The 221,153-nt window shown below is 71.6% G+C and carries 233 protein-coding genes, 5 tRNA genes, 1 pseudogene and 1 riboswitch (2 of these 240 only partly in view); of the genes and pseudogenes, 93 read left to right on the top strand and 146 right to left on the bottom strand.

What is annotated here, in order from left to right:
* The 4 genes in view from FHX46_RS26940 to FHX46_RS26955 are tightly spaced (at most 5 nt apart) and all read right to left on the bottom strand, a layout consistent with a single transcriptional unit that may run on beyond the window.
* Positions 1–312: the 5' end (the start) of a MinD/ParA family ATP-binding protein gene (locus FHX46_RS26940; RefSeq protein WP_167120518.1), read on the bottom strand. The gene continues 789 nt to the left of window position 1, outside the view; 312 of the gene's 1,101 nt are visible here — the first part of the coding sequence; its start codon is at positions 310–312; its stop codon lies beyond the left edge, outside the window.
* On the bottom strand, positions 312–1,310 hold the full coding sequence (gene ccsB, locus FHX46_RS26945; protein WP_167120520.1) for a c-type cytochrome biogenesis protein CcsB: 999 nt from the start codon (positions 1,308–1,310) through the stop codon (positions 312–314). The genes FHX46_RS26940 and ccsB overlap by 1 nt, the downstream gene beginning before the upstream one ends.
* 5 nt (positions 1,311–1,315) lie before the next feature.
* Positions 1,316–2,920: a cytochrome c biogenesis protein ResB gene (gene resB / locus FHX46_RS26950; RefSeq protein ID WP_167120522.1), complete on the bottom strand. Its 1,605-nt coding sequence runs from the start codon at positions 2,918–2,920 to the stop codon at positions 1,316–1,318.
* A complete protein-coding gene (locus tag FHX46_RS26955) occupies positions 2,917–3,690 on the bottom strand; it encodes a cytochrome c biogenesis CcdA family protein (protein WP_167120524.1) in 774 nt (257 codons plus the stop codon). The genes resB and FHX46_RS26955 overlap by 4 nt, the downstream gene beginning before the upstream one ends.
* 121 nt (positions 3,691–3,811) lie before the next feature.
* Here FHX46_RS26955 and FHX46_RS26960 point away from each other — a divergent pair, with 121 nt between their 5' ends.
* Positions 3,812–4,339, top strand: coding sequence for a hypothetical protein (locus FHX46_RS26960; RefSeq protein ID WP_167120526.1), 528 nt, complete (start codon positions 3,812–3,814; stop codon positions 4,337–4,339).
* On the opposite strand, the gene FHX46_RS26965 is transcribed toward FHX46_RS26960, so the two are convergent.
* Genes FHX46_RS26965 through FHX46_RS27000 form a run of 8 tightly spaced genes read right to left on the bottom strand, consistent with a single transcriptional unit; the run spans position 4,303 to position 9,120 of the window.
* Positions 4,303–4,893, bottom strand: coding sequence for a TlpA family protein disulfide reductase (locus FHX46_RS26965; protein WP_167120528.1), 591 nt, complete (start codon positions 4,891–4,893; stop codon positions 4,303–4,305). The two genes, FHX46_RS26960 and FHX46_RS26965, sit on opposite strands and share 37 nt — an antisense overlap.
* The gene (locus tag FHX46_RS26970) at positions 4,890–5,519 is read right to left on the bottom strand and encodes a histidine phosphatase family protein (protein WP_167120530.1); all 630 of its coding nucleotides are present in this window, start codon (positions 5,517–5,519) and stop codon (positions 4,890–4,892) included. Before FHX46_RS26970 ends, FHX46_RS26965 begins: the two co-directional genes overlap by 4 nt.
* Complete coding sequence (hemL, locus tag FHX46_RS26975) at positions 5,516–6,826, bottom strand: glutamate-1-semialdehyde 2,1-aminomutase (RefSeq protein ID WP_167120532.1); 1,311 nt, start codon at positions 6,824–6,826, stop codon at positions 5,516–5,518. Before hemL ends, FHX46_RS26970 begins: the two co-directional genes overlap by 4 nt.
* Positions 6,827–6,851: 25 nt before the next feature.
* Positions 6,852–7,184: a hypothetical protein gene (locus tag FHX46_RS26980; protein ID WP_167120534.1), complete on the bottom strand. Its 333-nt coding sequence runs from the start codon at positions 7,182–7,184 to the stop codon at positions 6,852–6,854.
* Positions 7,185–7,196: 12 nt separating this feature from the next.
* Positions 7,197–7,619, bottom strand: coding sequence for a DUF3093 family protein (locus tag FHX46_RS26985; protein WP_167120535.1), 423 nt, complete (start codon positions 7,617–7,619; stop codon positions 7,197–7,199).
* Entirely contained in the window at positions 7,616–8,140 is a 525-nt protein-coding gene (locus FHX46_RS26990) for a hypothetical protein (RefSeq protein ID WP_167120537.1), read from the bottom strand. The genes FHX46_RS26985 and FHX46_RS26990 overlap by 4 nt, the downstream gene beginning before the upstream one ends.
* A gap of 39 nt (positions 8,141–8,179) precedes the next feature.
* Entirely contained in the window at positions 8,180–8,674 is a 495-nt protein-coding gene (locus tag FHX46_RS26995) for a DUF3237 domain-containing protein (protein ID WP_167120539.1), read from the bottom strand.
* Positions 8,671–9,120 carry an ester cyclase gene (locus FHX46_RS27000; protein ID WP_243871348.1) on the bottom strand — a complete coding sequence of 150 codons (450 nt, stop codon included), beginning with the start codon at positions 9,118–9,120 and terminating at the stop codon, positions 8,671–8,673. Before FHX46_RS27000 ends, FHX46_RS26995 begins: the two co-directional genes overlap by 4 nt.
* Positions 9,121–9,169: 49 nt before the next feature.
* On the opposite strand from FHX46_RS27000, the gene FHX46_RS27005 reads away from it, so the two are divergent.
* On the top strand, positions 9,170–9,787 hold the full coding sequence (locus tag FHX46_RS27005; RefSeq protein ID WP_167120541.1) for a TetR/AcrR family transcriptional regulator: 618 nt from the start codon (positions 9,170–9,172) through the stop codon (positions 9,785–9,787).
* 19 nt (positions 9,788–9,806) lie between these two features.
* Here the strand turns inward: FHX46_RS27005 and hemB are convergent, their stop codons facing one another.
* The 8 genes from hemB to FHX46_RS27045 form a co-directional block, all read right to left on the bottom strand.
* Positions 9,807–10,778, bottom strand: a complete 972-nt coding sequence (gene hemB / locus FHX46_RS27010) for a porphobilinogen synthase (RefSeq protein ID WP_167120543.1) — start codon at positions 10,776–10,778, stop codon at positions 9,807–9,809.
* A gap of 77 nt (positions 10,779–10,855) precedes the next feature.
* The gene (locus FHX46_RS27015; RefSeq protein WP_167120545.1) at positions 10,856–12,391 is read right to left on the bottom strand and encodes a bifunctional uroporphyrinogen-III C-methyltransferase/uroporphyrinogen-III synthase; all 1,536 of its coding nucleotides are present in this window, start codon (positions 12,389–12,391) and stop codon (positions 10,856–10,858) included.
* Positions 12,392–12,444: 53 nt separating this feature from the next.
* Positions 12,445–13,410 (bottom strand): hydroxymethylbilane synthase, encoded by a 966-nt coding sequence (gene hemC, locus FHX46_RS27020; protein ID WP_167120547.1) that lies wholly within the window; start codon positions 13,408–13,410, stop codon positions 12,445–12,447.
* A complete protein-coding gene (locus FHX46_RS27025) occupies positions 13,407–14,732 on the bottom strand; it encodes a glutamyl-tRNA reductase (protein WP_167120549.1) in 1,326 nt (441 codons plus the stop codon). The genes hemC and FHX46_RS27025 overlap by 4 nt, the downstream gene beginning before the upstream one ends.
* Positions 14,733–15,512 carry a redox-sensing transcriptional repressor Rex gene (locus FHX46_RS27030; RefSeq protein WP_167120551.1) on the bottom strand — a complete coding sequence of 260 codons (780 nt, stop codon included), beginning with the start codon at positions 15,510–15,512 and terminating at the stop codon, positions 14,733–14,735.
* A 164-nt stretch (positions 15,513–15,676) separates the two neighbouring features.
* The gene (locus FHX46_RS27035; protein WP_313886254.1) at positions 15,677–17,185 is read right to left on the bottom strand and encodes a molybdopterin-dependent oxidoreductase; all 1,509 of its coding nucleotides are present in this window, start codon (positions 17,183–17,185) and stop codon (positions 15,677–15,679) included.
* Between the two features lie 19 nt (positions 17,186–17,204).
* Positions 17,205–17,441, bottom strand: coding sequence for a glutaredoxin family protein (locus FHX46_RS27040; RefSeq protein WP_167120553.1), 237 nt, complete (start codon positions 17,439–17,441; stop codon positions 17,205–17,207).
* Positions 17,442–17,448: 7 nt separating this feature from the next.
* Complete coding sequence (locus FHX46_RS27045) at positions 17,449–18,942, bottom strand: AMP-binding protein (RefSeq protein ID WP_167120555.1); 1,494 nt, start codon at positions 18,940–18,942, stop codon at positions 17,449–17,451.
* Between the two features lie 157 nt (positions 18,943–19,099).
* On the opposite strand from FHX46_RS27045, the gene FHX46_RS27050 reads away from it, so the two are divergent.
* Both FHX46_RS27050 and FHX46_RS27055 read left to right on the top strand, forming a co-directional pair.
* Positions 19,100–19,747 carry a sigma-70 family RNA polymerase sigma factor gene (locus tag FHX46_RS27050; protein ID WP_167120557.1) on the top strand — a complete coding sequence of 216 codons (648 nt, stop codon included), beginning with the start codon at positions 19,100–19,102 and terminating at the stop codon, positions 19,745–19,747.
* 40 nt (positions 19,748–19,787) lie between these two features.
* On the top strand, positions 19,788–20,783 hold the full coding sequence (locus FHX46_RS27055) for a DUF5667 domain-containing protein (protein ID WP_167120559.1): 996 nt from the start codon (positions 19,788–19,790) through the stop codon (positions 20,781–20,783).
* Between the two features lie 3 nt (positions 20,784–20,786).
* On the opposite strand, the gene FHX46_RS27060 is transcribed toward FHX46_RS27055, so the two are convergent.
* Positions 20,787–21,101, bottom strand: a complete 315-nt coding sequence (locus FHX46_RS27060; RefSeq protein ID WP_167120561.1) for a DMT family transporter — start codon at positions 21,099–21,101, stop codon at positions 20,787–20,789.
* 29 nt (positions 21,102–21,130) lie between these two features.
* Positions 21,131–21,192: riboswitch (guanidine-III (ykkC-III) riboswitch) on the bottom strand.
* A gap of 83 nt (positions 21,193–21,275) precedes the next feature.
* On the opposite strand from FHX46_RS27060, the gene FHX46_RS27065 reads away from it, so the two are divergent.
* Positions 21,276–22,166: an HAD family hydrolase gene (locus tag FHX46_RS27065; RefSeq protein ID WP_390622645.1), complete on the top strand. Its 891-nt coding sequence runs from the start codon at positions 21,276–21,278 to the stop codon at positions 22,164–22,166.
* Here the strand turns inward: FHX46_RS27065 and FHX46_RS28945 are convergent.
* The 14 genes from FHX46_RS28945 to FHX46_RS27130 all read right to left on the bottom strand — a co-directional run bounded on the left by FHX46_RS28945 (position 22,151) and on the right by FHX46_RS27130 (position 34,428).
* Complete coding sequence (locus FHX46_RS28945; RefSeq protein ID WP_279589487.1) at positions 22,151–22,279, bottom strand: hypothetical protein; 129 nt, start codon at positions 22,277–22,279, stop codon at positions 22,151–22,153. The two genes, FHX46_RS27065 and FHX46_RS28945, sit on opposite strands and share 16 nt — an antisense overlap.
* Before the next feature lie 18 nt (positions 22,280–22,297).
* On the bottom strand, positions 22,298–23,284 hold the full coding sequence (locus FHX46_RS27070; RefSeq protein WP_167120565.1) for a lysophospholipid acyltransferase family protein: 987 nt from the start codon (positions 23,282–23,284) through the stop codon (positions 22,298–22,300).
* 28 nt (positions 23,285–23,312) lie between these two features.
* Positions 23,313–24,338: an NAD-dependent epimerase/dehydratase family protein gene (locus tag FHX46_RS27075; RefSeq protein WP_167120567.1), complete on the bottom strand. Its 1,026-nt coding sequence runs from the start codon at positions 24,336–24,338 to the stop codon at positions 23,313–23,315.
* 191 nt (positions 24,339–24,529) lie between these two features.
* Positions 24,530–24,631, bottom strand: coding sequence for a 30S ribosomal protein bS22 (locus tag FHX46_RS27080; RefSeq protein ID WP_017986394.1), 102 nt, complete (start codon positions 24,629–24,631; stop codon positions 24,530–24,532).
* Positions 24,632–24,856: 225 nt separating this feature from the next.
* Entirely contained in the window at positions 24,857–25,069 is a 213-nt protein-coding gene (locus tag FHX46_RS27085; RefSeq protein WP_167101042.1) for a helix-turn-helix domain-containing protein, read from the bottom strand.
* Positions 25,070–25,367: 298 nt separating this feature from the next.
* Positions 25,368–26,174 carry a pyrroline-5-carboxylate reductase gene (proC, locus tag FHX46_RS27090; protein ID WP_167120569.1) on the bottom strand — a complete coding sequence of 269 codons (807 nt, stop codon included), beginning with the start codon at positions 26,172–26,174 and terminating at the stop codon, positions 25,368–25,370.
* Between the two features lie 23 nt (positions 26,175–26,197).
* On the bottom strand, positions 26,198–27,025 hold the full coding sequence (locus tag FHX46_RS27095) for a thioesterase family protein (protein ID WP_167120571.1): 828 nt from the start codon (positions 27,023–27,025) through the stop codon (positions 26,198–26,200).
* On the bottom strand, positions 27,022–27,948 hold the full coding sequence (locus tag FHX46_RS27100; protein WP_167120573.1) for a proline dehydrogenase family protein: 927 nt from the start codon (positions 27,946–27,948) through the stop codon (positions 27,022–27,024). The genes FHX46_RS27095 and FHX46_RS27100 overlap by 4 nt, the downstream gene beginning before the upstream one ends.
* 71 nt (positions 27,949–28,019) lie before the next feature.
* Positions 28,020–28,793: a sugar phosphate isomerase/epimerase family protein gene (locus FHX46_RS27105; RefSeq protein WP_167121701.1), complete on the bottom strand. Its 774-nt coding sequence runs from the start codon at positions 28,791–28,793 to the stop codon at positions 28,020–28,022.
* Between the two features lie 25 nt (positions 28,794–28,818).
* Positions 28,819–30,360: a hypothetical protein gene (locus FHX46_RS27110; protein ID WP_208400306.1), complete on the bottom strand. Its 1,542-nt coding sequence runs from the start codon at positions 30,358–30,360 to the stop codon at positions 28,819–28,821.
* 88 nt (positions 30,361–30,448) lie between these two features.
* On the bottom strand, positions 30,449–31,456 hold the full coding sequence (locus tag FHX46_RS27115) for a Ppx/GppA phosphatase family protein (protein ID WP_167120575.1): 1,008 nt from the start codon (positions 31,454–31,456) through the stop codon (positions 30,449–30,451).
* A gap of 67 nt (positions 31,457–31,523) precedes the next feature.
* Positions 31,524–32,213, bottom strand: a complete 690-nt coding sequence (locus tag FHX46_RS27120; RefSeq protein ID WP_167120577.1) for a response regulator transcription factor — start codon at positions 32,211–32,213, stop codon at positions 31,524–31,526.
* Positions 32,213–33,430 (bottom strand): sensor histidine kinase, encoded by a 1,218-nt coding sequence (locus FHX46_RS27125; protein ID WP_167120580.1) that lies wholly within the window; start codon positions 33,428–33,430, stop codon positions 32,213–32,215. The genes FHX46_RS27120 and FHX46_RS27125 overlap by 1 nt, the downstream gene beginning before the upstream one ends.
* A gap of 107 nt (positions 33,431–33,537) precedes the next feature.
* Positions 33,538–34,428, bottom strand: coding sequence for an oxidoreductase (locus tag FHX46_RS27130; RefSeq protein ID WP_167120582.1), 891 nt, complete (start codon positions 34,426–34,428; stop codon positions 33,538–33,540).
* Positions 34,429–34,495: 67 nt separating this feature from the next.
* On the opposite strand from FHX46_RS27130, the gene FHX46_RS27135 reads away from it, so the two are divergent.
* Positions 34,496–35,122 carry a helix-turn-helix transcriptional regulator gene (locus FHX46_RS27135; protein ID WP_167120584.1) on the top strand — a complete coding sequence of 209 codons (627 nt, stop codon included), beginning with the start codon at positions 34,496–34,498 and terminating at the stop codon, positions 35,120–35,122.
* Here FHX46_RS27135 and FHX46_RS27140 read toward each other — a convergent pair.
* Positions 35,108–35,707 (bottom strand): TetR/AcrR family transcriptional regulator, encoded by a 600-nt coding sequence (locus tag FHX46_RS27140; protein ID WP_167120586.1) that lies wholly within the window; start codon positions 35,705–35,707, stop codon positions 35,108–35,110. The genes FHX46_RS27135 and FHX46_RS27140 overlap by 15 nt on opposite strands.
* A 67-nt stretch (positions 35,708–35,774) precedes the next feature.
* Between FHX46_RS27140 and FHX46_RS27145 the strand changes: the two genes are divergently transcribed.
* Positions 35,775–35,954, top strand: a complete 180-nt coding sequence (locus tag FHX46_RS27145; RefSeq protein ID WP_167120588.1) for a hypothetical protein — start codon at positions 35,775–35,777, stop codon at positions 35,952–35,954.
* 52 nt (positions 35,955–36,006) lie between these two features.
* On the opposite strand, the gene FHX46_RS27150 is transcribed toward FHX46_RS27145, so the two are convergent.
* The 4 genes from FHX46_RS27150 to FHX46_RS27165 all read right to left on the bottom strand — a co-directional run bounded on the left by FHX46_RS27150 (position 36,007) and on the right by FHX46_RS27165 (position 40,324).
* The gene (locus tag FHX46_RS27150) at positions 36,007–36,747 is read right to left on the bottom strand and encodes a phosphoglyceromutase (protein ID WP_167120591.1); all 741 of its coding nucleotides are present in this window, start codon (positions 36,745–36,747) and stop codon (positions 36,007–36,009) included.
* Positions 36,748–37,238: 491 nt separating this feature from the next.
* Entirely contained in the window at positions 37,239–37,751 is a 513-nt protein-coding gene (locus FHX46_RS27155; RefSeq protein WP_167120593.1) for a type III secretion system chaperone family protein, read from the bottom strand.
* Positions 37,748–39,055: a D-inositol-3-phosphate glycosyltransferase gene (mshA, locus tag FHX46_RS27160; protein WP_313886255.1), complete on the bottom strand. Its 1,308-nt coding sequence runs from the start codon at positions 39,053–39,055 to the stop codon at positions 37,748–37,750. The genes FHX46_RS27155 and mshA overlap by 4 nt, the downstream gene beginning before the upstream one ends.
* Before the next feature lie 99 nt (positions 39,056–39,154).
* The gene (locus FHX46_RS27165) at positions 39,155–40,324 is read right to left on the bottom strand and encodes a L,D-transpeptidase (protein ID WP_167120595.1); all 1,170 of its coding nucleotides are present in this window, start codon (positions 40,322–40,324) and stop codon (positions 39,155–39,157) included.
* A gap of 95 nt (positions 40,325–40,419) precedes the next feature.
* Here FHX46_RS27165 and FHX46_RS27170 point away from each other — a divergent pair, with 95 nt between their 5' ends.
* Positions 40,420–41,154: an SDR family oxidoreductase gene (locus FHX46_RS27170; RefSeq protein ID WP_167120597.1), complete on the top strand. Its 735-nt coding sequence runs from the start codon at positions 40,420–40,422 to the stop codon at positions 41,152–41,154.
* Here the strand turns inward: FHX46_RS27170 and FHX46_RS27175 are convergent, their stop codons facing one another.
* On the bottom strand, positions 41,155–42,177 hold the full coding sequence (locus FHX46_RS27175; protein ID WP_167120599.1) for a UDP-N-acetylmuramate dehydrogenase: 1,023 nt from the start codon (positions 42,175–42,177) through the stop codon (positions 41,155–41,157). It lies immediately after the preceding gene.
* Between the two features lie 26 nt (positions 42,178–42,203).
* Here FHX46_RS27175 and FHX46_RS27180 point away from each other — a divergent pair, with 26 nt between their 5' ends.
* From FHX46_RS27180 to purU, 7 genes and pseudogenes are all read left to right on the top strand, one after another.
* Positions 42,204–42,704 (top strand): DUF2505 domain-containing protein, encoded by a 501-nt coding sequence (locus tag FHX46_RS27180; protein WP_167120601.1) that lies wholly within the window; start codon positions 42,204–42,206, stop codon positions 42,702–42,704.
* Positions 42,683–43,483, top strand: coding sequence for a class I SAM-dependent methyltransferase (locus FHX46_RS27185; RefSeq protein WP_167120603.1), 801 nt, complete (start codon positions 42,683–42,685; stop codon positions 43,481–43,483). Before FHX46_RS27180 ends, FHX46_RS27185 begins: the two co-directional genes overlap by 22 nt.
* 112 nt (positions 43,484–43,595) lie before the next feature.
* Positions 43,596–44,318: a GNAT family N-acetyltransferase gene (locus tag FHX46_RS27190; protein ID WP_167120605.1), complete on the top strand. Its 723-nt coding sequence runs from the start codon at positions 43,596–43,598 to the stop codon at positions 44,316–44,318.
* Between the two features lie 77 nt (positions 44,319–44,395).
* Entirely contained in the window at positions 44,396–45,079 is a 684-nt protein-coding gene (locus FHX46_RS27195) for a lysophospholipid acyltransferase family protein (protein WP_167120607.1), read from the top strand.
* A gap of 103 nt (positions 45,080–45,182) precedes the next feature.
* Positions 45,183–45,494, top strand: a pseudogene (locus tag FHX46_RS28690) (VTT domain-containing protein); the annotation flags it as partial.
* 172 nt (positions 45,495–45,666) lie between these two features.
* Entirely contained in the window at positions 45,667–46,407 is a 741-nt protein-coding gene (locus tag FHX46_RS27205; protein ID WP_243871350.1) for a maleylpyruvate isomerase family mycothiol-dependent enzyme, read from the top strand.
* Positions 46,408–46,424: 17 nt separating this feature from the next.
* Positions 46,425–47,285, top strand: a complete 861-nt coding sequence (purU, locus tag FHX46_RS27210; RefSeq protein ID WP_167120609.1) for a formyltetrahydrofolate deformylase — start codon at positions 46,425–46,427, stop codon at positions 47,283–47,285.
* On the opposite strand, the gene FHX46_RS27215 is transcribed toward purU, so the two are convergent.
* From FHX46_RS27215 to FHX46_RS27230, 4 genes are all read right to left on the bottom strand, one after another.
* Positions 47,282–48,031, bottom strand: coding sequence for a hypothetical protein (locus tag FHX46_RS27215; RefSeq protein ID WP_167120611.1), 750 nt, complete (start codon positions 48,029–48,031; stop codon positions 47,282–47,284). The two genes, purU and FHX46_RS27215, sit on opposite strands and share 4 nt — an antisense overlap.
* Before the next feature lie 76 nt (positions 48,032–48,107).
* Positions 48,108–49,115 carry an NADP-dependent oxidoreductase gene (locus FHX46_RS27220; protein ID WP_167121705.1) on the bottom strand — a complete coding sequence of 336 codons (1,008 nt, stop codon included), beginning with the start codon at positions 49,113–49,115 and terminating at the stop codon, positions 48,108–48,110.
* Between the two features lie 85 nt (positions 49,116–49,200).
* Complete coding sequence (locus tag FHX46_RS27225) at positions 49,201–49,635, bottom strand: SRPBCC family protein (RefSeq protein ID WP_167120613.1); 435 nt, start codon at positions 49,633–49,635, stop codon at positions 49,201–49,203.
* Positions 49,636–49,746: 111 nt separating this feature from the next.
* Entirely contained in the window at positions 49,747–50,664 is a 918-nt protein-coding gene (locus tag FHX46_RS27230; protein ID WP_167120615.1) for an ABC transporter substrate-binding protein, read from the bottom strand.
* 116 nt (positions 50,665–50,780) lie between these two features.
* Here FHX46_RS27230 and FHX46_RS27235 point away from each other — a divergent pair, with 116 nt between their 5' ends.
* Together FHX46_RS27235 and FHX46_RS27240 are read left to right on the top strand one after the other, a co-directional pair.
* Positions 50,781–51,467: an ABC transporter permease gene (locus tag FHX46_RS27235; protein ID WP_167120617.1), complete on the top strand. Its 687-nt coding sequence runs from the start codon at positions 50,781–50,783 to the stop codon at positions 51,465–51,467.
* Positions 51,464–52,189 carry an ABC transporter permease gene (locus FHX46_RS27240; RefSeq protein ID WP_208400308.1) on the top strand — a complete coding sequence of 242 codons (726 nt, stop codon included), beginning with the start codon at positions 51,464–51,466 and terminating at the stop codon, positions 52,187–52,189. Before FHX46_RS27235 ends, FHX46_RS27240 begins: the two co-directional genes overlap by 4 nt.
* Here FHX46_RS27240 and FHX46_RS27245 read toward each other — a convergent pair.
* From FHX46_RS27245 to FHX46_RS27290, 10 genes are all read right to left on the bottom strand, one after another.
* Positions 52,186–52,737 (bottom strand): YbaK/EbsC family protein, encoded by a 552-nt coding sequence (locus FHX46_RS27245; RefSeq protein ID WP_167120621.1) that lies wholly within the window; start codon positions 52,735–52,737, stop codon positions 52,186–52,188. The two genes, FHX46_RS27240 and FHX46_RS27245, sit on opposite strands and share 4 nt — an antisense overlap.
* Before the next feature lie 25 nt (positions 52,738–52,762).
* Positions 52,763–53,059 carry a DUF2516 family protein gene (locus FHX46_RS27250; RefSeq protein ID WP_167101108.1) on the bottom strand — a complete coding sequence of 99 codons (297 nt, stop codon included), beginning with the start codon at positions 53,057–53,059 and terminating at the stop codon, positions 52,763–52,765.
* Between the two features lie 205 nt (positions 53,060–53,264).
* Positions 53,265–53,876 (bottom strand): hypothetical protein, encoded by a 612-nt coding sequence (locus FHX46_RS27255; RefSeq protein ID WP_167120623.1) that lies wholly within the window; start codon positions 53,874–53,876, stop codon positions 53,265–53,267.
* A 5-nt stretch (positions 53,877–53,881) separates the two neighbouring features.
* A complete protein-coding gene (locus FHX46_RS27260; RefSeq protein ID WP_167120625.1) occupies positions 53,882–54,313 on the bottom strand; it encodes a helix-turn-helix domain-containing protein in 432 nt (143 codons plus the stop codon).
* Between the two features lie 152 nt (positions 54,314–54,465).
* A complete protein-coding gene (locus FHX46_RS27265) occupies positions 54,466–55,089 on the bottom strand; it encodes an ATP-binding cassette domain-containing protein (RefSeq protein WP_208401844.1) in 624 nt (207 codons plus the stop codon).
* Between the two features lie 26 nt (positions 55,090–55,115).
* Complete coding sequence (locus FHX46_RS27270; protein WP_167120627.1) at positions 55,116–55,493, bottom strand: TFIIB-type zinc ribbon-containing protein; 378 nt, start codon at positions 55,491–55,493, stop codon at positions 55,116–55,118.
* 58 nt (positions 55,494–55,551) lie between these two features.
* The gene (locus FHX46_RS27275) at positions 55,552–57,789 is read right to left on the bottom strand and encodes an FtsX-like permease family protein (protein ID WP_167120628.1); all 2,238 of its coding nucleotides are present in this window, start codon (positions 57,787–57,789) and stop codon (positions 55,552–55,554) included.
* Positions 57,786–58,460 carry an ABC transporter ATP-binding protein gene (locus FHX46_RS27280; RefSeq protein ID WP_167120630.1) on the bottom strand — a complete coding sequence of 225 codons (675 nt, stop codon included), beginning with the start codon at positions 58,458–58,460 and terminating at the stop codon, positions 57,786–57,788. The genes FHX46_RS27275 and FHX46_RS27280 overlap by 4 nt, the downstream gene beginning before the upstream one ends.
* Complete coding sequence (locus FHX46_RS27285) at positions 58,457–58,981, bottom strand: PadR family transcriptional regulator (RefSeq protein WP_167120632.1); 525 nt, start codon at positions 58,979–58,981, stop codon at positions 58,457–58,459. Before FHX46_RS27285 ends, FHX46_RS27280 begins: the two co-directional genes overlap by 4 nt.
* 61 nt (positions 58,982–59,042) lie before the next feature.
* Positions 59,043–59,408: a VOC family protein gene (locus tag FHX46_RS27290; RefSeq protein WP_167120634.1), complete on the bottom strand. Its 366-nt coding sequence runs from the start codon at positions 59,406–59,408 to the stop codon at positions 59,043–59,045.
* Positions 59,409–59,498: 90 nt separating this feature from the next.
* On the opposite strand from FHX46_RS27290, the gene FHX46_RS27295 reads away from it, so the two are divergent.
* On the top strand, positions 59,499–59,957 hold the full coding sequence (locus FHX46_RS27295; protein ID WP_167120636.1) for a CGNR zinc finger domain-containing protein: 459 nt from the start codon (positions 59,499–59,501) through the stop codon (positions 59,955–59,957).
* 182 nt (positions 59,958–60,139) lie between these two features.
* Here FHX46_RS27295 and FHX46_RS27300 read toward each other — a convergent pair whose 3' ends face one another.
* A complete protein-coding gene (locus FHX46_RS27300) occupies positions 60,140–61,426 on the bottom strand; it encodes a DUF445 domain-containing protein (protein WP_167120638.1) in 1,287 nt (428 codons plus the stop codon).
* A gap of 29 nt (positions 61,427–61,455) precedes the next feature.
* On the opposite strand from FHX46_RS27300, the gene FHX46_RS27305 reads away from it, so the two are divergent.
* Positions 61,456–62,622 carry a pyridoxal phosphate-dependent aminotransferase gene (locus FHX46_RS27305; protein ID WP_167120640.1) on the top strand — a complete coding sequence of 389 codons (1,167 nt, stop codon included), beginning with the start codon at positions 61,456–61,458 and terminating at the stop codon, positions 62,620–62,622.
* A 52-nt stretch (positions 62,623–62,674) separates the two neighbouring features.
* On the opposite strand, the gene FHX46_RS27310 is transcribed toward FHX46_RS27305, so the two are convergent.
* On the bottom strand, positions 62,675–63,220 hold the full coding sequence (locus FHX46_RS27310) for an RNA polymerase sigma factor (RefSeq protein WP_167120642.1): 546 nt from the start codon (positions 63,218–63,220) through the stop codon (positions 62,675–62,677).
* A 286-nt stretch (positions 63,221–63,506) separates the two neighbouring features.
* Here FHX46_RS27310 and FHX46_RS27315 point away from each other — a divergent pair, with 286 nt between their 5' ends.
* Positions 63,507–64,361, top strand: coding sequence for a hypothetical protein (locus tag FHX46_RS27315; RefSeq protein WP_243871351.1), 855 nt, complete (start codon positions 63,507–63,509; stop codon positions 64,359–64,361).
* A 431-nt stretch (positions 64,362–64,792) separates the two neighbouring features.
* Here FHX46_RS27315 and yczR read toward each other — a convergent pair whose 3' ends face one another.
* Positions 64,793–66,220: a MocR-like transcription factor YczR gene (gene yczR / locus FHX46_RS27320; protein ID WP_167120646.1), complete on the bottom strand. Its 1,428-nt coding sequence runs from the start codon at positions 66,218–66,220 to the stop codon at positions 64,793–64,795.
* Between the two features lie 63 nt (positions 66,221–66,283).
* Here yczR and yczE point away from each other — a divergent pair, with 63 nt between their 5' ends.
* A complete protein-coding gene (gene yczE / locus FHX46_RS27325) occupies positions 66,284–66,907 on the top strand; it encodes a membrane protein YczE (RefSeq protein ID WP_167120648.1) in 624 nt (207 codons plus the stop codon).
* Here the strand turns inward: yczE and FHX46_RS27330 are convergent.
* Both FHX46_RS27330 and FHX46_RS27335 read right to left on the bottom strand, forming a co-directional pair.
* Positions 66,899–67,426 (bottom strand): Clp protease N-terminal domain-containing protein, encoded by a 528-nt coding sequence (locus tag FHX46_RS27330; RefSeq protein ID WP_167120649.1) that lies wholly within the window; start codon positions 67,424–67,426, stop codon positions 66,899–66,901. The two genes, yczE and FHX46_RS27330, sit on opposite strands and share 9 nt — an antisense overlap.
* Positions 67,426–67,635: a helix-turn-helix domain-containing protein gene (locus FHX46_RS27335; protein WP_094003666.1), complete on the bottom strand. Its 210-nt coding sequence runs from the start codon at positions 67,633–67,635 to the stop codon at positions 67,426–67,428. Before FHX46_RS27335 ends, FHX46_RS27330 begins: the two co-directional genes overlap by 1 nt.
* A 62-nt stretch (positions 67,636–67,697) precedes the next feature.
* On the opposite strand from FHX46_RS27335, the gene FHX46_RS27340 reads away from it, so the two are divergent.
* Positions 67,698–68,456, top strand: a complete 759-nt coding sequence (locus FHX46_RS27340) for a protein phosphatase 2C domain-containing protein (protein WP_167120651.1) — start codon at positions 67,698–67,700, stop codon at positions 68,454–68,456.
* Between the two features lie 60 nt (positions 68,457–68,516).
* Complete coding sequence (locus FHX46_RS27345) at positions 68,517–69,152, top strand: DUF998 domain-containing protein (RefSeq protein ID WP_243871352.1); 636 nt, start codon at positions 68,517–68,519, stop codon at positions 69,150–69,152.
* 39 nt (positions 69,153–69,191) lie between these two features.
* Here FHX46_RS27345 and FHX46_RS27350 read toward each other — a convergent pair whose 3' ends face one another.
* Positions 69,192–69,635, bottom strand: coding sequence for a nitroreductase family deazaflavin-dependent oxidoreductase (locus FHX46_RS27350; RefSeq protein WP_167120654.1), 444 nt, complete (start codon positions 69,633–69,635; stop codon positions 69,192–69,194).
* Positions 69,636–69,753: 118 nt separating this feature from the next.
* Between FHX46_RS27350 and FHX46_RS27355 the strand changes: the two genes are divergently transcribed.
* A complete protein-coding gene (locus tag FHX46_RS27355; RefSeq protein WP_167120656.1) occupies positions 69,754–70,434 on the top strand; it encodes a TetR/AcrR family transcriptional regulator in 681 nt (226 codons plus the stop codon).
* Positions 70,435–70,464: 30 nt separating this feature from the next.
* A complete protein-coding gene (locus FHX46_RS27360) occupies positions 70,465–71,307 on the top strand; it encodes an SAM-dependent methyltransferase (RefSeq protein WP_167120657.1) in 843 nt (280 codons plus the stop codon).
* On the opposite strand, the gene FHX46_RS27365 is transcribed toward FHX46_RS27360, so the two are convergent.
* The 3 genes from FHX46_RS27365 to FHX46_RS27375 are packed head-to-tail and all read right to left on the bottom strand — an operon-like array spanning position 71,304 to position 72,876.
* Positions 71,304–71,921 carry a dienelactone hydrolase family protein gene (locus FHX46_RS27365; RefSeq protein WP_167120659.1) on the bottom strand — a complete coding sequence of 206 codons (618 nt, stop codon included), beginning with the start codon at positions 71,919–71,921 and terminating at the stop codon, positions 71,304–71,306. The two genes, FHX46_RS27360 and FHX46_RS27365, sit on opposite strands and share 4 nt — an antisense overlap.
* Positions 71,918–72,559 (bottom strand): phosphoribosyltransferase, encoded by a 642-nt coding sequence (locus FHX46_RS27370; RefSeq protein WP_167120661.1) that lies wholly within the window; start codon positions 72,557–72,559, stop codon positions 71,918–71,920. Before FHX46_RS27370 ends, FHX46_RS27365 begins: the two co-directional genes overlap by 4 nt.
* 29 nt (positions 72,560–72,588) lie before the next feature.
* Entirely contained in the window at positions 72,589–72,876 is a 288-nt protein-coding gene (locus FHX46_RS27375; RefSeq protein ID WP_167120663.1) for a DUF6343 family protein, read from the bottom strand.
* A 139-nt stretch (positions 72,877–73,015) separates the two neighbouring features.
* Between FHX46_RS27375 and FHX46_RS27380 the strand changes: the two genes are divergently transcribed.
* Entirely contained in the window at positions 73,016–74,167 is a 1,152-nt protein-coding gene (locus FHX46_RS27380; RefSeq protein WP_167120665.1) for a glycoside hydrolase family 3 N-terminal domain-containing protein, read from the top strand.
* Between the two features lie 387 nt (positions 74,168–74,554).
* Here FHX46_RS27380 and FHX46_RS27390 read toward each other — a convergent pair whose 3' ends face one another.
* The gene (locus FHX46_RS27390; protein ID WP_313886256.1) at positions 74,555–74,836 is read right to left on the bottom strand and encodes a helix-turn-helix domain-containing protein; all 282 of its coding nucleotides are present in this window, start codon (positions 74,834–74,836) and stop codon (positions 74,555–74,557) included.
* Positions 74,837–74,916: 80 nt separating this feature from the next.
* The gene (locus tag FHX46_RS27395) at positions 74,917–75,915 is read right to left on the bottom strand and encodes an AraC family transcriptional regulator (RefSeq protein WP_243871353.1); all 999 of its coding nucleotides are present in this window, start codon (positions 75,913–75,915) and stop codon (positions 74,917–74,919) included.
* A gap of 352 nt (positions 75,916–76,267) precedes the next feature.
* Between FHX46_RS27395 and FHX46_RS27400 the strand changes: the two genes are divergently transcribed.
* The 10 genes from FHX46_RS27400 (at position 76,268) to FHX46_RS27445 (ending at position 83,960) form a co-directional block, all read left to right on the top strand.
* Positions 76,268–77,962, top strand: a complete 1,695-nt coding sequence (locus FHX46_RS27400; protein ID WP_167120667.1) for a GGDEF domain-containing protein — start codon at positions 76,268–76,270, stop codon at positions 77,960–77,962.
* 142 nt (positions 77,963–78,104) lie between these two features.
* Complete coding sequence (locus tag FHX46_RS27405) at positions 78,105–78,380, top strand: winged helix-turn-helix domain-containing protein (protein ID WP_313886257.1); 276 nt, start codon at positions 78,105–78,107, stop codon at positions 78,378–78,380.
* A 141-nt stretch (positions 78,381–78,521) separates the two neighbouring features.
* Positions 78,522–79,268, top strand: coding sequence for a lipase family alpha/beta hydrolase (locus FHX46_RS27410; protein WP_167120669.1), 747 nt, complete (start codon positions 78,522–78,524; stop codon positions 79,266–79,268).
* Between the two features lie 82 nt (positions 79,269–79,350).
* Positions 79,351–79,437: transfer RNA gene (locus tag FHX46_RS27415), tRNA-Ser, on the top strand.
* 74 nt (positions 79,438–79,511) lie between these two features.
* Complete coding sequence (locus tag FHX46_RS27420; protein WP_167120671.1) at positions 79,512–79,751, top strand: ATP-dependent Clp protease adaptor ClpS; 240 nt, start codon at positions 79,512–79,514, stop codon at positions 79,749–79,751.
* 2 nt (positions 79,752–79,753) lie between these two features.
* Entirely contained in the window at positions 79,754–80,233 is a 480-nt protein-coding gene (locus FHX46_RS27425) for a DUF2017 family protein (RefSeq protein ID WP_167120672.1), read from the top strand.
* A gap of 133 nt (positions 80,234–80,366) precedes the next feature.
* Positions 80,367–80,627: a hypothetical protein gene (locus tag FHX46_RS27430; protein WP_167101203.1), complete on the top strand. Its 261-nt coding sequence runs from the start codon at positions 80,367–80,369 to the stop codon at positions 80,625–80,627.
* Complete coding sequence (locus tag FHX46_RS27435; protein WP_167120674.1) at positions 80,628–80,876, top strand: hypothetical protein; 249 nt, start codon at positions 80,628–80,630, stop codon at positions 80,874–80,876.
* 7 nt (positions 80,877–80,883) lie between these two features.
* Positions 80,884–83,607: an FtsK/SpoIIIE domain-containing protein gene (locus FHX46_RS27440; protein ID WP_167120676.1), complete on the top strand. Its 2,724-nt coding sequence runs from the start codon at positions 80,884–80,886 to the stop codon at positions 83,605–83,607.
* Entirely contained in the window at positions 83,604–83,960 is a 357-nt protein-coding gene (locus FHX46_RS27445; RefSeq protein WP_167120678.1) for a hypothetical protein, read from the top strand. Before FHX46_RS27440 ends, FHX46_RS27445 begins: the two co-directional genes overlap by 4 nt.
* Here FHX46_RS27445 and FHX46_RS27450 read toward each other — a convergent pair whose 3' ends face one another.
* A complete protein-coding gene (locus FHX46_RS27450; RefSeq protein ID WP_167120680.1) occupies positions 83,961–84,128 on the bottom strand; it encodes a hypothetical protein in 168 nt (55 codons plus the stop codon).
* 94 nt (positions 84,129–84,222) lie between these two features.
* Here FHX46_RS27450 and FHX46_RS27455 point away from each other — a divergent pair, with 94 nt between their 5' ends.
* A complete protein-coding gene (locus FHX46_RS27455; protein WP_167120682.1) occupies positions 84,223–84,474 on the top strand; it encodes a YbaB/EbfC family nucleoid-associated protein in 252 nt (83 codons plus the stop codon).
* Between the two features lie 37 nt (positions 84,475–84,511).
* On the opposite strand, the gene FHX46_RS27460 is transcribed toward FHX46_RS27455, so the two are convergent.
* Both FHX46_RS27460 and FHX46_RS27465 read right to left on the bottom strand, forming a co-directional pair.
* Positions 84,512–86,887: an endonuclease/exonuclease/phosphatase family protein gene (locus tag FHX46_RS27460; protein WP_313886258.1), complete on the bottom strand. Its 2,376-nt coding sequence runs from the start codon at positions 86,885–86,887 to the stop codon at positions 84,512–84,514.
* A 122-nt stretch (positions 86,888–87,009) separates the two neighbouring features.
* The gene (locus FHX46_RS27465; RefSeq protein ID WP_167120684.1) at positions 87,010–87,402 is read right to left on the bottom strand and encodes a hypothetical protein; all 393 of its coding nucleotides are present in this window, start codon (positions 87,400–87,402) and stop codon (positions 87,010–87,012) included.
* A gap of 177 nt (positions 87,403–87,579) precedes the next feature.
* Between FHX46_RS27465 and FHX46_RS27470 the strand changes: the two genes are divergently transcribed.
* Positions 87,580–88,494 carry an ABC transporter permease gene (locus FHX46_RS27470; protein WP_167120686.1) on the top strand — a complete coding sequence of 305 codons (915 nt, stop codon included), beginning with the start codon at positions 87,580–87,582 and terminating at the stop codon, positions 88,492–88,494.
* A gap of 67 nt (positions 88,495–88,561) precedes the next feature.
* On the opposite strand, the gene FHX46_RS27475 is transcribed toward FHX46_RS27470, so the two are convergent.
* The 4 genes from FHX46_RS27475 to FHX46_RS27490 form a co-directional block, all read right to left on the bottom strand.
* Positions 88,562–88,648, bottom strand: a tRNA-Ser gene (locus tag FHX46_RS27475).
* Positions 88,649–88,693: 45 nt separating this feature from the next.
* Positions 88,694–88,906, bottom strand: coding sequence for a CsbD family protein (locus tag FHX46_RS27480; RefSeq protein ID WP_167101223.1), 213 nt, complete (start codon positions 88,904–88,906; stop codon positions 88,694–88,696).
* 50 nt (positions 88,907–88,956) lie between these two features.
* On the bottom strand, positions 88,957–89,409 hold the full coding sequence (locus FHX46_RS27485; RefSeq protein WP_167120688.1) for a nucleoside deaminase: 453 nt from the start codon (positions 89,407–89,409) through the stop codon (positions 88,957–88,959).
* 1 nt (position 89,410) lies between these two features.
* On the bottom strand, positions 89,411–89,893 hold the full coding sequence (locus FHX46_RS27490) for a tRNA adenosine deaminase-associated protein (RefSeq protein WP_167120689.1): 483 nt from the start codon (positions 89,891–89,893) through the stop codon (positions 89,411–89,413).
* A gap of 58 nt (positions 89,894–89,951) precedes the next feature.
* On the opposite strand from FHX46_RS27490, the gene FHX46_RS27495 reads away from it, so the two are divergent.
* Together FHX46_RS27495 and FHX46_RS27500 are read left to right on the top strand one after the other, a co-directional pair.
* Positions 89,952–91,178: a M20 metallopeptidase family protein gene (locus FHX46_RS27495; protein WP_167120691.1), complete on the top strand. Its 1,227-nt coding sequence runs from the start codon at positions 89,952–89,954 to the stop codon at positions 91,176–91,178.
* Positions 91,179–91,184: 6 nt separating this feature from the next.
* On the top strand, positions 91,185–92,153 hold the full coding sequence (locus FHX46_RS27500; RefSeq protein ID WP_313886259.1) for a prephenate dehydrogenase: 969 nt from the start codon (positions 91,185–91,187) through the stop codon (positions 92,151–92,153).
* A gap of 3 nt (positions 92,154–92,156) precedes the next feature.
* Here the strand turns inward: FHX46_RS27500 and FHX46_RS27505 are convergent, their stop codons facing one another.
* Positions 92,157–92,450 (bottom strand): antitoxin, encoded by a 294-nt coding sequence (locus tag FHX46_RS27505; RefSeq protein WP_167120692.1) that lies wholly within the window; start codon positions 92,448–92,450, stop codon positions 92,157–92,159.
* Positions 92,451–92,543: 93 nt separating this feature from the next.
* On the opposite strand from FHX46_RS27505, the gene FHX46_RS27510 reads away from it, so the two are divergent.
* Positions 92,544–92,984 (top strand): SRPBCC family protein, encoded by a 441-nt coding sequence (locus FHX46_RS27510; protein ID WP_167120694.1) that lies wholly within the window; start codon positions 92,544–92,546, stop codon positions 92,982–92,984.
* A gap of 83 nt (positions 92,985–93,067) precedes the next feature.
* Here the strand turns inward: FHX46_RS27510 and FHX46_RS27515 are convergent, their stop codons facing one another.
* A complete protein-coding gene (locus tag FHX46_RS27515) occupies positions 93,068–93,835 on the bottom strand; it encodes an SGNH/GDSL hydrolase family protein (RefSeq protein WP_313886260.1) in 768 nt (255 codons plus the stop codon).
* Between the two features lie 57 nt (positions 93,836–93,892).
* Positions 93,893–94,528 carry an NAD(P)-dependent oxidoreductase gene (locus FHX46_RS27520; RefSeq protein ID WP_167120696.1) on the bottom strand — a complete coding sequence of 212 codons (636 nt, stop codon included), beginning with the start codon at positions 94,526–94,528 and terminating at the stop codon, positions 93,893–93,895.
* A gap of 93 nt (positions 94,529–94,621) precedes the next feature.
* Here FHX46_RS27520 and FHX46_RS27525 point away from each other — a divergent pair, with 93 nt between their 5' ends.
* Positions 94,622–95,185: a TetR/AcrR family transcriptional regulator gene (locus FHX46_RS27525; protein WP_167120699.1), complete on the top strand. Its 564-nt coding sequence runs from the start codon at positions 94,622–94,624 to the stop codon at positions 95,183–95,185.
* On the opposite strand, the gene FHX46_RS27530 is transcribed toward FHX46_RS27525, so the two are convergent.
* Positions 95,182–95,646 (bottom strand): GbsR/MarR family transcriptional regulator, encoded by a 465-nt coding sequence (locus FHX46_RS27530; protein ID WP_167120701.1) that lies wholly within the window; start codon positions 95,644–95,646, stop codon positions 95,182–95,184. The genes FHX46_RS27525 and FHX46_RS27530 overlap by 4 nt on opposite strands.
* A gap of 92 nt (positions 95,647–95,738) precedes the next feature.
* Between FHX46_RS27530 and FHX46_RS27535 the strand changes: the two genes are divergently transcribed.
* The 4 genes from FHX46_RS27535 to FHX46_RS27550 all read left to right on the top strand — a co-directional run bounded on the left by FHX46_RS27535 (position 95,739) and on the right by FHX46_RS27550 (position 101,048).
* Complete coding sequence (locus FHX46_RS27535; RefSeq protein ID WP_167120703.1) at positions 95,739–96,635, top strand: ABC transporter ATP-binding protein; 897 nt, start codon at positions 95,739–95,741, stop codon at positions 96,633–96,635.
* A complete protein-coding gene (locus FHX46_RS27540) occupies positions 96,632–98,227 on the top strand; it encodes an ABC transporter permease (RefSeq protein WP_167120705.1) in 1,596 nt (531 codons plus the stop codon). The genes FHX46_RS27535 and FHX46_RS27540 overlap by 4 nt, the downstream gene beginning before the upstream one ends.
* A 113-nt stretch (positions 98,228–98,340) precedes the next feature.
* A complete protein-coding gene (locus tag FHX46_RS27545; RefSeq protein ID WP_167120707.1) occupies positions 98,341–99,600 on the top strand; it encodes an MFS transporter in 1,260 nt (419 codons plus the stop codon).
* Positions 99,597–101,048, top strand: a complete 1,452-nt coding sequence (locus FHX46_RS27550; RefSeq protein ID WP_167120709.1) for an NAD-dependent succinate-semialdehyde dehydrogenase — start codon at positions 99,597–99,599, stop codon at positions 101,046–101,048. The genes FHX46_RS27545 and FHX46_RS27550 overlap by 4 nt, the downstream gene beginning before the upstream one ends.
* A gap of 26 nt (positions 101,049–101,074) precedes the next feature.
* On the opposite strand, the gene FHX46_RS27555 is transcribed toward FHX46_RS27550, so the two are convergent.
* The 3 genes from FHX46_RS27555 to FHX46_RS27565 are packed head-to-tail and all read right to left on the bottom strand — an operon-like array spanning position 101,075 to position 103,946.
* On the bottom strand, positions 101,075–101,878 hold the full coding sequence (locus FHX46_RS27555) for an ABC transporter ATP-binding protein (RefSeq protein WP_167120711.1): 804 nt from the start codon (positions 101,876–101,878) through the stop codon (positions 101,075–101,077).
* Complete coding sequence (locus FHX46_RS27560; protein WP_167120713.1) at positions 101,875–102,924, bottom strand: FecCD family ABC transporter permease; 1,050 nt, start codon at positions 102,922–102,924, stop codon at positions 101,875–101,877. The genes FHX46_RS27555 and FHX46_RS27560 overlap by 4 nt, the downstream gene beginning before the upstream one ends.
* Positions 102,921–103,946, bottom strand: a complete 1,026-nt coding sequence (locus tag FHX46_RS27565; RefSeq protein ID WP_167120715.1) for a FecCD family ABC transporter permease — start codon at positions 103,944–103,946, stop codon at positions 102,921–102,923. Before FHX46_RS27565 ends, FHX46_RS27560 begins: the two co-directional genes overlap by 4 nt.
* Before the next feature lie 90 nt (positions 103,947–104,036).
* Here FHX46_RS27565 and FHX46_RS27570 point away from each other — a divergent pair, with 90 nt between their 5' ends.
* Together FHX46_RS27570 and FHX46_RS27575 are read left to right on the top strand one after the other, a co-directional pair.
* Entirely contained in the window at positions 104,037–105,014 is a 978-nt protein-coding gene (locus tag FHX46_RS27570; RefSeq protein WP_208400315.1) for an ABC transporter substrate-binding protein, read from the top strand.
* A gap of 55 nt (positions 105,015–105,069) precedes the next feature.
* Positions 105,070–105,396: a putative quinol monooxygenase gene (locus FHX46_RS27575; RefSeq protein ID WP_167120717.1), complete on the top strand. Its 327-nt coding sequence runs from the start codon at positions 105,070–105,072 to the stop codon at positions 105,394–105,396.
* Here FHX46_RS27575 and FHX46_RS27580 read toward each other — a convergent pair.
* Together FHX46_RS27580 and FHX46_RS27585 are read right to left on the bottom strand one after the other, a co-directional pair.
* Positions 105,393–105,953: a TetR/AcrR family transcriptional regulator gene (locus FHX46_RS27580; RefSeq protein ID WP_167120719.1), complete on the bottom strand. Its 561-nt coding sequence runs from the start codon at positions 105,951–105,953 to the stop codon at positions 105,393–105,395. The two genes, FHX46_RS27575 and FHX46_RS27580, sit on opposite strands and share 4 nt — an antisense overlap.
* Before the next feature lie 15 nt (positions 105,954–105,968).
* The gene (locus tag FHX46_RS27585; RefSeq protein WP_167121715.1) at positions 105,969–106,733 is read right to left on the bottom strand and encodes a metal-dependent hydrolase; all 765 of its coding nucleotides are present in this window, start codon (positions 106,731–106,733) and stop codon (positions 105,969–105,971) included.
* Between the two features lie 51 nt (positions 106,734–106,784).
* Between FHX46_RS27585 and FHX46_RS27590 the strand changes: the two genes are divergently transcribed.
* Positions 106,785–107,183, top strand: coding sequence for a PPOX class F420-dependent oxidoreductase (locus FHX46_RS27590; protein ID WP_208400316.1), 399 nt, complete (start codon positions 106,785–106,787; stop codon positions 107,181–107,183).
* 62 nt (positions 107,184–107,245) lie between these two features.
* Entirely contained in the window at positions 107,246–107,782 is a 537-nt protein-coding gene (locus tag FHX46_RS27595) for a hypothetical protein (protein ID WP_243871354.1), read from the top strand.
* Between the two features lie 34 nt (positions 107,783–107,816).
* Here the strand turns inward: FHX46_RS27595 and FHX46_RS27600 are convergent, their stop codons facing one another.
* The 3 genes from FHX46_RS27600 to FHX46_RS27610 all read right to left on the bottom strand — a co-directional run bounded on the left by FHX46_RS27600 (position 107,817) and on the right by FHX46_RS27610 (position 109,714).
* Positions 107,817–108,896, bottom strand: coding sequence for an MBL fold metallo-hydrolase (locus FHX46_RS27600; RefSeq protein ID WP_167120725.1), 1,080 nt, complete (start codon positions 108,894–108,896; stop codon positions 107,817–107,819).
* Positions 108,897–109,000: 104 nt separating this feature from the next.
* Positions 109,001–109,324 (bottom strand): divalent-cation tolerance protein CutA, encoded by a 324-nt coding sequence (cutA, locus tag FHX46_RS27605; protein WP_167120727.1) that lies wholly within the window; start codon positions 109,322–109,324, stop codon positions 109,001–109,003.
* A gap of 27 nt (positions 109,325–109,351) precedes the next feature.
* Positions 109,352–109,714 (bottom strand): hypothetical protein, encoded by a 363-nt coding sequence (locus tag FHX46_RS27610; RefSeq protein WP_167101290.1) that lies wholly within the window; start codon positions 109,712–109,714, stop codon positions 109,352–109,354.
* 145 nt (positions 109,715–109,859) lie between these two features.
* Between FHX46_RS27610 and FHX46_RS27615 the strand changes: the two genes are divergently transcribed.
* The gene (locus FHX46_RS27615; protein ID WP_313886261.1) at positions 109,860–110,795 is read left to right on the top strand and encodes a Ppx/GppA phosphatase family protein; all 936 of its coding nucleotides are present in this window, start codon (positions 109,860–109,862) and stop codon (positions 110,793–110,795) included.
* A 10-nt stretch (positions 110,796–110,805) separates the two neighbouring features.
* A complete protein-coding gene (locus FHX46_RS27620; protein ID WP_167120731.1) occupies positions 110,806–112,593 on the top strand; it encodes a thiamine pyrophosphate-requiring protein in 1,788 nt (595 codons plus the stop codon).
* A gap of 90 nt (positions 112,594–112,683) precedes the next feature.
* Here the strand turns inward: FHX46_RS27620 and FHX46_RS27625 are convergent, their stop codons facing one another.
* The 5 genes from FHX46_RS27625 to FHX46_RS27645 all read right to left on the bottom strand — a co-directional run bounded on the left by FHX46_RS27625 (position 112,684) and on the right by FHX46_RS27645 (position 118,410).
* Positions 112,684–113,826, bottom strand: a complete 1,143-nt coding sequence (locus tag FHX46_RS27625) for a CaiB/BaiF CoA transferase family protein (RefSeq protein WP_167120733.1) — start codon at positions 113,824–113,826, stop codon at positions 112,684–112,686.
* Positions 113,827–113,836: 10 nt separating this feature from the next.
* On the bottom strand, positions 113,837–114,865 hold the full coding sequence (locus FHX46_RS27630; RefSeq protein ID WP_167120735.1) for a flavin-containing monooxygenase: 1,029 nt from the start codon (positions 114,863–114,865) through the stop codon (positions 113,837–113,839).
* Positions 114,866–114,931: 66 nt separating this feature from the next.
* Positions 114,932–117,127 (bottom strand): heavy metal translocating P-type ATPase, encoded by a 2,196-nt coding sequence (locus tag FHX46_RS27635; RefSeq protein ID WP_167120737.1) that lies wholly within the window; start codon positions 117,125–117,127, stop codon positions 114,932–114,934.
* A 4-nt stretch (positions 117,128–117,131) separates the two neighbouring features.
* Positions 117,132–117,341, bottom strand: a complete 210-nt coding sequence (locus FHX46_RS27640; protein WP_167101308.1) for a heavy-metal-associated domain-containing protein — start codon at positions 117,339–117,341, stop codon at positions 117,132–117,134.
* 31 nt (positions 117,342–117,372) lie between these two features.
* A complete protein-coding gene (locus tag FHX46_RS27645; RefSeq protein ID WP_167121716.1) occupies positions 117,373–118,410 on the bottom strand; it encodes a HoxN/HupN/NixA family nickel/cobalt transporter in 1,038 nt (345 codons plus the stop codon).
* Positions 118,411–118,561: 151 nt separating this feature from the next.
* Here FHX46_RS27645 and FHX46_RS27650 point away from each other — a divergent pair, with 151 nt between their 5' ends.
* Complete coding sequence (locus FHX46_RS27650; RefSeq protein WP_167120739.1) at positions 118,562–118,843, top strand: metal-sensitive transcriptional regulator; 282 nt, start codon at positions 118,562–118,564, stop codon at positions 118,841–118,843.
* 63 nt (positions 118,844–118,906) lie between these two features.
* Here FHX46_RS27650 and FHX46_RS27655 read toward each other — a convergent pair whose 3' ends face one another.
* On the bottom strand, positions 118,907–119,449 hold the full coding sequence (locus tag FHX46_RS27655) for a TetR/AcrR family transcriptional regulator (RefSeq protein WP_167120741.1): 543 nt from the start codon (positions 119,447–119,449) through the stop codon (positions 118,907–118,909).
* 85 nt (positions 119,450–119,534) lie between these two features.
* Here FHX46_RS27655 and FHX46_RS27660 point away from each other — a divergent pair, with 85 nt between their 5' ends.
* Both FHX46_RS27660 and FHX46_RS27665 read left to right on the top strand, forming a co-directional pair.
* Positions 119,535–120,689 carry an MFS transporter gene (locus FHX46_RS27660; protein WP_208400317.1) on the top strand — a complete coding sequence of 385 codons (1,155 nt, stop codon included), beginning with the start codon at positions 119,535–119,537 and terminating at the stop codon, positions 120,687–120,689.
* A gap of 22 nt (positions 120,690–120,711) precedes the next feature.
* Complete coding sequence (locus tag FHX46_RS27665; RefSeq protein WP_167120743.1) at positions 120,712–121,320, top strand: D-sedoheptulose-7-phosphate isomerase; 609 nt, start codon at positions 120,712–120,714, stop codon at positions 121,318–121,320.
* Positions 121,321–121,502: 182 nt separating this feature from the next.
* On the opposite strand, the gene FHX46_RS27670 is transcribed toward FHX46_RS27665, so the two are convergent.
* Complete coding sequence (locus tag FHX46_RS27670) at positions 121,503–121,724, bottom strand: DUF2188 domain-containing protein (RefSeq protein ID WP_167120745.1); 222 nt, start codon at positions 121,722–121,724, stop codon at positions 121,503–121,505.
* A 119-nt stretch (positions 121,725–121,843) separates the two neighbouring features.
* On the opposite strand from FHX46_RS27670, the gene FHX46_RS27675 reads away from it, so the two are divergent.
* From FHX46_RS27675 to FHX46_RS29095, 3 genes are all read left to right on the top strand, one after another.
* Positions 121,844–122,218, top strand: a complete 375-nt coding sequence (locus FHX46_RS27675; RefSeq protein WP_167120747.1) for a helix-turn-helix domain-containing protein — start codon at positions 121,844–121,846, stop codon at positions 122,216–122,218.
* Positions 122,215–122,808, top strand: a complete 594-nt coding sequence (locus FHX46_RS27680) for an ImmA/IrrE family metallo-endopeptidase (RefSeq protein WP_167120749.1) — start codon at positions 122,215–122,217, stop codon at positions 122,806–122,808. Before FHX46_RS27675 ends, FHX46_RS27680 begins: the two co-directional genes overlap by 4 nt.
* 125 nt (positions 122,809–122,933) lie before the next feature.
* Positions 122,934–123,824: an HNH endonuclease gene (locus FHX46_RS29095; RefSeq protein ID WP_167120751.1), complete on the top strand. Its 891-nt coding sequence runs from the start codon at positions 122,934–122,936 to the stop codon at positions 123,822–123,824.
* A 5-nt stretch (positions 123,825–123,829) separates the two neighbouring features.
* Here FHX46_RS29095 and FHX46_RS27690 read toward each other — a convergent pair whose 3' ends face one another.
* From FHX46_RS27690 to FHX46_RS27750, 13 genes are all read right to left on the bottom strand, one after another.
* Positions 123,830–124,330: a hypothetical protein gene (locus tag FHX46_RS27690; RefSeq protein ID WP_167120752.1), complete on the bottom strand. Its 501-nt coding sequence runs from the start codon at positions 124,328–124,330 to the stop codon at positions 123,830–123,832.
* A 75-nt stretch (positions 124,331–124,405) separates the two neighbouring features.
* Entirely contained in the window at positions 124,406–125,587 is a 1,182-nt protein-coding gene (locus FHX46_RS27695) for a CaiB/BaiF CoA transferase family protein (protein ID WP_167120754.1), read from the bottom strand.
* The gene (locus FHX46_RS27700) at positions 125,584–125,913 is read right to left on the bottom strand and encodes a putative quinol monooxygenase (RefSeq protein WP_167120756.1); all 330 of its coding nucleotides are present in this window, start codon (positions 125,911–125,913) and stop codon (positions 125,584–125,586) included. Before FHX46_RS27700 ends, FHX46_RS27695 begins: the two co-directional genes overlap by 4 nt.
* A 38-nt stretch (positions 125,914–125,951) precedes the next feature.
* Positions 125,952–126,641, bottom strand: a complete 690-nt coding sequence (locus FHX46_RS27705; protein ID WP_167120758.1) for an SDR family oxidoreductase — start codon at positions 126,639–126,641, stop codon at positions 125,952–125,954.
* 89 nt (positions 126,642–126,730) lie between these two features.
* Positions 126,731–128,221, bottom strand: a complete 1,491-nt coding sequence (locus tag FHX46_RS27710) for a DHA2 family efflux MFS transporter permease subunit (protein WP_167120760.1) — start codon at positions 128,219–128,221, stop codon at positions 126,731–126,733.
* Between the two features lie 49 nt (positions 128,222–128,270).
* Positions 128,271–129,305 carry an LLM class flavin-dependent oxidoreductase gene (locus FHX46_RS27715; protein WP_167120762.1) on the bottom strand — a complete coding sequence of 345 codons (1,035 nt, stop codon included), beginning with the start codon at positions 129,303–129,305 and terminating at the stop codon, positions 128,271–128,273.
* Between the two features lie 51 nt (positions 129,306–129,356).
* Positions 129,357–130,094, bottom strand: a complete 738-nt coding sequence (locus FHX46_RS27720) for a lysyl oxidase family protein (protein ID WP_313886263.1) — start codon at positions 130,092–130,094, stop codon at positions 129,357–129,359.
* 100 nt (positions 130,095–130,194) lie between these two features.
* Complete coding sequence (locus tag FHX46_RS27725) at positions 130,195–130,872, bottom strand: hypothetical protein (RefSeq protein ID WP_167120764.1); 678 nt, start codon at positions 130,870–130,872, stop codon at positions 130,195–130,197.
* 1 nt (position 130,873) lies between these two features.
* Positions 130,874–131,638, bottom strand: a complete 765-nt coding sequence (locus FHX46_RS27730; RefSeq protein WP_167120766.1) for a cyclase family protein — start codon at positions 131,636–131,638, stop codon at positions 130,874–130,876.
* Positions 131,635–132,627: a 4-hydroxythreonine-4-phosphate dehydrogenase PdxA gene (pdxA, locus tag FHX46_RS27735; RefSeq protein WP_167120768.1), complete on the bottom strand. Its 993-nt coding sequence runs from the start codon at positions 132,625–132,627 to the stop codon at positions 131,635–131,637. The genes FHX46_RS27730 and pdxA overlap by 4 nt, the downstream gene beginning before the upstream one ends.
* A gap of 2 nt (positions 132,628–132,629) precedes the next feature.
* Positions 132,630–133,766 carry a four-carbon acid sugar kinase family protein gene (locus FHX46_RS27740; protein ID WP_167120770.1) on the bottom strand — a complete coding sequence of 379 codons (1,137 nt, stop codon included), beginning with the start codon at positions 133,764–133,766 and terminating at the stop codon, positions 132,630–132,632.
* Between the two features lie 2 nt (positions 133,767–133,768).
* Positions 133,769–134,137, bottom strand: coding sequence for a cupin domain-containing protein (locus tag FHX46_RS27745; RefSeq protein WP_208400319.1), 369 nt, complete (start codon positions 134,135–134,137; stop codon positions 133,769–133,771).
* Positions 134,138–134,269: 132 nt separating this feature from the next.
* Positions 134,270–135,184, bottom strand: coding sequence for a LysR family transcriptional regulator (locus FHX46_RS27750; protein WP_167120772.1), 915 nt, complete (start codon positions 135,182–135,184; stop codon positions 134,270–134,272).
* A gap of 295 nt (positions 135,185–135,479) precedes the next feature.
* On the opposite strand from FHX46_RS27750, the gene FHX46_RS27755 reads away from it, so the two are divergent.
* Entirely contained in the window at positions 135,480–136,943 is a 1,464-nt protein-coding gene (locus tag FHX46_RS27755; protein WP_167120774.1) for an amino acid permease, read from the top strand.
* 217 nt (positions 136,944–137,160) lie between these two features.
* Positions 137,161–137,331, top strand: a complete 171-nt coding sequence (locus FHX46_RS27760) for a hypothetical protein (protein ID WP_243871355.1) — start codon at positions 137,161–137,163, stop codon at positions 137,329–137,331.
* Positions 137,332–137,598: 267 nt separating this feature from the next.
* On the opposite strand, the gene FHX46_RS27765 is transcribed toward FHX46_RS27760, so the two are convergent.
* From FHX46_RS27765 to FHX46_RS27785, 5 genes are all read right to left on the bottom strand, one after another.
* Positions 137,599–137,671: transfer RNA gene (locus tag FHX46_RS27765), tRNA-Arg, on the bottom strand.
* 42 nt (positions 137,672–137,713) lie between these two features.
* Positions 137,714–137,803, bottom strand: a tRNA-Ser gene (locus tag FHX46_RS27770).
* Positions 137,804–137,865: 62 nt separating this feature from the next.
* On the bottom strand, positions 137,866–139,542 hold the full coding sequence (locus FHX46_RS27775; RefSeq protein WP_167120776.1) for a phosphatidylglycerol lysyltransferase domain-containing protein: 1,677 nt from the start codon (positions 139,540–139,542) through the stop codon (positions 137,866–137,868).
* 54 nt (positions 139,543–139,596) lie between these two features.
* On the bottom strand, positions 139,597–141,564 hold the full coding sequence (locus FHX46_RS27780; protein WP_313886264.1) for an acetoacetate--CoA ligase: 1,968 nt from the start codon (positions 141,562–141,564) through the stop codon (positions 139,597–139,599).
* A gap of 13 nt (positions 141,565–141,577) precedes the next feature.
* Positions 141,578–142,204 carry a dienelactone hydrolase family protein gene (locus FHX46_RS27785; RefSeq protein WP_167120778.1) on the bottom strand — a complete coding sequence of 209 codons (627 nt, stop codon included), beginning with the start codon at positions 142,202–142,204 and terminating at the stop codon, positions 141,578–141,580.
* Between the two features lie 106 nt (positions 142,205–142,310).
* Here FHX46_RS27785 and hisC point away from each other — a divergent pair, with 106 nt between their 5' ends.
* Positions 142,311–143,363 (top strand): histidinol-phosphate transaminase, encoded by a 1,053-nt coding sequence (hisC, locus tag FHX46_RS27790; RefSeq protein ID WP_167120780.1) that lies wholly within the window; start codon positions 142,311–142,313, stop codon positions 143,361–143,363.
* On the opposite strand, the gene FHX46_RS27795 is transcribed toward hisC, so the two are convergent.
* Positions 143,353–144,117, bottom strand: a complete 765-nt coding sequence (locus FHX46_RS27795) for a sulfite exporter TauE/SafE family protein (protein ID WP_167120782.1) — start codon at positions 144,115–144,117, stop codon at positions 143,353–143,355. The two genes, hisC and FHX46_RS27795, sit on opposite strands and share 11 nt — an antisense overlap.
* A 54-nt stretch (positions 144,118–144,171) precedes the next feature.
* Here FHX46_RS27795 and FHX46_RS27800 point away from each other — a divergent pair, with 54 nt between their 5' ends.
* The 7 genes from FHX46_RS27800 to FHX46_RS27830 all read left to right on the top strand — a co-directional run bounded on the left by FHX46_RS27800 (position 144,172) and on the right by FHX46_RS27830 (position 151,053).
* Positions 144,172–145,227 (top strand): Rv2629 family ribosome hibernation factor, encoded by a 1,056-nt coding sequence (locus tag FHX46_RS27800; RefSeq protein WP_167120783.1) that lies wholly within the window; start codon positions 144,172–144,174, stop codon positions 145,225–145,227.
* A 117-nt stretch (positions 145,228–145,344) separates the two neighbouring features.
* On the top strand, positions 145,345–145,779 hold the full coding sequence (locus tag FHX46_RS27805; RefSeq protein ID WP_167120785.1) for an ATP-binding protein: 435 nt from the start codon (positions 145,345–145,347) through the stop codon (positions 145,777–145,779).
* Positions 145,776–146,582, top strand: a complete 807-nt coding sequence (locus FHX46_RS27810; protein WP_167120787.1) for a SigB/SigF/SigG family RNA polymerase sigma factor — start codon at positions 145,776–145,778, stop codon at positions 146,580–146,582. Before FHX46_RS27805 ends, FHX46_RS27810 begins: the two co-directional genes overlap by 4 nt.
* Positions 146,583–146,623: 41 nt before the next feature.
* Positions 146,624–147,568, top strand: a complete 945-nt coding sequence (ligD, locus tag FHX46_RS27815; RefSeq protein ID WP_167120789.1) for a non-homologous end-joining DNA ligase — start codon at positions 146,624–146,626, stop codon at positions 147,566–147,568.
* On the top strand, positions 147,565–148,452 hold the full coding sequence (gene ligD / locus FHX46_RS27820) for a non-homologous end-joining DNA ligase (RefSeq protein ID WP_313886265.1): 888 nt from the start codon (positions 147,565–147,567) through the stop codon (positions 148,450–148,452). Before ligD (FHX46_RS27815) ends, ligD (FHX46_RS27820) begins: the two co-directional genes overlap by 4 nt.
* Positions 148,452–149,489, top strand: coding sequence for a non-homologous end joining protein Ku (gene ku / locus FHX46_RS27825; protein ID WP_167120791.1), 1,038 nt, complete (start codon positions 148,452–148,454; stop codon positions 149,487–149,489). The genes ligD (FHX46_RS27820) and ku overlap by 1 nt, the downstream gene beginning before the upstream one ends.
* A gap of 82 nt (positions 149,490–149,571) precedes the next feature.
* A complete protein-coding gene (locus FHX46_RS27830; protein WP_167120793.1) occupies positions 149,572–151,053 on the top strand; it encodes an adenylate/guanylate cyclase domain-containing protein in 1,482 nt (493 codons plus the stop codon).
* On the opposite strand, the gene FHX46_RS27835 is transcribed toward FHX46_RS27830, so the two are convergent.
* Positions 151,050–152,057, bottom strand: a complete 1,008-nt coding sequence (locus tag FHX46_RS27835; RefSeq protein WP_167120795.1) for a beta-ketoacyl-ACP synthase III — start codon at positions 152,055–152,057, stop codon at positions 151,050–151,052. The two genes, FHX46_RS27830 and FHX46_RS27835, sit on opposite strands and share 4 nt — an antisense overlap.
* Before the next feature lie 119 nt (positions 152,058–152,176).
* Here FHX46_RS27835 and FHX46_RS27840 point away from each other — a divergent pair, with 119 nt between their 5' ends.
* The 3 genes from FHX46_RS27840 to FHX46_RS27850 all read left to right on the top strand — a co-directional run bounded on the left by FHX46_RS27840 (position 152,177) and on the right by FHX46_RS27850 (position 154,358).
* Positions 152,177–153,286 (top strand): winged helix DNA-binding domain-containing protein, encoded by a 1,110-nt coding sequence (locus FHX46_RS27840; RefSeq protein ID WP_167120797.1) that lies wholly within the window; start codon positions 152,177–152,179, stop codon positions 153,284–153,286.
* Between the two features lie 37 nt (positions 153,287–153,323).
* Positions 153,324–153,800, top strand: a complete 477-nt coding sequence (locus tag FHX46_RS27845; protein ID WP_167120799.1) for an Lrp/AsnC family transcriptional regulator — start codon at positions 153,324–153,326, stop codon at positions 153,798–153,800.
* 153 nt (positions 153,801–153,953) lie between these two features.
* Positions 153,954–154,358, top strand: coding sequence for an SsgA family sporulation/cell division regulator (locus tag FHX46_RS27850; RefSeq protein ID WP_167120801.1), 405 nt, complete (start codon positions 153,954–153,956; stop codon positions 154,356–154,358).
* 1,047 nt (positions 154,359–155,405) lie between these two features.
* On the opposite strand, the gene FHX46_RS27855 is transcribed toward FHX46_RS27850, so the two are convergent.
* The 4 genes from FHX46_RS27855 to FHX46_RS27870 all read right to left on the bottom strand — a co-directional run bounded on the left by FHX46_RS27855 (position 155,406) and on the right by FHX46_RS27870 (position 160,730).
* Positions 155,406–156,065, bottom strand: coding sequence for a hypothetical protein (locus FHX46_RS27855; protein WP_167120802.1), 660 nt, complete (start codon positions 156,063–156,065; stop codon positions 155,406–155,408).
* Between the two features lie 251 nt (positions 156,066–156,316).
* Positions 156,317–157,015: a response regulator gene (locus FHX46_RS27860; protein WP_167121722.1), complete on the bottom strand. Its 699-nt coding sequence runs from the start codon at positions 157,013–157,015 to the stop codon at positions 156,317–156,319.
* Positions 157,012–158,196, bottom strand: coding sequence for a sensor histidine kinase (locus FHX46_RS27865; RefSeq protein ID WP_167120804.1), 1,185 nt, complete (start codon positions 158,194–158,196; stop codon positions 157,012–157,014). The genes FHX46_RS27860 and FHX46_RS27865 overlap by 4 nt, the downstream gene beginning before the upstream one ends.
* A 236-nt stretch (positions 158,197–158,432) precedes the next feature.
* Positions 158,433–160,730: a molybdopterin-dependent oxidoreductase gene (locus tag FHX46_RS27870; protein ID WP_167120806.1), complete on the bottom strand. Its 2,298-nt coding sequence runs from the start codon at positions 160,728–160,730 to the stop codon at positions 158,433–158,435.
* Between the two features lie 58 nt (positions 160,731–160,788).
* On the opposite strand from FHX46_RS27870, the gene FHX46_RS27875 reads away from it, so the two are divergent.
* The gene (locus FHX46_RS27875; protein WP_167120808.1) at positions 160,789–162,198 is read left to right on the top strand and encodes a purine-cytosine permease family protein; all 1,410 of its coding nucleotides are present in this window, start codon (positions 160,789–160,791) and stop codon (positions 162,196–162,198) included.
* On the opposite strand, the gene FHX46_RS29100 is transcribed toward FHX46_RS27875, so the two are convergent.
* The gene (locus FHX46_RS29100) at positions 162,195–164,000 is read right to left on the bottom strand and encodes a rhodanese-like domain-containing protein (protein WP_167120810.1); all 1,806 of its coding nucleotides are present in this window, start codon (positions 163,998–164,000) and stop codon (positions 162,195–162,197) included. The two genes, FHX46_RS27875 and FHX46_RS29100, sit on opposite strands and share 4 nt — an antisense overlap.
* Positions 164,001–164,189: 189 nt before the next feature.
* Between FHX46_RS29100 and FHX46_RS27885 the strand changes: the two genes are divergently transcribed.
* Entirely contained in the window at positions 164,190–164,804 is a 615-nt protein-coding gene (locus tag FHX46_RS27885; RefSeq protein WP_313886266.1) for a L,D-transpeptidase, read from the top strand.
* A gap of 30 nt (positions 164,805–164,834) precedes the next feature.
* Here FHX46_RS27885 and FHX46_RS27890 read toward each other — a convergent pair whose 3' ends face one another.
* Positions 164,835–167,129 (bottom strand): helix-turn-helix domain-containing protein, encoded by a 2,295-nt coding sequence (locus FHX46_RS27890; RefSeq protein WP_167120812.1) that lies wholly within the window; start codon positions 167,127–167,129, stop codon positions 164,835–164,837.
* A complete protein-coding gene (locus FHX46_RS27895; protein ID WP_167120814.1) occupies positions 167,126–168,286 on the bottom strand; it encodes an Hsp70 family protein in 1,161 nt (386 codons plus the stop codon). The genes FHX46_RS27890 and FHX46_RS27895 overlap by 4 nt, the downstream gene beginning before the upstream one ends.
* A 227-nt stretch (positions 168,287–168,513) precedes the next feature.
* Here FHX46_RS27895 and FHX46_RS27900 point away from each other — a divergent pair, with 227 nt between their 5' ends.
* From FHX46_RS27900 to FHX46_RS27910, 3 genes are all read left to right on the top strand, one after another.
* A complete protein-coding gene (locus FHX46_RS27900; protein WP_167120815.1) occupies positions 168,514–170,634 on the top strand; it encodes an IniB N-terminal domain-containing protein in 2,121 nt (706 codons plus the stop codon).
* Positions 170,635–170,743: 109 nt separating this feature from the next.
* Positions 170,744–172,540, top strand: a complete 1,797-nt coding sequence (locus FHX46_RS27905) for a dynamin family protein (RefSeq protein WP_167120817.1) — start codon at positions 170,744–170,746, stop codon at positions 172,538–172,540.
* The gene (locus FHX46_RS27910) at positions 172,537–173,784 is read left to right on the top strand and encodes a GTPase domain-containing protein (protein ID WP_167120819.1); all 1,248 of its coding nucleotides are present in this window, start codon (positions 172,537–172,539) and stop codon (positions 173,782–173,784) included. Before FHX46_RS27905 ends, FHX46_RS27910 begins: the two co-directional genes overlap by 4 nt.
* 23 nt (positions 173,785–173,807) lie before the next feature.
* Here the strand turns inward: FHX46_RS27910 and FHX46_RS27915 are convergent, their stop codons facing one another.
* From FHX46_RS27915 to FHX46_RS27925, 3 genes are all read right to left on the bottom strand, one after another.
* Complete coding sequence (locus FHX46_RS27915; protein ID WP_167120821.1) at positions 173,808–173,996, bottom strand: hypothetical protein; 189 nt, start codon at positions 173,994–173,996, stop codon at positions 173,808–173,810.
* A complete protein-coding gene (locus FHX46_RS27920) occupies positions 173,996–175,243 on the bottom strand; it encodes an aKG-HExxH-type peptide beta-hydroxylase (protein WP_208400322.1) in 1,248 nt (415 codons plus the stop codon). The genes FHX46_RS27915 and FHX46_RS27920 overlap by 1 nt, the downstream gene beginning before the upstream one ends.
* 111 nt (positions 175,244–175,354) lie before the next feature.
* The gene (locus FHX46_RS27925; protein ID WP_167120823.1) at positions 175,355–175,513 is read right to left on the bottom strand and encodes a hypothetical protein; all 159 of its coding nucleotides are present in this window, start codon (positions 175,511–175,513) and stop codon (positions 175,355–175,357) included.
* A 200-nt stretch (positions 175,514–175,713) separates the two neighbouring features.
* On the opposite strand from FHX46_RS27925, the gene FHX46_RS27930 reads away from it, so the two are divergent.
* Both FHX46_RS27930 and FHX46_RS27935 read left to right on the top strand, forming a co-directional pair.
* Entirely contained in the window at positions 175,714–176,487 is a 774-nt protein-coding gene (locus tag FHX46_RS27930; RefSeq protein ID WP_167120824.1) for a FadR/GntR family transcriptional regulator, read from the top strand.
* Positions 176,488–176,593: 106 nt separating this feature from the next.
* Positions 176,594–177,727 (top strand): hypothetical protein, encoded by a 1,134-nt coding sequence (locus FHX46_RS27935; protein ID WP_313886267.1) that lies wholly within the window; start codon positions 176,594–176,596, stop codon positions 177,725–177,727.
* A 180-nt stretch (positions 177,728–177,907) separates the two neighbouring features.
* Here the strand turns inward: FHX46_RS27935 and FHX46_RS27940 are convergent.
* Positions 177,908–177,992: transfer RNA gene (locus FHX46_RS27940), tRNA-Ser, on the bottom strand.
* Positions 177,993–178,012: 20 nt separating this feature from the next.
* Positions 178,013–178,477, bottom strand: a complete 465-nt coding sequence (locus tag FHX46_RS27945) for a MarR family winged helix-turn-helix transcriptional regulator (RefSeq protein WP_208400323.1) — start codon at positions 178,475–178,477, stop codon at positions 178,013–178,015.
* A 471-nt stretch (positions 178,478–178,948) separates the two neighbouring features.
* Between FHX46_RS27945 and ypfJ the strand changes: the two genes are divergently transcribed.
* Positions 178,949–179,860, top strand: coding sequence for a KPN_02809 family neutral zinc metallopeptidase (ypfJ, locus tag FHX46_RS27950; RefSeq protein WP_167120826.1), 912 nt, complete (start codon positions 178,949–178,951; stop codon positions 179,858–179,860).
* Between the two features lie 1,107 nt (positions 179,861–180,967).
* Here the strand turns inward: ypfJ and FHX46_RS27955 are convergent.
* Positions 180,968–182,449: a M28 family metallopeptidase gene (locus tag FHX46_RS27955; RefSeq protein WP_167120828.1), complete on the bottom strand. Its 1,482-nt coding sequence runs from the start codon at positions 182,447–182,449 to the stop codon at positions 180,968–180,970.
* A 75-nt stretch (positions 182,450–182,524) separates the two neighbouring features.
* Here FHX46_RS27955 and FHX46_RS27960 point away from each other — a divergent pair, with 75 nt between their 5' ends.
* The gene (locus FHX46_RS27960; protein ID WP_167120830.1) at positions 182,525–183,502 is read left to right on the top strand and encodes an NAD(P)H-quinone oxidoreductase; all 978 of its coding nucleotides are present in this window, start codon (positions 182,525–182,527) and stop codon (positions 183,500–183,502) included.
* Here the strand turns inward: FHX46_RS27960 and FHX46_RS27965 are convergent.
* Positions 183,499–184,698 carry a cysteine desulfurase-like protein gene (locus FHX46_RS27965; RefSeq protein WP_167120832.1) on the bottom strand — a complete coding sequence of 400 codons (1,200 nt, stop codon included), beginning with the start codon at positions 184,696–184,698 and terminating at the stop codon, positions 183,499–183,501. The two genes, FHX46_RS27960 and FHX46_RS27965, sit on opposite strands and share 4 nt — an antisense overlap.
* Positions 184,699–184,821: 123 nt before the next feature.
* On the opposite strand from FHX46_RS27965, the gene FHX46_RS27970 reads away from it, so the two are divergent.
* Positions 184,822–185,376 carry a bacterial proteasome activator family protein gene (locus tag FHX46_RS27970; protein ID WP_167120834.1) on the top strand — a complete coding sequence of 185 codons (555 nt, stop codon included), beginning with the start codon at positions 184,822–184,824 and terminating at the stop codon, positions 185,374–185,376.
* Positions 185,377–185,382: 6 nt separating this feature from the next.
* Here FHX46_RS27970 and FHX46_RS27975 read toward each other — a convergent pair whose 3' ends face one another.
* Positions 185,383–187,008 (bottom strand): hypothetical protein, encoded by a 1,626-nt coding sequence (locus FHX46_RS27975; protein ID WP_167120836.1) that lies wholly within the window; start codon positions 187,006–187,008, stop codon positions 185,383–185,385.
* Between the two features lie 354 nt (positions 187,009–187,362).
* Between FHX46_RS27975 and wzm the strand changes: the two genes are divergently transcribed.
* From wzm to FHX46_RS28000, 5 genes are all read left to right on the top strand, one after another.
* On the top strand, positions 187,363–188,325 hold the full coding sequence (gene wzm / locus FHX46_RS27980; RefSeq protein WP_167120838.1) for a galactan export ABC transporter permease subunit Wzm/RfbD: 963 nt from the start codon (positions 187,363–187,365) through the stop codon (positions 188,323–188,325).
* A 9-nt stretch (positions 188,326–188,334) separates the two neighbouring features.
* Positions 188,335–189,144 carry a galactan export ABC transporter ATP-binding subunit Wzt/RfbE gene (wzt, locus tag FHX46_RS27985; RefSeq protein WP_167120840.1) on the top strand — a complete coding sequence of 270 codons (810 nt, stop codon included), beginning with the start codon at positions 188,335–188,337 and terminating at the stop codon, positions 189,142–189,144.
* Between the two features lies 1 nt (position 189,145).
* A complete protein-coding gene (gene glfT1 / locus FHX46_RS27990) occupies positions 189,146–190,057 on the top strand; it encodes a galactofuranosyltransferase GlfT1 (protein ID WP_279589488.1) in 912 nt (303 codons plus the stop codon).
* A 311-nt stretch (positions 190,058–190,368) separates the two neighbouring features.
* Positions 190,369–191,832, top strand: coding sequence for a glycosyltransferase family 4 protein (locus FHX46_RS27995; RefSeq protein ID WP_313886268.1), 1,464 nt, complete (start codon positions 190,369–190,371; stop codon positions 191,830–191,832).
* Positions 191,829–192,728: a glycosyltransferase family 2 protein gene (locus FHX46_RS28000; protein ID WP_167120842.1), complete on the top strand. Its 900-nt coding sequence runs from the start codon at positions 191,829–191,831 to the stop codon at positions 192,726–192,728. The genes FHX46_RS27995 and FHX46_RS28000 overlap by 4 nt, the downstream gene beginning before the upstream one ends.
* Positions 192,729–192,792: 64 nt before the next feature.
* On the opposite strand, the gene FHX46_RS28005 is transcribed toward FHX46_RS28000, so the two are convergent.
* The gene (locus tag FHX46_RS28005; protein WP_167120844.1) at positions 192,793–194,733 is read right to left on the bottom strand and encodes a glycosyltransferase; all 1,941 of its coding nucleotides are present in this window, start codon (positions 194,731–194,733) and stop codon (positions 192,793–192,795) included.
* A 67-nt stretch (positions 194,734–194,800) separates the two neighbouring features.
* A complete protein-coding gene (locus FHX46_RS28010) occupies positions 194,801–195,253 on the bottom strand; it encodes a GtrA family protein (protein WP_167120846.1) in 453 nt (150 codons plus the stop codon).
* A gap of 106 nt (positions 195,254–195,359) precedes the next feature.
* Between FHX46_RS28010 and FHX46_RS28015 the strand changes: the two genes are divergently transcribed.
* Together FHX46_RS28015 and FHX46_RS28020 are read left to right on the top strand one after the other, a co-directional pair.
* The gene (locus tag FHX46_RS28015) at positions 195,360–196,751 is read left to right on the top strand and encodes an FAD-binding oxidoreductase (RefSeq protein ID WP_167120847.1); all 1,392 of its coding nucleotides are present in this window, start codon (positions 195,360–195,362) and stop codon (positions 196,749–196,751) included.
* Positions 196,748–197,506 carry a decaprenylphospho-beta-D-erythro-pentofuranosid-2-ulose 2-reductase gene (locus FHX46_RS28020; RefSeq protein WP_167120850.1) on the top strand — a complete coding sequence of 253 codons (759 nt, stop codon included), beginning with the start codon at positions 196,748–196,750 and terminating at the stop codon, positions 197,504–197,506. The genes FHX46_RS28015 and FHX46_RS28020 overlap by 4 nt, the downstream gene beginning before the upstream one ends.
* Before the next feature lie 469 nt (positions 197,507–197,975).
* Here the strand turns inward: FHX46_RS28020 and FHX46_RS28025 are convergent, their stop codons facing one another.
* The 7 genes from FHX46_RS28025 to FHX46_RS28055 all read right to left on the bottom strand — a co-directional run bounded on the left by FHX46_RS28025 (position 197,976) and on the right by FHX46_RS28055 (position 206,668).
* The gene (locus tag FHX46_RS28025) at positions 197,976–200,099 is read right to left on the bottom strand and encodes a hypothetical protein (protein ID WP_167120852.1); all 2,124 of its coding nucleotides are present in this window, start codon (positions 200,097–200,099) and stop codon (positions 197,976–197,978) included.
* Positions 200,100–200,135: 36 nt separating this feature from the next.
* Positions 200,136–200,912 carry a hypothetical protein gene (locus FHX46_RS28030; protein WP_167120853.1) on the bottom strand — a complete coding sequence of 259 codons (777 nt, stop codon included), beginning with the start codon at positions 200,910–200,912 and terminating at the stop codon, positions 200,136–200,138.
* A 67-nt stretch (positions 200,913–200,979) separates the two neighbouring features.
* The gene (locus FHX46_RS28035; RefSeq protein ID WP_167120855.1) at positions 200,980–202,938 is read right to left on the bottom strand and encodes an arabinofuranosyltransferase; all 1,959 of its coding nucleotides are present in this window, start codon (positions 202,936–202,938) and stop codon (positions 200,980–200,982) included.
* On the bottom strand, positions 202,935–203,984 hold the full coding sequence (locus FHX46_RS28040) for a decaprenyl-phosphate phosphoribosyltransferase (protein ID WP_390622646.1): 1,050 nt from the start codon (positions 203,982–203,984) through the stop codon (positions 202,935–202,937). Before FHX46_RS28040 ends, FHX46_RS28035 begins: the two co-directional genes overlap by 4 nt.
* Before the next feature lie 10 nt (positions 203,985–203,994).
* Entirely contained in the window at positions 203,995–204,519 is a 525-nt protein-coding gene (locus FHX46_RS28045) for a phosphatase PAP2 family protein (RefSeq protein WP_167120857.1), read from the bottom strand.
* A complete protein-coding gene (glf, locus tag FHX46_RS28050; protein WP_167120859.1) occupies positions 204,512–205,735 on the bottom strand; it encodes a UDP-galactopyranose mutase in 1,224 nt (407 codons plus the stop codon). The genes FHX46_RS28045 and glf overlap by 8 nt, the downstream gene beginning before the upstream one ends.
* A gap of 48 nt (positions 205,736–205,783) precedes the next feature.
* Positions 205,784–206,668 (bottom strand): LLM class flavin-dependent oxidoreductase, encoded by an 885-nt coding sequence (locus FHX46_RS28055; RefSeq protein ID WP_167120861.1) that lies wholly within the window; start codon positions 206,666–206,668, stop codon positions 205,784–205,786.
* A gap of 63 nt (positions 206,669–206,731) precedes the next feature.
* Here FHX46_RS28055 and FHX46_RS28060 point away from each other — a divergent pair, with 63 nt between their 5' ends.
* The gene (locus FHX46_RS28060; RefSeq protein WP_167120863.1) at positions 206,732–207,547 is read left to right on the top strand and encodes an HAD family hydrolase; all 816 of its coding nucleotides are present in this window, start codon (positions 206,732–206,734) and stop codon (positions 207,545–207,547) included.
* Here FHX46_RS28060 and FHX46_RS28065 read toward each other — a convergent pair.
* Entirely contained in the window at positions 207,544–208,890 is a 1,347-nt protein-coding gene (locus tag FHX46_RS28065) for a hypothetical protein (protein ID WP_167120864.1), read from the bottom strand. The two genes, FHX46_RS28060 and FHX46_RS28065, sit on opposite strands and share 4 nt — an antisense overlap.
* 101 nt (positions 208,891–208,991) lie before the next feature.
* On the opposite strand from FHX46_RS28065, the gene FHX46_RS28070 reads away from it, so the two are divergent.
* Positions 208,992–210,836, top strand: a complete 1,845-nt coding sequence (locus FHX46_RS28070; RefSeq protein ID WP_167120866.1) for a DUF6541 family protein — start codon at positions 208,992–208,994, stop codon at positions 210,834–210,836.
* Here the strand turns inward: FHX46_RS28070 and FHX46_RS28075 are convergent.
* From FHX46_RS28075 to FHX46_RS28105, 7 genes are read right to left on the bottom strand one after another with little or no spacing between them, the layout of a single operon-like run.
* Positions 210,794–211,687 (bottom strand): lysylphosphatidylglycerol synthase transmembrane domain-containing protein, encoded by an 894-nt coding sequence (locus tag FHX46_RS28075; protein ID WP_167120868.1) that lies wholly within the window; start codon positions 211,685–211,687, stop codon positions 210,794–210,796. The two genes, FHX46_RS28070 and FHX46_RS28075, sit on opposite strands and share 43 nt — an antisense overlap.
* Before the next feature lie 5 nt (positions 211,688–211,692).
* The gene (locus FHX46_RS28080) at positions 211,693–212,886 is read right to left on the bottom strand and encodes an acyl-CoA reductase (RefSeq protein WP_167120870.1); all 1,194 of its coding nucleotides are present in this window, start codon (positions 212,884–212,886) and stop codon (positions 211,693–211,695) included.
* Complete coding sequence (locus FHX46_RS28085) at positions 212,883–213,890, bottom strand: LuxE/PaaK family acyltransferase (protein ID WP_167120872.1); 1,008 nt, start codon at positions 213,888–213,890, stop codon at positions 212,883–212,885. Before FHX46_RS28085 ends, FHX46_RS28080 begins: the two co-directional genes overlap by 4 nt.
* Complete coding sequence (locus FHX46_RS28090; RefSeq protein ID WP_167120874.1) at positions 213,887–215,287, bottom strand: AMP-binding protein; 1,401 nt, start codon at positions 215,285–215,287, stop codon at positions 213,887–213,889. The genes FHX46_RS28085 and FHX46_RS28090 overlap by 4 nt, the downstream gene beginning before the upstream one ends.
* Positions 215,284–215,991, bottom strand: coding sequence for an SDR family NAD(P)-dependent oxidoreductase (locus FHX46_RS28095; protein WP_167120875.1), 708 nt, complete (start codon positions 215,989–215,991; stop codon positions 215,284–215,286). Before FHX46_RS28095 ends, FHX46_RS28090 begins: the two co-directional genes overlap by 4 nt.
* Positions 215,984–216,220, bottom strand: a complete 237-nt coding sequence (locus tag FHX46_RS28100) for an acyl carrier protein (RefSeq protein WP_167120877.1) — start codon at positions 216,218–216,220, stop codon at positions 215,984–215,986. Before FHX46_RS28100 ends, FHX46_RS28095 begins: the two co-directional genes overlap by 8 nt.
* Positions 216,221–216,222: 2 nt before the next feature.
* Complete coding sequence (locus tag FHX46_RS28105) at positions 216,223–216,927, bottom strand: UDP-N-acetylglucosamine acyltransferase (RefSeq protein ID WP_167120879.1); 705 nt, start codon at positions 216,925–216,927, stop codon at positions 216,223–216,225.
* Between the two features lie 64 nt (positions 216,928–216,991).
* Here FHX46_RS28105 and FHX46_RS28110 point away from each other — a divergent pair, with 64 nt between their 5' ends.
* Positions 216,992–218,098, top strand: a complete 1,107-nt coding sequence (locus tag FHX46_RS28110; protein ID WP_167120881.1) for a DegT/DnrJ/EryC1/StrS family aminotransferase — start codon at positions 216,992–216,994, stop codon at positions 218,096–218,098.
* Complete coding sequence (locus tag FHX46_RS28115; protein WP_167120882.1) at positions 218,095–219,129, top strand: Gfo/Idh/MocA family protein; 1,035 nt, start codon at positions 218,095–218,097, stop codon at positions 219,127–219,129. Before FHX46_RS28110 ends, FHX46_RS28115 begins: the two co-directional genes overlap by 4 nt.
* Here FHX46_RS28115 and FHX46_RS28120 read toward each other — a convergent pair.
* Positions 219,046–220,170: an MFS transporter gene (locus FHX46_RS28120; RefSeq protein ID WP_167120884.1), complete on the bottom strand. Its 1,125-nt coding sequence runs from the start codon at positions 220,168–220,170 to the stop codon at positions 219,046–219,048. The genes FHX46_RS28115 and FHX46_RS28120 overlap by 84 nt on opposite strands.
* A 54-nt stretch (positions 220,171–220,224) precedes the next feature.
* Between FHX46_RS28120 and FHX46_RS28125 the strand changes: the two genes are divergently transcribed.
* Positions 220,225–220,974: an AraC family transcriptional regulator gene (locus FHX46_RS28125; RefSeq protein WP_167120886.1), complete on the top strand. Its 750-nt coding sequence runs from the start codon at positions 220,225–220,227 to the stop codon at positions 220,972–220,974.
* Between the two features lie 9 nt (positions 220,975–220,983).
* Here the strand turns inward: FHX46_RS28125 and FHX46_RS28130 are convergent, their stop codons facing one another.
* Positions 220,984–221,153, bottom strand: the end of a protein-coding gene (locus FHX46_RS28130; protein ID WP_167120888.1) for an acyltransferase. Its footprint extends 397 nt past the window's final position; only the last 170 of its 567 coding nucleotides appear in the window; its start codon lies beyond the right edge, outside the window — the gene reads right to left on this strand; its stop codon occupies positions 220,984–220,986.

Below are 221,153 nucleotides of genomic sequence, written 5' to 3' on the forward strand. Positions count from 1 at the left end.
GCGCTGCTCCTGCGGGCTCTCCCCCGGGTTGATCAACTTGCCGGAGGCGACGTAGACCACCTTGCGCCAGCCCGACTGGGGCACCCGTTTCGGCGGCCGCACGCCCTGCTCGGGCGCGGCGTGACGCGGCCGGGAGGGCTGCGGCAGGGGCGGGTACTGGTACTGCGGCTGCCCGTACTGCTGCTGCAACGGGGGTAGGTTGGGGTCGTAGCCGGGCTGCGGGAGCGGCCGCGGCGGAGGAGGAGCCGGGTGCGAGGCGGAGTCGGTTCGTTCGTCGGAGAAGTAGGACCCGGGTTCGCGCGGCTCGGTCATCAGCCGACCCCGGCGTAGGAATGCAGGCCGGTCGTGACGAGGTTGACGAAGAACAGGTTGAACACCGTCACCGCGAACCCGAGGGTGTTGATGACCGCGGCGCGGGTTCCGCGCCAGCCGGCCGTCGCCCGCGAGTGCAGGTAGGCGGCGTAGACGACCCAGGCGATGAACGCCGTGGTCTCCTTGGGGTCCCAGCCCCAGAACCGGCCCCACGCGGCCTCGGCCCACACGGCGCCGCACAGCACGCCGAAGGTGAACAGCGGGAACGCGAACACCGTGGTGCGGTAGGCGATGCGGTCGAGCACGTCGGCGGCGGGCAGGCGCGAGGCGAACCGGGCGAAGCGCTTCGGGTCGCGCTCGTGGGCGGTGCGGACCAGGTAGAGGATGCTGGCCACGCCGGGCACCAGGAAGATGCCGGACGAGGTGGCGGCCGCGGATACGTGGATGACCAGCCAGTACGACTGCAACGCGGGCTGCACCGGCGCGGCCACGGTGTAGAGCATCGTGCCGCCGACGAACATCAGGATGACGACCGGCAGCAGCAGGAATCCGGACAGGTGCCGCGCCGGGAACTTGCGGATCACCACGAGCCAGGTCACCACGGCGATGAGCGTCACCGCCATGATGTATTCGTACATGTTCCCCCACGGCACGCGGTGGGTCGCCACGCCGCGCAACACCAGTGCGGCCACGTGCAGCAGCGCGCCCAGGACCGTGAGGGACACGCCCATCCGGCCGATGCGCTCGGCGCGGCCACGGCTCGCGCGGGCCGCTGGAGGTTCAGCCGGAGGGGTGACGGTCTCGGTGCTGCCCGGACCGCCGGCGCCGACCAGTTCGCGCGCTCGCTCCCGGGAGCGCTCGGCCGCACGGCGCCCCTTGGCACCGAAGGACTGTTCGATGAGGAAGAAGACCAGCGCCAGTACGTAGACGGCGGTCGCGGTGGTGTAGGACCAGTCGCTGTACTGGGACAACGTTGCATCAACAGCAGCGCCCGGCATTTCGGTTACCTCGTCTTCCTGGTGCCTGTGAGCAGCTCTTCCGCGATCCGGGTGAACTCCTCGCCGTAGCCCGCCTGGTCGGTGCGGGCGAGCCCGCCCACCTCGACCACGGTACCTGTCCCGGCCTCGCCGTCCGGGACGACCCGCACCCACAGCCTGCGCCGTTTGATCACCAACGACAACCCGAGGCCCAGCAGCATGGCGATCGCGAACCCGAGGACGTAGGTCTGGGTGGGGTCGTGCGAGATCTGGAGCGACACGTAGCGCTGGGCCCCGTCGAACCGGACCACGGTGCCGTCGTCGAGGGTGATCGACTGGCCGACGGCCAGGTTTTGCCGGGCCACCCGGGTGAGCCGTCCGTCGTCCACCATGGACTGGTCGATGGAGAAGATCGACTGGCTCTTGCCCGAGTCGAGGCCGAGGTCACCGCGCATCACGTCGACCGCGGCCATCGGGTCGGTCATCCGCGGGCCACCGCCGGTGAGCACGCCGCCGTGCAGCACGCCGTCGGGCGCGAACAGGCCGGTGATCGCGAGCTGCTTGGTGCGCCGCGCGAACGGGTCGGTGATGTTCGGCGGGTCGAACTTGGTGGCGCCCTCGCTCAGGGTGGCGGTGCCGTCGGTCGGGCGCCACTGGACCGCCCTGGTGCGGGTGGTGCCGTCGGGCCAGGTCACCGTGAAGATCGGCGAGTAGCCGTTGCCCAGCAGGTAGACGCGGTCGCCGGCGAGCCGCAGCGGCGAGTTCACCTCGAGCAGGTAGTTGTGCCAGGTGCCGGTCTGCAGGTCCGTCCCCGACTGGTACTGGACGTTCGACCGGTACTGGACGGGCTGGCCGGCCGGGGTGAAGTCGGCGGTGAAGTCGTTCACCTTCACGCAGAACGGCTCGAGCTCGGTGCCGTCCACGCGCAGGCCCGGGGTGAACGAGTCGTAGGCGTAGATGCCGGAGTTGCAGAACTGGGACCCGTTGGCCTGGACGATCACCTGGCCCTCGTAGGTGTACATCTTGCCGAGCGCGAAGGCGATGATCAGGCCGAGCATCGCGAAGTGGAAGACGAGGTTGCCGGTCTCACGCAGGAAGCCGCGCTCCGCGCTCAGCGTGCGGACGCCGCCGTCCTCCGCGCGCTCGACGCTGCGCCAGCCCTTCAGCCGGGCGCGGGCGGCGGCCATCACCTCGTCGGCGTCGCGCGGCGTGGTCGCGGTGGCGAAGTGCGGCAGCCGGGACAGGTTGCGCGGGGTGAGCACCGGCTGGGCGCGCATCGCCTTGAGGTACTCGACGCTGCGCGGCAGGAGGCAGCCCACCAGCGAGACCATCAGCAGCAGGTAGATCGCCGAGAACCAGACGCTCGAGTAGACGTCGAAGAACTGCAGGCGGTCCAGCAGCGTGCCCCACCAGCCGTGGGCGGCGATGTACTGCTCGGTCTTCGGCGCGTTGAGCGTGCGCTGCGGCAGCAGGGCACCGGGCAGCGCGGCGAGCGCGAGCAGGAACAGCAGGATCAGCGCGGTGCGCATCGCGGTGAGCCCGCGCCAGGTGTTGCGCAGGAACGCCAGGATCCGCTTGGCCGGTGAGTTGCGGTACGGCTTGGGGTGCGGGGGCGCTTCGGTGGCGGTCACAGCGGCAGCACCGTGTCCGTGACGAAGGCGTCGCGCAGCCAGCCGACCAGCTCGCCCCACAGGCCGGTGACCAGCAGGACCCCGACGACGAGCAGCAGCCCGCCGCCGACGAGCTGGACGCGCCGGCCGTTGCGGCGCACCCAGTCGGTGGCGCGCACGGCCCAGCGGGCGCCGAACGCGATGAGCAGGAACGGCAGGCCCAGCCCGACGCAGTAGACCAGGACCAGCAGGTACCCGCGGACACCGCTGGAGCCGGTGCCGGCGGCGAGGGCGAGGACGCCGGACAGCGTGGGACCGATGCACGGTGTCCAGCCGAGTCCGAAGACCGCGCCGAGCAGCGGAGCGCCGAGCAGCCCCCCGCGTGGCACGCGGTGCGAGCGGATGTCGCGCTGCAACGCCGGGACGAGCCCGAGGAAGACCAGGCCCATGGCGATGGTCACCACGCCGCCGACGCGTTGCAGCAGGTCCTGGTTGGCCAGCAGGGCGTCGGCGAGCCACACCAGGCTGCCCACGCCCGCGGCGAACACGACGGTGAAGCCGAGCACGAACAACGCGGCCGCACCGACGACCGCGTACCGGCCCTTCTTGCGCTCCTCGCCGGCGGTCACGGCCGGCGCGTCGGCGCCGACCAGCGCCGCGAGGTAGGCGAGGTAACCCGGCACGAGCGGGACGACGCACGGCGAGGCGAACGAGATGGCACCGGCGAGCAGGGCGACCCCGGCGGCGAGCAGCAGCGGCCCGGAGGTCGCCAGCTCGGTCACGGAGTTCACGGTTCGAGGGTAAGCAGTGAGGTCGGTGTGAGTTCACCGGGATGGCCTCGGCCGATCGGCCGAGGCCGGCGGGCCCATCGACCGAAGCCGTCACCGTGGCCCGCACCATACCTTTTCGGCCATGACCGTTCCGCTGCGTGTGCACGTGTTGCTGTCCGTGCTGGTCGGAGCGCCGCTGGTGTGGGAAATCACGCGCGTCGACCTGAGCCGTCCCGCCGCGTACGCGTTCCTGCTCTGCTCCGCCCTCGTCGCCGCCGCGCCGTGGCTGGCGCTGCGGTTCCGCTGGTGGGCGGGGGTGCTACCCGCCGTGGCCGGGGTGCTCGGCCCGGCCGGGCTCGTGTTCCTGCTGGACTGGTTGCCGGCCCGGCCCGAGGTGGCGAACCTGCCGCTGGTCCAGGTGATCGGTGTGCTCACGGTGCTGGTGATCGTGCTGCGCGACGCCGGGCGGTGGGGCGCGGCGCTGGGCGCGACCGCCCTCACGCTGTCCGCCGCGGCCGCCGCGGTGGCGATCCAGCAGTGGGCGCGGGTGTCGCCCCACCTCGCGACGCCGCACCCGCCGACGGTCGCGGGCACGGCGCTGCTGGTGTTCGGCTTGGCGCTGGCCGTCGGCGTCTACCTGCGTTCCGGCGACTCGGCCGCGAGCCGCTGAACCACCGGCTCGATGTCGCTCGCCAGGATCGACCGCAGGTAGACGGCGGCCACGCGCTGCTGCTTGTCCAGGATGATCGTCGACGGCACCGCGTTGCGCGGGTAGCCGGACAGCTGCAACAGGCTGCGGCCGGGCGGGTCGAAGATCGACGGGTAGGTCAGCTGCCGGTCGCGCACGAAGTCCTGCGGCGCCGACCGGTCGTCGTCGCGGACGTCCAGCCCCAGCACCTGCACGCCGTGGGCCTGGGTCTGCGTGTACAGCTTCTCCAGTTCCGGCGCCTCGGTGCGGCACGGTGCGCACCACTGGCCCCAGATGTTGATCACCACGACCTTGCCGGTGTAGTCGGCGACCGAGACCGTCCTGCCTTCGGACATGAGGTCCTCGCCGGACAGCTTCGGGATCGGCTGCCGGTCCGCGGTCTCGTAGAAGATGTCCGTCTTGCCGCCGGGCGCGACGAACTGGAAGCTGCTGCCCTGCGACACCGCGTCGCTGCCCGTGCTGCACCCGGCGAGCACGAACACGCCCGCCAGGACCGCCGCCAGGACCCGCCTCATGCTCCGGTGACCTTCGGGTCGGTCGCGCCCGCGGGCTCGCTGTACACGATCTTCACCAGCTCCTCACCGTGGAACACCAGGCTGGTCAGCGACGCGAGGGAACACTGGCGGCGGCGCGGGTCGTGCCACAGCGGCTTCGCCTCGAGGAACCGGCGCAGCGTCCAGATCGGCAACTGGTGGGACACGCACAGCGCCTCGTGGCCCTCGGCCTTGCCCCGGGCCCGCTGCACCGCGGCGAGCATCCGGTGCGCGATCTCGCGGTACGGCTCGCCCCACGACGGCTGGAACGGGTTGCGCAGCTTCGACCAGTGCCGGGGCTGCCGCAGCGCGCCGTCACCGACCGACACCCGCTGGCCCTCGAACGCGTTGCCCGCCTCGATCAGCCGCTCGTCGGTCTGCACGTCCAGCCGGTGGGCCGCGGCGATCGGCGCCGCCGTCTCCTGCGCCCGCTGCAGCGGCGAGGAGACCACGTAGGTGATGTCGTGGGCCGCGACCGCCTCGGCGACGGTCAGCGCCTGACGGCGGCCGCGCTCGGACAGGTGGAACCCGGGCAGCCGCCCGTACAGGATGCCGTCCGGGTTGTGCACTTCGCCGTGCCGCAGCAGGTGCACGATCGTCGTCGTCACGGGCGGGCCGCCTCTGCGCTCAGTGCCGCCTGCGCGGCCGCGGGCAGCGCGGCCTCGATGGTCTCGAAGGCGGCATCGTCCATCGCGGCGTTGACGAACCACGCCTCGAAGGGGCTCGGTGGCCCGTACACGCCGCGCTCCAGCAGGGCGTGGAAGAACGGCGGGAAGCGCCAGATGTCGGAGCTGGTCGCGTCGTGGTAGTTGCGCACCGGCTCCTCGCGGAAGAACACGCTGAGCAGGTTCCCCGCGTAGGCGACGTGGTGCGGCACGCCCGCCTTGGTCAGGGCCTCGGTGAACAGCGCGCCCAGGCGCTGTGAGTTGGCGTCCAGGCGGCGGTACACGTCGTCGTCGGCCGCGCGCAGCGTCGCCAGGCCGGTGGCCACCGCCACCGGGTTCCCGGACAACGTGCCGGCCTGGTAGACCGGGCCGGTCGGCGCGAGCCGCGCCATCACGTCGGACCGGCCGCCGAAGGCCGCGGCGGGCAGCCCGCCGGACATGACCTTGCCGAACGTGTAGAGGTCGCCGGGCACGCCTTCCACACCGAACCAGCCGGACCGGGAGACCCGGAAGCCGGTCATCACCTCGTCCATGATCAGCAGCGCACCGTGCTCGTGGGCGAGGTCCCGCAGCCGGGCGTTGAAGTCCCCGTGCGGCGCGACCGCGCCCATGTTGCCCGCGGCGGCCTCGGTGATGATCGCGGCGATCGCGTCCGGGTTCTCCGCGAAGGACCGCCGGACCGCCTCGATGTCGTTGTAGGGCAGCACGATCGTGTCCGCGGCCTGCGCCCCGGTCACGCCGGGCGAGGTGGGCAGGCCCAGCGTCGCGACGCCGGACCCGGCCTGCGCGAGCAGCGCGTCGACGTGCCCGTGGTAGCAGCCCGCGAACTTGATGATCTTGGTGCGCCCGGTGAACCCGCGGGCCAGGCGGATCGCGCTCATGGTCGCCTCGGTGCCCGAGTTGACCAGGCGCACCTGGTGCACCGGGTCGACCCGGCCGATGATCTCCTCGGCCAGCTCGACCTCGCCGATCGTCGGCGTGCCGAACGACAAGCCCGAGCTCGCGGCTTCCCGCGCCGCCTCGACGACCGCCGGGTGCGCGTGCCCGAGGATCATCGGCCCCCACGAGGACACCAGGTCCACGTAGCGGTTGCCGTCCGCGTCCCACAGGTGGGCACCCTCGCCGCGCACCATGAACCGCGGGGTGCCGCCCACCGAGTTGAACGCCCGCACCGGAGAGTTCACGCCGCCGGGGGTCACGGCGGCGGCACGGTCGAACCACGCCCTGGACTTGTCGACTGCTTGCGTCACGGACCCCAGTCTTGCAAAGGTCCCGTCAGGCCCGGTTCAGGTGTCCGGCGAAGTAGCCGAAGTCCTCGGTGTCCCGGCTCTTGCGGCGACGCTTGACCCGCGTCGCCAGCAGGACCTCGCGCACCGCGTCGGCCAGCAGGATCCCGGCGACCATGCCGAGTCCGATCGCCGCCGCCATCCAGCTGCCGACCCACCGGGTGCTGGTCAGCACGGTGCCGTCGGTGAGCCGCACCACGACTGTGTGCACCCCGGCGCCCCACACCACGAACGCGCCCCACACCGCGGCGGCCGCCAGCAGCACCTCGACCAGCGCCACCACCGCGCGCACGGGCTGGTTCAGCCGGGCCTGTTCAGTCACGTGAGAAGCCTCTCATGCCGTCTCCGGCGCGCGCAGCGCGGTCCGCAGCGCCTCGACGTCCTTCGCCCAGGCCAGCACGACGGTGCCGTCGGTGAGCCGCACCGGCAGCGTGCCGAACTTGTTCGGGGTGGTCCAGCCACCGCCGAGCACCCGGGCCCCGGCGGGGGCGCCGACGTCGTCGACCTCGGCGATGTCGGCCAGCGGCAGCCGTTCCCGGCCCTGCCACAGGGCGTCGTCGGTGACGCGGACGCCGAGGAACCGCCGCCGCGCGTGGATCCACGGCGCGGTGATCACCGCCAGTCCGAGGCCGACGATGATCCAGGCGACGGTGTGCGGGGTGCCGGTGGCCAGCTCGGCCAGGAACCCGAGCAGGGCGAAGCCGGGCCCGTAGGCGAGGGCCGCCCAGCTCGCGCCGCGCTCGGAGTACCGGGTCACGGCGACCGGCGGCCGACCTTCGGGAAGTACGGCTGCACCGACGGGATGTACATCAGCGCCAGCGCGACCAGGGCGATCAGCGTCGCGATCAGCGAGATGCCGGTGTAGGTCCGCAGCAGCACCTGGAACAGCAGGACGATGACGAGCAGGACGGTCAGCACCGTGCGGGCGGAGCGGGTGCCCTGCCGGGCCTTCCACGCGAACAGCACGAAGAAGGCCCCGAACGACACCGACCCGACCAGCAGCATCGCGAACAGCACCGTGGTGCCCGAGGCGATCCGCTCCGGCGTCAGCTGTTGGTTCGTGTTGGTCCGGACCAGTTCGTCGACCAGCTGCTGCCGGGTGAGGAACGCCACCAGGTAGGCGGCGGCCAGGACGACGCCCGCGGCGACCCACAGCCAGAACGACACCTGCACCGGCCTCGGCGCCTCCGGCCGCTCGGCCTCCGCACCGGCCAGGCTCGGCGCCGGTGGCAGACCCCGGGCGCGGCGCTCGTCGTCCGATTCGTTCGCTGCGGTCACCCGTCAGAGACTACTGCGCCCGGGTGCGCCGCGAGGAGCTCACCCGACCTCGGCGACGCGGTAGGCGATCCCGCCCTCGACCAGGTAGCCGGAGCCGACGCAGACGATGTCGTTGAGCCAGGCGTGCTGGTGGGCACCGGTCTCGAACAGCGGTGTGGTCCGGAAGTAGTAGCGGGCCGGATCGACGTGGTGCCGTGCGCCGCGGTCGGCCAGTGCGGCCCGCAGATCGGGCGGGACGATCCAGCGGCCGTGGTAGGTCATGTGCACGAGGGCGGCGTCGTCGGTGCGCAGCGTCAGCCGGACGTCCAGGGACATCCCGCCGTCCTCCCGGAACAACGCCCAGTCGCCGCCGCCCGGCAGCACCTCGCCCCGGATCCGCGGCCCGGTGAAGCTGCCCCCGGCGGCGCCGAACAGCACGCGCCGCCCGAACGGGCCGGCGCCGAAGTCCAGCCGTGGATCGAGGTCGACGACCATGTCGAACAGGTGCCGCGTGGTGATCTCGCCGATGTCCCGCAGCCGGGGGTCCGCGGTCACGAGCGGGCTCCGAACTGCGTCCGCCGCACGGCATCGGCCGAGACGCCCGACTGGGCGCACAGTTCGGCCAGGTCGAAGAAGAACCGTTCACCGGCGATCAGGTCGTCGGCGAAGGTGAACTGCAGGAACACCGGCAGCTCGGCGCGCCTGCCGTTGGGCACCACGCCGAACCGGTCGCCGGTCATGGTCATCCGCGCCACGCCCCAGCAGACCAGGGTTGTGCCGTCGCTCGCGTGTCCGTCCAGGGATATTTCGTAGTCGGGGAAGGAGGCGAAGAAGCGGGCCAGTGCCCGCTCGTTCGCCGCGCGGCCGGCGGCCCGGGTGCCCAGCGGTGGCGACTCCAGCAGGATCTCGGGGTGCAGCAGCCGCAGGGCCGCGGGCAGGTCCTGCCGGCTCTTCGCCACGGCCAGCTGGGACGCCAGCTCGAACATCCGGTCTTCGTTCATCAGATAAACATACGGTCGACCGTACTTTTTGACAAATGTCTGTGAGAGGATGGTTCAGGTGAGCGAGGTGGTGCAGGACCGGCGGCGGCTGCGGGGCGCCCGGTCCCGGCGGACGATCGTGCGGCACGCCGTGGACGTGGCGTCGGCGGACGGGCTCGACGGCCTCAGCTTCGGGCGGCTCGCGGGCGACCTCGGGATGAGCAAGGCCGGCATCCAGACCCTGTTCGGGACCAAGGAGAACCTGCAGATCGCGGTCGCCGCAGCGGCGCGCGAGGTGTTCGAGGAGGCCGTTGTGGCCCCGGCGCTCGCCGTGCCGCCCGGCCCGGCCCGGCTGCGCGCGCTCGTCGACCGGTGGATCGCCTACGCGGCGGAACCGTTGTTCCCCGGCGGCTGCTTCTGGGCGGCGAACCTACCGGTCTTCGACAGCAAGCCGGGTCCACTGCGCGAGGTGCTGGCAGCCCAGCAGCGCGAGTGGCGGGCGCTGCTCGCCGACCAGGTGCGCCACGCCGCGAGCCCCAGCGAGGGGGCACCCGCCGAGGCGGACCTGGTGGCGTTCCAGATCGACGCCGTGCTCATGGCGACCAACACCGCGCTCCGGCTCGGCGAGACCGGCTCCGTGGACCGCGCCCGCCGCGCGATCGACCGTCTCGCCGGTCCGGCCGCCTGAGCCCGCCCGCAACCGCCGGTCAGTCCAGCCAGGCTGCCGTTTCGGTGGCCCAGTACGTGAGGATCATGTCCGCCCCGGCCCGCCGGATCGACGTCAGCACCTCGAGGATGGTGCGCTCGCGGTCCAGCCAGCCGTTGGTCGCGGCGGCCTCGACCATCGCGTACTCGCCGGAGATGTTGTACGCCGCGACCGGGACCGGGGACACGTCCGCCGCCCGCCGGATCACGTCCAAGTAGGACAGTGCCGGCTTGACCATGATGGCGTCGGCGCCCTCTTCGACGTCCAGTTCGATCTCGCGCAGCGCCTCGCGCCCGTTGCCCGGGTCCTGCTGGTAGGTCTTGCGGTCGCCCGTGAGCTGCGAGTCCACCGCTTCCCGGAACGGGCCGTAGAAGGCACTCGCGTACTTGGCCGAGTAGGCCAGGATGCCGGTGTCGAGGTGCCCGGCCTCGTCGAGCGCCCGGCGGATCACGCCGACCTGGCCGTCCATCATGCCGCTCGGGCCGAGCATGTGGGCGCCGGCCTCGGCCTGGGCGACGGCCATGTCGGCGTAGACCTCCAGGGTCGCGTCGTTGTCCACGCCGCCGTGGTCGTCGAGCACGCCGCAGTGGCCGTGGTCGGTGAACTCGTCCAGGCAGGTGTCGGCCATCAGGACGGTCGAGTCGCCCAGTTCCGACCGCAGGTCGCGCAGGGCCACGTTCAGGATGCCGTGCTCGTCGACCGCGCCCGAACCGGTCGCGTCCCGCTGCTCGGGGACGCCGAACAGCATCAGCCCGCCGACCCCGGCCCGCACCGCCTCCACGGCGGCCTTGCGCAGCGTGTCACGGGTGTGCTGAACGACGCCGGGCATGCTCGCGATGGGCCGGGGCGTGTCGATCCCCTCGGCGACGAACATGGGCAGGATCAGCTGCCGGGGGCGGAGCGTGGTTTCGCTCACCAGGCGCCGCAGCGCCGCCGTACTCCGCAACCGCCGGGGACGATGCTCGGGAAACACGCCACCGACGGTACTCCGGGCCCGGACGCGGCTCGGGGCCGCCCGTGACATCGCACAGGCGGCCCCGGCCGGGTCGATCAGGAGGAGCGGCGGGTGCGCTTCGCCTTGCGCGGCGGCGGCAGGGCGCCCTCGGCGCGCAGCTTGGCGGCGTGCGCGGCCAGCGCGTCGACCAGGTGCGGCACGTCCGCCACCTCCGGCTGCACGTCCACCCGCAGGCCGAACTCCACGGCGGTCTCCGCGGTCTTCGGCCCGATGCACGCGACCAGCGTGCGGGTGTGCGGCTTGCCTGCGATGCCGACCAGGTTCCGCACCGTGGAGGACGAGGTGAAGCAGACCGCGTCGAACCCACCGGTCTTGATCATCTCGCGGGTCTCGGCCGGCGGCGGGGCCGCCCGGACGGTCCGGTAGGCCGTCACGTCGTCGACCTCCCAGCCACGCTCGACCAGGCCGGCGGACAGCGTCTCGGTGGCGATGTCGGCCCGCGGCAGCAGCACCCGGTTCACCGGGTCCAGCACGTCGTCGTACGGCGGGAACTCCGCCAGCAGGCCCTCGCTGGACTGCTCGCCCTGCGGGATCATCTCCGGGTTGATGCCGAACGCACGCACCCGCGCCGCGGTGGCCTCCCCGACACAGGCGATCTTCACGCCGGAGAAGGCGCGGGCGTCGAGGCCGAACTCCTCGAACTTCTCCCACACCGCCTTCACCGCGTTGGCCGAGGTGAACACGATCCACTGGTAGCGGCCGTCGACCAGGCCCTTGACCGCGCGCTCCATCTGGGCGGGGCTGCGCGGCGGCTCGACCGAGATCGTCGGGACCTCGTGCGACGTGGCGCCGTGGATGCGCAGCCGCTCGGCCATCTCACCGGCCTGCTCCTTGGTGCGCGGCACCAGGACCTTCCAGCCGTAGAGCGCCCGCGACTCCCACCAGGACAGCTTCGACCGCTGCCCGGCCTGCTCGCCGACGGTCACCACGAGCGGGCCGGCCAGCTCACCGGCGTCCTGCGACAGGGTCGCCAGGGTGGTGTCCACCGTGCGCTGGGTGTTGATGGTGCCGTTCGCGGTGACCGCGACCGGGGTGGTGCCCGCCAGGCCGTGCTCGGTCAGCGCGCCCGCCGCCTCGGCGAGCTGGGCCGACGTCGCGTGCAGCACGATCGGGCCCGGCGCCGCCGCGACCTTCGCCCAGTCGACGTCACCGCGGACGTCGACGTCGGTGTAGCTGCCGCCGAGCGCGATACCGGCGTACGCCGGCACGGCCGAACCCGGCGTGATGCCCGGGACGACCTCGAAGACCGCGCTGGTCTTCGCGACGGCCTGCACCTCGGCCACGGCGGCGGCGTTGGTCAGCGGGTCACCGCTGGACAGGCGCAGCACCAGCCGGCCGCCCTTGGCCTCGTTCGCGAGGTCCTTGGCGACCTCGGCCGGCTCGCCGACGGCCGGCCGGACCTCGGCGTCCGCGCTGGCGCCCGCGAGCACGCCGGCGGGCACGTCGGGGTCGGTCACCACGACCTCGGCCTTCGCCAGGAGCTCCTGGGCACGTACGGTCAGCAGTCCGGCGTCGCCGGGGCCGGAGCCCACGAAAGCGACGCGCCCAGCGGTTGTCCGCGCGGGGGTCATCGTGTCTTTCTCCTATTGATCGGCGCGAGCGCGCCGAGCCGTTCGAGGAACTTTCACCGGTTTTCGCGGCCCGGGCCGGACAATGCGCCGGCTCCGAGGTCGAGCAGCTCCGCGGCCAGATCGCGGCCGAGTTGCTCCGCTTCGCTCTTGCCGGCGACCGCCGAGGCGCGCAGCAACTGCACGGACTCGTCGTCGAGGCCTGCGGCGGCGACCCCACGAAGCGAGACGCGCTCGACCACGCGGGCGTCCTCGCCTGTGTCTTCGTAATCCTCCACAACCTCGGCGAGTGCGCCGACGGGCGCGCTGCAGCCGGCTTCGAGCGCGGCCAGCATGGCCCGCTCCGCCGTCACCGCGGCCCGTGTCGCTTCGTCGTCCACAATGGACCGAAGAAGGTGTTCGATGTCCACGTCGTCGACGCGGCACTCCACCGCCAGTGCGCCCTGGGCGGGCGCGGGCAGCATCTGGATCGGGTCCAGGGTCTCGGTGATCACGTCGGCGCGGCCGAGGCGGACCAGGCCGGCGCGCGCGAGCACGACGGCGTCCAGTTCGCCGTCGAAGACCTTGTTCAGCCGGGTGTCGATGTTGCCGCGGATGGGCACGACCTCGAACCCGAGGCCGAGCGCACGCAGCTGCGCCGTGCGGCGCGGCGAGCCGGTGCCGATCCGGGAACCGGACGGCAGCTCGCCCAGGGTCAGCCCGTCGCGCGCGATCAACGCGTCGCGCGGGTCCTCCCGCGGCGGCACGGCGGCCAGCACGATGCCGGGCTCCGGCGCCGTGGGCAGGTCCTTGTACGAGTGCACCGCGACGTCGACCTGCTTGTTCAGCAGGGCCTCGCGCAGCGCGGAGGTGAACACGCCGACACCGATCTCCGCGATCGGCGCGCTGGAGCGGTCGCCGGGCGTCGTGATCGTGACGATCTCGACCTGCTCACCCGCCTTGCGCAGCACGTCGGCGACCGTGCCGGTCTGCGTCCTGGCGAGGGCACTGCCCCGCGTCCCGATCCGAATGGTCCTCGTCACTGGGTTTCACCGTCTGTCCTGGGCAGGCGCTCGGGGGTCGGGCTCGACACGACGGCCGGCGAGGCCGGGTCGAGCTCGAACAGCTCCCGCAGCGCGTTGGCGTAGTCCGTGCCCTGGGTCTCCGCGGCGAGCTGCTTGACGCGCACCGTCGGCGCGTGCAGCAGCTTGTCCACGACCCGGCGCACGGTGCGGTTGACCTCGTCGCGGACCGCGGTGTCGAGGCCGGGCAGCCGGTGGTCCAGCCGCAGCATCTCGGCGTCGACGACCTCGGCGGCCCGCTTGCGCAGCGCGGTGACGGTCGGGGTGACCGCCGCGCTGCGCTGCGCGGCGAGGTACTCGCGCACCTCGTCCAGCACGATGCCGTTGGCCCGGGCGAGCTGCTTGGCGCTGCCGGCCGAACCCCGGTCGTCCATCCGCTTCCGGACGGTCTCCAGGTCGACCAGCCGCACGCCGGGCAGCGTGTCCACGTCCGGGTGCACGTCCCGCGGCAGGCCGAGGTCGCACACCACCACCGGGCGACCGCCGCGGGTCCGCAGGTGCTCGGGGGTGACGACGACGTCCTGCGCACCGGTGCAGGCGACCACCACGTCCGCGTCGGCCAGGCGCTCGGCCAGCTCGTCCATGCCGGCCGCCACGGCGGGCACACCCTGCTCGGTGACGTTGGCCGCGAGCCGCTCGGCGTTGGCCAGGGTCCGGTTCACGACCGTGATCCGGCCGATGCCGGCCTTGCGCAGCTGGCTCGCCGACAGCGCACCCATCGAGCCGGCGCCGACGATCACCGCGTGCTTGCCGGTGAGGTCGGGCGCCTCGCCGAGGGCCTCGGACACCACCGACGCGCCGAGGTGGTCCAGGCCGGTCTCGGTGTGCACGCGCTTGCCGACCCGCAGCGTGGTCTGGATCAGCTCGTGCAGGGTGCGGCCGACGGTGCCGGCCTCGCGCGCGGCGGCGTAGAAGTTGCGCACCTGGCCGAGGATCTGGGTCTCGCCGACGACCATCGAATCCAGGCCGGCGGCCACGGAGAAGATGTGCTCGACGGCGGCACCCGCGTAGTGCACGTACAGGTTGTCGTAGAGGTCGGCCGCCGCGCAGCCGGCCTGGCGGGCCAGGACCTCGGAGATGTCGGCGAGACCGCCGTGGAACGCCTCGACCACCGAGTAGACCTCGATGCGGTTGCAGGTCGAGACGACCATGACCTCGTTCACGTGCGGCGACTGCTGGAGCTCGTGCAGCACCTTGTCCAGCTCGGTGGCCGGGATGGCGACCTTCTCCAGCGTGCGCAGGTCCGCAGTGCGATACGACAGCCCGACGGCCAGGACACTCACTTACCGCACCACCATTCCGTTACCCACGTTCTCCGCTCGCCGGGCCACGTGGAACGACAGGATCTGCAACTCCACGGCCAGGTCGACCTTGCGCACCTCGACGTGCTCGGGCACCTGGAGGACCACCGGCGCGAAGTTCAGGATGCACTGCACCCCGCCCGCCACCAGCCGGTCGGCGACCGTCTGCGCCGCGGGCGGCGGCGTCGCGATGACGCCGATCGAGATCCCCCGCTCCGAGCACACCTCGGGGATGTCGTTGAGGTGCGACACCGGGATCCCGCCGACCGGCACGCCGATCAGGTCGGGGTCGATGTCGAACAGCGCCTCGACCGGGAACCCCCGGCCGGGGAAGCCTCCGTAGTTGGCCAACGCATGACCGAGGTTACCGATTCCGACGACGGCCACCTTGTGCTGTCGCGTGAGTCCCAGTGTCCGTTCGAGCTGCCCGACCAGCACCGCGACCTCGTAGCCGACGCCACGCGTGCCGTACGAGCCGAGGTAGGACAGGTCCTTGCGCAGCTTGGCGGAGTTCACCCCGGCCGCGGCGGCGAGCTCCTCGCTGGCCACGGTGGTCGCGCCCTGCTCGGCCATCGCGGAGAGCACGCGCAGGTACACGGCGAGACGGGCGACGGCGGCCTCCGGGATCGCGCGGACCCGGGCCTCCTCGGCGCCGTTCTCGGTGACCGCGGGCATCTCCGCGGTCGGGGCGTTGTCGGCGTCCGGCGTGGACAGCTTTCCGGCGACGGCCGCACCGTTGCGCCGGCCACGCTGTGCCACCACGCCGGCCTCCTCGTTCCGCCCGTCGACAAGCCTCGAATTTCCCCTTGACCCGGGCCGAGAAGTCGGGTTCGATGCACGGCCGTCGTGAGGGGTACCGGGAATACGGTAGCCACTTGTGAACGCAGGCACAAAGTGGCTGGTCAGGCGCATGACCGAAGCCACACCTAGCGTGCGGTGAAGGATATCGTGTGCCAGCCGGTGGCGCCGTCCGGAACGACATCCGCGAGCTGGTCGGTCTGGGTGTAGCCGTGGCGGTCGGTCGCCCGCACCCGCACGACGTGGCTGCCCCGCGCGGCGGCGGCATCAACCCACCACATCCGCCACGCGTCCACCGTGACCTCGGTGGACAGCTCGGCCGGCACCCACGGCCCGTCGTCCACGCTCACCTCCACCCGGTCGATGCCGGTGTGCTGCGCCCACGCGATGCCCGCGATCCGGACCCGCCCGGCCGGCACCGCGTCGTGCGGGGCGTCGATCCGGGACTCGGTCTTGACCGGCGCCTGCTCGGCCCAGCCGCGCTGGAGCCAGTACGGGGCCCGCGCGTCCCAGGTGGTGACCTCCAGGTCGGTGACCCACTTCGTCGCGGACACGTAGCCGTACAGCCCCGGCACGACCAGCCGGGCCGGGAACCCGTGCTCGATGGGCAGCGGCTCGCCGTTCATGCCGATCGCGAGCATCGCGCCGACGCCGGGATCGGTCATCGCGGACACCGGGGTGCCCGCGGTCCAGCCGTCGGCGCTGGTGGAGAACACCTGCTCGGCGCCCGGCCGCACCCCGGCCTCGCCCAGCAGGTCGGCCAGGTCCACGCCGACGAACCGCGCGGTGGAGATGTACGGCCCGCCGACCGGGTTGGACACGCAGCACAGCGTGACGATCCGCTCGACCAGCGGGCGGTCCCGGATGTCCGCCCAGGAGTACCTGACCTCGCGCTCCACCATGCCGTGGATCCGCAGTGACCAGTCCTCGGTGCGCACCTGCGGCACGACGAGCGCCGTGTCCACCCGGTAGAAGTCCGCGTTCGCGGTGAGGAAGGCCGGGGTGCCGAACTTCGCGAAGTCGGCGCCGGCGGGCACCGGCGGTGCGGTCCGCGCGGGCACCAGCGGCCCGACGGCGGCACGGGAACCGGCCGCGTCCCGGCTGGTGCCGGCGAGCTGGCCGGCGATCCCGGCGGCCCCGGCCCCGGCCGTCGCGAGCAGGAAGTTCCGCCGCGCGGCCGACTCCGGCCACCCGGCGAGCGCGGTCCGGTGCAGCCATGCGAACACCGCGAGCCCGGCGACCAGGCTGGCCACCGGCGCGAGCAACGCGACCTGCCCGAGGTCCGGCCGGGTGACGACGGCGACCCCGCCGAGCACGCCGACCACGGCGACGAACACCAGGCCGGGGGCGGCCCGGCGGCGCGCGGCCAGCCCGGCGGCGACCGCCAGCGCGAGCGCCACCACCGCCATTCCGGCCAGCAGCACCGCCTTGTCCGCGGTGCCGAACGCCGCGACCGCGAAGTCCTTGAGCCAGGTCGGGGTCAGGTCGATCGCCGCGTCACCCACGGCGACGAACGGCGAGGCGCCGGCGCCGACGAACCCGGACACCAGGTGCCCGGCACCGAGTGCCGCGACCAGGGAGACCACCCCGGTCAGCGCGGCCACGGGTGCGGACAGCCGGGGCGAGTCGGTGCGCACCCCACCAGTCTGACCCCGCTCAGGCCAATGCGGCGCGGAAACGGTCCTCCTCGACCTTCCAGTAGCCGTGCTCGGCACCGTCGACGAGGATCACCGGCACCCGGTCGCCGTACTCGGCCTGCCAGTCCGGGTCGCTGTCGACGTCCTGGGCGCGCCACGGCACGCCCAGCTCGGCGCAGATCCGCTCGACGTCCCGCTCCGCCTGGACGCAGGACGGGCACCCCTGCCGGGTCATCACGGTCACTTCGTGGGCCATGGCGAAATCATCCTCGCAGCTGGACCCGGCGCAGCTTGCCGGTCGGGGAATGCGGCAACCGCTCGGCGAACTCGACGGCGTGCGGCACCTTGTACCCGGCGAGGCTGGCCGCACAGTGCTCGACGACCTGCTGCTCGGACAGCGACGCCCCGGCGGACGGCACGACCACCGCCTTGACCGCCTCGCCGCTGCGCTCGTCGAGCACGCCGACCACGGCGACCTCGGCAACCTCCGGCAGCTGCGCGATGACCTCCTCGACCTCGTGCGGGAACACGTTGAAGCCGTTGACGATGATCAGGTCGTTGGCGCGGTCGACCAGGTGCAGGTCGCCGTCGCTGTCCAGGAAGCCGACGTCGCCGGTGCGGAACCAGCCGTCGGCGTCCGGTCCGTGCGCCCCGTCCGGCCAGTAGCCGGAGAACAGGTTCGCGCCGCGGATCGCGACCAGGCCGGTGCCGTCGCCGTCCTCCTCGAAGACGTCCTCCGGGTCCTCCGGATCGAGCGGCACCGGTTCGCCCGAGCCGTCCGGGCCGACCAGCCGCACCTCCACGCCGGGCAGCGGGCGCCCGGTCGAGCCGGGCTTCGGGTAGCCGGTGACCAGCGTCGACGTCACCACCGGCGCGGTCTCGGTGAGCCCGTAGCCCTCGAAGACGCCGAGCCCGGTCTTCTCCCGGATCGCGGCCAGCACCTTCGGGTGCAGGGGTGCGGCGCCGGAGGTGAGCAGCCGCACGGTCGCCAGGCCGGCGGCCAGCTCGTCCGGTTCCAGCGCGGCCAGCTCGGCGTACATCGCGGGAACGCCGCCGATCACGGTGACCCGGTGGTCGGCGCACGCCCGCAGCGCCTGGCGGGCGTCGAACCGCTCGGCGAGCACCGCGGTCGCGCCGGACGCGGCGCTGAGCAGCAGGCCCGGACCGAGGCCGTAGACGTGGAACAAGGGGATCGCGATCAGCACCCGGTCGTCGTGCCCCACGGGCGCCGGGTCGAGCCGGCCCAGCTGGTCGAGGTTGGCCAGCAGCGCGCGGTGGGACAGCATCACGCCGCGCGGCGGACCGGTGGTGCCCGAGGTGTAGGACAGGACGGCGATGTCCTCTCCCCCGCCCGTGGCGGGGAACTGCGCTCCGGGACCGAGTTCCGGCCGCAGCACGGGCGCCCCGGCGGTGCCGTCGTCGGGGTTGCGGCTGATCACCAGGGTCGCGCCGCTGTGCGCGAGCACGGGGTCCAGCTCCGGCCGCGGAGCGAGCGGCGAGACCGGCACCGCGATCGCACCGGAACGGGCGACACCGAACAGGCTGACCGCGAAGTCCGCCGACGTGGGCAGCCGCAGCACCACCCGGTCACCGGCTCGCACGCCGTGGTCCGCGAGCCGCTGCGCGAGCCCGCCCGCGGCGGCGTCCAGCTCGGCCCAGGTCAGGCTCACCCCGCCGGTGGTGTCGATCACCGCGACGGCGTCCGGCCACCGCTCCGCGGCGCCGGCGAGCAGGTCGGCGATGTTGACCGTGTGCATGTGGCCAGTGTGGCACCAGGCGCCGCCCGTCATGGGGTGGTCCGGCGATCGTCGCTCTTCCGGGAGCCAGCACTACCTACTTCCGGGTAACTACCCGTATGCTGCTTCTCGCGCGTCGGAGTGGTGGTGATCACTCGGGTCGGACAGAGGAGTCGCCGTGACGAACTGGCTTGCCGCCCGCCCAGCGGGCCTGCACGTCGGCACGGTCGCCCGCGCGGCGGAGGTGCCGGACGAGCAGGCGGGGCCCTGGGCCCTGGTCCGCGCCGCCCAGCAGGGCGACACGGCCGCTTTCGGCGTGCTCTACGACCAGTACGTGGACGTCGTGTACCGCTACGTGTACTTCCGGCTCACCGACCGCGAGCTCGCCGAGGACATCACCAGCGAGACGTTCCTGCGGGCGCTGCGCCGGATCTCGACGGTGAGCTACCAGGGGCGTGACGTCGGCGCGTGGTTCATCACCATCGCCCGCAACATCGTCCTCGACCACCTCAAGTCCAGCCGCTACAAACTCGAGGTCGTCACCGGCGAGATCGCCGACTCGGGCACCGCGCCGTTCGCCGCCGCGAGCGGGCCGGACGCCGGGCCGGAGCAGCAGGCGGTCACGAGCGCCACCCGCGACGCCCTGTTGTCCGCGATCGCCGGCCTGGGCGACGACCAGCGCGAATGCATCGTGCTGCGGTTCATCCAGGGCCTGTCGCTGGCGGAGACCGCGCGGATCATGAAGCGCAACGAAGGTGCCATCAAGGCGCTCCAGCACCGCGCGGTGCGCAAGCTCGCGCAGCTCCTGCCGGACGGGTGGCGCTGAGCGGCGTAACGACCGCGCGGTTTCCCTCGTTGCAGCACATGTGGACGAGCCCCGGTGGTCGGCGCGCGAGCTGGAGGTCATCTCCGGACTACGCGGACTCGGGCGTGCGGTCGAACCGGACGACGACACCCGGGCCCGCATCCGCGCGGACATCTCCCGGAAGCTCGCGGCCGAGCCGAGCCGCCGGCGGCGGGCGGTGGCGACGTTCCTCGCCGCCGCGGCCGCGCTGGTCGTTCTCGCGGGCGGGCTCGGCCTGGTGCTCTCCCGCGGAGCGCTGCCCGGCGACCCGCTCTACGGCGTGAAGCTGGCCGGCGAGAACGCCGAACTCCAGCTCACCTTCGGCGACGGCGCGCGGGGGGCGAAGCACCTGCAGTTCGCCACGAACCGGCTGACGGAGCTCTCCGCGATGCGGTCCCCGGCCACCAGTGAGTTTCTGACAACGTTGTCGGCATTCACGTCGGAGGCAACGGCCGGCAGTGCGCAGCTCACCGCGCTCGGCGTGGCCGGCGACAGCGGGCGGCTGGAGCAGCTGCGGACGTGGACGCGCGAGCAGAGCGGCAAGCTGGACGGCCTCGCGGTCCCGGACGGAGCGCGGCCCGAGTTCACGCAGGCGGCCGAGCTGCTGAACCGCATCGACGAGCGCGCCGTGGCGCTGTCCGAGCGGCTGTCCTGCTACCGGATCACCACCGGTGCGGCCGACGAGCTCGGCGCCGTGCCCGCCACCGGCGAGTGCACCGTGCCGCCGCAGGCCACGCCCGGCATCCCGTCCGGCGCCCCGCTGCCGCCGGTCAGCGCGGTGGCACCGCCGCCGGTCGCGATCCCGGCCAACCCGGCCACGCCGGGCACGACGCAACCGGTGGTGCCCCCGGCGACCGGTCCCGTCCCGTCGGCCGGCGGGCACGCGCCGACCGTGTTGCCGCCGCCGATCAGCGCGCCCACCGCAACCCGGACACCGGCGCCGCCGACCACCACGCCGCCGCCGCTGATCTCGCTGCCGCCCTTGCTGCCGGGCCTGCCCGGGCTGGGGATCGGCTGACGATCAGTGCAGGACCTTGAGTCCGAGCACCCCGGCGACGATGAGCCCCAGGCACACCAGCCGGGTCGCGGTCACCGGGTCGCCGAGGGCGACCATGCCGTACACCGCGGTGCCGATCGCACCGATGCCCACCCAGACCGCGTAGCCGGTCCCGATGGGGATCGACCGCATGGCGAAGGACAGCCCGGCCATGCTGGCGACCAGGGCGACGGCAAAAACCACGCTGGGCAGCGGGCGGCTGAACCCGCGGGCGGCGTTGAGGGCGGCCGCCCACACGGTTTCGAGCAGGCCGGACACGATGAGCACGAGCCACGCCACGGGTACCTCCGAAGACTGAAGCGACGTTGTCTGCGTCGTCTTGTCCTGCCGGGTACGACGTCCCTCGTCCGGGGTGGCGCGCCACCACCGCCGAGAATACCCGCCGACGCCATCGCCTGATCCGGATCTGTGACGTGCTCGCTACGCTGATCCCTAGGACAAGCGCAGGAGGCGGTGTGCGTGTGGCGGAGCAGGGGTGAGAGCCCGGAGCGCGAGCGGCTCGCCGAGATGGCCGGGGAGGCGTCGGCCGACGCCGCCGTGGCCATGGAGTCCCAGCCGGACGCACCGCCGGCACCCCCGGACCTGACCGCCGCCGCGTTCTTCGACGTCGACAACACGATGATGATGGGCGCGTCGATCTTCCACTTCGCCCGCGGCCTGGCGGCCCGCAAGTACTTCACCACGTCGGACCTGGCCGGGTTCGCCTGGCAGCAGATCAAGTTCCGGGTGGGCGGGCGCGAATCGCACAGCGGCGTCCAGTCGAGCCGGGAACAGGCACTGTCGTTCGTCGCGGGCAAGACGGTCGCCGAGATGAACCAGGTCGGCGAGGAGATCTACGACGAGCTGATGGCCGACAAGATCTGGTCGGGCACGCGCGCGCTGGCGGAGATGCACCTCAACGCCGGTCAGCGGGTCTGGCTGGTCACGGCCACCCCGGTCGAGCTGGCGGCGATCATCTCCCGGCGGCTCGGGCTGACCGGCGCGCTGGGCACGGTCGCCGAGCACGTGGACGGCGTGTACACCGGCCGCCTGGTCGGCGATCTGCTGCACGGCCGCGCGAAGGCGCACGCGGTGCGGGCGCTCGCCGCGCGGGAGGGCCTGAACCTGCGCCGCTGCACGGCGTACTCGGACTCGTCGAACGACATCCCGATGCTGTCGGTGTGCGGCACCGCGGTCGCGGTCAACCCGGACGCCGGGCTGCGCGAGGTGGCGCGTGCCCGCGGCTGGGAGATCCGCGACTTCCGGACCGGCCGCAAGGCGGCGAAGATCGGGGTGCCGTCCGTACTGGGGGCCGGTGCACTGGCGGGCGCCGTCGCCGCCGGAATGGCCTACCGCCGCCGCTGATCCCGGTCCTGGGTCGACTGGCCCGCCGGAATTCCGGTGACCAGGTTCGCCAGCTTCAGCACGGTGCCCACGGCCCGGCCCACCGCGTACCCGATGCGCTTGATCAGCCCCATGCCCCCAGCATGGCACGGTCAGTCCCGGAACGGGCTGCGCCGGTGCGCCAGCCGCCGGTACAGCGTGGTCTGGATGACCTCCCGCACCTGGTCGGTCAGCGAGAACACCAGCATCGGGTCGTCGCGGTCCTCCTCGGCGTAGGAGTCGGTCCGGATCGGCTCCCCGAACTCGATGTGCCACTTCGTCGGCAGCGGGATCGCGCCGAGCGGCCCGAGCAGCGGGAAGAACGGCGTGACCGGGAAGTACGGCAGCCCCAGCAGCCGCGCCAGCGGCTTCAGGTCGCCGATCTTCGGGTAGATCTCCTCCGCGCCGACGATGGCGCACGGGATGATCGGCACCCGCGTGCGCAGCGCCGCGGACACGAACCCGCCGCGCCCGAACCGCTGCAACCGGTACCGCGCCGAGAACGGTTTGCCGATGCCCTTGTAACCCTCCGGCCACACGCCCACCAGCTCACCCGAGCACAGCAGCCGCTCCGCGTCCGCCGCACACGCCAGCGTCTGCCCGGTCTTGCGGGCGAGCGTCCCGAGCAGCGGTGTCTGGAACACCAGGTCTGCACCGAGCATCCGCAGGTGCCGGCCGGGGGTCTCGTCGTGCACCGCGATGGCGGTCATCACCGCGTCCAGCGGCAGCGTGCCGGAGTGGTTGCACACGATGAGCGCGCCGCCGTCGTCCGGCAGGTTCTGCGTGCCGTGCGTGGTCACCCGGAAGTACTTCTCGTACAGCAGCCGCAGCGGCGGCAGCAGCAGGGTGTCGGTCAGCTCGGCGTCGAAGCCGAACTGGTCGACGGCGTAGTCGCCGGTCAGCCGGTGTTTGAGGAACCGCACGAGCCGGGAGACGGCGTCCGGTGCCGGTGCCGGCTCCGCCGCCGGTGCGGTCTGCCCCGGAAAGGCCACCACGGGCGCGTCGGCCGGGGTCTGCCCGGGCCGTGGCGGCTCGTCCGCCGGCTTCTCGCGCCCGGGTGCGTGCAGGGGGATGACCCGTGCTTCCGCGCTGGTCGTCACTTCTTCGGCCCCGCTTTCCTCTCTCTGGTCATCGGATCGCCGCCAGCACCTTGTCGGCCGCCGCGGCTAGCTGCGCGCCGTCCAGCACGGGCCGCAACCCGCGTCCGGTGACGTAGTCGTCGAAGGCCGCCGCGGTGGACCACCGCGGCCGGTAGCCGAACACCTCGGCCAGCCGGGTCGTGTCGACGACCCGCCCGTAGTTCAGCAGCCGAACCTGGTCCGGCGAGAAGTCCGCCTTCGCACCACGCAGCACCTTGGCCACCGTGCCCACCGCGGCACGCGGTACCGGCAGCTCGACCCGGCCCGCCCGCCGGATCGCCTGTGACAGGGTGAGTACCCCGTCACCCCCGGCGTTGAACACCCCGGGCTTGTCCTCCAGGGTGGCCTGCTCCAGGATCGCCAGCGCGTCGGAGGCGTGCAGCAGCTGCAACCGCGCGTCGTAGCCCAGCACGGTGGGCACGACGGGGAGCGCGAAGTAGCGGGCCAGCACGGTGTCCACGTCGGGCCCGATGACGTTGGTGAAGCGGGTGGTGGTGATGGTCAGGTCGGGGCGGCGGCGGGCCAGCCCGCGCACGTAGCCCTCCACCTCGACCGCGTCCTTCGCGTAGCCGGTGGACGAGGCCGGGATGAGCTCGGCGTCCTCGGTGAACACGGCCGGCGACCGCGGCCCCGCGCCGTAGACGGCGGCGGTCGACTTCACGACGAGTTTGCGCACCTTCGGGGCCCGCTGGCACGCGGCGAGCAGGCGCATGGTGCCGATGACGTTGACTTCCTTGATCGCCGTGCGGCGGGCGGGCCCCGCCGGGTGCACGGTGGTCGCGCAGTGCACGACGGTGTCGACGCCGGCGGAATCCAGAATCCGGGCGATCAGCGGGTTGCGGATGTCGGCCCGGACGAACTCGCCGTGGCCGAGGCGCTGCAGGATCGCCTTCGACGGCGGCGCGGTGTCGACACCGATCACCCGCTCGACATCCGGGTTGTTGCCCAGCCGTACCAGCAGCCTGCCGCCGAGTTCGCCGCTGACCCCGGTGACCAGCACGACAGTGGACGCCATGAAACCCCCTGACACGGGTGTGGACGTGGTGTTCGCGGCAGTGGCCGATGCTACCCCGCAACCCGGCCCGAGTCAGGTGCGCTCACCCCCTGTTAACCCAGGTCAGGGACTTACGCCGGGAATGCCGGAAAAAGGGCACGCGGCCCGCCCAGGATCTGGACGGGCCGCGTGCGGAGCGTTCGCGCAGGGACTTACTTGCCCTGCTTGCGCCGCTGCATCCGCGTGCGGCGCAGCAGCTTGCGGTGCTTCTTCTTGGACATGCGCTTGCGGCGCTTTTTGATCACCGAGCCCACGGGTGCTCCTTCACGTTTCGTCTGCTTCACACGCTGCCCAGCGCAACGTCCAAAGAGTTGAAGCGCTACAGGCACGAGCGGCCTTCAAGGTTACCGGGCGGGCCCGCGCACCGGCGCGGGCCCCCGGCCTAGTGGATGTTTCGCGCGGCGGAGCCGCCGGCACTCCCGCCGGGCGGGCCGCCTCAGGCTCCGCCGCCCGCACCACGCACGAGGCTCTTCCTGTCGTCAGCCCACGTCGAAGTAGGCGCTCTCCAGGTATTCGTGCACTGCCTTCTCGGGCACCCGGAACGACTTGCCGACGCGAACGGCCGGTAGCTCGCCCGAGTGCACGAGCCGGTAGACGGTCATCTTGGAGACCCGCATCAGCGCAGCCACCTCGGCGACCGTCAGGAACTGGACCTGCCCGACTGCGGGCACGTCCTTGTTGTTCGACGGCATACGTCACCGTGCCCTTCGACACGTGTCGTGCCGCTCGGCTTCCCCACCGGGCGGTACCGACACGCACGTGCTTCACCCTTGAGGGTAGCGGGACAGCTGGGGCCAATGCGACGCCCGGACGGTACTTTCCCGCGAAAGTGCCCGGTCGGCGGCGCCCGTTCGGCCTAGTCGGAGAACCGGCGGGTGCCCTTCCGGCCACTGGTCAGGCCCGGAAAGCGAGAGGCATTCGGCCGCACCCCCAGCGGCCGAATGCGACCGGAAGCGTACCAATCCGGCACCCGCTTGAACAGCGTTCTCGCTACTCGTGGGCCTTGCCGAGCTCCACCGAACGGTCCCGGGCCGCCTCGATGGCGGCCAGGAGCGCGGCCCGCACGCCGTGCTTCTCCAGCTCCCGGATGGCGTTGATCGTGGTGCCCGCGGGGGACGTGACGGCCTCCCGGAGGATCACCGGGTGCTCGCCGGTCTCGGCGAGCATCTTCGCCGCTCCGACGGCCGACTGGATGATCAGCTTCTCGGCCACCGCGCGCGGCAGGCCGAGCAGGATACCGGCGTCGATCATGGCCTCGACCAGGAAGAAGAAGTACGCCGGGCCGGATCCGGACAGCGCGGTGACCGCGTCCTGCTGCGACTCGGGCACCTCGACGACCTGGCCGACGGTGGACAGCATCTCCGTCACGAGCGCGACGTGCTCGCGGGTCGCGTGCCTGCCCGGCGACACCGCGCTCATCGCCTCGCCGACGACCATCGGCGTGTTCGGCATCACCCGCACCACCGGCACACCGTCCGGCAGCCACCGCTCGTACAGGCTCGTCGGCAGGCCCGCGCACAGCGACACGACCAGCGAATTCGGTCCGACCAGCGGCGCCAGCTCGGCCAGCACGGGCTCGATGTCCTGCGGCTTGACCGCGACGACCAGCACGTCGGCGCGTTTGGCCGCCTCCGCGACCTCGACCCCGGCGATCCCGTACCGCTCGGTCAGGTCCGCGGAGCGCTCCGGGTGGCGTTCGGTGAACAGCAGCTCCGCCGGGCCGCGCCCGCCCTGCAACAGGCCCGCCAGCAGCGCCTCACCGATCTTCCCCGCCCCGAGAACCGCAATCACCGTCATGCCACCAGCGTGCCAAAGCCACCTCAGGGCGCCGGTGCCAGGGCCAGCTGCCGCGCCTGGCAGACCAGCTTCCCGGCGGAATCGATCACCGTCGCGTCCGAGTCGAACCACGCTTCCTGCACCGTCCGGCAGTCGACCTGGACGCGGAGCCAGCCGGGCGCCGGGCGCGCGCGGACCAGCGCGGTCAGCTGGGCGGTGGGGGCCCAGCCCGCCCGGCCCAGGTTGACCACCACGGGCGGGTTGATGTCGCCCGCGAGCAGCGCGAAGAAGGCGTCCGGTGCCGCATGCCGCGGCTTCACCCACAGCCGGAGGCGGGGCGGGTCGCCGGGCCGGCCGGTCAGGAAACCGGCGGTCGCGGGGTCCACCCGCACGTCGCAGCCCTTGGCCAGGTTGAACACGCCTTCCGCGGTTTCCCCGGCGAGGTGGATCGCCCGCGACGGCGGCTCGGCCGGCATCCGCGGGAGGTCCGTCCAGTCCGGCCGCCGCACCGGCAGCCGCCCGGTGGTGACCGTCGCCTCGACGCAGCTGCGCCCGCGCTGCTCCAGCCGGACGGCGACGACGGTCGCGCGGCGGCCGACCTTGCGGATGTCGGTGCGCAGCAGCGCCGGGCCGATGGCGGGCGGGCGCAGGAACTCGGCGCTCACCGCGAGCGGATCGGTGGAGGGCTCGCCGTGCTCGGACAGCACCGCGAGCGCCGCGCGTGCCATCAACGCGATCACGAATCCCCCGTGCGGGTGGGTACCGATGGACCACTCGTGCCGCAGGTCGGCGGTCAGCGTGCCGTCCCCCAGCGACCGGACCGCGCACGCCACTTCGAACACGGCGGGGTCGGGGACCTCTGCGACGCTCACGAACGGCTGACCAGCGCGCGCAGGAAGAACAACAGGTTCGCGGGCCGCTCCCCGAGCCGCCGCATCAGGTACGGGTACCAGTGTTCCCCGAACGGCACGTAGACGCGCACGGTTTCCCCCTCGCCCGCCAGGCGGCGCTGCTCGTCGGGCCGCACGCCGTAGAGCATCTGGTACTCGTAGCTGCCCGGCTTGCGGCCGTACCAGCGGGCGCGTTCGGCCAGGATGGCGATCAACCGGGGGTCATGGGTGGCGAACATGGGGTAACCATCCCCGGCCAGCAGGAGATTCGCACAACGGACATAAGCCAGGTCCACCTCGTGGACACGCGAGTACGCCACCTCGTCCGGTTCGGCGTAGGCGCCCTTGCACAGCCGGATCCGCGAGCCCGCGCCCGCCAGGGCCCGCACGTCGTCGCCGGTCCGGCGCAGGTACGCCTGCAGCACGCCACCCACCCACGGCCAGGTGCGGCGCAGCTCGCCGAGCACCCGCAGCGTCGCGTCCGTCGTGGTGTGATCCTCCATGTCGAGGGTCACGGTGGTGCCGCACTGCTCGGCCGCCGCGCACACGCGGTGGGCGTTGTCGAGCGCGAGCCGCTCGTCCAGCCGCAGCCCGAGCGCGGACAGCTTCACGCTGACCTCGGCCCGCCCGGCCAGCCCCGCACCGTAGAGGCGGTCCAGCAGCGCGAGGTAGGTCTGGACCGTCTGCTCGGCCTGCGCGGGCTCGGTCACGTCCTCGCCGAGGTAGTCCAGGGTCACCGACAGCCCGTCGCCGGTCAGCCGGGCCACCCGGGTGACCGCGTCAGCGACGGTGTCCCCGGCGACGAACCGCGCCACGACACCCGAGGTCCCCGGGGCAGCCGCCACGAGCCGGCGGACCGCGTCGCTTCCGGCGGCGGCGAGAATCAGCGATCGCAGCGGGTTCACAGCCGGAACTTTACGTGTTCATCCATCGGAATCCCACGATCCAACCCGGAAAGTTGATCTTGTAGCGGCGCTCACCGACCGAGGTGGAACCGCGCGAACAGCAGCGCTTCGGCCAGGTCACGGGCGCGGTCGGCGGCGTTCGCCGCGCGGCGCGTGTTGACCTCCAGGACCACCTGGCCGGAGAAGGACGCCGCCACCAGCTTCTCCAGCAGCTCCGCGCACGGCTGGTTGCCGCGGCCTGGCACCAGGTGCTCGTCCTTCGGGATCCCGGTGCCGTCCGCGAGGTGCACGTGGGTCAGGCCCGGTCCCATGCGGTCGGCGAGCGCCAGCGCGTCCATCCCGGCGGCGGCGCTGTGCGACAGGTCCAGCGTGTAGTGGCGGTAGCCGACCTCGGTCGGGTCGATCGACGGCCGGAACGCGGACACGCGCGCGTCCCGGCGACCGCCCGGCGGCCGGACCTTGAACATGTTCTCGACCGCGATCTCGACGCCGGTCCCGTCCTCCAGCTCGGCCACCAGGTCGGCGAAGGCGTCGCCGTAGCGGCGCTGCCAGCGGAACGGCGGATGCACCACGACGGTGCGCGCCTCCAGCTCGAGGGCCGCCTCGACGCTGCGGCGCAGCCGCACCACCGGGTCCGGCGACCACACCCGCTGCGTGATCAGCAGCGACGGCGAGTGCACCGACAGCACCGGCACGCCGGTCTGCCGGGACAGGCGCCGCAGCGCGCCGACGTCCTGGCTGAGCGGGTCGACCCAGACCATCACCTCGACCCCGTCGTAGCCCAGCCGCTGGGCCAGCTCGAAAGCCGCGCCGGCCCGCAGCGGCCAGACCGACGCGGTGGACATTCCGATCGGTACCGGCACGCTCGCCTTACCTCGACAACAACAGCAGGGCCGCGGGCGAGACGGTCACCACCAGGCCGACCAGCACCGCCAGGACCGTGGTCTGGATGTCGTCGGCGCGGCGGATGCGCCGGACGATCCACACCAGCCCGACGATCACCGCCAGCGCGGCGATCAGCGCCGCCGCCGGGATCTTGCCCCACAGCCAGTTGAAGCCCAGCCACACGGCCGCGCCACCGACGACCCCGCCGGCGAGCTGACCGGCCATCGAGAGCCACTGCTTCGCCGGCGACGGCTCCGCCGCCGGTTCGGCCTCGGGCTCGGCGTCGGCCCCCTCCGGCTCCGCGGGCTCCTCGTCGTCGTCGTAGCCGGGTCCGGCGCCCTCCTCGGCCGGGGCGAAGTCGCCGAACTCGCCAGCGTCCTCGACGTCCTCGTCGTCCTCGGCGAACGGGTCGTGGAACCCGGTGGCCTCCAGGTCCGGTCCGGGCTCGTCCGGCTGCGGCGGAGCGCCGGGCGGGAACGTCGCGGGGTGGAACCCGGTCGGCTCGTCGGGCCCGGCGGTGTCCCGGACCGGCGGCATGATGCCGACCTCGGTGTCCTCCTCGGCGCGCGCCTCCTCCCGGCCACGGCGCCAACGTTGCAGGCCCGCGGGCGGGACGGCCAGCCCGGCCGGCGGCGCGTCCGGCGACAGCTCCTCGGCCGGTTTGATCTCGCCCACCGGTTCGAACTGCTCGGTGCTCGGGTCCGGCGGCGGGACGACACGTGCCGGGGCACGCCGCGGACGGCCCGGCGGCGGGAACGCACCGGTGGCCCGCCCGCCGGTGGGCGGGACGTCCGGGTCGACCGGCGCGTCGAGCCCGTCCAGCCGCGCGGCCAGACCGGTGTGCGTCTCCTCGCCCGGCGGACGGCGGCGCAGCGGTGGCGGTGCCGCCTCGGCGGGCGGCACCGGCAGGGCGCCGGAGTCCTGCGGCGGCAGCGGCAACGCGCCCGACTCCTGCGGCGGACGGCGCAGGTACGCGGAGTCCTGCGGGTGCGGGCGCCGCAGCGGCATCGAATCCTGCGGCGGCGGCAACGCCCCGGTGTTCGGACGCGCGAAGCCGCCCGAGTCCTGCTGGCGGCGCGGGAGCGCGCCCGGCGGCTCCGGCGCCAGCGGCCGCGGCATCGCGGCGGAGCTCTGCTGACCCGGCGGAACGGGCTGACCGGGCGGGTCCGGCAGGACCGGCCGCGGCATCGCCGCGGAACTCTGCTGACCCGGCTGGACCGGCGGCGGGCCCTGCTCGGGCCGGCGGAACCCGCCCGGCTCCGGACGGCCCGGCGAGTCGGGCACGGCCCGGCGGCCGCCGTTGCGCCCCGGAGGGGCACCGTTCGCGCGGACCCGGTCGATGATCGCCTGCGGGCCGGTCTCGGTGACGTCGTGGCCGCGGCGCGGGCCGTCGGCCTCCTCGGGCGCCACGTCCTCGTCGTCGGCCGCGCGTCGGCGCCGCCGCCGGCCCTCGATGTTCCCCCCGTGCAGGGCGAGCAGCTCGGCGACGGTCTTCTGCGAGCGGTCTTCTCGGCTCTCTCGGCTCATCGTGTCATCCCAACCAGCGCGTAGGGCCACAAGACGCGGGCTCGTGTACCGCACACGCCCACCACCGCCTTACGCATCCTTCCGCCTTTCACCGTGCCTGATCGAGCTCACCGAGGTCCAGCCGTGTGCTGTCACCGGTGGTTCTGCCGCGGCGAACAGCCGCCTCGTCACCGTTGGAGTGATCAAGCCGCCGCAGGATGACGCCCTCTCGCAGCGCCCAGGGGCAGATCTCCAGTTCGTCCAGCGACAGCGCCCGCATCGCGGCCTGGGCCACCAGCGCGCCGCCGGCCAGCTGGTGCGCGCGGCTCGCGCTGACGCCCTCCAGCTCGGCGAGGTCGGCCGCCTCCATCCGGGAGATGAAGGCGATGAGCTGCCGCAGTGCGGTCTGGGACAGGGTACGGCGTACCCGCGGGCCGGCTGCGGAGGGCGCCGCCCCGGTCAGCCTGGCCAGCGAACGGAAGGTCTTCGAAGTCGCCACGACGCGGTCCGGCGGCCCCAGCTTGGCGACCCGTCTGGCCAGCGGCGCGAGCTGGTCCTCCAGCCACGCGGAGGTGGACACCAGCTCGGACCGGGTCGGCGGGTCGTGCGCGAAGCGGGTGCGGCTGATCCGGCCCGCGCCGAGCGGCAGGGACTCCGCCAGCGACGGCTCCTCGTCGATCCCCATCGCCACTTCGAGCGAACCGCCGCCGATGTCGAGCACCAGCAGCTGGCCCGCCGACCAGCCGAACCACCGCCGCACCGCGAGGAAGGTCAGCCGGGCTTCGTCGACCCCGGACAGCACGGTCAGCTCGACACCGGTGGCGTCGGCGACCCTGCGCAGGACCTCGGAGCTGTTGTCGGCCTCGCGCACCGCCGAGGTGGCGAACGCCATCAGCTCCTCGCAGCCCAGTGCCGCCGCGGCGACCTTGGCGTTCTGCACCGCCTCGACCAGCGCCTGCGCACCCTGCTTGGTGAGGTGGTTGTGCTTGGTGATCTGCTCCGCGAGCCGCAGCACGGTCTTCTCGGAGTGCATCGGCGTCGGGTGGGCACCGCGGTGCGCGTCCACCACGAGCAGGTGGACGGTGTTCGAACCGACGTCGAGTACCCCTAGGCGCACAAAACCCTACGGTACCGGTACGTCCCGTGTGCGGCCGCAAAGTGCCGGATAGGCCACCTCCGCTTGCTCAGGACTCGAACTTGTACCCGAGGCCGCGCACGGTGACCAGGTGGCGCGGCGAGCCCGGATCCGGCTCGATCTTCGAGCGCAGGCGCTTGACGTGCACGTCCAGCGTCTTGGTGTCGCCGACGTAGTCCGCGCCCCACACCCGGTCGATCAGCTGCCCGCGGGTGAGCACCCGGCCGACGTTGCGCAGCAGGTATTCGAGCAGGTCGAACTCCTTGAGCGGCAGCGACACCTCGCCGCCGTCGACGGTGACCACGTGCCGCTCGACGTCCATCCGCACCGGGCCGGCCGCCAGCACGGGCGGCGCCAGCTCGCCGTCGCCGCCGGTCTCGCCACCTCGCCGGAGCACCGCGCGGATGCGGGCGATCAGCTCGCGCGCCGAGTACGGCTTGGTGACGTAGTCGTCGGCGCCCAGCTCCAGGCCCACGACCTTGTCGATCTCGCTGTCCCGCGCGGTCACCATGATCACCGGCACGGCCGAGCGCTGCCGCAGCTGCTTGCACACGTCGGTGCCGCTCATCCCGGGCAGCATCAGGTCCAGCAGGACGATGTCCGCCCCGTTGCGGTCGAACTCGTCCAGGGCCTGCTGGCCGTTGGTGGCGACCGCGGCCGTGAACCCCTCCTTGCGCAACAGGAAGGCCAACGGGTCGGCGAAGGACTCCTCGTCCTCGACGATGAGCACTCTCGTCACTACTTTCCTCCCTGGTTCCGGCCGTCCTTGGCAGCGGTCACGAGCCGCGACAGCTGCGCGGGGGTCTGGTCGTCGCGGGCCTCGGGGGTTCCGTCCCCGTTGCGCCCGGACTGGTGCATCGGGATCCGCAGCGTGAACGTCGATCCCGTGCCCGGCCTGCTCCACAGCTTCACGTCGCCGCCGTGGTTGGCCGCGACGTGCTTGACGATGGCCAGGCCGAGCCCGGTGCCGCCGGTGGCGCGCGAGCGCGCCTTGTCCGCGCGGTAGAAGCGTTCGAAGACGCGCTGCTGGTCCTCCTCGGCGATGCCGATGCCGCGGTCGGTCACCGCGATCTCGACCATGCCGTCGGACAGCCGCCGGCTGATCGTCACCGGGCTGCCGGGCTGGGAGTAGTTGACCGCGTTGTCCAGCAGGTTCGACAGCGCCGTGACCAGCAGCGTGCGGTCGCCCTCGATGAGCAGGCCGCTGGGCGCGTCGGTGGTGATCTCGATCTCGCGGGACTCGGCGGACAGCCGGGTGCGGCCCAGCGCCTCCCGCACCACTGCGTCCACCTCGACCACGTTCAGATCGGGCAGCCGCTCGGCGCCCTGCAGCCGGGACAGCGCGATCAGCTCGCTGACCAGGGTGCCGAGCCGGGTCGACTCGTGCAGGATCTTGCCCCCGAAGCGGCGCACCTCCGTCACGTCCTCGGCCGCGTCCAGGACCGCCTCGGCGAGCAGCGCGATCGCACCCACCGGGGTCTTGAGCTCGTGGCTGACGTTCGCGACGAAGTCGCGCCGCACCGCCTCCAGCCGCGCCGCCTCGGAGTGGTCCACCGCCTCGACGACGGTGAAACCCTCGCCGAGCGGCCGGATCTCGGCGACCACGGCCTCCGGCTGGCGGCCGCGGGCCTCCAGGGGCGACAGGTCGATCTCGAGCGGATCGCCGGTCTCCTCGACCTGTTCGGCCGCGACCCGCGCCCGCGGGTCCGCGCGATTGGCCTGGACCAGGCCGAGCGCCTCGGCGCGGTGGTTCGACAGCACCAGGTCGCCGAAGCGGTTCAGCACCAGGATCCCGTTGTTCGACGAGCGCACCAGCCTGAGCAGCAGTTCGGCGACGGTGGGACCGCTCGGCCGCCGCTGGGCCCGCCTGCGCTGCAACCGCGGAACGAGGAGACCGGCGATCAGGCCGACCAGCAGACAGCCGACGGCCAGCGCAACTGAACCCGGCGCACTCACGGGTGAATCGTAAGCATGGAAGTGGCTGTTCGGCCTAGTCCTGGCCGCCTTCTCGTGATGGCTGTGACACCTTCACCGTGCTTGTTTCCCCGCGCGTCAACCGGCGTTCACGCACCCAGTCCCGTCCCGTGACCATTCACCCGGTCGAGGCGCGCCAGGTCTTCTTCGGACAGCCGCAGCGACGCCGCCGCGATGTTCTCCTCGAGGTGCCCGACACTGCCGGTGCCCGGGATGGCGAGCACGTTCGGTCCCTGGTGCAAGGTCCAGGCGAGCCGCACCTGGGCCGGGCTCACGCCGTGGTCGTCCGCGACGGCCTGGACGGCCGGGTCCTCGGTGCCGCTGGCGATGGCGAAGAACGGGACGAACGCGATCTTCTGTTCGGCGCACAGACGGACGAAGTCGTCGTCCTCACGGCGGGCGGTGAGTCCGTACTGGTTCTGCACGCACACCACCGGCGCGATGGCCTGCGCCTCGGCCAGGTGCTCCGGGCCGACGTTGGAGATGCCCAGGTGCCGGATCAGGCCCTGTTGCTGCAGCTCGGCGAGCGCGCCGAACCGGTCGGCCAGCGAACCGCTGCCGCGGTCCAGGGTGCTGCCGATGCGCAGGTTGACGACGTCCAGGTGGTCGCGGCCGAGCTGGCGGATGTTCTCCTCGACCTGCAGGCGCAGCTGCTCGGGGCGCGCCTCGGGGAGGAACTCGCCGTCCAGGCCGCGGCCGGGGCCGACCTTGGTGGTGATCACCAGGTCGTCCGGGTAGGGGTTGAGGGCGGTGCTGATCAGCTCGTTGGCCGAGCGCAGTGGGGAGAAGTAGAAGGCGGCGGTGTCGATGTGGTTGACGCCCAGCTCGACGGCCCGGCGCAGGACGGCGACGGCCTGGTCGCGGTCGAGCTTCCCGCCGCCGGAGATCGCGAGCCGCATGGCGCCGTAGCCCATGCGGTTCACGGTCAGATCGCCCAGCTGCCAGGTGCCGGCCGCGCCGGCGTTGATCGTTTCGGTCATGACTCCAGCCTGGTCCGGTGATCGTGACGGCGCCGCAGGTTGGCAACTTGCTGCCACACTGGATGTCATGGACGTGCTGGTGCGGGGTGAGGCCGAGTTGTTCGCGCGGACGGCCCACCTCTTCTCCTCGGCCCGGGAGATCTTCTGCGCCGCCAACGACCTGCACACCTGGGCGGCGGCGCACCGGGCGCCGCACGCCCGGCACGACATGACCGGCAAGACCGTGCGGAAGCTGTACCGGCCGGCGTCGCTGCTCCAGCCGGGCGGGGTGGCGCACCTGCGTGAGCGGGAGCGGCTGGGCGCGCGGATCCGGATCACGCTGGACGAGATCAACGAGACGATCGTGCTGGACCGGAAGGTGGCGATCCTGGCCGGCGACGCGTCCGGCGGGGAGCGCGGCTACACCGTGGTCACCAGTCCCGAGGTGATCGGCAGCGTGACGAGCCTGTTCAACGCGGCCTGGCGGGCGGGCACCGAGCTGGCGATCTACGACACCGAGTTCCGCGAGGTGCGGGCCCTCGCGCCGCGGATTCTCGACGAGCTGGCATCCGGCAGCAAGGACGAGGCGGCGGCACGCACGCTCGGGCTGAGCGTGCGCACCTACCGGCGCCGGGTGGCCGAGCTGATGGCCGCACTCGGCGCGACGTCCCGCTTCCAGGCGGGCGCGCGAGCCCGGGAGCTAGGACTGGTCTAGCGCTTCGAGGTGAGCCCGCAGCGCCGCCAGGGTCTGCGCGGGCGACCACAGGTCCGGGTGCAGGATCCCGTTCAGGCTCAGGCCGTCGATCAGCGCGGTGAGCCGCCGCACCTCGGTGTCCGGGTCGTCGAGGTCCAGTGCGGCGAGGACGCGGGCGACCAGCGCCCGCGTGCCGGACGCCGCCTCGCGCGCCAGGTCCGCCAGCCGCTCGTCCGTGCGTGAGGCCACCACGAACTCGAGGAACACGGTGACTTCGGCTCGCCGGACGTCGTCGAGCGGCAGCAGTTCGGCCAGCAGTTCGGCCCGCTTCGCGCGGCGCTGCGCCGGGGACAGCCCGGCGACGTCACCGAGGGCGTCGACCTTCGCGGTGAGCCGCGCCGACACCCGGTCGATGACCGTCCGCATCGCGAAGCGCATCAGCTCGGCCTGGCCGTCGAAGTAGTGCCGCACCGAGCCGACGTTCAGGCCGGCTTCGGCCGCCACCGTCCGCAGTGACACGCTGGGCAGCCCCTCGCGCACGGCCAGCCGGAACAGCGCGTCGGCCACCTCCGCCCGCCTGCTCTCCGGATCCACGATCTTCGGCACCTGGCCGTTGTATCACACCTGTGCTAATTTCTTTTTGTCACAGGTGTGATATGAAGGAGGGGCAGAGATGGAAACGGTGCTCACCGTGCTGCTGGTCCGGTTCGCGCTGATCGCGGCGGTCGTCGTGGCGATCGCGCTCGTCGTCCTCGCGGTCGTGCTCGTGCTGCACCGGCGCGGCCGGGGCGATCAGGCGCGCCGGGTGGCGCGCACGGCGGCCGAGTTCGCCCAGCGGCGAATCCGGCGTTGAACGCGAAAACGCCGGCTCCCGAGGGGGGAGCCGGCGTTTCGACGGACTGGAGTCAGCGGCCCTGGTTGGCGACCGCGGCGGCGGCTTCGGCCGCGGCCTCCGGGTCGAGGTAGGTGCCGCCGGGGGTGACCGGCTTCAGGTCGGCGTCGAGGTCGTAGCGCAGGGGGATGCCGGTGGGGATGTTCAGGCCGGCGATGTCGTCGTCGGAGATGCCGTCGAGGTGCTTGACCAGGGCACGCAGCGAGTTACCGTGCGCGGCGACCAGCACCGTCTTGCCGGCGCGCAGGTCCGGCACGATCGCCGAGTCCCAGTAGGGCAGCAGGCGCGCCACCACGTCCTTGAGGCACTCGGTGAGCGGCGCGTCCGGCCCGTAGCGGACGTCGGTGTCCTGGCTGAACTCGCTGCCGCGCTCGATCGGCGGCGGCGGCACGTCGTAGGAGCGGCGCCAGAGCATGAACTGCTCCTCGCCGAACTCGTCCCGGACCTGCTTCTTGTTCTTGCCCTGGAGCGCGCCGTAGTGCCGCTCGTTGAGGCGCCAGTCGCGGCGCACCGGGATCCAGTGCCGGTCGGCGACGTCGAGCGCGATGTTGGCGGTCGAAATCGCCCGGCGCAGCAGCGACGTGTGGACGACGTCCGGCAGCAGCCCGCTCTCGGCGAGCAGCTCACCGCCCTTGCGGGCCTCCTGCTGCCCGAGCTCGGACAGGGGCACGTCGACCCAGCCGGTGAACAGGTTCTCGGCGTTCCAGGTGCTCTGCCCGTGGCGGAGCAGCACCAGCGTCCCAAGTTCGGCCATACCGCTAGCCTGCCAGAACACGCCGAGCGACCGGATGACGGCCCACCGGGCAGCAGCCTTCTACGGACAGTGTGCCGCCACCCGGTAGAGGATCGCCCGACCGCTTTTTGACGCACTGGGCCGCGGTCCTGAAAGTGACACTTACTGCACACCGTTAACACAGACAGTGAGAATCACTCGAACGGAGTAACCAGTAGTCTTGTGATTACTGGTGGACATCTGCCAAGTTGACTTACGTCCCGCTCGGCTGGAATTCCACGCACTCCCCAGCCGATCGCGGGGTACGACCGCAGCCTGTCTCCCCCTGCCGGGCTGCGGCCCGCCGGCCCCGTTGGCACTCCCCCTCGCCACCGGGTCCAGAAGCGGCGGGAGCGTTCGCGGGGCGGCTTGAGTTCGCGACTCCCCCTCCCTCAAGCCGCCCCGCCCGCTCGTCCGCGTGCTCGCTCCTCGCTTTGGCGGGCGCTGGGCGTGGACCAGCACGCCGCGCGCGGTTACTCAGTCAGGCTGCCGGGGTCATGGGGTTGTTCCGGCTCTACCAGGTGTTTGAACGCCTGCAGGTTCGCCAGGCTCTCCCCACGGCTCACCCGCCAGTCCCATTCCCGTTTGATGCTCGTCGCGAAGCCGAGTTCCAGGATCGTGTTGAAATCGCCGTCGGCGGCTTCCAGCACCTGCCCGAGGATCTTGTCCAGCTCGGCCTCGGTGACCGTGTCCTTGCCGAACCGGCCCACCAGGTAGATGTCCCCCAGCGCGTCGACCGTGTAGTGCACGCCGTAGAGCTTCGCGTTGCGGCGCAGCAGGAACCGGTACACCTGCTCGTGCTCCTCGTCCGGACGCCGGCACACGAACGCCTCCACCGCGAACGCGTGCTCGCGCTCGATGAGCCACACGGTGGTCTGGAGCTTCTTCGTGCCGGGGAGGGTGACGAAGTACTTCCCCTCGTCCTTGCGGTCGTAGGCCAGCCCGGCCTCGTCCAGCGCGGTCCGGATCGTCTTGTCGAGCGTCATACCGCGACCTCCTCGTGCAGCGCGGCCAGCGTGCGCGAAGCCGCCGCGTACGTCTCCAGCAGGGCGTCCGTGGTGCGCGCCCAGGAGAAGCGCCGCGCGTGCACCAGCGCGTTCTCGGCCAGCTCGTCCCGCCGGGCCGGCCGCAACGCCACGCTGGCGAGGGCACCGGCCCAGTCCCGCGCGTCGTGCGAGGGCACCAGCAGCCCCGACACGCCGTGCGCGACCGCCACCGGAAGACCGCCGACCTCGGCCGCCACCACCGGCGTCCCGCACGCCTGCGCCTCCAGCGCGACCAGGCCGAACGACTCGTTGTAGCTCGGCACCGCCACCACGTCCGCGGCGCGATACACCTCCGCCAGCCGTTCACCCGGCTGCGGTGGCAGGAACCGCACCACGTCCTGGATACCCAGCGACACCGCCAGTTCACGCAGGGCCTGCGGCTGCTCCAGCCCGGTGCCCGACGGGCCGCCCACCACGAGCACGACCAGCCGCTCCCGCAGCCCGGGACGGCGCTGCAGGAGGTGCGCCGCCGCGTGCAGCAGCACGTCGGGGGCCTTGAGCGGCTGGATGCGGCCGGCGAAGGCCAGCACGATCGCGTCGCGCGGCAGGCCGAACCGCCGGCGCGCCCCGGCCTGCGAACCGGGCACGAACCGGTTCAGGTCCACACCGGGCGCGACCGTGTGCACCCGCTCCGGATCGGCCCCGTAGAGCTCCATCAGCTGCCGCGCCTCGACCGGCGTGTTCGCCACCAGCCGGTCGGCCTCGGCGACCACCTGCTCCTCGCCGATCACCCGGGTCCGCGGCTCGGGCTTGTCGCCGTCCGCGAGCGCCGCGTTCTTGACCTTCGCCAGCGTGTGCGCGGTGTGCACCAGCGGCACGCCCCAGCGGTCCCGCGCGAGCCACCCCACCTGGCCGGACAGCCAGTAGTGCGAATGGATCAGGTCGTAGTAGCCCGGCTCGTGGAACGCCTCGGCGCGCAGCACGCCCGAGGTGAAGGCGCACAGCTGCGCGGGCAGCTCGTCACGGCCCAGCGGTTCGAAGGGCCCGGCCGGGATGTGCCGCACCAGCACCCCGGGCGCCAGCTCGGCCACCGGCGGCTGGTCCGACGAGGTCGCGCGGGTGAACACCTCGACGGCGATACCGCGCCGGGCCATCTCCACGGCGGTGTGCGTGATGTAGACGTTCATGCCGCCGGCGTCCCCGGTGCCCGGCTGTTCCAGTGGTGACGTGTGCACCGACAGCACCGCGACCCTGCGCGGCCACAGCGCCTGCGTCCGTCGGGATCCGCGCAGCGAGATCGTCACCTGGTTCAACTCCCGTGTCAGTCGCTGTCCGCATCGGGGCGGCGCCCGTGCACGACAACGCTCACGGGCCGCCGCCATCTTCCCAGCGAGGGGAAACCGTCAGAGAGCCGACTTGGCCCGCCAGGCGCTCCAGCTGACCAGCCAGTCCATGACGTCGGAGTTGACGACCGGGCCCAGCCGGGACCCGGTGATCTCCACCGGGTCGCCGATCAGCGCCGAGTCGAAGTAGTCCTTCGCGTCGGCCTCCAGCAGGTTGACGCAGCCGTGCGAGGTGTTGCTCCGCCCGATGTTGGCCGCGTTGTCCTGGTTCTCGTGGATGAACTCGCCGTGGTTGGAGATGCGGCAGGCCCACTTCTTGTTGACGTTGGTGTAGCCGTAGCGCGCGTTGTCGAAGATCGCGCTCGGCTCCTTGGTCATGACGATGTAGGTGCCGTTCGGCGTGTTGCGGTTCACATCGGAATCGAGCCCGTTGCTGCACGGGTAGCTCTTGGCCAGCGAGCCGTTGCGGTAGACGTTCATCTTGTGGTCCGGAGTGTTGATCTTGACCACCTGGTTGCGGCCGATCTTGAACTCGCTGGTGACGTCGGCCCGCGGGTAGACGCCGCCGCCGAGGTCCACGCCGTAGAGCTTCGCCTCGACCTTGACCTTCGTGTTCGCCGGCCAGTACTCCTTCGGCCGCCAGTCGACCTGCTGGTCGGACAGCCACCCCCAGGAGCCCTCGACGTCGGTCGAGGTCTCGATCTTCAACGCCCGCTCCACCGCGGCCCTGTTCTTGACCGCGCTGGTGAACTTCACGCTCACCGGCATCCCCACGCCGACCGTGGCGTTGTCACCCGGGTTCACCGTGACCCGCGCCGTCGAGGCCGGCTTGAGGGTGCGGAAGCTGCCGGACAGCTGCACCGGCTTGCCGTCGGTGCCGGTGGCCGACGCGGCGTAGGTGTAGGTCTTGTCGTAGCCGAGCGTCTCGCTGCTGGTCCAGGTGGTCTTGTCGGGGCTGAGCGCCCCCGCGACCGCCTTGCCGTCGGGGTTGGTGAGCTTGACCTCGGTGAGGGTGCCCTGCGCGACCTTCACCGTGACCGGCTGCAGCACGGGCACGTCCCGGGCGTCCACGGCCGGCTCGGAGGTGATGACCGCCACCGGCTTGGTCTCCGCCGGCGCGCCCCCGGTGTCCTGCCCCCCACCGCCGCTGCCGCCGCTGGTGCAGGCCGCGGCCATGGTCGCCGCGCCCGTGGCGAGCGCGGCCTTGAAGACCGTGCGCCTCTCGATCACCCTGTACCTCCGCACTCCGTACTTCTCCTCAAGCGTCCAGCGACGCCCGACCCTGCCGCGTTACCGGCCCGTCCCCCGCTGGGAGTATGTGCGGTATGACGACCAAGCGAACCGCCGTGATCACCGGCGCCAGCGCGGGTATCGGCGAGGCGACCGCTCGCGCTCTCGCCGAAGCCGGGTTCCACGTCGTGCTCGGGGCTCGCCGCCTCGACCGCCTGGAGAAACTGGCCGCCGATCTGTCCGGAACCGCACACGTACTGGACGTCACCGACCCCGGTTCGGTTGCGGCGTTCGTCCAGCGGGTTCCAGATTGCCACGTTCTCGTCAACAACGCGGGTGGTGCGCGTGGTCTGGAGCACGTGGCGGACGCCGACGAGGACCACTGGCGCTGGATGTGGGAGGTCAACGTCCTCGGCACACTGCGGATGACGAAGGCGTTGCTGCCGAAGCTGATCGCCTCCGGTGACGGTCACGTGGTGACTGTCACGTCGATCGCGGGCCACGAGGTGTACGCGGGCGGTTCCGGCTACACCTCGGCCAAGCACGCCCAGGCGGCGCTGCACCGCACACTGCGGTCGGAACACCTGGGCGACCCGATCCGGATCACCGAGATCGCGCCGGGCCTGGTCGAGACCGACTTCTCCGCCAACCGCTTCGACGGCGACACCGACCGCGCGAAGAAGGTGTACGCGGGGCTGACCCCGCTGACCGCGCAGGACGTGGCGGAGGTCATCGCGTTCGCGGTGACCCGGCCGCCGCACGTGAACCTGGACACCATCGTGCTGAAGCCCCGTGCCCAGCTCGACGGCACCCGCGCGCACCGCAGCTGATCACAGGGCGCAGTTGATCAGCAGGGGTTCGGGACGGAGGGTGACGCCGAACCGGTCGCGCACGCCGTCCCGCACCTCGCGTGCCAGTGCCAGCAGATCGGCGGTGCTGGCCCGGCCCCGGTTGGTCAGGGCGAGCGTGTGCTTGGTGGACAACGACACGCGCCCGCCCGGCCCGGGATGTCCCTTGCCGAACCCGGCCCGCTCGATCAGCCAGGCCGCGGACAGCTTCACGCCGCCGCCGGACGGGTACCGCGGCATCTCGACGCCCGCCAGTGCCGGCGGGATCTCGGCGACGACCGGGTTGGTGAAGAACGAGCCGGCGCTCCACGTGTCGTGGTCGGCCGGGTCCAGCACCATCCCCTTGCCGCGGCGCAGCGCCAGCACCGCTTCGCGTGCCTGCGCCGCCGGGACCCGCGCCCCCGGTTCGACGCCGAGCGTGCGGGCGAGCTCGGCGTAGCGGATCGGCGCCGACAGCCCGTCCCCGCGCAGCGCGAAGCGCACGCTGAGGACGATGCCCGCGTCGGTGCCCTTGAGCACGCTGGTGCGGTAGCCGAAGCCCAGCTCGTCCGCCGTCATCGTGCGCACCTCGCCGGTGCGCCGGTCGTAGCAGTCGATCGAGGTGAGCAGCTCGGCGACCTCGCAGCCGTAGGCGCCGACGTTCTGGATCGGGGTCGCCCCCACCGAGCCGGGGATGCCGGACAGGCACTCCAGCCCGCCGAACCCGGCCTCGACGGTCGCCGCCACGAACTCGTCCCAGTTCTGCCCGGCCGCGACCTCGACCTCGGTGCCGTCGATGCGCCAGCCGCGGGTCGCGATCTTCACCACCGTGCCGGGGAAGCCCGCGTCACCGACGACGAGGTTCGACCCGCCGCCGAGCAGCAGCACCGGCCCGTCGGCCGAGCGCACCGCGTCCAGCAGCTCGGCGGTGGTCCCGGCCACCACGAACGCGCGTGCCGGGCCGCCCAGCCGCAGCGTGGTGTGGTCGGCCAGGGTCGTCTGGGTCGGTGTTTCGAGACGGCTCACGAGGACAAACGGTACTGTCTGGCCCCATGGCATCCCGTATCGAGCACCGTGCGGAGTACGCGTACGGCGTCTCCGAGGTGTTCCGGGCCGAGACCGGTGACGAGGCGCTGAAGGCGCGTCTGGCCGAGATCGGCGGCAAGAACAGCGCCCTGCTCAGCCACTCCGCGGACGAGAACGGCGCACGCTACCAGCTGCGCCAGGGGATCGAGGCGGAGAAGCTGCCGCCGATCGTGCGCAAGCTGCAACCCGGCGACCTCTACGTCGACCGGGAGCACACGTTCACCCGCGACGGTGACGGTTACACGGGCACCGCGCGGGCGACGGTGAGCGGGATGCCCGGCGAGATCACCGCGCGCACCGAGATCCGGCCGGCCGGTGACGGCACCGTGGTGCAGACCCGCGGCGAGGTCAAGGTCCGGATCCCGCTGGTCGGTGGCAAGCTGGAGAGCTTCGTCGCCGCCGAGCTGACCACACTGCTCGCCCGCGAGGCCGAGTTCAGCCGCGAATGGCTGGGGCGCGCCCGGTAGGCGCGCCGACCCGGGGAACCACGAATCCGAACCGCCTGCGCCGCGTCGACCGGTGGCTGGCCGGCGCCCCCGAGGTGGCGGCCGCGCTGCGCCGCGCGCCGGACCCGCTCGTCGTGGACCTCGGGTACGGCGCGTCCCCGGTGACCACGGTCGAGCTGGCTGCCCGGCTGCGGCGCGTGCACCCGCGGGTCCGGGTGCTGGGGCTGGAGATCGATCCGGCGCGGGTCGCGGCGGCCCGGCCGGCCGCGCAGCCGCCGGTCCTGGAGTTCCGGCAGGGCGGGTTCGAGCTCGCCGGTACCCGGCCGGTGCTCGTGCGCGCGTTCAACGTGCTGCGCCAGTACCCCGAGGACGAGGTCGCGGGCGCGTGGAAGCTGGTCCTGGACCGGCTCGCGCCGGGCGGGTTGTTCGTCGAGGGGACCTGCGACGAGATCGGCCGGCTGTCCACCTGGGTCACCCTCGACGCCGACGGTCCGCGTACGCTCACCTTGTCGTGCCACGTCGGCTCGCTCGACCAACCGTCCACTTTGGCCGAGCGGCTGCCGAAGGCGCTGATCCACCGCAACGTCCCGGGCGAAGGCGTGCACGACCTGGTGTCCACACTGGACATCTGCTGGGCCACTGCGGCGCCGCACCAGGCGTTCGGCGCCCGCGCCCGGTGGCTGGAGACCGTGCGCCTGCTCGCCGCGCGTGGCTGGCCGGTGCTGACCCGGCCGCGCCGGATCCGGCTGGGCGAGCTGACCGTGCCGTGGGACCGGGTCGCACCGGGTGGCAGCGGGTAGGGCCGCCCCCCACTTCGGTTGCAGGGACACCACGTACGGGGCTTCCCCGGGTTGTCCCGGATCTTGCCGGAAGTCGCTGGTCCCGCGGTCCTCGCCCGGACACGATCAGCTCATGACCACGCTCACCAGCACCCAGTACGAAACCGTCATCACCACGGACCGCGACGTCGTCCGGGCGTGCCAGCGCCTGCGGCACGAGGTGTTCACCACCGAATTCGGTGCCGCACCGCACCCGAGCGGCCTGGACACCGACGAGTTCGACGAGGTGTGCGAACACCTCGCCGTGTTTTCCGGTGGCGAGGTCGTCGGCACCTACCGGCTGCTGCCGCCCGGCCGGACCACCAGGCTGTACGCGCAGTCGGAGTTCGACCTGGACGGCGTGGCGCCGCTGCGGCCGCACCTGGTGGAGACCGGCCGTTCGTGCGTGCACCCGGACCACCGCTCCGGTGGTGTGATCAACTCGATGTGGGCGGCGATGGCGCGCTACGTCGTCGGCCACGGCTACCGCTACCTCGCCGGCTGCGCCTCCGTGTCGCTCGCCGACGGCGGCACCTCCGCCGCGGCCACCTGGGCACTCGCCCAGGCCCGCCACCGCCCCCCGGACGACCTGCGCGTCGCACCGCACCGGCCGTGGCTGCCGCTCCCGCGCACCGAACGCGCGCCGAGCTACGCCCAGGTGCCCCCGCTGCTGCGCGGTTACCTGCGCCTGGGCGCGTGGGTGTGCGGGCCGCCCGCCCACGACGCGGACTTCGCGGTCGCCGACTTCTTCACGGTGCTGGCGGTCGACGAGATCAACGAGCGCTACCGCCGGTACTTCCTCGGGGACGATGCATGAAGCCGTGGGACGTGACTTCACCTTGTACCCCTCGCTGCGTCACCCACCGGCTGCCTGAGGTCGGCACACTGCGAAGCGTGCGACGGTGGATGGGGCTCGGCGCGGGCCTCGCCGGCGTGCGGCGGGGGGACCTGCAGCCGCACGCCCGCGGGGTGCTCGACGCCCTCGGCGTCACGCTGGAGGCGAACACCGACCTGCTGCGCGTCCCCGCCGGCACCGGAACGCTGATCGTGGCCAACCACGTGTCGTGGCTGGACATCGTCGCGGTGCTCGCGGTGGATCCGGTGGGGTTCCTGGCCAAGCGCGAAGTGCGGTCCTGGCCGCTGATCGGCTCGCTCGCGCAGGCCTGCGGCACCCGGTTCATCGCGCGCCGCGAACTGCGCGAACTGCCGGCGGTGGTCGCCGGGCTGGCGGACGCGCTGCGGGCAGGCGAATCGGTCGTGGTGTTCCCGGAGGGCACGACGTGGTGCGGTGGAACCGGCGGCACGTTCCGGCGGGCCGCGTTCCAGGCCGCGATCGACGCCGGTGCGCCCGTGCGGCCGGTGACCTTCGAGTACTCGCAGGGCGGACAGCCGAGCACGGTCGCGGCGTTCGTCGGCGACGACGCGCTCCTGCCGTCGCTGAGCCGGGTCACGCGCGCCCGGGACCTGCGCGTCCGCTTGACCGCGCACCCGCCGCTCGACCCGCTCGGGGACCGGCGGGAGCTGGCCGCGCGGGCGCAGGACGCGGTCCGCGCCACCCGGGTCCCGGCCCATGCTTGACCTCCTCGACCACCTCGGTGAGCTGCTGCAGAGCACGCTCGGGTCGCCCTGGCTCTGGCTGATCGTGTTCGCGGTCGCCGGGCTCGACGCGCTGCTGCCGTTCATGCCGAGCGAGACGACGGTGATCACGGTCGCCGTGCTGCTCGGCGCGGACCTGCCGAAGCTGGCGTTGCTCGCGCTGCTCGCGGCTGCCGGGGCGCTCGCCGGGGACTGCCTGTCCCACGCGGTCGGCCGCGGTGCCGCACCGGCGCTGACCCGGTGGCTGCGGGCCGGCGAGCAGGACCGCTACGAGTGGGCTCGCGGTCAGGTCGAGCGCAACGCGGGCCTGCTGATCGTCGCCGGCCGGTACCTGCCCGGCGGTCGCGTGGCGAGCGGGCTGGCGACCGGCAGCATGGGCGTGCCCTGGACGCGGTTCGTCACCCTCGACGCACTGGGGGCCGGGATCTGGGCCGTCTACAGCGTGGCGATCGGCGCCATCGGCGGCGCGAGCTTCGACGGTCAGCCCGCCAAGGGACTGCTGCTGTCGTTCGGGATCGGGCTGCTCATGGTCGGTGTCATCGAGGTGCTGCGGCGGATACGCTCTCGGCATGGAGCACGCCTCGTACCTCGCGATCATCGGGAACCAGAGCAGGGAGCTGTGGGCGGCGGCGGCGAAGGCGGGGCCGGCGGCCCCGGTGCCAACTTGTCCGAAGTGGACTGTCCAGCACCTCGTCGCCCATCTGGCCAAGGTCCATTCCTGGGTCCGCTCGGCACTCACCGACCCGACCGGGGAGAACGTGCGTCGCGGGCAGCCGCCCGAAGACTGGACTGAGCTCCTGGAATGGTCGGCGGAGCAGATGACCGCCATGGTCGACGAGCTCGCCGACCCGTCCGCACCCGCATGGCTGCCCTTCACCCGCTTCGAGCAGAACGCCGGGTCCTGGGCCCGGCGGCAGGCGCACGAGACCGCGATCCACCGGCTCGACGCCGAGCACGCGCTCGCCGGCAGCACCGACCCCTCGTCGGTCCCGTCGCTGGTGTTCGACCCGGAGTTCGCCGCGGACGGCATCGACGAACTGATCGCCTGGATACTGCCCACCCGTGCGAAGTGGGACCAGTTCGCGGTCTCCGGCTCGGTGCTGGTGCACGCCGCCGACGCCGGCCGCATGTGGCGGGTCGTGCTGCACCCCGGCGAGCCGGCGACGATCGACCCGGTGACGGCGGCGTTCGAGGCCGACGCGACCATCGCGGGCACGGCCGACGCCGTCTACCGGCGGGTGTGGGGACGGCCCAGTCACGCTTCGGTGACCGGTGACGTGAGTCTCCTGGCGCCCCTGGCCGCGCCGTGAGCGGGGAAGATGGTGCGGTGTCCGAACGACGTTATGTGATCACCTTCGGCTGTCCCGACCGCACCGGCATCGTCGCGCGCGTCGCGTCGTTCCTCGCCGACAACGGCGGCTGGATCGTCGAGGCCGCGTACCACACCGACCCGGACACCGGCTGGTTCTTCACCCGCCAGGAGGTCCGGGCGGATTCGCTGCCGTTCGGAGTGGACGAACTGCGGTCCCGCTTCGCCGAGGTGGCCACGTCCCTGTCGGCGGAGTCGAACTGGCGCGTGGAGGACACGGCCGAGCGGCGCCGGGTGGTGATCCTGGTGTCGAAGGAAGGGCACTGCCTCTACGACCTGCTGGGCCGGGTCGCGGCCGGTGAGCTGGACGTCGACGTGCGGGCGGTGATCGGCAACCACGACAACCTGGCCGACATCACCCGGGCGCACGGGATCCCGTTCCACCACGTGCCGTTTCCGGCCGGGGACAAGGCGGAGGCGTTCGGCGAGGTGCGCAAGCTGGTCGACGAGCACGATCCGCACGCCGTGGTGCTGGCGCGGTTCATGCAGATCCTGCCGCCCGAGCTGTGCCGGGCGTGGTCCGGCCGGGCGATCAACATCCACCACAGCTTCCTCCCGTCGTTCATCGGCGCGCGGCCGTACCACCAGGCGCACCGGCGCGGGGTGAAGCTGGTCGGCGCGACCTGCCACTACGTGACCGCCGACCTGGACGCCGGGCCCATCATCGAGCAGGACGTGATCCGCGTCGACCACGGCGACACCGTGCCGGATCTGGTGCGCAAGGGCCGCGACATCGAGAAGGTCACGCTCGCCCGCGGGCTGCGCTGGCACCTGGAAAGCCGCGTCCTCGTGCACGGCAACCGCACGGTCGTGTTCTAGGACACGACGACCGCGCCCGCGATCAGCAGGGTGTACGCCAGCGCGGCCGCCTGGATCGCCCTGGTCCGCCGCCGTTCCGGCCAGGACGTGCGGCGCATCAGCCAGGCCAGCGCCGGGACGACCAGGACCGCGTGCAACGTGACCGCGTGCACGGGCTTGAGCGCGCCGGCGGTCGTGTAAGCCAGCTGCGGCTGCCCGCCGCGGGCGAGCGCGACACCGTCGGCGATCATGACCGCGCCCACGGCCATCGCCGCGACCAGCACCACGAGTCCGAACCGCAGAGCGAACGTCATGCTCGGGCTGAGGTTCGGGGTGCGCCACGCGGCCGTGGCGAATCCGAGCACGGTCACGATGATCACCGCGCCACCCGCGGCCAGGCTGACCGAGACGGCGGAGTCGAAGCCGGTCTCGAAATTGAAGTGCGACGGCACCCCGCGCCACACCTGCATCGTCACCAGGGCGACCTCGACGACGCTGACCACGGTGAACGCGCCCAGCAGCAGGTTCCGGCGGCGGACGGTCAGGAACGACGTGGCCCAGGCGACGCCGGCGAGGGTGAGCCCGAACGACAGGCCGAACGTCATGGCCTTGCGGTAGGACACCGGACCTTCCCACGTGGCGCCACTCGCCACCAGGACCACCAGGTGCACGAGGCCGCTGGTGAACAGGACGGCGGCCACCACGTAGGCGACCCGTTCCACGGTGCGGGCACGGGTCCGGACGGTGTCGTGCAGTGCGAGGGCCATGCCGACGATGGTCGGCTTTCCCGCCCCCGGGCGCGTCTGCCCGGCGACGTCTCTTCGCCGTACGGCGCCGGGCGTATCAGACCCGGACGAGCATCTTGCCGGTGTTGGCCCCGGCCAGGAGGTCCAGGAACGCCTGCGGCGCGTTCCGGAGCCCCTCGACGATCGTCTCCTCGTACTTCAGCTCGCCGGAGCGGACCAGCGGGGCGACCTCGTCGAGGAACTTCGCCTGCAGGTCGTAGTGGTCACTGACCAGGAACCCGCGGATGGCGAGCCGCTTGCCGATGATCTGGCCCAGGTTCCGCGGCGCAGCGGGCGGCTCGGTGAGGTTGTAGATGGAGATCATGCCGCACACCGCGAAGCGGGCGTGCACGTTGGCGGAGGCGATGGCCGCCTCCAGGTGCTCGCCGCCGACGTTGTCGAAGTACACGTCGATGCCCTCGGGAGCGGCCTGCGCCAGCTGTTCGGCGACCGGCCCGTCCTTGTAGTTGAAGGCGGCGTCGAAGCCGAGGTCGTCGATCAGGTGCCGGACCTTCTCGGCGGACCCGGCGCTGCCCACGACCCGGTTGGCGCCCTTGAGCTTCGCGAGCTGGCCGACGACGGACCCGACCGCGCCGGCCGCACCGGAGACGAACACGGTGTCGTCCGGCCGGAACTGCGCGATCTCCATCAGCCCGGCGTAGGCGGTGAGGCCGGTCATCCCGAGCACGCCGAGGTACGCCTCGCGGGGCGCCGCCCCGGCGTTGATCTTCGTGGCCTGCTCCGGTGTGACGACCGCGTGCGACCGCCAGCCGAAGCCGTGCAACACCAGGTCACCCGGCCGCAGCGCGTCGGTGTTCGACTCGACGACCTCACCGACCGCGCCGCCCAGCATCACCTTGCCGACCTCGTACGGCGGCACGTACGACTTGGCCGAGCTCATCCGGCCCCGCATGTACGGGTCGACGCTGATCTCCAGATTGCGGACCAGCGCCTGGCCCTCGCCGGGCCGGGGCACCTCGACGTCGACGATGTCGAAGTTGTCGAGCGTCGGTGCGCCGTGCGGACGGGAAGCGAGCCGGATCTCGGTCGCGGTGGTGCTCACGATGACTCCTGGTGCCGTGGGATGTGGTCCACCGGCGCCAACGTGCTATCCGGGGCGAGGATTCCGCTTTGTGTCCGAAGCCACCGCCTCAGACGAGTTCGGCCAGCTTGGCCAGCACACCGTCGTAGATCCGCCGCAGCCCGGCCGGCGCGAAGGTCTTCTCGAAGAAGCCGCCGATGCCCCCGGCGCCCTGCCAGGTGGTCTCGATCCGCACGACGCTGCGCTCCCCCGCAGGCCGCACCGTCCAGGTGGTGACCATGCTGGAGTTGGCGTCGGTCTCGACCAGGGTGCCCGCTTCCGGCTCCGTCACACTCGCCACGACGTCCCGCACCCGCTTCGAGGTGGCCTGCAACTTCCACTTCGCCTTGGTGCCGGCCCCGGTCCCGCCCTCGACCACCTCGTAGTCGCGGTACTGCTCGGTCAGGATCTTCGGCCGGGTCCCGGCGTAGTCGGCGACGAGCGCCCGCACCTTCTCGGCCGGCGCGTCGATCGTCCGTTCCGCGGTGGCCGTGACCTTCGCCATAACCCCTCCTGATCTGCTCGAACTCCGTTGCCCGCGACTCTAGGACCCCCGCCGCGGGGGAGCTGTGGCCGCGGTGCCGGTGGCGGCGCGGAACGCCGCCACCGGAGCGGATCAGATCAGACCCTGTCCGCGCAGCCAGTCCTTCGCCACGTCGGCCACCTGGTCGCCGTCCTCGTCGACCTGCTTGTTCAGCTCACGCAGCTGGTCGGTGGTCAGCTTGGCGCTCACCGCGTTGACCGCCGCCGCGAAGTCCGCGCCGCGCTCGTCCAGCACCTTCTTGTTCACCGCGGGCACGATGTTCTCGGTGGCCACGATGTGCTGGTCGTCCTCCAGCGCGGTGAAATCGGAGCTGCCGACCAGCGGGTTCACCGAGTCGAGCGGGATGACCGTGACCGCACCCGAACGCAGCTGCTCGACCCGCGGACCGGACTCCTGGATGCTCGAGAACGTGGCGTTCAGCTTGTAGACGTCCCGGAAGCCGACGAAGCAGTTGGCCCGGGTGCCGCACTCCGGCGGCCCGCCGAGGACCACCTTGTCCAGCTTCTTCAGATCGCTGATCGTCTTCAGCCCGTGCTGCTGCGCGAGGTCCGACTTCGCCACGTAGGTGTTCTTGTTCTCGGCCGGCGCGTAGTCGAGCAGCCCGACCCCGGACGGCGCGAACAACTCGGCCAGCTTCGCGTGCTCGGACGCCGCGTCGGTGGGCGCCTGCTCGTTGAAGCCGGAGCTGATGGCCGCACCCTGGTACTCGGGGATGAACTGCAGCTCGCCCGACTTCAGCGACGGGTACACCAGCTCACGCGAGCCGATGTTGAACTTCCGCTGGACCGGATAACCCTTTGCCTCCAGCGCCTGCGAATACACCTCCGCCAGGATCTGGCTGTCGGTGAAGTTGAAGGACGCCACCACGATCGGCGCGCCGCCCTTGCCCGGCTGCGCCGACCCGCTGTCGCCACCACCGCCGCACGCCGTCAGCCCCAGGACCGCTACCGCGAGCGCCCCCGCCGCCCGCAGGCTCCGTGTCCATCGCATACCTGTTCACCCTCCAGTGCCGTTCGTCAGAGCGACCCTAACCGCAACCACCGACAGAATTCACATCGTGAGATCGCGCGCCGGTGGTTGTCGGCCCCCGCCCGTATGCTCGCCGCGTGAGCGAGTACCTGCTGGCCGCGGGCGACCGGCCGCTGTTCGAGTGGCGCTGGGTCGAGCGCAACGCGGACCAGATCGTGCAGCGCTTGGGCGAACACCTGGCGCTGACGGCGGCCGCGCTTGCGATCGGGCTGGTGGTGTCCCTGGCGCTGGCTGTCCTGTCGCTGCGGTGGCGCTGGTTCTACGCGGTCGCACTGGGCACGGCGGGTGCCCTCTACGTGATCCCCAGCCTGGGTGCGTTCGCACTGCTGGTGCCGTTCTTCGGGCTGTCGTTCACCACCGCGGTGATCCCGCTCGCCACATACACGCTGCTGATCTTGCTGCGCAACATCGTCACCGGTATCCAGCAGGTGCCCGAGGAGGTGCGGGAAGCGGCGATCGGCATGGGCTTCACGCGGGTGCGCCTGCTGCTGCAGGTCGAGTTCCCGCTGGCGCTGCCGGTGGTCGTCGCCGGGCTGCGCGTGGCGGCGGTCACCACGATCGGGCTGGTCACGGTCACCGCGATGCTCGGGATGGGCGGTCTGGGCTTCTTCATCCGGCAAGGCATCCAGACGACCACGCCGAACCCGACGGCGATCATCGTCGGCATCGGACTGTCCATCGTGCTCGCCGTGCTGGTCGACGCGTTGTTGTGGGTGGGTGAACGGGCGCTCGCCCCGTGGGCGCGGAAGGCGGGCCGGGCATGAACGCGTTCGAGCAGGCGCTGGACTGGCTGGGCCGGCCCGGCCGGTGGAGCTGGACGGACCCGGCCGGCATCCCGTACCGGACGGTGGAGCACCTCGGGTTCTCGGCGTTGTCGCTGCTCGTCGCGGCGGCCCTGGCCGTGCCGTCCGCGCTGCTGCTGGCGCACTTCCGCCGCGGCGCGTTCCTCGCGAGCAGCGCGGTGAACATCGGCCGGGCGATCCCGAGCTTCGGCCTGATCATCCTGTTCTGGTACCTGGCGAGCCGGTGGGGCGTCGGCACGTCGTTCTGGCCCTTGTTGCTGGCGCTGGTGGCGCTCGCGCTGCCGCCGTTGTTCAGCAACACCTACGCGGGCGTGGTGTCGCTCGAGCCGGACGCGGTGGACGCGGCACGCGGCATCGGTCACACCGAGCGGCAGATCATGCTGCGGATCGAGCTGCCACTGGCGCTGCCGGTGGTCCTGGCCGGTGCGCGGGTGGCGTTCCTGCAGCTCGTGGCGACCGTCGCGATCGGCGCGATCGTCAACGACGGCGGCGGCCTGGGCCGCTTCATCGTGGACGGGTTCGCGCAGGGTGCGGGCGGCTACGGCGAGATCCTCGCGGGCGGCCTCGCGGTCATCGTGCTGGCCCTCGTGTGCGAGGGCGTGTTCGCGCTGCTGGAGCGGTTCGCGGTGCCGCGGGGCCTCATCCTCTCCCGCCGCACGACACTGACGACCCGCCCGGCCTAGCTCACCGGCTTCGCCAGGCCCTCGATCACCTCGGCCCCGGGCAGCGAGGCCAGCAGTTCTCCGGTGACCAGCAGCTTCCCGCCACGGGTGCCGATGCCGATGACGAGTTCGGGCGAGTCCGCGACGGCCTTGTCGATGAGGATCGGCCAGTCCGCGGGCAGCCCGACCGGCGTGATGCCGCCGTAGGCCATCCCGGTGAGTTCGACGGCCTCGTCCATCGGCGCGAAGGACGCTTTGCGCACGTCCAGACGTCGTTTGATGACGCCGTTGACGTCGGCGCGGGTCGTCGCGAGCACCAGCGCGGCGGCGAAGCGCACCTCCCCGGCCCGTTTGCCGGAGACGACGACGCAGTTCGCGGAGGCCGACAGCGGCGAGGAGTAGGCGTCGCAGAACGCGGCCGTGTCGGCCAGGCCGGGATCGATCTCGACGACACCGGCCTGGGTGTCGTCGAGCGTGGCGAGCGCCTTGGCGACGGGCTCGGCCAGCAGGTCGGTGCGTTCGGTGGCCGGGTGGACGCTCAGCGTCCCGGCGATGCTCCAGGTCCTCACGACCGCCAGGATAGGCGGTGCCGGGTCACCAGTTCTTGCCGCCGCGCTGGACCTCGATGAGCCGCGGCCGCACGTCCACGAGGTAGACCAGCACGGCCACGAGCCCGGCCAGCCAGAAGAAACTCCCGGCGCCGACGAACTGGAACAACCCCATGGCGATGGTGCCCGCACCCGTGATGGCCAGCCAGATGGGCTTGGTCTTGCGGTCCGCGGCCTGGTAGGCGTCCGCGCGCTGGACGAGGGCGTGGATGAACGCACCCACGCCAACCGCTGTGCCGGCCCAGCTGATGACCTGCAAGATCCAAAACGCGATGAACGGCACGTTCCCAGCCTACGTCCCTTCGCCCCCATCGTCCGATTCGGTCATCCCCAGAATGCCACGAGCGCGAGGACCACGTCACCGCCACCGATTTCCGTGGCCCGGCCCGTCCGCGCGGCTGCCGCGCACCGGTGGCCCGCCCCCACGGCAGGAAAACGGCCCGGTCGCCAGGACCGGGCCGTTTTCCGAACCGTGTTTCGCGAACCGGTTACTTGGTGTTCTTCGGCGTGGTCGCGTTCGCCGGGCGCTTCGCCGGCGTCGTGCTCCGGCGGGCGGCCGGGGCCTTCGCGGTCTTGGGAGCCGCCTTCGGCTGCTCGTCGACCTCGTCCTCGATGGTGCCGGCGACCTCGTCCGCGGCCTCGGCGACCTTCTGGCCGCCGGTGCGGGTGCGCTTCGCGACCAGGCCGAGCACGTCCTCGACCTTCTCGCGCGCGTCGGTGCTCACCTCGCCGACGCGCTCCTGCGCGGCGGTCAGCGCCTCCTCGACCTGCTCGAGCACGCTCTTCACGCGCGGCTCGGCGCGGAACTTGTCCCACGCCTGCTCACCGGTCTCGGCCAGCTTGTTGTACAGGTTCAGCGCGGCCAGGGTGTACTCGTCGATGACCTTGCGCAGCTCGGCCGGGTCGAGCTTCTCGCGCAGGGTGGTCACCTCGCTGGGCAGCTCCTCGAAGTTCTTCCGCGCGGCCTCGCTGCCCTCGGCGACGCGCTCCCGGGCCTTGCCCACGGCGTCGACGACGGCCTGACCGGCCAGGTTGCCGGCACCCAGGGCGGCGAGCAGCGGGGTCCGGAGCTGTTCGATGGCGGTCTTGGTGTTGGGCATTGTGCTCACTCCTTGGCGATGGCGGTTGTCGGTCCTCGATCGCCGCCCGCCGCCGCGTTCTCCCGGCGGAACGACTCGTACACGTCGAGCAGGACCTGCTTCTGCCGCTCGGTCAGCACGGTGTCCGCGCGAATCGCGTCGGGCACCGGCCCCCCGGTCGGCAGGTCGAGGATTCCGGCCTGCACGTAGAGCGCCTCCGCGGAGATCCGCAGTCCCTTGGCGATCTGCTGCAGGATCTCCGCGCTGGGCTTGCGCACCCCGCGCTCGATCTGGCTCAGGTACGGATTGGACACTCCGGCGAGCTTCGCCAGCTGCCGCAAGGAGATCTTCGCGTTGTTGCGCTGCTGGCGGATGTACTCGCCGATCCCGGAGGCGATGTCGGCGACCTTGTCGACCGGTCCGCCCGACGAGTTGTCGTGTCCGTTGTCCTCCGACATGTCAGTCCTTCTCCTCGCGACGAGATCCACGGTACGCCGAGGTGCTAGCTATTGCAAGCACACTGCTTGCAACCATCGAGTGTTAGCCGAGTCACGCCACCACGCACCGCCGGCCGAGGGCCGCAGGTCCCGTTCTTGTCCTCGGTGGACGGTTACGGCAGGCGCGATCGCACCCACTGCGCCACGTGCTCGACGCTCGCCGCGAGCGGCACGGTCGTGGTGTCGAAGAGGGCAACCGGCGGATCGAGCGTCTCGGCGTTCTCCCGCAGCCAGTCGTTGAACTCGAGCATCTCCGCGATACGGGGTTCGTCCCACTGGCGCCACGCCGGACGGCGGCGGAGGCGCCGGGCAAGCACCTCGGGGTCGGCGACGAGGGCGAGGTAGTGGATCTCGCTGAACAACGCCCGCTCGGGCAGGGTCTCGAACTCCGGCGGCACCACCGTTCCGCACAGCACGACCGGCCGGCCGTTCTGGTGAACCATCGCGGCCATCCGCAGCCAGGTGCCGCGGAACGCCGGATGGCCGTTCACGTCGTCCCGCAGCCCGGCCACCCACAGCACGTCCTGCTCCAGGACCATGACCCGGCCGCCGAGCCGGTCGACCAGGGCCGGGCCGACCGTCGACTTGCCCGCACCGCTCGGCCCGGTCAGCGCGAACAGCGGCAGCCGGCGAAAGGACCAGCGGTGGCCGCACCGGTGGCAGCACCGGGTGTCGCCGGCCACCGCCGGCACCTCGGCCAGATCCCCGCACCGAGGGCAGATGCGCGGGTCCAGCATCGCTTCCGGCATCGCGTCAGCCGGCGTCAGTCGAAGAGCTGCTCGAGGAAGCTCCGCTTGCGGTGACCCCGATGCCCGTAGGGGCGCGGAGAGTCGGCGTAGTGACCACCGTGGTACGGCCGTGGCGAGTCACCGTACCCGTGCCCGCGGTAGGGACGGGGGGAGTCGCCGTATCCAGGACCACCGTACGGACGCGGTGAATCCCGGTACGGCTGGCTGTGCCCCACGCCCTGGTACGGCGGCGGAGCAGCGGCCGGACCGCCGTAATAGGCGCTCTCCGCACCCACGATCTGCTCCAGCTCGCCGTGGTCCAGGAAGATGCCCCGGCAACCGTCACATTGCTCGATGTGGATGCCGTTCTTGTTGACGGTCCGCATCACGTTCTGGCATTTCGGACAAATCACAGGTCCCACAGTACGCAGGATCCGCGCCGCGGTCCGCCGGTTCCGGTGCGGAAGCCCGTCATTCGGCCCGCAGCGCCTCCACCCTGGTGACTGCCCGGAGCCCGGGCAACGCCGCGGCGGTCACCGCGAACACCAGGACCGCTGCCGCCGCGACGGCTGTCCCGATGAACCCGGCATCAACGTGCAACACCACGTGGGGGCCCATCAGCCGCACGGTGAGGGCTCCGGTGCCGATCGCCACCGCTACGGCGACCGCGACGCCGAACACCAGCGGGATCGCGTTCTGCCAGAGCAGTGACCGCGCCAGGACCGGCAGCGGCACACCGGACGCGTGCATCGCCGCGAAGGCCCTCCGTCGTTCGCTCAGCTGGCCGGCCAGCAGCACCAGCAGACTGACCGCCGCGATGACGAGACCCAGCAGGCCCCCGCTGTAGAGCAGCCCGTTCGCCGCGGCCAGGAAGTCCTGGCCGCTGCCGCGGAGGTACTCGTCCTCGCTGAAGACTTTTGTCTGCCACGCGAGCGGTCCCAGCGCTGCCCGGATCCGGTCCAGCGCGCCCGGATCGCCCGGAGCGAGCAGAAGCTCGATCATGCGTCCGTCCTGCGGCAGGTGCTGCCGGCTCGCCGCCGCCGGCGTCACCGCCACGCCGACACCATGGGTGATCCCCGCGGCACCGGGAGGTGTGGCCTGCGCCCCGGCCGGGACCGTGAAGCGCACCTGCTTCACGGTCAGGGTCGAACCCGGGCGGATACCCGAGCCATCCACGACGTAGGCGGCACCATCGGCACACCCGGACGTTCCGAAGAGGTGCGCCAGCACCGGGCACGGCGCGACCAGCAGCTCGACCGGCCACCCGTCCCCCGGTTTGCCGGTCAGCCGCTGGACCGGGTAGGCGCCGATCAGCCCCGGCGCCCCGTCGAGCAGTCGCAGCGCCTCCGCCTCGGCGGAGGCGGCTGCGTTGAGCGACGCCGTGCCGCTGGCGACCTGCACCAGATCCGCGTGCGCGGCCGTCGAACCGATCATCGTCTGCAGCGTGATCACCCCGGCCAGCACGACCACCACCCCGGCCACGACCCGGTTGGGGGTGCCGCTGTCGAGCTGCAGCCGGCGGACGGCCAGTTGCCACGCCGGGCTCCCGCCCCCGGAGCGCCGCACCACGAACTCGGTCACCCAGGGCATCACCGCGGGCACGCCGATCAGCAGGAACGTCGATCCGGCGAGCAGGAACGGGAGGGTACTGCCCGGGTGGTCGGAGCCCACCCCTAGGAGCTTGTCCGGCAGCAACAGCACGACCCCGAGCACGAGCAGAACCAGCCGCCACCACAACCGCCTCCGCTCCGGCTTCGCGTTGCGCAGCACCGCGAGCGGTTCGACGACGAGCCGTCGCAGCCCGAACCACGCCGGCCCGATCGCGAGCACCGGGACGAGCAGGGCCACCACCACCCCCAGCGGCCACCCCGGCACGAAATCCGGGCGGAAGACGCTGATCCCCTCGAACTCCAGACCCGCTGCCGGGCGGCGCACGGCGAGGTACAGGGCGAGGCCGAGCAGTCCACCGGCCAGAGCACCGGCCAGCGACTCACCGGCCGCGATGCGATGCACCTGCCCACGGCGCGCGCCCGCCAGGCGGAGCGTGGACAGCCGTCGTTCCCGCTCCGCGCCGCCGATCCGGCCCGCGGCACTCAGCAGGACGAGCATCGGGACGAACAGCACGACGACAGCGACGACCAGCAGGAAGATCAGCTGGGGGGACGAGGTGTCCACCGCGGTGCTCGCCCCGAAACCGCTGATCGCGAGGCCCTCGTTCGCGGCGCGCATGCCGGTCGCGCCCACGTAGGCGAACAGCTCGTCCGGCCCGTCGAGCCCGTCCGGTGCGATAACGCCGACCACCCGCTCGGGGAACCTCGCCCGCAGCACCGGATCCGAGGCGAGCCGGTCGGCCAGCGCCGGCGACACGACCATTTCCCCGGGGTGCGGGATCGCCGCCAGACCGGGCGGGACCGGCGCGTCCGGGCCGGCGGCCTCCAGCCAGGTGGTGGTGAAGGTCCGGTCACCGACCGGCGCGGTCTGCGAGTCCAGGTACAGCGACGCGGGCCCGTCCACCACCGGTTCCCGCCCGGCCATGCGGTCGGCCCGCTCGCCCAGGGCGTGGATCGTGCTCGCGAGCAGCAGGAGCATCGCCAGCGACAGGCCGATGCCGATCGCGGTGAGCACCAGCCGGGGCAGGTTGGCGCGGAGCGCCCGGCCGCCCCCGACGGCCAGCCGGAAGCCCAGCGCGAAGTCGTTGAACCAGTTCACCGTGCGGTCACCCGTTCCGGAGTCCGCCCGTCCCGGACGATCACCTCGCGATCCGAGTAGGCCGCCACCCGCACGTCGTGCGTGACCAGGACGACGGCGGTGCTCAGCTCCTTCGCCGCAGCCACGAGCAGACGCATGACACGCTCGCCGTTCAGGGAGTCCAGCGCGCCGGTCGGCTCGTCGGCGAAGACGACCTTCGGCGTGGTGACCAACGCGCGCGCGATCGCCACCCGCTGCCCCTGGCCACCGGACACCTCGCCGGGCCGCTTCCCGGCGAGGTCGCCGAGCTCGAACCGGTCGAGCGCCTCCCGTGCCGCGGCCTCGGCGGGTTTGCGCTTCGTCCCGCCCAGGCGCAGCGGCAGCGCGACGTTCTCCAGGCAGGACAACTCGGGAACGAGCTGGCCGAACTGGAAGACGAACCCGAACTCGGTGCGGCGCAAGGAAGAACGGTGCGCGTCGGACATGGCCGCGAGATCCTGATCGCGGTAGCGGACCACACCGCTGTCCGGCCGCACGATCCCGGCGAGACAGTGCAGGAGCGTGGACTTGCCCGATCCGGACGGCCCCATGATCGCCACGATTTCGCCCGCGTCGACGGCGAAATCCACGCCGCGCAACGCTTCCGTCGGTCCGAAGGACTTGCGCAACCCATCGGCGCTGAGCAGGCTCATGTGCGCACCTGCCGGGCGAGCTCGTCGAGCCGGGCAGCCGTCAGCTCGAGCCAGCGCAGGTCGGCTTCCAGGTGGAACAAAGCGTGGTCGCAGATCAGCGTATCCGCCAGGTCGCCCTCGGCCTTGCGCCGGGTCAGGTCACGCATCACCTTCAGGTGCTCCGCCCGCTGCGTGTCGAGCACCATTCCGGCGTCCCGATCGGACAGCAGGGCGAGCACGACCTTGGTGTAGAGCGTGTTCTGCAGGTACGCCTCGGGTTTCTCCGGCGTGGTGAGCCACTGCTCGACGTCGGTGATCCCCGCGTCGGTGATCGCGTAGCTCTTGCGCTCCGGCCCGTCGCCCGGCTCGATCCCGGTTTCGGTGACCAGCCCGTTGCGCAGCAGGCGCGCCAGCGTGGCGTACACCTGCCCGTAGTGCAGCGGACGGTCGTGGCCGAAGCGTTCGTCGTAGGCGCGTTTGAGCTCGTAGCCGTGCCGTGGGCCTGTTTCGAGCAGGCCGAGAAGTGTTTGTCCGATTCCCACCCGGCCGACTATACACACGATGTATAGTCGGCATCTATACACCCCGTTTGCAGCGACGGGGTCAGCAGGCGCAGAGGCAGAACGGGTGACCGGCGGGATCCGCGTAGACGCGGAACGTCGCCGGCTCGTCGTCGAGCGTCTTCGCACCCAGTTCCAGCGCGCGGGCGTGGGCGGCGTCGAGATCGGTGACGTCGAGATCGAGGTGCAGCTGCTGCGGCAGGTCCTGCCCCGGCCACGCGGGCGGCCGGTAGGACTCCACGCGCTGGAAGGAGATCCGCACCCCGCTCGGATCGCTCAGGTTCACCCAGTCCCGGTCGTCACCCACCACGGGCTCGGGCAGGTCGAGCAGGCGGGCGTAGAACCCCGCCAGGGCAACGGGATCCGGGCAGTCCAGAACGATCGCACCCAGTTTCGGCACCGCGCTCATGCGAATTCCTTCCAGGACGGGGAACACCGAGCGACGAGTATGGGAGCCGGGCCGCAGCCGCGCAACCGGTGTCCGGCTTACACTGGTGACGTGAGCTCGTCCGACGTGTCACTCGTCGTGGACTTCCTCAACACCCTCGACGTGGCGGACGGCACCGACGTGCTCACCCGCAGCGCCGGGTGGCGCGAGTGGAGCCGGGAACGCGGCCTGGCGGCGGGATCGGCGTCCGCGGCACGGACCGCCCGCGCCGCGCTGCGCGCGGCCGTGGGTGACGAGCTGGAGGCGGCACCGTTGACGGTTCCCGTCGTGGTCGAGGTGGATGCACGTGTGGGACCGGTACTGGTGGCGCGAGACGCGGTGGGCGCCGTGATGGCGGCCGCGGCCCGGCTGGTCGTGCTGGGGCACTGGCCGCGCGTGAAGATCTGCCCGGCGGTCGACTGCCGGTGGGCGTTCTACGACGAGTCGCGCAACCGGTCGCGGACCTGGTGCTCGATGCGGGTGTGCGGCAACCGGGAGAAGGCGCGGAGCTGGCGGCAGCGGCAACCCTGACCGCGCACGCCGGGGGCCGGAATCGCTCGGTGTCGACCGGTGTGCACGACCGGGTCCGCACGCCGGCCGACGGCCGGCCGCATCGCGCGGAGTTCTACGCGGAGTCGCCGCCGGCCCGGACCCGCCACCCGGTGGAATTACCCACAGCGGGCCTGTGGACAACTCGCCGGCCTGTGGACAACTCAGAAGAGCAGCTGAGCGACCGTGTAGATGACCAGTCCGGCCAGCGCGCCGACGACGGTGCCGTTGATCCGGATGAACTGGAGGTCGCGACCGACCTGCAGCTCGACCTTGCGCGAGGTCTCCTCGGCGTCCCAGCGCTCGACGGTGTCGGTGATGATCGTGGTGATCTCGGTGGAGTAGTTGCGCACCACGTACGCCGCGGCGCCTTCGAGCCAGCCGTCGACCTTGCCGCCGAGCCCCTCGTCCGACACGAGCCGCTCGCCCAGGCTCCGCAGCCCCTCCCGCACCCGGCGGCGCAACTCGCTGGACGGGTCCTCGGCCGCGCTGAGCAGCATGCCCTTCGCGGTGCTCCACGCCGAACCGATCAGCTTCTGCACGTCGGGGTGATCGAGGATCTGCTGCTTGACCTGCTCGGCGCGAGCCATCGTCTCCGGGTCGTTCTGCAGGTCCTGGGCGAACTCGCCGAGGAACTTGTCCAGCGCGAGGCGCATCGGGTGGTTGACGTCGGTCTTGACCGCCCAGGCGAACGACAGCACCTCGCCGTACACCTTGTCGGCCAGCATCGCGTCGACGAACTTCGGCGACCAGCTCGGTGCCCGCTCCGACACCACGCGCAGCACGGTCGCGTGGTTGTCCCGCACCCATTCGTACGCGCGGTCGCACATCAGATCCACGAGCTTGTAGTGCGCGCCGTCGGCGAACACCTGCTGCAGCAGCTTGCCCAGCGGCGGCCCCCACGGCTGACCGACGACCCGGCGCACGACCGCCTGCTCCATGACGGCCTGCACGTCCTCGTCCTTGAGCACCGTCACCACACCGCGCACGACGGTAGCCAGCTCGGAGGTGACCCGCTCGGCGTTCTCCGGCTTGGCCAGCCACTCCCCGAACCGCCGCGAGACCTCGACGCGCCGCAGCTTGTCGCGGATGACCTGCTCGGACAGGAAGTTCGTGCCGACGAACTCGCCGAGGCTGCTGCCGATCATGTTCTTCTTGCTCGGGATGATCGCCGTGTGCGGGATCGGCAGGCCCAGCGGCCGCCGGAACAGCGCCGTCACCGCGAACCAGTCGGCCAGCGCGCCGACCATGCCGGCCTCGGCGGCGGCGCGCACGTACCCGACCCAGCCGGTCCATCCCGCGGACTGTGCCCACGTGGTCAGCAGGAAGATCACGGTCGCGCCCAGCAGGAAGGCGAGCGCCACCAGCTTCATCCGGCGCAGCGCCCGCCGCTTGCCCTCCTGGTCCGGGACCGGGGGAAGGCTGATGTCAGCGGGGGTCGGTTGCTCCACAGGCCCATTGTCCGTGAGGATCGGCGATTATGCGCGAACCAGCTCTCGTCCCCCGGCTGCGGCCGTTCACGTCGACCATCTTCGCGGAGATGACCGCGCTCGCCATGCGCACCGGGGCGGTCAACCTCGGCCAGGGCTTCCCGGACACCGACGGCCCACCGGGCATGCTCGACGCCGCGAAGAACGCGCTGTTCGGCGGCGCGAACCAATACCCGCCGGGGCCCGGCCGGCCGGAACTGCGGGCGGCGATCGCGCGGCACCGTTCGCGCTACGGATTGTCCTACGACCCGGACACCGAGATCCTCGTCACTGCCGGCGCCACCGAGGCCGTTTCCGCCGCGCTCCTCGCGCTGACCGAACCCGGCGACGAGGTGATCGTGATCGAGCCCTACTACGACTCCTACGCGGCGGCCGTCGCGATGGCCGGCGCGACCCGGCGGGTGGTGTCGCTCACCGAGACGGCCGACGGGCGGTTCGCGCCCGACCTCGACGCGCTGCGGGCCGCGGTCACGCCGGCGACCCGGGCGATCCTGGTGAATTCGCCGCACAACCCGACCGGAACCGTGTTCACCCGCGAGGAGCTGTCCGCGATCGCGGAGTTGTGCTGCGAACGCGACCTGATCGCGGTGACCGACGAGGTGTACGAGCACCTGGTCTTCGACGACGCCGAGCACGTGCCGCTCGCCGCGTTCCCGGGGATGCGCGACCGGACGGTCTCGATCTCCAGCGCGGGCAAGACGTTCAACTGCACCGGCTGGAAGATCGGCTGGGTGTGCAGCAGTCCCGGGCTCGTCGCCGCGGTGCGCGCCGCGAAGCAGTTCATGACGTTCGTGTCCGGCGGCCCGCTGCAGCCGGCCGTCGCGCACGCGCTCGACCACGAGCTGCCGTGGGTGGAGTCGCTGCGGACGTCGCTCGCCGCCAAGCGGGACCGGTTGTCCGCGGGGCTCGCCGCGGCCGGTTTCGCGGTCCGGCCGAGCCGCGGCACGTACTTCGTGTGCGCCGACGTGCGGCCACTCGGGTTCGCGGACGCGGCCGAACTCGCGTGGCAGCTGCCGGAACGGGTTGGTGTGGCGGCCGTGCCGGTCGGCGCGTTCACCGATCACCCCGCGGAGTGGCAGCACGTGCTGCGGTTCGCGTTCTGCAAACGGGACGACGTCCTGGACGAAGCGATCGAGCGGCTGCACAAGCTGGCTTGACCACCGTTCCACGGCCGCCCGTGCCGACATCGCCCGCCTGCCGGCGGGTCGCTCACGGGTGGTCGTAGCCGTGCGCCTCCAGGTACCGGCGGAGGCGGTCCAGTGCGCGCCGCCGGAGCGGGCCCACGCTGCCCACGGCCACGCCCAGCTCGGCCGCGATCTCGGCGTGGGTCGCCGGCGGGTCGCGAAGCAGGAGCTCCACCAGGCGCCGCTGGCGGACCGGAAGCGCGGCAACCCCGTCCCGCAGCACCGCGTCCCGCTCGGCGATCAACAGCGCGCGCTCCGGTACCGGCCCCCGGTCCGGCCGGTCGCGCTCGACGGGAACCTCCTGGCGCCGCGTCTGGAGTACCCGCAGCGCCTGCCGCCGCGCGGTGGTCGCCAGCCAGCCGGGCAACCGGGCCGGGTCGCGCAGCTCGCGCCGCTGCGCCAGCGCCGCCCACGTGTTCTGGCAGACGTCGCAGGCGTCGGCGTCGCCGAGGCGGTGTGATCGCGCCACTCCCAGGATGACGGCCGAAAGCCCGCGCACCAATGCGGCCCACGCCGTCTCGTCCCCGCGCCACGCACGAGCCAGCAAATCGACGAAGTCGGAATCGATCATGGGACTCCTCGTGATCACCAGTTCTCACTCAGATGGCGCCGGCAATCGGAAAGCTCCCGAAAACCGCAGGTAGGCAGGAAGTTGAGTAGAACTACGCACACCGTCCGTGATCAACTAACGAACAGGCACACGGATGGCGGAACCAGGGTTCCGTCGTACGGGGCTGGATCCATCGCTTTCGAGGTGAAACACTCGCCACCGGAGCCAGAACCGGCGGACATCAGCGCACCTGATGACCGGGCCGAAACATTCTCAGACTTGTCGTTCGTGGACGGTGGTGGTGGCGATGCGCGGCGCGGTGGGTGCGCGTCGGTCCGCGTGGCCACTTCCGACGGAACTCAAGCTGCTGCTCACGGGCGGATTCGTGTTCGCGGGCTGGCTGCTGTTCGCGGTGCTGGGAACGCCTCCCGCCGCCGCGGACGAGGGTCCGTCCGAACCGGACAGCGTCGCCACCGGACAGCAGCCGGGGTTCCTCGGCACGGTCACCGGAATTCTCGGCACGCTCGACCACACCGTGAGCAGGGTCAACGACGCCGTCGGCACCACCCTTTCGGCCGTCACCGGAACGGTGGATACCACGGTTCCGAGAGTGACCGAAAAGGCCGACCGGACCACGAACCCCATCAGCGACATCGTCGTCCGCACCGTCGAGACCGTGATTCCCACGGCGCCCCAGCCGGTCGAGCACGGGCAGACGGAAGCGGCGGTGCACACCGGGACCGAGCCGGTCACCACCGCACCAGCACCCGAGCCGATCGTCACGGAGCCGAGCGTCGCCGAGCCGGCGCCGCCCACTGCGCTCAGCGCACCGGTCGCCCCGGCAGCCGCACCGGCCCAGTCCGGCGTCCACCGGAGGCCGGTCACGGTGACGCACGAACCGGCGCCACCGAAGCATCCGCAGGACATCGTCGATCCGGCGCATGCGGACACCACGCCGCACGCGCCGGCACCGGCCGGCCCGGGTGATCCGGGCGTCGCCATCTCCGTTTCCCACGACTCGGGCAACGGCGGCCGTGACCTGGTGGCGGTACTGGGGCAGCACGCCGCGGCCGTCCCGGTTCAGCCTATCGAGGGAGCGCTGACCAGCGCTTTCGTGGGTACGGCCACAGCAGCGGGACTGCCACCCACCTCGCCCGACTAGACGCGAGGCACGTTCACACAGGCGACCCGCGTCCACAACAAGATCAAGTCGCGGGTTCGACCGGGGCGTTTTCCGCACCATCCGAAGGCCACCGTGACTTCCCGACCGGCCAACCGCGCCTGGCCGGATCGGGTGCTGGTCCCGGCGTCGCGATGCCCCCGCGACGCCGGGGCCCCAACGGGCACGTGTCCGGAGCTTCCGCTCACCGCGCCGAGCGGAAGCCCGATGCGCGCCTAGCCGCGATGGCCCGCCGGCACGTCGAGGGGCGGTGCCGGCGGGTCACCGTGGTGCCCGGCCCGGAGGGATCCGGGCCGGGCGACCGGCAGCCGGTGCGCTGGACGTCGTCCGCCGAACCTCCTCCCTGGAGCGGCAGGTCCGACGGCCCAGCGCACCGGCAGCTCCGGTGGTGAACCGGACCTCCGCACGGCGCGTCAGGCCACCGGTAGGTCGTCGGCCGGGGTGGCGCGGATCGAGGCGGCCGCGAGGGCCAGCCGGGTGGTGGCTTCGGTCAGGCGGGACGCCGGCTGGGCGAACGGGAGCCGGATCCAGCGTTCCAGCCCGCCCTGGGCGCTGAACCTGGAACCGGGCGCGATCTGAACTCCGTGGTTGGCCGCGGCGACCGCGAGGCGGGTGCTCATCGGCTCGGGCAGGCGGCACCACAACGACGAACCGCCGGCCGGCACGTGGAACCGCCACTCCGGCAGCTCCCGGCGCACCGCCTCCACGAGCACGTCCCGCAGCCCGCGCAGATCTGCACGCCGTGCCGCCAGCGCGCCGTCCCCCGCGCCGAGCAACTCGGCCAGCACCAGTTGCTCGAACACGGGCGACCCCAGATCGGAGCCGAACCGGGCCGAGGACAACCGGGTCAGCAGGTCCTCCGACGCCCGGATCCAGCCGATCCGCAGCCCACCCCAGTGCGACTTCGACGCCGTTCCCACGCTGATCGCCCAGCTCCCGGCGAACGCGGCCAGCGGAGGGGGCCCGTCGAGCGGATCGCCCTCCAGGTCCAGCTCGACGAACGTCTCGTCGACCACCGCATGCGTTTGCGTGCGCGCCAGCAGCGCGCCGAGACGCTCCCGGCCCGGCTCGTCCAGTCGCTCCCCCGTCGGGTTGTGGAAGTCGACGATGAAGTACGCCATCCGGGGCGCGGTCTGGCGAACCGCGGCCTCCATCCCGGCGAGGTCCCACCCGTGCTCGCCGAGCGCGACCGGGACCGGCGTGGTGTGGGCGTTGCGGATCGCGTCGAGCGCGTTGGGGTAGGTCGGTTGCTCGACCAGCACGCGGTCCCCGGGGTGGGTCAGCATGCGCAGCGCGAGGACGAACGCGTGGTGCGCGCCGTTGGTGATCATGATCTGGTCCGGCGTGGTGGGCAGGCCCCGCGCGGCGTACCGCTGCGCGATGCGCTCCCGCAGCACCGGAAGGCCGCGCCCGGTGTAGCCGTGGCCGCCGAGCTCGTCGACCAGCAGCAGCCGCGCGCGATCGACCGCGGCCGCCAGGCCCGGAATCGCCGGCGACGCGGCGCGGGCGAGGTCGATCGCCTCCGGGCTGTCCGGTGGTGCAGCGGCCGGCGGCCGGCTCCGCGGCGTGGTGATCCACGACCCCGCGCCGCGCCGGCTGGCCACCAGGCCGGCCTCCCGGAGCCGGTCCAGGGCGGCCGCGACGAGCGTGCGGCTGACGTCCAGCGCCGCGGCCAGCTCGCGTTCCGACGGCAGCCGGGTGCCCACCGGGAGCTGGCCGTCCAGCACCCCGAGTTCGATTGCCGCCGCGAGGTCCGCCGCCCCGTGACGAGAGCCACTGCGTCGCCAAGCGCCGAGCACCACGGCCAATCTGCGGGCGGAAATCCGGCCGATCGCGTCCATGACAGCCAATTATTGCTAATTGGCCCTGGCGGGGAAGAGCCAGTTCCCCGCACAGTGGATTTCGTGACTGCGATCGATCTTCGGCCGGTGCGCGTGTCGATCAGCCCCGCGCGCCGGCTCACCCAGCTGCTGGCCGGACTCGTCCTCTACGGCGCGAGCATGGCGATGATGACCCGCGCGCGGCTCGGCCTCGACCCGTGGGACGTCCTGCACGAGGGCATCACCAAGCGGACGGGTCTCACGTTCGGCACGGTCGTCGGCATCGCCTCGGTCGCCGTGCTCCTGCTGTGGATCCCGCTCCGGCAGCGGCCCGGGCTGGGCACCGTGCTGAACGTGCTGGTCATCTCGGTGGTCGTGGACCTGGTGCGCGCCATGCTGCCCGACCAGCAGGTGCTCGGCTGGCGGATCACGTTGCTGATCGCCGGCATCCTGCTCAACGCCGTGGCCACCGCGGTCTACGTCGGCGCCCGGCTCGGCCCCGGGCCGCGCGACGGCTTGATGACCGGACTGGCCGCGCGCACGGGCTGGTCCGTCCGGCTGGTGCGCACCGGCATCGAAGTCACCGCGCTGGCGGCCGGCTGGCTGCTCGGCGGCACGGTGGGTGTGGGAACCATCCTCTACGCGCTCGCGATCGGCCCGCTCACCCAGGCCCTGCTGCCGCACGTCGCCTGGCGCGAATCACGCTAGCGCCTGCCGGACCCGCCGCGCGTCCACATCGAACCGGGCGAGCACGTCGGCGGCGGGTCCGCGCGTCGCGGCGAGCGCGAGCAGGATGTGTTCGCTCCCGAGTTCCTTGCCGCCCAAGGAGATCGCCTCGGTCAGGCACACCTGCAGGACCTTCTTCGACTCGGTCGTGAACGGCGTGCGCCATCGCTTCCGGCCTCCGGCGCCACCGGTGAGCGCGTCCGGCCCGTGCGCCTGTCCGACCCGGTCCAGGATCGCGTCCACGTCGATGCCGAACTCGCCGAGCGCCTCGGCGTCGGCTTCGGTGATGCCGCCCCGGCGCCGCACCCGCGCGGTCTCGGCGGCTACGTCGCCGAGGGCCACGCCGAACCCGGCGAGCAGGCGCCCGGCCGTGCTGTCCGGCAGGTGCAGCAACGCCGCCAGCAGGTGCAACGGGTCGATCCGTGGCGAACCGAGGCGGATCGCGTCCTGCTGCGCCCCGGTGACCACCGCGCGGGCATCCGAGGTGAACTTCTCGAACATCACTGCCTCCCGTACTTCTTGTGCACTGCCTGCCTGCTCACGCCGAGTTCGGCCGCGATGTCCTGCCACGACCACCCCTGGGCCCGCGCGCTGCGCACCTGGACGGCTTCGAGCTGTTCGAGCAGCCGCCGCAACGCGGCCACCGCGCGCAGGCCGACCCGGGGGTCGCGGTCGCCGGCGCGGGCGGCCAGATCGGTTGCCTTCGTCATGATGTCAACCTACGTTGACGAGGCGCGCGCGTCAACTACGGTTGACAGCTAGGGTCGGACGCGTGATCCGGACGGCCCAGCGACCCGGCGTCGGTCTCGACGGCAGGCCACGCCCGACCGAGGACCGCATCGTGGTGCTCGATCACGCCGTAGCAGTGCTCGACGGCGCCACCTCGGCCGACCCGGACCAGCCCTCCGGCGGCTGGTACGCGGAGCGGCTGGCATCCCGGCTCGCCCGCGACCTCGGCACTCGCGATGGTGGCGACCTGCGTGACGTGCTGCGCACGGCGATCACCGGCGTCGCGCGCGAGCACGGCCTGCGCCCCGGCGCATCCCCGTCCAGCACGGTGGCGATGCTGCGCTGGAACGCCGAGCGGGTGGACGCACTGGTGCTCGCGGACAGTCCCATCGTCGCGTTTGGACAGAGTGTGGACGTGCTCGCCGACGATCGTCTGGTCACGCTCCGCCGCGCCGGCCGGCTGCGCACGCAGCAGGCCGTGCGGGCGCTGCGCAACCAGCCGGGCGGCTTCTGGGTGGCCGAGGCCGATCCGGACGCCGCCGCCCACGCCCTGGTCCGCAGCTGGCCCCGCGCCGCGCTGGACGCCGTGCTGCTCGCCAGCGACGGGGTGTCCTGCGGCGTCGACGACTACGGCCTGTTCACCTGGCCGGAAACCCTGCGGCTGGCGCGCACGCGGGGTGTGGACGCGGTGCTCGACACGGTCCGGGCCGCGGAGGACGGCGACCCGGACCGCATCCGCTGGCCGCGGGCCAAACGTCACGACGACCAGGCGCTGGCGCTGGTCGAGTTCCGGCGTCCCTAGGGGAAAGATCGGGGACTTCTCCGGATCTTGGGCGCCCCGGGCGGCGGAAAGCTGGGACGCATGGAGATTTCCGGAGGTACCAAGGGCGACAGAGCCCGCCCCTGGCTGCTCGCGGCGAACGTCGCGATCGGCTGGGGACTGCTGACCGTCTTCGTCCTGCACATCGTCAGCGCCCGAAACCCGGTGTGGGACACGTTGTCCAGTTACGCACTCGTCAAGGGCGGGATCGGGCTGCTGGGCGCGAGCATGATCGCCATCGCCGCCGGATCGATCGCGCTGCTCGCCGCACTCCGGGCCGCCGGGCACCGGCTCGGCCCGGCCACGCACGTGGTGTTCTGGACGTGGTCACTCGGACTCGTCGCGGCCGCACTGTTCCCCGCGAGCTACCCCGAGCGGTTCCACCCGGCGAGCGGCGAGATCCACGAATACGCTTGCGCCGCAGCGTTCCTGAGCCTCGCCGCGCTCGGCTGGACGCTGCCCGAACCGCTGCGCACGCACCCCGCGATCGTGCGGCTCACCCTGCTGACGCTCGGCGGCGTGCTGCTGTTCGGGGTCAGCTACCTGATGCCCGGGGTGCTGCCGATCGGGCTGACCCAGCGCCTCGCGCTCGCCGCGGACGTCGGCCTGCTCGTCACGCTCGCCCGTGCGGTCGCCGTGACCGCGCCGGCAAAACCGCGGGAGCGGGTACCCAGCTGACCCGTGGCTGCCACCGGGCGGGCGCCGCGCCGGCCCGCCTCAGGCGGTTCCGGTGATGCGGAAGACCGGGAAGCCGGGCGCGACGCCCCGCAGCACCTCGTCCGGCGACTTGTGGTCGACGCCGTCGAAGAAGCGGCTGACCTCCCACGCCCACCGCTTCAGGTAAGCCCGCAGGATCGGCGGCTTCTCCGCTTCGGTCAGCTCGGCGAACCGGAACGTCTCGACCCGGCGCCCGACCCGCAGCTGCCCTTCGCCCGCCGCGCGCAGGTTGCGCACCCACTGCGTCTGGCCGCGCGGCGCGACGAGGTAGCGCTGCCCGCCGACCTTCAGCACGTTCACCGGCGTCGACCGGATCTGCCCGGACTTGCGGCCCCGCACCAGCAGGACCCGGCTGCCGGCCACGCTCAGGCCCAGTTTGGTCAGCACACCCACCACGGCGTTGAACATCCCGTCGGCCTTGCCCGGCTGGAGGTAGCGGTTCATCTCGGTTCTCCCTTAGCGAGATCGGTGCTCTCTGTTGAGATCAGTGAACACCGCGACTTCCGCAAGAGCACTGCTCTCAAATTTGTGCGCCGATCTCAGAATGTGGCAGACTGTCCGCATGCCTGCCGCCAGGACCGCCCGGGAACGCGCCCGCGCCGAACTGACCCGCGAGATCAAGGACGAAGCGCGCCGCCAGCTCGGCGAGGTCGGACCGCACGGGCTGTCCCTGCGCGCGGTCGCGCGCGAGCTGGGGATGGTCTCCTCGGCGCTCTACCGCTACTTCCCCAGCCGGGACCACCTGCTCACCGACCTGATCATCGACGCCTACAACGAGATCGGCGAGGCTGCCGAACGCGCCGACGACCCGTCCGCGAAACCCCGCGAACGGTGGATGCGCGTGTGGACCGCCACGCGGGACTGGGCGAAGCGGAACCCGCACGAGTACGCGCTGATCTACGGCTCCCCGGTGCCCGGCTACCAGGCACCCCAGGACACCATCGCACCCGCCGGGCGCGTCGCCGTCGCGCTGGTCCGTGTGATGGAGGAAGCCGAGCTCGCCCCCGCGATGCCCGGCCCGCCCCTGTCCGCCGAGCTGGCCGGGCAGGCCGGCCGGGTCCGGACGGCCGTCGGCACCTCGCTCACGGACGACGACCTCGTCCGGCTCATCACCGTCTGGACGCAGCTGTTCGGCGCGATCAGCTTCGAGCTGTTCGGCCAGTACGCCCGCACGGCGGACCCCGCGGACGCCTATTTCGCCTACACCGCAGGGCAGATGGCCGATTTCGTCGGAGTCCGGTGACACCTTCACGCGTTGTGGCAGACTCGTCACATGGCGGCAGATGACGAGGTGCTGCGGGCCGTCGAGGGAAGCCTCGACCGGCCGTCCGCAGCACGGGTGTACGACTACTTCATCGGCGGGAACCACAACTACGCGATCGACCGCGCCTTCGGTGACAAGGTGCGCGCACGGCTGCCCCTGATCCCCGACTCGGCGGTGGCCTGCCGCCAGTTCCTCGGCCGCGCGGTCCGGTACACCTCCAAGGCCGGCATCCGGCAGTACGTCGACATCGGCTCGGGCCTGCCCACCGCCGGCAACGTGCACGAGGTCGCCGACGAGGCCCGTCCCGAGCGGGACACCACCGTCGTCTACATCGACAACGAGCCGATCGCACTCGCGCACTCGCAGCTGCTGCTCGCCGACACCGCCGATCCCGACCGCCACCAGGCGATCGCCGGCGACCTGCTGGAGCCGGACAACCTGTGGCAGCGGGTCGCGGACACCGGCGTGATCGACTTCGAGCAGCCGATCGCGCTGGTGATCAACGCGGTGCTGCACTTCATCAAGGACGAGCAGCAACCGCACCAGGCGCTCGACTTCTACCGCGACCAGCTCGCGCCCGGCTCGATGCTGATCATGTGCCAGCTGACCGACGAGAACCCGGCCGACGACGAGGAACGCCAGGCGCTGGACGACCTCAAGGCCTACTACGAGACCACCACCAACCCCGGGCAGTACCGCTCGCGGGAGGAGTTCCTGAAGTTCTACGGCGACTTCGACCTGGTGGAGCCGGGGCTGGTCTTCGCGCCGGAATGGCACCCCGACGAGCACGCGCTGTTCGCCGACGCGCCGTCGAAGTCCCGCATCCTCGCCGCGGTCGGCCGCAAGCCCTAACGCAGGTGGTCGCCGAACCAGGCGGCCGCCAGCTGCGCCACCGCCTCCAGCGCGCCGGGTTCCTCGAACAGGTGCGAAGCCCCGGGGACGACCTCGATGCGGTGCGGCGCGGTCAGTTCCGCGGCGGCTTGCTGGTTCAGCCGCAGCACCTCGTCGTCGCGGGCGCCGACAATCAGCAGCGCCGGGCACTGCACCCGGGGTAGCGCGTCGCCGGCGAGGTCGGGGCGCCCGCCGCGGGAGACGACCGCCCGCACGCGCCCGGGTTCGGCCGCGGCGGCGCGGAGTGCGGCGGCCGCGCCGGTGCTCGCCCCGAACAGGCCGAGCGGCAGGTCCGCCGTCTTCTCGTGCCGGGACAGCTCAGCCATCGCCGCCCGGAGGCGCTCGGTCAGCAGGTCGATGTCGAACCGCCTGCCGCCACCGTCCTCGCCAGGGCTGAGCAGGTCGAACAGCAGCGTGGCGAACCGGTTGTCCTGGAGCTCGCGGGCGACCGCGATGTTGCGCGGGCTGCGCCGGGAACTGCCCGAGCCGTGGGCGAACACGACGACACCGACGGCGTCGGCCGGGACCGTCAGGTCGCCTTCGAGCCCGGGGTCGACGGTGAGTGGAACGGTCATGACGTCTCCAGCAACTCGAGGACCTCGTCGTCTCCGGTCTGGCGGAAATCGGTGTACCACTGCCCGACCGACCGGAACCCGTGCGGCGCCAGCAGGCACAGCACCTCGTCGGCGTCGCTCTTCAGCGCCGCCGCGGCCTCCGGAGCGCACACCGGTGCGGCGAACACGAGGCCGTGCGGGCGGTCCTCGCGCAACGACCGCAACGCGGCCCGCGCGGTCACGCCGGTCGCGAGACCGTCGTCGACCACGAGCACGTCGCGCCCGGCCCGCGGCACCGGCGGACGGCCACGCTGGTAGACGACGGCGCGGCGGCGGGCCTCGGCGCGCTCGGCCCGGCAGGCCGCTTCCAGGTGCGCGGGCCGCAGGCCCAGCACGGACAGCGAGTGCTCGTCGTAGCAGGGCGGGCCGTCCGGCGTCACCGCGCCGACACCGAACTCCGGCTGCCCGGGCGCGCCGATCTTGCGCGCGACCGCGACGTCCAGCGGGGCGCCCAGCACCTCGGCCACCGCGTGACCGACCACCACACCCCCGCGGGCCAGGCCCAGCACGAGCGGATCGAGCCATTCCCGCTCGCGCAGCAGCTCGCCCAGCGCCCGGCCGGCCTCGCGGCGGTCGCGGAACGTGTGTCGCCGCCTCATGCTGCCGGTCTACCCGTGGCCACGGCGCGTCAACCCGGTTCGCCGCGGCGCTTGCGGTGCACGACCCACAGCAGGTCGACCACCAGCCCCACCACCAGCAGGGACATCAGCACCGTCACCCACCACGCGTGGATGGTGGCGAACAGGACGGCGGTCCCGATGGCGAGGACGATGCCGATCGACGCGAGCCAGATCCGCAGGGTCAGCGCGCTGTAGGCAGGCGCCGCGCCACCGAAGCCGGCCGTCGGATCGTGGTAGCCGGGAAGGCCCCGCTCGTACTCCGCACGGGTGCGAGGCCGCTCACGCGGGAATCGCATCCCTGCGGCTACCCGGGCGCGGGCGGTCGCACACGTGCGCGGGCTCACCCGGTCCGGCCACGGCCCGGTGGACGCCCCGCGCCCTGGGTTACCGTGAGCCGCGGAAGCCATCCCGCGCCGAGAGGACCACCGAAACCCCATGAGGCCGGCCCAGCCCCTGACCCGGCGACTGCTGCTCGTCCTGGCTGCCGGGGCCCTGCTCACCGCCGGCGTCGTCTACACCGGCGGCGACGACGCCGACCAGCAGGTCCCAGCCGCACCGCCGGCGCCGCAACCGCGGATCTCCGCCGTCAGCGGCCCGGATGCCTGCGCCACCGTGATCGGCCAGCTCACGCCCCGCCAGCGGATGGCCCAGCTCGTGGTCGTCGGGGTGGACGCCGCGGATCCGCGCGCCACCACCGACCTGGTCCGCTCCGAGCAGGTCGGCGGGATCTTCCTCGGCGGCAACGCGACGGCGCTGCTGGAGAACAAGGCGCTCGACGAGGTTCAGCGGGCCGCCCGGCTGCCGGTGTCCGTCGCGGTCGACGACGAGGGCGGTAGCGTCCAGCGCATCGACGACCTGGACGGTTCGATGCCCAGCGCCCGCCGGATGGCCGCCACGCTCACGCCCGCCCAGGTGCGCGACCTCGCCCGCGACCGCGGACGGGCGATGGCCGCGCGCGGGGTGACCACCGACTACGCGCCCGTGCTCGACCTCACCGACGGGCCCGCGGACGAGGTGATCGGTGACCGTTCGTTCAGCGCCGACCCGGCGACCGCCCGGCGCTACGCACAGGCCTTCGCCGCCGGGCTGTCCGACGCCGGTGTCCAGCCGGTGCTCAAGCACTTCCCCGGCCACGGGCACGCCACCGGCGACTCGCACCAGGGCTCGGTCACCACGCCACCGCTGTCGCAGCTGCGTGACAACGACCTGCTGCCGTACCGGAACATCGGGGACTTCGGCCACGCCGCGGTCATGGTCGGCCACCTCGACGTACCGGGCCTGACCGGCGGCGAGCCCGCGTCACTGTCCCCGGCGGCCTACCAGCTGCTGCGCGGCGAATTCGGCTTCCGCGGGCCGATCCTGACCGACGACCTGGGCGCGATGAAGGCGGTCACGCAGCGCTATCCGCTGCCGCAGGCGGTGGTGAAGGCGCTGCAATCCGGCGCCGACCAGGCGTTGTGGTCCTCCGGCGGACGGGTGTCGGCCGTGCTGGACGCGCTGGAGCAGGCGAGCACCGATGGGACCCTGCCGGGGAACCGGGTGACGGACGCGCTCACCACGGTCCTGCGCGCCAAGCACGCGTGCTGAGGGAGTGGGGCGGCTGCGCCGGCCGCTCCTCGACGCTGAGGTACCGGCCGGCGCAGCGGGATCTGGGGCGTCTCGCCGCGGGAGAGTCTACGTAACCGGCCCGAGGCTTCAAGGTTTCGTGTTCGGATTGAAACAGTCCCTGGTCAGCGACCGCGCTCGACCTCGGCCCGTGGCCGGGGGCCGCCGAGGTAGGTGCCCCCTCCGGTGCGGCGAACGGCTCGATGAACGCCGCCCGGTCCCGGGCCGCGGACTCACCCAGCACCAGCCGCCCGGACCGGGCGGGTGGGCCACCCGGGGTCCGAGCTCTGCCATCGCCGGCAACCTCTCGCCCGTCCGGTAGCGCCGGGCGCAACCGCTACCGCCGGCGCGGTGCCGGCGCCGCGAGTCTCACTGGTGCTGCCGCCACTCCTTCGTCGCCCGCGCCGCCGCGCGCAACTCGTCCGGCGGCACGCCCAGCACCCGGCTCAGGTGCTGCTGCCAGTACGGACCGGGCACCCGTTTTCCGCGCTCCCAGCGGGACACCTCGCCGCGGCCCAGGCTTTCGTTGCCCGAGACCAGGACGAGCTCGTCCGCGAGCTGGTACTGGGTGAGCCCGCGCCGCTGCCGGGCGGACCGGATCAACCGTCCGATGGGGACCGCATCCCGGGCCGCCACCGTCTCGCCGCTCACCACCCGGGTACCGCGCGCGCCCCACCGGCGCACGCTCCCCGGCGTGCCGTTCTGCTTTCGTCCCGCACGATTTCACCCCTTCAGACCTCGAGTAGACGCCGCGACCGGCGGCGCAGCGTCGCGTTGGGCGACTCGCCGAACCGGTCCCGGTAGGCCGCGGCGAAGCGGCCGTGGTGCATCAGCCCGTACTTGCTGGCGACCTCCCCGACCGTGGTGACCTCGACCTGGGCGGCCGACAGCTCGTCGTGCACCCGCTGCAGCCGCACCCCGCGCAGGTACTCGCCGGGCGAACTGCCCAGCTGCTCCCGGAACGCCTTCTGCAGCGCCCGCACGCTCACGCCGGCCTGGTGCGCCAGGCTGGCCGTGGTGTGCGGTGCCTCCGGCCGGCCGTGGATCAGGTCGAGCGCCGCCCGGAGCGGACGCGAGGGCACCGGGCGGTCCCGGCCCTCGATCATCGCCGTGTAGTTGTGCGGCTGCGCCAGCAGCAACCCGGTGATCAGGTTCCGTTCGAACACCTCGACCGCGGCCGGGAGCGTGAGGAGCGTGTCCGCCTGGTCCAGCTCCGACACCCCGTACGCGAGCGTGCGGTACCAGCTGCGGCCGTAGCCCCGTGTGAGGTCCATGCCCGTCCGGAACCGCACCGGCTCGGACACCGGGCCGTGGATGAGCTCGGCCAGGCGGGCCTCCAGCGCGGGCCGTTCGATCCGGATCACCAGCTGGACGCAGTCGGCGGACAGCCGCATGCGCATCGGTTCGTCCGTACCGACCACCGCGGCCGTGCCCGGGGTGATGGTGATCTGCTCGGGTCCGCACCGGGCCACGCCTTCCCCGAGTACCGGAGCCAGGACCACGTAGAACGAGCCGAGTTCGCCGAGTTCGACGCGGACGTCGGTGCCGTAGGCGATCATCGCGATCGTCACGTTCTCCAGGCGGCGGTAGTTCACCCTGGTGTTCAGCTGCGAGCTGCGGCCGACGGTGTGCATCTCGTGCGGGCAGAAGATGCGGCTCACCTGCTCGCGGGTGTCGTCCACGTCCCGCGAGTGGAAGAGCCGGTAACGATCCAACGGCAGTACTGTCATGTCCGGGCAGTCGAGAAGGTCAACGATCGGTGGCGCCGACTCCCATACACCTCCACGGCACCACTCTCCGTTGTTCGGTGTTCAATTGCTACCGACGAACGGGCGAATTTGCGGTCTGCAAATTGCATTTCGGAATATTCCCGAAGTCGGCGGCGGCCACGACGGCACTGCTGTGGGACCCCGGCACGAACGATTCCTCCCTGGTCAGCGCGGAAGACCAGACCAGCCTGGAGCGGTGGCTGGTGGCGGCGGTAGGGGCCAGTTCGGGGCCACTCGAGCGGAAAAGTGAGGTCAACCACAATCCGCCGACGATCTGGCCTCGTTGGCCCCGTGGCGGCGGAGGATTCAGGGTGTGGCAGCTGCGGACGTGGAGGTGGGCTTCGCCTTTCAGCCGCTGTACAGCCTCAACACCGGCGGGGTCGTCGGGGTGGAAGCCCTCGCCCGGCCGGCCGACGGCCGCGTCCAGGACCTGCTGCGGGCGGCGCAGCGCCGCGGACGGCTGGTCCACGTCGACGCCGGGCTCGCCGCGCAGGCGGTGCTCGCCGAGGCGGCCCACGAGACGCTGCTCCCCCTGCACCTGAACCTGACCGCGCTCTCCGCCGCGGCGCCGCACCTGGTGCTCGATCCCCTGCTCGAATCGCTCGGCCGCACCGGCCGCCGTCCCCGGGAGATCGTGCTGGAGATCGGGGCGCCGTTCCACGGGGTGTCGCCGAAGGCACTGCTCGCCGGGATGCACCGGTTCGGCGACCTGGGTTTCCGGCTGGCCTTCGACGGGCTCGGCTCGGGTGACCTGCCGTTGAACCTGCTCGCCGAGGCCCGGGTCGACCTGGTGAAACTGGACTGCACCGCGCTGCGGCGGTTGCCCGGCGAGCCCGCCACGGTCGCACTGGTCGAGTCGCTCGTGCACTTCACCGCACGCACCGGCATCCGGCTGGCCGCCACCGGGATCGAAGCCGAGGAGCAGCTCGCAACGGTGCGCCGGCTGGGGATGCGCATCGTGCAGGGCAACCTGTTCGCCCCCGCCCGCACCGCCGCGATGCCGTCCGGGCTGGTCACCGAACCACCCGGGCCGGCGCTGCCGGTGCCGCCGACCCCGACGACCGCGCCACGCGTGGACGACTTCCTACACCCGGCGACCACCCTGCCGGACGACGCGACGTGCGACGACGTCCGGCGGGTCCTGCTCGACCACGACGCGCCGAGCGGGATCGTCGGCCTGGACGCCGCCCGGCGGCCGCGGTGGTCGATCGACCGGGCGCGGTTCCTGCTGGACCTGACCGGCCCGTTCGGGCACGCCCTGCACGCGAACAAGCCGGCCGCGCGGCTGGCCGATCCGCCGCGCACGATCCGCACCGGCGCCGGAGCGCTGGAACTGCTCGACCTGGTCACCGACGCCGACCTGCCCCGCACCGGCGACGACGTGATCGTGATCGGCCCGGACGGCGAGTGCCGCGGCGTGGTGTTCGTGACCGAGATCGTGCGCGCCATGGCCGAGGCGAAGATCGAGGAAGCGGCCGCGCTGAACCCGCTGACCCGGCTGCCGGGCAGCGACGCGGTCGCCCGCGAGGTGGACCGCCGCATCGCCGAGGGCCGCCCGCTCGTGGTGGCGTGGCTGGACGTCGACTCGTTCAAGCGGGTCAACGACACGGCAGGCTTCGCGGCGGGCGACGACCTGATCCGGGCGCTGGGCCGGACGCTGACGGAACTGGCGGCCAAGCTGCGCAGCGTCACGGTGAGCCACGTGGGTGGCGACGACTTCCTGATCGCGTGCGCCATCGACGAGATCCCGGTCGTCGCCGACGCCCTGCTGGACACCGCGTGGACGGCCGAGCACCTGCCGGTCACCGTGTCGCTGGCGACGGTGGTGTGCGCGGGCGACGCGGCGAAGTCCTACCGCGAGGTGTCGCGCCTGCTGGCGCCGCTGAAGAAACACGCGAAGGACGTCGACGGGTCGAGCTGGGTGAACAGCTGGCCCGGGACCGAACGGTTCGAGATTCTGCGCGGGCGCGGTCACGACGCGCTGCGCGAGCCGAATCAGGTCCGGTGAAATTGCGGCACCGGACGAATTCCGCCACCCGATAGCGTGAACGCGGCGGGACGTTCGTGGTCAACCCCGTCATAGCGCGCACAAGTGCATCAAGGAGCAACCGTCGCACCGGTCCCTTTTAACGCCGTTCTACGTTCTCCGCGTGACCGTCCCAGACTTCGACCCGAGCGGACAGCCGGGCTACCTCTACGAGATGATGGCCGAGCACCTCGCGGCCCGGATCGAGGCCGGTGAGCTGCTCCCGAACACGCCTCTGCCCGCCGAACGACGGCTGGCGGCGGAGTACGGCGTCTCGCTGGGCACGGCCCGCCACGCGACGCACATCCTCCGCGAGCGCGGCCTCGTCTTCACCATTCGCGCCAAGGGCACCTTCATCGCCGACGAGGCACGCCGGCAATCATTTTCCGGGAACTCGTGAAGCCGATTCACCCACGGGACCGCCACTGCGTCCACTGATCGGGTCCGAAACGAAACCGAGACCGGTTCGGCGAAACGAAACTGTCGGTACCTCCGGTTAACCTCGCATCAGTGGACGACCACCTCGGCGTGGAGGTGTGCGATGGCGGTTCTCCGGACGGTTGCGGGCGAGATCGCGAGCGTGGTGGCGCACGCGGTCCGGTACCCGGCGGGTATCGGGCGGCGCTGGTCCGTGCGCCCGGGCAGCGCGGCGCCGGTCCGCCCGCTGGTGGTGTTGCCCGGCCTGGCCGACAACACGGCCGTCTTCACCGACCTCAAGCTCGCGCTGGAGCGTTGCGGCGCGGGGCCGGTCGTGTCGTTCAGCTACAGCCTGCTGCTGCGGGACGTCCGGTCCGCAGCGGCGCGGCTGGCCGAGCAGGTCGAGCAGTTGTGCGAGGTCACCGGCGCGCCGCGGGTCGACCTGGTGGGCCACAGCCTGGGCGGCCTGATCGCGCGGTACTACGTGCAGCGGCTCGGCGGGCACGGCCGCGCGGGGACGGTGGTCACCGTCGGCACGCCGCACGGCGGCACGGTCGCCGCGTGGTTGTTCTCGCCTCTTCCACTGGCCCGGCAGCTGCGGCCGGGCAGCGACCTGGTTGCGGAGCTGAACCAGCCCGCCCCCGGGTGCAGCACGAAGTTCGTCACGTTCTCCAGCGACGGCGACGAGGTGGTGCTGCCCAGCAGGCACGGCCGGATCGAGCACCAGGACCTGGACGTGCGCAACGTGGTGCTGCCCGGGGTCGGCCACCTGGCGCTCGCCGCACACCGCCGGGTCGTGGACGAGATCTGCGCGTTGTTCCGGCCGCTCGGCGCTCCGGGCGACGGGGAGTCGCTGAGCCGTTCGGCCTGACGCGCGGGCCAGGTCCGGGGCGTGCGCCGGACAGAAGCGGCCCTAGCCGGAGCGCGCGCGGGCCTGCTGTACCCTTCTGGGCGGAGGATTGGCCGAGCGGCCTAAGGCGCACGATTGGAAATCGTGTTGGGTGTAACAGCCCTCACGGGTTCGAATCCCGTATCCTCCGCCGCTGAACAGGTGAAACGCCGGGCGACCCGCAGAGGGTGCCCGGCGTTTTGCCGTTGAGGGGAGTCCGGGCGCATGTCAGACCAGCAGTGGGCCGTGGTGCTGCACGACGACGACGTGAACTCCCACACCACCGTCGCGTTCGCGGTCGCCCGCGCCTACGGGCTGCCCGTGGAACGCGGGTTCGAGATGGCCCACGACGTCGACACGGCCGGCGAGGGCTGCCTGACCTGGTGCACCACCCGTGAGCAGGCCGAGGCCCTCGTCGCGGACCTCCAGTTGTGGGGCTTGCACGTGACGCTCCGGAGCCGGTGACGATGCCGCGATCGCAGTTCAGCGCCCGGCCGGCCCCGGGCGGGACGGTCGAGATCAGCATGGCCAGACCGTTCGCGGCGCGACTGCACACGGAGGTCGCCAATCTGCTGCAGGCGCTGGAGGCCGCCCGGCCCGGCGTGTTCCGGCGCCGGCGCGGGCTGCCGGACGCCGAACTGTTCCCCGATGCCTACGACGACAAGGCGCGGAGCGCGGCCTTCCGCGAACGGCACGGTGCCGACATGCGCACGCGGCTGATCGAGGCCGGCAGGCGCGTGCTCGCGCAGTGCGTTCCGGTCGACGAGCTCGTGCTCGACGACCAAGCGGTCGCGGACTGGTTCATCGTTCTCGCGCACGCCAGGACCCGGCAGTACCGGCACGGGCGCGGAGACCGGCGGGTCCGGATCCGCGACTGGCTGCTGGCGATCCAGGAGCACATCGCGCTCGCCTCCGGCGGCACCGCGTGCCCCACCTGCAGCCGCTGAGCGGATGATGTCCACACTTCACCCGGATGCACCAGTGCCCAGGCTCATGGTCCGGCGCGCTCTACCGATAGTTTGGTAACAGGCCGCGCACGCGGCCGGACGGACCGCTAGCTCGAGGAGAACCCGCGTCACTATGGCCGGAGTGGAAGAGATCCGCGCTGGGATCGCGATGGCGAACGAGAAGTGCAATGCCGGCGTCGCAGCCCTCCAGCAGGCCGCTCAGGCACTCGAGGAGGCCCAGCAGATCCTGGGTCAGGTCACCTCGGGCAGCACGCAGCCGGAGGTGACCCAGGCGAACAGCATGCTCGCCGAGGCGCTGCAGGGCATCAGCGGGCAGCAGAACACGATCCAGGCCGCCGTGTCGTCGGCCGAGTCGTACGCCGCCCGGCTCTAGATGTTCTCGCTCCCCGAGCTGCAGGCCCAGCTGGCCGTGTTCCGTGCGAAACTGGCCGAGGCCGGCGAACACACCAACCGTGCGGTGGAGCTCTTGGACGAAGCACGCGAAGCGATCGTCAACGCTCATGAACACGCCGATGCGTGGGTGCCGCCGGAGCTCGAGGCGGCGGTCGACCGGCTCGGCAAGGACGCCGACCGGCTGCGCGCCGCGGACGACCTGGTGAACACCTACCTGGCCCGGCTGTAGGCGCGCGATGCCGAAGCCCAACGAGCAGAAACGCCGGGTCGTCGCGGCCCTGGGCGCCATGCGCGAGAAGCTCGGCATGGTGCTGGGCGCCGCGCAGGCGGGACGCCAGATCGCCGAGACCGAACTGGCCCGGCTGCAGCTGGAACAGCAGATCGTGCGGGTCGGCATCGACGCCGCGGCCGGGGACGAGAACCTCGCCACCGCACTGCGCAGCCCGGTCATGGCCGGCGTCCGGGACAAGCTCAACGCGCAGCACGCCGCGTTCTACACGGACGCGGCGACCGTGCCGGCCCGGCTGCGCGACCTGGTCGCGCACGTTGCGCCCGGGCCGGCGAGCCTGCCGCCCAGCGCGTGGCTGGGCCGGCCGGGCCGGGAGCCGCTCAGCCCGCCGCCGTTGTGGCGCATCGGATCGTCCACCATGGACTCTTCCGGCCCGTTCCCGGTGGTGGTGCCGCTGCTGGACGACTCACACCTGGCGATCACCACGGCCGTGCGCACCCGTCACGCGGTCGAATCGCTCATCGAGGGCCTGCTGCTGCGGGTGCTCAGCGCGATGGAGCTCGGTGCGGTGCGGGTGCACCTGTGGGACGTCGCGCAGCTGACCGCGGTGCTGCCGAACCTGTACCCGCTGTCGCGCACCTCCGCGGTCACGCTGTACGACCCGGACCAGCTCGGCGTCCTGCTCGACGAGCTCACCGGGCACATCCGCCGCATCCACGCCCAGACCATGCAGTCCGGGCACACGTCGCTGCGCGGGCTGCGCGACCAGCTCGGGCAGCGGGTCGAGCCGTGGCGGATCGCGGTGCTGTTCGGCAACGGCGAGACCTGGGCGCCCGAACCGCTGCGCGAGCTCAAACGCATCGCCGGCGCCGCGCTGGCCGCCGGCATCTCGCTGATCACCGTGGACGTCCCGGCGATCCTGGGCGGCTCCTTCGAAAACATCCGCATGCTCGACGAGCACCACGCGGCAACCAGCATGACCGGGCCCGACCTGGTCGTCGACCTGGACCCGCCGATCCCGTCGACCGAGGTCAGCGCCGCCGCGAGCCGGCTCGCCGACGCGCTGGTCGAGAAACAGGGCGGCCCGCGGTCGTTCCGCGACCTGCTGCCCGCCGAGCTGGGCCAGGAGAGCTCCGCGCGCGAGCTGCGCGCGCCGGTCGGGTTCTACGAGGGCGATCCGGTCGAGGTGGTGATCGGCGACGCGAGCCCGCACGCGCTGATCGGCGGCCCGAGCGGCTCGGGCAAGACCAACTTCCTCTACGCCCTGCTCGGCAGCCTCGCCGCGCGCTACCCACCGGACGAGCTCGCGCTGTACCTGCTGGACTTCAAGGAGGGCGTGTCCTTCGCCGGGCTCGCGCCAGGCCGCCGCGACGCGAGCTGGCTGCCGCACGCACGGCTGATCGGGGTGAACGTCAACACCGACCGCGAGTTCGGCCTGGCGCTGCTGCGGTTCCTCGCCGACGAACTGCGCCGCCGGTCGGCCGCGGCGAAGGAGCACGAGGTCACCGACCTAACCGGGCTGCGCCAGCAGGACCCGGACGGGCACTGGCCGCGGATCGTCGCGGTGATCGACGAGTTCCAGTACCTGTTCGCGGGCCGGGACGGGGTCACCAACCAGGCAACGGCGCTGCTCGAGGACATCGCCCGCCGCGGCCGCGCCCAGGGCATCCACCTGATCCTGGCCAGCCAGGACATCGCCGGGATCGACGCGTTCTGGGGCAAGCCGGCCGTGTTCGAGCAGTGCACGCTGCGCATCGCGATGCCCAAGGCGCGGCGTGTGCTCGCCGAGACCAACAACGCCGCCGTCGCCGCGCCGAAGTGGCACGCGGTGATCAACCACGACTCCGGAGTGGCGCACGGCAACCAGCTCGCGCACGTGCCGGACGCGAGCAGCAAGGACATCTTCTCGACGCTGCAACGGGAACTGTGGGAGCGCTACGCCCGGGAACACGAGCGGCCGCGGCTGTTCGACGGCGCGCACTCACCGGTGCTGGAGCATTCGGCCGCGTACGCCGCGCTCACCACGGGCGCGACGCCGCGGGCGCTGCTGGGCCAGTCGATCGACGTGGCCGACACCGCGTGTGCGGTCGAGCTGACCGGGGCGCCCGGCCGGAACCTGGCGGTGATGGGCACGGCGATCGCCGAGGCACTGTCCATCATGGACGCCGCGGCGCGGTCGCTCGGCCGGCAGTACCCGCCGCACGAGGTCGAGTTCCTGGTGTCCTGCCTGGTGGACCGGTGTGCGTCCGCGGTCGGTGAGCTGGCCGACGGTCTCGAGGCCGACGGGCACCGCGTGGTGCGGTTGAGCGACGTGGAGCTCGGCGAGCACATGGCGAAGCTCGCCGAGGAACCCCCCGAGCACGCGAGGATCCTGCTGCTCTACGGCGTGGACGGAGCGTTGCCGATCCTCGAGCAGAAAGCACCCGGCCAGCTGAAGAGCGGGCTCGACCACTTCCGGATCGTGCTCAAGCAGGGCCCCGGAAAGGGCACCCACACGATCGGGTGGTGGCGCAGCACGGCCCGGCTCAAGGACACGCTCGGGTTCGCCGGAACCGACGACATCGGCGCGTGGGCGGCACTCGACGTGCAGGGCTCGGAGCTGAGCCAGTTCGCGGCCGGGCAGGTCGTGCACTGGTCGCCGCGGCCGGGACGCGCGTTGTTCTTCGACCGCAGCACGCACGTGTCTCCCGAAGTGATGATTCCTTTCGACCGGCCGGAGCACCAGTCGTGAACGCAGGCCAGGAGTACAAGCAGATCGTCGGGCTGGCCGGTAAGGCAGCGCAGGAGCTGCGGGCGTGGGAGCGGCGGCGAGCCGCGGAGCTGGACGCCGAGATCGCGGCCGCGGAAGCCGCCGTGGCCGAGGCCCGGGAGCGCGAGACCCGCACGGTGCAGGGCGCGCAGCACTGGTGGCGGATGGCGCAGGACAACGTGAGCCGCCTGCCCTGGCTCGAGGTGGGCGCCGACCCCGCACCGGCCCCGCACGCCTACGCCTCGCGGCTGGACCTGTACCTGCGCGAGGTCAAAGAGGCGTACCAGGAACTGGTCGACGCGGTGCTGTCGCTGGGCTGGCGCGCACGGCGTTAGCTAGTTCGCCGGGCGCATCCAGGTCTCCGGCTCGAGCGTGTCCGGCTTCGGCAGCGGACGGCGCACGTACACCCGCGCCCAGATCAGGACGCCGCGCACGGTGGCCGGCACCGCGGGCGCGACGTCGCGGCGGGAGAGGTGCTCGACGGTGGCTCGTGTCCAGTGCATGATCGTCAGACGTTGCGCGCATGTGGTTGGTTGCACACGAAACCACTGGGGAGTCGGTGACGTCATAGTGACCGATGGAGCGAAAGAGGTCCGGGTGAACCGCGATCTGACCACCAAGTCCGTCGAGGAGCAGTCCGCTGCCCGGCGCCGCCAGGCCGCGCAGCAGGTCACCACGGCCCAGGACGACTGGGGGCTGGTCGAGGTCGGTGTCTCGCCCAGTGGCGAGGTCCTCGAGGTCGCCGTCAACTCGGCGCTGTTCGAGCAGGTGCAGCCGATGGACCTCGCCGAGGCGATGCTCCAGGCCGCGCGGGCCGCCCAGCGCCGGGCCCGGCAGCTGCACCGCTGACCGCCGCCGCGCTGGGGGCGGCGGCGGTCAGCGGGCGTCAGCGGGCCGGGCGGTAGCGGATGATCTGCGGGTCGTGGTCGCTGGCCTGCTCGGCGAACTCGGCGTTGATGTGCACGACGTCGTAGTCCACCCGCGACAGCGCGGGCGAGGTCAGGATGTGGTCGAGCACCTGCGAGTTGCCCTCGTAGACGTAGCTGTACCGCTCGCCGGCGGGCAACCGGTCGATCTGGTCGGTCAGCGCACCGCCTGCGGTGAGCGTGCGCAACGCCGGTGCGAACTGGTAGTCGTTCAGGTCACCGGCCACGACGACGTCGGCCCAGGGGTCGGCGGCCAGCACCTGGTCGACGAACCCGCGCAGCACCCGCGCCTGCTGCCCGCGCTGGGCCTCGGAACTCCGGGCGGGCGGCTGGTACCGGCCGTGCACCGGCTGGTCACCGCCCTTGGAGTTGAAGTGGTTGGCGATCACGAACACGGTGTGCCCGTGGAACACGAACTCCCCGGCCAGCGGCTTGCGGCTGTTCGTCCACGCCGGGTTGCCCGGGTCGATCCGTCCCGGTGACACCGACAGGTGCGGCCGGCCGTGGTCGGCCACCACCGACACCGGCGTCGTCGCGTCCCCACCCGGACGGTCCACGAAGGACACCCGGTCCGGGTTGAAGAGGAAGCCGACGCGGATGTTGCCGCCCGGCTCCCCGCCGTCGGTCCGATCCTGCGGGTCGATCTGGCGCGACTCGTAGCGCGGACCGCCCGCCGCGACGATCGCGTCGGTGAACCGCTTCAGGGTCTGGTCGGCGGCCACCAGGCCGTCACCGCCGGCGCCGTTGTTGTCCTGGATCTCCTCCAGGGTCACGATGTCGGGCGCGGCGAGGTTGTCCACGATTCCGTGCGCCAGCTCGTCGAACTTCGCCTGATCGTCCACAGCAGACAGGTTCTCGACGTTGTAGGTCGCGACGGCGAGCTCGCTCGGCGACCGCTTGCGCGTCACCTCGCGCTGGATGCCGCCGTCCTTGAGCTCGCCCAGGGCAGTGGCCTGCACCGTGTAACCGCCGTAGCTGTCGTACTCGATCGGACCGGAGGTGAGCCCGGCGAACGTGTCCCCGGTGTTCGCCTGCGGGAAGGGGTGCTGCGCGAACGGGATCAGCGACTCGACCTTGAGCACGCCGGTGTTCGGCGAGTCGTATCCGGTGTAGACGGTGCCGCCGCGTCCGGTCGGGTTCTCCGCCGGTTTCGTGGTCACGTAGACCTCGTGGTAGCTGGTGGACGGTCCGACGACGCGGGCGTCCGGGACCGTGACGACCTCGCCCTCGTGCGCCTCCCAGAAGTCCAGCGCGTACTCCGCCGGCTCCAGCGGCAGGTTCTCGATGTTGCCGCCCGGCTGCGGCACGAGCGCGCCCGGGACGGTGTCCGGTGTGATCACCGTCGGGGCGGGCAGCGGGTTGCCGGTGGACTGGACGGTCCAGCGCGCACCGGTGATCTCGGTGGTGGACTGGTGAACGGAGGTGGCCGGGCTGTCCGGGTAGTACTCGGTGACGGTGCCGGACACCGTGACCGCGTCGCCGACGGCGACCGCGGGCGTGGCCGAGCCGGTGAACACCAGCACGCCCTCGCTGGTGCGCGGGTCGTTGTCGGGCTGCGGATCGGTCAGCCAGAAGCCGCGCGCGGAACCGAACGCCCGCACGGCGGTGACGATGCCGGTCACGCCGGTGACCTTGGTGCCGGCCAGCGGCGAGATCCGCGTGGTGCCCTGGACGTCGTGGATCCTGGCGGGTGCGCCACCCGCGTCACCGCCGGAGGTCTGACCACGGCCGTTGACCGGGGTGGGGGCACCGGTCGCGAAGTCGGCCGCGTTGTCGTCGGTGTCGGTGAGGGTCGCCCGGGCGGTCGAGGCGGTGTTGCCGGGCGTGGGGGCCGGATTGCGTTCGCGGACGGCCGCCGAGCCGTAACCGACGAGGTCACGGATACGGGGATCGGCGGCGCAGTCCGGCGTGGTGAGACAGGTCAGGGGTGTGGTGCCGTGGACGAGCGCGACGGTGCCGGACGTCGCGGCCATCGCGATCGAGCCGGTGGCGTCGGCGGCGGGCAGCGGCACCGTGCCGCCCGAGCCGGTGGCCTCGGCCACCAGGTAGCGGCCGCCCGCGGCCACCGAGCCGGTCAGCGGAGTGACCTGCCAGCGGCTCGACGCGCTGGGCGAACCGGGCAGGTACTGCACACTCCAGCCGTCCAGCCCGACGGTGCCGCCCGCAGTGGCGAGTTCGATGAAATCGCTGGTCAGCGTGGCGCCGCTGTTGCCACCGCCCCCGTAGACCTCGGCGATCACGACGTCGGCGCTCGCGGCCGAGGCGGGTGCCGCCGCTACCGCCGATGCGGCCAGCGCGGTGGCGGCGAGCACGCCGATTCTTCGAGTGGTCGTCACCCTGAGTCCCCTCGTCTGATCATCAGTCGAGGCATCTTCCCTCGGTGAGGTGAGGCGAAGGAAGACTCACCGGCAACAACCGGTAACGGTTCGTCCGCCCGGCCTACGACCGAGGACGGGTGTCAGTGGTCGTTCATGAACCCGCTGTGCGTGGCGTAGCCGTTGTCGCCCTTGTAGTAGAGATCGACGTAGACGCCCTCCGGCAGGTTGTAGCGGCCGCCCTCGCTCGCCCGGTGGGTGGTACAGGTGCCGAAGCCGCTGGCCACGGCTTCGTACTTCCACGGCCCGGCCCACACGTTGACGACCGCGCTGGCCCCGTTGGCCGCCGTGTCGCACACCGCGATCCGGTCCCCGTACTCCTCGGCGTAAACGGTGACGCCGAGCTCCGAGAAGGTGTGGTCCCAGCCGTCCCCCGGCGGGTCCGGCATGGCGGAGGCGCTACCGGCCGGGACGAGCACCCCGGCGGCCGCGAGGGTCACCACGGCGGACAGGGTGCGGATGTTGATCAGTGTCATCGGCCGAACGTAGGCTCGCACCCCGACCAGCCGCTGACACGATCGGGTGATGACTTACCGAGGTCAGGGACAGTCAGTACGGGTGAGCTACGGAAATCGCCGATCGACGGGGAACCGCTCCCGTACCGCCGCACCCACCCGCTCCGGCGGTAGCTTGGCTCCGTGCAGCCATCAACTATGGAACGAGCGCAGAGCGCCACCAGTGCTCCGGCGGACGATCCGCGAAGCTGGAGCCGCGCTCGCGAGGACCTGCGACGGGGCTTCCGGTCCTGGCGGCTGTGGGGCCACCTGGGGTGGAACGACATCCGGAGCCGCTACCGTCGCTCCCTGCTGGGACCGTTCTGGATGTCGGTGACGATGGGCCTCACGACCGCCGGGCTCGGCAGCGTGTTCAGCCTCATCTGGCACAGCCCGGCAGCGACGTTCGTCCCCTACGTCGGCACCGGCCTGATCGTCTGGGCCTTCATCGGCGGCTGCCTGTCCGACGGAATGGGCAGTTTCACCGAGAGCGCGGAACTCCTCGCGCAGACGTCGGCCCCGCTCACCGTCCACGTGTTGCGAACCGTGTGGCGGCAAACGCTCATCCTCGCCCACAACCTGATCGTCTACTTCGTCCTCCTCGCGCTCTTCTTCCGCCGACTGCACGAGCACGGCTACACGATGGACGGGCAGCCGTGCGGGACACCGGGCGGCATGGTGTGCCACCCCGGCCTCGGCTGGAACGCGTTCCTGGTGATCCCCGGTTTCGGGCTGGCACTGGCCGGCGGCATCGCCGCGGCGATGATCCTGAGCGTCGTCGCCACGCGGTTCCGGGACGCCCCACCGCTGATCGGCGCGATCATCCAGCTTCTGTTCATCCTCGTCCCGATCACCTGGCCACTGGACACGCTGATCCAGAACGCGCCGGGGAAAGCGTGGATCATCGAGCTCAACCCGCTGTTCCACTACGTGCAGATCATGCGGCAACCACTGATCGGACAGCAGCTGCACTGGTGGAGCTGGCTGGTGGCCGCCGGCCTGACGCTGGCCGCGTGGACGGTCGCACTCGTCGTGCTGCGGAACTACCGGGCGCGCATCCCCTACTGGGTCTGACCCGGCTCCGGAACGACGGAACGCCCGCCCCCGAACCAGCGGGGGCGGGCGTTCTGCCTGTTCGCAGCGGTAGCGGTGGGATTTGAACCCACGGACGGGGTCAACCGTCACACGATTTCGAGTCGTGCTCCTTCGGCCGCTCGGACACGCTACCGCCGACTAGGTTACTAGACGCCCGAGAGCGGCTCGCAGGCACTCCTCACCTGGTGCGGAAGCGGCGCTGCGCGTCACGTGCCGCGGTGGCCGCCCAGTCCGCGACCTCGGTCGTCGTCTCACGCACGATGCCGCGGATCCGCTCGGCGCGGCCGGCCGCCTGGTGACGACGGCTGCCGGTCAGGCGCCCGAACAGCTCCCGCGCCCCGCCCTTGGCCTGACGGGACCGGCTCGTCATCCGGTTCTTCACGACGTTCATCGACCCTCCTTCGACGCGGTCGCTCCCGGGCTACCCCGCCACCCGGCGGATCACACGTCGCGGTGACCGGCGAAGAACTCGGCCAGCAACGCGGCGCAGTCGGCCTCCAGCACGCCGCCGCGCACCTCCGGCCGGTGGTTGAGCCGGCGATCGCGCACCACGTCCCACAGCGATCCGACCGCGCCGGTGCGCGGCTCCCACGCCCCGAACACCACGCGGGCCACGCGCGCGAGCACCAGCGCCCCGGCGCACATCGTGCACGGCTCGACCGTCACCGCGACGGTGCAGCCGTCCAGCCGCCAGCCGTCGCCGAACTCGCGGGCGGCCGCCCGCAGCGCCAGGATCTCCGCGTGCGCCGTCGGGTCGCCCAGCTCCTCGCGCGCGTTGTGGGCGCGGGCGAGGAGTCGGCCGTCCGGCGCGAAGACCGCGGCACCGATCGGCACGTCCGGGCCGGCCTCCCGCGCGGCGGCCAGCGCCGCGGACACCAGGTCGGCGTCGGACACGTCAGATCTCGTCGAGCAGCGCGGTGAACTCGCTGCCGAACCCGCAGCGCTGCGCGATCATCTGCAGCTGCTCGTCCGGGTAGAGATCGACCTCACCGGCGATCACCTCGAGCTCCGGCCCGGGCAGGCCGAGGTCGGCGAGGATGTCGAGGTCGCCCTCGGGCCAGATCGAGTCGTCCTCCTCGTCCGGCGGATCGACCCGGAGCACGTCGAGCACGTCGGCGGCGATGTCGTAGTCCAGCGCCGCCGCCGCGTCCGAGAGCAGCAGCGACGGCCCGCGCGGGCTCGGGCGCACGATCACGAAGAACTCGTCGTCCACCGCGAGCAGGCCGAACACGGCCCCGGTGGACCGCAACTTGGCCAGCTCGGTGATGGCGGCGTCCAGCCCCGTGAGCGCACCGGCATCGAGCGCGCTGCAGCGCCACTTGCCGTCCTCCCGGACCACGGCCACCGCGAATCCCGAAACCGGCTCCTTCACCGACATAGCGCACACCGTATACCTGGACGGATCATCGGTGCAGTCGCTCTGCGAGGATCGGATGATGACGGGACCCACCGAGCTGCCCCCTTTGCCGGACACCCGGCTCGCCGTGTTGCGCTCCGAAGCCGAGGCTCTGCAACCGGCCACCGTCGCGCTGCGCCGTGAGATCCACGCCCACCCCGAGCAGGGCCTGCACCTGCCGCGCACCCAGGCCGCCGTCCGCCGGGCGCTGGAGGACCTGCCGCTGGAGATCGTCGAGGGGAAGTCGACCACCGCGCTGACCGCGGTGCTGCGCGGCGCGCAGGACGGACCGGCGGTGCTGCTGCGCGGCGACATGGACGCGCTGCCGCTGCAGGAGGACACCGGCCTGGAGTTCGCCTCCGAAGTGGACGGGACGATGCACGCGTGCGGCCACGACGGCCACACCGCGATGCTCGCCTCGGCCGCGCGGCTGCTGGCGGCCCGCCGCCACGAGCTGGCCGGTTCGGTGGTGTTCATGTTCCAGCCGGGCGAGGAGGGCTACCACGGCGCCCGCCACATGATCCACGAAGGCGTGCTCGACGCCGCCGGTTCGCGGGTGGAGCGGGCCTTCGGCATCCACCTGCTGCCGCACGTCGAGTCCGGCCTGATCACCACCCGTCCCGGGCCGTTGATGGCCTCGAACGACACCTTCACGATCCAGGTGACGGGCAAGGGCGGGCACGGTTCGAGCCCGCACAACGCGATCGACCCGGTCCCCGCGGCCGCGGCGATGGTCGGCGCGTTGCAGACCATGGTGACCCGGCGGATCAGCGTGTTCGACCCGGCGGTGGTGTCGGTGACCCGGATCGCGGCCGGCACCACGACCAACATCATCCCGGAGACCGCGGAGGTGGCCGGGACGATCCGGACCCTGTCCGAGGCGACGCGGGCCCGGGTGAAGGCCGAGCTGCCGAAGGTGTGCGAGGCGGTCGGTGCGGCGCACGGCTGCCGGGTACTGGTGGACGTCGAACCCGGCTACCCGGTGACCGTGAACGACCCGGAGCAGGCGCTGCGCGTGCTCGACCTGGCGCAGCGGGTGCTCGGCCGGTCGGAGCTGCTGGCCGACCCGAACATGGGTGCGGAAGACTTTTCCTATGTGCTGCAACGGGTCCCCGGCGCGTTCGCGTTCCTCGGGGCGTGCCCGCCCGAGGTCGATCCGGCGGAGGCGCCAACCAACCACTCGAACCGGGTGCGCCACCACGAAGGCGCTTTCCCGGCCGGGGTCGCGATGTACGCGGCCTTCGCGCTCGACGCCCTGGCAGGATGACGCACCGTGCGAGACGTGTGCGTGATCGGACTCGGGTTGATCGGCGGCTCGGTGCTGCGTGCGGCCGCCGCGGCCGGGCGGACCGTCTGGGGCGCGACGACCGCGGCGGGTGACGCGGAGGCGGCGCTCGCCGACGGCTTCGACGCCTCCACCGACGTCGTGGCCGCCCTGCGCCGGGCCGCCGACCGGGATGCGCTGGTGGTGCTGGCGGTCCCGCTGACCGCGGTCGAGGAGGTGCTGCGGACGGTCGGTGAGTGCGCGCCGTCCTGCCTGCTCACCGACGTGACCAGCGTGAAGACCGGCGTGGTGACCGCCGCACGGGCGTTCGCACCGCAGGCCCGGTTCGCCGCCGGGCACCCGATGGCGGGCACCGCGGAGTCCGGCTGGCGCGCCGGCACCGCGACGCTGTTCCGGGGCGCGGCGTGGGTGGTCTGCGTCGAGGACGACACCGACCTCGCAGCGTGGGCCGAGGTGGCCCGGTTCGCGATCGACCTCGGCGCGCACGTGGTCCCGCTGACCGCGGCCCGGCACGACGAGGCCGTCGCACGGATCTCCCACCTGCCGCACCTGCTGGCCGCCGTGCTCGCCGCCGTCGGCGCGGACGGCGGGCCGGTCGCGCTGGCCCTGGCCGCCGGGTCCTACACCGACGGCACCCGGGTCGCCGCGACCCGGCCGGACCTGGTGCGCGCCATGACCGAGGGCAACCGCGAGGCGCTGCTGCCGGTGCTCGACGAGGCCCTCGGCCGGCTCGGGGCGATGCGCGGATCACTGGCCTCGACCGGCGGTCTCGCCGTCAGCATCAACTCCGGTCACGAAGGCGCACAAGCGCTGGCGAGCGCCCGGCAGGCCACGCTGTCGGGCGTTCGCGTCGCCCTGGACGCGCCGGACGCCCGGAACGGCCTGCGCGCCCTCGGCGAACGCGGCGGCCGCATCACCGCTCTCGCCGACGGCACCGCCATCGGCGAGGTGCCGTAGGTCCTACGGCTCAGTCGGTCCCGTCGGTCCGGTCGGTCCCGTCGGTCCCGTCGGTCCTGTCGGTCCTGTCTGGGGGCCGGCCGGACCGGGACCACCCTGCGGGTCGGATCCTCCGCCGGACTGCTTGTGCAGGAAGTCCTTCGCCTTCGACGTCACGCTGTCGATCTTGTCCGCGTGCTGGCCGAGCTTCGACTTGGCGAACCCGCTCGCCTTGTCGATGCCGCTTTCGATCTTGTCCGCGTTCTGGTCGAGCGCCTGCTGCGCCTTCTTCTTGATGTCGTTGAAGTCGATGCCCATGAACCCATGAAACCCCACGGTCAGCGGCCCCGCATCCGGTGAAGCCCTGGTTTACTGCTCGGTAACCCCGACTCCGGAACGGAAAGGTCAGCGATGCCCCGCAGAACGTTCTCCTTCGAGATCACCCGCACCAGCAGCGCCCCGCCGGCGACCCTGTTCCGGCTGGAGAGCGACGGCGCACGCTGGTCCGAGTGGGGCAAACCGCTGATCGTGGTGTCCCGCTGGGACCGGTGGGCCGGGCCGGCAGGCGGGGTCGGCGCGATCCGGGCCGTGGGCGCGTGGCCACTGCTGATCCGGGAGGAAACGCTGGAATACGAGCCGGACCGGCGGCACGTCTACACCTTCGCCGGCACCGCGCCGGTGCGCGACTACCGCGCCGAGGTGCTGTCCGAGCCCGACGGCAACGGCACGCGGCTGACCTGGCGTGGCTCGTTCCAGGAGAAGGTGCCGGGCACCGGGCCGATCGTGCTCGCCGCGCTGCGCATCGCGATCACGGTGCTGTCCGCACGGCTGGTCAAGGCCGCCGAGCGCTGACCGGCGCCGGGGAGATCCCGGCCGCCGGCGCAAGGCGGTCATCGCCTCCGCCGCCGCCCGGCGAAGCGGGCCGGCGACCGGGTTCACCCGTTCGGCCCGGCGGAACCGGCACGGCCGGGTGCACCCAGCGACCGGCCGACCGCATCCGCGAGCGTTCCGGCCCACAACCGGTACCCGGGCGGCCCGGGGTGGAAGCCGTCGGCCGCGAACAGGGCCGGGTCGACCACCTCACCGGGCACGGGGCAATACGTGACGTCCGGCAGGGCGGCGAGCGTCGCCGCCGCCGTGTCCAGCGCTTCGCCACGCAGACCCAGGACGAGGCGCAACGGCTGCGGGAGTGCCGGGAACGCCCGCAGCGGCGGCACCCCGGCCAGCAGGACCGGCACCGGCCCGAGCGCGCGCCGCGCGGCGACCACCAGGGCCAGCAGGTCGCACCGGTACCGGCCCGGCGAGCGCAGTTCGATGGTGTCGTTCACCCCGAGGGCCACGACGAGCAGATCGGCCGGTTCCCGGCAGGCTTCGTCCAGCAGCTCGGACCGCACGGTGCGCGCGTTGGCGCCGGTCCGGCCCGCCACCCGCCAGGAAATCCCGCGGTGCAGGCGGCTTGCCAGCGCCACCGCGAGCTGCCCGGTCAGCGCCTCCTCGTGCGTCCGCGCCCCAACACCATCCACAGTGGACTCGCCGACGACCAGCAACCGCAGCGGGTCGGGCCCGGGCACGGACCCGTGGCGTGGCCCGGTCGCCCCCGGCAACCTCGGCGTGGTCCGGCGTACGCGCAACCCCTGGGCCACCAGCACCGGCGCGAGCCCGGCGGTGGCGGCGACCGCCAAACCGGCCCGGAACGGAGACACTCCCGCACCCGCCTGCTTCGCACCCCGCGTCCCCGCCACCCTGACCTCCGGCTCCCGTCAACCCTTCGCCACCGAGACGGCAACCCGGGACAGCGCGGGATCAGCGACCGCGCGCAGGACGTAGTCCGCCAGGTCGGCCCGCGAGATGGTGAAGCTCCCCCGCACATTACCCCTGGTCTCGCTCGCGATGCGGCCGGTGTGGGGGCCGTCGCTGAGCTTCGGCGGCCGCACGATGGTCCAGTCGAGCCCGGACGCGGTGACCCGGCGCTCCATCTCGCCCATGTCCGCGTACCCCTCACGCAGGATGCGGATCAGGACGGGTTTGAACAGCAGCCTGGTGAACCACCCGTCCCCCTCGCGGTGCATGCCGCTGTTGCTGACCACCGCCAGACGACGCACACCGGCCGTCGTCATCGCGGCCATGATGCTGCTCGTCCCGTCCCGGCAGATCACGCTCGGTCCACGGCCACGCGGCCCCAGCGCGGACACGACGGCTTCGCGGCCGCTGATGGCGGGCACCAGCGCGTCCGGGTCGAGCACGTCCGCCGTCACCACCTCCAGTCGCGGCTGCGCCGGCACGTCCAGGCGGGCCGGATCCCGCACCACCGCGGTCACCTGGTGGCCCGCGGTGAGCGCCTGCCGCACGACGTGCGCGCCCGTCCCACCGGTCGCACCGAACACCGTCAGTTTCATGGCTTCCTCCTCCGTGGTTAGTGTTCACTCACCTGCTATGGTGAGTGAGTACTCACCAACCGTCAAGCACGGCTGAGAGAACGCTGAGGAGCGATGGGAACGCGGGAGAAGATACTGGCCGCGGCCGCGGGGATCATGCGCGAGCAGGGTTATGCGCGGGCCACCACCAAGGAGATCGCCCGCGCCGCCGGCTTCTCGGAGGCCGCGCTGTACAAGCACTTCGCGGACAAGACCGAGATCTTCCTGGGCGTGATCTCGTCCCAGCTGCCGGCCCTGGACACGGCGCTGGGCGAACTCACGGCGGGGCGGCACAGCGTGCGCGGCAACCTGGTCCGCATCACGGCGACCGCGATCGACTTCTACACCGAGAGCTTCCCGATCGGCGCGTCCCTGTTCTCCTCGCAGGACCTGCTGGACGCCCACCGGGCCGCGATCCGCGAGCGCGGGGCGAGCCCCCGCGGCCCGGTCTCCCGCCTCGCGGAGTACCTGCGCGCGGAGCGCACCCTCGGCCGCCTGCCGTCCACTTCGGACCCCGACGCGATCGCGGCACTCCTCCTGGGCGCCGCGTTCCAGCAGGGCTTCCTCCGGAACTGGGACGCCGACTCCGGCGACCCGGCGGGCCTGGCCCGCAAGCTGGTCAAGGCCGTGCTGCCCTAACGCTCCGCGCGCTCCTTCTCCCAGCGCTCGAACAGCAACGGGAGCTGTTCGATGAGGAAGCCCAGGAAGTCCCGCATGTCGGCCAACCGCTTGCCGGCGGGCGTGTCCTCGCCCACCACCGGGATACCCTCGACGGCCGCGTCCCGCCACAGCTCCATGAGCCGGTCGCGCTTGCGCATGCTGGCGAACCACATGTCGTCGGTCACCCGGAAGTGGTCGCGGCGCGATCCGGGTTCCCGCTCCCGAACGACCATCCCGACCTGCTCCAGGTAGCGGACGGCTCCCGACACCGCGGCCGGGCTGATCTGCAGCTTCTCCCCGATCTCGCCCGCGGTGAGCCGGCTTTCGTCGGTCACCACCAGTGCCGCGAACACCCGCGCGGGCATGCGCTGGAAACCGAGCTGCGTGAGCACGAGCGCCAGGCGCTCGACGTAGCGGCGCACCGCCTCCTCGTCCCGCATGCAGATCACCCTTCCGCAGTCGTCCAGCGCTTCAGCCAATCTATACGTTTTCCTAACTTCACAACTTTGTGAAATGAATGTACCTTCGGCGCATGGACAACGCCATCTCCATCGAGGGCCTGCACAAGTCGTTCGGCGCGACGAAGGCCCTCGACGACCTGAACCTGCAGGTCAAGAGCGGAGAAGTGCACGGCTTCCTCGGCCCCAACGGTGCCGGGAAGTCAACCACCATCCGCGTCCTGCTCGGTCTGCTGCGCACGGACCGCGGCACCGTCCGCCTGCTCGGCGGCGACCCCTGGCGCGACGCCGCGAGCCTGCACCGCCGGCTCGCCTACGTCCCCGGTGACGTCAACCTCTGGCCCAACCTCTCCGGTGGCGAGGTCATCGACCTGCTCGGGCGACTGCGCGGCGGCCTCGACAAGCGCCGCCGCAACGAGCTGATCGAACGCTTCGACCTCGACCCGAAGAAGAAGGGCCGCACCTACTCCAAGGGCAACCGGCAGAAGGTCGCGATCGTCGCGGCCCTGTCCTCCGACGTCGAGCTGCTGATCCTCGACGAGCCGACCTCCGGCCTCGACCCGCTGATGGAGGCCACCTTCCAGTACGCGATCCAGGAAGAGCGCGACAAGGGCCGCACGGTGCTGCTGTCCAGCCACATCCTCGCCGAGGTGGAGGCCCTGTGCGACCGGGTCAGCATCATTCGCAACGGGCACGCGGTCGAGACCGGCACCCTCAGCGAACTCCGCCACCTCACCCGCACGTCGATCGTGGCGGAGCTCGCCGGTCACCCGAACGGCCTCGCCTCGCTGAGCGAGGTGCACGACCTGAAGGTCGAGGGCAACCGGGTCCGGTTCGACGTCGAGACCCAGTCGCTGGACGAGGTGCTGCGCAAGCTCACCGAAGTCGGCGTGCGCAGTCTGACCAGCCAGCCCCCGACGCTGGAGGAGCTCTTCCTCCGCCACTACACGACGGAAGCGAGCGCACGATGAGCGCGCTGGTCGGTACCCGGCACCTCGTCCGCCTCGCGCTGCGGCGGGACCGGGTCGTCCTGCCGATCTGGGTGCTGGTGATCGGCCTGTTGCCGGTCAGCTCCGCCGGCGCCTACGGGCAGCTGTACCCGGACGCCGCGAGCCGGGCGTCCCTGACCGCGGGGATGAGCGCGAACCCGTCCATCACCCTGCTCTACGGGCCACCGTTCGACCTGTCCACGGCGGGCGGGTTCACCGCATGGCGCTTTGGGGTGTTCGCGCCGCTGTTCCTGGCTCTGGCCTGCATCCTCACCGTCACGCGGCACACCCGGCAGGAGGAGGACACCGGGCGCCAGGAACTGCTGTCCTCGGCGGTCACCGGCCGCTACGCCGCTCTCACCGCCGCGGTGGTCACCGCGGGGATCGGCGCGGTCGCCACCGGCTTGCTGGTGGCCCTGGGGCTGACCGGCACGGGTCTGCCCGCGGGCGGTTCGGTGGCGTTCGGCCTCGGGATCACGCTGACCGGACTGGTGTTCGCCGCGGTCGCCGCGGTCGCGGCCCAGCTGGCCGAGTACTCGCGTACCGCCAACGGCATCGCGGCCGCCGTGCTCGGGGTCGCCTTCGCGCTGCGCGCCGTCGGCGACGCGGCCGCGGACGTGTCGTGGTTGTCGTGGCTGTCGCCGCTCGGCTGGGCGACCCGGCTGCGGCCGTACGCCGGGGACCGCTGGGCGGTGGCGTTGCTGCTCCTCGCCGCGGCGCTGGTGCTGGGGCTGGTGGCCTACCGCCTGCTGCCGCGCCGGGACGTCGGCATGGGCCTCTTGCCGGCCCGGCCCGGCCCGCCGGTGGCCGCACCCGGACTGCGGTCGCCGTTCGCCCTGGCCTGGCGCCTGCATCGCGGCGCGCTGCTCGGCTGGATCGCCGGCTTCGCGGTGTTCGGCGCGATGTTCGGGTCGCTCGCGGCGGGCATCGGCGACATCCTCGGCGACAGCGCCCAGACCCAGCAGATGCTCGAGCGGCTGGGCGGGACGCAGAACTTGATCGACACGTTCCTCGCGGCGATCGCGAACATCTTCGGGATGATCGCCGCCGTGTATGCGGTGCAGGCGACGATGCGGATGCGCGCGGAGGAGACCGCGCTACGGCTGGAACCGCTGCTGGCAACCCGGGTGCGGCGCTTGCAGTGGGCCGCGGGGCACCTGGTGTTCTCGCTGCTCGGCACGGCCGTGCTGCTCGTGGTGTCCGGCCTGTTCGCCGGTCTGCTGCACGGGCTGCGGGTGGGCGACGTCGGCGGCCAGATCCCCGCGGTGATCGGGGCGACGGTGGCGCAGGTGCCCGCGGTCTGGGTGGTCACCGGGATCGCCGTGCTGGTGTTCGGGTTCGCGCCGCGGTTCACGACGGCCACCTGGGCGGTGCCCGGACTGTTCGTCCTGCTGTCGCTGTTCGGCCCGGTGGTGCAGGCACCGCAGCCGGTGCTCGACATCTCGCCGTTCACCCACGTCCCGAGGCTGCCCAGCGCGGAGTTCACCGTGACCCCGTTCGCGTGGCTGCTCGGGATCGCCGTGATCACCCTTGCCACGGGTCTGGCACGGTTTCGGCGCCGGGACATCGGATAGTCCTGGCGCGGGCGAGTGGCGGAGCCCGGACCGGTCGGAGGTCCGGGCTCCGCCACTCCGTTTTTGTCGGTACCCCTCGCTAACGTCGTTCTCGTCGACGACATGGGGGGAACATGCGATGGGGGTTGCTGGCGCACGCGGATTTCCGGCGGCTCTGGCTGGCCGATGCCCTGAGCCAGTTCGGCGACCGGATCAACCTGCTGGCCGTGCCGTTGCTGGCGGCGATCACACTGCGGGCCACCGCCTGGCAGGTGTCGTTGCTGCGGGTGCTGGAGACGCTCGCCTTCCTGCTGCTGGCCCTGCAGGTGGGCGTGTGGACCGACCGGATGCGCAAGCGCCGCGTGCTGGTCCTGGCCGATCTGGGACGCGCGGTGGCCTTCGGGTCGGTGCCGCTCGCCGCGGTGGCCGGGGTGCTGACGATGACGCACCTGTGTGTGGTGGTTGCGGTCGCCGGGGTGCTGTCGGTGTTCTTCGACGTCGCGCACCGGACGTACCTGCCGGGCCTGGTCGACCGCGACCGGCTGGTGGAGGGCAACGCCCGGTTGCAGGCGAACGTGTCGGTCGCGGCGGTGGCGGCGCCGAGCCTGTCGGGATGGCTGGTGCAGCTCTTCGGCGGCGCCGCCGCGGTCGGGGCCAACGCGGTCAGCTTCCTGTGGTCCGCGTGCTGGTTGCGGCGGATCGGGGCGCCGGACCGGGTGCCGGTCGCGCGGGCGCGGGCACCGCTGCGCCGGGAGATCCGCGAGGGCCTGCGGTTCGTCGGGCGGGACCCGGTGCTCCGGGCGAACGCGGCACACAGCGTCTGTGTCAGCGTGTGCCAGCAGTTCCAGGTCACGGTGGCCGTGCTGTTCCTGCTGCGCGAGGTGCACCTGTCGCCCGGCGTGATCGGGTTGCTGCAGGCCGGCGGGCTGATCGGGGCCGTCCTCGGTTCGGTCGTGGCGCGGCGGCTCGGCGACCGCTTCGGCGCGGCGCGGGTGATGTGGGCGGCCGCGCTGCTGTGGGGCGCGGGTTACCTGATGATCCCGCTGACCGCGCCGGGCGCGGCAGTCACCTGGTACCCGATCGGCAACTTCCTGACCGGGCTGAGCATCGTGGTGCTCAACGTGCACCAGCTCAGCTACCGGCAGGGCGTCACGCCGGAGTGGTTGCAGGGCCGGGTCGCGGCGACCAGCACGTTCCTGCACTTCGCGCCGGGGCCGGTGGGGAGCCGGCTGGCGGGCGTGCTGGCGAGCACGGCCGGGCTGCGCGGCACGTTGTGGCTGGCCGGCGCCGGAGTCGCGGCGTCGGCGCTATGGCTGGTCTGTTCACCGCTGCGCCGGATGCGGCGGTTGCCCGAGGCATACGAGGAGGAGCGCACGGGTAGCCACGGCACATGACCCTCGATGGAGTACCGCGTCAGCTCTTCCTCGCCGGCCAGTGGCGGGACGCCGCGGACGGGAGTCGCTTCGGCGTGCACGACCCGGGGACCGAACAGCAGCTGTGCGAGGTGTCCGACGCCCAGGACGCCGACGTCGCCGAGGCGATCGAGGCGGCCACCGCGAAGCAGGAGGAGTGGGCCGCCACGCCGCCGCGCGAGCGGGGCGAGATCCTGCGCCGCGCGTGGCAGCTGATGACCGACCGCGCCGACGAGCTGGCCCGGCTGATGACGCTGGAGATGGGCAAGAGCCTGGCGGAGTCCGCGGCCGAGGTCACCTATGCCGCCGAGTTCTTCCGGTGGTTCTCCGAGGAAGCGGTGCGCGTCGACGGGCGGTACGCGCGCAGCCCCGCCGGGGGCGGTCGGGTCATCGTCTCCAAACACCCGGTGGGGCCGTGCATCCTGGTGACGCCGTGGAACTTCCCGCTGGCGATGGGCACCCGCAAGATCGGACCGGCCATCGCCGCAGGCTGCACGATGATCGTCAAGCCCGCGCAGCTGACGCCGTTGTCGATGCTGAACCTCGCCGGGCTGCTCAAGGAGGCCGGCCTGCCCGACGGCGTGCTGAGCGTGCTGCCCAGCACCTCCGCCAGCCGGGTGGTGAACCCCGCGCTCGCCGACCCGCGGATCCGCAAACTGTCCTTCACCGGTTCCACCGAGGTCGGCCGCAAACTGGTCGAACAGTGCTCGCCCAACCTGCAGCGGATGTCGATGGAACTGGGCGGCAACGCACCGTTCCTGATGTTCGAGGACGCGGACCTGGACGCGGCCGTGCAGGGCGCGGTCACCGCGAAGATGCGCAACAACGGCGAGTCGTGCGTCGCGGCGAACCGGTTCCACGTGCACTCCTCGGTCGCCGGCGAGTTCGTGCGGCGGCTGACCGACGCCATGTCCTCGCTGAAGGTCGGGCACGGCACCGAGGACGGCGTGCAAGTCGGCCCGTTGATCAATGCGGAGCAGCGGGACAAGGTGGTGGAGCTGGTCGAGGACGCCCTGTCCCGCGGCGCACACGCCACCACCGGTGGCAAGCCGCTCGACGGCGACGGCTTCTTCTACTCGCCGACGGTGCTCACCGACGTCCCACCCGACGCGCGCATCCTCCGCGAGGAGGTGTTCGGCCCGGTCGCGCCCGTCACCACGTTCGAGGACGAGGACGAGGCGGTCCGGCTCGCCAACGACACCGAGTTCGGGCTGGTGGCCTACGTGTTCACCCGCGACCTCGACCGGGCGATCCGCGTGGGCGAGCGGATGGCGACCGGGATGGTCGGGCTCAACACCGGTCTGGTGTCGAATGCGTCCGCGCCGTTCGGCGGTGTCAAGGCGTCCGGGTTCGGCCGCGAGGGCGGGGCCGAGGGCATCGAGGAGTACCTCGACGTGAAGTACATGGCCCTGTCGCTCACCGAGAGCTGACCACCGGCAGTCCGGTTCGGACTGTCCTAGTGGGCACCGTCCCGCAGGTGCGCGCTGATCGGGATCACCAGCGGCGTACCGGAGACCGGATCCGGCAGGACCTTCGCCGCCAGCCCGAACACCTCGTCCAGCAGCGGTTCGGTCAGCACGGCGGACGGCGAGCCCTGCGCGAGAACGCGCCCACCGCGCATGGCGACCAGCGTGTCGGCGTAGCGGGCGGCCAGGTTGAGGTCGTGCAGGACCATCACGACCGTCGTGCCGCGGTCGCGGTGCAGCCGGTGCACCAGGTCCAGCACGTCGATCTGGTGCGCCAGGTCGAGGTAGGTGATCGGCTCGTCCAGCAGCAGCAGTCCGGTCTCCTGCGCCAGCGTCATCGAAATCCACGCGCGCTGCCGCTGCCCGCCGGACAGTTCGTCCACCACGCGGTCGGCCAGCACGTCCATCCCGGTCAGCCGCAGCGCGGTGGAGATCGCGTCCTCGTCCGAGGACGACCACTGGCGGTACCAGCGCTGGTGCGGGTGCCGCCCGCGCGCCACCAGGTCACCGACCGTCAAGCCCTCGGGCGCGACCGGCGACTGCGGCAGCAGACCGACCACCTTCGCCACCTCACGCGTCGGCAGCTTGTCGATCCGCTTGCCGTCCAGCAGCACCGCGCCCTCCCGCGGGGCCAGCAGCCGCGCCAGCGCCCGCAGCAACGTCGACTTGCCGCAGCCGTTCGGGCCGATGATCGCGGTGATCGTGCCGTCCAGGACGTCCAGGTCCAGACCGTCGACGACGAGACGCTCGCCGTACCCCAGCTTCAGGCCCTCGGCCCGCAGTCGTGCCGTCATGCTCGTGCCTCCCGGCGGCTCCGGACGAACAGGAAGATCAGGTACGGCGCGCCGAGGACCGCGGTCAGCACCCCGACCGGCAGGTCCGGCAGCAGCAGCCGGGTCAGCAGGTCCGCGCCCACGGTCAGCAGCGCGCCCAGCACCATCGACCCGGCCAGCGGCGGTTGCGCGGTCTTCGCCAGCCGCATCGCGATCTGCGGTGTCGCCAGCGCGACGAACGTGATCGGCCCCGCCGCGGCGGTGGCGATCGCGGCGAGCGTGGCCGCCAGCAACAGCAGTGCGCCGCGGGCGCCGTCGACCCGGATGCCGAGGCCGCGCGCGGTGTCATCGCCGAACTGCAGGCCGCCGACGGTCCGCCCGCACACCAGCGTGATCGGCACCAGCACGGCCAGCGCGATCGCGACCGGGCCCACCGAGTCCCATCCGACATCGGCGAGGTTGCCGACCAGCCACGTCGTCGCGCGCGCCGCGTCGTTCACGTCCCCGGCGGCGAGCAGCCAGTTCACGACGTTGTAGCTGATCGCCCACAGCCCGATGCCGATCAGCACCATGCGGTAGCCGTCGACGCCGCGCCGCCACGACAACGCGTACAGCAGCACCCCCGCCAGCAGTCCGCCGAGCAGCCCGGCGACCGGCACGCCGATCGCGCTCACCGTGCCGCTGACCTGGCCGCGGTACCCACCGGCGACGATCGCGGCGACCGCGCCGACGCCCGCACCCCACGTAATACCCAGGATGTCCGGGCTGGCCAGCGGGTTCCGCGCGACCGACTGGAACAACGCGCCGGACAGCCCGAGCGCGGCACCCACCAGCACGCCGGCGAGCGTGCGCGGCAGGCGCAGGTCGAAGATGATCCCGCGTTCCCGCCGGGTCCCGCCGCCGAGCAGGGTCTCCAGCACGTGCCAGATCCCGATGCGGGAGCTGCCCATCCCGATGTTGATCGCGGCGACGAGCACCAGCAGCACCGCCGCGACAACCACGACCGCGATCACCCGCGGCTTGACCGTCCACGCCACCGGCCCGGCGGCCAGCACCTTGCGCGTCATACCTTGCTCAGCCCCCGCCGCCGCACCAGCACGATGAACACCGGCGCCCCGATGATCGCGAGCAGGATGCCCACCTCGAAGTCGTCGCCGGTCAGCACCCGCCCCAGCACGTCGGCCGTCAGCAGCAGCACCGCGCCGAGCAGCCCGGCCACCGGCACCAGCCAGCGGTAGTCCGGGCCGGTGATCGCGCGGGCGAGGTGCGGCACGACGAGCCCGAGGAACGCGATCGGCCCGCACGCGGCGACCGCCGACCCCGTCAGCAGCGTGATCGCCGCGACGCCGAGCACGCGCGTACGCACCACCCGCTGCCCGAGCGCGGTCGCGACGTCCTCGCCGAGTGCCAGCGTGTTCAGGCCGGGCGTGTTGATCAGCGCAAGCAGCAGGCCGGCCACCAGGAACGGCGCGATCTGCCCGGTGATCGCGAAATCGCGCCCGGCGATCGACCCGATCCGCCAGAACCGGTAGATCTCCATGCCGCGCTCGTCGCCGAGGATGATCGCCGACACCAGCCCGTGCAGCAGCGCGCTCACCGCGGCGCCGGCGAGCGCGAGCGTCACCGGCGTCGCGCCCCCGCCGCCGACCGCGCCGAGCAGGAACACCGCAACGCTGGCCAGCAGGGCGCCGGCCAACCCGAACCAGATGAACCCGTAGAGCCCGTCGATCCCGAGCACGACGACCGCGAACACGACCGCGAGCGCGGCGCCGTGTGTGACGCCGAGCAGGCCGGGGTCGGCGAGCGGGTTGCGCGTGTGGCCCTGCATGAGCGCGCCGGCGACGCCGATCGCGAGCCCGACGAGCAGGCCGAGCACCGTGCGCGGCACCCGCAGCGACCGGACGATGATGTCCGGTTCGGCCCCGGCGGGGTGGGTGAGCGCCGTCCACACCTCCCCGAGCGGGATCGTTTTCGTACCCAGCGCGACGCTCGCCGCGCAGACGAGGACCAGCAGCACGGCGAGCACGCCGATACCGGCCACCCGGCGCTGCCTGCGCGTCCGTGGCCGGGCTGTCGCCACCACCGTCACTGCTGTCGCCTATCCAACTCGATCTTCCAAACGGGACGAACCGCACCTTATGCTTCGCGTTAGGCTAGGCTAACCGAAAGAGAGATGCCGATGACGAGACCGTGGCGAGCAGCACTGGCGCTGGCGGTGACCGCGTGCCTGACCCTGACCGCGTGCAGCGGCGGCGCCGGGGAATCCGCGGGGCAGGGCGGAGCGAGCCAGGCCGGCTATCCGCGCACCATCCAGCACGCGATGGGTTCGACCGTGCTGAAGACGCAGCCGAAGACCGTCGCCGCGCTCGACACCAGCTACGTGGACGCCGCGTTCGCGCTGGAAACCCAGGTCGTGGCGTACACCAAGTACCGCAACTACGACCAGCTGCCCGAATACCTCGGCGACGACCGCGGGTTCGGTGCGGGCGCCAAGGTGGTCGGCCCGCTGGAGAGCCCGGACGTCGAGCAGCTCTACGACGTCAAGCCGGACGTGATCGTCTCGGCGAAGGTGCGGCACGAGAAGTACTACGACCAGTTCACCGGGGTCGCCCCGACGGTCTTCTCGACGACGACCGGCGCGAGCTGGAAGGACAACATCCGGCTGCTCGCGCGGGTCCTCGGCAAGGAGTCCCTGGCCGAGCAGAAGATCGGCGCCTACGAGCAGCGGGCGCAGCGGATCGGCCAGGAGATCACCGCCAAGCTCGGCCGCACCCCGACGGTGTCCATCGTGCGGTTCGTCGAGGGCGAGCCGACCGTCCGGCTCTACAGCAGCGCGTCCTACCCCGGCGTGGTGATGGCCGACGCGCGGCTGTCCCGGCCGGCGGGCCAGCCGGACACGGCCGACAAGATCTCGGTGAACCTCAGCCAGGAGGACATCGCGAAGCTGGACGCGGACGTCATCTTCGTGTCGTCGTACTCGGACGAGACGAAGACGGCGGAGGACCCGAAGGCGAAGTTCCAGGCCAACCCCCTGTGGGCGACGCTGAAGGGCAAGATCGTCGATGTCCCCGACACGACGTGGTTCAGCGCCGTGAGCCTGCAGGGCGCCTCGGCGATGCTGACCGACCTGGCGAACCAGTTCGGCGTCACGCCGTGACCTGCGCGGGGCCGCGTCCGGTGTGGGCGCGGCCCCGCGGCTCTACGGTGGACCCATGATTTTCATCACCGCGAAGTTCCGCATCCTGCCGAAGCACGCCGACGACTGGCCCGCGATCGCGCGGGACTTCACCCTCGCCACCCGTGCCGAGGACGGGTGCCTGTGGTTCGACTGGTCCCGCAGCGTCGAGGACCCGACGGAGTACGTGCTGGTCGAAGCGTTCCGCGACGGCGAAGCGGGTGCGGCGCACGTGCAGTCCAGCCACTTCGAGACCGCCCGGCAGACCCTGCCGCCGTACCTGGCGGAAACCCCGCGGATCGTCAACTTCGAGCTGCCCCAGGACGACTGGTCCGAGCTGGGCGAGATGGCCGTGCAGCGCTAGGCGCGGAGACCGTCCGCGATGATCCGCGCCAGCGGACGACCCGCCGGGGCCCGCCGCCGCACCGCCAGGTACCCCGCGAGCAGCGCGGTCAGGTCGTCGGGTTCGACGTCCGCCCGGACCGCGCCGGCCGCCTGTGCGCGGCGCAGCAGAGCCCCGAACGCGGCGCGGAACTCGCCCCGCTCGTCCGGCGCCGCCGTGAACGGGGTGCCGGTGCTCGCCTCGAGGGCGTCGCACAGGGCCTTGTTCAGCAGCGCCTGCTCGGCCACCACCTCGAAGAACTCGAAGAACACCCCGCCCGGGTCGGCTGCGGCGAGCCGGTCGCGTGCCTGCTCGGCGAGCCACTCGATGCGGTCGAGCACGACGGCCTCGAACAGCATCTCCTTGCTGGGGAAATGCCGGTAGACCGTGCCCGCGCCCACCCCGGCACGACGCGCGATCTCGTCGAGCGGCACCGACAGGCCCTCGTCGGCGAACGCCTCCCGCGCGGCGGCCAGCACACGCGCGCGATTGCGGCGCGCGTCAGCGCGCAGTCCGGTGCGGCCCGCGGAACTCGTCATCGAGAGCGATTCTAGTCAGCGGACGGCCGCGACGACCGGTTCCGCGAACAGCCCGACCAGCCCGGACCAGGCGCCGGGCACCAGCACCACCGCCAGCACCGTGAACACCGGCACGATCAGGAACTTCTCCACGCCCTTGCCGGTGCGGAAACGCAGGAACCCGGGCGGCCGCAGCTCGTACCAGGTCTCGCCGGCGATCGGCACCGGGAACAGGAACGGGCAGCCGGCTTCGGTGAGCGCATCACCGAGGCAATGCGTGACGCAACCGGCCGCGACCGCGATCCCCAGCCAGCCGGTCAGCTGGGACAGCTCCGCCGCCGCGCTCGCGGTCAGCGCCCACCAGGCCACCCCGCCGCCCGCGACCAGCAGCAACCAGTCCCCCAGCGCGTCCGCGGCGAGCAGCAACGCGAACAGCACCACGGCGGCGACCACGTACCAGCCACCCGCCCGGGTGCCGGCCGTCGTCGCCGCGCCTGCCCCGAGCGCGAACAGCAGTGTGTGCGACAGGTGCCGGTGACTGCCCCGGCGCCGCTCGTCCCGCGGCCCCTTCGTCACCGCGTACAGACCCGCGGAAGCGTGCCGCAGCAGCCAGCACACCATCCCGGTGATCGGGCCGAGCAGTTTCGAGGCGCGGGCACCGGGGTGGTCCAGGTCCGGCAGCAGCGCGAAGCCGGCGGTCGTCGCGGCGAACGCGAGTGCCTGGTGGACGGAGCCGGCGCCGATGGCCGGGGCGAGGGCGAGACCGGCGCACCAGCCGGTCAGCGCGTGGGTGGAACCCATCATGGAAGAGATCTTGGCAAGATGGACCGGAACGGATGCGGAGGGACGGGCATGACCACGACGACGGCGGCCCCCAGTGACGAACTGCGGGCGTTCTGGGCGGAGCGGCACCTGTGCCTGCTCACCACGCTCCGCCCGGACGGCAGACCACACGTCGTGCCGGTCGGCGTCACGGTGGACGAGGACTTCACGACAGGCCGGGTGATCTGCCGCCGCGGCAGCGTCAAAGCTCGCAACGTCCGGGTCGGTCGCCCCGCACTCGCCGTGGTGAGCCAGGTCGACGGCCGCCGTTGGTCGAGTTTGGAGGGAACCGCGGTGATCCGGGAGGATCCGGAATCGGTGGCCGACGCGGAAAACCGGTACGCCGCGCGCTACCACCGCCGGCCGGCGCCGAACCCGGAGCGGGTGGTGATCGAGATCAGCATCAGCCACCGGCTGGGCATGAGGTAAAGCACACCGATGGCGGGTTGCGGGCGAACCGGAAGATGAGGCAGTAATTCAGGGTGCGGACCGTGAAGACCCTCAAGATCGACAGCCCGTTCGCGGGCGGCACGACGTGGGACGTCGTCGATCGGACCGTGATCGGCGCACTCGCGCCGTCGATGATCAGCACCCTGCGCCGCGGTTCCGAGGACTTCCTGTGGTTCGCCGAGCGGCGCATCGCCGGGCACCAGCTCGGCCGACCCGGTCGCTGGGACCACCCCGTGGAGCGGGCACTGCTCGGCTGGCGTTCCCGGCTGGCCTTCGAACTCGACCCGCCGGTCGCGATCCCGGAGATCGACCTCAAGCTGTCCTACTGGGTCCGCAACACGCACGCGGTGTTCCTGCGGCGCCTGCCCGAGACCGGCGGCATGGTGCAGCTGGAGAGCGTGCAGGACGTGGACGCCTGGCTGCACACGCTGATCGACCACTACAAGGCGGTGAAGGCCGCCGGCGAGCAGCAGCTCGACCCGGACGCGCGGGCCACGTTGATGGCGTGGTTCCGGAACACGTTCTTCAAGATCCGCCACGCCGCCGACCGGGTGGGCCTGTCGAGAGTGCGTCCCTGAGGTCCCGACGCGGCCACCCGGCCGAGTCCGGCGATCAGCCGATCGGCTGCCACCAGGGGTCGACCGGTGGCGGGTTGTCCACGTCGATCCGCTCACCGGGGCGGGGGATCGCCAGCGTCACGTCGTGGGCCTTGGCCTCGCGCCAGACCCGTTCGGCGGGTTCGCTCCAGCCGTGCATCGCGAGGCGGAACGTTCCCCAGTGCACCGGGATCAGCAAGCCGCCACCGGCGTCGAGGTGGGCGGCGACTCCCTCCTCGGGTGTCATGTGGATGTCGGGCCACGCCGGGTGGTAGGCGCCGATCTGCACGAGCGCCACGTCGAACGGCCCGTGCTTCGCACCGATCGCGCGGTAGCCGTCGAAGTAGCCCGAGTCCGCCGTGTAGAAGACCTTCCGGCCGGCTCGCGACACGATCCACGACGCCCACAACGTGTTGTTCCGCGTGAACGCGCGGCCCGAGAAGTGCTGCGCCGCCGCGGCCGTCACCTCGACACCAGCCACCGAAACCGACTCGTCCCAGTCCAGCTCGATGATCCGCTCCGCCGGGATCCGCCACCGGCGCAGGTGCGCGCCCACCCCGAGCGGCACCACGAACGGCGCGCGCTGGGTGCGGGCCAGCCGCACCACCGTCGGCCGGTCCAGGTGGTCGTAATGGTCGTGCGAGACGATGATGACGTCCAGCTCGGGCAGGTCGGCCAGCTGGTGCGGCGGCCGGTGCAGCCGCTTCGGCCCGGCGAACCGGGACGGCGACACCCGCTCGCCCCACACCGGGTCCACCAGCACCTTCCGGCCGTCGATCTCGATCAGCGACGAGGCGTGGCCGAACCAGGTGACGTGCAGCCCCGCATCCGCGGGCGCGCCGGGCGGCACCAGCGGAACCGGCCCGGTCGGCTTGCGCTGCTGCTTGCCGAAGAGCATCTCGCCGACCAGGTCGCGGGCGCGGGCGGGCTGCACGAGCGGCGGAGCGAGGTTCCGGAACCGGCCGTCGTGGAACTGCGGGGAGCGCCGCATGCGTTCGGGATCGGGCCTGCCGCCGAAGGACACCGGGATCTCCCCCAGCGCCCACACCGCCGCGCCGAGCAGCGCGGGGAGGGACCACCGGATCATCTTCGCCATGACCTCGAAACTACGCGCGGGCCGGTGAAGTTCCCACCGGAGCAGCCGGACGTGGTCCCGCCGGCACCGGACCGTCCACTTGGTACGGTCGTGACGCGGGCGGGTCAGGCCGGCCTGGTCTCCGCGATCAGCCATTCGAGGTACTCCGCGCTGCCGCCCTCGATGGGTGTCGCGATGATCTCCGGGACCTGGTAGTCGTGCTGCCGCTTGATCAGCTCGACCAGGGGAGCCACCCGGTCGGCCGCGGTCTTGATCTCGACCCGCCATTCGGGGTCGGCGTGCACCTCGCCGTCCCAGCGGTAGACGCTCACGATCGGGCCCACGATCTGCGCGCAGGCACCCAGCCGCGCCTCGACGGCCTGCACGGCCAGCTCACGAGCCGTCGTCTCGCTGTCGGTCGTGGAGGCCACGATCACGTGTTCACGCATGGGCAGGATTACAGCACCGGACCCGGCTCAGACCCAGCCCGCCTGCCGGCCCTCGCGTTGTTCGTCGGCGTCGGCGCCGGCTTTGTGGGTGAGCGCGGCGACCGCCTGCGCCATTTCGGTGCGCACCTGGTCGCCGTCGGTGCGGCGGGTGTGCACGGTCATCGCGATCTCGCACTGCGCCGGGCCGCGGTCGATGACGTGCAACTCACCGCAGTCGTCGCCCTCGCTCTCGGTGCCCCACGCCAGTTGCCTGCTCGCCGCATCCGCGCGGAGCCAGCCCTCCGCGAGGTCCTGCGGGAGGAAGCGGGGCAGGTTGGGCGCATCGGAGATGAACGCGAACGCCTCGTCGGCGGGCAGATCGGCGGTCGCGGTGTAGCTGTACGTCTCCATGACGTCGGAAGTAGCCGTGTGATAGAGGGATAAACGGGGTACGCCGGACCTTATGCGACTCGGCGTGCTCGACATCGGTTCGAACTCCGCGCAACTCCAGATCGTGGATGCCCACCCGGGGGCCCCGCCATTGCCCGCACTGGCTGTGAAAGAGCCCACACGGCTGGCCGAGCAGATCGACGAGACGGGCGCGATCGCGGAGGAGGGCGTGTGCCGGGCGGTGGACGCCGTGGAGTCGGCGCTCGCCGCGGCCCGGCTGCACCGGGTGGAGCAGCTGTTCCTGTTCGCGACCTCGGCGATCCGCGACGCGGCCAACCGCGACGAGATCATCAACCGGATCGAGGAACGCACCGGAGTGCGCCCGCAGTTCCTCACCGGTGAGGACGAGGCCAGGCTGACCTACTCCGCGGCGCACCGCTGGTACGGCTGGTCGGCGGGGCGCCTGCTGCTGCTCGACATCGGCGGCGGGTCGCTGGAGATCGCGCTGGGACGGGACGCCGAACCGCAGCTCACCCTGTCCCTGCCGCTCGGCGCAGGACGGCTGACGCGGATGTTCCTGACCGACGACCCGCCGACGGCCAAGCAGGTCAAGGCGATGCGCCGGCACGCACGGGACATGCTGCGCGAGGTCGCCGACCGGCTGAGATGGGAGGGTGTGCCGGCGCGTGCGGTGGCCACCTCCAAGACGTTCAAGCAGCTGGCCCGGCTGGCGGGCGCGCCGCCGCAGCGGCGCGGTCCGTTCGTGCGGCGCACGCTCACCGTCGACGCGCTCAACACGTGGATCCCCCGTCTGGCGGAGATGACGGCGGCCGAACGGGCGCGGCTGCGCGGGGTGTCCGCACCGCGCGCACGGCAGATCCTGGCGGGCGCGATCGTGGCGAAGGCGACCATGGACACGCTCGACATCCGCAAGGTCGACGTGTGCCCGTGGGCGCTGCGCGAAGGGATCATGCTGCACCACCTGCAAACCCTCCAGGTCTACGACGGGCTGCCGCTCCAGGCGATCAGCACCGCGGTGCCGGAGGTGTCGGGCCGGGGTGTCCCGGGTAAGCCCCTGGTGGGACTGAGCCGAGGAGCGTGAGGAGTTTTCCATGTCGGAGACGGTCGGCGACTACCTGCTGCGGCGCCTGCGGGAATGGGATGTGGAGCAGGTTTTCGCCTACCCGGGCGACGGGATCAACGGGATCGTCGCCGCGTTCGGCAAGGCGGACGACCAGCCCCGGTTCGTGCAGGCCCGTCATGAGGAGATGGCCGCGTTCGAGGCGGTGGGGTACGCCAAGTTCAGCGGGCACGTCGGGGTGTGCATGGCGACCTCGGGGCCGGGCGCCATCCATCTGCTCAACGGGCTCTACGACGCCAAGCTCGACCACGTCCCGGTGGTGGCGATCGTGGGGCAGACCGCGCGCAGCGCCATGGGCGGCAGCTACCAGCAGGAAGTCGACCTGCAGCCGTTGTTCAAGGACGTCGCGAGCGAGTACCTGGTCGAGGTCAACGTCGCCGAGCAGCTGCCCAACGCACTGGACCGGGCGATCCGCACGGCCCTGGCGAAACGGGCGCCGACCGCGCTGATCATCCCGGCGGATCTGCAGGAGCAGCCGTACACGGCGCCGAAGCACGCGTTCAAGCAGGTGCCCTCCAGCCCGCCCGGGTTCCCGCATCCGGTGGTGATCCCGCCGGAGGACGAGCTCGCGCGCGCGGCCGAGGTGCTGGATGCCGGGGAGAAGGTGGCGATCCTGGTCGGCCAGGGTGCGCGCAACGCCGCCGCCGAGGTCCGGGAGATCGCGGAGCTGACCGGCGCCGGAGTGGCGAAGGCGTTGCTGGGCAAGGACGTCCTGCCCGACGACCTGCCCTACGTCACCGGCTCGATCGGGCTGCTCGGCACCCGGCCGAGCTACGAGATGATGCGCGACTGCGACACGCTGCTGATCGTCGGTTCGAACTTCCCGTACAGCCAGTTCCTGCCCGAGTTCGGCCAGGCCCGCGCCGTCCAGATCGACATCGACGGCAGCATGATCGGCATGCGGTACCCGACCGAGGTGAACCTGGTCGGCGAGGCGAAGGGCACGCTGCGGGCGCTGATGCCGATGGTGCAGCGCAAGGACGACCGCCGGTGGCGGGAGAAGATCGAGAAGAACGTCGCGTCCTGGTGGGACACCGTCGAGCAGCAGGCGATGGTCGACGCGGACCCGGTGAACCCGATGCGGGTGGTGCACGAGCTGTCGAAGCGGATTCCCGAGGACGCGATCGTCACGGCCGACTCGGGGTCGTCGACCAACTGGTACGCGCGCAACCTCCGCATCCGCGGGCGGATGCGGGGCTCACTGTCCGGCACGCTCGCCACGATGGGGCCGGGTGTGCCGTACGCGATCGGGGCGAAGTTCGCCTGCCCGGACCGGCCGGTGATCGCGCTGGTCGGCGACGGCGCGATGCAGATGAACGGCATGGCCGAGCTGCTCACGATCCGCCGCTACCGGCACCTGTGGTCGGATCCGCGGCTGGTGGTGTGCGTGTTCCACAACAACGACCTCAACCAGGTCACCTGGGAGCTGCGGTCGATGGGCGGCGCCCCGAAGTTCGAGGAGTCGCAGTCATTGCCCGAGTTCTCCTACGCCGAATTCGCCCGGTCGCTGGGGTTCGAGGCGGCCGCGGTCGACGAGCCGGACCAGCTCGGCCCGGCGTGGGAGCGGGCGCTGTCGGCGGACCGGCCCGCGCTGCTGGACGTCCGCTGTGATCCGGAGGTGCCGCCGATCCCGCCGCACGCCACGTTCGAGCAGATCAAGTCGACCACCGAGGCGATGCTCAAGGGCGACCGCGACGCGTGGCACATCCTGGTCGAGGGGCTGAAGACCAAGGCGCAGGAGCTGCTGCCCAACCGCTGAGACGTGGTCCGGACATGGCTTGCGTGGCGGCGCGGGTAGCGGTGCCGGCTGACGGCCCACCGCAAGCGGCTCCGCCGCAAACAACAGAGTCTAGGCGCCGTCGTTGAGCCAGCTTCGGATCTCGTCGGTGTGCTCGCCGAGCCGGGGCGGCGCCTGGCGGTAGGCCGGCGGTGTCTTCGCCAGCCCGATCGGGTTGCGCACGACGTCCAGCCCGCCGAGCGGGACGCGTGGCTCGAGCCCGAGCCGGTCGGCGAGCTGGAAGGCTTCGGCGAGGTCGTTCACCGGTCCGCACGGCACGCCCAGGGGCGTGAGCAGCTCGAACCACTCGTCGGCGGGCCGGGCCCGCAGCCGGGTGCCCAGGAGATCGGCGAGCTCCGCGACGTGCGCGACCCGCCGCTCGTTGGTGGTGAACCGCTCGTCGGCCGCCAGGTCCGGCACGCCGAGCGCCGCGGTGAACGCCGCGAACTGCCGGTCGTTGCCGACCGCGATGACGATCGGCCGGTCGGCGGCCTGGAACACCTCGTACGGCGCGATGGACGGGTGCCGGTTGCCCATGATGCCGGGGACCACGCCCGCCATCACGTGGTTCGCGCTCTGGTTGACCATGCTGGACAGCAGCGCGCCGAGCAGGCTGATCTCCACCAGCTGGCCCTCGCCGGTCGCGTCGCGGTGCCGCAGCGCGGACAGGATGCCGACGGCCGCGTGCAGCCCGGTCAGCACGTCGACCAGCGCGACCCCGACCTTGGTCGGCTCGCCCGGAGCCGGCCCGGTGACGCTCATCAGCCCGCCCACGGCCTGCAGCAGCAGGTCGTAGCCAGGCAGGTCCGCGCCGGCGCCGCTGCCGAACCCGGAGATCGAGCAGTACACCAGGCCGGGGTTCGCCGGGGCGAGGTCGTCGTAGCCGAGGCCGTAGCGCGCCATGGTGCCCGGGCGGAAGTTCTCGACCAGCACATCGGCGCGCGCGGCGAGCTCCTTCGCCGTGGCCAGGTCGTCCGGATCGGTGAGGTCGAGGGCGATCGAGCGCTTGTTGCGGTTGACCGACCGGAAGTAGACGGCCTCGCCGTCGGCGTGCGGCGGGCCCCAGGCGCGGGTGTCGTCCCCGCTGCCCGGCCGCTCGACCTTGATCACTTCGGCGCCGAGGTCGGCGAGCAGCATGGTCGCGTAGGGCGCGGCGAGCACCCGGCTGAAGTCGGCGATGACGACGCCGGACAGCGCCCCGGTTCGATCGGTCACACCGTCCCTTCTACCTCATCGGGGCCAGCTTCCGGACCACGTACCGCGCGTCGCGGCCGACGCCGCGCAGGCTCGCGGACACCAGCGTGCTCTGCCACTCCAGCCCGACGTACCCGAGGCCGGGCACCGACGTGGACACGCCGCGCCGGTGCTTCGGCACGCCGCGCCCGTCCAGCGCGCCGAGGCCGTCGAGGTAGGGCATGTCCGGCCGGTACCCGGTGGCGAGCAGGAGCGTGTCGACGGGTTCGCTTTGGCCGTCGGACCACAGGACGTGGTTGCCGTCGAGGCGGGTGAACATCGGGCGGCGGTCCGGCTGCCCGGCGCGGATCAGCCCGCGGTAGTGGCCGGTGTCGATCACCGGCACGGTCGGCGGCTCGCCCTTGATGCGCCGCGGCAGGTACGCGACACCGGTGACCGAGAACCAGAACTGCAGGTCCTTGCCCAGCGGCCGTTGCGGCGCGTACCGCACCGGCCTGCGGGTCGCGAGCGTCACCGACGCGGCCTCGGCCAGCTCCGCGGCGATCTGCACGCCGGAGTTGCCTGCGCCGACCACGACGATCCGCTGCCCGGCGAACGCGCTCGGCTCGCGGTAGTCCGCCGCGTGGATCACCTTGCCCGCGAAGGAATCCAGCCCGGGCAACGCCGGCGTGTGCGGCTTGCCGAACCACCCGCTGGCTGCCACCACGACCGGCGCCTCGAAATCCTCCCCGGCGCGCACGACGAAATTCCCGTTGTGGCGCACGGATTCCACCCGGTGCCCGGTGCGGATGTCCACGTCCAGCCCGGCGGCGTAGTCCCGCAGGTAGGCGACCACCTCGTCGCGCACCGGGTAGTGCCGCGGATCGCCGGGAAAACGCTTGCCCGGCAGGGAACTGTAGCCCGCGGGTGAGAACAACCTGAGGCTGTCGTAGTAGCGCGGCCAGGATCCGACCGGCTCCGCTCCCGCCTCCAGCACCACCGGCTTCAGCCCGGCCTCCCGCAGCGCGTGGGCCGCGGCGAGACCGGACTGGCCGCCTCCGATCACGATCGCGTCGCGCATCACGCCTCCCCAGGTCCGAAACCGCTACGGTAGTCGGCTCCTGGGGAGGCGCGAATGGTTACTTCCCTACGAGAACGCGCGCAGCCGCAGCGAATTGGTCACCACGAAGACCGAGCTCAGCGCCATCGCCGCCCCGGCGATCATCGGGTTGAGCAGGCCGAGCGCGGCCAGCGGCAGCGCCGCCACGTTGTAGGCGAACGCCCAGAACAGGTTCCCCTTGATCGTGCCCAGGGTGCGCCGCGCGAGCCGGATCGCGTCCGCGGCGGCACGCAGGTCGCCGCGCACGAGCGTCAGGTCGCTCGCCTCGATCGCCACGTCGGTTCCGGTGCCCATCGCCAGGCCGAGGTCGGCCTGCGCGAGCGCGGCCGCGTCGTTGACGCCGTCCCCGACCATCGCGACCTGGCTGCCCTGGTCCTGCAAGCGTTTCACCACGTCGACCTTGTCCGCGGGCAGCACCTCGGCGATCACCTCGGTGATCCCGACCTCGCGGGCCACTGCCCGCGCGACCGTTTCGTGGTCGCCGGTCAGCAGCACCGGACGCAACCCGAGGGCCCGGAGCTGCCGCACCGCCTCCGCCGACGACGGCTTGACCGTGTCGGCCACCACCAGGACCGCGCGCACCCGGCCGTCCCAGCCGACCGCGACGACGGTGCGCCCGAGTTCCTCCGCCTCGGCCTTCGCCTGGGCGAGCGCGACCGGCAGGTGCAGACCGCGCTCGGCGAGCAGCGCGCTGCGCCCGGCGACGACGGCCCGGCCGTCGACCACGCCTGCCACGCCGAGCCCTTCCAGGTTGCGGAACTCCGACACCGGCACGTGGTCGTCCACGGCGGCCGCGACGGCCTTGCCGATCGGGTGCTCGGACGCGTGTTCCAGTGAACCGGCCACGCGCAGCACCTCGCCGCGGTCCTCGCCATCGGCGAGGCACACGTCCACCAGCGCCATCCGCCCGCTGGTGACGGTGCCCGTCTTGTCCAGCAGGACCGTGTCGATCCGCCGCGTCGACTCCAGCACCTCCGGGCCCTTGATCAGGATGCCGAGCTGCGCGCCGCGGCCGGTGCCCACCAGCAGCGCGGTCGGCGTGGCGAGCCCGAGCGCGCAGGGACAGGCGATGATCAGCACCGCGACCGCCGCGGTGAACGCCGCGGCGGGCGCCTCGCCGCGGGCGAGCCAGGTGATCAGGGTGCCCAGGGCGAGCACCAGCACGATCGGCACGAACACGCCGGCAACCCGGTCCGCCAGCCGCTGGACCTGGGCTTTCCCGGTCTGCGCCTGCTCGACGAGCTTGGCCATCTGCGCGAGCTGCGTGTCCGAGCCGACGCGGGTGGCGCGGACGACGAGCCGCCCGCCGGCGTTGACGGTCGCGCCGACGACCGCGTCACCCCGCCCGACCTCGACCGGCACGGACTCGCCGGTCAGCATGCTCACGTCGACCGCGGACGAGCCCTCTTCGACCTCGCCGTCGGTGGCGATCTTCTCGCCCGGCCGCACCACGAACCGGTCCCCCACCACCAGCTGCGATGCCGGGATCCGCACCTCGGCGCCGTCCCGCAGCACGGCGACGTCCTTGGCCCCCAGCTCCAGCAGCGCCCGCAGGGCGGCACCGGCGCGGCGTTTGGCGCGGGCCTCGAAGTAGCGCCCGGCCAGGATGAACGTGGTCACCGCCGTGGCGACCTCGAGGTAGATGCGGCTGTCGCCGCCGCGGGCCAGGGTGAGCTCGAACGGGTGGCGCATCCCGATCTCCCCGGCACCGGTGAACAGAAGCGCGTACAGCGACCACAGGTAGGCCGCCAGGGTGCCGACGGAGATCAGCGTGTCCATCGTCGCGGCGCGGTGCTTGAGGTTCGTCCACGCCGCCGTGTGGAACGGCAGGCCGGCGCCGAACACCACCGGGGTGGCCAGCGCCAGTGAGATCCACTGCCAGTAGTCGACCTGCCAGGCCGGGACCATCGCCAGGACGACCACCGGCAGCGACAGGACCGCCGCCGCGATCACCCGGTCGCGCAGGTCGGTCACGTGTTCGCGACCCCCGTCGCCGGGCTCCGGCAACGTGGCCGAGTACCCGGCGGCGACGACCGTGTCGACCAGCTCCCGCGGGTCGAGTTCCGCCGGGAAGCTGACCTTGGCCTTCTCGGTGGCGTAGTTCACCGTGGCGGTGACGCGGTCGAGCTTGTTCAGCTTCCGCTCGATGCGGTTCGCGCACGCGGCGCAGGTCATGCCGCCGATGGCCAGTTCGACCTCGGTGAGCTCGGGGGCGGCGGTCATCGGGTCACCGCGGGGCGAGTGCGTACCCGGCCTCGTCGACGGCGGCGCGGATCGCGTCGTCGCTCAGCTCGCCGGCGCTCACGACGGTGACGGCGCCGGTCGGCAGGTCGACCTTGACGTCCTGGACGCCCTCGATCCTGCCGACCTCCTCGGTGACCGACGCGACGCAGTGCTGGCAGGTCATCCCGGTGACGGTGTAGACGGTCTCAGTCATACCGGAACTATACCCCCTACCCGTACAGGGGCTACTCGGCGTCCGCGGTCCACCGCTCCTCGATGCGCCCCAGCCGCCACACCAGCCAGGCGACCACCCAGGTGAGCGCGAACAGGCCCACGATCACGAACCCGGCGTGGTCGAGGTTCATCTCGGCGATCGACGCCAGCGGACCACTCGTGATACCGGTCCGGTCGACGACCACCGAGATCAGCTCGATCACGCCGATCACCAGCGCCACCACGACGGACAGGGCGGTGACGGCGATGTTGTAGAAGATCTTGCGGACCGGCCGGGCGAACGCCCAGCCGTAGGCGTAGTTCATCAAGAACCCGTCGGCCGCGTCGAACAGGGTCATGCCCGCCGCGAACAGGATGGGCAGCACGAGAACGGCGTACCAGGGCAGGGCGAACGCGGCCGCACCGCCGGCCAGGACCAGCAGGCCGACCTCGGTCGCGGTGTCGAAACCGAGGCCGAACAGGACGCCCACCGGGTAGATGTGCCAGGGTTCCCGCACCGCCGCCGTGACCCGGCCGAGGACGCGGTTGAGCAGGCCGCGACCGGCGAGCCTGGCCTCGAGCTCGGCCTCGTCGAACCGGCCGCGGCGCAGGTCACGGGCGAGTCGGACGATGCCGATCAGGACGACCAGGTTGATCACGCCGAGCAGGCACAGGAAGGTGCCGGAGACCGACAGGCCGATCACGCCGGTGACGTCGTGCAGCGTGGAGGAGCCGTCCTCGACCTCGCCGGCCAGCGCACGCACGCCGAGCGAGAGCAGCAGGCACAGGCCGAACACGATCGTGGAATGCCCGAGGGAGAACCAGAAGCCGACGGTGAGCGGACGCCGCCCCTCCGCGATGAGCTTGCGGGTGGTGTTGTCGATCGCCGCGATGTGGTCGGCGTCGAACGCGTGCCGCATACCCAGGGTGAACGCGGTGACCCCCAGGCCCACCCCGAAGACGCCGGACGCGCCGATCGCGAAGTGCCGCGGCACGACCAGCAGGAGGAGCACCCCCCACCCGGCGGCGTTGAGGGCCAGGATGCAGCAGGCCATCGCGGCCACCGACATGCGTTCCCGCCTGCCGAGGGGAACTCCACCCCGCACCGGAACCTCCCTCACCTGCTCAGGTACCCAGGTGAACAGATGCCCCCGGTTGACGCAAGGGTGTACATACGGGGAGCGGGTATGATGGCCGGGAGTGCCGAGAGCGGAGGCGGACATGGCGAGCTACAGCGGTGACAAGGACGCCTACCTCAAGCGACTGCGCCGGATCGAAGGCCAGATCCGTGGCCTGCAGCGGATGGTCGAAGAGGACAAGTACTGCATCGACATCCTGACGCAGGTCTCCGCGGCGACGAAGGCACTGCAGGCGTTCTCCCTCGAACTGCTGGAGGAGCACCTCTCGGGCTGCGTGGTGGACGCGGCGCGCGCGGGCGGCCGCGAGGCCGAGGTGAAGGTCCGCGAGGCCAGCGACGCCATCGCCCGGCTGGTCAAGTCCTGACGCGTCGCGTCCAGCCCGTCCACTCCGCGCGGTTCCCCTGGGCAGCGGGACCTGGACCCGGCGTCACCGGCCGAGCAAGGCGGTCGCGATGGCCTTGGCCCGCAGCGCCGGTTCCGCGCTGCGTTCCCGCAGCGCCGTGACCAGCGCGCCGTCGATCAGCAGCATCAACTGGGCGGCGAGCGTCTCGCTCTCCCGGTAGCCCGCCTTGTCCAGCAGTCCGGCCAGGTATTCGGTCACCGCCGCCTTGTGCGCGCGGGCCAGCTCGTAGACGGCCGCGTCCGCGTCGCCGACCTCGGCCATCGCGTTGATGAACGCGCAGCCCCGGTAGTCGGCGCGCGCGAACCGCTCGGCCAGGAAGTCGAAGACCGCCAGCGGGTGACCGCCGCGCGCCGCGACGCCTTCGGCGAGCAACCGGCGCCACGCCTGGTCCCGCTCGGTGAGCACCGTCTCGACCAGGTCGTCCTTGCTCGCGAAGTGCCGGTAGAACGAGGCGCGCCCGACGCCGGACGCCTCCAGCAGCCGCTCGACACCCACCGCGCGGATGCCGTCGGCGTAGAACAGGTCCTCCGCGGTCTGCACGAGTCGTTCACGGGCACGAGTGGGCATGTCACCACCATATCCGAGCTTGACCAAAAACGGAACTAATCAGTACCGTTAAGACGGAACCGATCAGTACCGTTTTGAGGGGCTCATGACCACCACGACCCGCCTGCCCGCCCGGATCGGCGTGCTGACCGTCGCGACGTTCGCCGTCGGCACGGACGCCTTCGTCGTCAACGGCGTCCTGCCGGAGCTGGCCCGATCCCTGAACGTGAGCGTCGGCCAAGCCGGCCAGCTCGTGTCCGTCTTCGCGATCGCCTACGCCGTGCTGTCGCCGGTGCTCGCCGCCGCCACGGGGAACTGGCCACGACGCACGGTCCTGCTTGCGGCACTCGGCGTCTTCGTACTGGGCAACGCCGTCACCGCGCTCGCGCCGGACTACGGCCTGGCACTGGCCTCGCGGGTGATCGCCGCGGCAGGGGCCGCCGCCATCACACCGACAGCCGCCACCGCCGCGGCCGCCCTGGCCCCACCGGACCGCCGCGGCCGCGCGATGTCGCTGGTCACGCTGGGCCTGGTGTCGTCGACCGCGCTGGGCGTGCCGATCGGCACACTGCTCGGTTCCGTGGCGAGCTGGCGGCAGACCATGTGGCTGGTCGCCGCGCTCGGCGTGGTCGCCGCGGCCGGTGTCGCGCTCTGGCTGCCGGCGGTGCCGAACCCGCCGGCGACCACCCTGCGGGAGCGCCTGGCGCCACTGCGGGACCGGACCGTCGTGCTCATCCTCGCCGCGACCGTGGCCATGTTCACCGGGATCTACCTGGTCACGATCTACCTCAGCGTGATCGTCGAAGGCGCGACCTCGGGCGACGGCGTCCGCCTCACCGTCCTGCTGTTCGCCGCCGGAGTGGCCGGGACCATCAGCAACATGGTCACCGGAGGCTGGACGGACCGCTTCGGCCCGATGCGGGTCATCACCGTCGCGATGACCCTCGGCGTGCTCGACTACGCGTTCATGCCGTGGACCACCGCGACGTTCGCCGGCGCGCTGATCGCCGTCGTCGCCTACGGTCTCGCGTCGTGGGCCGTGATGGTCCCGCAGCAGCACCAGCTGATCGCCGCGGCGCCGGCGACACCGTCGCTGGTCGTGTCGCTGAACGCGTCGGCGGTCTACCTCGCGGTGTCCCTCGCCGGGGTGCTCGGCGCCGGCGTGCTCGAGCTGGTGCGTGCCGCTTTCCTGCCGTGGTTCGCGGCCGTGTTCCTCCTCGCCGGCCTCGCCGCGGCGGCGGCGGCGAAGTTTAAACGTTGAACCACAGGCAATTCCCCTGCACATGAGCGCGTCCACCCTTCCCAACGTGGCGCGTGGACACCTGGACATCCTGGACGAGACGCTGAGTGCGCTCCGCCGGCAAACGGGGCGCCTCACGCGCTGGGGCCAGGCGCTCGCCGAGCGGCTGAGCGAGGGCAACCGGCTGCTCGCCGCGGGCAACGGCGGCTCGGCCGCCGAGGCCCAGCAGCTCACCGCGGAGCTGCTGGGCCGCTACCACGACGACCGGCCACCGTTCTCGGCGATCGCCCTGCGCGCGGACACCTCCAGCTTCACCGCCGTGGGCGACGAATACGAGTACGACCACGCCGAGGTGTTCGCCCGGCAGGTGCGAGCACACGCACGCCCGCGCGACGTCCTCCTGCTGCTGTCGGCCAGCGGCCGCAGCCGCAACCTGGTGCGGGCGGCCGAGGAAGGCGCCTGCGCCGGAGCACAGGTGTGGGCGCTGACCGGCCCGACGCCCAACCCGCTCGCGAACGTCGCCGAGGACGCGCTGTGCCTGCCCGGCACGGCCGCCACCGTGCAGGAAGCTCACCTGGTCGCCATCCACATCCTGTGCGCGGAGGTGGAGAACGTGCTGGCCGGCCGGGGAATCGAGCGGCGGGTCTCCTGACCACATCCGCCGCGTGACGCCTGGCGGCGCGAAGCGGGCGGTGCCGCGCCGCGGCCCCCGCGATGCGTCCGGAAAAAAATCCCCTGGGCGCCGGAACGGAGCGGCCGAGATTGTCAGACCCCACCCCTAATCTCGAACCCATGTTCGACCACCTCTCCCCCGGCCGCAAACCGCCGGGCACCTCACCCCGGAGCGGGCAGCGGATCGTCGCCGTAGAGCCGCCTGCTCTCGATCGATCCGTCCCGGCGCTGGATCCTGAGCACGCTCGGGCGGTCGGCGCGCGCCAGCTTCGCCGCCGCGCGCACCGCGTCCCGCTTGCGCTCGTGGTGCGACAGCACCTCCCCGCCCCGCCTGACGTCCCAGCTGCCCAGCATGGGCGAAACCCAGTACACGGCCCGCGACATGATCCGGCTCCCTCCTCCACTGTTGCAAGAGTGCAACGCTGTTTCAGTATTACACCATTGTTGCTCCTCCGCAACGGTTCGGCAACACTGCGACGCGACGAGAGGCGGAGGTGGGCCACATGGGCGGACGACTGGACACGGGCAGGCTGTACGCGGCGCTGGACGCGGAGCGGGAGTCTCGCGGCCTGTCCTGGCGGCAGCTCGCGGCCGAGGCCGGGGTGAGCGCGTCCCTCGTCAGCCGGATGAGCAACGGCCACCGGCCGGACCTGGACGGGTTCATCGCGCTCGTCCAGTGGCTCGGCATGCCCGCCGAGACGTTCATGGTGTGGCCCGAGGGCGAGCCCGACGGGCGGCGCCGGCCCTCGCTCGAAGCGCAGCTCGCGCCGCTGCTCCGGGCCGAGGAAGAACTCAGCGCGGCCGACCAGCAGCACGTGATCGACGTGGTCGGCCTGACCATGCGACACATCCGCGCCAGGCACAAGGAGCCGCAATGACTCTCCGCCGGGGTTTCAAGAAGCAGGCCAGGGAACTCGCCCTGGAGGTCCGCGCCGAGCTGGGCCTGCCGGTCTTCGCGCCGCTGGACCCGTGGGCGCTGGCCGAGCTCTACGGCATCGAGGTGTTCGACCTGTCCAACCCGATCCTGCCGCCGGAATCCGTGCGGTACCTGACCGAGGAGCGCCCGCACGTGTTCTCCGCAGCGCTGGTGCCGCTCCAGCCCAGCGGCGCGGTGATCATCGAGAACCACGTGCACCCCCCGCGCCGCAGGCGGTCCACGATCGCGCACGAGATGGCGCACGTGCTCCTGGAGCACCCGTTCGGCCCCACCCTGACCGACGAAAACGGCTGCCGCTCCGTGGTCGCCGAGATCGAAGAAGAAGCCGCCGAGCTTTCCGGCGAACTCCTGATCCCCACCGACGCCGCGCGCGTGGCCGCGTTCAAGGGCTGGTCGGATCACTCGGTGGCCAACCACTTCCGGGTCAGCGTCGCGATGGCCACGTGGCGCATGAACATGAGCGCCGGCCGCCGGATCGCCGCACGCACACGCGGCAAGGACGAGACGGCCCACTACGCCACACCCGCCTGAGGTTGTCCACAAACCGATCCACAGGTGCCCAAATCTGTGGACAACTCGTCTGTCTACTGAGGACAGCAGCACGTGGCCGGACAGGTGTCGCTCCCACTTGCGGGTTAATTCTGGTAGAAGAACTTGTGGACCTTGAAGCAGAAGTCGACGTCCGGCGTCGGATCATGGCGCGGCTTCGGGAGGCTGTCGACGCTTCGCCGTCGGGGACGTTGAGTCGTCGAGAACTGAGCGCGTTCGCGGTTGACGGACGCGTTTGGCGCCTGCTCGACCAAGGACGCGGCATTCGCAACCCCAAGGACCTGCAGGCCACGCTCACGATCATGACGTCGTTGCACGGGCCGTACGGCGATGAGCCGATGGAAAGCGGCTTGTTCCGGTACCACTACCAGTCGTCGTCCGACGCCGGCGACAACACCAAGCTCAGACGCGCGTGCGAGCTCCAGGTCCCCTTGATCCTCTTCTGGATGTTGGAGCCGGGACTTTACGTGCCCGTGTTCCCGGTGTACGTGGTCGCGGACGACCGGCCGAACCGGGTGTTCCTCATCGCTTTGGACGAAGGACTGCGATTCCTGCCCGATCCGATGGATCCGGGTGAAGCTGCGAAGCGGTACGCTCATCGAATAGCGCGGCGGCGGCTGCACCAGCCCGTCTTCCGTGCGAGCGTGCTACGGGCATACGAAGTGCGCTGCGCGGTGTGTCGACTCCAGCACGGAAACCTGCTCGACGCAGCTCACATCATCCCTGACGGTGCTGATCACGGCGCTCCGATCGTGTCGAACGGGCTCAGCTTGTGCAAGATCCACCACGCCGCCTACGACAACCAGCAACTCGGTATTTCACCGGACTACCGAGTCCACATCGCGCACGACCTGCTCGTCGAGGTGGATGGGCCGATGCTGCGGCACGGACTGCAGGAGATGCACGGTCAACGCATCGGGTTGCCGCCGCGCCCCAAGGAGCGCCCTGACCGCGACCGGCTGGACGAGCGTTACCAACAGTTCCTCCGTGCGTCCTGACGTCGTCAGGCGGCGAGGACGGATTCCTCGCCGAAGAGTTCGGCGACGGCGCGCGCCCGGAGCCGTTCCAGGCGCGTCGCCTGGCTGCGGGCGTTCGCGATCAGCTCGTCGAGGCGGTCGGCGTCCAGGCGTGGGTCCGCGGCGGCCCGCGCGCGCAGGGTTCGCCAGGCGGCGATCTTGCCCTCGACGCCGAGCCGGAGGCCTTCGAGTTCGACCACGCGGCTCAGTGGCGACCGGCTCAGGAGGCGGCCGTTCGGCTTCAGCCTGCCCGCCTTCTCCAGCAGCCGGCCTGCCCAGTGCCCGGTCGGGCGAGCGGCTTCGCCGAGGGTGCGCGTCATCTCGATCAGGGCGTCGCGGTCCTCGGCCATTTCCTCGGCGAGCCGGTCGAGCTTGCCGTTGCCGGCCCAGTCCGCCTCGGCACGCGCGAGCCGCCGGGCCAGTTCGGCGCCGGCCGTGACCACGGCGACGTGATCGTTGAGGTAAATCCCGAGCAACGTGCGACCCATACCGGTGAGTACCCCACGAAGTGGAGATCAATCCAGGTCACTGCCTGCCTGCGAAGCGATCCGGTGGGCGCGCGCTCACACCACCCCGTCGGCACGCAGCCGCGCGATCTCCGCCGGGGCGTGACCCAGCTCGGTGAGGATCGAGTCCGTCTGGCCGCCGACCTCCGGCACCGGGTCCATCCGCGGTTCGACCCCGGCCATGATCACCGGCGGCAGCAGCGCCGCCATTGTCCCGCCGGGGATCGGCACCTCCCGCCACCGGTCGCGCTCCGCGAGCACCGGGTGGTCCAGGAACTCGTGCACCGAGTTCACCCCGGCGTTCGCGACGCCGATGCCGTCCAGCAGCGCCATGATCTTCTCGCTGTCCAGCTCCCGGAACCGGTCCGCCACGATCGCGTTCAGCTCGTCCCGGTGCGCCACGCGCGCGGACCCGGTCGCGAAGCGCGGGTCGTCGGCCAGCTCGGGCCGCTGCAGGAAGTGGGTGCACAGCGCCACCCACTCCGGCTCGTTCTGGATCGAGAACAACACGTCCTTGCCGTCGGCCGCGGTGTAGGCCCCGTATGGCGCGATCGTGGCGTGCTGGGTACCCACCCGCGGCGGCTGGGTGCCGCCGTAGCGCGTGTAGTAGGCGGGCTGCCCCATCCACTCCGACAACGCGTCGAACAGCGACACCTCCACCGGCCGCACCTCGCCGGTCGTGGCCCGCGTGAACAGCGCCGTGAGGATGCCGGAGTAGGCGTACATACCGCCCGCGATGTCGGCCACCGAGATCCCGGCCCGCGCCGCGCCCTCCGGCGTGCCGGTCAGCGACACCAGACCGGTCTGGCACTGCACCAGCAGGTCGTACGCCTTGCGCCCGGCCCACGGGCCGTCCGTGCCGTACCCGCTGATCGTGCACGGGATCAGCTCCGGGTACCGCTCGCCCAGCGCCGCCGGGTCCAGCCCCAGCCGCGCGGCGGCGCCGGTCGCGAGGTTCTGCACGAACACGTCGGCCCCGGCGAGCAGGCGGTCGAGGATCTCGCGGCCGCGCGGGTCCTTCACGTCGAGCGTCAGCGACTCCTTGGAGCGGTTCAGCCAGACGAAGTAGCTGGACTGCCCGTGCACGGTGGTGTCGTAGCGGCGCGCGAAGTCGCCGCCGCGCGGCCGCTCCACCTTGATCACGCGGGCGCCGAGGTCGGCCAGCTGACGCGTGGCGAACGGCGCCGCGACCGCCTGCTCCAGGCTGACGACGGTGATCCCGGCGAGCGGCCGGTTCACAACGCGCCCAGCTGCGGGTCCCCGTCCGGCAGCGGCGTCAGGATCTGCAGGTCCATCGGCTTGGCGAGCAGCCCGTCCAGCGTCTTGCCCAGCTCGGCGAGCGCGGGGCCCTTGCCGTGCACGCGCAGCGCCTGGCCGGAGGCCCACTTCTCCACCATCACGAACGTCGTCGGCGAGCTGGAAGCGCGGTGCAGCGCGTAGCGTTCGCACCCCGGCTCGGCGTGCACCGCCCGCACCGCGGTGCGCAGCGCCTCCTCGACCTGGGATTCCTTGCCGTCGGCGGCCTCGAGGGTGGCGATCACGACGACGACATCGTTCTGGTTCATGCCGTCATACCACCGGATACCCGGGTGCGACCGCAAGGTCAGGGCCGCCACTCCGGTTCGATCACCAGCTCGGTGAGGTGCGTGTCGCCGGGTGCTGCCAGCACGGACCGCACCGCGTCCGCGACCGACCCGGGATTGAGGTACCGCTCGGGTTCGTAGCGGCCGCCCTCCATGCGGCGCACCGACTGCTGCATCGGTGTGGCGACCCGGCCGGGGTAGATGCTGGTGACGCGCACACCGTTGGGCAGTTCTTCGCGGTGCAGCGCCTCCGCGAACACCCGCAGCGCCGTCTTGCTCGCGGCGTAGGCGACCCGGTTGGCCGGCGGGCCGAGGGCGGCGGTGGAGTTCACCAGGATCACCCGGCCGCGTGCGGCGCGCAGCGCGGGCAGCAGCGACTGGGTCAGCCCGGCCACGCCGAACAGGTTGACCGCGAACAGTTCGCGCCACGCCGTGGGATCGGTTTCCGATACCGAGCCCAGTTGGAAAACCCCCGCGCAATGCACCAAGACGTCGACCGACGACAATTCCGGCGGCTTATCTGGAATGTCTGAATTCGCGAGATCAACAATCCAGCAATGCGCATCGGGCAGAGTTCCAGCACTTTCCTTGAGGGCGGTCTCGTCACGCCCGACCAGCCACAACGCGTACCGTTCGGCCAGCGCAGCAGCAACCTCGGCGCCGATTCCACCGGTCGCTCCGACCACCACCGCGTTTTCTCTGCCACTCATCGACGATGACGATAAACGGCGAAAAACTGCCCGTCCACGGACGAACGGGCACGATCGTGGAAATATTCAGCAGCCGGCGCGGCCACGCCTCAGGGATCGGTGGGCTCGCGGCATTCCGCCGGGTGCAGCGGCGGGGCACCCACCGCGCAGTGGACGTGCACCGGGCTCGGCGCCGCCGGCTTCGGACGGCCCGGGACGAACGCGAACGCGACCACGCCACCGGCGACGAGCATTCCCGCGCACACCAGCATCGCGGTGCGGTAGGCGGGCGCGAGGGCCACCGGATCGGTCAGGCTGCCGCTGCCGATCCCCGCGACCAGCGGCAGCACCGCGACGGCCAGCAGCCCGGCCGTGCGTGCGATGGCGTTGTTCGCGCCGCTGGCCACCCCGGCGTACCGGTCGTCCAGGGCGCCGAGCGCGGTCGCGGTGAGCGGCGCCACCGTGAGGGACAGCCCGAGCCCGAGCACCACCACCGCGGGTAGCACCTCGGTCAGGTAGGACGGGCTCGCCGAGATCCGGGACAGCAGCACGAGCGCCACCGCGCACACGAGCGGTCCGGCGGTCATCGGCAGCCGCGGCCCGGTCCGCTGCCCCAGCGCGCCGGCCCGCGCCGACAGCAGCAGCATCAGCGCGGTCACCGGCAGCATCGCCGACCCGGCGGCCACCGGCGAGAACCCGCCGACGACCTGCAGGTTCAGCACCACGAGGAAGAACACCCCGCCCAGCGCCGCGTACACCGCGAAGGTCACCAGGTTCGCCGCGGTGAACTGGCGGGACGCGAACACGCCGAGCGGGAGCATCGGGTGCGGCGAGCGCCGCTCGGCCAGCACGAACGCGACGATCCCGGCGATGCCGATGGCCAGCGCGATCAGCACGGACGGCGCGCCCGGTCCGAGCGACGGCCACGCGGTGAACCCGTAGCTCAGCCCGGCCAGCCCGAGGGCGCCCATGGCCGCGCCGGTGAAGTCCAGTTGCCGTGCGGCGCCGGGGTCGCGGGTCTCCGGCACGTGTTTCAGCGCGACCAGGACGACGGTCGCCGCGAGCGGCACGTTGATCAGGAACACCAGCCGCCAGCTGGCCACTTCGACCAGCCATCCGCCGAGGAACGGGCCGAGCGCGCCGGCGATGCCGCCCAGCCCGGACCACGCGCCGATCGCCTTCGCCCGGTCGTCGGGGTGGAACGACGCCTCCAGGATCGCCAGCGACCCGGGCGCGAGCAGCGCGCCGCCCACGCCCTGCAGGACGCGGGCGGCGATCAACGTCCAGATGTCCGGCGCGAGGCCGCAGAGCAGCGACGCGATCGAGAACCAGGCGACGCCGATGGTGAAGATGCGACGCCGGCCGAAGCGGTCGCCCAGCGAGCCGCCGAGCAGGATGAGCGCGGCGAGGCTCAGGGTGTAGCCGTTGATCGTCCACTGGAGACCGGCGGTGCCGGCCCCGAGCGAGGTGCCGATCCGCGGGAGCGCGATGTTGACGACCGTCGCGTCGAGGAACGTCAGACCGGACCCGAGCACGGTCGCGAACAGCACCCACCGTCCGCCGGCCTGGCCGTAGCGGAGTGCGGGTTCGGTGGCCGTCACGCCGTCCGATCGTGCTGGGTGCGGGCCCGGCGCGCAACCGCCCGGGACATCAGTCGCCGAACTCGGCCCGGACCTGGGGCAGCACCTCGGTGCCGAGGAGTTCGATGGCCGTCATGACCCGGTCGTGCGGGACTCCCGACCAGTCCATGTTCATCGCGTACCGGTCGGCGCCGACCAGTTTGCCCACGGTGATCAGACGGTCGGCGACCTCGTTGGGGCTGCCGGTGAACAACGCCGTCGCGCCGTCGGTGTAGGTGTCGTACTCCGCGCGGGTCGGCACCGGCCACCCACGTGCCCGGGCGCCGTACTTCATCGTCTGCAGCCAGTACGGGTAGTACGCGTCCTTCGCGTCCTGCGACTTCCGCGCGATCAGCCCGATCGCACCCATCGTCACGTGCTGCGTGGCCGGGTCGTTGCCCGACACCTCGCTCGCGCGGCGGTACAGCTCGACCAGCGGCGCAAACCGCTCCGGACGGCCGCCGATGATCGCGTACACGACCGGCAACCCGAGCGCGCCGGCCCGGATCGAGGAGTCCTGGTTGCCGCCGGTGCCCACCGAGATGCGCAGGTGCTCGCCGTAGGGGCGGGGCAGTACCCGGGCGTCCCGCAGTGGCGCCCGGAACTTGCCGGACCAGGTCACCGGATCGTTCCGGTCCAGGGTCAGCAGCAGCTCGAGCTTCTCGTCGAACAGCGCGTCGTAGTCGTCGAGGCTCGCGCCGTAGAGCGGGAACGACTCGATGAACGAGCCGCGGCCGACGAGCAACTCCGCCCGGCCGCCGCTGAGCTGGTCGAGGGTGGTGAACTGCTGGTACAGCCGCACCGGGTCCTCGGTGCTCAGCACGGACACCGCGGTGGACAGTGTGATGTGCTCGGTCACGCTCGCCGCGGCCGCGAGCACCGTGGCAGGGTTGGAGATGGCGTAGGAGTCCAGGTGGTGCTCGCCGACGCCGTAGAACCCGAGCCCCAGCTGGTCGGCTAGCTTGATCCGTTCCAGTGTGTTGCGCAGCGCGGTCGAGACCGGCAGCTGGACACCGGTGTTCGGGTCGGGCGGGCGGTCGCCGAAGCTGTAGATGCCGAGTTCCACGGACTCACGGTATCCAGCTTTGGATGACGCGTCAACCAAATGCCGGAGTGATCACGCCGACGGGCCGCGGCCGACCACCCGTACCTTCGCCCGGGTCACGTCGAGGTCCACCCAGGTGGCGTTGTTGGTGCGGTCGCTCTCCACGAACAGGCCCTGCGCGTCGGCGGTGGCGAGGAGCCGGTAACGGCCGTCGGGCAGGTTGGTGATGTCGATGAACTGGTCCGGCAGCGTCCACGCGTACCGGTCGGCCCAGCCGACGGACAGGCCCATCGTCACGGTGAGCGAGTCCCGCTTGCCGCACCCGGTCTCCGGGTACACTTTGGACTTCGGCGTACCCGGCACCGAGCGGCGGTAGACGAGGGTGTCGTAGAAGCAGAAGCCACCCTTCGCCGCGACCCCGGCCGTGCCGCCGTGGTCGAGGCTGACGACCTGGTAGCTCTCCAGGTCCCGCACGTGCCAGTGGTCGTGACCGTCCCCGCCGTACACCAGTCCGGCGGGCACCGGGACGTCGGTCCGCGCCCCGTCCGCGCGCGTCACCTGCTGAACGACGCGGAACGGCGCGTCCGGCGCCGTCCGGGTGGCCACGATCTCGAACGGACCGTGCCCGACGTTGACGATCGTGGCCGAAAACCGGAGCTGCCGCTGGCCGGACGGGGTCGTGGCGACCTTGAGATCGGTCAGCGGCGCCATGCCGAGGTCGGGCCGCGCCTCCGCGGCCGCACCGGCCGTCCCGGGCAGCTGGGCGAACAGGACGGCGGCCACGGCCACCGGGGCGAATCGACGGAACACCTTGCCTCCGAGGAAGATCAGTGAGCGCCGACCATAGCGACCCGGCACCCCCGCCGACCCCGCCCGCCGCAGCGAATCCCACTATCGGGGCGGCGTGGGATCAGATCGACGCCGCCGCGGTCGCGTCGATGATGTCGGCGAGCTGGCCCCGGAGAGTGCCCTTGCGCGGGTTGTAGGCCCCGGAGAGCGCGGCCTGCCCGATGGTGAACCCGTCCGCGCCGGCCTGTGCCAGAGCAGCGATCTGTTCGGCGTTGGTGATGCTGCCGGCGACGACGAGGTGGCCGCTGCCGGCCTTGCGGGCGGCGCGGACGAGCTCGAGCGGATCGGCTTCGGAGGCGCGGTAGGCGAGCAGATCGACACCGGCGGCACCGGCGGCCTCGAAGCGCGCGGTCTGCTCGGCGATCTGCTCGGGGCTGCCGCCGAGTGTGGTGGGGTGTCCGACGGGGGTGCCGGGGAACGGGAGGTAGCGGGTGTTGCTGCCGTCGAGGATATCGAGGGTCTGCTCGACCCAGGTGCCGCCCATCAGCCAGTCCACCCCGAGGTCGCGGCCGATGCGTGCGGAGTCGAGGGCGGATTGCTGGGTGGTGCTGACGACCTCGAGGTAGGTTTCCGCGTTGATGGCGCGGAGGGCGTCGTGCAGCTTGGTGAGCGTGGGCAGGTCGACGCCGATGTCTTTGAAGCCGATGTGCTTGAGGGGCAGGTCGGCGATGTCGTCGACGATGTCGAGGGCGTCGGTGACGGTCTGGTCGTCGCGGGTGAGCATGAAGATGAAGTCCATGTCAGTCCTTCTGGTGAATGGCGAAGACGCGGGCGGGGAACCCGGATCCGTGGAGGGCCTTCGGCCAGGTGGCGATGATCAGCGCTCCGGTCTCGGGGAGCTGGTCGAGGTTGGCGAGCAGTTCGATCTGGTAGTGGTCGGTGCCCAGCACGTACCGTTCCAGCGAGGAGTCACCTCGGCTGACGGCCAGGCCGGGGTCGGTGTCGGTGGTCTCGTGCCCGCAGGCGGTGACACCGCGGTGTTCGAACAGGGTTTCCAGGACGCTGCGGCTCCATCCGGGGAAGTGGCAGACCCCGTCCGCGTCGGCGTTGAGCATCAGCTGCTGCGACGGCCACCGCGCCGACCACCCGGTGCGCAACGCCACGAACGATCCCGCCGGAACCCGGCCGTTGCGGGACTCCCAGTCCGCCAGGTCCGCGTCGCTCACGACGTAATCCGGGTCCCGCCCGGCCTGCGCGGTGATGTCGAGGACCACCAGGGGCAGGATCATCTCCTCGACCGGGATCTCGTCCTGGTGACGCAGGCCGGGCACGAAGTGCGCGGGTGGGTCGACGTGGGTGCCCCACTGTCCGACGTGCCGGTACTCGTGGCTGAGGAACCCGGTGAGGGATCCGTCGGCCGCCTGCCCGATCGAGGACACCACGGTGCGGGACTCGGGTTCGAAGGCGGGACTGTGCGGGATGGCGTCGTGGAAGGTGTGGGTGAGGTCGACCCAGGTCGCGGCGCGCAGGGCGGCCAGTGCCTGTGCCAGGGGCGCGAGCGTCATGATTCCGCCGGCGCGGGCTGCCCCACCATCAGCAGCGCCTGGTCCAGCGCGACCCGCAGGCTGCGGTGGTCCGCGATGCCCTTGCCGACGATGTCGAACGCGGTGCCGTGGTCGACGCTGGTGCGCACGAACGGCAGCCCGATGGTCACGTTGACGCCCTTCTCCAGCCCGAGGTACTTGAACGGGATGAGGCCCTGGTCGTGGTACTGGGCGACGACCACGTCGAAACCGCCGGTGCGGGCGCGGAGGAACACCGTGTCGGGCGGGAACGGGCCGGACACGTCGAACCCTTCGGCCCGTGCGCGGTCGACGGCCGGGCGGATCGTGTCGATCTCCTCGCTACCGAGCACACCGTTCTCGCCGGCGTGCGGGTTCAACCCGGCCACCCCGATCCGCGGCCGCGCCCCGAGCGAGGGGCGCAGCGCGGCATCGGCGAGGCGGATCACCCGGAGGATCGAGTCCTCGTCGATCCGGGCGATGGCGTCCTTCAGCGGCTCGTGGATCGTCACCAGCACGACGCGCAGGTCCTCGCTGGCCATCATCATCGTGTAGTCGTCCGTGCCGCTGAGCTCGGCGAGGATCTCGGTGTGCCCCGGGTACGGCAGACCCGCCAGCCGCAGCGATTCCTTGTTGAGCGGGGCGGTGACGATCGCGTCGATCTGCCCGTCCATCGCGTACCCGATCGCCGCCGCCACCGCGTCGTAGGCGGCCTGTCCCGCTTCCGCACCGGCCACACCGACCGGCAGGTCGGCACCGACCGCGCTGGTGGCGATCACCGGGAGCACTCCCGGCGCGGTCCCGGCGTCCGCCGGAGAGCTGACCTCCTGAAGGGTGATGTCGAGCTTCAGCTGGTCACGGGTCCGGGCGAGGACGCCGGCGTCACCGAGCACGACGAGGGGAACCGTGTCGCGCACCTCCGCGGCGAGCTTCAGCACGATCTCGGCGCCGATCCCGGCGGGATCGCCCATGGTGATCGCGATGGGTTTCATGGTTACTCCTGACCGATGTGTGAGGTGAGCAGGCGGTGGAGGCGGACGAAGGTGCCCGGGTCGCCGAACCCGCCCGCTTTCACGAGAACGGGGAACCGGTCCGGCCCGGTGGTGGCCGCCGCGACGACCCCCGGCTCCGGTTCGGCGAGCAGGTCCAGCGCGCCGATCCGGAGGGCGTCGAGCATCGCGCGGGCCGTCGCGCCGCCGGTGACGATGACCGCGTCGAACAGACCCGCCCGTCGTGCTGCGACGACCGCTCGCGACAACCGTGCCGCAGCATCGTCCACAGTGGACCCGACAGTCAGGTCCGTCAGACCGGCTACGCCGGTCCGGGCGAACGTGGTGCCCAGGGCGGCGAGGACGTCGTCGACCGGTCTGCCCGCATCCGCGATGCCGGCGCCGGGCAGGAGCTGGTCGAGCTGGGCGAGACTGGCCCGGTTCCGGCTGCCCACGACCACCAGCACGCGTTGTGCGCGCGGCCAGGTCGACGGGAACGTAGGAGCCGGTGCCGTGGTCACCGCGCGGGCCAGTGCCGCGGCGATGCCCGGCGACCCCACCCACAGCACGTCCTCGAGGGCTGCTCCGTGGACGATCCGGTCCAGGTCGGCGTCGGTGGCCGCGTCGGCGAACACGATCCGGTGCGTGGTCGGATCCCCCGGCGTCCACGGCGCGGCCCCGGGCAGCAGGGTCGCCAGCGAGCTCGAGCGCACGGGATGGGTCGGGTCAGCGGCGAACCCGGTTTCGTGGACCGGGACACCGTCCAGCAGTTGCACGCCACCGACGGTGGTGCGACCACCTGCCGGGAACGCGGGGGCGATGATCGCGACCCGTCTGCCGCTGGCTGCGAGCGCGGTCTGCACCTCGTCCCGGATGTTGCCGCGCAGCGTCGAATCGACGGTCTTGTACAGCACCCGCCGGTTGCGCACCGCACGCACCGCGGCGGTGGTGAGCTGCGCAGCGACGGCGGCTGGGCGACGGCGGCTGTCCGTGTCGATCGCGACCACTTCCGGGCCACCGTCCACCTGCGCACGGGCGGGGTCGAGCAGGACGGTCGCGCGCAAGCCCGCGGCGAGGAACGGCGCGGCGCCGTCAGCCGCGGACGTGAGATCGTCCGCGATGACCGCGACGTCGTGGCTCACGATCAGCCCAGGCGGTCGAGGTTGCGCACCGTGCGCGCGTCATCCACCGCATCGCCCGTGTTCAGGGTCGTCGCCGGTTCCATCAGCACGACCTGCGCGGTCGGCAGCGCCACCGGCCGGTGTTCCACGCCGTGCGGGATCACGACGAGCTCGCCGGGCGAGAGCTCGACGGCGCCGTCGCGAAGGTCGATCCGCAGCTTGCCGTCGACCACGAGGAACAGCTCGTCCTCCTGATCGTGGCTGTGCCACACGAACTCACCCTCGAACTTCGCCAGCTTCACCTGCATGTCGTGCAGATCGGCGGCGACCTTCGGACTCCAGGTGTCGGTGAAACTCGCGAACGCGTCCGCGAGCACGACCTTGTTCAGCATCGACTGACTCCCTATCTGTGACTACACCTCAACGATCGGCCATCGAATGTCCTGCGTCCAGCACAAGATTCGCACAAACCTGTGAGTGGAGCGCACATATTCCAGGCGGGGGACCGGCCGCCGCCGCAGGCCTCAGGCGGACTTCCCCGCTCGCTCGTGGGGGCCGGGCAGGGTCGCGGACGCGTTCTCGCGCAGCCAGCGGTACACGGTCCCGACCCGCGGGTCGGTCGCACCCGACCGCGTGAGCAGCACGTACTGGGTGCCGTCCTCGACGAACCCGAGGGGCGCGACGAGGCGTCCCGAATCGAGATCGTTCGCGACGAGCGGATACGGTCCGATCGCGACTCCCAGCCCCGCGGAGGCGGCCTCCAAACTGAGGTAGAAGTGCTCGAAGGTCTGCACCGGAGCGGGCGGCACCACGGTCCCGGCAAGGCGCGCCCAGGTGTCCCAGGCGACCGGGCGGGTGGCGGACACCAGCCGCGGCAGCCCGGCCAGGTCGGCGGCTTCGCGGATGTGCGCGGCGAGCTCCGGGGTGCAGACGGGGCCGATCCACTCGTGGAACAGGGGCAGCGCTTCCACGCCGGGGTCGAGGTCGAAGTCGTTGCGGCGGATCGCGACATCGACGCCCGCGCGGCGCAGGTCGATGGCACCGCCGGCGGCGGACAGATGCACGTCCAGACCCGGGTGCGCCCCGGTGAGCGAGCCGAGCCGCGGCAGCAGCCATCGCATCATCAACGTCGGCTCACAGGAGAGCACGAAGGGATGCGGCTGGGTGCTCGACCGCGCCTGCCGGGCGGCCGCGGCGAGCCGCCCCAGCGCGTCCACGACCTGCCGGTTCAGCTCCACCGCGACGGGGGTGGGGACCAGCACGCGTCCGTCGCGGCGGAACAGTTCCACGCCGAGGGCGTGCTCCAGCGACTTCAGCTGGCGGCTGACGGCGCCGTGGGTGACGTGCAGCTCGGCAGCCGCCTTGGTCAGGCTGCCCAGCCGCATCGTCGCCTCGAACGGCACCAGCGTGTTCATCGGCGGCAGATCGGTCCAGCTCATGTGCGCAATACTCACACGTTCTTGCGCAACTTGTGCTTGTCGCGGCAGGACTGGCCGCTCAATCTAGGAAAACCACTCAGATTTTCCTGGCGGTTTGCCACCGTCGCTATGCTGGCCGGCGGCCGTGCCCCTCGGCACGCGGTTCGGACACTGACCCCGAGCTCCGAAGGGTGCTACGGCCCTCGTTGTTGTCGGCCGCTTCCCCAACCCCGTGCGGCCGTTCAGGGGCGGTGCTTCGACGCCGCCGGCGAGGTGGAGCACGACACGATCGCGCACACGCGCAGTAAGGACGACGATGACTCAGCACAACGTAGTGCCAGAAACCGCGGCAGCCGATGAACACGGCTACCGCCGGCACCTCAAGCCTCGCCAGATCGCGATGATCGGCCTCGGTGGCGCGATCGGCACCGGCCTGTTCCTGGGTTCCGGGGGTCGTCTGCACCAGGCCGGGCCCGCGCTGGCCATCTCCTACGTCATCTGCGGTGTCTTCGCGTTCCTGGTGCTGCGCGCCCTGGGTGAGCTGGTCTCGCACCGGCCGTCCTCGGGCTCGTTCGTCTCCTACACCCGGGAGTTCTTCGGGGAGAAGTGGGCGTTCGCCGTCGGCTGGACGTACTGGCTGAACTGGGTGGTGGTCACCATCATCGACTCCACCGCGGTGGCCCTCTACCTGTCGTTCTTCGGTAAGTACGTGTCCTGGATGGCGGACGTCCCGCAGTGGTGCTACGCCCTCGCCGTCGTCGCCGTCGTGGTGCTGCTGAACCTGATCTCGGTCAAGGTGTTCGGCGAGCTCGAGTTCTGGTTCTCGCTGATCAAGGTCGCCGCGCTCGTCGTCTTCATGGTCGTCGGCATCGTGGTGATCTTCACCGGCACCCCCGTCGACGGCCACACCCCGGGTTTCAGCGTCCTCGCCGGCAACGGCGGCTTCTTCCCCGTCGGCATCGTCCCCGCCCTCGTCCTCATCCAGGGCGTCGTCTTCGCCTACGGGTCGATCGAACTGATCGGCACCGCCTCCGGGGAGGCGCAGAACCCGGAGAAGACGATGCCGAAGGCGGTCAACGCGGTCGTTCTCCGCATCGCGGTGTTCTACGTCGGCTCGATCATCCTGCTGTCGCTGCTGATGCCGTACCAGTCGTACGCCGCCGGCACCTCCGCGTTCGTCACGTTCTTCGGCGCGATCGGCGTGGACGGCGCCGACGCCATCATGAACATGGTCGTGCTCACCGCTGCCCTGTCCTCCCTCAACGCCGGCCTCTACTCGACGGGCCGGATCATGCGTTCCCTCGCCGCACGCGGGTCCGCGCCGAAGTTCACCGTCCGGATGACCCGGTCCGGGGTGCCCTGGGGCGGGTTGCTGATGACCGCCGGTGCGGGACTGGCCGGCGCGTTCCTCAACTACGTGGTCCCGTCCGAGGCGTTCGAGATCGCCCTGAACGTCGACGCGATCATCCTGCTGCTGACCTGGACGGCGATCATCGCCTGCCAGATCCGGCTCCGCTCCCGCGCCAAGCGGGGGCTGCTGCCCACCCCGGCGTTCCGGATGCCGGGGGCTCCGGTGACGGCTTGGGCCACCCTGGCGTTCTTCGCCGTCGTGATCGGGCTGATGTTCTTCGACACCAGCGGGATCGGCCGACCCACCGTGTTGTGGTCGCTTCTCCTGATCCCGGCCCTCGTCGGCGGCTGGTACCTCGCACGCCCGCACGTCGCGCGCAACGCCGCCAAGCGCGCCGAGACCGGCGCCGACACCGTCACCATCCCCTAGACGAACAAGCCCCCGGTCGGCGTTTCTCGCGTGCCGGAGCCGACCGGGGGCGTCGCCGATTGGTTCTCGGTTCGACCCGGTCACGACCTCCGGAAGACCGCCGCCACCGGCGCCGGACAGCAGAAAACCCGCCGTCTCCGGCGGGTTTTCTGTACTGCTGTCCCAACCAGACGCGCGACTTCTCGAAGTGTTCGCGATTACTTGCGCGAACATCTGCATGAGCGCTTTGGCCGAACGGAGCGACCACGACCTGCCCCTCGGCACGAGCGACGCGTCCGTGATCGCCCTGGCGGGGCGCTTGGGCGTGGACGAGATCGCAACGCTGGACTTGCGGCACTTCACGGTGGTCCGGCACCGGCACGTCAAGGCCTTTCAACTGCTCGCCTGAGCGGTCTGAGGGGCAGGTCATGTGGGCCTGGCTGGGCGGCGCTTACACCGTTCTTGCCTGATCGGATGCGCCGGTTTCGTCGCGCTGTTCGCGCAGGACGAGCACAGATCCAAGAACGCTTACCGCGTACTCCGCCTGGTGCTGACCTCCCTGATGTGGGCAAGGTGTGGTGTTGATCATCAGCGGCCTCAGCGGGCCCACGACCCCAGAAAGCAGAAAACCCGCTGTCTCCAGCGGGTCCTCTGGTCTTGCTGTCTCAACCAGACGCGCGCCCGAAGGGATTCGAACCCCTAACCTTCTGATCCGTAGTCAGATGCTCTATCCGTTGAGCTACGGGCGCTTGTTCAGTTTTCACTTTAGCACTCGGGTTCCGAGTGCCTTGCGGAGGCTCCGGGATTTGAACCCGGGAGGGGGGGTTACCCCCAACCGCATTAGCAGTGCGGCGCCATAGACCAGACTAGGCGAAGCCTCCCGGATCACGACCACTGCCGACATAGCGTACACAGCCCCGAAACCGGCGCGCAAAGACCCCCCTCATCGCCGCAGCAGCCGCCGCAACCAGGGGGAACGTCCGGCGAGCCCCTCGGCCTCGAAGACGGCCACCCCGACGCGCGGGAGTTCGCGGACGCCGGGGTAGACCAGGTAGCGCGGCACCCACCGCGGCTGGAACTTCGCGTTGAACCGGTACAGCGTCTCGATCTGGATCCAGTGTGACATCCATCCCAGGAACTTCGCCGACGCGCGCGCCACCGGGCCGGCGCCGATCCGCCTGCCCTGCTCGAGCAGCTTCCGGAACGCGGCGAAGTTCAGCGAGACGTACTTGACGCCGTGGTCGCGGGCGGCGAGCAGCAGTTCGGAGATCATCAGCTCGTTGATGCCGTTGTCCGCGGCCCGGTCGCGGCGCATCACGTCCAGGGACAGGCCCTCGGTCCCCCACGGCACGAACTGCAGCAGCCCGCGCACCACGCCGTCCTGCTCCGCCGTCACCAGCACCGAGCCCGGGTCGCCCATCCGCCCGAGCGCCATCGAGAACCCGCGCTCGCCGTCGCTCCCGCGCCACTTCGCCGCCAGCGAGTCCAGCTCGGCGAGCTCGCCCGCGGTCAGCTCTTCCGCGCGCCGCACGCGGACGCGGTAGCCGGCCCGCTTGGTCTTCGCGACCGCCTGGCGCACCCCGCGCATCACGCGCCCCTCGAGGGTGAACGTGTCGGCGTCCACCACGGCCTCGTCGCCGATCTCCAGCACGTCGAGGTCGTACCGGGCCCACGCGGTCGCGCCCAGCTCGGAACACCCCATCGCCGCGGGGACCCACCCGTGGCGGCGGCACACCGCGAGGAACTCCTCGATCGCGCCCGGCCACGCCTCGTTGTCGCCCAGCGGGTCGGCGGAGGCGACGGCCGCGCCGGCGATCACCCGGTAGGTCACGGCCGCCTTGCCGGTCTTGGAGAAGACCACGAACTTGTCGTCACGCAACGCGAAGTAGCCCAGGGAATCGCGGGCGCCGTGCCGGTCCAGCAGTGCCTTCAACCGCTGCTTCTCGTCCTCGCTCAGGTGCGGCGCGGGCTCGGCCGAGCGGAGCAGGAAGTACGCCGCGAGCAGCACCGCGCCCAGCCCGAAGAGCAACCCGACGGTGGCGGTCAGGTCGTCCATCCACTCCACGTGGAACACCGCCGGGCCACTGACCCCGAACAACGCGAGGGCGGCGTCGGCCAGCCGGTCCGGGAACGGCAGCGGGTCCATCACGCGTGCCGGGGCCACCGACAGCAGGGCGACGTTGATCAGGAACCCGGCCACGAGCAGCTGCAGGAACACGCGCAGCGCGACCCACTTGCCGGTCACGGGGTCGGGCAGCGCCACGAAGTGCCGCCGGTTCAGGACCAGGGTCACCGCGAGCGCGACCGCCACCAAGCCCGCGCCGAACACGTGCTGCATGCCGAGGTGCGAGACCGCCAGGACGACGCTCGCGGCCAGCGCGAGCTGCCAGGCCCGGCGCTTGCGGCGCCGCAACCCGGAGGCGAGCAGGATGAGCAGGACGCCCACGACCAGCACGACGGCGGCGGCCGCGGTCGTGGCGTCCTGCGGCAGCCCGAGCCACTCGGCCACGTGCCCCCGCATGCCGCGACGGGCGGTCGGCAGGACGACCGAGATCACCGCCAGCAGCCCGACGAGCCTGGTCACCCAGGTGATCGCGAACACCGATGCGGCTCCGGTCACGCGCCACACCGCCGGCCGCTCCCCCGTCAACGTCCTCCCGGACACCCTGCCCCCTCAACTCCCCCTGGCGAGCTCCACGAACGGATCGAGTGCCGCCGGGTTGGCGAGCGCGTCCCGGCTGACCGCCCGCTCCGGCGCCACGCCGGTCAGGATTTTCTTGACCGGCACCTCACACTTCTTACCGTTCAGCGTCCGCGGGACCTCCGCCACCTCGACGAACCGATCGGGCACGTGCCGGGGCGACAGCCCGCGCCTGAGCTCCGTGCGCAGTTTCGGCTCGACCTCGGCCAGTTCCGCGCCGGGCGCCATCACCACGAAACACAGCAGTTCACCCTCCGTATTCCCCGCACGGGTGGTGTCGATGACGAGTGAGTCGGCGATTTCGTCGAAGCCCTCGACGATCCGGTAGAACTCGGCGGTGCCCATCCGCACGCCGCCGCGGTTGAGGGTGGAGTCGCTGCGGCCGTAGATCACCGCAGACCCGCGCGGCGTGATCCGGATCCAGTCGCCGTGCCGCCACACCCCGGGGTAGGTGTCGAAGTACGCCTCGCGCAGCCGCGACCCGTCCTCGTCGTTCCAGAAGAACACCGGCATCGACGGCATCGGCCGGGTCACCACGAGCTCGCCGACCTCGTCGACCACCTCGCGGCCGGCCTCGTCGAACGCGGTCACCGCGGCGCCGAGCGCCCGGCAGGACAGCTCGCCGAGCCACACCGGCACGTCCGGCGCGGCGGCGACGAACGCGGCGCACAGGTCGGTGCCGCCGGACACCGAGCAGATCTGCGCCGACCGGCCGACCTCGTCGGCGATCCACCGGAACCCGTCGTCGCTCAGCGGCGCGCCGGTGGACCCGACCGCCCGCAACGCGGACAGGTCGAAGTCGGCGCCCGGGTGCAGCTTCGCCTTGAGGCAGCTTTGGATGAACGGAGCCGACGTGCCGAAGTAGGTGATCCGCTCCTCGGCCGCCAGGCGCCACAGCGCCGTCAGGTCGGGATGCCCGGGGCTGCCGTCGTACAGCACGATCGTCGACCGCGCGAGCAGGCCGCCGAGCAGGAAGTTCCACATCATCCACCCGGTGGTGGTGAACCAGAAGAACACGTCGCCGGGCCCGAGGTCCATCTGCAGGACGGTGGCCTTGAGGTGCTCCAGCACGATGCCGCCGTGGCCCTGCACGATGCCCTTCGGCAGGCCGGTGGTGCCGGACGAGTAGAGCACCCACAGCGGGTGGTCGAACGGCACCGGCTCGTACGCCATCTCCGCGCCCGCGTGCTCGGCGAGCAACGCGTCCCAGCTCAGCGCGCCGTCCACGGTGCCGCCGCCGGCGTAGTCGATCAGCACGGTCGCGGTCAGCGACGGGATCTGCGCCCGCAGCTGGCCGACCGTCGGCCGGACGTCGAAGGACCGTCCGTTGTAGACGTAGCCGTCGACGGCGACGAGCACCTTCGGCTCGATCTGGGTGAACCGGTCGCTGATCGCGCGGACACCGAAGTCGGGCGAGCACGACGACCAGATGGCACCCAGGCTCGCGGTGGCCAGGAACGCCACCACCGTCTGCGGGCAGTTCGGTGCGAGCGCAACCACCCGGTCACCCTTGCCGACGCCGAGCGCGACCAGCGCCGACCGCGCCGCGGCCACCTGTTCGCGCAGGTCGCGGTAGGCGAGGCGGGCGGCGGCGCCGTCCTCGCGCCGGAAGACCACCGCGAGGTCGTCGGCGGCCCCGGTCAGGGCGTGCTCCGTGTAGTTGAGGGTGCCGCCGGGGAACCACCGGGCTCCGGGCATGTGGTCGCCGGCCAGCACCGCGCTGGGCGTGGCGTGCCAGCGCAGGCCGAGGAATTCGGCGGCGGCCCCCCAGAACTCCTCGAGCTGCTCGACCGAGAACCGCCACAGCTCGTCGTACCCGGCGACGTCCACGCCGCGTTCCGCACGCAGCCAGTCCCGGAAAGCCTGGATCCTGGTCGCGGCGACCCGTTCCGGGTCCGGTCGCCACAACACTTCCGGGGTGTCAGCAACGTCGGTGGTCACCCCCGGAAGCGTATTAGCGGAGGTGGGCGTCGAACCAGCTCAACGTGCGCTGCCAGGCTTCGATCGCGGCGTCCGGGTCGGCGTCGAAGCGGTGGTTGGCGCCCGGGTAGCGGACCACGTTGGTGGCCACCCGGGAGGCGGCGGCCGCCTCCCGCAGCTTCTCGACGTCGGCCGCGCTCAGCTCGTCGCCGGCGTCGCCGTAGAGGCCGAGCCACGGGCTGACCAGCTCACGGGCGATGTCGACCAGTCCCGGCTTCTCGGCCACGCCGTGCCCGCCGACGCTGACCGCTGCCCCCAGCTTGCGGTTGGCGGCGACCAGCAGCGCGGCGGTGCCGCCCAGGTCGAAGCCGACGACGCCCAGCAGGTCGGCCTGGACACCGCGGTCGACCAGCCAGGCCAGCGCGATGTCGGTGGCGGCGAGCACGGCGTCCGGGGTCGGGGTCTCCGCCAGGTGCGGCGCGGCGGCCAGCCAGCCCTCCGCGGCCAGGCTCGAGATCAGCAGCCGCACCCCGTCGCTGACGCCGCCGACCTCGTGCAACACCACGAGTCCGCCCCGCACCACGTTCTCGGGTTCGGCGTAGGTCAGGTCGATCACGCGGCCGTCGTCACGTGCGTAGTGCTCGGTGTGCGTCTGGGTCATCGTGCTACTCAACCACTCCTGGGTGAACGAGAGTCAACAACAATCCTCTCGGCGTGGCCGGGATAACGTGGCAGGATCGCGGTTCGACCCCGAAGGAGTGCCAGTCATGTCCGTGCCCACCCGCCCCGATCTCGGCTCGTTGCCCGCCTACGTGGCCGGGCGGACGGTGCCGGGCGCGATCAAGCTCGCGAGCAACGAGTGCCCCGGCGGCCCGCTGCCGAGCGTGCGGTCCGCGATCGCCGAGGCCGCCGCGGACGTGCACCGCTACCCGGACATGGGGGTGAGCGCGCTGGCGGACCGGCTGGCGCGCAAGTACGACTTCCCGGTGGAGCGCGTCGCGGTGGGTTGCGGGTCGGTCGCGCTGTGCCAGCAGCTCGTGCAGGCCCTGTGCGCGCCCGGTGACGAGGTGCTCTTCGCGTGGCGCTCGTTCGAGGCCTACCCGATCGTGACGCAGATCGCGGGCGCCACGTCGGTCAAGGTGCCCCTGGACGCGGCGCACACCCACGACCTGGACGCGATGCTCGCCGCCATCACGCCCCGGACGAAGCTGGTGTTCGTCTGCAACCCGAACAACCCGTCCGGTACCGCGGTTCGCCGGGCCGACCTGGTCCGGTTCCTCGACCAGGTGCCGCCGCACGTGGTCGTGGCGCTGGACGAGGCGTACCGCGAGTTCGTCACCGACCCGGACGTGCCGGACGGCATGGAGTTCGCCCGGACGCGGGACAACGTCGTGGTGCTGCGGACCTTCTCCAAGGCGTACGGCCTGGCCGGGCTGCGCGTCGGATACCTGGTCGGCCCGGCCGAGCTGGCCGAGGTGGTGCGCCGGGTCTACATCCCGTTCAGCGTGAACTCGCTGGCGCAGGTCGCCGCGCTGGCCTCGCTCGACGCCGAGGGCGAGATGCGCGAACGCTGCGCCGGGATCATCGCCGAGCGGCAGCGCGTCGCGGACGAACTGCTCGCCCTCGGCTTCGAGGTGCCCGAGACGCACGCCAACTTCGTGTGGCTGCCGCTGCGCGAGAAGGCGCTCGACTTCGCCGAGCACGCGCTCGCGAACAAGGTCGTGGTGCGCGCGTTCGCCGGTGACGGCGTGCGGGTGACGATCAGCACCCGCGAGGAGAACGACGTGTTCCTGCAGGCGGCGCGAAGCTTCACCGGTTGAGCACCAGCTGCACGATCGCGGCGATGCCGACCACGACGATCACGCCGCGCAGCACCGGCGCGGGCAGCCGGCGCCCGATCGTGGCGCCGAGCTGCCCGCCGACCGTGGACCCGACGGCGAGCAGCCCGATCACCGGCCAGCTGACCGGCGCGATGAACGCGTAGACCAGTCCGGCGACGACGTTCACCACGGCAGCCAGCACGTTCTTGATGCCGTTGAGCCGCTGCAGCGGATCGGTGAGCAGCATGCCCATGAACGCCATCAGCATGACGCCCTGCGCCGCGGTGAAGTACCCGCCGTAGATGCCCACGAGGAAGATCAGGACCAGCACGAGAGCGCCGTGCGACCGGCCGCCGGACCCGGACTCGCGCCGCCGGGTCACCCACGCCGACACCCGGGGCTGGATGATGACCAGCACCACGGCGAGCCCGACCAGTACCGGCACAATCGTCTCGAAGGTGTTGGGCGGCAAGGAAAGCAGCAGCGCCGTGCCGCACACCGCGCCGATCGCCGACGGGATCGCGTACCGGATCACCCGCCGGCGCTGCCCGGTCAGCTCGCGCCGGTAGCCGATGGCTCCGCTGATCGTGCCGGGCGCGAGCCCGATGGCGTTCGACGTCGTCGCGGTCACCGGCGGATAACCGAGCGCCACGAGGACCGGGAACGTGACCAGCGTGCCCGATCCGACGACCGCGTTGATCGTGCCCGCCCACAGGCCGGCCAGGAACACGACCAGCGCTTGCCACCACTGCATTCCCCCATGAAACCCCGGCGTTTCGGGGCGAGTGCAGCCGGGTAAGAAGCGGGCATGGACACGACGACGCTGCGCCCGCTCGTGACCGCCACCGGCCCGTTCACGTCCGTCTACTTCGAGGATTCGCACGACACCGCGGACGCCGAGAAGCAGCTGGAGCTGAAGTGGCGCGAGCTCAAGGACGCGCTGACCGCGCAGCACGCCCCGGACGGTGCCGTGAGCGCGCTGGAGGCCGCGATCCTCGACGGTCCGCGCGCCACCGGCCGGAGCGGGCGCGCGCTGCTGGCCGCCGGCGCGGAGGTCCTGGTCGACGAGCAGCTCGCGAGCCCGCCCGCGACGACCATCGCCCGTGTCTCCGACCTGCCCTACCTGCTGCCGCTGGCGCGGTACGGCGAGCTGGCCCTGCCGCACGTGGTCGGCCAGGTCGACCAGGTGGGCGCCGACATCCGCGCCTACGACGAACACGGGAACCAAACGGTGGCCGAAGAGCTCACCGGGCAGGACCACCCGGTGCACAAGACCCGCGGCGGTGGCGAGGCGCACCACCGCATGCAGCACCGCACCGAGGAGGTCCGGCACCAGAACGTGACCGAGATCGCCCACGCCATCGCCCGGTTGGCCGAACGCACCCGGGCCCAGCTGATCGTGGTGGCGGGCGAGGTGCAGGGCCGCAAGGCCGTGATCGAGGAACTGCCTGCGGCGGCGAAGTCGATCGCCCGGGAGGCCACGCACTCCGACGTGGCCGACGAACTCGCCGAAGCCGTCCGGCACAGCCGCGCCGACGACGTCGTGCGGCGCTTCCGCGGCGCGCTGAACCAGCCGGACGGCCTTGCCGTGCAAGGACTCGAGGCGGTGACGGCCGCGCTGCGCGAGGCCAATGTGGAGACCCTGCTCGTCGGCGACCCCGGCGCGGACACGGTGTGCACGGGAGCGACCCCGGCGCAGATCGCGCTGGGCGAAGAGGAACTGCGGGCCTACGGTGCGACGGAGATCCACCGGTGCCGGGCCGACGAGGCGGTGCCGGCCGCGGCGGTCGCCGTGGACGCGGACCTGATGCACGTCCACGAGGAGCTCGTGGAAGGATTCGGCGCAATCCTGCGCCACCGGTGAGGAGACAGTTATCAACGCAGCTACACAAAGCTTCCGGACGGTAACCGTACCGAGCGAACTTCCCTCGTTCGAGGCATGATGGTCCCGAAGCAACACTCGAACGACGGTGAGGTGAACGTGACGGACTGGGAGCCACCGTCCTTGCGCGCGCAGAACGAAATCGAACTCTGGCTCGGTGCCGACCTGGCGCACCTGCCGATCGTCCGGTCGGTGGTGGCGACGCTGGCCACGCGGGCCGACTTCGACCTGGACTCGATCGCGGACCTGCGGCTCGCCGTGGACGAGGCGTGCTCGACCCTGATCACCCGGGCACTGCCGGATTCCACCATGCGCTGCCGCTTCGTGGTCGAGGACGACGAACTGCGTTTCCAGGGCACGGTGCTGTCCGGCAGCGACAGCGCGCCGAGCACCAAGTCGTTCGGCTGGCGGGTCCTGAGCACGCTCACGGACTCCGTCGACACGCACGTGAAATCGAACGGCCAAGGCCACCAGGTGGACATCGAACTCGCCAAGCGACGCGTCGTCGTGGACGTCCCAGGGGCAGGCGCGTGACCGGTTCCCGGACCGAGCAGACACAACCCACATCGTCGAACGAATACGGGCACCTCACCCCGCTGTTCGACGAGCTGGCGGGCCTGCCGGCCGACGATCCCCGGCGCGCCGAGCTGCGCGACGAGCTCGTCACGGGCCACCTGCCCCTGGCCGAGCACATCGCGCAACGGTTCTCCGGGCGCGGGGTGGCGAAGGAGGACCTGGTCCAGGTCGCCACGGTCGGGCTGATCAACGCGGTGGACCGGTTCGACCCCAGCCGCGGATCGGACTTCCTGTCCTTCGCCGTGCCCACCGTGATGGGCGAAGTGCGCCGGCACTTCCGGGACACCGGCTGGCTGGTGCGGGTGCCGCGCCGGCTCAAGGAGCTGCACCTGTCGATCTCCAGCGCGAGCACCGAGCTCGCGCAGCGGCTGGGCCGCGCGCCCACGCCGAGCGAGATCGCCGCGCACCTCGGCGTCAGCCAGGACGAGGTCTACGAGGGGCTGGAGGCGGGCAACGCCTACCACTCGATGTCGCTGGACGAGGTGCTGTCCGGGGACACCGAGAACCTCGCGCTCGGCGACACGCTGGGCGAGGAGGACGCGGGCCTGGCGGGTGTGGAGAACCACGAGGCGCTGCTGCCGCTGATCCAGGACCTGCCCGAACGGGAACGCAAGATCCTCGGCCTGCGGTTCGTGCACAACATGACCCAGACCCAGATCGCGGAGCGGATCGGCGTGTCGCAGATGCACGTGTCCCGGCTGCTCGCGCGCACCCTGCAACGGTTGCGCGATGGCCTCACCGAGTCGGACGGCGAGCTCTGACCTGCGGTTTTGCCCACCGCTTCGCAGGGTAACCGCCGATTATGGCAGATCCCGGGTGGCGCGCGCCGATGCTGGCGACGCTGACCCAGCAGCCGTTCTCCCGAGAGAACTGGCTGTTCGAGCGCAAGCTCGACGGGGTCCGCGCGATCTGCGCACGGGACGGGAGCGACCCGGTGCTGTGGTCGCGCAACCACAACGACATCAGTTCCGGTTACCCGGAGCTCGGGGAGGCGCTCGCGGATCGCGGCGCCTCCTCCTTCGTCGCCGACGGTGAGATCGTCGCGTTCGACGGCAACCAGACCAGCTTCGCGCGGCTGCAGCAGCGCATCCACCTCACCGACCGGCGGCGCATCGAGGCCACCGGGGTCGCGGTGTACCTGTACCTGTTCGACCTGCTGGCCTTCGACGGCCAGGACACCACGAGCCTGCCGCTGCGGCAGCGCAAGCAGCTGTTGCGCAGGGCGTTCGACTGGGGCGGGCCGCTGCGGTACGCCAACCACCGCAACACCTCGGGCGAGGAGTACTTCGGCTACGCCTGTGCGCACGGCTGGGAGGGCGTGATCGCCAAGCGTGCCGACGCGCCGTACCGGTCCGGGCGGACGACCGAGTGGCTGAAGTTCAAGCGCGTCAAGGAGCAGGAGTTCGTCGTCGGTGGGTTCAGCGCTCCGGGTGGCGCGCGGACCGGCTTCGGGGCGCTGCTCGTCGGGTACCACGAACGTGGCCGGTTGCGGTACGCGGGCAAGGTCGGCGCCGGCTACACCGAGACCACGCTGCGGGAACTGATCGAGCGCCTCACCGCGCTCGAGCGCCCGCGGTCGCCGTTCGGCGAGCGGGTGCCCGAGCGCGGGCCGCGCTGGGTCGCTCCGGAACTGGTCGTGCAGGTCCGGTTCTCCGAGTGGACCGGCGACGGCAAGCTGCGGCATCCCCGGTTCCTCGGTGTGCGGGACGACAAACCGGCTGCCGAGGTCGTCCGGGAGCAGCCGTGAACCCCGCGGACATCGAGGTGTCCCGGCCCGGGAAGGTGTTCTACCCGGACGGGCCGGTGACCAAGGGCGACGTGGTGGCCTACTACCGGCGCGTGGCCGACGTGATGGTGCCGCACCTGCGGGGCCGTCCCCTGACGCTGCGCCGGTTCCCGGACGGCATCGGCGGCGACGGCTGGTTCCAGAAGGAGGCGCCGGACTGGTTCCCGGACTGGATCCGGGTCGAGTCCGTGCCCACGCGCGACGGCGGCTCGGTGCACCACGTGGTCTGCGACGACGCCGCGACGCTGGTGTACCTGGCGAACCAGGCGGTGCTGGAGTTCCACGTCTGGACCTCGACGGTGGACGAGCCCGGCCGTCCGGACCTGGTGGTGATCGACCTGGACCCGCCCGCGGGGGTGGGAGTCGCTGAGCTGCGCGGGGTCGCACGCCACGCCCGGGACGTGCTCGGCTCGCTCGGGCTCACGGCGTTCGTGCAGACGACCGGCGGGCGCGGGTTCCACGTGGTGGCGCCGCTGGACCGCACGAGCGACCACGAGGTGGTGCTCTCCTTCGCCCGCGAGGTGGCGGATTTCCTGGCGGCCGAGGATCCGGCGCGACTGACCACCCAGCAGCGCAAGAGCAACCGCGGCGACCGGATCTTCCTGGACGTCAACCGCAACGGCTACGCCCAGACGTTCGTGGCGCCGTACTCGCTGCGGGCCCGGCCCGGAGCGGCGGTCGCCACGCCGGTGGACTGGGCGGAGCTGGGCCGGGCCGCGCCGGACGGGTTCGACCTGCGGCGGGTGCCGCGAAGGCTGGCGCGCAAAGCCGATCCGTGGCGGGATCTGGGTGTTCGGGCGGGTTCGGCGGCGAAGGCACTGGACCGGCTGACTCGGGAGGCGTGATGGTGCGGGCGATCTGGAGCGGTGCGATCAACTTCGGGCTGGTGACGGTGCCGGTCGAGTTGTACTCGGCCACCGAGGACCACACGGTGCACTTCCGGCAGTTCGAGCGGGGGACGTCGGACCGGATCCGGTACAAGCGCGTCAACGAGCGGACCGGCGAGGAGGTGCCCTACGAGGACATCGTGAAGGGCTACGACCTCGGCGACGGCGACTACGTGCTGGTCGAGCAGGAGGAGCTGGACCAGATCGCGCCAGGGCGATCGCGGTCGATCGACATCGAATCGTTCGTGGACCTGGGCGAGATCGATCCGCTGTACTTCCAGAAGAGCTACTGGCTCGCGCCGACCAAGGAGGAGTTCGGCCGCGCGTACGGGCTGCTGATGCAGGCGATGGCGGAGACGAACAAGGCCGGCATCGCGCGGTTCGTGATGCGCGGCAAGGAGCACATCGCGGCGGTCCGCGCGGGCAACGGTGTGCTGGTACTGGACACGCTGCTGTTCGCCGAGGACGTGCGGGACCCGGCGAAGGAGTTGACGAAGCTGCCGGAAAAGGCTTCCCCGCGCGGGCGCGAACTCGAGATGGCGATCGCGCTGGTGGACTCGATGGCCGACGACTGGCGCCCGGACGACTACCACGACCAGTACAACGAGCGGGTGCTCAAGCTGATCGACGACAAGAAGGCCGGGCGCACGGTGAGCGTCGAGGAGCCGCCGTCGGAGCCGACGAAGGTGGTCGACCTGTTCGAAGCGCTGTCCCGCAGCGTCGAGCGCCGGAAGGGTTCCGCTGGTTCGTCCCGGTCGTCCGCGGAGTCGCGCAAGAACACCGGATCGAGCAAGCGTTCGGAGCCGGGCACGGGTTCGGGTAAGCGGAGTTCCCGGAAGCCCGCCGAGCCCGACCTGTCGTCGCTGAGCAAGGCCGAGCTGGACCGGCTGGCCCGGGAGCTCGACATCAAGGGCCGGTCCAAACTCAACCGCGCCGAGCTGGAAAAAGCCGTCCGGGACGCCCGCCCGGGCCGGTCCCGCAAACGCGCCTCCTGACAGCGTCGGCGGGCCGTTCCAGCAACCACTGCCGGCCCGGCGGCAACGCCCACCCCGCCGCGGGGGCAATACGATCACCACCGTGCCGAAGTTCGCCCAGCTCGCGAAGTTCCGCGTGGCGCTGCGCACCGGGCTGGGGTTCGTGACACTCGGCGTCGGGTCGAGTGTCTGCGGCGCGGCGGCCGTCGGGCTGTTGCTGTTCCTCCAGGGCATCCCCGCGGACACGGGTGACCGCAACTGGGTCCTGCTCAGCTGTGCGGGCGCGTACGTGCTGCTCTCGGTGCTCGTCGGCTCGGCGTGGTCGGCGATCCTGCACCGCCGTACCGCGGTGTGGTTCGTCCAGAGCCGCCGCCCCACGCCGCCGGAAGCACGCCGCGCGCTGCGGCTGCCCCGTGACCTCGCGCTGGTCAGCGGCAGCCTGTGGCTCGGCGGCACGATCATCCTGGGCTCGCTCACCAGCCTCCTCGGGTCCGTCCTGGACACCGTGGGGGTGACGCTCGCCGTCGGGCTCGGCGGACTGCTCACCGTCGGACTGATGTACCTGGCCGCGGAATGGGTCGCGCGCCCGATCCTGATCCTCGCGCTCGAGGTGAGCCCGCCGCGGAACGCGGTGTCGGTGAGCGTCCTGTCCCGGCTCGTGATCACCTGGGCGGTGGCGAGCGGTGTCCCGCTGCTCGGTGTGCTGATCGTCGCCGCGCCTCCGAACATCGGCAAGGCCGACCAGACCGCGAGCCTGATCATGCTCTCGATCGTCGGCCTGCTCTCCGGCGCGATCGGCACGGCGCTCCTGGCCCGGGCGGTCGCCGCTCCGCTGCACCGGTTGCGGATGGCCGTCGGGCTCATCACACGCGGGCGCAAGGACGTCACCGTCCGGGTCGACGACGCGAGCGAGATCGGCTCGCTCCAGGTGTCGGTGAACACCATGGTCGCGGGGCTGCGGGAACAGGACCGGTTGCGGGACCTGTTCGGGCGGCACGTCGGCATGGACGTCGCCCGGCACGCGCTCGAACACGGCGTGTCCCTGAGCGGCGACGTGCGGGAGGTCGCGGCGTTGTTCGTCGACGTCGTCGATTCCACCGCCCTGGCCTACCGGCTGCCGCCCGAGGAGATCGTCCGCAAGCTCAACCGGTTGTTCGACAGCGTGGTGTCGGCGGTCGACGCGCGGGGCGGGCTGGTGAACAAGTTCCAGGGCGACGCCGCGTTGTGCGTGTTCGGCGCGCCGACCCGGTTGGCGGACCCGGCCACCGCCGCGCTGTCCGCGGCGCGCGCCATCCGGGACGCCGTGTGCGAGGAGGGCGAGCTGGACCTCGGCATCGGCGTCGCCTGGGGTCCGGTGTTCGCCGGGCAGCTCGGCAGCCGCAGCCGCCTGGAGTACACGGTCATCGGCGACGCGGTGAACGAAGCCGCGCGGCTGACCGAGCACGCGAAACACGTGTCCGGCCGCATCCTCGCCAGCGACACGATCCGGTCGCAGGCGTCACCGGGCGAGCAGGCGCAGTGGTCCCGGCACGAGGCGATCCAGCTCCGCGGCCGGGACACGCCCACGGAGACCTGGACGAACTAGGCGTCCCCGCCCGGCTTGACGTCGGGCCAGGTCAGGAGCGTGGAGCCCCAGGTGAGCCCGGCGCCGAACGCCGTCAGCAGGACGCGGTGCCCGGGCTCGAGGTGGCCGTCGTGGCACGCGTCGGCCAGCGCGAGCGGAATCGACGCCGCGCTCGTGTTGCCGACCCGCTCGATGTTGGCCACCACCCGGTCGCCGGCCATCCCGAGCTGCTTCGCGGTGGCCTGCAGGATGCGGATGTTGGCCTGGTGCCCGACGAACCGGTCCACGTCCGCGACAGCGAGCCCGGACCGGTCCAGTACGGCACGCGCGGACTCGGCCATGCGGGCGCAGGCGTGCCGGAACACCGCGGTGCCCTGCATCGTCAGGTAGTGGTCGTCGGGATCGTCGGACCGGCGCTGTTTGGCGCCCCCGGCGGGAACGATCAGCAGGTCGGCGTGCTCCCCTTCGCTGTGCAGGTCGAACGGCCCCAGTGCGCCCGGCTCGCCGGCGGTCCCGGCACGCAGGACCACGGCGCCGGCACCGTCGCCGAAGATCGGGACCGTGGTGCGGTCGTCCGGACGGCAATAGCGGCTGAAAGCGTCCGCGCCGACGACGAGCACCCGGCCGGCCATCCCGCCGGAGATCAGGCCAGCCGCAGTGGCCAGGGCGTAGATGAAGCCGCTGCAGACCGCGTTGACGTCGAACGCGGCGACGCCGCTGAGCCCCAGCGCCGAGGCGACCTGCGGAGCGCTGGCCGGGCAGAGCTGGTCGGGTGTGGCGGTCGCGAGCACGACCGCGTCGACCAGCTCGGAATCGGCGCTGCGCAAGGCGTTGCGGCCGGCGGCGACAGCCATGTCCACAGTGGACGTGTCAGGGTCGGCGATGCGGCGTTCCCGGATGCCGGTCCGGGTGCGGATCCACTCGTCGGAGGTGTCGAGATGCCGGGCGAGGTCGTCGTTGTCCACCACCCGCGGCGGCAGCCAGGCTCCCAGGCCGGCAAGGACCGCGTGGTGTCCTTCATGCATGGAACACTTGTAGGGGCTACCCCTGGGTAGACCGGTCAGTTGTGTTCCAGGTCACATAATTGGGGCACGGAAGGACTACGCGGACCAGAACTGTCACCGGTACGTTCTAGGGTTCGCCCATGCCGGAGACACTGAGCCCGCGGGCCTTGAACCGGGCTCTTCTCGCTCGTCAACTGCTGCTGCGCCGGTCGAAGGTCACGCCACTCGAGGCCGTCCGCCACCTGTGCGGGTTGCAGGCGCAGGCCCCGTGGCCACCGTATTACGGGTTGTGGTCGCGGTTGCACGGTTTCCGGCCGGAGCAGCTCGGCCGGCTCCTGCTGGACCGGCAGGTGGTCCGGATCGCCGTGATGCGGGGGACGGTGCACCTGGTGACGGCGGAGGACTGCCTGTGGTTGCGGCCGTGTGTGCAGCGGCTGTTCGACCGGGATGTGGCCACGAACGCCAGCTATGCGAAGGCGCTGGCCCCGCTCGACCTCCAGGCGGTCGCGCAGCGGGCGCGTGCTGTGCTGGCCGGGGAGCCGCTGACCCCGTCGGCGCTGGGCAAGGCGCTCGCGGTGCACTGGCCGGACACGCCACCGGCGGCGCTCGCGCACGCGGCCCGCGGCCTGCTGCCGCTGGTCCAGGTCCCGCCGCGGGCGGTGTGGGGGCGCAGCGGGCGGACGGCGCTGACCACGGCGGAGGACTGGCTGGGCCGGGCGCTGGACCGGACCGCGTCGCTGGACGATCTGGTGGTGCGTTACCTGGCGGCGTTCGGGCCGGCGAGTGTCGCGGATGTGCAGGCGTGGAGTGGGCTGACCCGGTTGGGCGAGGTGGTGGAGCGGTTGCGTCCCCGGCTGCGTGTCTTCCGGACCGAGCAGGGCCGGGAGGTGTTCGACCTGCCGGAGGCACCGCGCCCGGATCCGGCGACCCCGGCGCCGCCGCGGTTCATCGCGGAGTTCGACAACCTGCTGCTCGGGCACGCCGACCGGAGCCGGGTGCTGTCGGAGGATGCGCGCAAGCGGGTCTTCCACGCCCCGAACGGGGTGCTTCCCGGGACGGTCCTGGTCGACGGGATGGTGGGCGGCGTGTGGCGCATCCACCGTTCTCCCGGCGCGGCGAGGCTGGAGATCGAGCCGTTCCGGCGGATCTCCACAAAGGACCGGGAGGCGCTGGAGAGCGCGGGGGCGCGACTGGTGCGTTTCGCTGCCGGCGAAGACGCCCGGGACATCCGCTTCGTGCCGGTCGCGTGAGCCGCGTCGCACGGCAACGGTTGGTTACGATGCGGTGGTGCCCGCCCCTGACCTGGACAAACTCGACTACCAGATTCTGAGCCGCTTGCAGGACGACTCGCGCACGATCGCGGAGGCGATCGGCGCCGAGGTGGGCCTCTCGGCTGCCGCGGTTCAGCGCCGGATCAAGCGGCTGCGGCAGGCCGGGGTGATCTCCCGCGAGGTGGCGGTGATCGAGCCGTCGGCGGTCGGGGTGGCTATGACCTTCATCGTGATGGTGGAGATGGAGCGCGAGCAGCGGGAGGTGCTGGACGCGTTCCGGAAGCAGGCGATCGCTGACTCCGCTGTGCAACAGTGCTACTACGTTACGGGGTCGGCGGACTTCATCCTGGTCGTGCAGTGCCGGGACATGGGTGAGTTCGAGGCGTTCACGCGCCGCATGTTCTTCGACAACGGTGAGGTGCGGCACTTCACCACCAGCGTCGCCATGGAACGCGTCAAGGTGGGCCTCAGTGTTCCCCTGAACGGCGGCTGATCGGGTGGTGCGCACGTGTTACAGGTTCCGGGGGTATTGCAGCCGATCGCGTGAAAGTCGCCGGGCAGGCATCATTTTCCGTCGCCGCTCACATCTCATCGCTGTCCGACCCGTTCGCGCCGGAGCGCGAACCCCGACCGCGAGAGGTGGCACGTGAACACCGATACCGTCACCCAGAGCCAGTTCGTGTCGCTCAACGGCTCCAGTGCTCCAGTCCTGTCTCGACTGTCGTACGTGGCGAGCGAGCCGTTTGCCGTCAACATCGCGTTCCGCACGGAGCACGGCCACTGGGTGGAGTGGACGTTCGCGCGGGAGTTGCTCGTCACGGGGCTGCGTGAGCGCTCCGGTATCGGAGATGTGCGCGTGCGTCCGGACCTCTCGGCGGACGAGGGCATCCTGATCCTCGAGATCGAGTCCCCCGACGGCTACGCCTTGGTGGAAGTCGAGCGCGAGGACGTGGAGCGCTTCCTGGACGCCGCCACCGAGCTCGTCCCGGTGGGCGCGGAGAGCGACTACTTCGACGTCGACGCCTTCATCGACGAGATCACCAACGTCTGACCCGGCCGCCGCTCCACCGGCGCGCCGGCCGGGACGTCACGCTCGCTCGCTGGTTCAGCACGTCGCCCTTGAGCCTCGGTCCGGCACGCCACCCCCGAGCGCTGGTCCCGGTACATCTGCACCCGAGCACCGGTCCGGCACACCACTCCCACACACCAGTCCGCACGTCGCCCTCAGGCGTCGGTACGGCAAGCCACACCGAGCGCCGGCTCGGCAGGCCTGCTCAGGCACCAGTCCGGCACGTCGCCTCGGGCCCCGGTCCGGCGCGCCACCCCGGAGCGCTGGTCCGGCAGCCCATGCTCAAGCACTACTCCGGACGTCGCCTCGGGCCTCAGCCTGCCGCGCCACACCCGAGCGCTGGTCCGGCAGACCACGTTCAAGCACTACTCCGGCACCTCGCGTCGGGTCTCGGCCCGGCGCGCCACCCCGGAGCGCTGGTCCGGCAGGTCACGTGCGCGCGACGTCGTAACTGCTCGAGCGCTGGTCCGGCATCGCACGATGCGCGGCACCGGATGGCACGCGAACCATCGCCGGATGGAACCAAAGACCGACGCATCGGGCGCTCACCCTGACCGCCCAGGACCCCGTCCGATCGCGGCCTCGCATCCACTACCGGGTGCCCGTTCGGTACCGGCCAGAGCGCCGCACGCGAATCACGAGTTCCCCGGGCACATCCGGCCCGATCGGCGCCCGGCAGCTACCACCAGGTGTCCGCCCGGTACCGGCCAAAGCCCCGGCGGGACGCACCCGAGCACCAGCGGCGCTCGGCCGTACTGTGCCGTCACGAATCCGGGGCGCGCCGGGCGCATGTGGCGCGATCAGTACGCCGCTGATCCACCATGAGCCAAGCGCCAGCCGCGGTCCACCAGGCTCGGCCCGAGCCGGGCCTGGAGCCTGCCTGAAGCCACGCGCGACGTTGCCGGCCAGCGGCTCGTGGGATACAGCCTGGAGACGCGGGAACGTCAGGCCCACCCCGTCGTTGGTCATGGTGCGCTTGATTGCGTTCAGCTACCTCGCCGGTGCGTTTGGTAACACCTGGGCGGTACCTCAGCGCCCGAACGGACCGAAAGACCTCAGCGTCCGGTCCAGTTGCCGGTCGCCACTCGACCCGGCCCGCGTCCACACGTCGAACAAGTGCTTGATCTGATCGTCGAGCGTCTGCGGGATCCGTTTGTCGTGCGGAGTGGTGGTTTCCTCGACCGGATCGACCCGCGGTTCCGGCCGGTCGGAGCTCGACGTCGTGGTGGGGGCGACCCTCTTCTGTGCCCGCGGGGTCGTCCCCGTCGTCGACGGCGGCACCGTCGTCGGCCGGGTGGTCGACGTCGGCAGCTGCGGAGCAGAGCTCGCGCTGGGAGCCGGCTGTACCGGCTCGGCCGGCCGATCTTCCGGCACGGCCCCTGCTGCGACCGCCGGCATCGGGTCCGGGTCGTCGGCGAAGCCGAACGTGTCACCACCCACCCAGCCGACGCCCATCAGCACGACGGCGGCAGCAGCCACGATCAGATTGCGCCGGCCCCGGCGGAGCAACCTACGCTCCTCGCGCGCCCGCGCCTTCTCGACCGTCTGCCACGGAAACGCGAGCTCGAGCTGACCGGGCACCGCTGGCAGATCGACGACCGTCGGATGGCAGTCCCGGGACCGCTCGACCGGCTTCGGCGCGCTGGCGGCGATGATGCCCGTGCGGTCTGCCAGCTGCACGCTCCGCACGAGGTCGTTCGACCTGTCACGCAGAACTGTGCGCGCCATCAACACTCTCCATCGGCATGGCGTGGCCCTTCCCCAGTACTTTCGCCGCTCTCGCCTGACGTCACTCGACCCCCCTCAGAGTCGGCTGCGGCTGAGCCAAAAGCTACCAGCGCGATGACTTCTCAGATGCCGACAGACTCTCTCTTTCCCCGATCATGGAAAAAGACAACTCCATCGGGTGATGATCAAGCAGCGGATCGTGCGCTGGGTGATCATCGTTCCGCCTCGAACACTCGACTTGTTGTTACTTCTCGACTTCTCACCTCACTCTCCTCGCAGGTTTCCCACGCCCACGCGGCGATCGCGACCCGATTACGCAGGTCCAGCTTCCGCTGGATGCTCCTCAAATGCGTTTTCACCGTCCCCGCCGTGATTCCGAGCGACTGCGCGATCTCCGGGTTGGTCTTCGCCTGGGCGACGAGGCGGACGATGTCCCGTTCACGTCCCGATAACGCTGTCCAACGGCGGCCCCGGTATGGCGCTCGCCCGGACAACCGGATCAGGCGCAGGGTCATCTGCGGGCTGACCAAGGTGTCGCCGGACACCGCAGCGCGAACACCTTCGACCAGGAGCCGCGGCCCTGACGTTTTGAGCAGGAACCCGCAGGCACCGTTCTCCAGGGCCGCATACGCATACTTGTCAAGATCAAAGGTGGTGATCACCACGACTTTCATCGGTTCTGCCACCTCGGGTCCGGCGAGCGCACGGGTGACGGCCAACCCGTCCCGTCGCGGCATCCGGACATCCACCAGCACCACGTCCGGCTTCAGCGTGCGGGCCTGCTGCACCGCCGACTCGCCATCCGCGACCTCACCGACCACTTCGAAGTCAGCTTCAGCTTCCAGGATGCGCCGCAGGTTCCGCCGAACCACTTCCTGATCGTCCGCGACGAGGATCCGGACGGCTGTCATGCGGCGGCCGGAACGACCACGTGGATCGCCCACCCGGCCGATCCCACCGGCCCAGCCCAGGACGTCCCACCTAGGGCAGCGACCCGTTGCATCAGGGCGGTCAATCCACTGCCACCAGCACGCCCGCGCTTGAGCAACCCCTGCCGCCGCACGCCATCGTTCACCACCCGGACGATCAGGTGACCTGCGTTTCGACGGACCTCCACCGACACCTCTCGCGCTGCGGGGGCGTGACGCCGGACATTGGTCAACGCTTCCAGCACGACGCGATAGACGGTGCCCGCCACATCGGGGCTGACGTCCCGCGCCTGGTCGTCCAGGTTCAGCACGACGCCGATCGACCCGAGGCCCTCGAATCGCCTTACCAGAGCCGGAAGGTCCGCGATGCCCGTGGATCGCTCACCACCCGTCGTCCCGACCACCTCCCCTCCGGTACGCAGCCGGCACAGCGCCTTGTCAACGCAGTCGAGAACGCGCACTCCGGCCTCTTCGATCCGCTGCAAGGAATGCTCCACCTCTCCGGCCGGCCGATCCGCGAGCCGCGCGGCCTGCGCTTCCAGCACCAAGCCCGTCACCTCATGGCCGAGCCAGTCGTGCAACTCCCGGGCGAGTTGCAAGCTTTGCTCCCGTCTTGCCGCCCGGGCCGACTCCTCACGCGCTTCGTCGAGTGATCGCAGATAAAGACCGGTCGCGACGGCACACGCGGCCAGCAGACCGCAGCCAAAACACCACGCGAGAACGGAAGCCGCCGCCGGAGACGCACGAGCCACTGCCCCAAGTCTCAGCGGCGCCAACGCCACCGCGCCCACCAGCACTCCGGCAGCGGGCAGCACGAGTGCAGTCCGAAGCCGCCGTACCGATTGGACGAGGAGGCACGACAGGAACACGGTCTCCAGCAACAGCCACGCGGCCGCGCTCTCTTCGGCGCGCCCGCCGCACGCGACGGTAACCAGGATCGAGATGGCGGAAGCCGCAAGGGAGGTGGCCATGACGACCAGGGGTGGCCGATGGCGGTACAGCGCCGTTCCCATAGCCGCAAGGAGAACGGACAGCGCGGACACGGTCTCGGGCGCCGGGGCCACCGGCATCGCAAACAGAACGGCACACAGCGCGCCGAGAACCGGAACCGGCCAGCCCATGTCGATCTTGCCGCGCCGGACGATGCCCGTGGTCGTGTTCATCGACCCTTCCCTTCTCGATGTCGGTACGAACCGAGAATGCATGAAGGGGCACGCGCACGCCATCTACCAAAAGGAAGATATTTCCGGAAAATTGATCGATCGGACTAGAACGCGCTTTCGATTCGTGCTGTACTGTCGTCCATGGCGCCACGGATCCAGTGTCAAATATCCCTTGTCCCGCAACGAAAAACGCGCCGAGGAGTGACCGTGAAGCATCTTCCACGCACGACGAATCACTACATCTCGCGAGCACGCGAGATGACCGGTGGCCGCTTCACCGAAATGCCCGGTGGCTCGCCCGTGAACCGCTCGATTTCGACCAGCACATGCTGCCCCGTGCATCCTTGGGACAGCCGCGACGACGGCAGATCGGCCGTCAGCACGTTGGGGTTGCCGTGGACGCACAGCGACCCGCGGGGATCGAACCAGGCGCCGGTCGGCAGTTGCACCACGCCGGGCCGAAGATCCGTGGTGAGCACGGCTCCCGCCAGGCACGCGCCACGGTCGTTGAAGACCCGCACCAGGTCTCCCTCGCCGATGTCTCGACGTGCAGCGTCCCCGGGGTGCAGCCGAACCGCCTCACGGCCGGCGACCTTCGCCGCCTGGCTGACCGCGCCGACATCGAGCTGGCTGTGCAGGCGCGTATGGGGCTGGTTCGCGATGAGGACCAGCGGAAAGCGGCTGGCGCGCTCGCCCCCGAGCCACTCGACCGGCTCCAGCCACACCGGATGGCCGGGACAGTCGTCGTACCCGAACGACGCCACCCGCGCGGAAGTGATTTCGATCTTTCCGCTCGGGGTCGCGAGCCGATGCGTCACGGGGTCCGCCCGGAAGTCGGCCCACAACGTTCGATCGGACTCGTCGTTCGGCAGCTGGAACCCACCCGCCTCCCAGAAATCCGGAAAGGACGGTACCTCAATGCCCTTGTCCGCCAGGTTGTTCCGCCACGTCCCGTAGAGGTGGTGAAGCCACTCGCGTGCCGTCCGACCTTCGGTGAACGCATCCTCGATGCCCAGGCGGGCGGCTAGGCCGGCCAGGATCGTGTAGTCGTCGCGGGCTCGCCTCCTCGGTTCGGCGATCCGGTGCATCGCTGCGAGGTGGGTGTCGCGGCGTCCGGCGCCGAAGTCTTCCCGTTCCAACGCCGTGGTGCTGGGCAGGACGATGTCGGCGTGACGCGCGGAAGCAGTCCAAAAGGGATCATGGACGACGACGGTGTCCGGCCGGGTGAAAGCCCTCCGCAGCCGGTTGAGGTCCTGGTGGTGGTGGAAGGGATTGCCGCCGGCCCAGTAGACGAGACGGATGTCCGGGTACGTGCGTTCCGCGCCGTCGTACTGGTAGCGCATGCCCGGGTTCAGGAGCATGTCCGCGATCCTCGCGACGGGAATGAACTGCTTGACGGGGTTGGTTCCCTGCGGCAGGTGGGGCACCCGGAAGTCGGGGCCGATGTCGCCGGTGTCACCCATGGAGCCGTAGCCGTGCCCGAAGCCACCACCGGGCAAACCGATCTGGCCGAGCATGGCGGCCAGGGCAATGGCTGCCCACACCGGCTGCTCGCCGTGCTCGATGCGTTGCAAGCTCCAGGTGACGGTGATGAAGGTGCGACGTCCCGCCATGCGGCGGGCGAGGTCGACGATGTGCGCCGGAGGGATGCCGGTCAGGTCGCCGGCCCAGGCGGCATCCTTCGGCACGCCGTCGTCGGATCCGAGGAGGTAACGCTCGAACTGTGCATAGCCTGTGCAGTAGCGGTCTAGGAAGTGCTGGTCGTGCAGCCCTTCCGTGACGAGTGTGTGGGCGAGCGCGAGCATGAGTGCGGTGTCGGTCGCGGGGCGGATGGGGTACCACCGTGCATCAAGCTGCCCGGGGAGGTCCGCGCGGAGCGGACTGACGAGGGCGACCTCGACGTTCCGCTCGGCCAGCTGGGCGAGGAAACCCGGGGTGTGGTGCCGGGTGACCCCACCGGGGGTGACGAACACGTTCTTCTCGGGGACGCCGCCGAAGGCCACGAGGAGCTCTGTGTTCGCCACGATCGTCGGCCAGCTGGAGCCGTTGCGCAGGACGTCGCCGGCGTTGCCGACGATGTGCGGGAGCACCACCGCGCTGGTGCCCGTGCTGTAGGTGTTGCGAGAGGAGGTAAAACCACCGAAGGCGTTGAGGAAGCGGTGGAGCTGGCTCTGGGCGTGGTGGAACCGCCCTGCGCTCGACCAGCCGTAGGAACCGCCGTAGATCGCCTCGTTGCCGTGTTCGGTTCGCACCCGCAGGAGCTCGGCCGCGAGGAGGTCGAGGGCCTGGTCCCAGCCGACCTCGACGAACTCGTCGTCCCCGCGCCTGGGGTCGGGCCCAGGGCCACGCTCCAGCCAGCCGCGCCTGATAGCGGGCGCCGCGACCCGGGTGGGATCGGTCAGGGCGCTGGGGAGGTTGCCGAGCAACGGTGAGGGTGCGGGGTCGGCGGGGTGCGGGACGACCTCGAGATTCCCGTCCTCATCCAGGGCCGCGGAGAAGGCTCCCCAGTGCGAGGTGCTCGGACGCAGGCGCATACGTCTACAACTACCAGGAAGGGGTGGTGACTGACCGTGCTGTGAGACCGTGAAGCGTATGGACAGGACAGGGTTGACCGCGGAGGTGTTCGGCGGGCGGATGCCGACCAGGTCCGGCGATCTCGTGCTCGAATCCCACGGGATCATGCCGGTGCCGGCCGGGAACCGGTTCGGACGGCCGGTGCGCCTGCTCACGGTGTTCTTCGCCCCCAACCTCACGATGACCGCCGTGTTCTCGGGCGCCCTCGGCGGCGCGCTCGGGCTCGGGTTCGGAACCGGACTGGTGGCGTTGCTGCTGGGCACGGTCATCGGGGCCGTGCCGGTCGCCTACCTCGCGACGTGGGGACCGGTGACCGGGACGGCGCAGCTGCCGATGGCGAGGTTGCCGTTCCGCCGGACCGTGGCGCTACCCGGCCTGGTTCAGTGGTTCAACTCGATCGCGTGGGACGCGCTCGTCGGGCTGTTCGGCGGCGAGGCGCTCGCCCAGCTGAGCGGCATGCCGTTCTGGCTTGCGGTGGCGATCATCCTGCTGCTGCAGTGTGCCGTGGGCGTCCTCGGGTACGAGGTGATCCACCGGGTGCAGGCCGTGATGACGGCGGTGACCGCGGTGTTCTTCGTGGTCCTGACGGTGAAGCTGCTCGGTGGGCATCCGGTCGTGACGTCCGACTCGGTGTCCGGCGGGGACCTCGCCGGAGCGTTCGTCCTGTTCAGCACCATCGCCTTGAGCCTGTCGATCTCGTGGGCGAGCTACGCGTCGGACTTCAGCCGGTACTTGCCGCCGACGACGTCCCGGCCGCAGGCGTTCGTGTACACGCTGCTCGGACTCACCCTGTCCTTCGGGTGGGGTGAGGCGATCGGGCTCGCGGCCGGGGCAACGATCAGCAGCCAGACCACGGAAGGGATCAGCACCCTGCTCGGTGGCGGGGTACTGGGCACGATCGCACTGGTTGTGATCGCACTGACCGCGATTTCGTCGAACGCGATGAACGACTACAGCGGCTCGCTCGCGCTGCAGACGATCGGCGTACGGCTGCGGCGACCGGTGTCGGCCGTCGTGGTGACCGTGATCGCGTTCGCGCTGATCATGTGGATGCACGGCGGCGACCTGGCGTCCAAGTTCGAGGACGTGCTGCTGGTGATCGGTTACTGGATCCCGCCGTTCGTCGGGGTCGTCGTCCTGGACTGGTGGAGCCGGACGCGGCGGGGACGGCGGTTCGACGTGCTGACCGAAGCGGCTGCAACGCAGCCGGGGTGGCTGGCCCTGGTCGCGTTCCTGCTCGGGTGCGCGTCGGTCGTGCCGTTCATGAACACGAGCGTGTTCACGGGGCCGGTGGCCGCCGCCGCCCATGGCGCCGATCTGGCGTACTACGTCGGTCTGGTGGTGTCCGGTACGGCGTACGCGCTGCTCAGGCTGGCGCCGGCGGCACGACGCGACCAGCCGGAGCAGCACGCAGACGCCTCGGGCTAGGGGTTCGGCCCGGTCGCCGCGGGACGATCGGTCTGGTTCGACCACTGGGACCACGAACCGGGGTACAGCGCGGCGTCGATCCCCGCGACGGCCAGTGCCGCGATCTCGTGGGCTGCGGTTACGCCCGAGCCGCAGTACACGGCGACCGGGCCATCGGCGGCGCCGAGTCCGCGGAAGCGGGCGCCCAGTTCGGCAGGTGACCGGAAACGGCCGTCGGCGGCGAGGTTGTCCCCGGTCGGAGCGCTGACAGCACCCGGGATGTGACCGGCCCGCGGGTCGACCGGCTCCTGTTCGCCGCGGTAGCGTTCGCCCGCCCGCGCGTCGAGCAACGTGCCCCGCGCAGGCAGCGCGGCGGCCTCGTCGATGGAGAGAACGGGCAGGTGACCGGGTTTGAGCACGACGTCACCCGCCTCGGGCGGGTGACCGAAGCCGGTCTCCAGCGGCCGGTCGCCCCACGCGGCGAGCCCGCCATCGAGGAGCCGGACGTCCGCGACTCCGGCCCACCGGAGGAGCCACCAGGCGCGGGCGGCGGCGAGGTTCCCGCTGTTGTCGTAGGCGACGACGGACGAGTCTTCGCGGATGCCCCAGCGGCGGGCCGCGGCCTGGAGGGCCTCGATGTCCGGCAGGGGGTGTCGTCCGTCGGCGGGCGACGGCGGCCCGGCGAGCTCGGTGTCGAGATCCACGTACACCGCACCGGGGAGGTGACCGTCGAGGTAGTGACGGTGCCCGTTCGGATCCCCGAGCGCCCAGCGGACGTCCAGCAGGACGGGTGGCGCCGCCGAGTCGAGCTGCCGCTGGAGTTCGTCCGCGCTGACGAGCACCGGCGGCCGGGGCAGGTCGATCTCGGCGAGGTCGGCCGAGCCAGGAGCTTCGCCGCGGGCGGCAGCCAGCGCGAGACGTCGCTGCAACGCGGCGTTGAGCGGGGTCGGCACCCCGTGCAGCCGCCCGAGCAGCACGATTTCGCCGTTGAGGAAATCGCCCTCCACGGAACCGGCGCCGCGGGCCAGGCTCTGCCTGGTCGAGCTGCCGACCCGGGGACGGCCGGGAATCGGCGCAGGATCAGCGACGGAGGTGTCTATTTCGGATGCTTCGCGAAGATCGACCGGATCGATCCCGGCCGCGGCGAGCACGCGGCGGCCCTCGTTGCGGAGTTCCTTGCCGAGCGGCGCGGTGCGCTCGTCGCGGCCGAACAGAGCGTCGACCGCGTTGCCGAGGTTGGCGAGCAGCTTGCCCGCCTTCCAGCGCAGCAGGTCCGGCACGATCTGCACGCCGAAGTCCGCGGCGCGCAGGTCGGTGGCGATCGCCGCGAGCCGCGGGTCGTCGCCGGACGGGAATCGCCCCAGCCAGAGGATGCCCGGCCGCTCTGCGCCCTGGGCGCACACCTCGCCCGGCTCGACGTAGGACGTCGGCATCCACAGCGACGCGCCGAACACGGTGGCGAACCGGCGCAGCGCTGCGCGCTCGTTCTCCAGCCCGTTCTGCAGCATCACGACCGGCAGGTCGGCGGCCACGCCGGAACCCGCCTGCCGCCACGACCACGCCTGGAGGACCTCCTCGGTGTTCTGGGTCTTCGTGGCCACGACCAGGACGTCGTCCGCGGCGAGCTCGACCTCGTCCGCGCTCGCGGCGACGGGCACCCGCACGAGCTGTTCGCCCGAGGGCCGGAAGTACCGCAACCCGTCCTGGCGAATCCTGGCGCCGTGCTCGCCGCGGGCGATGAGCACGACCGGAATTCCGGCGAGGTGCAACTGAGCGGCGACGGTCGAGCCGACCGCACCCGCTCCGACGATGACGTAGCGCATGAGGCCATCGTGCCCGATCCGCGCCGGCGGAAGGGCGAAGCGGCCACTCGGGGCACCGCGGCGAGGCAGGCCGTCGGCGGCGAGCTGCACCGGACCCTGGAACGAGATCGTGACGTGCAGCGGTCAACCTCGCCGCCGGGGCGGGCGTCTACCCACACGTATCGATCACCATAATCTGGGGGACGAACCGTGACCGTCAAGAAGATCATGCTGGCTGTGTCCGCCGCGGCGGCCGTGCTGGTGCTCGCCGCGTGTGGCACTGCCTCCGAGCAGGCCGCCGGTCTGCAGCAGGTCGCCGCCACCGCTTCGACGACGACCACCACCCCGCCGTCGAGCACCTCGTCCGCTCCGGCTTCCAGCAGCAGCCGGGCGACCGCCTCCAGCAGCCCCTCGAGGTCGTCCACTCCCACGAGCACCCCCAAGAAGCCGGCGCCCACCCAGGAGGCGCAGGCCGCGGGCGTCCCGTGCGCCGCCACCGTTGACGCCTGCGTCGATCTTTCGGCGCGCAAGGCGTGGCTCCTCCACGACGGCCAGATCGTTTACGGGCCGGTGCAGATCATGCCCGGCATGGCGAGCCACCCGACCCCGGTCGGCACCTTCCGCGTCTCCAGCAAGGTCAAGGACTACCACAGCCGCGAGTTCGACGCGCCCATGCCGAACTCCGTCTTCTTCCAGTCCGGCATCGCCTTCCACGAGGGCAGCCTGTCCAAGTACTCGCACGGCTGCATCCACCTGTCGAGCAGCGCGTCGGAGAAGTTCTTCGCCTCGCTGTCCACCGGGGACACCGTGCAGGTGGTTGGCTGAGGCGGGGCCGGCAGTGGTCGCGGCGCCGGCTCAGGACGCCACCTGCACGATCTCCCGCAGCTCGGCCAGTAGCTCACCGCGGCTGGACGCCCCGAGGCGCTGCCGCATGCGCGCCACGTGGTGCTCCACGGTCTTCGCGGAGATGAACAGCCGGTCGCCGATCTGCTTGTAGGTCAGTCCGGCGACCACGAGCTCCGCGACCTGCCGTTCCCGCTCGCTCAGCCGCGCGCCGCCCGTCTGCTCCACCGCTTCCCGGCCCGGGCGGCCCTGGAGCACCCGCGCGCAGTCGAGCAGGGTCAGCATCGCCTTGCGGTCGGACGTGCGGATCGCCGCCTGGCCGGCCAACCGCGCGCCGTCCCAGCACAGGCCGACACCGTGCAGGTCGCGGGCCGCCGACTCGACCTCGACCGCGTCGACCTCGCCGCCCAGCACCTTCAGCCAGCAACCGGCCGCCCGGGCGATCGTCGCGAAGTACGGGCCCGCGGCGGCCGCGTCGGCCAGTGCCGAGGCGTGCGACGCCGCCTCCTCCGGCTGCTCGGCGATCACCGCCGCGTGCAGGCCGCTCCAGTGCAGCGCGCTCGCCCACAACGGCGGATCACCGAGCCCGGCCAGCAACTCCCGCGCCTGCCGCAGGTGCGGCGCCAGCCTGTCCCGTTCCCCGAGCCGCGCCGCCGCCACCTCGAACTCGCCGAACGGCAGGAACGTGAACAGGTCCACCGGATGCCGGACCACGGCTTCGCGGGCCTGGATCCAGATCCGCCGCAGCCCCGCCAGGTCACTGGCGCGGCGCGCCAGCCCGACCCGCAACCCGACCGCGAACAGCCAGTCCCGCGGGGACAGCTTCTCCCCGGCCGACCGCAGCTGAGCGGTCGCGCCCTCCTCGTCGCCGCGCAGCATCGCGATCCACGCCAGCAGCAACCGGTGCCGCGGCACCAGCACGCCGGACGAGATCGCCCGTTCCAGCAGCGGCTCGGCGATCGCCGCCTCACCGGAATGCAACGCCACCAGAGCGCCGAGCGCGGCCGGACTGTCCGGCAGCAGCACCCGGTCCGACACCGGTGCCAGCATCTCGGCCGACCGGATCAAAGTGGACAGTGCCACCGTCGGCTGGGCGGTCACCGACTCCAGCACGCCCGTCGCGGCGGAGGACACCGCCCCGGCGAGCAGGGTCGGCGGACCGTCCACCTTGGACCCGGCCAGCAACTTCTCCGCCTCGGCCAGCCGTCCGGTCCCGGTCAGCCCGATCACCGCGAAGCACCGGGCCGTCGCGGTGTCCGACCACTGGAACAGCTCCGCGCTGCGCGCCAGCTGGCCGCGGTGGGCCAGCGCAGCACCCGCGACCTGCGCGCCCTCGGCCCGGTCCGCGGCGTCGTCCGCGGAGATCACCTGGTCGGCCAGCTGCAGTGCGGTGTCGAAGTCCCCGGCGCGCGCGACCGCCTCCGCCCAGCGGGATCCGACCGCGTTGGTCGGACGACCTGCGCGCACCGCCGCCTCGTACAACCGCGCGGCGAGGGCCGGTTCCCGCGTCGCCTCGCCCGCGGCCACCTCGAACGCCGCCGCCACGTCCGTCCCGGTCACCCCGGTCCCGATCAGCGGCCGGACGAGGCTCAGCACCGGACCGCCCCGGTCCAGCTGCCGCCGGATGAGCCGCAGCCGCAACGCGATCCGCCGGTCGGCCGGCACCAGCTCCCGCAGCGCCCGCGCAGCGACGGGCAGCACCCGGCCGTCCGGGCCGAGGAAGCCGGTGGCGCGCACGGCTTCCGCGGTGGCTGTGGGCAGGTTCAGCGCGGCGAGCAGATCCGGGTCCGCGCCGGCTTCGGCCGCCAGCAGGTAGCACAGCGTGTCCTCGCCCGCCTGGTCCAGCTCGTGCCGGAACGCGGCGAGCAGCTCGCCGTCCCCGGCGGCCAGCAGGCGCACGAACCCGGGGACGCCGCCGGTTTGCGCCAGCACGGCGTCGGCCTGCAGCGGGCGCCCGGCCCCGGCCAGGAACTTCTCGGTGCGCGGCCGGTCGAACGGCCGCAGCACCAGCTGCCCGGTGAGCCGGCCGAGCACCTGGTTGAGGGCGGCGGGGCGGGGGTGCGGGCGGGCCGCGATGACCAGCCCGGTCGTGTCGTCGTCGAGCTGACCGGCCACTTCGGACAGTTCGGCGTCGGTGAGCAGGTGGGCGTCGTCGACCAGGCGCACGCCCGGCGCGCCGGTGAGGTGGCCGAGCACGGCGGTCTTGCCGTAGCCGCCGGGGGCCACGATCGCGAGGCGGACCGGCGCGAGCTGACCGGACTTGATCGCCGCGCAGACCCGCTCGGTGGGTTCGTCCAGCAGGATCACTTGTCGTCCTCGCTTCGGGAGCCGCCGCGGCGGGAGGGCACGAACCGGCGACGGGGCGGTTCGAGCGGAGTCAGTACGACGGGCGGCCGCGGCGGAACGGGTTCGTCGTCGTACACGTCTTCGGGTTCCAGGTCGGGGAAGCCGGTCACCTTCGGCACGAGCGCGGTCGACTCGACGGCCGCGCCCTCCACCAGCCGCGCCACCAGCGCCGCGCCCCGCGCGACCGCGGTGGCCGGCTCCGGCTCGGTCACCGCGCGGCAGCCGGTCAGTCCGGCGACCAGGTCGGCCAGCAGCGGGACCGCGGCCGTGCCACCGACGAGCAGCACGGCGCTCAGCCGCTCGTACCGGCGCAACGGTTCCAGCGTCGCGAGCAAGCCCGGGCGCGCCAACCGGTCGAACTCGGCGCGCGTCACCCGCACCGGCCCGATCTCCGTCTCGGGCAGCACGGACAGCCGTTCCTTCGCTTCGGCGCACACCAGCCGCAACGCCGACGGCGCCACCTCGCCGCAGCGGTCCCGGACGTGGTCGAACAGCAGGTCGTCGAGCACCTTGCCGGACACCGGCTCCGCCGGCTCGGCGTGGGTGACCAGTTCGAACGCGGTGGGGCCGCGGTGCAGAACGGCCAGGTCGGCGTGCTCGCCGCCGATCCGGCACACCCCGACCAGCGTTCCCGGGTCGATCCGCTCGCGCGCGAGGTGACCCTCCGCGGCGGCGACCGGTGCGGGCAGGAGCATGGCGGGTGGGAGCCCGGCCGCGTGCAGGGCGTCGAGCAGCAGCTTGCGCCGGTAGGTGCCCCAGCTCGGCGGGTGGGTGACCGCGATCCGCTCGGCCGGCTCGCCTTCCTCGGCGGCGACCTGGTCCACGAGCCAGCCGGCGGCGGCTGCGGTAAGCGCTTCCGCCGTGTACAGTTCGTCACCGAGCAAGAACGGAACGTCATCGCCGACGCGGCGCAAGAAACCGCGCGCGGTCCGGTCGGGCTCCGTCACCGACTGCCGCAGCGCCTCCGCGCCGACCGACACGGTGGCGTCCGGCGCGACGTGCAGGATCGACTCGACCGGCGGCATCGCCACCGGCTCCGACCAGCTCTCACCCACGCCGCGGCACACGGCAGCGGCGATGCCGGTGCTGCCGATGTCGATACCGAGAACGTGACGCATAGGGGCGGAATCCTCACTCACGGGGTTGCCCCTTCGTACCAAAGTCGCCCGTTGGGGTCACATCCCCTAATCCCCTAACGAGTGACCCCGAGGGCCCGGCTCGAGGTTGCGGACCGATCCCCGATGCCGCGGTAACGGAACGATCACTAGGTTCGGCCGAGGCGTCCTGCGGTGCACCCTGGACGCCTTGTCCGTTTCCACCACCCGAGATCTGCGGAGATAATTCCTTGTCTCTCCCCGCCCAGAACCTGCACGAGTTCGTGCTGAACCTGCTGAACGACGAGGCTGCCCGGTCCGCGTTCGCCGCCGACCCCACCAGCGCGCTCGCCGCCGCCGGCTTGAGCGACGTCACGCCGCAGGACATCCAGGAAGTCGCTCCGCTGGTCGCCGACTACGCCCCCGCGCCGCTGGCCGACGCGCTGTCCGCGCTCCCGCTGGACGCCGGCACGGCCGGCCTGCAGGGTGCGATCGCCCAGCTCCAGGCCGTGGCCCAGGTCGCGGACGCGCTGCCCGTCGGCGCTCCCGAGCTGCCGCTGGACCTGCCGGCGCGTGCCGACCTGCCCACCGACGCCCTCCCGACCGGCGCGCTGCCGATCGAGGCCCCCGAGCTGGGCGACCTGCCCGCGCTGTCCGAGGTGGGTCACCTGCCGGTGCACGCTCCCTCGCTGCCTGCCGACGCGCTGCCGGGCACGCTGCCGGGGCTGGACGAGCTGCCGGTCGAGGTGCCGGGCCTGCCGGTCGAGCTCCCGGCTCGCAACGACCTGCCGGTCGACGCGCTGCCCGTCAACGCGCTGCCCGTCAACGCGCTGCCGATCGACGCGCTCCCGACCGACGGCCTGCCGGTGGAGCTGCCCGAGCTCGGCGACCTGCCGCTCGATGCCCCGGCCCTGCCGGGCGAACTCCCGGTCAACGCGCTGCCGGTGAACGAGCTGCCGATCGAGGCGCTGCCGACGAACGGCCTCCCGGTCGAGCTGCCGGAGCTGGACGGGCTGCCTGCCCTGCCCGCCGACCTCCCGGCCCGCAACGACCTCCCCGTCAACGCCCTGCCGATCGACCAGCTGCCGATCGACCAGCTGCCCATCGACCAGCTCCCGCTCGGCGCGCTGCCGCTCGACGCGGCCGAGCTGCCGGTGTCGCTGCCCGAGGTCGAGGGTCTGACCGGCGCGCTGCCCCAGCTCCCGGTGGAGCTGCCCAACCTGGGCGAGGTGCCGTCCCTGCCGGGCCTGGGCGCCGAGCGCGCCGACGTGCCGAACGCGGTGACCGGCCTGCCGGTCGACACGGCGGACCTGCCCGTCGGCACCGAGGACCTGACCGGTCTGGCCGGGACCGCCGGCCTGGCGGACCTGCCGCTCGACACCGACGCCCTCGGCGCGCTGCCGGTGGACGCCCCGTCGCTCGGTGACTCGCCGTTCACCGCGCCGGACCTGGACATCCCGGTCGTCGGCCGCATCGACACCGACAGCGCAACCTCCGCCGACGGGTACGCCACCACCGTCTCCTACGCGGGTCACGTGGCCGAGGGTGCCGCCGCGGCCGCCGTCGATGCCAAGAACGGCGCCGTCGTGGGCGGCACCGCGGGCACCCCGGCCGGTTCGTTCCTCGGCAGCGCCGCGGGCAGCACCGGCGGCTTCACCGGCGGGTTCGGCATCCAGAACAACGAGGGCGCGGTGCAGGCCGGCCTGACCGCCGACGACGACGCCGTCCTCGGCGGTGCGCACGCCGAGTCGGCGCTGGGCCGCTACGGCGTCGGCATCGACAGCGCGCCCGCCGACCTGCCGAACTTCGACCAGGCCGGTGACCTCGCCGGTTCGCTCGACTCGGACGTCCTGAGCCGCTCCGAGCCGGCCGCCGGCCCGATCGCCGACTACGTCTCGATCGGCGGCGACCTGCTGGGCGGGAAGATCGCGCAGAGCTCGGCCACCCTCGGCGAGTACCTGACCGCGGGCGGTGCGCAGTTCGGCGCGTCCGTGGCCAACGCCGGCGCCCAGGCCGGTACCGCGGTGTCCGACGGTGGTCACCAGGCCGCCGACCTGGCCTCGGACCTGCCCGCCGCCCCCGGCGTGCCGTCCGCGCTGCCGGCCGAGGTGCCCACCACGATCCCGGCGGGCGACCTGCCGGTGCACCCGAGCGCCGAGCTGCCGCAGGGGCTGCCGCACCTGCCGGTCGCGAACCCGCTGCCGGAGGTCACCCACCACGTCGAGCACGTGCTGTCCACCGACCCGGGCAAGGAAGTCCTGTCCGTCACCGACAGCCCGCTGACCGACACGATCGGCCCGCTCAACCACGCACCGCTGCCCGAGGCCGCTGACCTCGGCGGCCTGCACGGTGACCTGCCCCTGGGTCACTGACCGGTAGCCGCGACGGCGCGGCTACCACTCACCGACAAAGCGGCGGGGTTCGTCTCAGAACGGACCCCGCCGCTTCACGTTTTGGTCACGACACGGCACACTCCTCCGCGTGCTTGCACCGCCCTGGCTCGACGTACTGGACGACACCGCCCACGTCTGCGCCACCCAGCGCCGTCCCGACCTCGTGGACCGGATCCGCAGACGCAGAGCGCAGCTGCTCGACGAGAAGCTGCGGGTGGTCGTGATCGGCGAGGCGGGCCAGGGCAAGAGCCAACTGGTGAACGCCCTGGTCAACGCCCCGGTGTGCGCGGTCGGCGAGGACGCCACGACCACCGTCCCCACCGTCGTCACCCATGCCGCCGCCCCGACCGCGGCGGTCGTCACGGCCGGTCCGCGGGTCATCGAAGGCCCCGCCCGGGAGCCGGTGCCGGTCGATGCGGTTACCAGCCAGGCCAACCGGGACGCGGTCGCGGTGAGCGGGCCACCGGTCGTGCGGGCCGAGGTCGGCCTGCCCCGCGCCCTGCTGTCCGGCCTGGCACTGGTCGACACCCCGGCGCAGGCGGCCATGGACACCGTCGACTCGGCCGACGCCGTGCTGATGGCCACCGACGCGACCAGCGAGTTGTCGGCGTCGGAGATCCACCTGCTCGAGCAGGTGATCCGGCTGTGCCCGACGGTGCTGGTGGTGCTCACCAAGATCGACCTGGTGCCGGGCTGGCGGACCGTCGCCGAGCGCAACCGCAGCCGGCTCGACCAGCGCGGCCTGATGGCGTCGATGATCCCCGTGTCGGCGGCGCTGCGGCTGGCCGCGGCGCGCACCGGTGATCAGGAGCTCAACGCCGAGTCGGGGTTCGGCGAGCTGGTCCGGTGCCTGCACCGCGACCTGCCCGGTCAGGCGGATCTGCTGGCCCGCCGTTCGGTGGCGGCGCTGAGCACGACCGCGGTGGAGTCGCTGCAGAACTCGCTGCACGAGGAGTTCGCCGCGACCCAGCAACCGGACAACGGCGACACCGTCGCACGGTGGCGGGCGGCCGGGCACCGGCTGGAGAAGCTGCAGCGCGACGCGAGCCGCTGGCAGACGATGCTGTCCGACGAGGTGTCCGACCTGATCTCCGACGTCGAGTTCGACCTGCGCGACCGCACGCGCAAGATCCTGGTCGAGGTCGACGAGTACTTCGACACCGCCGACCCGGCGAAGACGTGGGACGAGTTCGAGGCGTGGCTGCGGGAGAACCTCACCGCGGTCGCCGAGACGAACTCGGAGTGGCTGCTGGACCGGTTCGAGTGGGTCGCCCGCAAGATCGCGCGCCAGGTCGCGCCGCACCGCGAGGACGCGCTGCCCGACTCGCTGCCGCGCGACATCCCCGGTGACGCGGTCGGTGACCTGCGGATGCCGCGGGTCGAGCGGTTCGGCGTCGGGCAGAAGCTGTTCGTCGGCATGCGCGGGTCCTACAGCGGACTGCTGATGTTCGGCCTGGCGACGACGATCGCCGGGCTGCCGCTGATCAACCCGATCTCGCTCGGCGCGGGCGCGGCGTTCGGCGCGAAGAGCGTGTTCGAGGAGCGCGGCAACCGGCTCAAACGGCGCCAGCACGCCGCGAAGACCGCGGCGCACCGCTACGTCGACGACTTCTTCCTCCGCTACGGCAAGCACAGCAAGGACACCGCCCGGCAGATCCACCGCGCGCTGCGCGACCGGCTCAACGCGATCGCCGACGAGTTGCGCGGCGAGATCACCGAGACCGCCAAGACGTTCAAGCAGGCCATCGACGAGGACAGCACCCGCCGCACCGTCCGCGCGAACGAGATCCGCCGGATGATGGACGAGCTGAACGTCCTGCGCCGGCGCGCCCAGGCCCTCGCCGCGCCGCCACAGCTGCCGACCCCACGGGGGATCACCGCGTGAGCCTCGCCGCGCGGACGCGGGCGGTGCTCCAGGAGGCCGTCGGCGTTTACCAGGACAGCCCACGCGCGACGAGCTGGCTGCAGCGCCAGCTGACCCGGTTCGACGACCCGCTGCGCCTGGCGGTGGTCGGGCCGAGCGGGTCCGGTCGCTCGACGTTGGTCGCCGCGCTCGCCGGGGAGTCGCCGCAGGCCGAGATGACCTGGTTCCGGACCGCACCGGGGCGCTCGGCGGACGAGCTGATGTTGATGGACACGCCGGCGATCGACGGCGGTGCGGCGCCCAGCACGATCGAGGGGATCAGCATGGACGCCGACGCCGTGCTGTACCTCGTGCGGCGCCCGTCCGGGGCGGACCTCGGTTTCCTGCACACCCTGCAGGACCATCCGGTCGCGCGCGCGGCCCCGGTCAACGCGCTCGTCGTGCTGTCCCGTGCCGACGAGCTGGGCGGGGGCCGGATCGACGCGGTGATCTCCGCGCGGCAGGTGGCGCGCCGGTACCGGGTGGCGCCGGAGGTGGCCGGGTTGTGCCAGGACGTCGTGCCGGTGGCCGGGCTGCTCGCCGCTGCCGGGCGAACGCTGACGGAGCCGGAGTTCTCGGTGTTGCGCACGCTCGCAGCGATACCCCGGGCGGAGCTGGAGCCGCGGTTGCTGTCCGCGGACCGGTTCGCGGCGGCGGAGTTCCCGGCGCCGGTGGCCGCGTCCGACCGCGCCGCGCTGCTCGGCCGGTTCGGGTTGTTCGGGGTGCGACTGGCGGTGACGTTGATCCGCCGTGGCGCGGACACGTTGCCCGCGTTGGCCGGGCAGCTCGTGCCCCGCAGTGGTCTCGCTGACCTGCGGGAGGCGATCGACGGGTACTTCGTGACGCGGCGGGACGTGCTCAAGGCCCGTTCCGCGTTGATCGGGCTGGAAGTGGTGCTGCGCATGGAACCGCGGCCGGCCGCGGCAGGATTGGCGGCGGAGCTGGAACGGCTGCTGGCGGGTGCCCACGAGTTCCGGGAGCTGCGGCTGGTGTCCGCGCTGCAAACCGGACGGACGTCCTTTTCCGCCGAGCTGACCGCGGATGCGCTGCGGCTGCTGGGCGCTGCGGGCACGTCCCGCACCGAGCGCCTGGGCGGCGAACAGGTGCTGCCGGCCGTGCGCCGATGGCGGGACCAGGTGGAGAACCCGGAGCTGAGCGCCCGGGAGCGGCGGGCGGCTGCGGTCGTGGTGCGCAGCTGCGAAGCGATGGCGAACGGGACGATCTGACGCCCCGGGTCGTCCGGCCGGGTTCAGTCGTCCTCGGGGCCGGCGGGCTTGAGGTAGGCGGTGCCGCCGGTCGGCATGCGGCGGAAGAAATCCACGCGGGTGATCGGCCGGCCGCTGGGCCGGTTGCCGGGATCCGGAGACTCCGGCCGGGGCACCGTCGCTTCGCCGGGCTGGTTTTCGTGCCTCCGGCGCGGATCCCACTGGATCGACATCAGGTTCCTTCCGACGTGGCTGTTCCGTCCGAAGAGGACAGTACTCCGCCGCGCGGGGTGGCACGAACCAAGGTGGCCTCCGCCAGCGCACCGAGCACCGCCGCTCGTCCGGGACCGATTTCCGACAGTGACCGACCGGCCGGAGCCCGGCTCAGCTCGACCACCAGTTCGGCTGCTTCCCCGTCCAGCCAATGCAATTCCGGCGGGGTGCCGGGGCGTCCGGCGAGCACCCGGCCGGTGGACTCGATCCGGGCGAGCCGCACCATCGGGTCCAGCGTGTACTGGCCGTCGCAGGCCGGACGGGTGACGGGCGACGGTGGTTCGGGCTCGCTTCCGTCACCGAGCAACGTGTACAGCAGCCACCTGGCGTCGGATTCCAGCGCGTCCTGTTCACCCAGCAGCCAGCGACCGATCTCGGTCGCCCGCTCGCGCGCCCGCGTCAGCAGCGAATCCGGGCCCAGTTCGCCCAACTCCCCACGACGAGCGACGTCGTCGGCGAACTGGGCCAGGCAGGTGTAGGCGTGGAACGCGGCCATCACCTGCTCGACCGGCCACACCGCGGCCGACCAGGACGGCCGGAACTCCCGCCCGGCCGCGACGTCGGCGCCGAGGAAGTTCCGCGTGATCGCGAGGTCGAACAGCTTGACGTGGGCGCCCTCGTGGACGACCGCCTCGGCGACCTGGTAGGCCGACGACGGCCGGTCGATCAAGATGAGCCCGGGGAACAGCCGCGACGACGCGGAGATCAGCCCGCCGGAGGTGGCCGGATCGAGGACCACCAGCAGGCCGACGTGCGCCAGCAGGTCGTCGGCGAGCGCCGGGCTGACCTCGCGCACCTTGCGCAGACCGTCCGCGACCATGGCCAGCGCTTCGTCGTCGCCGGTCAGCGGTTGCGGCGGCCGCCGCCCGGGCAGGCTCTGGGTCTGGACGACCCGCATCGCCCCGGCCAGCCGGTCGTCGGTCCCGGTGACCACGCGGATGGTGAACGGCCCGGCGGGCAGCTCGGTGGTGCGGGCACCGAGGTCGTCGTCGATCCGCGGGTCGAAGGGCATCCGCCCGGCCAGCGCCTCCCCGATCCGGAACCGGAACAGGGGGTTGTCGAGCTGCGCCACCGGAACCGGCTCGTGCCCGGGTGCCAGGAGTTCGAGGCTGAGCCGGTACAGCGCGCGGCGCTCCTCGAGCACCGCGCCGGCCGGCGCCAGCGCCGCGTGCACGGCCGTGGCATCCGGCCAGGCAGGTCTGGACATCCGCGCGGCTTCCGCTAGGAGGGAACGGCCATGGACCGCGCGAGAGTACATCTCGCGCCGGACCCCGCCGCGCGACGGGGCGGCTGTCTGACAACAGACGGAGTGAGGCTCCTAAGTACCCGTGCCGAGGAACGAGACGATCTGGACGAATCCCAGCACGGCCAGGACGAATCCCGCCGTCAGGGTCATCACGATGACCGTTCGCCACCCGATGAGGGTTACTCCGAGAGCCACCAGGAAGATCACAGCGAACAGAGATTCCGGGGTCATGGCGAAAACCTCCTCACTGGCCGCGGCGACCGCCGGGCTGGTGGCCCGGCCGCTCACCTGCTGTCGGCAGTTGTATGATCGCTTTCTTGTCAGTTGTCTGTCAAGTAACTACTGCTGACAGACAACTTGCGTCTGGCATCTGATCAGAGTTAGGGTTTCTGGAAGCTCGGGGACTCCAGGAGCCACGCGAGAGGTCGACGATGGACGACGAGAGCTGGGCTCTCTCACCGAACACCCGCAAGCCGCTGCCCGAACTGATCGAGGACAAGATCAGGTCGTTGATCCGCAGCGGCAAGTTCCAGGCGGGCGACCGGCTGCCCACCGAACCCGAACTGGCCCAGCGCATGGCGGTGGCCCGCAGTTCGCTGCGCACCGCCTTGCAGCGGCTACAGCTCCAGGGTGTGGTCGAGGTGATGCGCGGCCGCGGCTGGTACGTCCGCTCGACCGACGTTTCCGAGCACGACGAGCCGCTGGTGTTCGACCGGCGCGTGAGCGATGCGGACCTGATGGAGGTCCGCATCGCGCTCGAGACGACCGCGGCGAGCCTGGCCGCGACCCGCGCCACGGAGGGCGAGCTCGACGACATCGCGAAGCTGGCGAAGCTGCACCAGTCCACGTCGATCGACGACAAGGACGAGCTGCTGCAAACCGACGAGGACTTCCACGCCGCGGTCGTCCGGGCGAGCCACAACGAGCTGCTGGACCAGCTGTACCGGTCGCTGGTGCCGCAGCTGCGCGGGTACCGGCGCAACAGCTACAGCAGCTCCGAGGTGCACGTCCGCTCGGCCAACGACCACAACCAGGTCACCTGGTTCCTCAAGCGCCGCGATGAGGGCGGCGCCCGCGCGGCGATGGCGACGCACCTGCTCGGCCTGTACACCGACCTGATCACGCAGACCGGCACACCGCCCGGCCAGCGGGCCACGCTCACCACCTACGCGCTGGAGGACGAACCGCGCTGGCAGCAGCCGTGAATTAAGCCTATCGGCCGCTTTCGCCGTCCCGGCCGCTCCGCCGATCATGAGTTCTCTCGGACCGGGCGGGGAGGCTGTGACAGCTGGGGAGAAACAGCGGCCTGGTGTGCCCGCGCGCCCCGGTGTGCTGCGCCTCGCGATCGGTCTGGTGGCCGCCGGGGTCGCCGCGCTGCTCGCCGTCGTGTCCTGGCGCGCCGCGCCGGGGTGGCCGACCGCGGTGCACGACGTGCTCGTGGCGATGTTCCCGCTGGTCATCGCGGCCGGATGCGGGGTCGGCGGGTACGAGCTGTTCGTGCACCCGCGGCTGGTGGCGGAGCTCGCCCGGATCTCCGGCCCCCGAATTGTGGAGGCGCTGCTGCCCCAGCAGGTGATGGAAACCTTCCTGCATTCGATCTACGGCGACAACGAGGCCAACCGCGATGTGGTGACGGGCGTGCTGGGCGGCGAGGGGCTGCGGCCGCTGGGCGGGGACCTGACGATCAGCACCCACACCGGCGTGATGTTCGAGCTGAGCGCGGTGGACCACGAGATTTACCACCTGACGACAGCGGTGACCTACAGCTTCAAGAAGAACGTGCAGGTGGACCGGTTCATCATCTTCGCGACCTGCGATGCGCTGCTGCGGGACTCGATCAGCGCCGGCTGCCAGCTGCCGTTGTTCGAACTGTGGTTCGTGCCGGACAGCTCGCTGTTCGAGAGTTCCGTGGACGACATGCTGCCGTCCGTGCGCCTGCGGATCGAGTACCTCGACGAGGCGGGCCGGCACCACGTGGCATCGTCGAACCGGCTCGAACTGCGCGAGGTGAAGTACCAGCAGTGGGCCGACTACCTGACCTTCTTCCGCACCAACATGGGCCCGCTCCCCCGCCAGAACACCCTTGACCACCTGTCCGACCTGCGCATCTTCGAATGCGACCTGTCCGACATCGCCGGCGACGACCACACGGTGGCCGCGATCGAGCGCCTGTCGATGCGGGCGACCGCGCTGCAACGCATCGACGACGGATACTGCTACTGGCAGGCTCCGTACCCGTGTTACGTCGAGCGGATCTCCATGTCGGCCGGGGAACTCGCCCTCGATGGCGGCGGCAGCTTCGAGTTCCGGGTGGTGCCGTTCACCTTCCGCTCGAACACCGCCTCGGCGCACTGGCTGAAGGCGGAGGACCTGCCCGACCTCGACGTGCGTTCCTGGCTGCTGCCCGGCCACGGCGTGGCGCTGCTCTGGCGCCCGGCGAAGTGACGTGGTCAGGGCTCACCCCATGACTGGAGCCGAACCACGAGACCGCGGCGCCCGGCCAGATCGGGCGGCGGCCCCGCCCAGCGTTGCCGGCGGCCACCACGTGACGCCAGATGAGGCCAGGGCACATGCCGCGACACCGGTCGAAGATGCCCGACGCGGAATATACCCTGGTCACAGACGCGGAAGCGGAGGGATTTGAACCCCCGGTCGGTTGCCCGACGCTCGCTTTCAAGGCGAGTGCATTCGGCCGCTCTGCCACGCTTCCCTGCGCCTCAGGGTAGCTGCTCAGCCACCCAGGTCGTCGAGGTGTTCGGCGACCCTGGAGAACACCGTGGCGAGCACCGCCTGCTCCTCGGGCGTCAGCAGGTCGATCAGGTGCGCCCGCACGCCCTCCACGTGGGTCGGGGCCGCTGCTTCCAGCAGGGCCGCACCGCCAGGGGTCAGCTCGGCCACCACACCGCGCTTGTCGTCCGGGTCGGGCGCGCGCCGGGCCAGGCCGGCGGCCTCCATGCGGGCGATCTGGTGCGACAGGCGGCTCTTCGTCGACGCGATCACCGTGGCGAGTTCGGACATGCGCATCCGCCCGTCCGGCGCCATCTCCAGGCACACGAGCACCTCGTAGTCGGTCAGCGAGACGCGGTGCGCGGCGGCCAGTTCGCGGTGCAGCCGCTGGCGGAGCCGCAGGGTGGCGACGATGTACGCGCGCCAGGCCGACATCTCCGGCTCGCTCAGCCAGCGCACCTCACCCATGCCGGAACATTAGCCGGGAGCCGCGATTACCAACCAACGAGGGACGACGCCCCGGTTGAGGATTCCATGGCGCAGGCGCAGACTTGAGGGCAACGGCGGATCGGTCACCGGTCCGGGACGCACTACCCGGGTGCGGCCCACCGAGCCGTCCGACGGGAGAGGATCAGGTGGTTCAATGACGAGAAGTTCCTCGCGGTTGACTACCGGATTACGCTGTGGACCCACGGCCGGGATGCGATGAACCCAGTCCGGCTGTGACTGTGAGCAGCACGGGTTTCCATCTCGATGCGCCTCGACCATCGTTAGCGCACTACGGCGATTTCGAGCCTGTTTCGGTGCGGTCTCCGTGTCCGCACCGCAGTGCCACTCGCCGGCCCGCGACGTGGTCAACCGCTGATTACAATTGACAACCTCGGTAAACCTGGGTGCGGACCAACCGGTCCGCACCCAGGCTTGTGTGAGGGAGAACGCGTGCGGTTTGACGAAGGCGCCGGGCTGGACACGTCCGAGGTCGACGACCTCCGCGGAGGTGGCGGCGGGATCGGGAGCAGGGTCGCGCTCGGCGGTGGCGGGCTCGGCATCGTCGGTGTGATCATCTACTTCGTGCTCTCCCAGATCGGCGGGGTCAGCCCGAGCGGCGCGGGCAGCCTGGGCGATCTCGGGTCCGGGGAGCAGGTCACCAACGGCCGGCTCGCGCAGGAGTGCCGAACCGGCGCGGACGCGAACTCCAACCACGACTGCGCGATCGTCGCCATCGTGAACTCCGTTCAGGACTACTGGAGCGACCAGTTCGCGCGCTCCGGCCGCACCTACCGGCAGGCGCAGACGAACTTCTTCAGCGGCGCCGTGCGCACCGGCTGCGGCAACGCCACCTCCGACGTCGGCCCGTTCTACTGCCCGGCCGACTCCGAGGTCTATATCGACTTGTCGTTCTACAACGAGCTGCGAACGCGATTCGGCACGCAGGGCGGGACGTTCGCCGAGGCATACGTGCTCGCGCACGAGTACGGCCACCACGTGCAGAACCTGCTCGGCACGTCCCGCCGGGTGGGCAACCAGACGGGACCGACATCGGGTTCGGTGCGGCTCGAACTCCAGGCCGACTGCTACGCCGGGGTGTGGGCCAACCACGCGACGACCACACCGTCGTCCAGCGGGCGGCCCTTGATCAACGACGTCACGCAGGACGACATCCACCGCGCGCTCGACACCGCCTCCCGCATCGGCGACGACTACATCCAGTCGAAACTCGGTGGGGGCCAGGTGGACTCCTCGCAGTTCACGCACGGCACATCGGCGCAGCGGGAACGCTGGTTCACGACCGGGCTGCAGACCGGCGACCCCGCCCGCTGCGACACCTTCGGCACCAACAACCTGGGCTGACACCGGCGCTCACCGATCGAGGCTGCGTTACGAGCTCACCGATCCAGGCTGCTTTACGAGTGGAGACTTCGTCAGCCCCCGGGTGGGACATTCGCACGTCGGCGAGCGAATGGGCCTGTCATCGGCGCGCGAGAGGACGCGTTGTGCACTCGCGACTGCGAATCTCGCGCGCCGGTGAGCAAAGTGGAATTTGATGTGCTCACGGGTGGCGCGTCTCGCGGTCTGGAGAGTGGGACTGCCGCGCGGTCAATCACTCTTCCTCTCGCATGGTGCGAAAGTGACGGCCGCGCGTCGGCGAGTGGAACCGTCATGCCCGCGCGGATGCGACCCTCGGGTCGGCCCCGGCACCTCCGCACATCACTGAGCGGCACCGTCGAGCCCCCACGAGCGGAACTTCCACGTAACCGTCACCGGCACTTACGCACGCCGGCAAATGGAACCCTCATGCAAGCGCGGATGCGACCCTCGGGTCGGCCCCAACACCTTCGCACGTCACTGAGCGGGACCGTCGAGTCCACACGAACAGAACTTCCACGTAACCGTCACCGCGACTTACGCGCGCCAGCAAATGGAACCGTCATGCCCCGCGCGCGGATGCAACCCTCGGGTCGGGGCACCTTCACGCGCCAGCGAGCGCGACCGTCGAGCCCACACGAACGGAACTTCCACGTGATCGCCACCGGCATTTACGCGCGTCGGCAAATGGGACCACCGTGACCGCGTAAGCGGGACTCGCGCTCTGCGTTGACGGAAACTCATGCCGCACCGAGTGGGACCGTCGCGGCCGCGCGAGCGGGACATTCGCACAAGCGAGTCTCGACCTCTCGAAGGTCCCGCGAGTGGGACTCTCGCGCGCTGCCGGCTTGCCGATGACCAAAGGAGGTGTCGCCCAGGCCAGGCCCGGGCGACACCTCCTTCACGATCGAAGCAGCGGCTGACGCGGCCGGGCGAGCAAGGCCCGCCCGCGCCGCCCCAATTCCTAGCCAGCACCGAGCCCAGGCTCCAAGCCAGCACCGGCCCAGGCGATCAGGTCAACGCCGGAACCTCGCATCAACCTGCCCGACACCGCAGCCGGGCAACCCCGCCAATGCCCGCACCACCACCGGATCAAGCAACAGCCGCCCTGGCAGCCTTCGCCGCCGGGTGCCGGTGCGGTTTCACCGCCGGCTTGCCCGGGGCGACACCGTTCACCGATTCCGTGCTGAGCGCGAACGTTCCCAGCGTCCAGGCGATCGTGTCGGCGTTGCGGTCCAGTGCCACCCGGTCCACGTTGCCGAGGTTGTCGCACGCCTGGTGGTAGCACGGGTCGTATGCGATGCCCGCCTGGCCGCCCCACTTCGCGGCCTGTTCGGGGGTCTTCACGCCCTCGGCGCCGGTGGCCAGGCCACCCGCGGGGATGCCGGCGGCGATGAACTCACCGTAGTCCGACCGGCCGTCGAAGTCCTTGCCCTCCGTCGGGATGCCGCGGCCGTTCAGGTATCCGGTCAGGGTCTCCTCGATCTGCGCCGAACCGTACGGGCCAGGCCCGGCACCAACACGGTCGGAATTGTCGCCGTCGTAGGCGAAGTAGCCCGCGTTCGGCGAGCCGATCATGTCGAAGTTCAGGTACAGCGCGATGTCCAGCTGTTGTTCGAACGTCAGCGAGTCCACATAGTACGTCGATCCGATGAGGCCGTACTCCTCGGCGCTCCACCACGCGAACCGGACCGCGTTCTCCACCTTCGGCTTGCTGCCCAGCTGCAACGCGATCTCCAGCAGCGCCGCCGAGCCGGTGCCGTTGTCGTTGATGCCTGGCCCCTCCGGGACGCTGTCCAGGTGCGCACCGGCCATCACCACGTTGTCCTTGCGGCCGGTCTTCGTCTCCGCGATCACGTTGTACGACGTCCGCTGCTCCCGGAACTCGCGCAGATCCAGCGTCACGGTCGCACCGTCGCGCCCGGCGAGCGCCTGCCCGTCGGCCTGCGAAATGCCACCCGTCGGGATGCGCGCCGCCGCCGGGTCGCCCAGCGTTCCGTTCAGTGCGCCTGCGGTGTTGTTGTAGATGATCGCGCCGAGCGCCCCGGCGTCCGCGGCCGCCGCCTGCTTCTGTGCGAACGGGCACGCGCCGCGCGACACCAGCACGATCTTGCCCGTCACCCCGGCGAAGTCCGACACCTCACACCCGGGGGTGGCGTCGACCGGGACCACCGCCAGCGGCGCCGTGATCCCGCCCGCGGGCGTGGCCGCGCTGTAGGTCATCACGGTGATCGGCACGTCCGCCCCCTCCACCGTCAGCTTCTCCGCGAGCTTTTGGGTGTAGACGAACGGGAACTCCTGCCGCGTCACCGAATACCCCGCGGCTTCCAGCTTGCCGGCGACGTAGTCGGCCGACGCCGCATGACCGTCGGTGCTCGCGGCGCGGTTGCCGCTGTGGGTGTCGGCGATGCGCTGCAACGCGATGAGATGCCGGTTGATCGCACCGGCGTCGGTCTTCGCGACGAGCTGGGCGGGTAGCGGGGACGGGGCTGCCGTCGCGGCCGGGGCGACGACCGGCGCGAGCGCGGCGGTCAGCACCAGGGCGGCAAAGGTTCGCTTTGGCCGAAGTGACATGGCCAGTCACTTTTGTCCTGATCGGCGCCAAGGTCAATCGTGCATTCGGTCTACCTCGGCAATAGGGTCGGGCTCATGCATGCGATCAAGCTCCGTGAACCCGGTGGTCCGGACAACCTGGAGTGGGCCGAGGTCGCCGACCCGCAACCGGGCCCCGGCGAGGTCCTCCTCGACGTCGCCGCAAGTGCGGTGAACCGGGCGGATCTCCTGCAGCGCCAGGGCAACTACCCGCCGCCACCCGGGGCGAGCGACATCCTCGGCCTCGAGTGCTCCGGCACGATCGCGCAGCTCGGCGAGGGTGTCGAGGGCTGGCAGGTCGGCGACGAGGTGTGCGCGCTGCTCGCCGGTGGCGGCTACGCCGAACGCGTCGCCGTGCCCGCCGGGCAGCTGCTCCCGGTGCCCGGCGAGGTCGACCTCATCACCGCCGCCGGCCTGCCCGAGGTGGCCTGCACCGTCTGGTCCAACGTCGTGATGCACGCGCGCCTCACCGAGGGTGAGGTGCTGCTCGTGCACGGCGGCGCCGGCGGCATCGGCACGCACGCGATCCAGGTCGGCAAGGCACTGGGCGCCACGGTCGCGGTCACCGCCGGCTCGGCGGACCGGCTGGACCGCTGCCGCCAGCTCGGCGCCGACCTCGCGATCAACTACCGCGAGCAGGACTTCGTCGAAGTGCTCCAGGAGGAGACCGGCGGAGCCGACGTCATCCTCGACAACATGGGCGCGAAGTACCTGGACCGCAACGTCAGCGCGCTGAAGACCGGCGGCCGTCTGGCGATCATCGGCATGCAGGGCGGCGTCGTGGGCGAGCTGAACATCGGCAAGCTGATGAGCAAGCGCGCCAGCGTCGCGGCCACCACGCTGCGGGCGCGACCGGTGGACGACAAGGCGCGCATCGTCGCGGACGTGCGGGACCGCCTGTGGCCGCTGGTCGCCGAGGGCGCGGTGCAGCCGATCATCGGCCAGGTCGTGCCGATGTCCGACGCGGCGGCGGCCCACCGCGCTCTCGAGGAGGGCGGCGTGTTCGGCAAGGTGCTGCTGTCGGTCCGCGGCTAGCGCAGCTCTTCCAGCACCCGCGCCAGCTGGTTGACCTCGAAGACGTTGGAGTAGTGGGCGAGCGCGATCCGCACCGCGCCGCCCACCTCTCCGACGCCGAGCGCGGCGAACACGCCGCTCGTGCCGAGGTCGGCGAACGCGCACAGGCCCTGCGAGGCCAGGTATTCGGCGATCTCGGGCGCCTTCTTGCCCATCACCGTGAAGGCGAGCGCCGGGATGCGGCGCATCGCGTCGCCGATGACCATGACGTGCCGCAGCGCGCGCAGTTCGGTGCTGAGCTGGGCGAGCAGTCCCGCGTGGTAGGACTTCGCCGACCCCAGCGAGGTCACCAGCCGCTCGCGGCGGGAGCCGGTGGCGGCGTCGTCCAGGCCGGCGAGGTAGTCGATGGACGCGATGAGCCCGGCGAGCAGCGGGTACGCGTGCGGCCCCAGCTCCAGCCGGGCGGGCCCGCGGGCAGCCGGGTCGAGCGACGCGGACGGCAGCCGTTCCAGCAGGTCGGGGTCGCGGAACACCAGGGCGCTGACGGCCGGACCGCCCCAGGCCTGCGCAGCCACCACGAGCACGTCCGCGCCGAGGGCGTTCATGTCGAGCGGCACGAACGGCGCGGCGGCGGTGGCGTCGACGACCACCAGCGCGCCGACCCGTTTAGCGAACTCGGCGATCGTGGGCACGTCGGGTCGGGTGCCCACCGCCCCGGATGCGGCGGTGACGGCGACGGCCTTGGTGCGGGCGTTGACCAGGTTCTCGTACTGCCAGGCCGGCAGCTCGCAGTTCTCGATGTCGATCTCGGCCCAGCGCACCACCGCGCCGACCCGTTTCGCGCCGTGCGTCCAGGGCACGATGTTGGCCTGTTCGTCCAGGCGCGAGACCACCACCTCGTCGCCCAGGGTCCAGCGCTCGGACAGGGCGTCGACGAGCCGGCGCAGCAGCACCGCCGCGCTCGACCCGAGCACGACACCGGCCGGATCGGCACCGACGAGATCGGCCACCGCCCGTCTGGCCGCGGTCACGATGCTGTCCGCCCGCTGCGACGCCGGGAACGCGCCGCCCGGTCCGGAGACCGGGGCGCGCATCGCCGTCGAGACGGCGGAGGCCACCTGTTCGGGTACCAGCATTCCGGCAGGGCCGTCGAAGTGGATCCAGCCGTCACCCAGCGCGGGGAACAACCCACGAATTCGAGCGACGTCGAACGCCATGAGCACCACCGTACGGACGAGTAGTTTCGCAGCGCGTCCCGGGGTTGGGCTGTGCCCGACCGCCGCCGCGCGGAAAGACTAGGCTCGGACACAGCGCGTTGCCGAACCAGCCAGGATGGAGCAATGACGGAACCGAATTTCGCCGCGTCGAACTCCCCCGACGAGCAGCCCCACCGCGTGGTCGTGGTGGGTCCGGACGGCTCTCCGGTGGGCACGGCCCGGATCCCGAACGGGGAGGACGAGCACCAGGAGTCGGTTGGTGACCTCGTCGAAGAGCCGGCGAAGGTCATGCGGATCGGCACCATGATCAAGCAGCTCCTGGAGGAGGTGCGGGCCGCCCCGCTGGACGACGCGAGCCGCGACCGGCTGCGGGAGATCCACCAGACGTCGGTCAAGGAGCTGGAGCAGGCGCTCGCGCCGGAGCTGCAGAGCGAGCTGGAACGGCTGGTCAAGCCGTTCACCAACGGCACCACCCCGTCCGACGCCGAGCTGCGGATCGCGCAGGCGCAGCTGGTCGGCTGGCTGGAGGGGCTGTTCCACGGCATCCAGACGGCGCTGTTCGCGCAGCAGATGGCGGCGCGGGTGCAGCTGGAGCAGATGCGCCGCGGGCTGCCGGCCGGGCGCGGCGGGCAGGAGGGTCAGCCGCCGGGGATCAGCGGGACGGGCCAGTACCTGTAGTCGCGGTCACGGCTGCCGGCGGGGGCACACGGTCAGGTCGTCGGTGCGCAGGGCACGGGAGCAGTCGAACCGGTCGCGCACGGCCGCCGCCATCTCCGGCGGCAACGCGGCCGGGGTGATCCACACCGGCTCCAGCACGACGTAGCGCACCGACTCGTCGGACAGGCAGGCCACGTTCTCGGCGTAGCTCGCCGTTCCCCGCAGCCCGGGCGGGTACCCGCCCTGGTGGAGGTACGCCGGTGACGGGTACCGGCACGGCGTCGGGTTGCCCAGGAAGTACGGGATGTCACCGAAGGTCAGGTACACCACGGGTGTGCCGCTGCCGATCCGGTCCCGCACCGCGAGCAGTTCGCCGGTGAACTTGTGCTCGATGTCCACCCGGCCGGCGTTGGTGTAGGCGGCGTGCACGCCGTCGAACGAGTACGGCGTGGTCGGCAGGATCGGCACCGTCAACGCGAGCACGCCCACCAGCACCGGCACCGACAGCACCGGCCGCCCGCCGCGGCCGGGCTCGACCGCGCACGCCAGCACGGCCAGCACCACCAGCCCGCCCAGCAGCCCGTACGCGAGCGTGCCGTGCCCGGACCGCCAGTTGAACGACGCGCTGAGGCACACCCGTGCGGCGAACGTGACCACCACGGTCGCCCCGACCAGCGTCCACGGCGGCCGGCCGTGCACGAGTGTCCAGCGCGCGATCGCCAGCGCCCACCACCCCGCGGCCAGCGGGATCAGCGCGGCCGCCTGGAACTGGAACCACTGGCCCGGCACGGCCACGCCGGCCAGCACCACGGCCACCGCGAGCACGGTCCACACCACCCAGGCCGTGCATGCCCGGGACACCCGCACCAGCACCACCAGGCTCGCCGGCAGCAGGGCGAGCATCGGCGTGAGCATGGCCTCGTTCGCCGCGAACTTCACGAGCGCGCCGATGCTGCGCGTGACGCCCTCGTCGAGCTGCACCGATTCGCGCAACCAGCGCCATTCCCGTGGCGCCAGCAGGCTCAGTCCGAACAGGACGGCCGTGACCACCACCGCCGTCCCACCGGCGACCACCGCGCGCCGCCGGTCCAGCGCGGCGATCACGCCCAGCGCGATCAGCGCGGTCGGCAGCGTCGTGTACCCGACCAGCACCGCGAGCGCCAGCAGCACCCCGCCGACGGCCGCCGGAGCGGTCAGCGCCGCCCCGATGGCGGCCACCGCGCACACCGCTGCCACCCACTCCGGCTGCAGGAAGTCCCCGTTCGGCGCCAGCGCGAGAGCCAGTCCGACCGTCGCGGCGACCGCCGACGCCTCCCCGGGCCGCAGCCCGCGCCGGAGCCCGGCGCGCAGCCACCACGCCGCTCCCGCCACGACCGCCAGCACGACCAGCCGGACCAGGCCCTCGCCCACGCCGACCGAGCGCACGTCAAACACGCCCAGCCCGTGCACCAGCCACCGGTACGCCGGTGTCCGGTCCACGAATGTGCCCGCCGCCCCGGACGGGCTGACGTCCAGCCCGCCCAGCACGGACCGCACGTCGTGGCCGAGGCCGATCCACGCCGCGGTCAGCGCCACCGGCAGCGCCGCGACCCCGGCCCACACCCAGCCGCGGATGGGCCGGTTCCGCACCTCGTCGCGGACGGTGGTGGTCAAGGTGGCCACCTACTGCCCCGCCCGGTCGGCGATCCGGGGCTCTTCCAGCCGCGCGCGGGTGTGCGCGTGCTCGGCGTGGACATGTTCGGCGAGGCACATGGCAATCACCCTTCGTTATCGAGGCGACGACTCTAGCGAGGTTTCCCCGCAGCCGGCGACGCGAGGGCGGTTTCCGCTGTCGACGACCGCCGGGACCGGGTCGTCCCGCTCTCGGCGGGACGGCGCGCGCGGGTGACGATTCGATACCCAGGTGTCACGGACAGTCGCACACGGTGATTTCACACGGTGTCCAGGGAATTCGGGCGTCTCCGCCCTGCCCGGAGCGCGGGTGTCCCGCTCGCTACGCTAGGTCCCGTGCAAGCCACCAGCACGGTCGACCAGACCAGCGACGATCTCGCCCGCGCGGCGGAGCTGCCACCGTTGTCGGACAGCCGCACCTTCAGGCGCGCTGTGGGCGACATCAAGCAGGGGCTCCGCGAGCGCGAGCTGTGGAGCCACCTCGGCTGGCAGGACATCAAGCAGCGGTACCGCCGGTCGGTGATCGGTCCCTTCTGGATCACCATCAGCCAGGGCGTCATCGCGCTCGGCCTGGGCCTGCTCTACTCGCAGCTGTTCAAGATGAACATCGGCACGTTCCTGCCCTACATCAGCGCCGGGTTCATCGTCTGGGCGTTCATCCAGGGCTGCCTGATCGAGGGCATGGAGACGTTCATCTCCAACGAGGGCCTGATCAAGCAGATCAAGGCGCCGCTGACCGTCTACGCACTGCGCACGGTGTGGCGCCAGACGCTGATGTTCGCGCACAACCTGATCGTCATCGCGCTCGTGGTCGCGATCTTCTTCGGCAACCTCTCCCACGACTACTCGCTGACGGCCAAGGACGGGCACTGCACCGCGGACCCGAGCCTGATCTGCCACCCCGGCCTGGGCTGGTACACGCTCAGCGCGATCCCGGCGTTCTTCCTGCTGGCCTTCAACGGCCTGTGGGTGACGCTGCTGCTCGGCATCATCTCGACCCGCTACCGGGACCTGCCACAGGTGATCAACTCGCTGGTCCAGCTTTTGTTCTACCTGACGCCGATCGTCTGGCCCATCGACCAGCTCAAGAGCGGTGCCCGCGAGGGCGTCAGCTGGGCCGAGCCCATCATCAAGCTCAACCCCTTCTACCACTTCGTCCAGATCCTGCGCGCGCCGCTGATCGGGCAGGCCGTCAGCATCTGGAGCTGGGTCGCCGTCGGTGGCATCACGATCGTGGGCTGGCTGCTCGCGCTCGTCGCCATGCGCAACTACCGGGCCCGCGTCTCCTACTGGGTGTGAGAACAGACCATGGTCAGCATTGATGTGCAGAACGCCTACGTCGACTTCCCGATCTTCGACGCCAAGACGCGTTCGCTGAAGAAGAAGGTCCTCGGCAAGGTCGGCGGCAAGATCGGCACCGACGCGAAGGTGCCGATCATCGAGGCGCTGCAGGACATCACCCTGTCGCTGCGCGACGGTGACCGCGTCGGGCTCGTCGGCCACAACGGCGCCGGCAAGTCGACCCTGCTGCGGCTGCTGTCCGGGATCTACGAGCCCACCCGCGGCCTGGCCCGCGTCGAGGGCAAGGTCGCGCCGGTGTTCGACCTGGGCATCGGCATGGACCCGGAGATCTCCGGCTACGAAAACATCATGATCCGCGGCCTGTTCCTCGGGATGACCCGCAAGCAGATGGAGAAGCGGGTCGACGACATCGCGGAGTTCACCGAGCTCGGCGACTACCTCGCGATGCCGCTGCGGACGTATTCGACCGGTATGCGGGTGCGGCTCGCGCTGGGTGTCGTGACCACGATCGACCCGGAGATCCTGATCCTCGACGAGGGCATCGGCGCGGTCGACGCGGCGTTCCTCAACAAGGCGCGGGACCGGCTGGTGGATCTGGTGAACCGCTCCGGCATGTTGGTCTTCGCCTCGCACGCCGACGACCTACTCTTGGAGCTCTGCACGACGGCCATCTGGATGGACGAGGGCCGGATGAAGATGCGGGGCGGCCTGCGCGAGGTACTGACCGCGTACAAGGGTCGTGACCCGTTCGAGAACATCAGCGCGGAAACCGCCCAGCGGCTCGAGACCGCGCCGGCGGTCCAGGGCGGGGAGTGACATGAGCGGTCCGGAGCGGGCTCCGATGCGTCCGGGCGGCGTGGCAGCGGTGGTCGTCACACGGCACCGCCGCGAGCTGCTCGCGGATTCGCTGAAGGTCATCGCCGCGCAGACCCGGCCGGTCGATCACCTGGTGGTCGTCGACAACGGACCGGACCAGTCGGCGCGGGACGTGGTGGAGTCGTTCCCCGGGCCGTACACGTACCTGCCCTCCCACCACAACCTCGGCGGGGCCGGCGGGTTCGCACTGGGGATGCTGCACGCGCTCGCTCTGGGCGCCGACTGGGTGTGGCTGGCCGACGACGACGGCCGCCCGGCCGACGAGACGGTGCTGTCGGTGTTGCTGGAGGAGGCCGAGAAGCGCGGGCTGGCCGAGATCTCGCCGACGGTCACCAACATCGACGACCCCGGCCGGCTGGCGTTCCCGCTGCGGCGGGGCCTGACCTGGAAGCGGTCCTCGGCCGAGCTGGGCGTCGACTTCCTGCCGGGTATCGCTTCGCTGTTCAACGGTGCGCTGTTCCGGGCGTCCACTTTGGATGTCGTCGGGGTGCCGGACCTGAGGCTGTTCGTGCGTGGTGACGAGGTCGAGGTGCACCGGCGGCTGGTCCGGTCCGGGCTGCCGTTCGGCACGTCGCTGCGCGTTGCGTACCTGCACCCGGACGGCTCGGACGAGTTCAAGCCGATGCTCGGCGGGCGGTTCCACGCGCAGGACCCGGAGAACGAGGTCAAGCGCTACTACACCTACCGCAACCGGGGCTACCTGCTGTCCCAGCCGGGGATGCGCAAGATCGGCGCGCTGGAGGTCCTGCGGTTCGGGCTGTACTTCGTGGGGGTCAAGCGCGACCCCGCGGCGTTCGTGCAGTGGCTCAAGCTGGTGCGGCAGGGACAGCGGGAGCGGTTCTTCCGGTTCTAGGCTCTGTGCCGCAACCGGGCGAATTGACCGTGCTAGGTTGATCGCGCAGGGCACCACTATTCTCTCCAGCGATTCGGCAACACGGCCCATGCACGGAGAGGCGCCACTGGGGGTGCCCATTCATTCATCAAACGGGGTGACTTGGGTTGTCGTGGTCTTTTCGGGTTCCTGCCGGACCGTTCGAGTTGCTGGATGCCGTCGGGTTCGACGAAGGCGGCAATGCGCTGGATGAACGTGAGCGAAGACTTGCGTTCGGGGCAGCGAATTACTTCTCGTTCGTCTTTCCCGGGAATTCTTTGCGGTTTACGATCGTGCGCGGGCCACGGGGCACCTATCCGTCCCTGACCGATGACCGGTGCCGGCACATCGGGTGGCTCCCCGACCGTGTCCCGGTCGGTTCGCTCCTGGTCCGCAGCTCCGTCCCCGCCCAGTCCCCCGCCGACCACGATCGCCTGACCGATCTGGTGATCGACCTCGGCGGCGGCGAGGAGAACATCGACACCTACGACCAACTGCAGGGCCTGGTCGGCAAGGTCCGCCGCGCCACCCGGTTCTTCGCCCCGATCCAGTACGACGTCGCCCGTCAGGTGCGCACCGACATCGCCCAGCGCAGGGCCGCAACCCGCGCGCTGCCCCAACGGCAGCCGGTGGCGGTCCCCCGGCGCGCCGGCCAGGATCCCGCCGGACGGCCACCGGCCGTGCTCTTCGGCCTGCACTGGCTCGAGATGGGCGGCGCGGAGCGGTGGGCGTTCGACTGCATCCGGCTGGCGAAGGAGGCGGGCCTCGTGCCGATCGTGGTAACCGACCGCGACTCGTCACACCCGTGGATCACCCAGCTCGACGACGACGCCGTCGTGGTGCCGATGACGCATCCGATCACCATGGGGCACGACGCGGCGTTTCTCGACGGCATCTTCGCCGCATACGACGTTCGCGGCGTGCACGTCCACCACAACACCTGGATGTACGACCGGCTCCCCTGGATCAAGTCCGTGCGGCCGGACATCCCGGTCGTCGATTCACTGCACATCCTCGAATGGCGCACCGGCGGTTTCGTCGACCATTCCGTGTGCATGTCGAACATGATCGACGAGCATCACGTCATTTCCCCTCAGTTGCGGGACTACCTCGCCGGGAAACACGGTATCGCTGCCTCGAAGGTGCGGCTCGCGACCCTGGCGGACCTCACGACCGGCGACCTCACGCACGACTCCGCCCTGTCGCCGCACGAACCGTTCACCGTCACCTACATCGGAAGGTTCCACCAGCAGAAGCGGCCGTACCTCTTCCTCCGCCTCGCAGCCGAACTCAAGCGGAAATCGAACCGCCCGGTGCGGTTCATCATGCACGGCGACGGTCCCCTCGCCCGCGAGGTCCACGCGCTGCGATCCCGGCTCAACCTCGCCGATGTGCTGGAACTGCGCGGCCCGGACAAGCCAGTGCGGTCCACACTCGCCGAGTCCGACGTCATGGTGATCACCTCGGAGAACGAGGGACTGTCCCTCACCTCGTTCGAAGCCACGGCCGCGGGCGTGCCCGTCGTGTCCACCGACGTCGGTTCGCAGGCGTCGCTCGTCGCGGACGACCTGCTCTGCCCGCGCCACACCTACCCGTTCATCCGAACCGCCACCCGACGTATCGAAACCCTGGCCTCGTCGGCGGACCAGCGGAAACGGTGGTTCGACGAGCAGGCGCGGAAGGCCGATGCGCTGCGGGCGCTGCCCGCCGCGCTCGACTGGGCCCGCGACCTCTACGCCGGCTGGAGCCGGGCATGACTTCCGTCGCGGCGGTGATCGTCACCTACAACCGTGCCGACAAGCTGGGTGCGGTCATCAAGCACGTCCTGGCCCAGACCCGGCGACCGGACCAGGTACTGGTCGTGGACAACGCGTCGACGGACGGCACACCGGGAGTGCTGGCTCCGTACGAAGCCGCTGGGTCGATCACGGTGCTCACCCTCCCGGAGAACACCGGTGGAGCCGGTGGCTTCGCAACCGGGATGGCTCGCGCCTACGAGATGGGGGCGGACTTCGTCTGGATCATGGACGACGACTGCTACCCGGACGCGGAGGCGCTGGAAGAGCTCGTGCGGGGATACGAGACCGCACAGCACGAGCTCGGGACCGCGCCCTCGTTCGCGTGCTCCGTCGTGAAGTGGACCGATGGCGGCATCTGCGAGATGAACAACCCGGGGCCGACCTGGGACTGGGGCCGGCTGCTGGTCCGAGGCCATCAGGTGGTCCTGGTCGGGCACTGCTCGTTCGTCTCGGTCCTCGTCCCCCGGTGGGCGATGACGCGCTTCGGTCTGCCGCTCAAGCCGTACTTCATCTGGTTCGACGACATGGAGTACACGCTGCGGATCGCGAAGGCCGCTCCCGGTGTCCAGGTCCTCACCAGCACGGTCGTCCACGACCTGGGCGTGAACCAGGGGGTGAACTTCGGCCAGATCACCTACGCCAACGCGTGGAAGTACGAGTACGGCATCCGGAACGAGGCGTCGTACCGGCTGCACCACGAGGGCGTGGCCGAGTTCGTCGCGTTCGCCCGGCGCCTGCAGCGGATGATGGCCGAGGGGCGCGTACCGCTGCGGTTGCGCCTGCGCGCGACCAAGGCGCTGTTGCGCGGCATCCGCTTCGCCCCGAAACCGGAGTTCCCCAGATCGGTGCTCTGATCAGCTGGGCGTAACGAAACCGGCTCCGCTCGCCAGGGCGAGCGGAGCCGGTTTCCCCCGAGTCTCAGAGCCGGTACAGGCGCTTCCAGTTCTCCCGGCTGGCCAGTTGCGGCAGGGCGCGCTTGTACTGCTCCTGCACAGCCTGCCCCTCCTTGCGGAGGCGGTTCAGCGTCTTCACCGCGCGCTTGCCCAGCTCGAACATGCGGTCCCGGTCGTACTTGCGCACCCGCACGCCCTCCTGGGACGCGTCGGTCACCACGGCCGTGTCGAACAGCGCCACGTGCCACCAGTGCGCCTCGTCGGTGGGCACGGAGCCCAGCGCGAACCGGGAGTGGCCGCGCAACCGGTCGACGATGCGCTTGACCAGGATCAGCCGCTGCAACGCGGGCCGCGGGGCGGCGTTGATGATCCCGATGTCGTTGGACGCGATCCCGGGCACCTCGGTCGCGTCGTGGCGCTTCGTCTCGGGGTACTGGGCCCGGATCGCGCGGATCTCCTGCATCGCGGCGACCCCGCCGTCCTCCAGGATCGACGGGCCCTCCAGGAAGTCCTCGACCGCCTTGATCAGCGTGTGCGTCAGCCCGTACTGCATGCCGAGCAGGTACCGCACGACCTGCGCCATCAGCGTCCGGCACAGCACGTTCAGGTTGAAGTCACTGTGCAGCGCGGCGGTGATGATCGAGTTGCGCAGGTTGAAGTAGCGGTGCCACTCGTCCCAGTCCTTCCAGTGGAAGTCGGCGTGCCACACACCGGCGCCGGGCAGCGTCACCGTCGGGAAACCGTGCGCGCGGGCGCGGTAGCTGTACTCCGCGTCGTCCCACTGGAAGAAGAACGGCAGCGGGTACCCGATGGCCTTGACCACCTCGTACGGGATCAGGCACGACCACCAACCGTTGTAGCCCGCGTCGAGCCGGCGCTCCTGCCGGTTCGGCTTGCCGGTCTCCTCGTCCACCCCGAGCAGGTCGGCCGTCTGCAGGCTGTGCTCCACCGGGACGCCCGGCTCCAGCGTGTTCAGCCGCGCGTACTCGGCGCCGACGTGCAGCTGGTGCGGGTGCAGCAGGTTGAGCATCTGGCCGCCGACGATGACCGGGTTCACGGCGAGGTTCGAAAACGCCGTCATGCGGACCACCAGGTCCGGCTCGAGCAGCACGTCGTCGTCCATGAACAACACGTTCGCGTGCTCGGTCTCGGTGTGCCCGGCCACCTCGTACAGGCCGCGGGTGAAGCCGCCCGCGCCGCCGAGGTTCGGCTGGGTGATGTAGTGCAGCTTGTCACCGAGGTCGGCCGCGACCTGGGCGAAGCCCTCACGCGAGTCCACCCGGTCGGTGCCCTGGTCGGCCACGTAGATCGCATCCAGGGTGTCCAGCGACTGGAGGTCACCGGCCAGCGCCTGCAGGTTCTTCAGGCAGTCGTCGGCGCGGTTCATCGTGCAGATGGTCACCGCAGTGGGCCGGATCTTCTCCGGCGGCTCGACGGTCCAGCGCACCCGCTCGACGGTCAGCCGCTGCCCGGGCCGGGTCTCCAGGTCCAGCCACAGCGCGCCGCCGTCGAAGAACTTGTCCATCCGGACGTCGAACGCCACCGGCGTCTGCTCGGCGCCCTCGATCTCGCGGGCCTCGATCGTGCGGGCTTCGCCCTCCACGTCGGACGCGCGGATCGCGAGCTGGCCGCCGCCGGTGACGACCGCCTCGACGCGCACCTGGCGCACCTTCGTCCAGCGCTGCCAGTAACTGGCCGGGAACCGGCCGAAGTAGGTGTTGCCGGACACGCGGGCGGACGGCTCCAGCGTCACGCCGTCGCGGCCGCGGTTGACCACGCCCTCGAGCACCTCGGAGTAGAGGTCCTTGGACACGATGGGCGACGGCCCGGTGTAGAGCCCGCGCTGCGCGGTGAGGCGGCCCTGGGGCGCGTGTTCGGCGAACGTGGTCTGGTCCTCTTTCACCTGGGCGCCGTTGGTCTGCGCCTTCGCGGGCGCAGGCTGTCCCGCGGCAGTCTTGCCGGCCATCAGTTCTCAGTCCTCCAGGGGAATCCGATCCGCGTGCGCCAAGTTACACGGGTCACCTGTGACCGTTTCACGAGCCGGACTCCCGCGGAACATCCGTCACACCTGGTTCCCGGAAGACGACCCACTTGAGCATGACGAAGTTGATCGCGGTCGCGGTGCCCTGGGAGATCACCCAGGCGACGGTCGGTTTGAACGCGAACTCGCCGAGCACGTGCAGCATCAGGGCGTTCACCCCGACAGCGACGAAGAACGTGACCCCGTACAGCAGGACGAAGCTGCCGATCTGGCCCTTGCCGTCCTTGCGGGCAGCGGAGAATGTGAACTTGCGGTTAAGGAAAAATGCGGTCGTGGTGCCCAGGATGAAACTGATCGCGCGCGCCACCGTGTCCCACGGAGCGTGATCGAGACCGATCGCCCGTAACCCGCTGTAGGTGCCCAGATCGAGCAGCGCACAAAACCCGCCGATCAGCGTGAATCGCACCAGCTGGCCGAACAGGCCGGGGCTCGCCTTCTGCATCATTGCCTGCCCCTGCGGTTCCGTAGACACCACTGCACTACCTCGCCAGCATGCGATTTCCAGGACCGCAAAAGTGTAGAAGCGCCTCGGTCAAAGCCGCCCCCCGGGGATGGTTACCCTGGTCCGGGTGAACACGACACCGCATACCGAGCGGCGGACACTCACCGGGTGGTGTCGCACCGCCCCGACCGTCGCAGACGTGCTGACCACGCCGGACGTGGAGACGATCGCCCGCGCGGTGGCGCAGGCCGGCGAGCGTGGCGTCATCGCCCGCGGGCTCGGCCGGTCCTACGGGGACCCGGCGCAGAACGCCGGTGGACTCGTCATCGACATGACCGCCCTGAACACCATCCACTCGATCGACCCGGACAGCGGCGAGGTCGACCTGGACGGCGGGGTGAGCCTCGACCAGCTGATGAAGGCCGCGCTGCCGTACGGCCTGTGGGTGCCGGTGCTGCCCGGAACGCGCCAGGTGACCATTGGTGGCGCGATCGCCAACGACATCCACGGCAAGAACCACCACAGCGCGGGCAGCTTCGGCAACCACGTGCTGTCGATGGACCTGGTGACCGCGGACGGCAAGATCCGCACGCTCACCCCGGACGGCCCGGAGTCGGAGCTGTTCTGGGCGACGGTCGCCGGCATCGGCCTGACCGGCATCATCGTGCGCGCGAAGATCCGCATGAAGAAGACCGAGAGCGCCTACTTCATCGTGGACGCCGACCGCACCGCGAGCCTGGACGAGACCCTGGAGCTGTTCAGCAACGGGTCCGACCTGAACTACGACTACTCGATGTCGGTGCCCGACCTCATCAACTCCGACAGCCGTCTCGGTCGTGCCACGTTCTCCCGCGGCTCACTGGCCAAACTGGACCAGCTGCCGCCGAAGCTGCAGGCCGATCCGCTCAAGTTCGACGCGCCGCAGCTGATGACCCTGCCCGACGTCTTCCCGAACGGCCTGGGCAACAAGCTCACCTTCGGCATGCTCAACAACATCTGGCAGCGCACGGTGCCGAAGAAGGGCGCGCGCGGCAAGATCCAGAACCTGACGCAGTTCTACCACCCGCTGGACATGCTGGGCGAGTGGAACCGCGCGTACGGCTCCAAGGGCTTCCTGCAGTACCAGTTCTCCGTGCCGTTCGGCCGGGAGGACGCGCTCAAGGACCTGTGCCGCAAGATCGCGAAGTCCGGTCACTACTCGTTCCTGAACGTGTTCAAGCGGATGGGCGAGGGCAACCGCGCTCCGCTGTCCTGGCCGTCGCCGGGATGGATGCTGTCCGTGGACTTCCCCATCAAGGACGGCCTGGGCCGGTTCTGCACCGAACTCGACGAGGACGTCCTGGCGGCCGGTGGGCGGCTCTACACCGCGAAGGACTCGCGCACCACGCCGGAGACGTTCGCGAAGATGTACCCGCGGCTGGAGGAGTGGCGCAAGATCCGCCAGTCGGTCGACCCCGAGGGCGTGTTCGCGTCCGACATGAGCCGGAGGCTTGAACTGTGATCGACGCTGTTGGCAATCCCCAGTCCCTGCTGCTGCTCGGTGGCACGTCGGACATCGCGCTGGCGATCGCGCGGAAGTACCTGGCCGACGCCCCGCAGCTGCGCGTCGTCCTGGCGGCGCGGGCGTCCGAGCGGCGCAAGGCGGCCGCCGAATCGCTGCGCGCGGCCGGCGCCGAAGTGTCCGAAGTGGACTTCGACGCGACGGACACGGCCGCCCACCCGGCGGTGCTGGACCAGGCGTTCGCGCACGGGGACATCGACGTGGCCGTGGTCGCGTTCGGCCTGCTCGGCGACCCGGAGGAGGCGTGGCAGAACCACGCGACCGCGGTCGAGCTGGCGACGGTGAACTACACGGCCGCGGTGTCGGTCGGGGTGGCGCTCGCGGACAAGCTCCGGAAGCAGGGTCACGGCTCGGTGATCGCGCTGTCCTCCGTGGCCGGTGAGCGCGTGCGGCGGTCGAACTTCGTGTACGGCTCGACCAAGGCCGGGTTCGACGGCTTCTACCTGGGCCTGGGCGAGGCGCTGGCGCCCTCCGGCATCACCGTGACGGTGGTGCGGCCGGGTCAGGTCAAGACGAAGATGACCCAGGGCCTGGGCAAGGCGCCGCTCGAGCAGACGGCCGAGCAGGTCGCCGAGATCGCGGTCGACGCGGCACGCAAGGGCAAGGACCTGGTGTGGGCGCCGGCCCAGTTCCGCGCGGTGATGTCGATCCTGCGGCACGTGCCGCGGCCGATCTTCCGCAAGCTGCCGATCTGACGCGGATCAGCACCTGACGACAGCCCCGGGCACGGTGTGCCCGGGGCTGTCGCACGCGTGCCCCGTGTCCTCGGTCACGACGGGCACGGTCGCCGCCGCCCGTCCCGCAACAGCCAACCCACCCCCCGGACGGGCCAACACGCCACCCCCAGGGGCCAACACGCCACCCCGAGCGGCAAACACGCCACCCCGAGCGGCAAACACGCCGCATCCGGCGTGTTGGCCGTTCCGGGCCGCGTGTTTGCTGCTCCGGGCCGCGTGTTTGCTGCTCCGGGTGGCGTGTTCGCTGTTCCGGGCGGCGTGTTCGCTGCTCCGGGCGGGGTGTTTGCTGTTCTGGGCGGCGGCCGTCTGACCGCCGGGGCGGTTACCACGGCCGAGTCGCCCGGCGGCGGCCGTGGCGGGACTCCCGAGCGGCCGCGGCCGGGCCGGCGGGGGTGCGCCGCCGGGCGTTTCACCCGTCCGGGGTGCCCTACTGGCTCAGCCAGTAGCCGTAGGAGGTGTAGTCCGGGTACGGGTTCAGCAGCGGACGCGGCTGCTGGATCTCGATTCGCACCGACGGGCTCGTGATCAGCTCCGCGGGGACGGTGAAGCGGTACGTCGACCACGTCGTCTTCTGTTCGGGGCGCGTCCACACGCCCGCGTCGACCCCGTTGACCAGCACACGCATCTCGGGCACGGTGCCGTGCATCGCCGTGCGGGAAGTGATCGTCAACGGGCGGCCGGGCTCCAGGTCGTGCGCCGTGAACGTCTCACCGCCCACGATCGGGCGTGCGCTGTCGATGACGTCGCCGACGCGGGCCAGCGTCGTCCACGGCTGGGTGCCCGCCTGCGCGAGCACCGGCGCGTACTCGTGCTCGCCCTCGCTGCGCAAGTCGCCCACGTTCACGTAGTCCCGCAGCTCGCCCGGCACCTCCTGCCGGTCGCCGCTGCCCGCCAGCGACCAGTCGGCCCGGTACACGCCCAGCTGCCGGAACGGGACGATCAGCCGTCCACCGAGGTCCGGCTGTGCCTGCACGTCGAAGGTCATCTCCCGCGGCTTCTCCAACACGCCGACGTCCTTCAGCGGCTGGATCGACGGACCCGGCGGGGGTTCGTACACCGCGAAGTACGCGGGACGCTGCGCCGGTGGCAGGTGCTTCAACGCCTCGTAGAGCGAGCCGGTGCCGTTGTTCGCCGGGGCAGCGAACCCGTTGGTGCCCAGGCCGATCAGGTCCAGCACCGGGTGCTCGCTGAAGTACGCGACCGCGCCGACATCCTTGACCGCCACGATCGCGCCGGGTGGCAGGTTGCCGCGCACCCACTGCGCCACCGACACGTCGGTGTCGCGGATCGCCGCGGTCGCCCGTCCGAACCGGACCGACCAGCTCGGCAACGTCACCAGCGACAGCACCAGCAGCACCACCAGCGCGGCGTGCAGCCCGATGCGCCGGACGCGCTCCTGGGTGACGAGCCGGGTCAGCGCGTGCACACCGATCACCGCGAACAGGATGAGCAGCGGCATGAACGGCTGCACGTACCGCAGCTCGTGCGCCAGTGCGGTGTCCAACGTGGACACCGACAGCAGGACCAGCAGCAGGCCGCCCGTCACCGCGTACAGCATCGGCCGCCAGGTCGGCCGGGTCAGGAACACGTAGGCCATCCCGGCCGCGGACACCAGCAGCGCACCGGGGAACGCGAAGTCCTGCCCATCGAAGCCCAGGAAGATGCCGAGGAACGCGCGCACGTTCGCCATCGTGCGGTCGGTGAACTCGGTGACCCAGAACACCGGCCGGTCGTGCAGGAACGACTTCGACTGGATGCCGTTCGCGGACGCCGTGCCGGTCGCGATCTTGTAGAACAGCAGCTGCGCGGCGCCGACCGCGAGCGGCAGCAGCACCCACAAGCCGCGCCGCACGGCCCGGCCGGGCGCGATGGCCTTCCGGTGCTGGAAGATCGTCCACAGTGCCGCCAGCCCGAGCGCGGCCGCGAGGATCAGGCCCTCGGTGCGCACCAGCGCGAGCAGCCCGCCCAGCACCGGTGTCCACCGGAACCGCACCCACGGCTGCTCGGTCACGAACGCCAGCAGCGTCGCGACCACCAGCAGCATCACCAGGCCGACCTCCATGCCACTGGCCGATCCCCAGGCCAGCGGGCCGCTCAGTGCGACCAGCACCCCGGACCACACACCGACCGCGCGGGACACCAGCCGCGTGCCCAGCACGGTGACCAGTCCGGCCGCCAGCGCGAAGCACACGACCCCGAAGCCGATCGCGAAGGCCAGCATGAACGTGCCGTGGAACCCGGCGGCGTAGGCGGCACCGAGCACCAGCGCGTACAGCACACTGCTCGCCCCGGCGCTGATGCCGTCGCCGGTGTTGAACTGGAAGAAGTGCCCCATCCCGATCTGCCGGCCGTACTGCAGGTGGATGTAGGTGTCGTCCAGCGGAGCGATCAGCTTGCCCTGGTTCCACGCCATACCGCTGGCGACGAACAAGGCACCGACCAGCGCGGCGAGCGCGACGGTCAGCCAGAAAGCGGGGTCGGCGCGCAGCACCCGGCGAGCGCGGCGCGAAGTGCGGTCGACCTCGTCCGGAAGCTCGAGAACCTGTGTCACGTCACGCACACGCTCGGGCCCGATTTCGTGGTTGCCTCATCCCGCCAGGCTATCGCGCGACTCCCGCCACTGGTCGAACAGCAGGTCCTTGTGCAGCTCGTGGTAGCGCGCCAGGTCGAAGATGTGGACCGTCCGCGCCCAGCGGAGGTTCTCGTCCGGACGGAACCCGTCCGCCTCCGCACGCTCGAAATCGGTGCCGAGGTAGTAAACCCCGACCGAACCGTCCATGCTGATCCCGGCCACCTCGCAGGAGTACCCGAGATACTCGGCGCGTGTGGTCACCGCGGCGACACGGCCGCCCTCGGTCTCCAGCACCCCCGAGCGCGGTCGGCCGGCGACCACCGCCGCCTGGCCGTTGGGCCAGCCGCCGTGCATCGGCACCCCGTCGACCGGCCGCACGAACCGCGCGGCCCGCCAGCGCGTGAAGAGCAGGTCGTTCTGCCGCTCGGCGTAGTCACGCAGATCACGCATGTCGACGGTCTTGTAGTACTCGTAGGAGTTCTCCTGCACGAACCCGTTGATCGTGGCCCATTCCTGGTCCCATTCGGCATCCAGCACGCGGGCGGTGCCGTTGTCGAACGCGGCGTCGACCATCACGCGGTGGTCCCGGTAGGCGGCGTAGACCTGCACCGAGAAAACGCGTTCACACATCTCCACCGGAACCGCGCCGGCGAGCTCCTGGTGCGGGAACGGGGACGGCCCCGGCGAGGCGGGCGGGAAGTGCACGTAGTTGTCGCCCGCCGCGTACGCGACCGGATAGGACACGCCGTCGACCACGGCGAAAGTGCCGGTGCGGTACAGGGGGTAAGTCACGCCGGCGCCCCCTCGAAGTGTCCGACCAACTGGTGTGTCCGGAGCAGTTTACGAGAAGCTCACACAATCAGCTAATCGGTGATGCCGAAGTGTTCACGATCACGGTGAACGGCCCGACATCGCGCCGCTGAAATTCACGCGACGCGAACAGTTCCGGCGCGAATCCCACCTCGTCCACCCGCAGCGGAACGGCCCGGGGGAAGGTGTCCGAGGTGATCGGCGCCAGCAATTTTCCGTCGTTACCGCGTCGCAACACGAACACGTTCGGTGCCTCGTGCGGATTCGCCCGCAGCCGGGCGAGCAGGTCCGCGGAGCTGCGGGCCGTGGCCCAGGACCGGATCTCGTCGTTGCGCTGCGCGTACGCGCCCAGCGGGTTCGCGTAGTGCGGTGTGGTCTGCTGGAAACCCCAGTACGGTTCGAACGACAGCAACCGGTCGTGCGCCGACAACACGATGTTGCCGGTCGGCGGGCGCCCGGTCAGCTGGGCGATCGTGCTCACCAGCTGCGGCGTCCAGTACCCGTCCTGCTTCGGGTCGTGCTCGAAGTTCGCGTTCCAGCCGTCCGGGTAGTAATCGGACTCGGCGGTGTCCACCACGTTCTTGAGCGAAGAGCTGACGATCGTCTGGGACACCGAAACGGCGCCGAGCACGGCCAGGACGAACGCGACCGTGCGCACCGGGCGGGCGCGGCCGGTCAGCTTCGGCAGCGCGCGCACCAGCTCGGCCAGCGCGAACGCCCCGGCCACCGCCAGGACCACGTCGACGGTCACGATGAACCGGAACGACAACAGCGTGGTGCGCACCAGCAGGGCGAGGTTCGACAGCGCGAACCACGCGTAGACCAGTGCGGCCAGCACGAGCAGCACGAAGGCGACCGGGTCGCGGCGGGCGCGCAGCAGCAACCAGATCAGCCCGGCCAGGCACAGCACGCCGAACGGGTTCACGGATGTGAACGGCATCGGGAAGTACGCGCTGATCTCCGGCAGGAAGTGCGCGGCCACGTTCGGCTTGCCGAGACCGCCGGCGAGGATGAACGGCCCCCAGGTGATCAGGGCGAGTGCCGCGGTGATCACGCCGATCACCACCAGGCGCAGCAGCAGCCGCTTGAGCACCGGCCCGGCTGGTTCCCCGGCGCGGACGGCCAGTACCAGGGTGATCAGGGCCAGCAGCACCACCGCGGCCACCCCGAACGCCACGTGCAGCGTGTAGGTGACCGCGGAGAACCCCAGGTAGACACCGATCAGCACCAGCGTCCAGGCGGGCACCCGGCCGCGGAACCGCAGCACCCGCCAGGCCAGCAGCATGATCGGCGCCAGCCACGCGGTGGTCGGCCACGCGTAGGGCTCCTCGGGCGCGACCGCGACGAACCCGGCCAGCACGGTCGCCACCGACGCGAGCAGCGCCATCCGCCGCCGCACGACGAGGCTCCACAACACGAACGCGACCACCCCGGACACCGCGGCCCAGGTGATCGAATACGGCTTGTAGGCGGCCCAGCCCTCCAGGCCGAGCAGGTTCGCGAACCGGCCACCGAGCCAGAACCAGCCGCCCGGGTAGTAGGCGGCCAGGCCGTGGTAGTTCACGTCCGACAGCCCCGCCGACGTGGTCAGCCGCTCCATGTACTGGAGGCGGAAGGTGTTGTCCACGCTGGAGCCGCCCAGGAAGAACCGGGTGCCTTGCAGCGGGATCGCCAGCAGCAGGGTGGACAGTGCGGTCAGCGCCGCCCAGCTGCCGCCCAGGCGCACCCACAGCGGCCAGCGGGCCGCTCGGGGGTACACCAGCGCGCCGAACAACACGACGACGATCGCCGCGACCGCCAGGTTGACCAGCGCGTCCGGCACGTACGTGCCCGGGTCGATCCGCAGCCGGTTCGCGCCGAACTGGAGCACGAGGCTGAGCACGACCGCAGCCACGACGCCCAGCACGAGCTCGGTCAGGGTGCGACCGGGTCCGAGCCGGGTGAGCGGCTGGTGCTTCCCGGGTTCGGTCGCCGTGTCTCCGCCGGGCCGGGCCAAGGTGCTCGTCACAGGTAGAACGTGACCCCGAGGGTGGCGACCCACAGCACACCCAGGATCTGCAGGACGCGGTCCTTGAGCACGATTTCGTCCGGCGCGCCGGCGGTGCCGCCGTCCACGTCGACCGCGTACCGCAGCACCGCGATCACGAACGGCACCATCGAGATGACCGGCCACACCGACTGGTCAGCCCTCTCCCGCAGCTCGAACGCCCACAGCGAGTAGGACATGATCAGGATCGCGGCCGCGGTGGCCCACACGAAGCGCAGGTAGCTGGCCGAGTACTTCTTCAGCGACGACCGGATCTTCGCCCCGGTCCGCTCGAACAACATGATCTCGGCGTACCGCTTGCCCGCCACCATGAACAGCGAACCGAACGCCGTGACCAGCAGGAACCACTGCGACAGCGCGATACCGGCAGCCACGCCACCGGCGATCGAGCGCATCAGGAAGCCCGACCCGACGATCGCCAGGTCGATCACCGGCTGGTGCTTCAGCCCGAAGCAGTAACCCAGCTGGACGGCCTCGTAGACCCCCAGCACGATCGCCAGCTGCGGGCTGGCCAGGAACGACACGGCCAGACCGACGCCGAAGAGCAGCACCGCCACCACGTACGCGACGGGCACCGGCACGATCCCGGCCGCGATCGGCCGGTTCCGCTTCGTCGGGTGCGCCCGGTCGGCCTCCACGTCGATCGCGTCGTTGACCAGGTAGACCGACGACGCGACCAGGCTGAACGCCACGAACGCGATGACCGCGTCGAGCAGCACCGTGCCGTTGGTGATCTGAGCCGCGGTGAACGGCGCGACGAAGACCAGGACGTTCTTCGCCCACTGCTTCGGCCGCGCGGTCTTGGCGACGCCGACGACCATGCTCAGCGGGCCGCGCTGGGCCGCCGGAGCCGGCGCGGCCGCCTCGGCGCCCGGATCCGCAGACTCCGCCGGCTCCGCGGACTCGACGGGCTCCGCAGAGTCGCGGGTCTCCGCCGTCTCCGCCTCGGCCGTCTCGCTGGTTTCGTCCACGATCTCGGCTTCCGCGTTGTTCACTGATTTGGTCACGGGTGGTTCCCTACCCCTTTTTGCGGATCTTCCTGCGCAGCAGACCTCCGACCACACCGCCGAGCGCCGCGCCGGCGAGCACGTCGGTCGGGTAGTGGACCCCCAACACGAGCCGGGACGCCAGCATCGGCGGGACGAGCGCGGGAACCAGGTTACGCCCGGTCAATCCTGAGTAGAGCACCGCCGCCGCCGTAGTGGACGTGGCGTGCGAGGACGGGAAGCTCAACCGGCTCGGCGTGCCGACCAGGACCTCGACGCTCGGGTCCTCCGGACGGGGGCGCCGGACCACGCGTTTCACCGCGATCGAGGCACCGTGCGCACCCACCACACCGGCGGCCGCCAGCAGCCAGTCCTTGCGGCGCTTGCGGTCGACGGCCGCACCGATCAGCCCGGCGGCGAACCACCCGATCGCGTGCTCACCGAAGTGGGACAGACCGCGGGCCGCCTTCACCGTCACCGGACGCTTGAGCACGCCCTGGACCCTGGCGAGCACCTGGATCTCGGCCGCGGCCTCCGCCGGCTTCTGCTCAAGCATCGATGCTCCCGTCCAGGGGGGCGCCGCTGGTCAGGTGCGGGGCGATCTTGTTGTCGAACATCGACAGCGCCGAACCGATGGCCATGTGCATGTCCAGGTACTTGTAGGTGCCCAGGCGGCCACCGAAGAGCACGTTGCGCTCGCGGGCCTCGCCCTTGGCCAGCTCGCGGTAGCGCTCCAGCTTGGCCCGGTCGTCCGGGGTGTTGATCGGGTAGTACGGCTCGTCGTCCGCGTCCGCGAACCGCGAGTACTCCCGGACGATGACGGTCTTGTCCTTCGGGTAGTCCCGCTCCGGGTGGAAGTGGCGGAACTCGTGGATCCGGGTGTAGGGGACGTCCTCGTCGTTGTAGTTCATGACGGAGGTGCCCTGGTAGTCGCCGGTGGGCACGACCTCCTGCTCGAAGTCCAGCGTGCGCCAGCCCAGGCGGCCCTCGGAGTAGCCGAAGTAGTGGTCCAGCGGACCGGTGTAGACGGTCGGCGTGCCGGCCGGGATGTGCTCGCGGACGTCGAAGTAGTCGGTGTTCAGGCGGACGTCGATCAGCTCGTGGTCGGCCATCCGCTGCAACCAGGCGGTGTAGCCGTCGACCGGCAGGCCCTCGTAGGTGTCGTTGAAGTACCGGTTGTCGAAGGTGTAGCGCACCGGCAGCCGGGTGATGTTGGCCGCGGGCAGCTCCTTCGGGTCGGTCTGCCACTGCTTGGCCGTGTAGCCGCGGAAGAACGCCTCGTACAGCGGGCGGCCGATCAGCGAGATGGCCTTCTCTTCGAAGTTCTGCGCGTCCTTGGTGTCGATCTCGCTGGCCTGCTCGGCGATCAGCTGACGAGCCTCGTCCGGGCTGTAGGACCGGCCGAAGAACTGGTTGATCAGGGCGAGGTTCATCGGCAGCGGGTAGACCTGGCCCTGGTACTTGCCGAACACGCGGTGCTGGTAGTTCGTGAACTCGGTGAACTGGTTGACGTAGTCCCAGACCCGCTTGTTCGACGTGTGGAACAGGTGCGCCCCGTAGCGGTGCACCTCGATCCCGGTCTCCGGCTCGGCCTCGGAGTAGGCGTTGCCCCCCAGGTGGGACCGCCGCTCCAGCACGAGCACCCGCTTGCCGAGCTGGCTGGCCGCGCGCTCGGCGACCGTCAGCCCGAAGAAGCCGGAGCCGACCACGACCAGGTCGTACCCGGCGAAATCAGCTGCGGTGGAGTCAGTGTTGCTCGTGTGCTCGCTCACGGGAAGCGAGGGTACCGACGCCACTCACGGCGACCGCACCCCCATTGACTATCGCGCGCCACGCAGGCCCGGCAGCACGTCGGCGACCACTTCTTCGAGCACCGCCTCCCGGCCCGCGTACGGGCCGGACGAACGCGGCCAGTGCACGACGACGTCGGTGAAGCCCAGCTCGGCAGCGCGGCCCGCCGCGTCGACGAACGCCTGCTTGCTGACCAGCGAAAACACCGGCGACGCGTCCAGGGTGAGGTACCGGTGGACCTCGTCGCCGGAACGGTCGGAGTCGGCCAGCGTCTGCTCGAAGCGCTCCGTCAGCCCGGCCACCCCGCGCCACCACTCGTCGAGCGACTCGGCCTCCCGGCCGGTCGTCACCCAGCCGCCACCGTAAGTTGCCGCAATCTTCATCGCGCGCGGTCCGTTCGCCGCGATCAGGAACGGAATCCGGGGCCGTTGCACGCATCCGGGCAGGTTCCGCGCGCCGCGCGCGGTGTAGTACGCGCCCGCGTAGTCGAACCGGTCGGTGGTGAGCAGGCCGTCGAGTGCCTCGACGAACTCGGCGAACCGGTCGGAGCGCCGGCGCGGGGACAGCTCCTCGCCGCCCAGCACGCCCGCGTCGTAGCCCAGGCCGCCGGCGCCGATACCCAGCACGAGCCTGCCGTCGGAGACGTCGTCCAGGCTGATCAGCTCCCGGGCGAACGGCACCGGGTGGCGGAAGTTGGGCGAGGCGACGAACGTGCCGAGCCGGATCGTGGAGGTGACCATCGCGGCGGCGGTCAACGTGGGCACCGCGGAGAACCACGGTCCGTCCACCAGCGTCCGCCAGCCGAGGTGGTCATAGGTCCAGGCGTGGTCGAAGCCGTACTCCTCGGCCGCCCGCCACTTCGGCTCGGCCGCCCACCACCGGTCGTCGGGAAGAATCACGATGCCTACGCGCACCGGTCCACGCTAGCGGTCAGCACCGACGATTCGGCGGGCCGCACCTCAAGGGACAATGGGGGTGTGGACAAACCCCTGCTGATCGCCTCGGACGTGGACGGCACCCTGCTCGACCCGATGGAACGCATGTCGCCACGCACCGCGGCGGTGCTGCGCCGCGCCGGCGAGGCGGGGGTTCCGGTCGTGCTCGCCACCGGCCGCCCGCCGCGCTGGATCCCGGCCGTCGCCGAGCCCGGCGGGCTGACCGGGTACGCGGTCTGCGCCAACGGCGCCGTGCTGTACGACATCGCCGCCGACGAAGTGGTGAGCGTGCACGGCGCGCTGGAGCCGATGCTGCTCACCGACGCGGTCGGCGAGCTGAGCAAGGTGCTGCCGGGCTGCGGGTTCGCCGCGGAGCGGGTCGGCAGGCGCGCCCTCGACCCCGAGGTGCAGCACCTGGTCGTCGAGCACGGCTACCGCAACCCGTGGGGCGACGGCGAGGGCGCGCGGGTGTCGCGGGCCGAGATCGTCGGTCGTCCGGCGGTGAAGCTGCTGGTCAGCCACCCGGACATGACCTCGGACGAGATGGCCCGCGCGGCCAGGGCGGTGCTCGACGAGTCGGTGGACATCACGTTCTCGGCGAGCGGCGGGCTGATCGAGATCGCCGCGCACGGCATCACCAAGGCAACCGGGCTGGCCGAGGTCGCGGAGCGGTTCGCGGTGCCGGTCGAGCGGATCATCGCGTTCGGCGACATGCCCAACGACGTGGAGATGCTGAAGTGGGCCGGGCACGGCGTGGCGATGGCGAACGCGCACCCCGACGTCCTCGCCGTCGCCGACGAGGTAACCAGCCCGAACAGCGAGGACGGCGTCGCGCAGGTGCTCGAACGCTGGTTCTAGGGGCAGGGCACGTAGGTCAGCTTGCCGTCGCCGGCGAGCTGGGCGAGCAGCCGGGACTCCACGTCGCCGCGCAGGTAGATCGTGAGCCAGCCGAGGCCACCGCGCTGGAACGTGGCGACCTCGTACCGCTGGGCGTACTGCTCGGCGATGCCGCAGTCCTGCGCCCGCACGTACCAGGCCAGGGGTGCGGCGAGCACCGGCAGGCCGAAGTGCGCGACCGGCGCGTACTCGTCCACCGGCCCGGACGCGGTGACCCCGGTGATCCGCATCCGTGAGCCCGCGCGGAAGGCGAGTGCCGCGTTGCCGGACGTGTCGATCACCGAGCCCGCCGGGAGCCGGTCACGCAGCCAGTGCCCGATCTCGGTGGTCTGCGCCAGCCGCTCGCGGTCGGCGTGCACGACCTGCTGCACCGCGAAGGCGACCGGCACGCTGACCGCGCACAGCACGAGCGCGACCAGCGGCACGACCCGTCGCTCGGCCAGGCTCCGCCGCGGTCGCGGCGCAGGCTGGTTCCGGCGCTCCCCGGCCTTCGCACACAGCACGGCCACCCCGACCGCGGCCAGGGTGCACAGCAGGAACCCGTACGGCAGCTGGGCCGGCGCCGGCCACGCCGATCTGCCGCGGCCGTAGTAGGTCGCCTCCCACACCCACCACGGCACGAGGAACACCAGCGCGCCCAGCAGGTACCCGGCGGGGGCCCACCAGCTGGAGCGGCGCCGCACCGCGGTCAGCACCAGCCACAGCTCACCCAGCACCGCGAGGACCGCGCCGTCGGAGCGGGTCATCACGGCCAGCGCGGCGAGCACCCCCGCGACCAGCGGGTGCCCGGCGGTCAGGGCCAGGCACACGGCCAGCACGAGCAGGACGAAAAGCGGCGTCTCGGTACCGGCCAGCCCGTGGGCGGCGAGGATGCTCGCGCCGGCCGTCAGCAGCGCCGCGACCACCGCGGCCCCGCGGGCGAACCGCTCCGCCAGCAGGTACGCCAGGACGACGCAGCCCAGCGTCGCGGCGATGCCGAGGACGACCGCTCCGGTCACGATGTCCACACCGAACGCCGCACCCGGCAGCGTGACCAGGACCAGCCACAAGAAGTTCGGCAGGCCCTGGGTCTGCTCGCCGATCGTGTAGACCGCGCCGTAGCCCTCCGCGATGTTGCGCGCGTAGCGGAAGGTGACGAACGCGTCGTCCGGCACGGTCGCCACGACGATCTGCAGGACCAGGGCGAACACCAGCGCGAGCACCACGATCCAGGCCCGGTGGGCGCGCCCGTCGCCGACCCGCGGCCACACCGCGATCGCGACCCCCGCCAGCGTCAGCCACGCGGCGACCAGGGCACCAGGCACTTCTCACCCTCCGTGACGCCGCTCCACCCTCTCCGTCAGTATCGTTCTCGCGCACGAATTGTTTCGGCCTCGATACTTTTGGCGGACCCTTGCCCATCCCGATGAGCGCTCCCGGCGCCGCCGCGACGATCGCGGTGTACCTGCTGGTGCTGTTCGCGCCCGGCCTGCTGATCGGCGCGCTCGCCGGTGCCCGCGGATGGCGTCTGGCGGGGCTGGCGCCGCTGCTGACGTACTTCGCCGCCGGGCTGGCCGGGCCGTGGTACGCCCAGTTCGGTATCCCGTTCAACGTCCCGAGCTTCCTGGTGGCCGTGCTGGTGCCGGCCGCGATCGCGTTCCTGGTGGGCCGCCGCCGGGCCGCCGAGCCGGGCGCGTGGGACCGGCGCGGGCACCTCGCGGTCGCGCTCTGCCTGCTGGCGGGCGCGGCGGTCGGCGCACGCACCGTGCTGACCGGCATCGGGCCGCTCAACGCCGTGTCGCAGGGGTTCGACGCGGTGTACCACGGCAACGGCATCCGCTACATCGCCGAGACCGGCGACGGCAGCCTGATGGGCACCGGGACGGTCAACTGGTACCCGAACGGGTCGTTCTACCCGAACGCCTACCACCTGGTCGGGTCGATCGTGTACCGGCTGACCGGCGCGGAGATCCCGGCGGTGCTCAACGCGAACACCGTGCTGCTGCCCGGGTTGCTGGCGTTGTCGCTGGTCGTGCTGGTACGGGCGTTCCGGGGCCGGGCGGTGCTGGCCGGGGCGGTCGCGCTGGTGTGCGTCGCGCCGGTGACACTGCTGTACGAGGCGCTCGACTTCGGGCCGCTGCTGCCGTTCCTGCTGGGGATCGCGCTGACGCCGCTGATCGCGGTGGTGCTCGACGGCTACCTGCGGCGCCCCGCGCCGGACAGCGGTTTCCTGCTGGTCGCGTCCGCGGTCGGACTGCTGACCATCCACTCCTCGACGCTGTTCGGCGGCCTGCTGTTCGCGTTGCCGCTGCTGGTGAGCCGGTGGCGGCAGCTGTGGCGGCTGCTGCCGATCGCGGTGGCCGGGCTGCTGCTCGGGTGGCTCCAGCTGTTCGGGGCGATCGGGCTGGCCGCCGGGCCGCTGCCGTACAACGGGTGGCCGACGGCCGCGTCGGCGAACACCGCGGTCGGCATCCTGCTCACGTTCGAGCACGTGGCACCGCATCCGCAGCTGTGGCTGTCGGCGGCGCTGGTGCTCGGGATCGTGCGGTGGCAGCGGCTGGGGTCCCTGCGGTGGGTGGCCGGGACGGCGCTGCTGTTCGGCGTGTTCGCGGTGGCGGTGTTGTCCTCGGGGAACCCGCTGGTCAAGGCGGTGTCGCGGCCGTGGTGGAACGATCCGTACCGGTTCATCGCGATGGCGGCGATCCCGAGCTGCCTGCTGGCCGCGCACGGGCTGGCGGAGATCCAGCGGTGGCTGCGGGACCTGGCCCCGCGCCGGGCCTGGGTGGCCGGTGTGGTCACGCTGGCGGGCTTCGCAGTCGCGACCCACGGCCTGTACTCGACGTCGAACGCCGACGTCGTACGGACGGGGTACGCCGCCGAGGGCGACCTCCCGCTGAACCGGGGTGAGGCGCAGGCGATGCTGGAGTTGGGGAAGCTCGCCGCGCCGGGGGACTGGGCCATGAACGACCGGGCCGACGGGACGGCGTGGACCTACGCGCTGAGCGGGGTGCGCCCGGTCGCCGGCCACTTCGACCCGGCCGTACCGCCCGCGGACGCCGTGCTGCTCGCCGCCCACTTCCGCGAATACGAGACGAACCCGCTGGTGCGGGAAGCGGTGCAGCGGCTGCACATCAGGTGGGTGATCGTCGGGCACGGCGGCTACCCGCGCGGCGCCGAACGCCCACCCGGCCTGCGGGACCTGGACGGGCTGCCGTTCCTGACGGTCGCCTACCGCAACGCGGACGCGGTGGTGTACGAGCTGGTGCGCTGACCGGCGACCGCGAGCAGCGCGGTCAGCACGTCGGCCACCGTGAACATCACCCGGGAGACCAGGGCGAACGCCAGCGCCTGCCCGGTGGTGAACCCGGCCGTGCCGAGCAGGGCCACCAGCACGGCCTCGCGGACACCGGCGCCGCTGGGCAGCAGGAACGCGAAGGTGCCCGCGGTCATGGCGATCGCCATCGCGCCGACGCAGGACGGGAAACCCAGCGACGGGGCGAGCAGCCACAGGTGCAGGCCCTGCAGCGACCACCCCAGCACCGAGGCCCCGAACGCCCGGCCGATCGCCGGCAGGCGCAACGGCCGTGGCTGCGGTTCGCGACGCAGCACGCGCAGCACCAGCCCGGTGCCCCAGGACAGGACGCGCGGGTGCAGCGCCACCAGCCCGATCGGCAGCAGCACCAGCAACCACCGGGCCGCGCCGGCGACCGGCAACGCGAACACCGACAGCAGCAGCGCGGCGACCAGTCCGATGCCGAACTGCACGAGCGAACCGGTGAAGATCCGCGCCCGGGACACACCGGCCTTGCGGCCCAGTTCCATCTGCAGCAGGTACGCCCACACCGACCCCGGCACGTACTTGCCCAGCTGCCCGACCAGGCAGATCCGCGCGCCGCGCCGGTACCCGACCCGGTCGCCGAGGCCGTCGACCACCACCTGCCAGCCGTAGGTCGACACCGCGATGCTCGCGACCAGCGCGGCGAGGCTCAGCACCGCCGCCGGCCAGGCGATCGAGTGCAGCGTGTGCCAGAACTGCGCCCAGTCGGCGACCAGCACCCGCACCACGAACGCGGCCACGACGGCCAGCGCCACCCAGCGGGCGGCGTCGAGGAGTCGGTTCATCGCGGTCAGACGGTAACAGTGACGATTCTGGTGAATTCGGCGAGGAGGTGGTAGCCGTCCCACACCGGCGCGAACTTCAGTGCCGATCCGAACGGCACCAGGCGGTCCACTCCGGACAGTTGGCGGGCGAACGCGATCAGCTCCGCGCGGGAAAAACCGAAATGCGTGATCGTCTGATCGCGGCGGACAACTTTCGGTACCAATTCGTCCAGCGTCGAAACGCTCGACTGGGTGAGTACGCCCGCGCCCAGCCAATCCCGGATCACATCCGGTGCCTCCAACGTGGTCAGGGCCGGGCTGTCGAACGCGATGCGCGCGGCCCGCCCGTCGGCCGCCGCGCCATAGGCACCGACCCGGTTCTGCACCGCCATCGCCGGCTCGGGGTCCGCCGCGACCTCGGCCAGCATCGCCCGGAACTCGCCGGCGTGCGAGCCGCCGACCCAGTACACCCCGCGCGGGGAGGCGCACGCCGCCTGGTCGAACCAGAACACGTCGTTGCGGAACCCCTCGACGGCGGCACGCCGTTCCGCCTGGGACGCCCGGGCCCAGCCGTCGGCGGAAATGATCGCGAACGACGACCGGTCCGGGAACGTCAGGTCACGCGCGTGCGGGGCCAGCTCGAACCGCCGCAGGGCACGCACCGAGGCGTCCCCGCCCCACAGGACCCGCAGGTCCGCGGCGGCCGACAGGGCGGCCGTCACCGCGTCGTCCCGGTCGTAGGTGACGATCCGCTGCGACGCGCGGACCGGGTCGCCCGGCACCCCCGGCACCCCCGGCAATGCCGCCCGCATCGCGTCCAGCACCGCGTCCGCGGCCCCGGCCGCCCGCGGCGACAACCGCACGATGTTCCGGTTGCCGGCGAGCGCGGACAACGCCCACGAGTACACGAAGATCGTGTCCACGTTGGCCGGTGGCACGTGGAACACCAGGCCGCGCGGCAGGCGCAGCTCGTCGTCCGCCAGCCGGGCCAGCGCCCGCCGGATCCCGCCCCGGCGCAGGAAGAACCCCAGCGACGCCAGTTCCGGATACGCCCGCGCCACCGCCGGGGCGAGCAGCGCGCGCGCGAACCGGCCGAGAAAGTCCACGACCCGCTCGTCCCCCACCGCCAGCGCGGGAGCCGAGCGCACCTCGTCCAGCAGCGCGGTGACCTCCACGACGGCACCGACCTCGCCGGTCTCGACCGGGAACAGCTGCCTCATGCGGCCGGCGCTCCGAACGTGTCGGAGCAGCCGCGCACCTCGGCCTTCGGCAGCCGGCCCAGCACGGAGAACCGTTTGCCGGGCCGCTCGCCGTCGTCAACGCCGTGGCACACCCCGAGGTCCTCGGTCAGCAGCACGTGCCCGGGATACGAACGCGGCAACGTGCTCACGACCTCGATCACGCCGGGAACCCCGACCGGCTGCTCCGCGAACGTCACCGGGTCGCGGATGATCACGTCGGCGAAGTCCGGGCAGTACAGGCCGTCACCGGCGGCGCCCTCCACGAACACCGTGCCGATCTGCTCGACCATGCCGTAATAGTTGTGGATCCGCCGCAACCCGGTGTCCGCGGCGAAGGCGCGGCGGAAGGTCGCGTTGTCCACCGCCTGGTCGGCGAGCTTCTTCCAGCCGCCGGAGTGCAGCAGGATCCCGTTCGACAGGTCGAACCCGTGCTCGCGCGCCATCCGGTACAGGTACCGCCACACCATGAAGGTGAACCCGAAGATCAGGAACGGTTCGTCCCCGTGGCGCGCCAGGAACCCGCGCACCGCCTCGACGTCCGGCTCGTCGTGCTCGTCGAGGACGTAGACGTGCTTGCGCCCGAAGTTCGCCATGCCGAGCACGCCGGCGCCGCGGGCGGAGAACGTGCGCCGGTCCTGCACCACCCCGGCGGTGTCCACCATCAGCATCGGCAACCGCCGCGGGCCGAGCACCGTTTGCAGCGTCGCAGCCAGGTGCTGGGTCTGCGCGGCCGCCGCCGCCCGGTCGAGGAAGATCCGCGACGGCGCGCCGGTGGTGCCGGAGGAGGTGAGGACCTTGAACACCTCCTCGTCCGGGATGCTCTTCAGCTCGTGCGTCTTGAACAGCCGGACCGGCAGCCACGGCAGGTCCGCCACGGACTCGAACTCCCCGCCCGCGCCCAGCGCGGTGAGGATCCGGTCGTAGGCCGCGCAGCGCGCCCGGTGGTGGGCGGTGAGCGCGGTCAGCTCGGCGAGCAGGCTCATACCTGGTCCGCCAGCGCCTGGTAGTCGATCTTCCCGCTGGCCAGCAGCGGGATCGTGTCGATGGAGCGCACGTCGAAACCGGACGCGTGCAGGTGCAGCCGTTCCGCCAGCGCCCGGGACGCGGCCTTGCCGGTGTCCGCGGTGATGCCCTCGGCGAACAGCACGACCTTGTCGTCGGCCGGGACCGCGGCCACGATGTCGATGCCCAGCCCGGTCGCGCGCGTGGCCTGCTCGAGGTCGTCCAGGCTGATCCGGTTGCCGAACACCTTGCCGATCCGCTTGAGCCGTCCGGTGACGAACAGGAACCCCTCCTCGTCGAGGTAGCCGAGGTCGCCGGTGGGCAGCACGCCGCCGCACTCGTCGCCCAGCGCGAGCTGCCCGGCCGTCGAGGCGTAGCCCATCATCACGTTCGGCCCGTGGTAGACGATCTCGCCGGTGATCTTGGGGTGGGTGGTGTCACCTCCGTCCGGGCGGCGGATCGCGAACCGCCCACCGGGCAGCGCCGGACCGACCGAGCCGATCTTCTCGGCGAGCCGCTCCGACGGCATGATCGCCATCCGCGGCGCGGCCTCGGTCTGGCCGTACATCACGAACAACCGGCCGCCCGCCGAGCGCATGAGCGTGTCGAACTCGGCGATCAGTTCGGGCCGCATGCGACCGCCGGCCTGGGTGAGCGTGTGCACCCCGGGGTTGGCGGTGGGGTCGAACTTCAGGCGCCGCAGCACCTCGTAGTGGTAGGGCACGCCGGCGACCGACGTGCACTCGTGCGCGGTGACGGCGTCCCAGAAGCCGCGGCCGAGGATGCCGTCCCGTTCGACGACCACGGTCGCGCCGCTGGCCAGGTGCGAGTTGAGCACCGACAGTCCGTAGCTGTAGTGCAGCGGCAGCGTGGTGGGCGCGACCTCGCGCTCGTCGATGCCGAGCACGTCGGCGATGGCGTGCGCGTTGGTCAGGACGGCCGTGCGGGACAACCGGACCAGCTTCGGGTTGCCGGTCGAGCCGCTGGTGGGCAGCAGCACGGCGAGGTCGGGGTGCGGGCGGATGCCGTCGGGGTCCCGGCGGAGCCAGTGCCCGCCGCCGGCGGCCCGGTACCCGTCCGGCGGCGCGGCGGCGGGCGCGCCGAGCACCGCGGCCGGGTGGAACCGCTCGATCAGGCCGGTCAGCACCGGCACGTCGAGCGCGGGGTCGATGAGCGCGACCGCGCGGGACGCCGCCATGGCCGCGAGGTAGGTGAGCACGCTGGGCAGGTCCACGGCGGTGCGGGCGAACAGCACGCCGTCCGGCAGGGCGGCGAGTTCGCCGGCGCGCCGCTCGACCTCGCCGGTCAGCGCGGCGCCGCCGAGCACGGTGCCGCTCGCCGCGTCGACGAGCCGGGCGCCGGGGGCCAGCAGGGTCACAGCACCATCCCTCCGTCGACGCCGAGCACCTGGCCGGTGACGTAGGACGCCCCGTCGCCGGCGAGGAAGACGATCGCGTTCGCGACCTCCTCGGCGCGGCCGCGTCGTCCCAGCGCGGTGTCCGGATCGGCGATCCCGGCCGTCATCTCGGTGTCGATCACGCCGGGGGCGACCGCGTTGACGCGGATGCCGAAGCGGCCGAGTTCCTTGGCCGCGCTCTTCGCGATGTTCGCGACCGCGGCCTTCGACGCCGCGTACGCGGTCTGGCCGGCGGCGCCGCGTTCGCCGACGACGGAGGCCAGCACGACGATGGACCCGGAGCGAGCACGGGTCATCGCGCGTGCCGCGGCCTGCACGGTGTGGATCGTCCCGGCGACGTTGGTGGACAGGACCGCGTCGACGTCACGCACCATGCCCAGCACGCCCTCGGCGTAGATCCCGGCGTTGGCGACGACCACGTCCAGCCGCCCGTGCTCCTTCGCCGCACCCCGCACCACCGAGGCCACGGCCCTGGCGTCGGTGACGTCCAGCGCGACCCCGGTGACCGGCCCGGACACCGACGCGGCGACTTCCTTGGCCCGGGCCTCGTCGCGCCCGGTGAGCACCACCGCGGCACCCGCACCGGCGAGCGCGCGCACAGTGGCCAGGCCGATGCCGCGGGTGCCGCCGGTGACCAGCGCGACCCGGCCGCGCAGGTCAGGCACCCGCCAGCTCCGCCACCATCTTGCGCGCCACCTCGAAGCTGCTCAGGTCGATGACCTGGTCGGTCTCCAGTTCGATGTCGAACTCGTCCTCGATGGCGGCGACCAGGCTCATGTGTCCGACCGAGTCCCACGCGTCGATGCCGCGGTAGGTCAGCGCCGCCACGTCGACGTCGTCGCCGAGGTCGAGCGCCTCGGTGAAGACCTTGCGCAGCCGGGTCTCGATGTCCACGTCTAGTCCTTCCGGTCGTTCCACGCCTGCACCAAAGTAGAGACGCCGGCGGGCAGGCGGTCCAGCAGCCCATCGGGTGGAATCGGGCCGGTGCCCTTGAGCCACGGTTCGAGCCCGGCGATCTGCTCCCCGGTCAGCCCGAGCCGGGTCAGGCCGACCACGTTGAGGCCGGTCACCCGGGCCGGGTTGCCGACGGCGATGGTGAACGCGCCGACCTCGCGGCGCACCGCGGAACCCATGCCCACCATGGCTCCCGGACCGATGCGCACGTGCTGGTGCACGACGGCGCCCATGCCCAGGTTGGCGCGCGACCAGATCGCGGTGTGGCCGCCCAGCACGACGTTCGACGCGAGGGTCACCTCGTCGCCGATCTCGCAGTCGTGGGCGACGTGACTGCCCCGCAGGTAATAGCCGTGATCACCCAAACGAGTGGTCCGACGGGTGCCCTGGTGGATGCTCACGTACTCGCGGATCCGGTTGCCACTGCCGATCCGGATCCCGGCGCCGACCGGTTCGTCCTCCCACGACACCGGGTGCGGGCCGGTGCGGTCCTCCGCCGGAGTGCCGATCGTGACATGTGGACCGATCCAGTTCCCGTCCCCGATCACCAGCGGCCCGGCGAGCACGGCGTAGGGTCCGACGACGTTGCCGTCGCCGAGTTCGACACCGGGCCCGAGTACGGCAGTCGGGTGGATGCGGTTTACCACGGGAGATCCATTCGTACAGTCTTACGGATGCCTGAGTCGCACACAGTAAAGGAAAGCCCCCCGCATGATCCCCATCACCGCGGTCGACGTCCGCGACGCCGAACCCCTCGTGGTCGAGGTGCTGCGATCGGGGACGCTCGCGCAGGGCCCGATGGTCGCCCGCTTCGAGGACGGCTTCGCGCGCGCCGCGGGCACCGCCCACGCGATCGCCGTGAACAGCGGCACCACTGCGCTGGTCGCGACGCTGCAGGCGCTCGGACTGGGCCCCGGTGACGAGGTGATCACGACGCCGTTCACGTTCGTCGCGACGCTGAACGCGATCCTGGAGACCGGCGCGACGGTCCGCTTCGCCGACATCACGCGCGAGGACTTCGCGATCGACCCGGACGCCGTGGCGACCGCGATCACGCCGCGCACCCGCGCGATCCTGCCGGTCCACCTCTACGGCCAGACCGCGAACCTGGGCAAGCTGGTGCCGCTCGCCGAGGAGCACGGGCTGCACCTGGTCGAGGACGCGGCGCAGGCGGTGGGTGCGACCTTCGCCGGACGGCCGGCCGGCTCGTTCGGCGTGGGCTGTTTCTCGTTGTACGCCACCAAGAACGTCACCACCGGCGAGGGCGGGGTCATCACCACCGACGACGACGATCTCGCCGACCGGTTGCGGCTGCTGCGCAACCAGGGCATGCGGTCCCGCTACGCCTACGAGCTGGCGGGGCACAACTACCGGATGTCCGAGCTGCACGCCGCCGTTGGCATCCCGCAACTGGCCAAACTGGACGAGCTGGTCACCGCGCGACGGCGCAACGCGCGTCAGCTGTCCGTCGGCCTGGCCGGGACGCCGGGCCTGGCCCTGCCCGTGGAGCTGCCCGGGCGCGAGCACGTGTGGCACCAGTACAGCGTGCTGATCGGCCCGCACGCGATGCTCGCGCGCGACGAGCTGATCACCGAGCTGACCGAGCGCGGGGTCGGGACCGGCGTGTACTACCCGAAGCTCGTCTTCGACCACGACTGCTTCCGCGGGCACCCGCAGATCCCGGAGGTCTCGCCCGCCGGCTTCCCGGTCGCCGCGCGGGTCGCCGACGAGGTCCTGTCGCTGCCCGTGCACCCCGCGCTGTCCGAGTCCGATGTGGACACCGTGGTGCGCGAGGTCCGAGAGGCGCTCGGCGCTTGAGGTACCGGATCGCGCTGGTCGGCGCCGGCACCATGGGGGCGCTGCACGCGCGCGTGCTGTCCCGCCACGACCGCGTGGACCTGGTGCGCGTGGTCGAACCGCGAGCCGCGGCCGGGCGCGCGTGCGCGCAGCGGTACGGCACGTCCTGGACTCCCGTGCTCGGCGATTTGTCCGATGTGGACGCGGTGGTGCTGGCCTCGGCGACCGAGACGCACCACGCGCTCGCGCTGGAGGTCCTCGGCCAGGGCAAACCGCTGCTGGTGGAGAAACCGGTGGCGAACAGCCTCGCCGCAGCCGAGGAGGTCGTCGCGTTGTCCGCCACCCGGGACGTGCCGCTGATGTGCGGCTTCGTCGAGCGGTTCAACCCCGCGGTGCTGACCGCGCGGGCGCTCGCCGCCCGGCCGGTGCACCTGATGGCCCGCCGCCACGGGCCGTACGCGCCGCGCATCCGCACCGGCGTGGCGTGGGACCTGCTGGTGCACGACGTGGACATCGCCATCCAGTTCTTCGGCACCACCCCGCACCGCATCACCTCCGGTACCGGCTACTTCCACCCAGATTCCGCGGACGGCGCGGAGGACGCGGTGGAGGCGGTGCTGTCCTTCCCGTCCGGGCTCGCGACCGTGTCCGCGTCCCGGGTCGGGCAGCGGAAGGTGCGCTCGCTGGTGATCTCCGAGCTCGACCGCCTCATCGAGCTGGACCTGATCCGCCGCGACGTCACGCTCTACCGGCACGTGTCGCACGACGCGGTCACCCCGGACGGGCTGGGCTACCGGCAGCAGGCCGTGATCGAGATCCCCGAGCTGGTGTCGGCCGCGGAACCGCTGGCCGCACAGCTCGACCACTTCCTCGCACTGCTCGACGGGCGCGCCGACGCGGACGCGGAACGGGCTTCGATCCTGCCCGCGCACCGCGTGGTCGCGACCGTGCTGGACCAGGCCGCGCGATCAGCCGGGCTCGTCCAGAGTGGACAGCAGCAGCCAGCCGATCGCGGGCAGCGCGATCAACGGGAGGAGCGCGGTGTGCAGTGAGGTGGCGTCCGCGAGCGCGCCGAGGACCGGGCTGGCGAGCCCGCCGATGCTGACGGTGAGCCCCAGCGTGATGCCGCTCGCCGTGCCCATCCGCCGCGGCAGGTAGTCCTGGCCGAGCGTGACGTGCAGCGAGAAGGGCACGTACAAGCCGGCCGAGGTGCCCGCGACGAACAGGAACAGCAGCGGCCCGGGCACGAAGACCACCCCGGCGACCGAGGCGACGGTGAGCGCGTAGGACCAGCGCACCACCGGGATGCGGCCGAACCGCGACGCCAGCCACCCGCCCGCGACGGTACCGGCCGCGCCGCCGAGGTAGAGCACGAACAACGCGATCGTGCCGGACAGCTCGCCGCTGCCGGTCCGCTGCTGCGCGTACAGGCCGATGAACGCGCTCAACCCGACGAAGACGATCGAGCGGCACACGATCGCGCCGGACAGCTTCGCGAACGACGCCCAGTCGTCGCGGCCGGCCGCTTCCCGGGCGGTGGCACCGCCGCTGACCCGCGCACGCCGCAACGCCACCACGCACAAGACGGCCCCGGCGAGGGCGGGCAGGACCAGCAGGGGTGACAGCGCGAGCCCGCCGGTGCCGACGACGGCCGCCACGAGCAGGGGTGCGGTGGCGAACCCGGCGTTGCCACCGAGGGAGAACCATCCCATGGCCGTGTGGCTCCCGCCGCTCACCAGCCGGGCCGCGCGGGCGGCCTCCGGGTGGTAGGCGGCGACGCCGATGCCGGAGACGGCGACGGCCACCAGGGTGAGCGGGTAGGAGCCCCCGATCCCGGCGCACGCGACGCCGAGCCCGCCGACCACGACGCTCACCGGGAGCAGCCACGGCACCGGCCGCCGGTCCGCGAGCGCGCCGAACACCGGCTGCACGACCGAGGACAGCAGCGACGCGGCCAGGACGATGCCGGAGACGGCGGCGTAGGTGTAGGCCCGCTCGGCGACGAAGAACGGCACCAGCGAGGCCACGGCGCCCTGGTAGACGTCCACGCACGCGTGGGCCAGGGACAGGAGAGTGATCGGCCGGGTTCGCACCGGTTCATGGTCACCTGGGCGGACCCTGGCACGCTTCCGTTAATCTGCCACCTGATGCCGCAAATCCGCCACATGCCGCAGGCCCCCACCCGGACCCAGGTCCTGGCCCCGGGCGAACGCATCGACGCGCACCGGCACGACGACCACCAGATCGTCTACGCCGGCTCGGGTGTCCTCGCCGTCACCACCGGCACCGGGACGTGGTTCGCGCCCGGCACCCGCGCGATCTGGATCCCCGCCGGGTGCGTGCACGCCCACCTCGCCCACGGCCGCACCGATCTGCACCTGCTGGGCCTGCCCGCGGAGGCCAACCCGCTCGGCCTCGACCGGCCTGCCGTGCTCGCCGTGAGCCCGCTGCTGCGGGAACTGGTCCTGGCCGGCACGCGCACCCCCGACGACGGCTCGCCCGAACGGCGGCGGCTGCTCGCGGTGCTGGTCGACCAGCTGCGGGCCGCACCCCGGGAACCCGCCGGGCTGCCCACGCCGGCCGACCCGCGCCTGCGTGCGGTGTGCGACCTGCTGCGCCGCGACTGCGCCGACCCGCGCACCCTGGCCGAGCTGGGCGCCGCCGTCGGCGCGAGCGAACGCACCCTGAGCCGCCTCTTCACACACGACCTCGGCATGACGTTCACCCAGTGGCGCACCCAACTGCGGCTCTACCACGCACTGCGGCTCCTGGCCGACGGCCTCGGCGTGACGGCGGTGGCGCACCGCTGCGGCTGGTCGTCGGCCAGCGCCTTCATCGACGTGTTCCGCCGCGCCTACGGCACCACGCCCGGCAGCCACCGGCGGGACCGGCCGTGACCGTCCACATCAGACACCCTGGTCACCGGCGTTCTGCGCCCGCACCCGGGCCGCTTCGGCCCGGATGAACTCCTCGTCGTAGCGCTGGAACACGCGCGCCGGGTTGCCGGCCACCAGGCACCGGTCCGGCACGTCCTTGGCCACCACCGACATCGGCTGCACCGTGACGAAATCGCCGA

Source organism: Amycolatopsis viridis, assembly GCF_011758765.1.
GTDB classification, from domain to species: Bacteria; Actinomycetota; Actinomycetes; order Mycobacteriales; family Pseudonocardiaceae; genus Amycolatopsis_E; species Amycolatopsis_E viridis.

What these genes read in the sequence shown, in the direction of transcription:
- FHX46_RS27330 (WP_167120649.1), bottom strand. Translation starts at nt 67,426, where the DNA reads ATGTTCGAGAAGTTCACCTCGGATGCCCGCGCGGTGGTCACCGGGGCG.
- FHX46_RS27310 (WP_167120642.1), bottom strand. Translation starts at nt 63,220, where the DNA reads ATGATCGATTCCGACTTCGTCGATTTGCTGGCTCGTGCGTGGCGCGGG.
- FHX46_RS27730 (WP_167120766.1), bottom strand. Translation starts at nt 131,638, where the DNA reads ATGACGCTCGCGCCCCTGGCACAGGCACTGGCCGCCCTGCGCGCCGCG.
- FHX46_RS27075 (WP_167120567.1), bottom strand. Translation starts at nt 24,338, where the DNA reads ATGGCGTCCACTGTCGTGCTGGTCACCGGGGTCAGCGGCGAACTCGGC.
- FHX46_RS27555 (WP_167120711.1), bottom strand. Translation starts at nt 101,878, where the DNA reads ATGACGGCACGACTGCGGGCCGAGGGCCTGAAGCTGGGGTACGGCGAG.
- FHX46_RS27365 (WP_167120659.1), bottom strand. Translation starts at nt 71,921, where the DNA reads ATGACCGTTCCACTCACCGTCGACCCCGGGCTCGAAGGCGACCTGACG.
- FHX46_RS27155 (WP_167120593.1), bottom strand. Translation starts at nt 37,751, where the DNA reads ATGACGCTCGACAAGACGATCCGGACCGCGCTGGACGAGGCCGGGCTG.
- ligD (WP_167120789.1), top strand. Translation starts at nt 146,624, where the DNA reads ATGGCAGATCCCGGGTGGCGCGCGCCGATGCTGGCGACGCTGACCCAG.
- FHX46_RS27425 (WP_167120672.1), top strand. Translation starts at nt 79,754, where the DNA reads ATGCCGCGATCGCAGTTCAGCGCCCGGCCGGCCCCGGGCGGGACGGTC.
- FHX46_RS27290 (WP_167120634.1), bottom strand. Translation starts at nt 59,408, where the DNA reads ATGAGCGCGGTGCCGAAACTGGGTGCGATCGTTCTGGACTGCCCGGAT.
- FHX46_RS27495 (WP_167120691.1), top strand. Translation starts at nt 89,952, where the DNA reads ATGACGGGACCCACCGAGCTGCCCCCTTTGCCGGACACCCGGCTCGCC.
- FHX46_RS27465 (WP_167120684.1), bottom strand. Translation starts at nt 87,402, where the DNA reads ATGACACTGATCAACATCCGCACCCTGTCCGCCGTGGTGACCCTCGCG.
- FHX46_RS27505 (WP_167120692.1), bottom strand. Translation starts at nt 92,450, where the DNA reads ATGGGCATCGACTTCAACGACATCAAGAAGAAGGCGCAGCAGGCGCTC.
- FHX46_RS27945 (WP_208400323.1), bottom strand. Translation starts at nt 178,477, where the DNA reads ATGGGTGAGGTGCGCTGGCTGAGCGAGCCGGAGATGTCGGCCTGGCGC.
- FHX46_RS27395 (WP_243871353.1), bottom strand. Translation starts at nt 75,915, where the DNA reads ATGACAGTACTGCCGTTGGATCGTTACCGGCTCTTCCACTCGCGGGAC.
- FHX46_RS27630 (WP_167120735.1), bottom strand. Translation starts at nt 114,865, where the DNA reads ATGCGCGACGCGATCGTGATCGGAGGCGGCCAGTCCGGTCTCGCCGCG.
- FHX46_RS27640 (WP_167101308.1), bottom strand. Translation starts at nt 117,341, where the DNA reads ATGACTGAGACCGTCTACACCGTCACCGGGATGACCTGCCAGCACTGC.
- FHX46_RS27860 (WP_167121722.1), bottom strand. Translation starts at nt 157,015, where the DNA reads ATGACAGCCGTCCGGATCCTCGTCGCGGACGATCAGGAAGTGGTTCGG.
- FHX46_RS27510 (WP_167120694.1), top strand. Translation starts at nt 92,544, where the DNA reads ATGCCCCGCAGAACGTTCTCCTTCGAGATCACCCGCACCAGCAGCGCC.
- FHX46_RS27930 (WP_167120824.1), top strand. Translation starts at nt 175,714, where the DNA reads ATGGACGACGAGAGCTGGGCTCTCTCACCGAACACCCGCAAGCCGCTG.
- FHX46_RS27750 (WP_167120772.1), bottom strand. Translation starts at nt 135,184, where the DNA reads ATGAGCTGGACCGATCTGCCGCCGATGAACACGCTGGTGCCGTTCGAG.
- pdxA (WP_167120768.1), bottom strand. Translation starts at nt 132,627, where the DNA reads ATGAAACCCATCGCGATCACCATGGGCGATCCCGCCGGGATCGGCGCC.
- cutA (WP_167120727.1), bottom strand. Translation starts at nt 109,324, where the DNA reads ATGCGTGAACACGTGATCGTGGCCTCCACGACCGACAGCGAGACGACG.
- FHX46_RS27230 (WP_167120615.1), bottom strand. Translation starts at nt 50,664, where the DNA reads ATGCGATGGACACGGAGCCTGCGGGCGGCGGGGGCGCTCGCGGTAGCG.
- FHX46_RS27535 (WP_167120703.1), top strand. Translation starts at nt 95,739, where the DNA reads ATGGACAACGCCATCTCCATCGAGGGCCTGCACAAGTCGTTCGGCGCG.
- FHX46_RS28125 (WP_167120886.1), top strand. Translation starts at nt 220,225, where the DNA reads ATGCCGCAAATCCGCCACATGCCGCAGGCCCCCACCCGGACCCAGGTC.
- FHX46_RS27170 (WP_167120597.1), top strand. Translation starts at nt 40,420, where the DNA reads ATGACGACCAAGCGAACCGCCGTGATCACCGGCGCCAGCGCGGGTATC.
- FHX46_RS27970 (WP_167120834.1), top strand. Translation starts at nt 184,822, where the DNA reads ATGACGGAACCGAATTTCGCCGCGTCGAACTCCCCCGACGAGCAGCCC.
- FHX46_RS27610 (WP_167101290.1), bottom strand. Translation starts at nt 109,714, where the DNA reads ATGGAGACGTACAGCTACACCGCGACCGCCGATCTGCCCGCCGACGAG.
- FHX46_RS27675 (WP_167120747.1), top strand. Translation starts at nt 121,844, where the DNA reads ATGGGCGGACGACTGGACACGGGCAGGCTGTACGCGGCGCTGGACGCG.
- hisC (WP_167120780.1), top strand. Translation starts at nt 142,311, where the DNA reads ATGTCCGTGCCCACCCGCCCCGATCTCGGCTCGTTGCCCGCCTACGTG.
- FHX46_RS27000 (WP_243871348.1), bottom strand. Translation starts at nt 9,120, where the DNA reads ATGAACGAAGACCGGATGTTCGAGCTGGCGTCCCAGCTGGCCGTGGCG.
- FHX46_RS27410 (WP_167120669.1), top strand. Translation starts at nt 78,522, where the DNA reads ATGGCGGTTCTCCGGACGGTTGCGGGCGAGATCGCGAGCGTGGTGGCG.
- FHX46_RS27670 (WP_167120745.1), bottom strand. Translation starts at nt 121,724, where the DNA reads ATGTCGCGGGCCGTGTACTGGGTTTCGCCCATGCTGGGCAGCTGGGAC.
- FHX46_RS29100 (WP_167120810.1), bottom strand. Translation starts at nt 164,000, where the DNA reads ATGCGCTACGTCATCGTCGGAGCGGGTGCGGTCGGCTCGACCGTCGCC.
- ku (WP_167120791.1), top strand. Translation starts at nt 148,452, where the DNA reads ATGGTGCGGGCGATCTGGAGCGGTGCGATCAACTTCGGGCTGGTGACG.
- FHX46_RS27085 (WP_167101042.1), bottom strand. Translation starts at nt 25,069, where the DNA reads ATGCCGTCGAACAACAAGGACGTGCCCGCAGTCGGGCAGGTCCAGTTC.
- FHX46_RS27470 (WP_167120686.1), top strand. Translation starts at nt 87,580, where the DNA reads ATGGAACGAGCGCAGAGCGCCACCAGTGCTCCGGCGGACGATCCGCGA.
- FHX46_RS27240 (WP_208400308.1), top strand. Translation starts at nt 51,464, where the DNA reads ATGAACGCGTTCGAGCAGGCGCTGGACTGGCTGGGCCGGCCCGGCCGG.
- FHX46_RS26960 (WP_167120526.1), top strand. Translation starts at nt 3,812, where the DNA reads ATGACCGTTCCGCTGCGTGTGCACGTGTTGCTGTCCGTGCTGGTCGGA.
- FHX46_RS27375 (WP_167120663.1), bottom strand. Translation starts at nt 72,876, where the DNA reads ATGCGATTCCCGCGTGAGCGGCCTCGCACCCGTGCGGAGTACGAGCGG.
- FHX46_RS27205 (WP_243871350.1), top strand. Translation starts at nt 45,667, where the DNA reads ATGGAGCACGCCTCGTACCTCGCGATCATCGGGAACCAGAGCAGGGAG.
- FHX46_RS27360 (WP_167120657.1), top strand. Translation starts at nt 70,465, where the DNA reads ATGGCGGCAGATGACGAGGTGCTGCGGGCCGTCGAGGGAAGCCTCGAC.
- FHX46_RS27660 (WP_208400317.1), top strand. Translation starts at nt 119,535, where the DNA reads ATGACCACCACGACCCGCCTGCCCGCCCGGATCGGCGTGCTGACCGTC.
- FHX46_RS27600 (WP_167120725.1), bottom strand. Translation starts at nt 108,896, where the DNA reads ATGGCGAAGATGATCCGGTGGTCCCTCCCCGCGCTGCTCGGCGCGGCG.
- FHX46_RS27190 (WP_167120605.1), top strand. Translation starts at nt 43,596, where the DNA reads ATGACCACGCTCACCAGCACCCAGTACGAAACCGTCATCACCACGGAC.
- FHX46_RS27435 (WP_167120674.1), top strand. Translation starts at nt 80,628, where the DNA reads ATGTTCTCGCTCCCCGAGCTGCAGGCCCAGCTGGCCGTGTTCCGTGCG.
- FHX46_RS28085 (WP_167120872.1), bottom strand. Translation starts at nt 213,890, where the DNA reads ATGAGCCTGCTCGCCGAGCTGACCGCGCTCACCGCCCACCACCGGGCG.
- FHX46_RS27840 (WP_167120797.1), top strand. Translation starts at nt 152,177, where the DNA reads ATGCCGGAGACACTGAGCCCGCGGGCCTTGAACCGGGCTCTTCTCGCT.
- FHX46_RS27345 (WP_243871352.1), top strand. Translation starts at nt 68,517, where the DNA reads ATGGAGATTTCCGGAGGTACCAAGGGCGACAGAGCCCGCCCCTGGCTG.
- FHX46_RS28005 (WP_167120844.1), bottom strand. Translation starts at nt 194,733, where the DNA reads ATGGCCGGCAAGACTGCCGCGGGACAGCCTGCGCCCGCGAAGGCGCAG.
- FHX46_RS27540 (WP_167120705.1), top strand. Translation starts at nt 96,632, where the DNA reads ATGAGCGCGCTGGTCGGTACCCGGCACCTCGTCCGCCTCGCGCTGCGG.
- FHX46_RS27800 (WP_167120783.1), top strand. Translation starts at nt 144,172, where the DNA reads ATGGACACGACGACGCTGCGCCCGCTCGTGACCGCCACCGGCCCGTTC.
- FHX46_RS27635 (WP_167120737.1), bottom strand. Translation starts at nt 117,127, where the DNA reads ATGACCGCCGCCCCCGAGCTCACCGAGGTCGAACTGGCCATCGGCGGC.
- FHX46_RS27650 (WP_167120739.1), top strand. Translation starts at nt 118,562, where the DNA reads ATGGCGAGCTACAGCGGTGACAAGGACGCCTACCTCAAGCGACTGCGC.
- FHX46_RS28015 (WP_167120847.1), top strand. Translation starts at nt 195,360, where the DNA reads ATGGTTACCCTGGTCCGGGTGAACACGACACCGCATACCGAGCGGCGG.
- FHX46_RS27550 (WP_167120709.1), top strand. Translation starts at nt 99,597, where the DNA reads ATGACCCTCGATGGAGTACCGCGTCAGCTCTTCCTCGCCGGCCAGTGG.
- FHX46_RS27520 (WP_167120696.1), bottom strand. Translation starts at nt 94,528, where the DNA reads ATGAAACTGACGGTGTTCGGTGCGACCGGTGGGACGGGCGCGCACGTC.
- FHX46_RS27680 (WP_167120749.1), top strand. Translation starts at nt 122,215, where the DNA reads ATGACTCTCCGCCGGGGTTTCAAGAAGCAGGCCAGGGAACTCGCCCTG.
- FHX46_RS27745 (WP_208400319.1), bottom strand. Translation starts at nt 134,137, where the DNA reads ATGCTGAACAAGGTCGTGCTCGCGGACGCGTTCGCGAGTTTCACCGAC.
- FHX46_RS27920 (WP_208400322.1), bottom strand. Translation starts at nt 175,243, where the DNA reads ATGTCCAGACCTGCCTGGCCGGATGCCACGGCCGTGCACGCGGCGCTG.
- FHX46_RS27450 (WP_167120680.1), bottom strand. Translation starts at nt 84,128, where the DNA reads ATGCACTGGACACGAGCCACCGTCGAGCACCTCTCCCGCCGCGACGTC.
- FHX46_RS27150 (WP_167120591.1), bottom strand. Translation starts at nt 36,747, where the DNA reads ATGGCCGAACTTGGGACGCTGGTGCTGCTCCGCCACGGGCAGAGCACC.
- FHX46_RS27570 (WP_208400315.1), top strand. Translation starts at nt 104,037, where the DNA reads ATGACGAGACCGTGGCGAGCAGCACTGGCGCTGGCGGTGACCGCGTGC.
- FHX46_RS26965 (WP_167120528.1), bottom strand. Translation starts at nt 4,893, where the DNA reads ATGAGGCGGGTCCTGGCGGCGGTCCTGGCGGGCGTGTTCGTGCTCGCC.
- FHX46_RS27580 (WP_167120719.1), bottom strand. Translation starts at nt 105,953, where the DNA reads ATGACGAGTTCCGCGGGCCGCACCGGACTGCGCGCTGACGCGCGCCGC.
- FHX46_RS27255 (WP_167120623.1), bottom strand. Translation starts at nt 53,876, where the DNA reads ATGCCCAACACCAAGACCGCCATCGAACAGCTCCGGACCCCGCTGCTC.
- FHX46_RS27110 (WP_208400306.1), bottom strand. Translation starts at nt 30,360, where the DNA reads ATGAGCCGAGAGAGCCGAGAAGACCGCTCGCAGAAGACCGTCGCCGAG.
- FHX46_RS27725 (WP_167120764.1), bottom strand. Translation starts at nt 130,872, where the DNA reads ATGGACTTCATCTTCATGCTCACCCGCGACGACCAGACCGTCACCGAC.
- FHX46_RS28945 (WP_279589487.1), bottom strand. Translation starts at nt 22,279, where the DNA reads ATGGGGCTGATCAAGCGCATCGGGTACGCGGTGGGCCGGGCCGTGGGC.
- FHX46_RS27005 (WP_167120541.1), top strand. Translation starts at nt 9,170, where the DNA reads ATGGTTCAGGTGAGCGAGGTGGTGCAGGACCGGCGGCGGCTGCGGGGC.
- FHX46_RS27315 (WP_243871351.1), top strand. Translation starts at nt 63,507, where the DNA reads ATGCGCGGCGCGGTGGGTGCGCGTCGGTCCGCGTGGCCACTTCCGACG.
- FHX46_RS27895 (WP_167120814.1), bottom strand. Translation starts at nt 168,286, where the DNA reads ATGCGTCACGTTCTCGGTATCGACATCGGCAGCACCGGCATCGCCGCT.
- ccsB (WP_167120520.1), bottom strand. Translation starts at nt 1,310, where the DNA reads ATGCCGGGCGCTGCTGTTGATGCAACGTTGTCCCAGTACAGCGACTGG.
- FHX46_RS27420 (WP_167120671.1), top strand. Translation starts at nt 79,512, where the DNA reads ATGTCAGACCAGCAGTGGGCCGTGGTGCTGCACGACGACGACGTGAAC.
- glfT1 (WP_279589488.1), top strand. Translation starts at nt 189,146, where the DNA reads ATGAGCGGTCCGGAGCGGGCTCCGATGCGTCCGGGCGGCGTGGCAGCG.
- FHX46_RS28075 (WP_167120868.1), bottom strand. Translation starts at nt 211,687, where the DNA reads ATGAACCGACTCCTCGACGCCGCCCGCTGGGTGGCGCTGGCCGTCGTG.
- FHX46_RS27305 (WP_167120640.1), top strand. Translation starts at nt 61,456, where the DNA reads ATGCGCGAACCAGCTCTCGTCCCCCGGCTGCGGCCGTTCACGTCGACC.
- FHX46_RS27620 (WP_167120731.1), top strand. Translation starts at nt 110,806, where the DNA reads ATGTCGGAGACGGTCGGCGACTACCTGCTGCGGCGCCTGCGGGAATGG.
- FHX46_RS27760 (WP_243871355.1), top strand. Translation starts at nt 137,161, where the DNA reads ATGAGCGCTTTGGCCGAACGGAGCGACCACGACCTGCCCCTCGGCACG.
- FHX46_RS27480 (WP_167101223.1), bottom strand. Translation starts at nt 88,906, where the DNA reads ATGAACGTCGTGAAGAACCGGATGACGAGCCGGTCCCGTCAGGCCAAG.
- FHX46_RS27370 (WP_167120661.1), bottom strand. Translation starts at nt 72,559, where the DNA reads ATGAGGCGGCGACACACGTTCCGCGACCGCCGCGAGGCCGGCCGGGCG.
- FHX46_RS27655 (WP_167120741.1), bottom strand. Translation starts at nt 119,449, where the DNA reads ATGCCCACTCGTGCCCGTGAACGACTCGTGCAGACCGCGGAGGACCTG.
- FHX46_RS27440 (WP_167120676.1), top strand. Translation starts at nt 80,884, where the DNA reads ATGCCGAAGCCCAACGAGCAGAAACGCCGGGTCGTCGCGGCCCTGGGC.
- FHX46_RS27490 (WP_167120689.1), bottom strand. Translation starts at nt 89,893, where the DNA reads ATGTCGGTGAAGGAGCCGGTTTCGGGATTCGCGGTGGCCGTGGTCCGG.
- FHX46_RS27045 (WP_167120555.1), bottom strand. Translation starts at nt 18,942, where the DNA reads ATGCACACGGTCAACATCGCCGACCTGCTCGCCGGCGCCGCGGAGCGG.
- FHX46_RS27355 (WP_167120656.1), top strand. Translation starts at nt 69,754, where the DNA reads ATGCCTGCCGCCAGGACCGCCCGGGAACGCGCCCGCGCCGAACTGACC.
- FHX46_RS27265 (WP_208401844.1), bottom strand. Translation starts at nt 55,089, where the DNA reads ATGCTGGACCCGCGCATCTGCCCTCGGTGCGGGGATCTGGCCGAGGTG.
- FHX46_RS27105 (WP_167121701.1), bottom strand. Translation starts at nt 28,793, where the DNA reads ATGTCCACCGCGTCGGTCTGGCCGCTGCGGGCCGGCGCGGCTTTCGAG.
- yczR (WP_167120646.1), bottom strand. Translation starts at nt 66,220, where the DNA reads ATGGACGCGATCGGCCGGATTTCCGCCCGCAGATTGGCCGTGGTGCTC.
- FHX46_RS27145 (WP_167120588.1), top strand. Translation starts at nt 35,775, where the DNA reads ATGGAAACGGTGCTCACCGTGCTGCTGGTCCGGTTCGCGCTGATCGCG.
- FHX46_RS27575 (WP_167120717.1), top strand. Translation starts at nt 105,070, where the DNA reads ATGATTTTCATCACCGCGAAGTTCCGCATCCTGCCGAAGCACGCCGAC.
- FHX46_RS27560 (WP_167120713.1), bottom strand. Translation starts at nt 102,924, where the DNA reads ATGACGCGCAAGGTGCTGGCCGCCGGGCCGGTGGCGTGGACGGTCAAG.
- FHX46_RS27665 (WP_167120743.1), top strand. Translation starts at nt 120,712, where the DNA reads ATGAGCGCGTCCACCCTTCCCAACGTGGCGCGTGGACACCTGGACATC.
- FHX46_RS27135 (WP_167120584.1), top strand. Translation starts at nt 34,496, where the DNA reads ATGGACGTGCTGGTGCGGGGTGAGGCCGAGTTGTTCGCGCGGACGGCC.
- FHX46_RS27185 (WP_167120603.1), top strand. Translation starts at nt 42,683, where the DNA reads ATGGCTGGGGCGCGCCCGGTAGGCGCGCCGACCCGGGGAACCACGAAT.
- FHX46_RS28080 (WP_167120870.1), bottom strand. Translation starts at nt 212,886, where the DNA reads ATGAGGCAGCTGTTCCCGGTCGAGACCGGCGAGGTCGGTGCCGTCGTG.
- FHX46_RS27755 (WP_167120774.1), top strand. Translation starts at nt 135,480, where the DNA reads ATGACTCAGCACAACGTAGTGCCAGAAACCGCGGCAGCCGATGAACAC.
- FHX46_RS27965 (WP_167120832.1), bottom strand. Translation starts at nt 184,698, where the DNA reads ATGGCGTTCGACGTCGCTCGAATTCGTGGGTTGTTCCCCGCGCTGGGT.
- FHX46_RS27260 (WP_167120625.1), bottom strand. Translation starts at nt 54,313, where the DNA reads ATGTCGGAGGACAACGGACACGACAACTCGTCGGGCGGACCGGTCGAC.
- FHX46_RS27835 (WP_167120795.1), bottom strand. Translation starts at nt 152,057, where the DNA reads ATGCATGAAGGACACCACGCGGTCCTTGCCGGCCTGGGAGCCTGGCTG.
- FHX46_RS27690 (WP_167120752.1), bottom strand. Translation starts at nt 124,330, where the DNA reads ATGGGTCGCACGTTGCTCGGGATTTACCTCAACGATCACGTCGCCGTG.
- FHX46_RS28070 (WP_167120866.1), top strand. Translation starts at nt 208,992, where the DNA reads ATGAGCGCTCCCGGCGCCGCCGCGACGATCGCGGTGTACCTGCTGGTG.
- FHX46_RS27130 (WP_167120582.1), bottom strand. Translation starts at nt 34,428, where the DNA reads ATGACCGAAACGATCAACGCCGGCGCGGCCGGCACCTGGCAGCTGGGC.
- FHX46_RS27545 (WP_167120707.1), top strand. Translation starts at nt 98,341, where the DNA reads ATGCGATGGGGGTTGCTGGCGCACGCGGATTTCCGGCGGCTCTGGCTG.
- FHX46_RS27865 (WP_167120804.1), bottom strand. Translation starts at nt 158,196, where the DNA reads ATGAACACGACCACGGGCATCGTCCGGCGCGGCAAGATCGACATGGGC.
- FHX46_RS27430 (WP_167101203.1), top strand. Translation starts at nt 80,367, where the DNA reads ATGGCCGGAGTGGAAGAGATCCGCGCTGGGATCGCGATGGCGAACGAG.
- FHX46_RS27590 (WP_208400316.1), top strand. Translation starts at nt 106,785, where the DNA reads ATGACCACGACGACGGCGGCCCCCAGTGACGAACTGCGGGCGTTCTGG.
- FHX46_RS27870 (WP_167120806.1), bottom strand. Translation starts at nt 160,730, where the DNA reads ATGCGCCTGCGTCCGAGCACCTCGCACTGGGGAGCCTTCTCCGCGGCC.
- FHX46_RS28010 (WP_167120846.1), bottom strand. Translation starts at nt 195,253, where the DNA reads ATGATGCAGAAGGCGAGCCCCGGCCTGTTCGGCCAGCTGGTGCGATTC.
- FHX46_RS27915 (WP_167120821.1), bottom strand. Translation starts at nt 173,996, where the DNA reads ATGTCGATCCAGTGGGATCCGCGCCGGAGGCACGAAAACCAGCCCGGC.
- FHX46_RS27585 (WP_167121715.1), bottom strand. Translation starts at nt 106,733, where the DNA reads ATGGGTTCCACCCACGCGCTGACCGGCTGGTGCGCCGGTCTCGCCCTC.
- FHX46_RS27875 (WP_167120808.1), top strand. Translation starts at nt 160,789, where the DNA reads ATGGACAGGACAGGGTTGACCGCGGAGGTGTTCGGCGGGCGGATGCCG.
- proC (WP_167120569.1), bottom strand. Translation starts at nt 26,174, where the DNA reads ATGACGGTGATTGCGGTTCTCGGGGCGGGGAAGATCGGTGAGGCGCTG.
- FHX46_RS27225 (WP_167120613.1), bottom strand. Translation starts at nt 49,635, where the DNA reads ATGGCGAAGGTCACGGCCACCGCGGAACGGACGATCGACGCGCCGGCC.
- FHX46_RS28045 (WP_167120857.1), bottom strand. Translation starts at nt 204,519, where the DNA reads ATGCTTGAGCAGAAGCCGGCGGAGGCCGCGGCCGAGATCCAGGTGCTC.
- FHX46_RS28000 (WP_167120842.1), top strand. Translation starts at nt 191,829, where the DNA reads ATGACTTCCGTCGCGGCGGTGATCGTCACCTACAACCGTGCCGACAAG.
- wzt (WP_167120840.1), top strand. Translation starts at nt 188,335, where the DNA reads ATGGTCAGCATTGATGTGCAGAACGCCTACGTCGACTTCCCGATCTTC.
- FHX46_RS27785 (WP_167120778.1), bottom strand. Translation starts at nt 142,204, where the DNA reads ATGACCCAGACGCACACCGAGCACTACGCACGTGACGACGGCCGCGTG.
- FHX46_RS28110 (WP_167120881.1), top strand. Translation starts at nt 216,992, where the DNA reads ATGATCCCCATCACCGCGGTCGACGTCCGCGACGCCGAACCCCTCGTG.
- FHX46_RS27215 (WP_167120611.1), bottom strand. Translation starts at nt 48,031, where the DNA reads ATGGCCCTCGCACTGCACGACACCGTCCGGACCCGTGCCCGCACCGTG.
- FHX46_RS27350 (WP_167120654.1), bottom strand. Translation starts at nt 69,635, where the DNA reads ATGAACCGCTACCTCCAGCCGGGCAAGGCCGACGGGATGTTCAACGCC.
- FHX46_RS27530 (WP_167120701.1), bottom strand. Translation starts at nt 95,646, where the DNA reads ATGCGGGACGAGGAGGCGGTGCGCCGCTACGTCGAGCGCCTGGCGCTC.
- FHX46_RS27180 (WP_167120601.1), top strand. Translation starts at nt 42,204, where the DNA reads ATGGCATCCCGTATCGAGCACCGTGCGGAGTACGCGTACGGCGTCTCC.
- FHX46_RS27960 (WP_167120830.1), top strand. Translation starts at nt 182,525, where the DNA reads ATGCATGCGATCAAGCTCCGTGAACCCGGTGGTCCGGACAACCTGGAG.
- FHX46_RS27955 (WP_167120828.1), bottom strand. Translation starts at nt 182,449, where the DNA reads ATGTCACTTCGGCCAAAGCGAACCTTTGCCGCCCTGGTGCTGACCGCC.
- FHX46_RS27280 (WP_167120630.1), bottom strand. Translation starts at nt 58,460, where the DNA reads ATGAGCCTGCTCAGCGCCGATGGGTTGCGCAAGTCCTTCGGACCGACG.
- FHX46_RS27705 (WP_167120758.1), bottom strand. Translation starts at nt 126,641, where the DNA reads ATGAGTGGCAGAGAAAACGCGGTGGTGGTCGGAGCGACCGGTGGAATC.
- FHX46_RS27335 (WP_094003666.1), bottom strand. Translation starts at nt 67,635, where the DNA reads ATGACGAAGGCAACCGATCTGGCCGCCCGCGCCGGCGACCGCGACCCC.
- FHX46_RS27700 (WP_167120756.1), bottom strand. Translation starts at nt 125,913, where the DNA reads ATGAACCAGAACGATGTCGTCGTCGTGATCGCCACCCTCGAGGCCGCC.
- FHX46_RS27040 (WP_167120553.1), bottom strand. Translation starts at nt 17,441, where the DNA reads ATGGCCCACGAAGTGACCGTGATGACCCGGCAGGGGTGCCCGTCCTGC.
- FHX46_RS27380 (WP_167120665.1), top strand. Translation starts at nt 73,016, where the DNA reads ATGAGGCCGGCCCAGCCCCTGACCCGGCGACTGCTGCTCGTCCTGGCT.
- FHX46_RS27015 (WP_167120545.1), bottom strand. Translation starts at nt 12,391, where the DNA reads ATGACCCCCGCGCGGACAACCGCTGGGCGCGTCGCTTTCGTGGGCTCC.
- FHX46_RS27645 (WP_167121716.1), bottom strand. Translation starts at nt 118,410, where the DNA reads ATGTCGGTGGCCGCGATGGCCTGCTGCATCCTGGCCCTCAACGCCGCC.
- FHX46_RS27525 (WP_167120699.1), top strand. Translation starts at nt 94,622, where the DNA reads ATGGGAACGCGGGAGAAGATACTGGCCGCGGCCGCGGGGATCATGCGC.
- FHX46_RS27925 (WP_167120823.1), bottom strand. Translation starts at nt 175,513, where the DNA reads ATGACCCCGGAATCTCTGTTCGCTGTGATCTTCCTGGTGGCTCTCGGA.
- FHX46_RS27795 (WP_167120782.1), bottom strand. Translation starts at nt 144,117, where the DNA reads ATGCAGTGGTGGCAAGCGCTGGTCGTGTTCCTGGCCGGCCTGTGGGCG.